The organism is Chryseobacterium sp. MEBOG07 (genome assembly GCF_021869745.1).
Taxonomy (GTDB): domain Bacteria; phylum Bacteroidota; class Bacteroidia; order Flavobacteriales; family Weeksellaceae; genus Chryseobacterium; species Chryseobacterium viscerum.
The window spans coordinates 4325364-4556049 of the sequence record NZ_CP084579.1; the positions used below are offsets into that span (position 1 = coordinate 4325364).

A 230686-nucleotide genomic window follows, 5' to 3' on the forward strand; every position below is an offset into this window, starting at 1 on the left:
TAACAAATTTTTGTTTAGTAACTGAAACTCCTGCCGTTACAGAATTATTAACATCAATAACATTTCCACTTGAATCAGTACCAAGATAACTAGCGGAAGGCAGATTGGTCAATTTAAGACCGGAAGCTCCCGATGCACTTGAAACTATTTCCAATTTATTAGTTGGACTAACGGTTCCAATTCCGACATTATCTGCAGATGTCGCCACAAAATCATTAGCCTGCTGAGAGACGGTAGGAACTCCCGTAGAGGCATTGTCTTTTCCTCCATCCACATGAAAAGTTCCTTGCGGATTAGTTGTATTAATACCTACCTGGCAAAATACACCAACGGAAAATAATAGTGCTAAAATTGTAAAAAAAAATTTCGTCATTTTATATGTGTTTTGTCTTTTAAATTGATCAAGAAATCGCAAGATTTATTTTTCGAGATGTTTGAAACACCAGAAAACATTGCTAAATAATAACATAAAAAAGAAAGAATCTCAGAGAAGTTCTTTCTTTTGTATGTTATTATTTATGTTCTTTACCTTTAGTATAGAAATATTAGAATTGTTCAACAATCATAGATTCTTTTAATACACTGCTTACATTAATTAAATTTCCTTCAAAACGATAAGTCGTTCCATCAGTAGTATCATATATTCTATATATATTCAATTCATTTGTTGTTCCCACACCTGAACTTCCAGGAATATTAACCCAAACTCCTGATGCTAATGTTCCCGAACCTGTATTGACAGAATATGCTGTAGGAGTCCAAAGCTCATTAATAAATGTTGAAACAACTCTGCTTCCAGCACCCAGATATTTAATCTGCCACAAACCTCCAGTTGCATTTGAACTGTATCTAAAGGCATATAACCCATTTTGAGTAATCATTTCAACAGTGTTAGAAGCTGTAACTAATTTTTGTTTAGTAACTGAAACTCCTGCCGTTGCAGAATTATTAACATCAATAACATTTCCACTTGAATCAGTACCAAGATAGCTAGCGGAAGGCAGATTGGTCAATTTAAGACCGGAAGTTCCCGATGCACTTGAAACTATTTCCAATTTATTAGTTGGAGTAACAGTTCCAATTCCTGCATTGCCTTCAGATGTCACCACAAAATCATTAGCCTGCTGAGAGACGGTAGGAACTCCCGTAGAAGCATTGTCTTTTGCTCCGTCAACATGAAAGGTGCCTTGTGGATTAGCTGTATTAATACCAACTTGGGAAAATGCACTAACGAAAGATGATAGTGCTAAAATTGTAAAAAATTTTTTTGCCATTTTATTATGTTTTGTATTTTAAATGATCAAGAAATCACAGGACTTCTTTTTCGTATGCAAAATTATGTTTTACATCAAAAGACAAAGAAAAACAAGGTGTTACATCCATGGTACACGTATAAAAAACAGGTATTACACAGGTATTACATGAGGGCATGAATGTAGTAATGATGCCTTATAAATTAAAAACAGCAGAATATATATTGAATATAAAATTTCACAAAAAAAATCAACATATTATTAAAAAGCCAATACATTTTGAATGAGAATTCAGAAAAAAACAAGAATTTATTACATACGATCCTGTAATAACCATATTTGAAATGCTATTTTTTTACTATAAAAATGGCAACCAGCTAAAAACTGATTGCCATTTTTATTTTAATCTGAGATTATTTTACTGTTGCTGCGTATTTGCTCCTTCTTTTATGGAACGAACCAATATTTTGTTTTTTCTAAGCAGAAAATCAGGCATCAGATCCACTGGAAGATAAAAAGGACTTTCTCCTTTTTTCTGCAGCTCTTCTACAATACCTGGGTTCCAGACAAGGATTTTATCCATATCTACATTTAATTCATCGGCAACTACTTTCAGACTGAAACCTGCATTGATTTCCGTTTCTGAAAGTGCAGCATCGGTTACTTTTCGGTTTCCGTCCTCAAAGAAAACTTTATTGATTCTCGAGGAATTATAGTTGCTCAATACACTCTGAAGTTCTCCGGTAGCATAGCATGCGTTCAGGTATTTCTTCACATGATTAATGGTTTCTCCCGGAAGATATTTGTAGAATTCATGGTATTGGGAGGAACCGGCAGCCTGCATCGCTTTGGCAATATTTCCTTCACCACAGTTATAAGCAGCTACAACGGTAACCCAATTGTTATATTTTTTATAAAGGTTGCTTAAAGAAATAGCCGCCGTTTTGGTACTTTTATAGAGATCGGTACGTCCCTGCTCTGTAAGTCCATATTGGTTGGCATGTGCTGTCATTAGCTGCCAGACCCCTACTGCCCCTGCTCCGGAGGTGATATTTCTGTTAAAATGAGACTCTATCAGCGCAAGATTTCTCAAATGCTTGGGAAGGCCTTTCTGAAGAAGTAACTGTTCAATAAATTCTACAAGATCTTTATTTGCATTGATGATTCCTTTGTACTTTTTCACACTGCTTTCCGAGGTATCGGAAGCGGCAAGAAACTGTCCGTTTACCAAGATAACGGATCCTAATAATAGAAAACCTGTAAAGATATTTCTGACAATTGTTTTCATTTTAATTTTATTTATAAGCAAAAAGGCAAAAAAGCTGATGTGCAAATTCGCCTTTTTGCTTCATCATTTAATCTACTTTCCAGCTTAATTTTTCTTCTTCATTATTCCAGTCCACATGAATGGTTTGTCCGGATTTCACTTCTTCTCTTACAATCATTTTAGAGATCGGTCTGGCAAGCTGTGCCCGAATAACTCCGGAAATCTGTCTTGCTCCGTATTTGCTGCTAAATCCTCCTAATGCAAGGTTTCTTACAGCATCTTCGGTGATTGTTAGAGCAATTCCCAATCTCGTTAATGAAGTATGAAGTGATTTCAACTGAATATTAAAGATTCTTTCTGCAATTGATTCTGTGATCGGTGCAAAAGGAATAATTTCTGTAATTCTTGCCAGAAATTCAGGTCTGAATCTTCCTGAATTTGACATGATCTGCATGAGTGAAGATGATCCCGGGATTTTACCTTCTTCAAACTGTTTTACAATTTCTTCACTTCCGATATTGGAGGTAAATAAGATCAATGCATTGCTGAAATCTCCTTCTTTTCCTAATTTATCATGAACTTTTCCTTCGTCCATAATCTGAAGGAATACATCAAAAACAGAATGGTGGGCTTTTTCTATTTCGTCAAACAAAACAACGGTATAAGGCTGTTGTCTGATTTTATTCACAAGCATACCTCCTTCTTCGTATCCTACATATCCCGGAGGCGCTCCGTATAATAATGCTGCGGAATGTTCTTCTTTAAATTCTGACATATCAAAACGGACCATTGCCTTTTCATCGTTGAAAAGCAATTCTGCCATTGATTTTGCCAGCTCTGTTTTACCGGTTCCTGTAGGTCCCAGAAGAAAGAAAGATCCGATAGGCTGTCCCGGTTTATTCAATCCGCTTCGGTTTTCAACGATAGCATCAGAAAGAATTTTTAATGCATGATCCTGCCCTACAACCCTGTTCAGGAGAAGAGATTCCATATTCAGGAGTTTTTCTTTTTCCTGAGCCTGAATCTTCCCGATTGGAATATTTGTTTTAGCAGCCATTACAGCAGCCAGTTCAAGTCTGTCTACTTTTTCTCTTTTCTTCGAAGCATGCTGTATAAGCTCTGCATAGGTATCTTCAATAATTTTCTGAATCTGATCTACCGGCATAGAGTTGTCTATCGACGGCTGTTCGCTCAAGGAACCCCAAAGAATTGGGCTTATTTTGTCTCTCAGCAGGTTATACATCCAGATCAGTTCATCAGCTTTATCTTTGTTGTCTGCGTATTCTTCTTCTAATATGGCATCGTAGCTTACTTTCCAGCTGTCAAGTTCTTTTTCAGAAAGCTCATCAAGCATTTTGATAGCAGCCATTGTTCTGTCTAATAAGTCGATTGCAGCATCCGGTAATTTTTTACCTTTTGCATATCTTTTTGCCAGACGTACACATTCCGGAATAGCTGTTTTTTCCACTTCAATACCGTGGTGTTTTTTGTACCCTTCAAGAAGGACATCAATCATTTTCACACAGGTCTTCTCATCCGGCTCATGAACGGTTAGCACTTCAAAACGGCGGTTAAAAGCCTGTTCCGGCTCTATAATTTTTCTATATTCTTCCTGAGTTGTAGCTCCAATTACGGTAATCTCACCTCTGGCGAGCTCAGGCTTGAGAAGGTTTGCAACGTTTCCGATGCTTCCTTTCGGGTCTAGAAGGGTATGTATTTCATCAATGAAAAGAATAGCTTTTTCAATTTTCTTACATTCATTGATTACTTTTTTCAGGCGGTCTTCAATTTCGCCTTTATAAGAAGTTCCGGCTAATAATGCTCCGGTATCCAGTTCCAAAAGAGTACCGTTTTTAAGCATTTCAGGAACATTTCCTTTGATGATTTCAGTAGCAAAACCTTCAACTAATGCCGTCTTTCCTACGCCTGGCTCTCCAATGATAATCACATTCGGTTTGCTTCTTCGGCAAAGAATCTCTACCAGCATTCTGAGTTCTTTATCTCTACCGATAATATTTTCAACTTCTCCTTTTCTCGCCTGTGCGGTTCTGTCTACACAATAGCTTTTAATGGAAGGGAAAGAAGAATCTGAATAGTCTGAACCATTTGAAAATAGTGAAGAGAAACTTCCATCTTCCGGGACCGTAAACGGTGTATCTTTTCTATATAGATTGAATATCTCATGTTCTCGCAATGGAAGTGATTTCAGCTGCTGAAGTGAGAATACAATCTGTGGTTTTACGATTGCTGTAAGAATACATATTGGAGTAATCTCATCCAATCCTAATTTTAAACGGATATCGTCAGCTTCTTCTATAAGCGTATCTACCGCATCATCCTGACCTACTTCATCAGGAAGATGGTTGGTCTTGGGATATTCTTCAATGCGGACGTCTGCCCATTCATAGAAATAACCTGGATCTTTATCTATACTTTTCAGGAATTCATTCAGCCCGATATCTTTATGCATTAAAGCCTGCAGGATATGCGGGCCACCATAAGTTCCATTATAATTTTCCTTCGCTATCGACTGAGCAATGTGAAATAGCTGTTTTACTGTTTCGTTGGTTACTAGTACTCCCATTTATAATTTTCTTATATTAATATATTTGCGTTCTGTTTTAATGTGCTTCAGATTTGATGGTATTGATCTGTATTTTTCATCCCTGATTAGCAGAGAATCAAAAAACGATCTTTTGTTTAGCTAAAATTAAATATTTTATTCTAAACGAGATAAAGATAGTTAATTCTTCACTCAGAGAAGTAACAACCGTATTTTTTTCTTTTTCAGGATGATTCCGGTATTATAATATCCTCACAAATTCTTCTCCTGAATCCTATTTTATTTACATATTCAAAAAATATAACAGCATCAGACTGATCCACTGAAGTCCTATGTAGATATAAAATATCATCGCTGAGGGTTCTGCCAGTTCATTTAACTTTTCAATAAGTGTTGTTTTAATGATATCGGAAAAGTCCGCGTTTTCTGCTCCCAGATTCAATTCATCAAACTTTATTTTATTTAAAGCATAGCCTAAGATGCGTTTGAGAATTTTATTTTCTGAACTGTTTTTAAATTCATTCAACAGTTTCACTTTGGCAATGGCAAAATCTGCACTGGTTCGGATTACCGTTGGCTGTTTTGCTTTAAATACATTGATGATTTTATCTATAAAGGGAACAACAATGGTCTTTGAATGATCCTGCAACAGTTTACTGATCACCACAGACATCGCATATTTTGTGGCAAAAACAATTGTAAAAAACGGGGCAATGATCATCAGCAAATAAAAAATAGATGCAGAAACCGGTTTGGCCTTAATTGTCGTTATTAAAAATGCAGAAACCCCTGTATGACCCAATGCCGGGGCTAAACGGTCTGACAAAATATAAATCCCCAATATAAGGGTGATGAGCGTGGAGAGAACTCCTATTGCATAGATTTTCAATATACTGAAGATGAATACTGCGGATAATTTGGAAAAGTATTTCAGGTGATCAGTGATTTTGTTCATTATTGCTTTTTCGGTTATTATAGTTTTTTGCTGTACATCCAAGTCAAAAAAGACCGCCTTAAATAGGGACAGTCTTTTTCTTATGAATGTTGATAATGTGTATAAATTCTAGCTTGATGGCCAAAGTCCTGTATATTGAGAAGTACCGTAGTCAATGGTTTCAGCACTGATTACGAAGCTGATCAGCATACTGTTGCTGTCTATTGCATCAAACTCAATCTGGTGCTGGATAACATATCCGTTCTGCCAGTTCAAAGTGATTAATTTTCCTTCTTCGTGAGATTTATTAAAAGTAATCTCTCCCACTGTAGGCTTGTATTTACCATTTAACAGGCTTTCAAGGATATCAGATTTTTCTGTAGCTTCTACGGTTACTTTGATAAGAGCGTTAGAAGGATCTGATGCTACACGTCCTGATACATCTGTAGATCGGGATACGCTGTAGTTCATTTTTAACAGCTTCTGTCCTTCACCATTGTTGAATTTTAAGATTCCTCTTGAATTGCTTTCGGCCATGATTAGTAAATTTTAATCGTTAGTAATATTTTGTGATTCAGTGATTGTGTAGCAAATATAGAGGCTCTTTTCCTCTAAAAAAAACTTTTGAATACAAATCTGAGAAATTGTAGTAGTTCTACTACTTATTGTCGTAATTCTACGATAACAGATTTACATATGTTTTTATAACACCCATGAATAAAGCATCTTAAGATATTTCCCATTTTTAAGATAAAAATAAATTTTACACCTGAAAGAGAAATAATCAGAGGATTCAGGGGTAAAGTCTGCGATCATAGTTTTTAATTTCATCTTCACAGCACAAAAAAAGCAGAAGTGAATACTTCTGCTTTTGATATGATAAAATGAATTTCTTAATGCTTAGTATATTCCGGTTGTTCTCTCGGAATTCTTGTCGGTGTAAAATACTCATTAAGCCAGTAAAAAGTCTGCCCGTTTTGCTGAATCTTTACAGCAGGGTTATTTCTATTCGCAAGCATTCTGTCAGCCAGATTTTTATAGTGTTGGAAATAATTTCTTACTGTTTCATTAGGAACAATTTTCGATTTCTTCCAGCCTTTCAGCTTGTACTTAGCCATCAGCTCTTCGTCAGAAAGGTCAAAACCTGTACTCATACCAATAGCGTAAGACATTGGCAGCTCATAAAGATCTCCTTTATCCAGGAATTTGATAGTTGGATTGTACTTCTTCAGCAATTTCACATACTCTTTCACTGCTCTCGCCTGATTAAAGTCTGCACGGCCTGCCTCAGTATTTCTGTATACTTCAGTATAAAAAGCTTTTAAGTTATCATACTCAGATTCAGAAATAAGAATTCCTTTTTCTATTCCCGGTGTAAAGTCTTTCAGATCTTTTGGAATATATCCTTTTACAAGGAATGGGCTTCCGTAGTTGATCAGCTGTGCTGCAATTCCTGCAGAAACCGGATTGGTAAGCCCTGGATACAGATATTTATATTTTAAATCAACATCTGTTCTTCCTGCTCCTACTGATGAATGGAAATATTCATTAAGTGACTTATCAACAGTCTGATTGTCTAAAGTAACCTGTGAAATAAGGCTGTCAACAGATTTTTTCAGGAATCCTGGAGTCGTGATATCTCCTTTTTTAGGGAAAATTACAAATCCCTGAGACATACTCTGTTTAGGGTAAGCCAGAGAGAAGAATCCAGCGTCACCTTCTACCAGGCTGAAATTATTCTTGGTAAGAACATCATACTGGTTGATGATCTTTTGTTTTTTAAGTTCAGCAATATTTTTGGCGGTATTGGTAACCACATTTTCTGCCATTAATACAAAATCATTATAGTTATCTGATGATCTCGCATTGGTCTGGAACATGATCAACCTTGCCTGAGCCTGAGTCAATGAGCTGATTACACTGTACATATTCCCGCTTTGGTTGGCAGAAGTCCCTACAGTCACTACAATATTGGTTTCATCAGAAACGTTAGAAAGAAGGTTTCCAGCTGCTGTAAGAGCTTCTCCTACCGGCTGATACCCATTATTGCTTGCGCAGTTCATTTCATTTGTTTTCTGATCAATAAACGTGGATATTTTACTGTAGTCTGTACTCAGATTTGATACAGAAATATTCTCCCCACAAGGGTTATTTTTGTATAAAACCACACCGTATTTAACATTATTAAAATAAGATGGCTTTTCAAATCTAAGCTGTAGATCCTGAAGTAATGATTTTACGATAGGGGTATAAGGTGCATTTCCAGCACTTACGTCCAACGCAAAGACAATATTGATATTTTTATCTCTTTCTGTAATCTCTCTGTAGCGGTCAAAATAAATAGGTTCACCCAGAACATTGGATACAAAGTTCTTGCTGTAATCTAAAATATTGGTGAAATATTTTGTTTTGGAATCTAGGGTTGGAGCTTCTTCTAATGGCAAGCTTACAGGGAAAATATTTTCCAGGGGTCTTCTTTTGTTCACATCAGTAAGAAGAATTGCCGTTTTGTTTTCGGCGTCTGATGCAGATCCCCCAGGATATCCTTCATGAATTCCTAAGGCAGAATCGTTGATCCCTGTTGTATTTTTAAGTTTAATAGCAGAACGCTCTCCCCAGGTAGAGATCACATTGGAGCTCACCCATCCGTAAAGGCCTTTACCGATGCTGTCTATATCTATTGAAGGTTTTTTACCTACTAAAAATCGCTTGTTATTTTCAGCTTGTTTGTAGACATACACAATTTGTCCGTTTGGAATTTTCACCTTGGCTGCTTCAATAAGACTTGGTGAATTGAACACCATAATGGAGTCATTTTTATAGTACCTTTCAGCATTCTTGATGACTTCGCTGTTACTTGGCACTACTGCTACTCTTACAGGATATCCTGTTTTTTCGCTTTTTAAAGCATTATTCCAAAGAAGAAGGTCAGATTCCGGAATCCAGCCATATGTTTTGATTGATTTTGACGAAACTTTTTTCATTAAAGCATCCGGAACATATTCCGCTACTTTTACCATCCCATCTCTATGTTTTAAAACCATTAATGGCTCAAGGAATTTCACTTCTTTGTAAGATTTCTCGTCATCTTTATCCAAATAAGCCGTATTTCTTGATCTGTCTGAAATAACAATCCATGGAACTGACTTTTTAGGATAACCGTTAACGACAGGGGAAGCATCCACCTGCCCGTACTGTGACGGCTCTGGGGTTTTCTTTGACGGTAACTTTACCTGGCAACTCGTCAATAATACTGATAACCCTATATAATATGCTGCTAGAGGAAATTTATTTTTCATCCTATTTTATCTTTTAATGATTGGCGCATCCGTAATATCGGACGATATTATTTGCTTTGGTTGATTTCTACTTTAGTTACACACTCCTGCTTATCATCCAGGTTTACTTTTACCGTCTGAATGACTGTATTTTTATCAAACTGGAGGCCTGCACAATACATGTAGAAGTTATTCACTTTGCTGTCATTTACCTTTACTACTGTGTTTTCATTGTTACACAGGTAGGTTTTCAACAGGTAATTATAATGCATATTGAAGCTGTTTCCATTGGCGATCTGCTGCAGGTGATACTTGAAATCATTATCTACTTTTGCATAAGAGTCTTCTACAGACACTTCATCTTCTGCAAGAGCATCATAAGCCGGAAGAATTTTGATACGGTGATAGATAGGCTCCTGAGTTTCTTCAGTGTACAGGGTTACCAGATAATCTCCAGGTTTTTTATAAGAATAGATCGTAAATTTATCCTTGGCATCTGTATTTCCGGATTCTCCGAATTTCCATGCAAACTGCTTAGCGTCAGAAACGGCCCGAAAAGTTACGTTCTCATTTTGCATAGCCTGAGTGACGGCTTCGATAGTTGTCGTCGATTTTGCACTATCTTTAGGCTTCTGAACGCTTCTTGCGCCTACCATTACAGGGAAAGATTTCGTATACTTATTGTCAACGATCAAGCTTACCTGATAATATCCCGGTTTATTATAGAAGTGAATTCCACTGTTTTTATCTGAAGTTGTCCCATCTCCGAAATTCCATCTTTTGGTTTTTGCAAACTGGGTTTTATCTTCGAATAAAAGGGTGTCTCCTACCGCCAGTGAAGACGGATAAACCACTCCAACAATATCATCGGCTGAATGGATTACTTTTTTCTGCAGCCACAGAACAACCAATGCTGCGATGAGCAGAGTTGCAATAACACCGATAATAATGTTCTTCTTGTTCTTTTGAAAATAATTCATAGTTAATAATTGTGATGTGTTTTATGTGTAGTTCCTAGTATTTACTGCTTATTGTATTCTTGCTTTCAGATCCTGCTCACGCTGATAAAGCTTATTCTGCTTATCTTTAAATCCAATTCTGCATTCATCTACCTGTTTCTGGAAAATTTTGATGTCTTCCGAGGTTGTTGAAATGACTTTTTGTCATCAAAATACATTTTGTAGAATTTGGCGATCTGAGGGTAGGCATCTTTTCGGATATCAACAACGTCGGTACCATTGAAATAGCTGTTAAGGTCGTTGACCCCCAATTGAATATTATTTTCCACAAAAGGCTGTGGTCCGTCATTGGTCAGTTTTGTTATCATAGTATAAGTACTGTCCATGATGGGCAGAACAACTTTTTGGTGTTGTTCAAATTCGGCTTTCTGCTCAAGATTCTGAATACCTCTTACATCTTCATCTGAGAAGGGAGATACAAATCCTTTTAAAAAAATCACTCCCAAAAATAACATAGCCGTCACAAGCATCAGTATTAAATAAAAAAACTGATAATGCCTTTCTTTCTTAGATAGTGTAATTTGTCCTTGCATATCTTTTCTTTTTATCTTCTTCTTTTACTTCCGGTGAAATTTCTCGTAGGGTCTTTTCTAAGCTCATTGTTGGTCACTTTTATTTTACCCATACATTCATCGAGATCTCTTAAAACGGTTTTCTTCTGATACTCCACTTCAATGATCTTGGCTTTCAAAGTCATCATCGGCACAATCTGCTTCATCAGTACAGCATAATGCTTAAAGCTCTGTGCACTGTCTTTACCCATAATATTTTTAGCATCCCTCACATTATCCATAATACTGGTTCTGAGGAATACATCATTCTCCACCTTATTGATATTAAGCTGGTTCATTTTGTCGTAAATATCATCAATGTGATCTCTCAGTACGTCACTTCGAAGCATGAGTTCTTTATACGCTTCAGCTTCACGGCTGATCCCCTCCCGTTGTATATCATAACTCTTAAAAAGAGAAATAAGCAAGCAAAAGTTACAACCGACAAAGCGACAAAAGACAGTATAAACTTCCAAATGCCTATTCTGACGTCAGATTTGTTTAATTTTTTTTCCCTGTTAGAAGACATAATTTGCGATTTGTTTGGCCTGTGAAAGTATAAAAAAAAATTTTATGCACAATACGTAATTTCCCCAAGCCTGTTTCGTGAAAACCCTGATTAACTTAATATTAATTTCCACATTGATAAGTTTTTCATACATTAGACCTCTAAATTTTAAATATCATTCGCCAAATCGATATTAAGAATGAGTAAAATATTATCTAATACCGTACGTTTTTCTATTGCTGACAGTGATTTTTATTTTAAAAAAATAATGATCAAAACACTGATGGAAAATCCTTTCTATATGCTTCTGAATGATTGTAACAACGGGCATGAGCTGGTAAACAGAATCTACAGAAGACAGGAAGACGTGTTCATTATTGAACTTTTCATGCCGGTATTAAGCGGGATTGAAGCAATCAAATACATCAGAAAAAACAATTCGGAAACTCCTATTATCACCTACTCCGGTACTTATCAGGAAGATATGGCCGAAATTCTTTCGAAGATTCCTAATATCTATTACTGTCAGAAAAAAAGCACCATCATCAAGGACATTATCAAAGGAGGTATTACTTCTGAAGATTTTGACTACCAAGCCTATTCCAAAGAATGGGAGCAGCAACCTCTTGCTGTACAGGAGTATATGGACAGACAGAAAAAAGGACAGGAAGAACTTTCTCCAGCTGAAATACAGCTGATGAGATTCTGTTATGAGGGATTCAGTAATAAGGAAATAGCAGAAAAACTTAACCTGAGCACCAGAACTATTGATACCTATATCAACCGGCTTACAGAAAAGCTGGGACTAAAGACCAAGCTTCATCTTATCCGTTTCTGTGTAGAAAATGGATATTACAATTCCAGTTTATAAAAAATTATGATTTCAGATTCAAAATTTTGAATTCCGGATACCGGATGGAGGCAGAATATTCTTTTTTCAAACGCTCCATTTAAGATAAAAATCCCCTCAACACCTATTATTAAGCCATTTATTAAATTTTATTCATCAAAATTCCGTACCTTTATACCGCTATATTATTTTATTATTAAATTAACTTAGCCCTGCATTAATATGGTGTATACATTCAAAGCGCAAGTATTTGAATAAAAATATTTTGTCACTAATTTGCTAGTATTCAATTTTTTTAACTAAATTTGCACACCTAAAATTTAAAATTAAAATAAGGAAATGACAAAGGCAGAATTGGTAAACACCATCTCAAATAAGTTGGGAACAGAAAAGAATGAAACACAGAAAGTTGTAGAAGCTTTTATGCAGGAGATCAGAACTTCTATGTATAATGGGGATAACGTTTATCTAAGAGGTTTTGGATCTTTTATCATTAAAACAAGAGCTGCTAAAACAGGAAGAAATATTTCTAAGAACACTGCAATTGAGATTCCTGCTCATAACATTCCTGCTTTCAAACCTTCAAAATCTTTTGTTGAGAAAGTAAAAACTAAAGTTGCAGTAAAATAAGAACATTAACTGAATATTAACTAGTTACTAAAAAATTAAAATTATGCCAAGCGGAAAGAAAAGAAAAAGACACAAGGTTGCGACTCACAAAAGAAAGAAAAGAAGAAGAGCAAACAGACATAAGAAAAAATAATCTCTTTTTTTCGAGATTTACAATATAATAATATAGTTGGTGAATTTAAATTTAAAAAGTTCACTGACTATATTTTTGTTTGCAACTATATAAGATTTTTCGGACGATGGAGGGTTTCAAATATTATTTTAACAAACATATAATGGTTTTCATTCAAAATCCTTATATTTAATAGATGAATTAATCGAGAAAAACATCCAATCCCTATAATCTTAACAATTTTATCTTATTAAAAAATGAAGAAAGAACTAATAGTTTCGCATGAAGATGATCTTACAAAGATTGCACTGCTGGAAGACGGAAGACTATGTGAACTTCATGAGCAAGAAGACAAAAGCGATTTTATAGTTGGAGATCTGTTTATAGGAAAAGTAAAAAAACTTGCGCCCAATCTGAATGCAGCATTCGTCAACATCGGATATGACAAGGATGCATTTTTGCATTATCAGGATTTGGGACCTCAGTATCTTACATACAGAAAGTTTTTGAAAGATACTATTTCTAAAAAACAAAGCACTTCGAGCTTAAAAAATTTCGAGATACAACCCGAAATAGACAAAAACGGAACAATAGATAAAGTAATTGCCAAGGACGATCTGGTCCTATTACAAATTACTAAAGAACCAATTTCTACAAAAGGTCCTAGAATTTCTACACAGATTTCATTGACAGGACGTTTTCTGGTTTTAATTCCTTTTGACAATAAAGTTTCTATATCCAAAAAGATCAGAAGCTTTGAGGAAAAAGAAAGACTAAGAACCCTGATTGACAGTATCAAACCTGAGGGATTCGGCGTTATTATCAGAACTGTAGCGGAAGGAAAAAAAGTAGCCGACCTTCACAATGACATGAATCAACTGGTTCAGAAATGGGAAAGTACTTTTAAAAACATCCAGAAAAATAAAGTTCCGTCTAAAGTTTTAAGCGAAGAAGACAAAGCTTCAGCTATTTTAAGAGACAATTTTAATCAGGATTTCGTGAGTATCATCTGTGACGATGAACAGATGGTAAGCGAAATGACAAATTACGTAGAAGTAATTGCCCCTGAAAAGAAAAACATTGTCCAGTTTTATAATTCTCATATTCCTCTTCTGGAATATTACAATGTTGAAAAACAGCTTAAACAGAGCTTTGGAAAACACGTTAACATTCCAAGTTCTAAAGGCGCTTATCTTGTTATTGAACACACAGAAGCACTTCACGTCGTTGACGTCAACTCCGGGAACAACATTACCACCGGAACCGCTGTCAACAAAGAGCATGCACTGAAAGTGAACAAAATGGCCGCTACTGAAATCGCACGACAGCTTCGCCTCCGCGATATGGGAGGGATTATCGTTATCGATTTCATAGATATGCCAAATTCTGATCACCGAAGAGATCTCTACGAGCACTTGAAAGAGGAAATGAATCGCGACAAAGCTCGCCACAAAATACTTCCTCCTAGTAAATTTGGCCTGATCCAGATCACCAGACAAAGAAACCGTCCGGAAAAACAGATCGAAACCAAAGAAGAAAACCCGAACAAAGACGGAGAAATTGTTGCTCCAATTGTCATCGTGGAAAGAATGGGTGAAACCTTAAGAAACATTCTGCAGAAAGAAAAAGGAAAAGTCTACCTGCATGTACACCCATTTGTGGAAGCCTACCTTACAAAAGGCATCAAAAGTATCCAAATGAAATGGTTTATCAAATACAAAAAATGGGTAACCATCGTTCCAAGGGATTCTTTTAAATATTTAGAATACAAGATCTACAATTCCAAAAAAGAAGAATTGATAGAATTTTCTAATTAAGACAAAATTCAAAACCTTCAGTTTTCTGGAGGTTTTTTTTGTTTTAATTTTCAATAAGTTACCAAGATGTAATACGTATGTAATAGCTTGTATTTTTTACATTTTAATAATTATTTATCACTTTGTATTAAAATACACACAATATGATAAAACAATTAATTCTTATTTTTATTCTGTTAACCCAATGCGCATTTTCTCAGATTATTTCCAAAGACAATAGTTTTGCTTCAAATGGAAAATTTACAATCCCGGGTAATAATAATTACTGGTCTAGAATGATTCAGAATCCAGACGGAAGTATTTATTTTACTTATAATAAAAATGATAGTTCAGGAGCCGAAAAATTTTTCTTATCAAAACTTACTGCAAATGGAATTGTAGATACCTCATTTGGAACCAACGGAGAGATGGAACTACCCTATTTTTCTACTGACAGCCAATTAAAGAAACAATCTGATGGTAAACTTTTAGCTTTTGGCTTTTATAATGGAACAGCCATCACAAGAATTCTTCAAAATGGACAATTAGATACTACTTTTGGTGTCAATGGTACTTCATTAATACCAGAACTTAGTGCCGATCAAAATGATACATCTTATGGACTCATACCACAAAATGGAAAATTAATTGTTCATGGAATGGAGGGAACAGCCGGCCAAATTCATCATAAAATTTATAGACTAGATAGTAATGGAATTATTGATAGTACATTTGGAAATAATGGTTCTGTATTAACTCAAGGCACCTGGTCAAATGGACCACATTTACTAATAGATAATCAATTTAATCTCGTAAATCTTACAAATAACGGCATTATGGAAAAGTTTGATTCCAATGGTCAACCATTAACTAATTTTGGCAATAATGGGGTTTTACAAATATCTTATAGCTTTAGTAACTTTGGTTTTGGTGCTGCGGCATTTATGGATAGTAATAACAATATCATTTATTCTAGTGCCGATTCTGAAATCATTAGAATTAAACCAGATGGAACAGTAGATAGCTCTTTTAATTTTGATCCGGCAACACTTCCTCCTTCAGTATGGAAAACAAATATTATTGAAAAAAATGGCTATTATTATATTAGCGGGATGAATGAAGATTCTGCCCCTACGTATTTTATTTCCAGACTTACTCAAAATGGCTCAATAGATCCTGTTTTTAACTATTTTATAGAAACGGACAGCACTTTAGTTAGAATTGAAGACCTAATCGTGAATGATAATAATATTATTGCTAATGGAGGTGGTTACGTTGTAAAGTATTTACTTAATAGTTCATTATCAACAGCAGAAATAGCAAAACCCGATACCAATATTACATTTGAAAATCCTGTTAAAGAAAGTTTTATATATATTTCTAAAAATAAAATAAGTAATATAAATATTTATTCTATTGACGGAAAACTTTTAAAAACTTTTAAAAAGAGCAATACATCTGCTTCAGATTTGACAAATGGTATTTACATAGCAAATATCATCTTCGAAAATGGTACTTCTTCCACTATGAAACTTATTAAGAATTAACAATTTCTTTAATATATTTTTTAAAAAGTATTTGCTGTATTTCAGCAAATACTTTTATTTTTAATCTATGAATAAAGAGCATCATTATAAAATAACCATTCAATGGACCGGAAACCAAGGAACCGGAACAAGCGGCTACAGAGACTATGAAAGAAGCCATATTATTTCAGCAGAAAATAAAGTTGTAATTGAAGGTTCGTCTGATCCGGCATTCCGAGGAGACAGAAAGAAGCATAATCCGGAAGAAATGTTTCTATCCTCACTTTCTTCCTGTCATATGTTGTGGTATCTTCATTTTTGTTCTGAAGCCGGTATTATTATAACAGATTATACCGATGAAGCTACAGGTATAATGGCAGAAACAGCCAGCGGGAGCGGACATTTTACATAAGTAACTTTGCATCCTGTAGTAATTGTTGCGGAAGCATCAATGATGGAAAAAGCAGAGCAGCTTCATCATAAAGCCAACGAATATTGTTTCATTGCCAATTCGGTTAATTTTCCGGTAAAGCATATCCCCATTATGTTAGTTAAATAAATTAATAATCAAAAATTACATCTAAAAACAATGATGGATAGTATATTTTAACAACAATAACTCTAAAAAACTCCACAAAAAGAGAATTATTTAATAAAAAATCAATAATAATAACGTTTTACCATCAATAAAAACACAATAAATTCAAAATATCTATCAATTTTATTCAAAATGTAAAGTTTTTTTCCTATTTTTATATAAACAAAACAAACCATGATGAAACCAAGATTGACCATTTTTGATGAACCCATGCTCTATACTGAGGGATTATCAAGACTGCTTACACAAAGCAAAATTTTCAGCACAATTGACACTTGTAATTCTTTAGAAACCCTCTCCAAAAACTTAAAAAAAGATCCTCCGGAAATGCTTGTTATGAGCTCCAATATGCTAATGCTTACGGAAATCTGCAAGTTGGTAGAAAGTATTATCTCTGAACATAAAAGTACTAAGATCACCATCATTGGAAACTCATATGATATGATCGATATCCGAAAACTTTTCAATAAAGGGATTAAGGCTTATCTCGACAAAAACTGTACATATGATGAGTTCCTGAAATCCATTAATGTTTTACTTCTTAATGAGATCTACATTTGCGACCATGCAAAGGAAAGAATGATCAATTTCATCAGCAGTGAACAGGAAAAACCCAATCCTCATATCAAAGAACCGCTTACCCGCCGCGAAATGGAAATCCTTAAACTTATATGTGACGGAAACAGCAGTAAAGATATATCTGAAAAACTTTTTATCAGTATCAACACGGTAGAAACACACCGAAAAAGAATTCTTTTGAAACTCAATGCGAAAAACTCAGTCGGAATTGTAAAATATGCTATTGAAAACCATATTATTGACTGAAAATCTCCCATGAACAACTCAAAAAAATTCCAAACTTTACAGTCTGGAATTTTTTTATGCCTGAATTCGGTCTTTTGAATCAGACAGACAGCTCATTATTAAACTTATTTTAAGGCTGGAAGTGAGACAAAGAGATCAGAAACTTAGGAATGAAAAAGCATATGTTATTTTTATCCTTGTTGTTTTATCTGCAAACAACTCAAATTTCTAATCTCAAGCTCACATCCTGGAACTTTAAACCTTAAAACCTGGACTTTATAGTAGTAATAATCATCTTTTATTTGAAAAGCCCATCTATTAAATGTCAATGAAAATGATAAACAATATTAAATTTAAAAACATTAAACCTTACTCATAATCCGGCATTTCTCCATTGCTGAAAAGTGAAGCACGGGTAAGATCTGTCAAGCTACTGGTCAGATCAATGACCATCACATTTCTCTGGGAAATATTGTCATTGGAGGTATTCATAAAAATGACCTGTGCATTATTCGGTGAGAACCTTGGATCAAGATCATTGGTACCCATCACTTTTTCGCTTTCTGCAGAAATATCACTTACGACATCGCTAACCAGATTATAAATGAAGATATGCGAATCCAGCTGACGGTAGTTTCCGCTTCCATCCACATACCCTGAAACATCACGGGTAAACAGAAGAAGCTGTCCATCTACAGAAAAATTCAACCCACCACTCGCCCCTACTGAGCCGGATAATACCGTTTTAATGATATTTCCTGTGGTATCTATCACATAAATTTTCGTGTTATAACCATTGTAATCATTGGTTTTCAAAGCAATTTTACTTCCGTCATAGCTCCAGTCACATTCGGAGATCAGACTTCCGTCCGGAGTGGTATATACCAGGCTCAGGCCGCTTCCGTCTTTATTGATCCTGTACAGCTTATTAAAGTTTGAATAAATAAGCTCTTTACCATTCGTACTCCAGGCAAAATCCATCTCATAGTTATTAAAACCTGCCACAGGCACCGTTGTTACTTTAAAAGGATTGGAACCATCCGGATTGGCAGTATAAATATGAGTGCTTCCGCCTTCTGTACGGAGAAATGCTATGAGACCTGCATTATTGTTTTTACGTGGCCGCCAGCTGTTGTAGGAAGAATTGGTAAACTGGAAGTTATTTCCCTGATCGTTGCTGGATATGATGACGAAATTTCCATTTTGTTTTTGTGCATAATGATACCGATTGGAAGGAACCGTGTTGGTCGTAAATTTACTGATAGAGCTTAAAACTGGCTGGTGAATGCCGTCCGAAACAGACACCTGCCAGAAGTAACTTACACCAAACTTCAGATTTGAAAGCGTATAATGATTCGCTTTCAAATCATTAACCTGAATCACATTAGTGTCAAGATTATTTTTAATTGTCAAACTGTATTTCAAGACATCCGCTGTATCGGGATCTGTTGCGCTCCAGGTTAATTCAACGCTCAAAGGTTGATTGACTGCGTTATCTATCGGACTTAACAACTGAGGTGTAGCGGGAGGAGAATTCAATGATGTATCATCATCCATCTCAAAAACTACCGTTACCACCTGATTTTGATTCTGTATATTGACAGACTGGAAGCTGGTAATATATCCTGAAAGTTCTGCTTTCACAGAATAATTACCTACGGGCATGGCAGCGATCTCAAAAGAACCGTCCGTACCACTGAATACCGTCTGTGTCGTAGGATTGGTGAAAATTTTCACATTAGGAATCGGCACATTACTGCCTCTTTTTACGACTTTTCCTTTTAACATTCCTGTTTGAGCCTGTTCTACAAGGTCTTCACTGCATGAAAACAGACAAAAAGCAAAGATGAGTATGCTGAGTATTTTAATTATAGTTTTCATAATTCGTGTTTTTATTTGTTTCCGAAGTAAAAATTGATTCCTATAGCAAAGCGTAAAGCCTGATCTTTTCTTTTCCCGTTAACGAGGCCTTCCCAGTTATCTTTGAAACCTAAGTCATATTGAGCGGAAGCTCTCAGTGAAACATTCTGGCTGATCATATATTCCAGCCCGCCACCGACTTGTGCTTTATATTGAGGTTTGTATTTTGAATACATCGCTCCTGCCCCACCGTATATGTATGGGCTAAATCTGTATTTTGGGAAAAGCAGATATTCCAGGTTCACTTCAGGACCGTAATAATTTCTTTTCACAATATTTGAATTTTCCAGCGTAAAATAATTACCGTTCACTTCTACATTCAGGTAAGGAGTAAGGAAATATTTGAATCCTATTTTGCCTCCAACGTTCATTTTAGGGTCTACATAATCGTCTCGGACTTTCTGACCTTCAACATTGGCAAATACGGAAAATTTCTGTCTGTAATTATCTGGAAATCTGCCACCGACTGCTCTTCCGTTATTTTGTTCCTGTTCACTATTATATTCGTTAATTAATGCCTGATATGGTCCATTAGCATCCACAGCTTTTCCCCATATTTTATCTCTTATCCCTTCTACAATAAGAGATTTCACAGCTTTTTCAATAGCTTCGGTTACAGCAAGCTGAACGGGCTCATTCTGAGTGAGACCTACCTCAGCTTCCAGGAGTCTTTCCGTATCAATATATCTGAAAAAACTTCCGTTGACGCTGGTTGAAAGTATTGTTTTGGAGGTATAAACAGTCTTAAGAATCTCTCCATTGAGAGTAGAAACAGCACGAAGGTAAATCGTAATCCTGTCCTGGCGGTACTGTGTGGAAGCTCCGATTCCAAAATATCTGGCTCCAAGTCCTCCAGTTAGAATATTGCTGTCGTAAGAAATGACACCGCCTTCAAGAAGAATTCCGGCGTACAAAAGAGGGGGAAGTGACTGGCTATTTTTATCTGCATCCTTTATATACTCCTGTCGTGTGGAGCGGATGATTTGTCTTTCATTGAGAAGATTGGCAATGTTTTCCCTTTCGATAGGGATAAACCAATGGCTGTCTTCTAATGCTTTGATGAGGATGGTAGTGGTTCCCTGAGGAACTGCCGTACTCCAGTTGTTTCCGTTTTCAGAAGGCTTATACTGGCCGGTCTGGTCCCGGAATTTGTAGACTCCTATTACAATCTTCTCTTTGGGAAGCGGGAGATTTTTCAATTCTGCGGTAGAAGAGGAGACCTCTCCCATCGTTGGTTTTTCGGGATCCGAAGGTAAACCAAATATTGAACTACAAGCCTGCAGAATGCATAGCAAGAAACTACAGAAAAAGATTCTGGTGTAAGTGTAGGTTGTCATGGTAAGTTATTTTTAGTTATTTCCTATTTTGGGATTACGATCTCGGACTGATCGCCATTGCTGGTATCCAAAATATTGATTAAAAGTCCCTGATTAGTATTGGTAATCTGTAAATAAAGCGATCCAAAAAGATAATTTCCAGGCTTTATATTTCCATCACCAAACTGTTCATCAAACAGTTTTCTTGAAAGTTCACTGAGAATTTGTCTGTTGAGACTCTGGGTAAAGCTGTCAAGAGAGTTTACACGATCCAGCAAGTTGCTGTAATCATTTTTTTCATCAAATTGATTTTGTGCATTAGCAGAGCTTAAAAGCCACTGATAATTAAACGTATCTCCTCCAAAAGCCGGATTCACCGGTTTATAGACGAGCTGCTGAGATTTTCCGTAGAAAATACCCGCGATAAAGGTCAAAATAATGATAAGGGTTTTCATGGCGGACATTTTTAGTAAATGAATTCATTTTTAATAAGGTTTTTCTTTGCGTTAAATTCTTTGATATATTTTAAGCTGTAGGTGAGCTGTTCTTTTAAATAATCTTCTGCAGGATTGGTCATAAAACTGTAAATAATTTTATCTTCAATCTGAATATTGATCTGGCCGCTTGTCCCACGAAGGGGAAGTTCTGTAATGGTAACGGCACTACTGCTTTTATCCGGCAGCTGGCTATACTGCATATAAAACAGATCATAAAAGTCTTTCCCAACCTTTGTTTTGGTTTCATCAATGGTAAGTCCTCTCAGTTCATAGGCAGCGTCTTCTTCTATTTTGGCTGTTTTCTTTTTAAAAAGATCGCTGTTAAGCTCCAAACTGTCTTTGGCTACCAATTTCTGGGTTTCTTCATCCCTGATATAAAGGAAAGCTTTTAAGGCATCTTTTGATTCAAGATTTACGCTGATCTCTGATAGTACTTTGACTTCATTGGGGTTAACTGAAAATTTACCACTCTGCTGATTGTTTGAAAGGTTTCCTCCGTTTCCTTTTTTAATAGAAAGCAAAAGATAATTGAGTTCCTTGTAAACGGCGGTATTATTCATTACAACTGCTTTCAATATAATCTGATTTTCAAGGAGGCTGCTCTCTATCCTTGCATTTACTTTTTTATCTTCCTGCCCATAAGCCCATACAGACAGGAAGGTAAAAAAAGTGCTCAGGCTTAGGGAATATAAAATTTTCATCATTGGTGTTTTAATAATTTCTCATGAAAACTGTTTTATTGTCTCCCTTTACATTGATCTGAATTCCATCCGAAATACTGTTGCTTCCTGTAACATCAATAATGTTATTGTTCCCTTGTGCAGTAACGGCGGCTTTTGTTTCTTTATCTGTAAATGAATTGATAAAATAAAGCGTATTAAAGTCTCCCATTTGTTTTACCACAATACTAGTGCGGGTATTAAGAGAAAGCTCGGCATTGTTATAATCTCCTATCTGAATGATATTGGAACCGTAAGAACTCTGATCAATCTGCTGCCTGGCTATAAGATTAAAGATTGTATTACTATTGATCTTATCCCAGTCTATTTCCTGTGCCTGCAATCGCAGTAGCGCGAAAAGAGTAATAGCACTCCATTTTAAAGTAGACATGGCCTATATTTGTATTATACATTCATGTAAGCCAGAGAAAACCGAAGGTAAAAAAGGAGAAACCCTGTAGTTTCTCCCTTACAATTTCTAAGATTTACAGTATGTGTTATAGGGCTTAATTGGATTGATTCACAATCATAGAGTTTCCGTTACCCATCTGAGTTCCTAAATGGATATGAGAATCACCAGTCTGAGTTACCCAGGTAAAGTTACCGTTACCCATTTGAAGGTCAATAGCTGTATTAGAATCTCCTACCTGGAACTGATAAAGTTGGTTAGCATTACCTGCCTGTACTCCTACAGAAGTGTTATCATCTCCTACCTGAACGGAGGCAGCGATATTTCCATTACCAGCTTGTGCATGAGTAGCACTGTTATCATTACCATCCTGATACTGAACAAGAACGTTATTGGCTCCTACCTGAACTCCGGTAGCGTCATTTCTTCTTCCCAGCTGAATCTGATATGCATCATTACCACTACCTACCTGAATAGCTGAAGCATCATTTCTTCTTCCATCCTGATATTGATAGACAGAGTTACCTAATCCAATCTGCACTGAAGAAGCATCATTTCTTCTTCCGATCTGAGTTTGATCTGTAGAATTAAGTACTCCAAGCTGCCATGTTGAAGCAGAGTTTCTGTTTCCCATCTGGATTACATCATTTGTGTTTCCGACACCTACCTGATCAACATCTATAGAGTTTCTGTTTCCGATACTTTGCGCAGTGTTGACATTCAAAATTCCAACCTGATCAATGTCTGCAGTATTACGATTCCCTGTTTGTGTTAAAGAATTGATGTTCAAAAGACCAGTCTGGTCTACAGTAGCAACATTTAAGTTTCCTGTTTGGGTAGTCACATCAATATTAAATTGAGCGAACCCGAAACTCATGGCGAATAGTGTAAGTACACCTGTAAGTAAATTTTTCATCTTAGTAAAAATTAATTGGTTAATAGTAAGGCAAAGGTAGCTTCTCCATCAAAGTGAAAAACCACCATCAAAGTGTAAATTTCAAAAGTCACTGTTTACGGGTGCAAGGGTCACCAATTGCCGTTGTAAGGAAATCATTGTTTTCAGTGAGGGGAAAACACGATCTCTATTTTCAGCGCTAAAAGTAAGTCCGTTCATGGTGAATATTGAGGTTCCTGTGACGGTTATTTTCACTCATTATTCCCATTTTCACATCAGTCTTGAAACATCACAGTTCAGGGTTTTAAACACTTTACGTCATCAGCTCTTCAAAATTCACTTTCAAAATAAAATTGACTATTGCTATTAAAAATTCAGGTTTAAAGTTTAAGATGTGACGTTCTTTATTCTTTGCTTGCTGCTCATCATTCATTTGCGAAACAAAATCCATTACAAAACATCTTTTCATACTAATATTTGCATAGGTTAATTAATGTTAAGGCCCTTATTTCTTCAAGATATATTGCTAAATTTGAGCTATGGAAAATTTTGGAAAAGATTTATTAAGAAAAATAAAAAGCGTGGAACTTCCCGGTGAACACGCCCATGGAGTCTTCTCTCCCCCCTCCCGTCCCGTTTTTACTTATGATGAAGTATTGGCAAAAAACCCAAAATTTGCAGCTGTCAATATTGTATTATATCTGAAAGACAATGAGTGGTATTTTCCATTGATTCAAAGAACGATTAACGAGCACGACAGACACAGCGGACAGATATCGCTGCCTGGAGGAAAACGCGAAGAAATGGACAGGGATTTTGCTGAAACTGCAGTAAGAGAAACCTCTGAAGAAATCGGAATTGATAAACATTATGTAAGGATTATCAGAGAAATGTCTCCCATCTATATTCCGCCAAGCAATTTTTATGTATACCCCTATATTTCCTATACTAAAAAGAACCCTGCTTTCGTTCTACAGCATAGGGAAGTTGTTGAAACCATAGAATTTCCTATCACTTCCTTCTTAAACCTGTCGGATACCCCCGAAATGATGGACCTTCCGAATGCTAGCGGACATGAAGTCCCAGTCATTAATTTCAACGGATATATTATCTGGGGAGCTACAGCGATGATATTAAGTGAATTCAGCCAGTTGCTGAAAAAAATGTAACTTTGCACTACCGTGTTTAATTGAGAGATGGCGAAGAAAAATATTTTCACCGATGCATTCGGAACCCCTTATTTTTTGAAAAGGTTTATTATTTTTATTTTAGGAGTTGTATCATACAGAAGATTCAACGGCTTTAATAAGTTAAAAATAACCGGGACAGAACACCTTGTGGATCTTCCGGACTCTAACGTACTTTTTGTATCCAACCATCAGACCTATTTTGCAGATGTGGCAGCAATGTACCATGCTTTCTGTGCTGTAAACAATGGATACCTGAACACGATCAAAAATCCGATCTATCTATTGAACCCAAAGATTGATTTTTACTATGTTGCAGCTGAGGAAACCATGAATAAAGGAATTCTTCCCAAAATCTTCAAAGTTGCTGGCGCTGTAACGGTAAAAAGAACATGGAGAGCAGAAGGGAAAAATGTCAACAGAATGGTAGACATGAGTGAGGTAGACAATATTATGAAGGCATTGGACAATGGCTGGGTAGCTACCTTCCCTCAAGGAACTACTTCCGCTTTTGCACAGGGACGAAGAGGAACAGCCAAATTGGTAAAAAATCAGCGTCCTATTGTCATTCCTATTAAAATAAATGGATTCAGAAGAGCTTTTGATAAAAAAGGACTCCGCGTAAAGGTAACCGGTGTAAAACCTACGATGGAATTCAAGGCTCCTTTGGATATCGATTATGATAACGAAAAAGCACCGGAAATTTTATTGAAAATCATGACTGCCATTGAGCAGACAGAAGATTTCAACCTATTACACAGTTATGATGAAGAACTTAAAGCTAAAAAATTAGAACAAAAGGACTCAAATAATTAAAGTAAAGACAAAAATTATGAACAAAATACTTGGAATTTTATTTGCAATCATAGTATTAGTTTCATGCAACAGCCAAAAGGTATATTCGGATTTTGATATCAGCTATTCGAAAAGCGGTGGCATTGCTCCTATTTATGAAAATCTGCTTATAAAAGGTAATAATGTACATTATTCTATTGAAAGCCAGGGAAAGAAACATAAGCAGGATTTTAAAATTTCCAATGAAGATTTAAAGAAACTGGATCAGGTTCTTTCTCAGAATAATTTCAGAAGAATACAGGAAGACCGTAAAAAATTGTACGACAATATTTCAACTTCCATCAACATCAAGAAAGGTCCTAATGAAGGCAGTAAATCAGACGCAAGTATGATCATTGCAAACTACCAGACCAATTGGAACAATATTCTTGAAGCTTTCCAGCAGATCATTAATACTAATGTTAAAAAACAGTAAATACAATTGAAAACCCACTTCATTGCTATTGGCGGAAGCGCCATGCATAATCTTGCGATCGCATTAAAAGACAAAGGATATCAGGTGACAGGTTCTGATGACGCTATTTTTGAGCCTTCAAAATCCCGATTGGAAAAGAAAGGAATTCTACCTCAGGAATTAGGCTGGTTCCCGGAAAAAATCACTCCGGATATTGATGCTGTCATTCTTGGAATGCATGCACATCAGGATAATCCTGAGCTGGCAAGAGCGAAAGAACTGGGACTGAAAATATATTCTTATCCGGAATTTTTGTACGAGCAGTCTAAAAATAAAACCAGAGTTGTCATTGCAGGGTCTCATGGTAAAACAACCATTACCTCAATGATTCTTCACGTTTTGAATTTCCACCAGAAAGAGGTGGATTTCATGGTAGGAGCTCAGCTTGAAGGTTTCGACTGCATGGTAAAACTGACACAGGATAATGACTTCATGGTATTGGAAGGTGATGAATACCTTTCTTCTCCTATCGATCTGCGTTCAAAGTTTTTACTGTATCAGCCCAATATCGCTTTAATGAGTGGTATTGCATGGGATCACATCAATGTTTTCAAAACTTTTGATGATTATATTGATCAGTTCAGAAAATTTGTAGCAAGCATTACAGCAGGTGGAGTTCTGGTGTACAATGAAGAAGATGCTGAAGTGGTGAAAGTAGTGGAAAATGCTGAAAACTATTTCAGAAAAATCCCTTACAAAACTCCTGAATACGAAATCAACAACGGTAAAGTCTATTTAAAAACCGAAATGGGAGATGTTCCTCTTTCTGTTTTTGGGGCACATAACCTATTGAATCTGGAAGGAGCAAGACATATCTGCCGACAGCTGGGTATTATGGATGAAGATTTCTATGAGGCCATTATGAGTTTCAAAGGAGCATCCAAACGTCTTGAAAAAGTAGAAAGAGAGGATAAAGGAACACTTTATAAGGATTTTGCCCATGCACCAAGTAAGGTGAAGGCAGCTGTAAAAGCATTTACGGAACAATTTAAAAATGATAAGAAATACGGATTTCTGGAGCTTCATACTTATTCAAGTTTGAATCCAGTTTTCCTTGAGCAATATGACCATGCAATGGACGGTCTGGAAGAGGCTGTAGTTTTCTACTCTGAAGATGCTTTGAAGATCAAAAGAATGGAGCCTATCTCTCCGGAGTTTATCAAAGAAAAATTCAAAAATGAAAAGCTAAGGGTTTTCACGAATGCTGAAGATCTTCATGCCTACTGGAATACATTGGATAAAACAGATGGTGTTTATTTAATGATGAGTTCCGGAAATTTCGGTGGTCTTGATTTAACAAAATAACGATCATCATACACAAGCTGGTTTAAAAAATTCAGCGATCAGAACAAATTCTCAACATTATAGAAACTTCTTTCAACTGAAAGAAGTTTTTTATTTTTTCAAACAAAACAAGTCATTACAATAATCCGAATATGACTTATTTATTTTATGATAAAATATTTATGATTAAAAATATTTATAAATAAACAAATACTATTATAAATTTCATTTTAATATAAAATCACAATACATTAACAATCAATGCATTACATTTATTATCGTAAAATATTTTTATATATTTGGTACGCAAAAAAGCATAAAAATGAAAAAAACTATCTTATTTATTATTTTGCCTTACGCTATAAATGCACAAGTTGGGATTAATACTACAGCTCCTACAAAAACACTTGACCTCAATGGAGAATTACGGATCCGTACTTTACCCGTAGGTGTAGCAGCCGATGATATACTTTCTACTGATGCCAATGGAAACGTAAGAAAGATTGCCAGAACTGACCTTAGCAGTGGATCATCATCTGGATTCAATAATACCATACTAGGATATGATCCCAAACCAGTAGCTACAAGACCTCAACCACCTGGTTCCGTGCCGGGAGGAGGTACTGCCACTGAGCTCGGCTGCAAGAAATGGACAGGAAATAACCACACGTATTGTGCTTATCAAATTTCACAGGCTATTAACTGGTCCAATGCATTCAGTTTTGGAAAACAAATGGGAGGATATCTGGTTACCATGCCTAATGATAGTGAAAGAACGTGGGTGAATACCAATATCGTAGCTTCCGGAACAGGCTATAACTTAGCCAACAATATATGGATCGGCTTTAATAAGATTCAAAGACCTGGAAATCCGGATCAGCTCCAGTGGATCACAGGGGAAGAATTCAGAATCAACTGGTCTACAAACCCTGCCACTACAGAAAACTGGTTTAATCCCGGAGAGCCTAACAATTCAGGAGGTGTTGAAGGAGCAACCCACATATTTGCCACCAGCGCAAATGCTGAAAGAAAATGGAATGATTTGAATGGTACACTGACTACTAATTCCAGTATTTCTATGAACCAGCTTATTATTGAATTTAATGAATAATAGAAGTAACTATGAAAAAATCAATTTTACTATTCATTATCTTACCTTATCTCGCAAGTGCTCAAGTTGGTATTAATACAACCGCTCCTACAAAAACACTTGACATTAATGGAGAATTACGAACCCGCACTCTACCCCAAGGTGTTGCAGCCGATGATATACTCTCTACTGATGCCAACGGAAATGTAAGAAAGATTGCAAGAACTGATCTTAGTAGCGGATCATCATCTGGATTCAATAATTCTATATTGGGATATGATCCTATACCAGTCGCAACAAGACCTCAGCCACCAGGTTCAGTACCGGGAGGAGGTACTGCCACTGAGCTCGGCTGCAAAAAATGGACAGGAAATAACCACACCTATTGTGCTTATCAGCTTTCACAGGGAATCAACTGGTTCAATGCATACAGCTTTGGGAAGCAAATGGGAGGTTATCTTGTTACCATGCCTAATGATGCGGAAAGGATCTGGGTTGCAACCAATATCGTAGCTTCAGGAACAGGTTATAACTTAACCAACAATATATGGATCGGCTTTAATAAAATTCAAAGACCTGGTAACCCGGACAGACTTCAATGGATTACGGGAGAAGAGTTCAGAATGAACTGGTCTACCAATCCTGCTACCACAGAAAACTGGTTTGCAACAGGAGAACCTAATAATTCCGGTGGAACGGAAGGATCTACTCATATTTATAATGCTGCCGGAAACGCGGAAAGGAGATGGAATGACTTAAACGGGGCAACCACTACTTTTACCGGTTCGGCAATGAACCAGCTTATCATTGAATTCAGTGAATAAAAAATAAAAAAGCTTCAGATTATATTCTGAAGCTTTTTTATTAACTAGCATGTCTAGTCATTCAATCTCTTGTTATTGGTCAGCTCAATACTTTTTATGGAGCCTACCGGTGAAATTTTTATTGTTTTATTTCCTTTAGCCAGATAAATATAATACATACTGTTGGATCCTATCAGATGAACCAGTTCAGACTTTTCATCGTTATAATTTAATGTATAATCATATTTAAGTCTGTTTTCCTTTATTCTTTTGGTTAATGTCATCCCTTCACCCCATCCTATTCCTACAAAGAAAGACAATAACATCATGGCCAAAAATTTCACAAACATATTGGTGAAATGATCCTCAATAGCCTCTTTCTCATGCTTTCATGCTCTTTAAGAGATGCCATTTTCAGTGCCCATTTTTTATTTTTACTGCTTTGTTTTGATAAATAAGATGGAAAGGCAAATGAAGATACCACTATAATAATGAGAGCGATCAATATGGCCGGATGAGATGCCAACGTAGCAATCGGGCTTATCAGGATGTCCATTATAGTGGAGTATTTTAGAATATTAATGCCTAGCTGGTAGTAGAAGACACTTTCCTTTAATATTCCCATCACGACAAGAAAAAGATATCCGAACGGAAGTGATCTTTGAATTCCTTCTGAAAATTTCATTTATATTTTCTCTGGTTTTAGTTTTAATATTTGATCAAATGGATATTCCTGAAAGATTTTAACAAAAAACTCAACTTTCCGGTACATCAAATGATTCTTATCCACGAAATTATAAAATTATCCTCAATTTGAAAGCATATCGATCTATCTTTCACATTCTTTGATCAGTTTTGTCAAGATTTCCTCTGTAGAAAGTTCACTATATTGATGAATAGACTGTCCTATCCAAATTCCTACGAATTCCGGATTCTGCAGAGATTTCGCCGCTTTTCGTAAGGCGTTGGTCAATTTGTTCTGATAAGGATATGGTAAAATGTATTCTGAGTGCTCAACAAGGTCTATAAATTTGTTTCTCACTCCTCTGGCATACCTTCCGGAGAAACTTTTCGTTAACATAATCTCATCTTCTTCTACCCTTTTAAGCCGTTCTTTTTCAAAAGGCTGCAAGGCACTTTCCTGGGAAGCCAACAAAAGATTACCCACCTGGAATCCTTGTGCTCCCAAATCTTTAACAGCCTGTAAGGTTTTTGCTCCATAAATTCCTCCAGCATAGATCAAAGGTACTTTTACATGATCATAAACTTGTGATAGCAAAGATAATCCTCCGATCTGCGGAATATTTTCGGCTTCGAAACTTCCTCTGTGGCCACCCGCTTCTATCCCCTGAACACAGATGATATCAATACCGGATTTTTCAAGAAGTAAAGCTTCTTTTACAGAAGTACAGGTTCCAATAAGAATGACTCCGTTTTCTTTTAATTTTTGAATGCTGTGATCATCAAGATTCCCAAACGTAAAGCTTACAATCCTGCAGTCTTCCTCAATAATGGCATCCACCTGCTCATGATAGCTGTTTATGCTGAGATCCTCAAGATCCGGAAGGCTTACATCAATATGATTCTCTTGGGCAAGCTGCTCGATAAAGCGTTTGGTCCTAACAAATTTTTCTTTTAAAGCCTCTGTTACTTCAGGAATATGATGTACAAAAATATTCGCGGCAAAAGGTTTGTCTGTAAATTTCTTCGTTTCTCTGATAAGTTCTATAGATTGATCCGCTGACAGATCTGCCAGTGCCAGTGATCCCAGACAATCTGCTTTTGCAGCTGCAGCCACCATCTGTACCGTACTTACTCCAAACATCGGAGCCTGAATCACAGGATATTTCACCCCTAATCTTTTACTGATTGTATCCGGCCAAAACATAAGAATTATTTTTATAAAAATTTACGAAGAATGAAGCAATCCCTATGATTAAATAACATGATATTGCTCACAATTTATCGTTTAAGATTCTTGAAAAGTGATAAAGGCAGGCTTATCTAGCCTTCCTGAGCTCTTTGTAGTACAACTTTGATTCTGGATCAAGTTTTTCTATAGCATAAGAAAATGTGACTGCGGGCATTGTTTTCGCGTAAGTAGTAAGAAAACTTTCTAATTTATTTTGGTCTTTTTTCCCAGCTTCTCTTACCCAGCTTCCTACCGCTTTATTCACGAGTTCGTTGGGATCATTCACAAGTATTTCCGCAATAGCAAAAGTATCATGTACATCATTTTCCCTGATAAATGCATGAGTACTTACAATAGCTGTTCTTCTTTCCCATGGACTATCGGACTGGGCAAGATGGTATAAAACATTCCTGGGCTTATCAATAAGATACTCTCCGATAATATAACGGGCTGCTCTGTCCACAAAATCCCAGTTATTCAATCGGTCGTGGCGGTTCAGATACAAATCATACAGTTGTTTCTTTTGATCTTCAGACGTCTTTTTACTTCTGGCCTGGAAATCCATAATACTCACCGCTCCCATTCTTACTTCATAAAAATCACTATCAAGAAGTTGATTGATCTCTTCCAAAGACATCGCAGAAAACTCTTTAGCAATAGTAAAAACATCTCCGAATTTCACTCCGAAGCTTTTGGTAACACCATCGTTTCCCTTGAAAAATTTCTCAACTTTATCGATCTCTTTTTCATTCTTAAACAAGGCGAGTGTTTCTATGAATTCTTTTGCAGTCATGGGTAGTATTTATTTAAAATCCCACAGACTTCATAATACTTCAGATTTTTGATCTGTACATTCATGAAAGCTGTGGGAGCAATTTTATTTTAAATTTTTAAACTAAATATCTGCTACAGAATTTAGCATTTTTTTTTCCCATTCCGGATCTTTAGGATCAAAGAATAATCTTTTTCCTGTATCTAAAGAACGGACAACATTCATTTCGTCTTCTGTCAGTTCAAAATCAAATACATTAAAGTTTTCTTCAATTCTTGATGGTGTCACAGATTTTGGAATGACTACAAATCCTTCCTGCAGGTGCCATCTCAGGATTACCTGAGCAACTGTTTTACCATATTTCTCTGCGATCGCTTTTAGATCTGCATTGCTTAAAAGATTGGCATTCCCATTTCCTAGCGGGCTCCACGGCTGCGTCACGATATTATTTTGTCTGTCATATACCTGCAATTCTTTTTGCTGGAATACAGGGTGCAGCTCAATCTGGTTGATTACCGGCAAAACAGTAGAGTTTGCTTTCAATTCCTCCAACTTTTCGATGGTAAAATTACATACCCCTATTGCTTTTATCTTTCCTTCCTGATAAAGTTCTTCCAAAGCCTTCCATGTTCCCAGGAAGTCTCCATACGGCCAGTGGACAAGATACATATCTAGATAATCCATCTGTAATCTGTCTAATGTTCTTTGAAAAGCGCTTTTTGTCTTTTCATATCCATGATCCTGAACCCATACTTTTGAGGTAATAAACAAGGTATCTCTGTCTACTCCACTATTTTTTACCGCAGCACCCACTGCTGTTTCGTTTTGATAAATAGCTGCCGTATCAATCATTCTATATCCTGTCTGAATCGCTTTGATTACCGCATTCTCACATTCTTTCAAATCTTCCATCTGCCATACTCCAAAGCCTAAAGCTGGAATATCTACTCCGTTATTTAAAGTTACCACAGGCTGTCCTGTATAGGTTTTCTTTTGCATAAGTCTTTATTTTAGTTATTAATATAAAGTGATAAACAAATTTGCGACAAAAAATCGAAAATTCTGCTTACCAATTTTACTGTTTCTGTTAAAAAATTGTTATTTGATGGGTGATTAATAATGTGTGAAAACTTGTTCCGTTAAACTACCCCGTCTTTTTGCCTTGCAAAAATCCACCCCTTCAGAGAAGGGGAATAAATACTCAACACACTACTTCTAGTTTCTAAATGTACGCTCCAACTGGTATCCCATCGCTATTTTCATTATTTTTGTTTAAATTTTAAAAATCATGTCACAAAATATCAGACTGGCTGCTGCAGAGGATTATCCGAGAATTATGGAAATCTGGGAATCGGCTGTAAAAGCAACTCACGATTTTCTTACAGAGGAGGATTTTAATCATTTCAAGGAAGCTATTCCGAGGGATTATCTTCCCAATCTGGAAGTCTATTTAATTATTGAAAATGATGAAGCGAAAGGTTTTGCTTCCGTAGCGGAAGGTAATCTGGAAATGCTTTTCATTCATAATGAAACCCGTGGAAAAGGCTATGGAAAAACACTTTATCAGTTTATGAAAGAACAGACAGGTCTTACCAAGGTAGATGTCAACGAGCAAAATCCACGGGCAATCGGGTTCTATGAAAAAATGGGTTTCAAAAAAGTGGGAAGATCAGAAAAAGATGGCTCAGGAAAGGATTATCCACTTATTCATATGAGCTTGTAAATGGAAAACTTTGCTTTTAAGAAATTAAATTATGATGTAGAAATACCTTATCATTTACTACTGCTGGCCGATGAAACCAAAGAAGCGATTGATCAATATATTTTCAAATCCGACCTCTATCTTTTACATGACGGGACCGAAAACATTGCGGTGATGGCATTGTACAAAAACAGTGATACAGAACTGGAAATTAAAAATGTGGCAGTGATTGAAAGCTATAGAAATAAAGGAATCGGAAGTATCCTGATGAATAAAGCCAAAGAAATTGCGAAAGAAAATCATTATAAAACACTGACTGTTGGAACGTCGGATACAGGCTTCCAACAGATCAGATTTTATGAGAAAAACGGTTTCATCAAACAAGGCATTCTGAAAGATTTCTTTATCAAAAATTATCCATTTCCTATCTATGAAAACGGTTTGCAGATGCGGGATATGATCTTACTTGCCCATCACCTTGCGGAATAGCCCTTTGATATGTTCTATTTCCGTTTGGTAATTGGTATTTTTTCTACACCCGAAATAAAGTGTGTTTTCAAGCTTTTTCTTTCCTTCCCAGATCAGCTTCACATCACCACTTTCGATTTCATTTTTACACAAAAAGTCCGGGATAACCGCTAATCCGGTTCCGCCTTTCAGACAACGAATGATTGAATTGAGGTTAGGAACGATATAATTAGGGCGGAAATTGGGTTTATGACCGAAATTCAAGGTCCAGAATTGGAAAAGGTGTTCCATATCTCCGGTTGTTCCGTACCATTTTTCATTTTTCAACCATTCCTCAATCTGCTCGGCATCTTTTGTTTTCAACACTTTATTAAAAGCTGCTTTATCAACATCTTTTCCCCCTACCAGAATAATCTGCTCAGAGGAAAATGCTTCATGTTCTATATTGGGTGAAGATCCTTTTTTCGGTGTAATGATAAGGTCCAGGATTCCTTTATCCAGCTGATCAAGCATCTCAGGATACTCTCCAAAACTGATGATCAGGTTAAAAGGTAATGAAGAAACATATTGTTCCAACGTTGTCTGGAACGTCTCAAAACACATCCCCACACTGATGGTTGGAGTATGCTTCTCTGTGGATTTCTGAAAATTCTTCTCTACATCCTCCAGTTTGGTAAGAGGCTCTGCCACCGCATTGAATAATACTTTTCCACGCTCTGTCGGAAGCATTTTTCTTCCGGTTCTGTCGAACAATTTATATCCTACATAAGCCTCCAATGAACTTAAGTGCAGGCTTACTCCCGGCTGGGATATGAATAAAGCGTCCGCAGCGCCCGTCAATGTCCCGGTTTTATAGATCGCCTTAAAAGTACGATACCATTCTAAATTGACCATGACTTAATTATTAATATTATAATACAAAATTACAAAATAATTATAATACTGATATCATTTTTAAAACATATCAATTCGTTGATAATTTTAATGTACTATTTTTTTGTTTTTAGTAAGGTCGGAAAACTTGAGCCTGAAAGAGGGAAGCCACAACTTCCCTCTTATGTCTGCCAGACTCTTCATTTTCATCACCTGAATTCCAATTATTTTACGATCTGAATAATCGTATTCTGAAACTTTTCTGGTTCGTCTTTATGAATCTGGTGACTCGACTTTTCAAATAAAAATAAGTCCTTCTTAGGTGCTTTTACTTTTTGAAAATATTCAGTAGTAACTCTGGTAGAAGTTTGGACATCGTTTTTACCAACAAAAAAATAAATAGGACATTCTACTTTCTTTAAGGTCTTTGGCAGGTCAATATTCATAACTTCGTTCCATGCTGGAGACCATGTTTTTGACCACTGCAGAAACCCTTTCTTGAAATCGTCACCTGTCACATACTTCTTACCATCTTTATAAAAAAGCCATTTTCTTAAATAAAATAAGTCTTCATCAACTTTGAAAGGAATATGTACACTTGCCAATTCTTTACTGGCAACAGGATCTTCTTTAAAATAATCTTTTAAAATTCCAAGCAGCTCTTTCTCACTCACCAATTGGCTGACAACTGGGTTTACTGCAAAATAAGCGTGTAAAAGTTCGGGATGATTTCTAACAATATAAAAACCTAAAGCATTTCCCCAAGAGCTTCCCAATAGATATATTTTTTCCTGTTTTAATTCTTTTTTAAGAAAATTAATAACCTGATAAGTATCTTTTCCCATAAGCTCAACTGAAGGCTGAACGGGAGAAGGGTTCAGTTCAAGAGTTTTTCCGGCATCTCTCTGATCCCATTGAACAATGGTAAATTTATCTTTTAAGAGATTCGTAAAAGAGTCTGCATTTTTCCGCATTGAACTTCCCGGGCCACCTGATAAGAATAAAAGTATAGGTTTACTTGCGTCATCTGTTTTAATATCTATGGCTTGTTTTATCCCACCAATTTCAGGGGTAAGAAGGGTATCTATTTTTACTTTCTGTAATTGTGCTAAACTCAATACGGATAATAGTAAAAAAATAAAAAGAACTGCTTTTTTCATGATTTCTAAATTTTAATTTGACTTGAATAATCTATTGCAAATATCCTTCAGAGAATCTTCAAAAAAGTATCAATAAAAATAGTCGAACTGATTTTAATGAATAAATGAGTTCGACCATTTACATAGAATAGTACGAATAATTACAAAACACTACAAATCAATTATTTAAAATCAAAAACAAGGGTTTAACTAGTCTGTTTTCAATGCAATATGAAAAGACGATTTTGAATTAAAATTTGTTGCAGATGGATGCGAAAACAAACAAGCGGAAAAACACGGTCCTAAAAAGGAAACAAATATTCTATTTATTGTTTTATTGAGATCTTTTTATTGCTTAAAAAATGAGCATAATAATTAGGAATTCCACTTTTCTCAATCCCGAGTAAAGTTTGTTCGAGTGGATAGGCTATCTGTACAATTTCCGGGGTAATATTTTCCTCATCCAGAGTTAAAATAAGATAAGAAGCCAAACGGTTCTCTTCTTTGGACCTGCCTACAGAACCTGCATTCACAGCCCATCCATTATTTTCAAAATGTTTTACAAATGATAAATGGGTATGCCCCATTACAATGACATCGGATTGAGACTCTTTCAGCATGTTGGAAAAAACCTCATCGTTTTCAGATTCATACAGATAAGTATCATTGCTGGTAAGACTGGAATGTACAAGTTGGATACTCCAGTGCCTGTTCCCTATCTTATAGTTTAATTTTAAATGAAAAGGAAGTGCTGATAAAAACCTTTTGTTTTCTTCTGTAATATGCTTTTTGGAATGATCAATGGCAATAAACCTGGCTTCAGTTTCTTCTTCCGAATGTTTAGATAAAGGAATAACAGGAATATCAAAAGCAATTCTTTCATCATGATTTCCCATCAAACAAGGGATATTTAAGCTTCTTATCTTTTCAATCACTTCATTTCCCCAGGGAGCAAAATCTACCAGATCCCCCAGACAGAATTTCTGACGAATCCCTCTTTTCTCTATATCCTTCAACACCGAATCCAGCGCAGGAAGGTTTCCATGCACATCGCTAAAAACTGCAATCTGTATCATATTCACTCTATTTGTCACAACAAATTTACAAGAGAGCCCTGACAACAGGATCAACAAACAGTATGACATTTCACATGATTGATAAAATTTAAGTTATCATTATTATGATAGTAACGTATAATTTTTATTATACAAAGATCCATCCTAACTTTGCAGAGTAAAATTTAAACAATCATAAAAAAATGAAAAAAGTATTAATCATCAACGGAGGACAGAATTTTGGACATTCCGGCGGAAAATATAATCAAACGATTGCAGAAAATACATTAGCCGTTCTTAAAGAATTTGATAATGTAGAAGTAAAGATAACCAATGTAAGCGAAAACTATGATAAGAATGAAGAAGTACAGAAGTTTGTCTGGGCAGATTATATCATTTACCATACTCCGATCTGGTGGTTCCAGCTTCCGAATGGATTGAAAAAATATATCGATGAAGTTTTCACAGCAGGTCATGCCAAAGGAATTTATATGAGTGACGGAAGAAATGCCGAGAATCCTGAAATCAACTATGGAACAGGAGGAATGCTTGGCGGTAGAAAATATATGCTGACTACAAGCTGGAATGCTCCTGCAACAGCCTTCACCTTGCCTGGAGAGTTCTTCAGTGAAAAAAGTGTAGATGATGGACCCTTATTTGGTTTCCATAGAATGAATGCTTTTGTTTCTTTAGAAAAAATGGAAAGTTTTCACTTCCATGATGTAGAGAAAAATGCAAATATAGAGCGCGATATGAAGCTTTATAGAGACCACGTAAGAAACGTATTTGAAAAAGAATTAAAATCAGAATTAGTATTATGAAAATTCACCTTACAGCCATTATAAAAGCCAAAGAAGAACACCAGTCAGAAGTATTGGAAGTTCTTCAGAATATGGTAAAAGAAACAAGAAAAGAAGAAGCATGCGAGCTTTATAACCTTCATCAGGGAATTGAAGACAAAAACGAATTTGTTTTCTACGAGATCTGGAAAAGCCAGGAAGGATTGGCTCAGCATAATCAGCAGCCTTACATCCAGGCATTCGGAGCTTTGGTACATGAAAAGCTTCAGGAAAAACCACAGATTTATACCACCAATATCATTTAAGATGAAAAAATTAGCGTTTTTAATGCTGGCTATCTTCACTATAGGATTCATGCAGGCACAAACCAAAAAATCAAAAAATATGAAAAAGAAAATTTTATTCGTCGTAACCAGCCATGATAAAAAAGGGAGCACTGGTGAAGATACAGGATATTATTTGGGAGAAGTTTCTCACCCATGGGAAGTTCTTCACAAAGCAGGATATGAAATTGACTTTGTAAGCCCAAAAGGCGGAACTCCTCCGGTAGATGGATTTGATTTGAAAGACCCTGTCAACAAAGAGTTCTGGGAAAACAAAGAATATAAGAACAAGATTGATCATTCTATGACACCCGATCAGGTGAATCCAAAAGAGTATTCAACCATCTTTTATGCCGGAGGACACGGAGCCATGTGGGATTTTGCAGATAATACGGAACTGGCAGATATTGCTTCAAAAATTTATGAAAACGGAGGTATTGTAGCAGGGGTATGTCATGGTCCGGCAGGTTTGGTGAATATCAAACTGAATAACGGGAAATATCTTGTAGACGGAAAGAAAATCAATGCTTTTACCAATGAAGAGGAATCTGAAGTAAAATTGACAAATGTTGTTCCTTTCTTATTGGAAGATAAACTAAAAGAAAGAGGGGCAAAATTTGAAAAATCGGGGCTTTGGCAGAATCATGTTGTTGCAGATCAGAGAGTAATCACAGGTCAAAATCCACAGTCTGCAAAGAGCGTTGGAGAAGCAATTTTAAAAGAATTAAAGAAATAACAGTCAATTTTAAAACAAACAAAATGGAATATAGAAAACTAGGAAACACTGATTTGGAATTATCAACAATCACACATGGTGCTTTTGCTATCGGAGGAAATATGTGGGGAGGTAATGAAAAACAGGACTCTATCAACTCTATTCACGCATCATTGGATCATGGAGTAACTTCTATCGACACGGCACCTTTCTATGGTTTCGGATTGAGTGAGGAAATGATCGGGGAAGCCATTAAAGGAAAAGACCGTTCAAAAATTCAGCTTTTAACAAAATTCGGGTTGGTATGGGACGGAAGCAACAACGGAAAAGGAGAGTTTTTCTTTGATGCTGAAGACGAAGGAAAAACGATTCCGGTATATAAAGTAGCTTCTAAGGAAAACATCATCAAAGAAGTTGAAGAAAGTTTAAAAAGATTAGGAACAGATTATATTGACCTTTTACAGCTTCACTGGCCAGACAGTACAACTCCTATCTGCGAAACAATGGAAGCAATGGAATTATTGATCCAGCAAGGAAAAATCCGTACCGCAGGGGTAAGTAATTACAGTGTAGCCCAGATGGAAGAAGCCAACAGAACCTTAAAGCTTGCCAGTAATCAGGTTTCTTACAGTATGCTGAATAGAGCGATTGAAAACGATCTTGTTCCTTATTCTTTGGAAAACAATTCAGGAATTATTGTGTACAGCCCAATGGAAAGAGGTCTTTTGACCGGTAAATATTTCAAGGAAACTCAATTAAAAGATAACGATCACAGAAACGGATATTTCTCACAGTTTGATTTGAATAAAGTAAAAACTTTCTTAGAAAAAATTGAACCTATTGCACAGGAAAAAGGAGCCAGCCTTTCTCAACTGGTTTTAAGATGGACTACGCTGCAGCCGGCAATTACAGTCGTATTGGCAGGAGCAAGAAATGCACAGCAAGCCATCGAAAACGCAAAAGCAATGTCTATTGACCTTTCACAGGAAGAATTGAACTTCATCAATTCAGCTTTAAGCGAAATTTAATATAAAGGCTGGAAGATGGAAGAAGGAGGATGGAAGTACTATCAGACTTTTGACTAATAGCATTTATCTGATTCAATAAAGATTTAATTTAAACAGAACCTTGCTTGTATAAGACTTCATAAACTTCCCTTTCCCATCTTCCAGCCTCCTTCCCCTAAACCTCAAACATCATAGAAAATGAAAAAGAATCTGATCAAAATGTTCGGATTGGTAACTTTATTGACCCTAAACAGCATTACATTAAAGGCTCAAACACTTGTCAATCCGGAAGATCAATCATGGTATCCTTCTGCTTACGGAGCACAAGACGAAATCGGAGCTGCCAATCTATTGACTCCGGAAGTTGTAAAACAGGCTTTAGGACTGGTAAAACAAGGTAAAACATTAGCACTTGCTGTTCCTATTGATAAAAACCTTCCGGCTTTCAGACACAGAAGCTTCAATCTATACAATATTCAACCTGGAGAACAGGGAGGAAAAAGCATAGGCCCGAATAAATTCACCTTCAATGATGAATTGGTCAATGGATGGACCGGAGTGGGAACACAGCTGAACGGTATCGGGCACATCGGTATTGACAACACTTATTACAACGGAAATAAAGCAACAGATTTTGTAACCGTAGAAGGCGTAAAAAAGCTGGGTGTTGAAAAAGTACCACCCTTCGTTACCCGCGGTGTAGTCCTTGATATGACTGCTCATTATGGAAAATCAATTGTACCCGGAGGAACAGAATTTACTGTAGAAGACATCAAATCCGTTTTAAAGAAACAGGGACTTACATTAAGAAAAGGAGATGTCATTCTTTTCAATACGGGATGGCTTGAATTGATCGGTAAAGACAACAAACAGTTTCTGGAAACAGAACCGGGAATAGGAATGGAAGCTGCAAAATGGCTCGCCGATCAGGGAATCGTTGCTTTTGGTGGAGATACCTGGGCTTCTGAAGTGTATCCCAATCCGAAAACCAAAGAAGAATTTCCAATCAATCAGTTTATGCTCGCTAAAAAAGGAATCTATAATCTGGAACTGATTGACAGCCGTCCTTTGGTGAAGCAAAAAGTCTGGGAATTTTTATTCGTACTGGGACAGCCTCTGTATGTAGGATCTACTCAGGTGAATGTGAATCCTGTCGCAATTTATTAATTTAAATACTTACAGTATGAGGTTGTTTAAACTTTTATATTCATTATTTTAACCACAAAAGACACAAAAGGTTTAAACATTTAAGTTTTTTCAGAATCAGGCCTTATGCGTAATAAGTACACCTAAGTTTTGTGAAAATCTTTGATTTTCATCTTGTGTGAACTTTTCTGCGGTATCATTTTAAACTTACTTAAGTGAACTCAAGTGTTTTAAAATGAAACATTTTGTGACTTTTGTGGTTTGGTAAAATTCAAACAACTTTTATATCCGAGAAACGGAGAGACAATGTAATTCCGGTTTAAAAAATAAAATTAACCTTTAGATTTATTTTTAGAATTAATACCCAAACCGTGTTACACTGTCACTTTGCATCTTGCATCAAAACGGCCTTTCAAAAATTTGAAAGGCCGTTTCTTAAAATAAAGTAAATATCCGTAGATAATGCAGTCTTCCTTATTTTCCAACCGGAAGATGAGTACTCACTGCAATTCTGTTCCATGCATTGATCGTTACAATAGCCATAATAATCTGTGCAATCTGGTTATCATCAAAAAACGACTTTGCTTTTTGATACGTTTCTTCAGTTAATCCTTTGTCGCTTATCAATGTAATTTCCTCCGTCATCGCCAAAAGCACCTGCTCTTCTTCTGTAAAGAATTCTTTTGCTTCTGTCCATCCGTTCAGAATGAAAATTCTTTGAGGAGTTTCCCCATATTTGATGGCATCTTTTGTATGCATATCAAGACAAAAAGCACATTTATTGATCTGTGAAGCTCTGATCTTAATCAGTTCCTTCTGAATGTGTGTCAATGAAATTGTTTGTAGGTATCCTTCCAATCCAAGCATCGCTTTATACGCTGCCGAGTCTACTGTTGCAATATTTAATCTTGCGCTCATATATTATTATTTTTTGGTTAATTGATCTATACTTAAAGAATATTGTTGTTGAACTGCCAATAAAAGAGCCGCAGCACTTGCCACCCAAACAGAATAGTTCAATGGAGCTTTTGGCCCTGATGCAATGGTCATGGATATTGCAAAAATCAACAGCAGTATACTGCTTCCGTAAGCCGCCATTTTAGTTTTAAATCCAGCAATCAGCATCAGAGGAAAAAGGATTTCTAGAAAAGTAGCAGCATATGCTGAAAATGTACTCAAAACTTCCGGCAGAAAAAACGTCAGCTGTCTTGTATATTCTTCAAAACTGGCCATGTTTCCCCATGATGAGTTTTCTTTGCTCCATAACCCGAAACGATCGGCCACTGCAGAAAGCATGGTTACCCCAAGAGCAAGTCTTAAAAATAGCTGCGGAAATTGATTTTTTGTATCTGTCATTGTATTGGCTTTTAATAACATGACAAATTTCCGGTTTCTGATCCGTAAAAATCTTAAACTGGTTTAAGAACGTAATTTTGACCTGATTTCACTCAGATATTCTGGCGTAAAACCTAAAAAGGAAGCAATTAAGTATTGTGGAATTCTTTGGATGAACCAAGGATACAACGTACTGAAATGCACATAATATTCTTCTTTTGTCATCTCATAAATATAACGGATCCTTTTTTCCGCAGCAGCATACGCTGTTTGATATACCATTCTGAAATAACGTTCCATAATGGGATGTTTTTCCAATAGAAGTTCCTGAGACTGAAAATCAATAGTTAAGATTTTGGAATTTTCTACAGACTGAATATTAAAGCCTGATTTCATCTGTTTTTCAAAAGCAAAAGTATCTGACATCCACCAGTTTTCGATAGCAAACTCCGTGGTTTGTTCTACTCCTTTTTCATTGACAAAATACTTTCTCAGACATCCTTCCAAAACAAAATACTTCAACTTACAAACATCACCTTCAAGCATCAGGTTTTCTTTCTTTTTCACTTTTAAAACCTGAAAAAAAGAAATGATGGAAGCAAACTCCTCGTCATTGACCTTTATGAATTTATCTAAATGTGCTTTGAAAGTTTCCATTGTAAAATTTAGTAACCAAACTTAACTTTATTTTTTTAGTTTTACAATGAGAAAATATTGAATCATGGAAATCATTGCTAAAATTCTGATCGCAGTCGTTGCACTGGAACATATTTATATTCTTTGGATGGAAATGTTTGCATGGGAAACAAAAGGAAAAGAAGTTTTTAAAGCTGCTCTTCCTGCGGAAATGTTTAAACCCACCAAAGGATTAGCCGCTAACCAGGGCCTTTACAATGGTTTTCTGGCTGCCGGATTGATCTGGTCATTTTTGATTAAAGATCCGCAATGGCAAACGAATGTAGCACTCTTCTTTTTAGGATGTGTAGCCGTAGCAGGAATCTATGGGGCTATTTCAGCGACTAAAAAAATATTTTTCGTTCAGGCTTTGCCCGCTATCCTGGCCATTATTGCCGTTTTACTGAAGTAATTTCATTGTCCCTATTTTTAAAGATCTTCTTAAAAATATTTATATGATCAGTACCCTCTTATCTTTTATGATAAGGGAAAAATTGCTATGAATATCTCCTCCCATCATCAGACTTAAAACCAGCTTCTTACGTCTCAAAAAATCCATTTAATATAAAATTCGTAAATTTGCATCGTCATAAAAGATTGATACACAGTTTTTTTATATTGACCTGCATTGTGATGAGATGCAGAAATTCAAGTTGTTCAGTACACATATCCGTAATTACTTCATCAGTAATTTAATTGTAGAATCGATGTAAAAGATTAAGTTCTTTTTACACGATACACTCTTTTTCTAGAGTATAATCTATTGAAATATTTAAAATAAACATAAGGCTTAGATGCTTTGTGGCTTTATTTTTTTGTGAAAAGCTTCTATCATGATAAGAAGCTTAGTAGATTATTTTATGCTATCGTCATCACCAGAACAACAAAGTAAAATGGGGTATAATGAATTGGTGTACAATTTTTTATACCATTAATTAAAAAAAATCTGAATATGGAAAAAAATGAAAACAGTAGAAAAGTAAAACTTAAAGTTGAAGATCTGACTATTATTTTTGGTAAAAACAAAGAGAAAGCACAGGAACTTTTAGACAAAGGTTTTTCCAAAAAGGAAATTCTTGAAAAAACAGGCTGCACCATAGGAATCAACAAAGCAAGTTTTGAAATCTATGAAGGTGAATTCTTTGTCATCATGGGATTGTCAGGAAGTGGAAAATCTACATTACTGCGCTGTCTAAACAGACTGAATGAGCCCACTTCAGGAAAAGTATACATCAATGACGATGATATTACCAGTAAAAACAATAAAGAACTTCTGGAAGTAAGAAGAACGGAAATGAGTATGGTGTTTCAAAAATTTGGATTGCTGCCTCATCATACTATTTTAGACAATGCCGGTTTTGGACTGGAAATCAGAGGAGAAGACAAAGCTTCCCGTGATGAAAAAGCACAGAAAGCACTGGACATTGTAGGATTGAATGGTTTCGAAAATCAGTATCCTTCCCAACTTTCAGGAGGAATGCAGCAGAGAGTAGGATTGGCGAGAGCTTTGGCCAACGATCCTGAAGTGTTGCTGATGGATGAAGCTTTCTCCGCACTGGATCCTTTGATAAAATCTGAAATGCAGGATCAAATGCTTGAGCTGCAAAATACATTGCAAAAAACCATTGTCTTCATTACCCATGACCTGGACGAGGCCATTAAAATTGGTGACCGTATCGTTATTATGAAAGATGGTGTCATAGAGCAAATAGGAACAGCCGAAGACATTTTGACTAATCCTGCAAGCGACTATGTAAAAGCATTTGTAGAGAAAGTGGATCGTAAAACAATTATCACCGCTAGATCTTTGATGTTCGACAAAGCTACGGTGGTACGTTTCAGAAAAGACGGTCCTGAAGGAGCTTTAAGAAAAATGAGAGCAACAGGATTGGAAAACTTACCTGTTGTAGATTTTCAAAATAAATTTCTGGGGTTTGTGACTCTTAATGATGTTGTTCGAATTGCAAAAAAGAAAGAACCTACGGTAGAATCAATTATCAACAGTAATGTTCCTTCAGTCTATCCGGAAGTTACTGTAGAAGAAATGCTACCGTTAATTTCAGGAAATAAATCGGCTATCGCCGTGGTAGACGAAAACAATAAATTTTTAGGTCTTATCACCCAATTATCTCTCATCATAGAAGCTACTAAGTTTAACGAAGAAGAGATCATTGAATTAAAAGAAATCGCAAACAATCAATAAAATGAATAAAACTATAGATATAGGTCAATATGTAGAAACTGCTATCAATTGGCTCACAGAAAATGGAAAACCTGTATTTGATGTCATAAAACATGTGGGAAACTCTTCTATTATGGGAATTGAATGGGTTTTGGTACACACTCCCTTTTATGTTATCATTCTCTTTTTTACGCTGCTGGCATTATGGAAAGCCGGAAAAGGCATTGCTGTTGTCACGGCAGCCGGGCTGAGTTTAATATTCTTAATGGGATTATGGAAAGAAACCATGGAAACCCTGGCCCTTATTTTTGTAGCAACTGTTACAGCCCTTATTATTTCTATACCTCTGGGAATTTGGGCTGCCAAAAGTAAAATAGCCGCCAAAATTATCCGCCCTTTACTGGATTTAATGCAGACAATGCCTGCATTTGTCTATCTGATTCCAGCTGTACTGTTTTTCAGTATTGGTAAAGTACCCGGAGCTTTTGCAACGATCATTTTTGCAATGCCACCTGCGGTACGATTAACAACATTGGGAATTGAAGCCGTTCCGAAAGATATCGTAGAAGCAGCCAGAGCTTTTGGAGCTACCAACCGTCAGATTCTATTTAAAGTAGAACTTCCTTTAGCCATGAAAACGATTTTAACAGGGATCAATCAAACCATACTGTTATCCCTATCCATGGTTGTTATTGCAGGAATGATTGCTGCAGGTGGTCTAGGTGAAAAAGTATTGGAAGGAATTAATAATCTGGATATCGGATTAGGATTTGAAAGTGGTTTATCCGTTGTGATTTTAGCCATTATCCTTGACCGGATTACCCAGGGATTTGTAAAGAAAAAACAATAAGATGAAACAATTAAAATATCTATTTTTTCCCTTTTTAATAGTGGTATTTGCTGCCTTAAATTCGTGTGAAAATATAAAAAACTCTAAATATATTACCATAGGAATGGTAGATGGCTGGGCGGAAGATGTTGCGATGACCCACGTTGCTAAAGCTATTTTGGACCAGCAGGGATATCATGTTATTATTCAAAAAGCCTCTACAGATATGATTCTGGCTTCGATGAATAATGAAGATACAGACCTTTTCATGGGAGTATGGCTTCCTTACACCCACGCTAAAAAACTTGCTAAATTTCCGGGATTAGTTCATCTTGGAACCAATTACAACAACGGCCGTATAGGATTGGTCGTTCCGGAATACGTTCCGGTGAATTCCATTGAAGAACTTAATCAATATCAGGAGCAATTCGATCATAGAATCATTGGAATTGAGAAAGGAGCCGGATTAACAACCGGAACGGATAAAGCCATTATTGATTATAAACTGGATTATAAACAGATCAACTCCTCTACCATTGCCATGATCACCGAGTTACAGAATGCCATACAACGCAAACAATGGATTGTAGTAACAGGATGGCAGCCCCACTGGATGTTTGGCAAAATGAAGCTTAAGTTTCTTGACGATCCCAAAAAGATCTTTGGTGAAGCAGAACAGATTAAAACCTATTCCAGAAAAAGCTTTGGTAAAGATCATCCGGATTTAGCCAAATTCTTTTCCAAAGTCCATTTTGATGATGAAACGATGTCTGATCTTTTAATGAAAATGGAACAGAGTAAAAATAAAGAAGCCACCGCTAAGGAATGGGTAGAAAACCATTCTGAACTGGTCAAATTATGGCTGGATAAAAATTAATATAACGATACAATTTGGTATTACTTAAAATCCTCAACTCTATACGAGTCTGAGGATTTTTTCATCAACATAGATTATTTGATCTTTTCTCTATGAAGCAATATTTATTAGTAATCGCAAAGGCGCAAAGAAATTTAATAACATACTGCTTTAAGGCGCAAGAAAATCAAAAATTTTCAGCAAGTTTGTTTCAATTAAATTCAACAGAATTAAATTTTATCAAAGATAAAATCCTTGCGCCTTAAGACATATTTAAAGGAAAATTCTTGCGTCTTCGCGTTTTCCAATATCTCATAGCTATCCCATTGATTCTTTAATTTTTTCCCGATGGATTATTCCCCAATTGACTAATGTTTCTGTCACCGGAAATACAGATTTCCCATACTCTGTCACCGCATACGTTACCGTGATGGGTTTCGTATCCTGAATGGTTCTTGTGATCAGAAGATTGGTTTCCAGTTCTTTTAATTCTTTGCTCAGCATTTTAGCGGAAATCCCCTCGATACTGCGTTCCAGTTTTTTAAAATGAATCATCTGATCTGGTCTGTTCGTCAGATACCGTAAAATCATCAGTTTCCATTTTCCTCCCAATACATCCAGACTGTCACGCATTGCGAACAATTCTTCTGTACAGTTTGCTTCTCTTTCGATACCGTTTTCTATGATTTTTGCCATAATAGTTTCATGAAGGTAACTAGTTACCATTAGTTAACTAGTAGCAAATATAAACTATTCCCTCTTTACATTTGTGTATCAAATTAAACGTATGAAATCGCATGATTTCTAAAATATAAATATCTACGTATGAAAGCAGTTATTTTAAATAAAAACGGAAAACTGGAAGATGGTTTTACCGAGCAGCCCCAGCCCAAAGGCAATGAAGTTTTAATCCAGATCAAAGCAAGCGGTTTCAATCCTATCGATTACCAGATACTTGAAAACGAACTCGAAAGAAAACTGATCAGTTCCCCGATATTGGGAAGAGAATCATCGGGAATTATAGTTGACAAAGGTCCCGAAGCTATACAATTTAATATTGGTGACGAAGTCTATTGTGGCAGCGGTTCTATGGGAAGCAATGGGACTTATGCAGAATATATAAATGTCCCTGAATCTATTGTTTCGTTGAAACCGAAGAATATTTCGTTTGAACAGGCGGCTTCCATTCCTTCGGTAGGACTTACTTCTTTGCAGATCTTTAACCGTTTGAAACTAAGTCCGGAAAATACCATTCTTGTAACGGGTGCAACCGGAGGAGTTGGTTCATTTTTGATCAAACTTTTATTAGCTCATCATATCCGGCAGATCACAGCAACTGTTGGCAGTGAAGAAAACAGACAGGTTCTTCTCAATATGGGGCTAAAAGATCATCAGATCATCAATTACAGAGAAGAAAACCTTATTGAAAACATTTTAAAAGCCAATAATAATCAACCTTTCGAGTTTGGGATTGATCTGGTAGGAAATTACATGTCAGAAGTGACTGCAGAAGTTTTAAAGATCAACGGAACTTATGTAGATGTAACTGCTTTAGTCACCAAAGATGCTCATGAAACCCTTTTCAACAAAGGAAGCCTGATTATGAATATCTCCAATTATACTTATGGAATGGTCAAAAAATATGAGTATTACAAAAACAGCTTACTTGAAATAAAAAAACTCATCGAAACCGGAACTATTACGCCACCCCAGCATAAGATAATAGGAAGTCTTTCTTTGGAAACCGTTCTGCAGGCACATTCTATTTTAAAAAACAATCAGACCCAAGGCCATAAACTCATCATGAAACATTAATCTATGAACAAAATACCTAGACGAATCGTAACAGGAATTAAGGATGGAAAATCTATCATTATAGAAGACCAGCAGGTAGAAAATGCAGTGGAACATTTTCCGGGACTTATCATTTCAGATGTTTGGAATACGCAGACAATGCCGGCAAGCTTAGACATTGAGACCAGAATTCCCAACACAGGATTTCCACAGACTCCGAAAAATGGGACCTATTTCCGATATGTAGTTGTTCCTCCCGATAAAGACTTAGGGGTTGAATGGAAGAAAAATGAACCTCATCCAATGATGCATCAAACTCCAACACTGGATTATATCATTATCCTGTCCGGTGAACTCTATCTCATCATGGAAGAAGGAGAAACTCTTCTGAAACCTGGAGACATCGTTATCCAAAGAGGGACTAATCATGCGTGGAGCAACCGCTCTGATGAACCTTCTATTCAGCTGGCAGTATTGATCGATGCAGAGATTTAAATTAAAATTTATTTTGTTGGAAAAAGCAAAGGCGCAAAGAAGAATAAATTATATGTTGTTTTTAAGACGCAAGAAAATCAAAGATTTTCAGCAAGAAATGATCTATAAAGTATTAGGAATGTACAATTTTATCGCAGATAAAATCCTTGCGACTTAAAGACGGATAAAAAAAGAAAAACTTTGCGCCTTTGCGTTTTCCAACAAAACTTAGAAACATTAAAAAAACTCACGCAGATTTTACATAAACATCTGCGTAATCTGTGCAATCTGCCGGAAATAAAATATAAACAGTATTCAATTTTATCGCAGATAAAATCTTTGCGCCTTAAAAAGGATTAAGGAAAAATAAAACTTTGCGCCTTTCCGTTTTTCCAACCAAAACCATCCGATTACAAAGCAGAAATTTCCAACAGTTTCTGCTTCATTTTTTCAGGCGTCATCTGCCCTTCCTGATAATAGACCAAATTCTGATGCTTATCCAGGAATACCCATAACGGATACACAGGCTGATTTTTATTTTTAGACAAAGCCAGCGCCAACTCATGAATTCCTGAATTTCCATTCTGCAGATATTCAAATTCCTGATTCTGGAAATGGATTTTCTCTTTCGTTTTCTCTGCCTCGAAATTGACAAAATAAAAATGATCATTTAATATATTCACCAGCTCTTTATCTTTACTCAAGCGAAAAGATTCAATTTTACAAACCGCGCACCAATCAGTATAAAGATGGATGACAACCGGCCTCGGATTTTCTTTCTGCAAAACATCCAGGTCAGAAAAAGTGCCTGTCTTCATCTGAGACAGATAAAAACAGGGCACTAACATTAAAAATAAAGCTATTTTTTCATCATAAGGTATATTTTACCCCCAGAAATCCTCTGATACGCTGCATAGGTGCATAGCCGTATGCGGTATCAAATGTATAATGGTTAGGATTGTTGATAGGGTCATCAACATGTTTATCAAATGGGTCAAACGGTCTCATCAAAGGGTCTTTAGGAGTAAAATTGAATAAATTTTTCACTCCGCAATAGACCTCAAATCCTGATTTGAAAGTCTTGGACACCTGAATATTGGCCAAAGAATAGAATGGTGAATATTCCGGGCGGTAGTCATTTACTAAAACAGGAAGTCGCATCGGTCCGTAAAACTGTCCGGTAAAATCTACCGTCAGATTGTTCGGAAATTTATACGTCAGGTTATAAGTTCCACTCCACTTTGGAGCATGCAGCTGCTGTGTTTTCTGATTTTCATTATCAAATTTCTGATAGACATCCAGATAAGTCACTCCCAGATTGACACTCAGGGGAAACTGAAAACTAAAATCCACATTCAATGAAGCTCCTCTTGAAATTCCATATCCATGCAGGTTATCATAAATAATTTTAGTAGGATCAGAATCAAAATCACCTACAATTTTATTACTGAAATAGGTATAAAAGGCAGAAGCATCAAGATTCACCATTCGGTTTCCTACAGGAATTTTCCAGATATAATTTAGGTTTCCGTTGACAGATCTTTCCGGTTTCAGGTCTGTTTTTACAACCACTTCCCTGGAACCTGTCAATGCTGCATGATCTTCTGTAAATAAATTGACAACTCTGAATCCTGTTCCGAAATTGAAACGCAGGGTGTGATATGGGTTTGGGGAAAACTTCCATGCGAATCTCGGTGAATGAATAGAATGATGTACTTTATCATAATCATATCTGTATCCCAGCAACAAAGTGTTTTTTTCATTGATTTCCCATTGATCCTGGATAAAAGCTCCCCAGATCGGAGACTTCATCGGTGCATTTGTAATCCCGTCTGGCGCTAAAGTTCCCGGCGTATTATCATCATAAAATGTTCTTTTAAAAGTAAGTCCAGCCGTGATATCGTGTTTTCCGAAACTTCTGTCCCAATAGGTCTGAACAAAAGCTACCTTTTGTGTGGCATTGAAAGGATTGGTTCCGTAAAACGAATTCTGGTCATGGTAATTGTAAGAAAACTGGGTCACGATATGTTCTTTCATAGGCCACTCGTACAATCCGAAAACCTCTGCCCTGTTTGTATAAATACTTTCTCCGTAGACCTGATCACTACCACGGAAAGATTTGTTCCATTGCATTTCTCCCCCAAAACGATCTTCATACAGATATCTCAAAGCGAAACTCGCCTGTCGGTTTTCTTTTCTTTTAAAATTCCATTTGTTGAAGACAGAAATTCTACTCTGCAAAGTAGCATCAGTAAAATTATCTTTATTCTGATCTATTCTTTCTTGAAAGCTGAAATAATTTAAACTTAATAATGAAGCGGCATTCTTTCCTACATTGAATTTGGTCGAAAGATCCACATTGTTTTCAAACCAACCTGTTGTCATCAGATCAACACTCAGCTTGGGAGCTGTCAGTGCGTTTTTGGTGATAATATTGATCACACCTCCCATTGCTTCAGAACCGTAAATGGAAGATGCAGGACCTTTTACCACTTCTATTCTATCCACCAGGCTATTCGGAATTCCGCTCAGTCCATATACTGTGGAAAGAGAACTTACAATCGGCATTCCATCAATCAGGATCATAGTGTATGGCCCTTCCAATCCGTTGATATGAATATCTCCTGTATTGCACACAGAGCAATTCAGCTGAGGCTTTACTCCATTTACCATCGCAATAGCCTCAAAAATGCTTGGTGTCGGGTTTTTTTGAAAAAATTTCTGACTGTAGATCTCAACCGCTACCGGGCTTTTTGATCTGCTCATCGGTTTTATGGTTCCCGTAACCACTACATCCTCTATGTTACTCGTCTTGATTTCTCTTTTGGTAACTTTTGCAGAATCAATGCTTTTGGTCTGCCGTAAACTTAAGCTGTCTGTCTCCTGGGCAAAACAATATGATGATAAAAAAGTAATAGAAAATAATATTCGCTTCATGAAATTAAAATTGTTAGACAAATCTAACAATTATTTTTTAATTACAAAACTTTATGGGAAAAATATTGATTGAGCCAATTCATGAAAAATGATTAAATTTGAGAAACTACATATGAAAGTAAAATGAGATATCATCTAGCGGGAAATATCCCACCAAAAAGACATACGATCTTTAAGTCTCCAGAAGATAAATTTTACTATGAACAGCTCTTCGGTACAGAAGGCTTCCATGGTATTTCTTCTCTGTTATATCATATCCACCGCCCTACACAGATCAAATCTATCGGTGAGCCGAAAGATGTCACTCCCAAAATAGCTGTGGAAAAAAACATCACCCCAAGAATGTTCAAAGGGATGAATGTTACTCCTGAAGATGATTTCATGGACAGCCGAAAAATCCTTTTGATGAACAATGATCTGAAAATGGGATTGGCAAAGACAAGAAAATCAATGGATTACTTCTACAAAAATGCGGAATGTGATGAACTTTTATATGTTCATCAGGGAACAGGGATTTTAAAAACATTTGTAGGAGATCTTGAGTTTGTAGCAGGAGATTATCTTATTATTCCAAGAGGAACAATCTACCAGGTAGAGCTGAAGTCTGATGATACTGTATTTTTTGTATTGGAAAGCCACTCACCTATTTATACTCCGAAAAGATACAGAAATGAATTCGGGCAGCTTTTGGAGCATTCTCCATTCTGCGAAAGAGATATGATTGCTCCTACTTTTAAAGAACCTATTGACGAAAAAGGAGAATTCTTAATCAAAGTAAAAAAAGAAAACCAGATTACGGATTTTATCTATGCCACACATCCGTTTGATGTGGTAGGCTGGGACGGATATTTTTATCCTTATAAATTCAATATTAAAAACTTCGAGCCTATTACGGGAAGAATTCACCAACCGCCACCGGTGCACCAGAATTTTGAAGGACACAATTTCGTAGTTTGTTCATTCTGTGCAAGAATGTATGACTATCATCCACAGGCTATTCCGGCACCTTATAATCACTCTAATATTGATTCTGATGAAGTACTATTCTATACAGAAGGTGATTTCATGAGCCGTAATCACATTGATCTGATGGACTTCACCCTTCACCCAGGCGGAATCGTACACGGACCCCACCCAGGTGCGATGGAAAGAAGTATCGGTAAAAAATTCACAGAAGAATATGCGGTAATGGTAGATCCATTCCGTCCCTTAAAAATTACAGAAGAAGCTTTAAAAGTGGAAGATCCTTCCTACAAAACTTCATGGCTGGAATAATTATTTCCAGAACCAAAACAGTTTTAACTTTTTGATATCAACCATAAAAGTCACAAAAGATTAAACAATTAGGCTTTATAAAGTGAATTCTATTTGCTTCAAAAGAGCACTAAAGTTTTTGAAAATCAAAGATTTTCTTCTAATGTGAACTTAATATGGCATTATTGAACACTTTCTTAAGTGAACTAAAGTGTTTAAGTATAAATCTTTGTGACTTTTGTAGTGAAAAGTTCTAATAGATTTATTTAACAGTAAAAAGTCTATCAGGTTCATATCAAAAAGTACTACTGAATACATACAAAAGACGCTTTAAATCCTTTATTTAAAGCGTCTTTTTTCGTAAATTTGTAAGGTATGGTTAACATATTTGACCATCATTATTTTTCATAACGCATCCTAAGTAATGGTGGTTTAAAACAAAATCAATATTACATGTTAGAAAGAATCAGATTAGAAAGTTTACACCAAAAAGTAACCACGGCAGAAAATGCTGTAAAAATCATTAAAGACGGTATGACCATAGGGTCCAGCGGCTTTACAAAAGCAGGTGACAGTAAGGCTATCTTGCCGGCACTCGCTGAAAGAGGAAAAACAGAAGACCTTAAAGTCACTTTGATGACCGGAGCTTCACTCGGCCATGGTACCGACGGAAAACTGGCCGAAGCTAATGTTTTAAAGAAAAGAATGCCCTTCCAGGTAGATCCTATCCTAAGGAATAAGATCAACAGCGGGGAAATTCTCTTCATCGATCAGCATTTAAGTGAAAGTGCCGAACTTCTTCACACTAAAAATCTTCAGAGCATTGACGTAGCAATTATCGAAGCTGCCTATATTGAAAGAGACGGAAGCATTGTTCCTACCACTTCTGTGGGAAACTCAGTGACATTTGCTGCTTTGGCTAAAAAAGTGATCATCGAGATCAATACGGAAGTTCCTGAAGAAGTCTACGGAATCCATGATATTTACCAGGCAGAAGATTATCCTTACAGAAATGTTATTCCTATTGTAGCCCCATGGAACAAAATTGGGAGAAAAAGTATTCCTGTTGATCCTGATAAAATTGAAGCCATTGTTTTTACCAACCTTAAGGACAGTCCTGCCGATATTGCAGAACCGGACGAAAAAACAACCGCTATCGCCAAGCACCTTCTTGGCTTCTTTGAAAATGAAGTGCTTTTAGGACGACTTACAGATCGATTGCTTCCGCTTCAGGCTGGTATCGGTAAAGTGGCTAATGCGGTGCTTACAGGATTCAAGGACAGTAACTTTTATGATCTGACGATGTTTTCAGAAGTCCTACAGGACAGTACATTTGATCTGATAGATTCTGGTAAATTAAGTTTTGCCTCTGCATCATCCATTACTGTTTCCAAGGAATGCTATGAGAGAGTCTTAGGAAATCTTTCAAAATATAAAGACAAGTTCGTTTTAAGACCTCAGAATATTTCCAATACTCCGGGACTGATCAGAAGATTAGGAGTAATAGCCATTAACACTGCTATTGAATTCGATATCTATGGAAACGTAAACTCTACCCATATCGGAGGTACAAAAATAATGAACGGAATTGGAGGTTCCGGAGACTTCGCAAGAAATGCTTATTTAAGTATTTTTGTAACTCAGGCTGCTTCAAAAGGCAACAATATCTCCCATGTCCTTCCAATGGTTTCTCACACTGATCATACCGAGCATGATGTTGATGTTCTTGTGACAGATGTTGGATTGGCTGATCTAAGAGGATTGGCACCAAGAGAAAGGGCACAAAAAATCATTGATAACTGTGTTCACCCTGATTATAAGGAAGAATTACAATCTTACTTTGACAGAGCATGCGAAAGAGGCGGACATACCCCTCATTTATTACAAGAGGCATTCAGCTGGCATCTGAGATTCTCCGAAACAGGAAGCATGAAGCAGAAGACAACGGTTGAAATTTCCAATTAATCTGGGATTCGATTTAAGCAAAGTTTAAAAATAATTGACCGTCATTTAATTTTCTCAAATTGAATGACGGTTTTTTTTGAAAAGGAACCATTACTTTAAAATAAATCATCTATATCGGAATTAATTTTTAAATTTAAAAGATTTAAAAAGCGTAATCCGAAAAGCTATATGAGTAGGAAAAACTAATACAATAAATTATTTATGAAAAATCTTAAAAAAATGAAGAGAAACGAGTTAAAAAATGTAAAAGGAGGAGATAATCCTACGCGTGTCGTTTGTGTTCAACTTATGAATCAATTTGTAGAAGTGTTTCCTGAAGATTTTTGCTATAATCCACAAAATTCGGGTCATACGGTATGCGTATGTAAAAGACTTTATGGCCTATAAAAAAATATTTTTATTATCATTAACCTGAGGTTGATATAAGCAAAGTTTAAAAATAATTGACCGTCATTTACTTTATTTAAGTTGAATGACGGTTTTTTTTGGAAAGAAAAAAATATGCGATCAGATTTCCAAAATATTCACTATAAAATTGTTTACGCATCTGTCTTGGTATCTTCTACCTAACAGTGATTTCCCCAAACTCAGGTTAATTAAAAATCCCACAACAACACAAAAAATAAAGGACTGAATGCCAAGGTATTTAGTCCTTTAATTTTAGATTTATCCAAATCTACTCCACATGACAAAAGTCTTCCCATTATAGTTAAGATATTTGAAATCGGTGTTATTATAAATATTATCTTTGAAAGAAGAGAGGTTTTTTATGAATAATATAAATACTCTGAGCACCCTTAAAAAGAACAAAATATGAATAATTACATCAGCGCAGAAGAAGCAATATATACCATAAAAAGTGGAAACCGTGTCTTTTTTCACGGCAGTGCATGTACTCCCAATTATCTGATTGATGAACTGGCAAGGCAGTCTAATCGGTTGCAAAATGTGGAAATGGTTTCCATTACCCAGCAAGGCAATGTGGAAATTGCAAAACCGGAATACAAAGACAGTTTTTTCATCAATTCTTTATTTGTTTCAACTCCTGTGCGTGATGCAGTAAACTCCGACAGAGGAGACTTTGTACCGGTCTTTCTAAGCGAAATTCCTATTTTATTCAGAAAGAACATCCTGCCTCTGGACGTAGCAATTATTACGGTTTCTCCTCCTGACAGGCATGGTTTCTGTACATTGGGAACTTCTGTAGATATCGCAAGAGCAGCTGTAGATACTGCAAAGATTATTGTTGCCATTGTGAATCCCAGAATGCCCAGAACACACGGAGACGGTATGATCCACATCAGCAGAATTCATAAACTGGTTTGGCATGAGGAAGAGCTTCCAACAGTAGATTATGGTTCAAAAGTAGGCGCTGAAGAAATGCTTGTAGGAAAAAATGTGGCTGAACTTATTGAAGACAGGTCTACCCTTCAGATGGGCATCGGGACCATTCCTGATGCAGTTTTGAAATGTCTTACCAATCACAAAGACCTGGGAATCCACACAGAGATGCTAAGTGACGGAGTTATTGACCTGATTCAGGATGATGTGATCAACAACAAATACAAAGGGTACAATGATAACAAAACCATTACAAGTTTCTGTTTTGGGACCAGAAAACTCTATGATTATGTGGATGACAACACGGTATTTGCCTTCAGGGATGTAAGTGAGGTCAATTTCCCGATCAATATCATGAGAAACAAAAAAATGGTAGCCATCAATTCTGCCATTGAAATAGACCTTACGGGACAGGTTTGTGCTGATTCTATCGGAACGATGCAGTACAGCGGAATCGGAGGACAAATGGACTTTATGCGCGGTGCAGCTTTAAGTGATGACGGAAAACCTATCATAGCCATTACCGCAAGAACGAAAAAAGGAATTTCAAGAATTGTTCCTTTTCTTAAGCAGGGAGCAGGCGTAGTAACAACCAGAGGTCATATTCATTATGTTGTTACCGAATACGGAACGGCTTATCTCTATGGAAAGAATCTTCGACAGAGGGCACAGGAGCTCATCAGCATTGCCCATCCGGACGATAGAGAAATGCTGGAAAGAGCTGCCTTTGAAAGATTTAAACACTGATAATCAAAACATAAGAATTTTTAAGTTACTTTTACGTCTGAAACGGTAAAACATATTTTGAACCGGCATCCGTAAAATCATAAAAAAGCGCTAATATTTTGGCAGTATTTTTGATAAAACTCTTTCAAAAACAAGGAAATTGAAAACTATATATAATTCGATACGAGAAGAAGTTGTAAAGCATTCTAAGGTAAGGAATTCTGTTTTGGGGAATGTGAATGAATGGAAAAGAAGCCATTATATTATTCTTTCCGAAATTATTAAAGATGAACTCTCTGAGGCTGAGGAACTGAAAGGAGGGAAAAAATTTGAAATTGGAAATACCATTTCCCATGTCACCCTTCAGCGATTTTTTGAAAACGATTATCAGGACAAAACACATAATGATCTCAGGTTTTTAAAAACCCTGGATAAGATCTGTATATTCTTAGGATACAAAGATCTTAATGATTATATCCTTTCTATAAGATACAAGAAACAGAACGATGAAGAAACTGATGATCAGTCCTATCTTACACAGATGGTTTATGACTACTGTGCAACAGCTTTTGAGTTCTGTAAACAGTTTCCCAATCACAATACCAAGCTTTTTAAAGATCTGGTTTTTGATGACTCTCCATTCTTGGAAAGGGTTTCGCAGTTCAGCAAAGAATTGTGTGATAAAGATTTCCATCTGGTTACCAAAAATAACAGATCCAACTATGAGGTTTTTGACATTCAGGTTGTCACTGATGAACCGGACAAAAAAATACTGGAATCTCAGGAATTCTGGAATCTTCTGTTAAAAGTAGGAGAAACGGGAGAAGAACATTTTGTGAATCAGCTGAGTACACAGATTTATTTCATCCGAAAAATAGATAACACCTGGAAGATATGGGATAACTATAATCCCGATGCCGGTATGCTCAACAGGAAAATTGAAACAGTCTAAAAATAAAAAAGCCGTAGAGAATCTCTACGGCTTTCATGTTTCGAAACATTTTTTTTCACTTGTATTTTGTATTACAAATGTAGGAAGACGATTTTAAACTTAAGAAACTTAAATATACTTAAGTAAACTCTTCTTTAACGTTATGTTAAATATATTCAATGAATCCCGGGTAATGTTTTCGCCATATCTAAGAATTTTGTAATTTGCATACCAATAAAATAAAAGTAAAAGAGAAAATATGTCAACACTTACATTTGCCGAGAAAATTGCTCAAGCAGAAAATTTCTTACCGATTAACGGTACAGATTACATTGAGTTTTATGTAGGAAATGCAAAACAGGCTGCTCATTATTACAAAACCGCTTTCGGTTTTCAGTCTGTAGCTTATGCCGGTCCTGAAACAGGAGTAAGAGACCGCGCATCTTATGTGCTTCAACAGGGAAAAATCAGATTGGTATTAACTACCGGATTGAATTCTGATTCTCCTATCAGTGAGCACGTAAAAAAACATGGTGACGGAGTAAAAATTTTGGCACTTTGGGTAGATGACGCTTATGCAGCTTTCGAAGAAACAACTAAAAGAGGGGGAAAACCTTATTTAGAGCCTGTAACTTTAACTGATGAGCATGGTGAGGTAAGAATGTCGGGAATCTATACGTATGGAGAAACCATTCACATGTTTGTTGAAAGAAAAAATTATAATGGACCTTTTATGCCTGGGTATGAAAAGTGGGAAAGCAATTATAAGCCTGAAGAAGCAGGTTTATTATACGTAGACCACTGTGTAGGAAATGTTGATTGGAACAGAATGGTCCCAACAGTTGAATGGTATGAAAAAGTAATGGGATTTGTGAATATTCTTTCTTTTGATGACAAACAGATTAATACAGAATATTCTGCATTGATGTCTAAAGTAATGTCAAACGGAAACGGATTTGCAAAATTCCCTATCAATGAGCCTGCAGAAGGTAAAAAGAAATCTCAGGTAGAAGAATATCTTGATTTCTATGAAGGTGAAGGTGTACAGCACATCGCTGTGGCTACGAAAGACATTATCCACACTGTAACTGAACTGAAAAAACGTGGTGTAGAGTTCCTTTCTGCTCCACCAGAAGCTTATTACGATATGGTTCCTGAAAGAGTGGGTCATATTGATGAAGATCTTAAAAAACTTCAGAACTTAGGTATACTTATTGATCATGATGAAGAAGGGTACTTACTACAGATCTTTACTAAGCCTGTAGAAGACCGCCCTACTCTATTCTTCGAGATTATTGAAAGACACGGTGCACAGAGTTTTGGTGCCGGAAATTTCAAAGCTTTATTTGAAGCATTGGAGAGAGAGCAAGAAAGAAGAGGTAATCTTTAATTTTACGTTAAAAATATAAGTTTTGTCAGGATATCGTATTCTGGCAAAACTTTTTTATAAAACACAGTATATGAGAAAATTTTTAATCGGGACTCTTTTTCTGGGAACATTAGGGCTTAAAGCTCAATATGGATCTTTGAATGAAATCCTTAACCGACTTGAACAAAGAAAAGGCATCAATCAGCATCTTGAAAATGTAAATGTTGACAACAAAAAGTTCGTTTTCATCAAAGATGAAGCCGATCATACAGAACGGGACTTTATTATTATCAAAGGGAATAATGCCACTTACGTAGAAGTTTTCGATGATAAAGCTACAGGAGAAAGCAGTTCCAATGTTTTTACCGGTGATATTATCAGGAAAAAAAATATTATTTCTTTAAGAGCAGACATGCTTGAAAACAAAAAAATCCCAATGCCTGTTACCAAAACTCTATTATTGACCCAGCAGGACAATATTCTGTACCTCATTGATGTCAATACCAGAGATCGATGGATTGATGAAGCATCTTACTCAAAAAAAGCAAAATAAATATTCTGAGGAAATCTCTCAGCGTGATCTTTAAATCTAACTAAAATCTAAACTTATGAAATCATTTGTAGACTATTCCTCAAATTCGGATTTTTCCATCCACAATATTCCTTTCGGAGTCGCAGTTTTTAACAAAGAATATATCGGATGCTGTACAAGAATCGGAGATCAGGTAATTGATCTTGCTACCTTGTACGATCTTGGGTATTTCGAAGATATTGAAGGATTAGACGACAATGTTTTTGAAGCCTATACCATCAACGAATTTATAGAACTGGGTAAACCTGTTACCAATGCCATTCGTACTAAAATTCAGACCTTATTACAAGAAGGTTCTATTTTATCAAAAGATCAGAAAACAATTGAAGAAGCCTTCTACGACTTGGATAAAGTAAAAATGATGATGCCTCTTCACATCCCAAATTATACTGACTTTTACAGCAGCATCGAACATGCTACCAACGTAGGAAAAATGTTCCGCGATCCTGAAAACGCTTTATTACCAAACTGGAAACATTTACCGGTAGGTTACCACGGAAGAGCTTCCTCTATCGTAGTTTCAGGTACAGAAATCAACCGTCCAAAAGGTCAGATGAAGCCTGCAGATACAGACAAGCCTGTTTTCGGACCATGCAAACAACTGGATTTCGAATTGGAAATGGCTTTTGTCATCAACAAAAACACGGAGATGGGAGAAAGTATTTCTACAAGAGAGGCAGAAGATGCTATTTTCGGAATGGTAGTTTTCAATGACTGGTCTGCAAGAGATATTCAATCATGGGAATATGTTCCACTAGGGCCATTCCTTGCGAAAAACTTCGGTTCTTCTATTTCTCCCTGGGTAGTTACTCTTGAAGCTTTAGAACCATTCAGAACAGCTTCTCCAACTCAGGATCCTGAAGTTTTGGATTATTTAAAATTTGAAGGTGATAAAAACTACGATATCAACCTTGAAGTATATATTCAGCCTGAAAACGGAGACCAAAACCTGATTTCTGAGAGCAACTACAAACACATGTACTGGAATATGACCCAGCAATTGGCTCACCACACCGTAAACGGATGTAACGTTGAAGTGGGTGACCTGTATGCAAGTGGTACCATTTCAGGAAGCGATCCAAAATCTTTCGGTTCTATGCTTGAACTTACCTGGAGAGGACAAAATCCTTTATCACTAAGCAACGGTGAAGAAAGAAAATTCATTGAAGATAACGATACCGTTACCATGAAAGCTTGGGCTGAAAAAGATGGTGTGAGAGTAGGTTTCGGTGAAGTTTCCGGTAAAATTATTCCAACACTTTAATTTTTTTACCACAAAAGTCACAAAAGAATTTATGATTACGCAGTCATTTTTAACAGATTTGACCTATAAAATAAACGGAGCCTGTATAGAAGTTCACAAAATTCTAGGGCCTGGTTTATTGGAAAGCGTGTATCATAAATGTCTGGAAGAAGAATTTAGATTAAGAAATATTAATTTTAAATCTGAACTTAAAGTTCCAGTAAATTATAAAGGAAAAGAAATTAATTGTGATTTCTTTTGCGACTTTTTGATTGAAGACCTAGTTGTCGTAGAATTAAAGTCAGTAGCAAAGCTCAATGATATTCATAGGGCTCAACTTATTAACTATATTAACTTAATGCAGAAACCCAAAGGCATTTTAGTCAATTTTAATGTAAAAAATCTATATCACGAAGGACAAGAAACCTTTGTGAATCAATATTACGATATGCTTTTTTAAACTTTAAAGATTAAAGCTATTTTACTTAAAACTTTTGTGCCTTTTGTGGTTAAATATAATATGAAAACAGTAATCCCCTCCGAGATAACCTCCGTACAATTGCAGACGATCATGCAGACGGCAGTTTCACCACGCCCGATTGCTTTGGCTTCTACAGTAGATAAAGATGGTACGATCAACTTATCTCCGTTCAGTTTTTTTAATATGTTCAGTACGGTTCCTCCGATCTTAATTTTTTCACCATCAAGGAGAGTACGTGACAATACAACGAAACACACGCTGGAAAATGTTCTTGAAGTACCGGAAGTCGTTATTGGGACAGTGAATTTTCCAATTGTACAGCAGATTTCTTTAGCTTCTACAGAATATGAAACCGGAGTGAATGAGTTTATCAAATCTGGATTGACAATGAAAGAGGCAGATCTTGTACAACCTAAACTGATTGAAGAATGCCCCGTAAACTTTGAATGTAAAGTTTTAGAGGTAAAATCGTTGGGAGATCAGGGAGGTGCCGGAAATCTTGTGATCTGTGAAGTTCAGAAAATCCATATCAGAGAAGAGTATCTGAATGAAGCAGGAAATCTGGATCAGAAAAAACTGGATATGGTAGCCCGTTTAGGCAGCAATTGGTATTCCAGAAGCAACGAAAACAGTCTTTTTGAAGTTCCAAAACCTTTGGTAACAAAAGGAATTGGCTTTGATCTGCTGCCGGATTCTATTAAGTACAGCAAAGTGTTTACTGGAAATGATCTTGGGATGCTTGCCAATACAGAAATATTACCTGCGGGTGACTTCCATGCTGATGAAAATATTCATGCTAATGCCCAGAAATTACTTCTGGAAAGCAAAGTTGAAGAAGCCTGGGTTTTACTCACTATCAAATAAAAAAAGCGGTCTGAAATTTCAGGCCGCTTTTTTTATATGGGGAGCTGGATGCCAGAGGCTGGGAGTCTATAAAGTCTTCTGAATAACTATTTCCCCAATTAATAATCTTTTGGAAAAAAGTTCTATTTTGATTTCAATAGATATGGAACACCGTTACTAGCTTCCAGCTTTCCTACTTATATTTTACTTTGCTTTCAATGATTCTGAAACAGTAATTTTTCCTTTTTCAGCAAAGTCTGTCGCTTTACCATTTTTATCAATGGAAACATTCAAGTTGTCATTTTTAGGGTCATAGTAAATGCTTGTAGTATATCCTGGACAATCGTGCTGCTTACATCCTGTCAGCTTATAAATTCCGTTTTCAGAAGTCACAGGACTTTCCACATTGAAATTCTTTACCATTTCATCATATTGGGTTCCTGCTAACTTTTTCAGCCTTTCTGTGATGCTTTTGTCTTCAAAGAATTTAATATCATGAGGATACTTTCCTACATTTTTAGTAATAATATCGGCTGCTCCTGAGGCAGCAGAAGGAGATGCAACAGAATCGTTTTTTGGGGTTGATACAGAATCTTTGGGCAAAGTTGTGGCCAAAGTATCTGTGCTTACAGAAGATTCTGTTTTTGCTTCTTTTTTACATGAAACAACACATAATGACAGCGCGAATGCGCCTGCAATAATTTTTTTCATAATTATACTGATAGGGTGATTAATTTATAATAACGTAATTTCAAACGTTTTATTTCAATTTTTCATTTATAAAATCAATACACTTCTCGGTAACGGTATTCAAATCTTGTGGTAAAACGGTTTCTAACCATGGTTCTCTGGCACCAAACGTATGGTTGGCATTTTCAATCAGAAACAGTTCAGAATTGGGGTGAAGGATATGAAGATGTTCAGCCTGTTTCACCTCTACTGCTTCATCCTCTGTTCCATGAATAATCAGCATATGAGCTTTGGCCATTTCTGTAGCCCGCTCTACATCAAAACGATGAATATTGTTCTCATAATCTTCATAAAACTGATAATAGTGAGGCATTTCCTGTTTGGTACGTCCGTTCAGAGCATAATATACCCCATTATTTTTCCAGTTTTCGAATGATTCTCCTTTTGGAAAACGGTCTAAAGTATCTACACTCGCCAATGTAATCAAACCGTTGATTCTTTCGTCTTCAAAAGTTTTAACAATCGAAATACCTCCTCCTCTGCTGTGTCCGATCAAAATAATCTTTTCATCATCAACATGCGGTTCTCTGCTAAAATGATCAATAACGACTCCCAGATCAGAAAGTTCCTTAGAATAATTATTATGACCAAAAGCCTCAAGATCAGCAAAATTAGCCGGATTATCCGTTGTTGTTCCGTTATGTGAAAAATTAAACTTAACGAAGAAAAAAACTGCTTCAGCAAACTTTCTGGCCATCAGATCCCAGGCTCCCCAATCTTTATATCCTTTATATCCATGAACGAATATTACGAGTGGAAGCTTTTCTTCAGTGTCTGTATAAAAAGCATCCGCAAGAAAACCTTTTGTTTCTTTATTTTCTAAATATATATTCTTTTCACTAATTACATTCATAAAACAAATGGGACTTATTTAATAGTATGTACACTTATATCATGTATTCAAATTGAAATTTATGAAAAAAACTCTGTTTTTCAATCTTAATTCCTTGTTTCTTTTTATCTAAAGTCAAGCTGAAGTTTATAAAAATAGCCTTATTTTTGTTTCATGCAGAATTTAAGAACTGTAACCGTGATGCGTTACATTCTGCCCCTGAGAGAAGGAGGATCTCTTCCCGCTCTGGCAGAAGCTGATGATGATTTCAAATATGTATTAAAATTCCGTGGTGCAGGCCATGGGGTAAAAATGCTGATCTCCGAACTTTTAGGCGGAAAAATTACCGAAGCATTAGGACTTAAGATTCCTGAACTTGTTTTTGTCAATCTTGATGCCGATTTCGGAAGAACGGAAGCCGATGAAGAAATACAGGATCTTCTGAAATCTTCCGAAGGTCTGAATCTTGGATTACATTATCTTTCCGGTTCTATCACCTATGATCCTGGAGTAAGTGTTGATCCGCTTCTGGCTTCAAAAATAGTGTGGCTGGATGCTTTCATTACCAATATTGACCGTACTTTTAAAAATACAAACATGCTGATGTGGCATAAAGAGCTTTGGATCATTGATAATGGTGCTTCGTTCTATTTCCACCATTCATGGCAGAATTTTGATACCGCAGCAAAAACGCCTTTCAAATATGTGAAAGACCACGTACTTCTTCCAAAAGCAAAAATGCTTGACGAAGCAGACAAATTTGGCCACGAAGTACTGAATGACAAATTTTTCAGAGAACTTGTCAATATGATTCCTGAAGACTGGTTACATTGGAATGATGCCGATGAAACACCTGATGAAATCCGTGAGATCTATTTTCAGTTTATGAAAACCAGATTAGAAAATTCTCAAATCTTTGTAAACGAAGCGAAAAATGCAAGAGGATAAAATATATGAATATGCGGTAATACGCCTGGTACCTAAAGTTGAAAGAGAAGAATTTTTCAATATCGGATTGGTGATGTTTTCCAAAAAGGAAAAATTCATCAAAGCGGAATTCTATTTATGTCCGGATAAATTCAAACTGATGCATAGCAAGCTGGATTATGATGATGTTTTCTATAATCTGGAAAGCTTTCGGAAGATTGCCAGTGGAGATAAAAACGGCGGTCCTATTGCTCTCCTTGACATCCCGGAACGCTTCCGCTGGCTGACGGCTGTAAGAAGTGCTGTTGTACAGACATCAAGACCTCATCCCGGAAAATCCAAGGATCTGAATGCTACTTTTGGTAAGCTTTTTGAGGAATTAGTAAAATAACGAATCCTAAAAAATTTATTATGAATTTACCGACCAACAACATATCAAACTACAGGTTTTTCGCAAACCTGTAGTTTGTTTTATTTTTAAGCCTTTCCAGTTTATTTTTTTCTCAAAACTTTTCACAAGTACCCAACCCGGCACCTTCCATAAAAAGTACATTACTTCCCGAAATAGCCAATCTGTCTGAAGATATTGTATATAAAACCAATAGGATAGGAAATCCTGTTAAACTGGACGTTTTTACACCCAAAAACATTTCAGCCAACCAGCAACTTCCTGTTCTGATTTATGTACATGGAGGCGGATGGGTAGAAGGAGATAAAATAATCCATTCTGATAATTATGTTGAAAGTACGATTGCAAAACTGATGGCAAAGCAGTATGCTGTGATCAGTATCAATTACACTCTTCTGAATGACAGCACTCATTTTCCGTTACCTTTGGAAGACACTAAAGATGCCATAAGATGGGTAAGAAAGAATGCAGAAAAATATCATTTTGATGGTAATAATATTGGGCTTTTCGGAGCCTCAGCAGGAGCTCACCTTTCTTTGCTTGCGGCCTATACTCCGGATAATACTTTTATTGGAAACCCGGAGCTTTCATCTTATTCTGCCAAAGTAAATTATGTGATTGATCATTATGGACCGGCTGATCTGAACAAGTTATTCCATACAAAACTTGGAACAATTCCTGTCGCCTTGATTGGGCTGATGTCGAAAAAAATCGTCAGTTTACAGCAAAATCTGGTGAAAGGACTTTCCGGCTACGATGTAAGGAAAGATCAGGACAGAGCGATTAATTATTTAGAAACCATATCTCCCACTAATTTTGTTTCAGGAGGTGTCCCAACCTTAATTGTTCAGGGAAATAATGATAAAATTGTCCCTTTAAGCCAATCTAAAAAGCTTCACAAAAAACTCAACAGGGCAAAAATTCAGAATTCTTTAATTATTGTTGACGGCGGAGTACATGGTTTTGGTACTACTGATAAAGCTTATCTGGATCAACTTACAGATAAGATGGTAGATTTCATTCTTTCACAAAAGAAGTAATATACATTGAGCTATTTAAAATAAAATCAACTCATTAAAAACCAATATAATAAATAAAAGAACAACAACAAATTTGCTAGATTGATATACATATTGATATTTTTTACTTGAGAATTAATTACCTTGGCTATTGTTTAAACTATTTATAACAAAAATGCCAATAATTTAATTATTCATTAATAAAAATAAGTGATATGGAATATTTAAATAATATCAATGCTCTTACACTCATATTTGCTTCAGTTCTTATTTTTGCCATAGCATACCGATTCTATGGTATTTTTATCGCTAATAAAGTTCTCAGGCTGAATGACCAGAATGTAACCCCTGCTGTAGAGTTTGCAGATGGTAAAGATTACGTGGCCACCAATAAAAATGTACTTTTCGGACATCATTTTGCCGCTATTGCTGCTGCCGGACCGTTAGTAGGTCCTGTTCTCGCAGCACAATTTGGGTATCTTCCCGGTGCATTATGGATTCTGATCGGTTGTGTATTGGGAGGCGGAGTGCATGACATGGTTGTACTCTTTGCATCCGTGAGGCACAAAGGACAGAGTCTTGCGACTATTGCTTCGAAAGAAATCGGAAAAGCAACAGGAACGGTAGCTGGTTTTGCGATTCTTTTTATTCTTATTCTTACGCTGGCGGGTTTATCTTTGGCTTGTATCAATGCGATGCATGAAGCCTCATGGTCTCTTTTTACGGTAGTGATTACCATGCCCATTGCCATCATTATGGGACTGATAATGCGTTATAAAAAGAACAGTGTTTTGTTTGCAAGTATTTTAGGCGGTATACTTTTGATTGCCGGAATCATTGGAGGTCACGGTCTGATGCAGAATCCTACCATGAATAATCTGTTTTCCTGGGATATTAAAACGATTTCTATCGCGATTCCTTTGTATGGTTTTATTGCTTCTGTATTACCTGTTTGGCTGCTTTTGGTTCCCAGAGATTATCTTTCTACCTATTTAAAGATAGGAACGATTATTATGCTGGCTATCGGGGTAATTGTCATTCATCCAACAATACAGATGCCGGCTATTACAGAATTTGTAAATGGCGGAGGCCCTATTATTGGAGGTCCGGTACTTCCTTTTATTTTCATTGTGATTGCCTGTGGCGCGATTTCCGGTTTTCACGCTGTGATTGCGACGGGAACGACTCCGAAAATGCTTACTAAGGAAAGGGAAATCCTTTTCGTAGGATATGGAGCAATGCTTGTAGAAGGTTTTGTAGCTTTGATGGCACTTATTGCAGCCTGTACATTGATGCCGGGTGATTATTTTGCGATCAATACGCCTAAAGAAGCATATGATTCTTTTCTTGCCACCCACCCTTCTCTGCACGGGGTAGACATCGATTATTATTCCCAAAAGATAGGCATTGACCTGTATGGCAGAACCGGAGGTGCGGTTTCTCTAGCGGTAGGGATGGCTCATATCTTCAATAAAATCCCTTATATGGATCAGCTGACTGCGTATTGGTATAATTTTGCGATTATGTTTGAAGCGGTATTTATTCTAACTGCCATTGATGCAGGAACAAGGGTTGGACGTTTCTTTTTACAGGAAATGCTGGGGTCTGTGGTTCCAAAATTTAATGATAAAAACTGGATTCCCGGAATTATTATCAGCAGTCTTCTTTTCACTTTTGCCTGGGGATATCTCGTGTACACCGGAAATGTAAACAGTATCTGGCCGTTATTCGGGATCAGTAATCAGCTATTGGCTGCCTGTGGACTTATCGTTTGTACAACGATGCTGATAAGGATGAACAGAGGAAGATATGCTTTATGCTCGGCTGTTCCCGGAGTTTTTATGGCCATCATTACATTCTGGGCGGGTTATATTCAGGTGACCGCTATCTATATTCCAAAAGGACAATATTTACTGGCGGCATTAGCGGCAACAGCAATGATTCTTATGCTTATTGTATTTATAGGAGCCTTCAGGAAGTGGTATCAACTTCTTCGGATCAATACAACGGAGATTGATCATTATGGTGAACCAGTGAAAGAACTGGTAGAAAGATAACATTCATCTTATCATAAAGAAAAAACAGTTCAGAAATTCTGAACTGTTTTTTTATAGCATTATTTTTTGTTTTATTTAAAAATTGAAATTAAGTCTTGCAAAAACATACCTTCCATTCTGTCCGAACTGTGAAGTGGAACGTGAATAGATGAACTGGTCATTATTCGTAGAAGCAGCAAGGTTTTTCGTTGGATAAATATCAAATAAGTTATTTACCCCCAATGTCAATCCTACATTTTTCGTAAACTGATAGGCCGCAGACAGGTCAGTAATAATCTTATCTCCGATCTGTTGGTGCTCATTAAAATCAATGATACCATCTCCATTCACATCAATAATATCAGCCCCTGTCACTTTTCCAAAATAGGTATTTCTCAGATAGAAAGTAGCATTTTTCCATGCAAGAGTATGGGAAAGACTGGCTTTCACTCTTGGCACTGCTTCTTCCAGATACACTCTTGATTTCTCTGAGAAATATACTTTCTCAAGCTGTGGCGACTGTAAAAGTCCTGCAGAATGGATGTCTCCTACCTGCTTGGTTTTATTAAGGTTAATGGCAAAGCTGTTATCCAGCTTAAATCCTGAGAATCTTGCATTATGGGAGATGACAACATCCAACCCTTTTGTTTCTGTATCAATCGCATTGGTAAAGAACTGTGCAGCATTGATTCCTAATTGATCATAGGCTTCCTGTGCTTTCTGAGGAACATTTGCTCTTAAAAACTGGTCGGTAAGGATAACACGGTTATCAATTCTTGTGAAATATCCATCGGCAGTGAAGCTAAGCCCTACTGAAGGAATCTTGTAGGTAAATCCTACACTCGCAGATTTGGAAGTTTCCTGCTTCAGTTTTGGCATATCCAATAACCCGGCAAGTTGAGAATCATTGCTGAAAGTCCCTACTTCCAACAATTGATTATTCGTAAATAATGTAGATGTTACATTATAATAAATCTGGTGGATAGATGGTGCTCTGAACCCTGTAGAACCTGCAAATCTGACATTGAAATTAGGAGCTACTTTAATTCTTGATGCTAATTTATAATTGAATGTAGAACCGAAATCAGAATAATTTTCATATCTCGCTGCAGCATCTACCAATAACCAGTTTGTGAAATTGAATTCAACATCTGCATAAGCTGCCACCGACTGTCTGTTTTTATCCACAGCATTCTCAGGCTTGAATCCGTTAAATACCTGCGATCCTCCCGGAAGCGCTGCTCCGAAGAAATCCGTAGGTCTTACAGAATTTCCGTTCCATATATTTCCTGAAGCATCATACGTTGCATAAGAAGCTTCTTCGCCCTGAGTAATTTTAAAATTCTCATAACGATGTTCTGCCCCAAAAGCAACATTTATTCCTTCCCAAACATCATACTTTTTAGAGAAATCTAAATTGATGGTATTTTGAGAAAATCGTAATCCTCCCGCATTAAACTCTCTTGGTGAAGCAAAACGTAAGGAAGTGTTTCCTGTATTCTGAATATTATAGGTAAATGAATTCTGCCCATAGGTGTTACTGAAATCAATATTCCAGCCCTCCCATTTTCCTTTGATTCCGGCAGCCAATGAGATATCCTGAATATCCGTTCCAATCTGTGGAAGATAACCGTTTGGATATAATCCTGTAAAAGTTCTGCTTTCTCTAGGTCTTCTGTAAAATCCTCCGGAAGTACCATGCCTTAAGCTGTATCCTCCAAAAGTGTAGACTTTCCAGTTGTCATTGATTGGCAGCTCGGCGTTCACAAAAAGTTGGTGGTTATTCAGCTTAGACTGCCCTACCTGCATATTAAAATCCTTTCTGTCCTGCCCTCTGTAAGCCAGTTCCTGATCCGTAACATCGAAGTTTAATAAGGATTGAAGACCCTTTTGGAGTACATTTCCCTGAGAATCTTTAATATCCTGAATGGTAGAAGCTCCCTGAATGGCTGCGAGCTGACTGTTGTTAAAATAATTTACTCCTTGGGCATATTGATGAATATAGTTTACAATCTGCTGTGAATTTGGAGTATTATTGATATTGGTAAACAAAGAAGAAAGGTTTACACCATCATTCAGTGCTCTTTGTTGAATAGCATTGTAAGCATTATAAAGAGTTCCGCTTTCTGTACCGGCTCTATAGGTTGGATTTCTGAACTGTGAAGACCAGGTAATATTAAAAAAACCGCCTTTAGTTCCGATTTTATTCCCATAGTTCAAATCCAGCTGAATATTCTGACCGTCGAAATCTCCGGTATGATCATTAGCCGTTGGCGTCAGGTTTCCTCCGTAACTGATCTGCCCTGCCAGTTTTCCTGTATCTCTTTTCAGATCGAGATTGATCACTCCGGCAATTGCATCAGATCCATATTGTGCAGAAGCTCCATCTCTTAATACTTCAATTCTGTTTAATGCAAAAGACGGAATGGCATTCAGGTCGGTTCCTACCGTTCCTCTTCCTGGTGTTCCGTTTACATTTACCAATGCGGAAGTATGCCTTCTTTTTCCGTTAACTAAAACCAAAACCTGATCCGGTCCCAGCCCTCTCAGCTGTGCAGGATCCAAATGGTCTGTTCCATCTGAATTGGTCTGAATAGTGGATGTGAAAGAAGGCGCCACAGCATTTAGTATTTGCCCTATATTGGTTTGTGGAAGAATCAGTGAAGATTCTTTTACGTTGAATACATCTACAGGAACCGGGCTGTCTGTTTTAGATCTCGCTCCGGCTCTTGACCCCAATACAACTACTTCTTCTACATTATTGGTCTTTATACTGTCTTTATTTGTTTTTATGCTGTCTTTTTCCTGACCGTAAGTAAATACACCGAGGAAAAATAAAACAGAGGCCGAAAGAATAGTTTTCTTATTTGTCATAGTTTAGAATTTGATTGAACATTTATGTTTTTACAGGGTGCAAATGTAAAATACATTTACTAGTCTACAAAATAAATAGACTTTGTTTTTATAAAAAATGGTTATTGTTTCTTTCTATCCCTCATTTAAAATTAAGATAATTTAAAGAATTTTCAATAAAAAAACGGATTCAAAAATTGAATCCGTTTTCTTTATATTGTATTATTCTGAAATTAAATCTTGGTCAGTTTAGCATATTTCAGGATCAGGTTTTTCTCTCCTTCATGGATGAAAATAACCTTCGCTTTGATATTCTGAGGATCTGTTCCGTCCAGAAAACTCACTTCTCCTATTCCGAAACGGTCGTGTCTCACTTTATCTCCCACTTCAATATCCTGGGACGAAGCTCCGCTTGGATTGATAATTTTTGCGGTGCTTACCGGCTTCAGTTTTCTTACTTCCTGTGCCGGTTTTGAAGTATCTCCTTTATCTATTGTCTTTTTCTCTACCTTTTTAAAAGCTTTCATTTCAGAAGGATGTTCATCAAAAATATTAGATTTCACTCCTGCATTATTGATAAATCTTTTTTCCAAAGCCGGATTAAGGAATTCAATGTATTCATCATCAATTTCACTTAAGAATCTTGAAGGCTCCGCATCTGTAATTTTCCCCCATTGGAAGCGGGAAACAGCATACGAGAAAAACACCTGCTTTTCAGCTCTCGTCAGTGCTACATAAAATAATCTTCTCTCCTCTTCCAGATCTTCTCTGGTTGCAGAACTCATAAAACTTGGGAAAAGGTTTTCTTCAAGTCCTACTAAATGAACTACCGGAAATTCCAACCCTTTTGAAAGGTGAATCGTCATCAATGAAACCATATCATCTTCCAGATTCTTATCCTGAGTATCGGCAGAAAGCGCAATGTTTTCAAGGAAATTGGAAAGGCTTGGGTCTCCGTCTTCCAGCTGTATCTGCTCCTCAATGAATCCCTGCATAGAGTTCATCAATTCCTGAACGTTTTCTACTCTGGAAATTCCTTCCGGAGTCTGATCATCTTTCAAAAATTTGATTAAACCACTTCGTTTTGCCACTTCCATAGCAACACTGTAAGCAGTCTCTGTTTTCAGCAATACCTGGAAAGCTTTTATCATGGACCAAAAGTCATTCAGCTTGTTTAAAACTCCATTATTCAAACCTAATTGCGGTGAATACATCGGAAGATTATCCAAGACTTTTGAAACCGCAATATTATGAGCATCTGCAAAAACGATCAGCTTGTTCTGTGTGGTCTCTCCAATTCCTCTTGCAGGATAATTGATAATTCTCATCAACGCTTCAGAATCATTTTCATTGATCAGAAGACGCAGGTATCCAATAAGATCTTTCACCTCCTTTCTTTGGTAGAAAGAAAGTCCTCCATACACTTTATATGGAATATTTTTACGTCTCAGCGCATCTTCAAATGCACGGGTCTGAGAATTGGTTCTGTATAAAATAGCAAAATCGCTGTACTTTCTCTGGTCCCGGTTACGAAGTTCCCAGATATTTCCGGCCACGAAATTCGCTTCATCAGCATCGGAAAGAGACCTGTATATTTTGATCTTATCTCCCTCTTCATTATCACTGAACACATTTTTCTTAAACTGCTGCAAGTTTTTTGCAATCACAACATTGGCAGCATTTACAATATTCTGTGTAGAACGGTAATTCTGCTCCAGCGATACCGTTTTAGCATCCGTATAATCTTTTTTAAAGTTTAAGATATTGTAGATATTCGCACCACGGAAGGAATAGATGGACTGTGCATCATCTCCTACCACACAGATGTTTTCAAATTTTGAAGCCAGTGCTTTTACAATAAGATACTGTGAGTGGTTCGTATCCTGGTACTCATCTACCATGATGTATCTGAATCTATCCTGATATTTCGCCAGCACTTCCGGAAAACGAGTAAGCAATTCATTGGTTTTCAACAACAGGTCATCAAAATCCATAGATCCGTTTCTGAAACACTGATCAACATACCGCTGGTAAATCTGACCTATGAATTTCATATTCGCCTTTTCATCAGCCTCCATCAGTTCAGGATTGTTGAAATAAGCTTTTACCGTAATCAGGTTGTTTTTATAATTTGAAATTCTTGCCTGAACTTTCTTTGGTTTATAAAGATCTGCATCAATATTCATATCCTTCAGCACTTTTTTGATCACGTTCAGGGAATCCTGCTGATCATAAATGGTAAAATTGGAAGGATATCCAAGGTAATGAGCCTCAATTCTTAAAATTCTTGCAAAAACCGAGTGAAAAGTTCCCATCCAAAGGCTCCTTGCATTACTATCTCCTACTACTTTTGCAATACGGTCTTTCATTTCACGTGCCGCTTTATTGGTAAAGGTAAGAGCCAGGATATTGAAAGGGTCTATTCCATTGTGTATTAAATGGGCAATACGCATGGTAAGTACACGCGTTTTCCCGGAACCAGCTCCCGCAAGCACCATCAAAGGTCCTTGTAAAGAAGTAACGGCTTCATATTGTGATTCATTGAGTCCTTTCAAATAATCCATACAGCAAAAAAATTTTGGGAACACAAAATTAATGTATTCAGAGGAGAATTCAAACTTTCATATAGAAGTTAGATTATTAGAGGTTAGAATTTAGAGACTAGCAGGCCATTGGTGAGAGAAAAGGGTTTGTCATTGAATTGGTGAAATAAAGAAGAGGTAAGAAAAAAATATTTTTAATATATAGGTTCTAGTTTTCGACTTCTTATCATATATTTTATAAAGATCTGTAACAATTAATTCACTTTTCACACTAATTGGTAAACAATTTCTAAATTTTATGAAAAAGCGACTTCTTTCTGCTGCTGCCGTAGCTTTCTTCGGGCTAATGCTGAATGCACAGCAAATCAAATTCGAAGAATATGACCTTCCCAATGGTCTTCACGTAATTCTTCATCAGGATAATTCTGCACCGGTTGTCACGACAGGTGTAATGTACCACGTAGGTGCAAAAGATGAAGTAAAAGGCAGAACAGGTTTTGCTCACTTCTTTGAACACCTTTTATTTGAAGGAACTCCTAATATCAAAAGAGGAGACTGGTTCAAAATCGTTTCTTCAAACGGGGGTGAGAACAACGCCAACACGACCAATGACAGAACGTATTACTACGAAACATTCCCTTCCAATAACGAACAGCTTGGGCTTTGGATGGAAGCGGAAAGAATGCGTCACGCAGTTATCAACCAAATTGGAGTGGATACACAGAGAGAGGTTGTAAAAGAAGAAAAAAGATTGAGAATGGATAACCAGCCTTATGGAAATCTTTTCACAACGATTCAGAAAAATTTATTTACAAATCATCCATACAACTGGCCAACAATTGGTTCTATGGAAGATTTAAATTCTGCTAAACTAGAAGAATTTCAGGCGTTCTACAAAAAGTATTACATTCCGAATAATGCTACTTTGGTAGTGGCAGGAGACATCAAGCCTGAGCAGACTAAAAAATGGATCGAAACGTATTACGGAGGAATTCCAAAAGGAACAATTTACCCGAAAGATTTCCCGAAAGAAACCCCTATTACTCAGGAAAAAGAAGTTACTGCTACTGACCCGAACATTCAGCTTCCAGCTTATATCTTTGCCTACAGAACCCCTGCTAACAAAGAAAAAGATGCTTATGTTTTAGATATGCTTTCTTCTTATTTAAGTAACGGTAAATCTTCAGTTTTATATAAAAAATTAGTTGATCAGGAAAAGAAAGCGCTTCAGGTAGGAGCCTTCAATCAGGGTCTTGAAGACTACAGTATTTTCGCATTCTACGCGATTCCGATGGGACAGACTACAAAACAGGTTTTACAGGCTGACATTGATGCTGAAATCAAAAAAGTACAGGCTACTTTGATCTCTGAAGAAGATTACCAAAAGCTTCAAAACCAGTACGAAAACCAATTTGTAAACGCCAACTCTAGTATTCAGGGAATTGCTGCTTCATTGGCTACCAACCATGTATTGATGGGTAACACGAATTTGATCAATAAAGAAATCGACATTTACAGAGCTGTCACAAGACAGGATCTTCAAAATGCGGCTAAAAAGTATCTTAATTCTAACCAAAGAATAATCATTAATTACGTACCTGAAAAAAAGTAATCATTTCAACTTCTCAGGTTAAATTATGATTATTTAAAATTAAATTTTTACAAATGAAAAAGCAATTAACATATATAGCTGCAGCGTTTTTCTTTACAGGAATGGTTTCAGCACAAAAAATAGATCTTAATGCAATGCCGAAACCGGGACCTACTCCTGCGATCAACATTGCCAAGCCAAAAACTTTCCAGCTAAGCAACGGTCTTACGGTAATGGTGGTGGAAAACAACAAACTGCCAAGAGTAAGCGCAAGTCTTTCTATGGACAGACCTCCGTACAACGAAGGAAGCGTAACCGGAGTAAGCCAAATCATGGCTGAACAGTTCGAAAACGGAACAACAAACATCAGCAAAGATGACTTCAACAAAAAAGTAGATTATCTTGGTGCTAATCTTAATTTCTCTTCTAATGGAGCTTCTGCCAACTCACTTTCAAAATATTTCCCTGAAGTATTAGGTCTGATGGCTGATGCGATCATTAATCCTAAATTCTCTGCTGAAGAAATTCAAAACTCTAAAGAAAGAGCTGTAGAAGGATTAAAATCTGAAGAGAAAAATGCATCTTCTATCGCTGGAAGAGTTTCTTCTGCTTTGATGTATGGAAAAAATACGTCAAGAGGTGAATTTGAAACAGTTGAATCTATCAACAAAATTCAGTTAGCTGACGTACAAAATACGTATAAAAAATACTACGCTCCGGATAATGCTTACTTAGTAATCGTAGGAGACGTAAAATTTGACCAAGTAAAATCTTTGATCGAGAAATCTTTCAACGGTTGGAAAAAAGCAAATACTCCTGTTGCACAGTTAGAACCGGCTTCTAATGTTGCTAAAACAGAGATCAATGTAGTGGATGTTCCTTCTGCAGTACAGTCTGTTGTTTCATTAAACAACCTGAACAACCTGAAGATGAAGGATGCCAACTATTTCCCTGCAACAATCGCTAACTACATTCTTGGTGGTGGTGGTGAAGCAAGGCTTTTCATGAACCTTCGTGAGAAGAACGGATTTACTTACGGTGCATATTCCAGTATGGTTGCCAGCAAGTATTCTCCACAATTCTCTGCAAGTGCAAGTGTAAGAAATGAAGTTACAGACAAAGCTGTTAAAGAATTCATGAATGAACTTAACGCTATTTCTACTGTAAAACCGGAAGAGTTGGAAAATGCTAAAGCTAAACTGAAAGGATCTTTCATCATGTCTTTGGAGCAGCCAGCTACTATCGCAAGATTTGCTTTAAACCAAAAAGTTCAGGACTTACCTGCTGACTTCTATACCAATTACTTAAAATCTATTGATAAAGTAACTGCTGCAGATGTATCAAATGCTGTAAAAACTACAATTTTACCAAACCAAAGCAGAATTTTCATCGCTGGTAAAGCGTCTGATATTTCTGAAGGATTGGAAAAACTTGGGTATCCTGTAAAATATTTCGATAAGGAGGCCAATCCGGTAACTAAACCTGCTGCACAGAAAGTAGATGCAAGTGTTACCATTGGATCTGTTGCTGATAAATACATCAACGCGATCGGAGGTCTTGCTGCTGTTCAGAAAGTAACTTCTATCACGACAGATGCCACTACAAAAATCCAGGGTATGGATATGACGATGAAACTGATCCAGGCTAAAGGAGGAAAAATGGCAATGGATATGAAAATGATGGGAAATACCGTACAAAAAATCATTTTTGATGGGAAAGACGGATACATGGAAGCTCAGGGACAAAAAATGCCTCTGAATGACAAACAGAAAGCTGATATGTCAGATCCGGAACTTTTCCCGGAACTTACTTTTGCTAAAAGTGCAGAATACAAACTGGCAGGAATTGAAAAGTATAATAACGAAGACTCTTATGTCGTAAAAGGAACTAAAGAAACTTACTATTACAGTGTAAAAACAGGCCTTAAGACAGGTGAAGTAAAAGCTGGAGAAGGAGGATCTATCCCTACAAGCTATGCAGACTACAAAGATGTTTCAGGAGTGAAACTTCCGTTTACCATCATCCAGAATATGGGCGGAATGGATATCAACCTGACTGTAAAATCTTACCTGATCAATCAGGCTAAAGATTCAGATTTCAAATAGAAACCTCTTATTTTTATAGAAAAAACGGCAACAATTGTTGCCGTTTCTATTTTTATCAACATTTGGCGACATCTTTCTTTGTCATTCAGTAAAAAAAGATTAAATTTGCCCATTCAAAAAGATATCAAATTAATGGATACTATATTTACACTATTGATGGTTCTTGTTATGGTTGCCAGTGTTTTATTGGTAATTATCGTTATGGCACAAAATCCAAAAGGAGGAGGCCTTTCCAGTACATTCGGAGGTGCATCATCTGCACAGTTTGGAGTACAAAGAACCAATGATTTCATGGAAAAAGCAACATGGACTCTAGGCGCAACTATCATCGTTCTTATCCTTTTGAGCGTTGTTATTACAGGTAAGCCGTCTCAGGTAGCCCCTAATCAGCCAGCGAAGAAAGAAGCTCCTGCAAAACAGTCAGCTCCTGCTTCTTCTACAACAACTCCGGCTAAAACTCCTTTGGCACCGGCAAAATAAGAAGAATACAATCTTACATAAAACAAAAGCAACTCAAAATTGAGTTGCTTTTTTATTTTAACTTGATCTTTTCTATCTGATGCCGAAGCTTCAATCCTGCTTTTAAAAATGAATACTGCACGGGCTTCGATTCTTTATAATATTTGTCAATAAAGATCTGCATTGCGCCGTAGAACCTCTTGAGATATACTTCATCTTTGATCGTACTTTCTCCCTTGTGATGAAGAATGGAAACTTTTCCATAATAGAAATTCTTATACCCGTTTCTTAAAAAGGTATAACAAAGATCAATATCTTCACCATACATAAAGTAAGCTTCATCCAGACCTCCTATTTTTTCGTAAACCTCTCTTTTAGCTAATAAGAATGCTCCTGTGATCACTTCTATTTCAGCAACAGCATCTTCTTCAATATCGTTTCTGTAATAGGTTTTTGAATTGTTCTTTTTAAAATTGGTAAACAGCTTTTCAAAAGAATTAAACATATCCGGTACCGAACGTTTACTTTCAGGCAGAAAATGTCCTTCCGCATCATGCATTCTTACTCCCAGGCATCCGAAAGAAGACTGCGAATCTGCAAAGTCCAGAAGTTCTTTCATATAAGGGCCTTCTAATTCCGTATCGGGATTCAAAAGCAGTATATATTCTCCTTTTGCAGTTTGAACCGCCTGATTATTCGCTTTTGAAAATCCTCCGTTCGTTTTAGAAGATATAAAATCTACGCTTGGAAACTCGGGAATAAGGTTTTCCCATGAATTGTCTGTAGAAGCATTATCAATAACAATCACTTCATATTCTACTTCTTGTATATACTTCTGAAGAGACAGGAGACAGCTTCTGAGCAATCGGGTAACATTATAATTAACAATAATAACGGACAGCTTCATATTAATCCTTTTCGTTGTATGGAAGCCTGTTGATAATAGATCTTCCTAAAGAAATTTCATCCGCATATTCCAATTCATCCCCTACTGAAATTCCTCTTGCAATGCTTGAAAAATTCACATTGAAGCTTTTAAATTTCTTGTAAATATAATAAGCTGTGGTATCGCCTTCCATGGTGGCACTCAATGCAAAAATAAATTCTTTCACCTTACCGTCATTCAGTTTCTTTTCAATACTTGGAATATTCAGCTGGCTGGGTCCTACCCCTTCCATTGGAGAGATTTTCCCGCCAAGGATCAGATATTTCCCTGTATATTTCCCTGTATTTTCAATAGCAATTACATCCCGTACATCTTCAACAATACAGATCAATTCACCATTTCTCTTTTCATTGCTGCATATTTCACAGATATCAAAATCTGAAAAATTATGACATTCTTTACAATATTTTATTTCGTTGACAAGATTAATCACGGAATTTCCAAGACTTACGGCTCTGGAATTGGGCTGCTTCAACAAATGTAATGCTAATCTCAAAGCCGTTTTTCTTCCAATCCCAGGCAATCCCGAAATCTCATCTACCGCCTTTGCCAACACTTTACTTGGGTAATCCATAGGTACAAAAATAAGGATTAAAGTTGAGGAAATGAGTATGAGAAGAGATGATAAATTGTAAGAATCACCTGTGAATCGTCAATTCGTTTCACTTATGAAAATTTATTCTAGGGAGATCTATTTACTATTGATTTTACACAGCAAAAATAGATTACTGATTATCGATCAACATCCGACTCCAGAATGTCCAAAACGATATTTTAAATTTCCCCAATACCTACAAACTCTAAAAAAACCGTTATATTTGCGGCTTAAATTAATATGAAAAAAAAACTAACATGGTACTTAACAATCTTAACTATCCTCTGGATTTCAAATTCAAAATCACTACTTTAGCAAGTGACTTCAACATTACCGACAAAAACGGGAATTATGTAGCGTATGTTCGTCAGAAAATGTTCAAGTTAAAAGAAGATGTTATCGTTTTCAATGATGAGAGCAAGTCTAAAGAATTATTCAGAATCAGAGCAAATAAATGGATCGATTTCAATGCGTCCTATTCTTTGAATGACATTGTTGACAATAAAAACTTCGGTAGATTGGCAAGAAAAGGAATGCGTTCTATCTGGAAAGCAAGTTACGATATTCTGGATGCCAAAGACCAGCCTAAGTTTAAAGTTCAGGAAGACAGTGCCTGGGTAAGATTCTGGGACAGCTTTGTAGGAGAAATTCCTATCATCGGAATGTTCACTGGCTATTTCCTTAATCCTTCTTATACAGTAACAGGTATTGATGGAAAAGCTTATTTTAAACTCAAAAAAATGCCTTCATTCTTTGGAAGAAGATTCCAGCTGGACAGACTGATCGATATTGATGACGAGGAAGAAAGCCTGGTAATCCTTTCTTTATTAATGATGACACTTCTTGAAAGAGCAAGAGGTTAAAAAATAACAAAACCACAAACACATGAAATATTTAATCATTTTATTTTCCGCATTTCTACTGGTAGCCTGCAAAAAGGAAAAAGAAACCGTTTCAGGTTCTGCTCCTGTTGATTCTTTACATATTGCTAAAGACTCTGCTTCAATTGGATCTTCGTCAGGAAATATTCTGGTGGGAACCATTCCTTTTCCTAAAGAAATTAAAGAATGTTCTTGCTATTTTGCTGTAAACAAAGCTGATTTTGAAAAGGAAAGATACATCTATGCAGACGATGCCGGGAAAACAGCCTACATGATGCTGGATGGCAAAAGACTTGCTATGAATCTTATTTCATCAAGTGATATGGAAGTAGATGAATTACTGACCAAAGAAATAGAAAATGATGATTATAAGATCTCTGTAAAAGGGAAAAAAGTAAAAGGCGAAGAAGCTTTATTGTTTGAAGGTACTTTGACTATTGAAAAGCCGGATGGCACTACTTTCACTACCCCGATCTATGGAGAGTGTGGATGTTAATAAGAGCGAAATCTCAAAAAGATAAAAAGGCAGATTAGCAAATTTGCTGTTTTACTTTTTTGCTTCTAAATACATACAAAAATGCTTCTGTATCCTACAGAAGCATTTTTTATTTCGTAAATTTGAGAAAAATAAAATTCAATGGAATTATCTAATATAGAACCGCAGATAATCTGGAAAAATTTCTCCAAGTTAAATGCTGTTCCAAGACCTTCAAAAAAAGAGGAAAAAGTAATTGCTTTCATCAAAGGATTTGGTGAAGATTTAGGACTGGAAACTACGGTAGATGAAGTAGGAAATGTCATTATTAAGAAACCTGCCACTGCAGGAATGGAAAACCGTAAATCTATTGTGCTTCAATCGCACCTTGATATGGTTTGCCAGAAAAACAACGATGTGAATTTTGATTTTGAAACAGAAGGAATCAAAATGGAAATTGATGGTGACTGGGTAAAGGCAAAAGGGACTACTTTAGGGGCTGACAATGGCTTAGGAGTGGCTACAATCATGTCTATCCTTGAAAGCTCAGATATTCCCCATCCTGCATTGGAAGCTCTTTTCACCATTGATGAAGAGACAGGAATGACAGGTGCTTTAGGATTAAAACCAGGTCAATTGGAAGGACAAATTCTATTGAATCTTGATACGGAAGAAGATGACGAGATCGATATCGGTTGTGCAGGAGGAGTTGATGTAACGATTACTCAAAGTTATCCAACTGAAGCATCAAAAGGACAGGTTGTAAAGATCAGTGTAAAAGGTCTTCAGGGAGGACATTCCGGAATGGATATTCATAAAGGTTTCGGAAACTCCAATGTTATTTTGGGACGACTTCTTTATAAAGGGTTGGAGAAACAAAATATAGAATTGATTTCTATCGACAGTGGTGGATTGAGAAATGCAATTCCAAGAGAAGGAGCTGCGATTATTTCAGTAAGAAATGCGCAGGAATTTATAGAAGAAGCAACCGCTCTTAAAAAGGATATTTTGGAAGAATTTGCTTCTGTAGAACCGGGACTTCAGATCAATATTGAGAACTCTACGTCTTCTGACAAAGCTACTTCTGAAGCAGATTCCAAAAAGATCATCCTTACTTTAAAATCTCTTCACAACGGAGTATACAGAATGAGCCCGGATGTGGCAGATCTTGTAGAAGCTTCCAACAACGTAGCAAGAGTAGAACTAAAGGGTGGAGAACTTAAGATTTTAAATCTTACAAGATCATCTGTAGATTCTTCTAAATATTCAGTAGCTGAACAATTGAAATCTGTAGCAGAACTGGCTGGAATGAATGTTGAATTCAGCGGTTCATATCCGGGATGGAAACCAAAACCAGGTTCAGAGATTGTACAATTAATGGAGAAGCTTTACACTGAGAAGTTCAATGAAAAACCTCATGTAGTAGCTTGTCACGCAGGTCTTGAATGTGGTATCATCGGTGCCAACTATCCTGAAATGGAAATGGTAAGCTTTGGACCAACGATCAGAGGAGCACACTCACCTGACGAAAGAGCCAATATCCCTTCAGCACAAAAATTCTGGAGCTTCCTGAAAGATATTTTAGCGAATATTCCTCAGAAATAGAACATTAAAATTACTATATTGAATATCCAAAGTCTTAAGATTTTGGATATTTTTAATTTAATTTAAACCATTAAGATAAATTAAGCTATAAAGAATCATTAAGAGTCTGCAGATCCTTTTTTAAAATATCAAAAGATATTTTTCTTAACCTTTCTTAATCACTTAAAAAAACTTAATGGTTCAAAAAACATTAAAAACAATGAAAAGTATCACTGTATTCTGCGGCTCAAGTTTCGGCTCGCATGACATTTACAAAGAACAGGCATTTCTGCTGGGACAAACCTTAGCAAAACAAGATATACAACTCGTTTATGGCGGTTCAGAAACCGGCTTAATGGGAACAGTAGCCAATGGGGCTTTAAGTGAAAATGGTAAGGTAATCGGAGTCCTGCCCCAGTTTTTACAAACCAAAGAAATTGCCCACAAAAATCTAACAGAGCTCATCATCGTGGAAACGATGCATGAAAGAAAGACCAAAATGAATGAACTTTGCGACGGAGTCATCGTTCTGCCAGGCGGTTATGGAACATTGGAAGAACTCTTCGAGATGATCACCTGGGCACAGCTCGGGCTTCACAAAAAACCGATCGGAATTTTGAATATTGACGGTTTTTATGATGATCTGATCAAATTGATTCAAACTATGGTGGATAAAGAATTCTTAAAGCAAGTCAACAAAGATATGCTCCTAGTAAGCGATACTATTGAAGATCTGTTGGAAAAGATGAGAAATTATCAGGCTCCTACAGTTTGGAAAGTGATTTCTAAGGAGGAAATTTAAAATAAAAAAGAATCACAAAAAACATTATACTATATGGATGACTATATTTATCACTATACCTCAATCGAAACACTTGCTTTAATTTTAAAAAATAAAAAAATAAGATTTAATAGTTTAAAAAATGTTGATGATATAAATGAAACCCAATTTTCTGATGAAAATAACATAAATCTTTCTTCACATACTTTAATTTCTTGCTGGACAAACAATGAAGAAGAAAATCTCGCATTTTGGAATATGTATACTCCTAATATGAAAGGGGTTAGAATCAAGATTTCTAAAAACCTGTTTCATGAATACAGCTTTAATACAGAATATGTCACTAATATTCAAAATACCTTAATCACAAACTCTTTAGTTCCAAAAAATGAATGCTTTAATTCTAATTACTGGATTGTCCCATTTAGTAAAAACTTCCTAGAAGTAGTTTACACTGATCAAGAAGACCTATTGAAGCCTCAAATTCTTAAAATAGAAGACAAGAATTTTACAGTAAATATTGGAGAAATTGGAAAATATAAATCTAAAATTTGGGAATTTCAAAAAGAAGTCAGATTTACATTATTTATTTTGCCAACAAGTGACTCAAATGGTAATCAAATTCATCCTCTAAATGATTTTCAAAAAATAATGTTCAATAAAATCCCTTGTCCAATTGAGAATTATTTTATTGACATAAAAGATGAACCATTTAAGAATATGGAAATTACTTTAGGCCCTAAATGCACCTTCTCAGAAGAAATAATTGTTGAAGCGTTATTAGAAAAATATAACCCTAATGCAAAAATCACCAAAAATAAATTTCAAGGATTAATAAGATGAGAATAATTTTTAAACAAAAAAACTCCTGAAAAATAAATTTTCAGGAGTTTCTTATTAAGATTAAAAAATATTTTCTAAGGATAAGGAGCAATTGCCACTTCGAGCCCTTCCATGGCATCGGCAATATGTAACTGGCATCCCAATCTGCTGTTCTCTTTCACATGGAAAGCTTCAGCAAGCATGGCATCTTCTTCATCTCCCATTGTTTCCAAACCGGGATCATTAATTACATATACCTGGCATGAAGCACACATCGCCATTCCTCCGCATACACCAATAGTACCTTCTTCTGCCAATTCATAAGCACGGATAATTTCCATTAGATTCATGGACATATCCGTAGGAGCTACGACATCGTGGGTTACACCTTCTCTGTCGGTGATTTTAATATTAACATCTGACATAATTCTGCAAAACTAGTCAATTTTTTTCACAACTGCCTTCTCTGCTTCTTTACGGCTTCCGTCAAATCCGTCTACACCACTTACGGTTGTATATTTTAAAACGAATTTTTTACCTGGATTTAATCTGTTGTACACACTCTGACACATCAAAGTAGCTTCGTGGAAACCACAAAGGATCAACTTCAATTTTCCAGGATACGTGTTGATATCTCCAATAGCGTAGATTCCGTCAATGTTTGTCTGATAATCAAGAGCATTGTTTACAACAATTGCATTTTTCTCGATATTCAATCCCCAGTTTCCGATCTCACCCAATTTTGGAGTCAACCCGAATAAAGGAATAAAATAATCTGTTTCAATATCGTAAGCGTCCTGTCCGTCAACCTGTACTGTAATAGCTTCAACTTTTCCGTCACCTTTAACACCAGTAACTTCAGCAGGAGTAATTAATTTAATTTTCCCCTGGTTTTTCAGATCCTGAACTTTCTCTACAGAATCCAAAGCTCCACGGAACTCATTTCTTCTGTGAATCAATGTCACTTCGCTCGCCACATTGGAAAGGAAAACACTCCAGTCCAAAGCAGAATCTCCACCTCCGGCGATTACTACCTTTTTGTTTCTGAAATGCTCAGGTTCTTTAACGAAATATTCAAGACCTTTTTCTTCATAATCAGCAAGATTGTCGAAAGCAGGTTTTCTAGGCTCAAATGTCCCTAATCCACCAGCAATTGCAATTGCTTTACATCTATGAACGGTTCCTTTGTTGGTGATCACTTCAAACCACTCATCATCTACCTTTGTATAAGAAACAGCTGTCTCACCTAAAGTAAATCCAGGTTGAAACTGCTTAATTTGCTCCATCAAATTATCCACCAATTCTCCAGCGTTTACTGAAGGATACCCTGGAATATCGAAAATAGGTTTTTTAGGATAAAGTTCTGCCAACTGCCCTCCCGGCTGTGGAAGCGCATCAATAATGTGACACTTCATTTTTAATAAACCAGCTTCAAAAACTGCAAAAAGTCCTGTAGGCCCCGCACCTATGATCAATATATCAGTGGTTATCATAATCTTTAAGATAATTTAATTATACATGTAGCTGCAAATTTACTAATTTTAATGCGAAGCATATTTAATTGATTCTAAATAAAAACCTGAGATTTGTCAAATATCTATCAATTAAGATTTTAAATTTGGCAACGTTTTTGTAAATGTCTTGTTATGAAGAAAATTTTAAACCTTTTTGCAGTACTTATATTCTTTTTAGGTTCGGCCCAGATTGATAATATCGCAGACGGCGAATCTATCACTCTTAGAATTCACTACGGTTTCCTTAATGCAGGAACTGCGAACCTTACGACAAAGCAAACGAACTACAAAGGGGTACCCCATCTCTATGTAAAAGGGACAGGGCAGACTACGGGTGCTGTAAAAGCATTCTTCAAAGTGGAAGATTTATATGAAAGCTTTATCAATACACAGACAGGCCTACCAAGCTTTTATGTCAGAAATGTACGTGAAGGAAGCTACCGACAACATTTTGAAACGGTTTTCAATCACGATAATAATACTTTGATTTTAACAGATAAAAAGACGCCTGCAAATGGTTCTAAGGTTTTAAAATCTGTAAAAGGTGTTCAGGATATGCTTTCCTGTTTTTACTATTTAAGAAGTAAAAGTCCGGATGAATTGAAAGTGGGAACCATCATCAATATGAATGTATGGATTGATGACGAGATGTTTCCTTTTCAACTAAAAGTAACAGGAACAGAAAATTTAAATACAAAATTCGGTACCATCAATTGCTTAAAGATTATTCCATCCGTAAAAAGCGGAAGAGTATTTAAAGAAAAAGAAGGGGTAACGATGTGGGTTTCCAATGATGCCAATCACCTTCCTATGCTGTTGAAAGCTGAACTGGCTGTAGGTTCACTGAAAGCAAGTATTGATGATTATAAAAATGTAAAATATCCTTTAAAGTTTAGCAAATAAAGAATAATTATTTTTTAAATAGAGAGCCTGTAAAATTATTTACAGGCTTTTTTTATGTTCAATGTAATAGAATGTTAACCTTGATTGTCTTAATTATAGAGGCAGACAAAGGAGCTGCAGCATGTCAATACTTCGTTGAGGTACCTAGCGGATTCGAAACCGAAGTATGGGCATAAGAAACAGACACGTGTAAATTTTTCAATAAAGATCAGTTTTTAGTTACGTTTTGTTTCTTAGGTCAGTAATTAAAAACAAAAACCTCCGGAGCTCCGGAGGTTTGATTTTTTATAGTGTTTTGAACTGTTCCAGTGTTCTGATATCATTTTCGAAGAACATTCTGATGTCACTCATCTGGTAAAGAAGCATCGTGATTCTTTCAATACCCATTCCGAATGCATATCCTGAATATTTCTCAGAATCAATATTCACATTTTTCAATACGGCAGGATCTACCATTCCGCAACCCATGATTTCCAGCCATCCTGTTCCTTTCGTGATTCTGTAATCAGTTTCAGAGTTTAATCCCCAATACACATCAATTTCAGCACTTGGCTCAGTGAACGGGAAGAATGAAGGTCTCATTCTGATTTTAGATTTTCCGAAAAGCTCAGTCGTAAAGAACTGAATCGTTTGCTTTAAGTCTGCAAAACTTACATTCTCATCAATATACAATCCTTCAATCTGGTGGAAAATACAGTGAGAACGTGAAGAGATCGCTTCATTTCTGAAAACTCTTCCCGGAGATAAAATCCTGATTGGCGGCTGGTTTTCTTCCATATAACGGGTCTGTACGGAAGAAGTATGCGTTCTTAAAAGAATATCCGGATTCTGCTCAATAAAGAACGTATCCTGCATATCTCTTGCCGGATGATATTCCGGAAGGTTAAGCGCCGTAAAGTTATGCCAGTCATCTTCAATCTCAGGACCGTCTGCTACAGCAAAGCCAATTGATTTGAAGATTTCGATAATTCTGTTTTTAACAAGATTAATCGGGTGTCTTGAGCCCAAATCCAATGGAAAAGCAGGTCTTGTAAGATCTTCTTTTTCTACCACAACAGAAGATTCAGAAGAACTTTTCAAGTCTTCCAATTTTACAGCTACTGCTTGTTTTAAAGTATTGATCTTCTGTCCGAATTCTTTCTTCTGGTCGTTAGGAACTTCTTTAAATTTTTCAAAAAAATCATTCAGAACCCCTTTTTTACCGTTGTACTTGATTCGGAAGTTTTCGATATCTTCCTTAGAGCTAGCATTGAAGCCATTTACTTCGATCAGTAGTTCTTCTATCTTTTCTATCATTATTTTACCCTTTCAAAATGTTTTGCAAAAATACGACTTTTAAGTTTAAAAATAAGTCCGTTATAAAAAAATCTGCCTCTTTTTCGGGAGGCAGACTTCAATCACTTATTTCACTTAAATAAAAAAATTATTTCTTTTCTAAAGCTTTAACGCTGATCTGAAGAGTTACCTCGTCTTTAATTACACCGTTTTCAGCAGGAGCCTGGAACTTTACCCCAAACTCTTCTCTCTTGATATCTTTCGGTTCAGTAGCTACACTCACCTCTCCATCCTTCACAGAAACATTAGCCTTAAACTGAACTGGTTTTGTAATTCCTTTAATGGTTAAATTACCTTCTAAAAGAGTATTATAATCTCCTTCCGTAGCCGGAGTTACTTTTGTAATTTCATAAGAAGCTGTCGGGAATTTTTCAACTTCAAAGAAATCACCACTCTTCAGGTGACCATTTAATTTCCCTAAATCTTCCGGGCTGTCTTTCAAATCCACAGAAGTTAATGAGTTCATATCAGCAACGAATTTTCCGCTTTCCAGTTTTCCGTCTTTCACCGTCACATCTCCACTTTCAAACTTGATTGTTCCAAAATGGCTCGTATTTTCAGATTTAAATACTTTATATCCCTTCCATTCAACCTTACTGTTTAACGTATCCAAAGTGAACTGGCTACCTTCTTTGGTAGTTGCCACCTCATTACTTTCACTGGTAAGCGGTTTATCTTTTTTACAAGAAACCACTACAGCAGCAATAAATAACGCAGGAATCGCTAACGAAAACAGTTTTTTTCTCATTTTTGATTTATTTTTATTAGTTCCGCTAATATAATAAAAAAAATTATGTTTTCATAAAAACCTTACATTTGTAATATGCTATTAGAAATAAACAATTTATTTTTCTCTCATACCAAAGAAAATCCCCTGTTTCAGAACCTTAACCTAAGGTTTGAAGAAAACAGAATTATAGCACTTGCGGGAGAAAGCGGATGCGGAAAATCTACTCTTCTCAACCTTATTTATGGTCTTCTTGACTGGGAAAGCGGAGAAATTATTTTTAACGGAACACGGCTTTTGGGACCGAAAGGAAACCTTGTTCCCGGAGAAGCAGAAATGAAATTCGTAGCACAGAATTTTGATCTTATGCCTTACGCTACCGTTGCCGAAAATGTAGGGAAGTTTATTTCGAATATCAATTTAAAACAAAAAAAAGAAACCGTAGCAGAACTTCTTGAGGTAGTGGGACTTCAGGAATTCGCTAATGTACTTCCCAAATATTTAAGCGGCGGGCAACAGCAAAGAGTGGCCATTGCCAGAGCACTGTCTGTACTTCCAAAACTTCTGATTTTAGATGAACCTTTCAGCAATCTGGATTTTCCAAGGAAAATTGAACTCAGAGAACGGCTTTTCAGATATGTAAAGCAGCACGGCGTTTCTTTAATCATCTCTACTCACGAACTTCAGGATATTATGCCATGGCTGGATCAGATCGTTATTTTACAGGATGGAAGACTGATTCAAAATGACAGCCCGGAAGAAACTTACAGACGTCCTTATAACTCTTATGTTGCGAAGTTATTCGGAGAAGTAAATATCTTCAGCGAAACTGAAGCCGAAGATTTCCAGCTTTCAAAATTCTCCTATTATCCTAAAGAAATAAAAATCACTGAAACCGGTCTCGAAGCCGAAGTCCTTGAAAGCCGATTTGCAGGAAACTATTATTGGAACAAAATTAAAGCAAGGAATAAAGAAATAGTGGTTTATACTGATGAAAAATTAGAGGGATTGGTTACTATTTCTTTTATGTAAAGAAATAAGTAAATTTGCTTATCAGATGAGTCTTTATTTATGATTTCACTTTTCACTATACATCACATAAGACCTACGTTTTCTTATACTTACCTATAAAAAAAATACAAACATAAGAATCAGTTATAAAACTTTTTCTTACATTTGTACCTCCAAAGCATAAGGAAATTTTTGGTTATTTCTCTTTCTGCCTTCCAGACGGACATTAGCAATCTTGCAATTAAGTCTTATGAAAGATTACACTGTCCAATTTTTTCCTTTTCTTATTTTTATGGCATAAAAAAGCAACGCTTTCTTATGCTTTCTTTACAAACTCTGACTTAAGAGCCATCGCTCCAAAACCATCAATTTTGCAATCAATATTATGATCACTTCCTGGTCTTAAACGGATATTCTTCACTTTAGTACCCGCCTTTACAGGTTTTGGTGCTCCTTTTACAGGAAGATCTTTTACTACCACTACAGAATCTCCATCCTGAAGTTCGTTTCCGTTTGAATCCAATATTTTTCCTTCGCTAGCTGCCTCAGAAACTGCTTCCTCAGGGTTCCATTCGTAGAAACACTGGGAACAGACCATCATATTATCGCTCGGATAGGTAAACTCGGAGCTGCATTTCGGACAAAGTACTGTATCACTCATATTTTTAATTTTTGCAAAGGTAGAGCTTTTTAGAGGTTGAAGTCAAGAGATAAAGTTCAGTATAATAGATAATAAGCACACATTAATATAACACAATATAGTGAATTAATATAAATTAAATAAACTTGCTACAAAGAAAATAAAGTATAGTAATGAACAGTGTATATTTTGTTAGCAAATATTTTTCATTAAGCAAAAACATAGGTTTATTTGTTCTAAAGGGAAAGGCTATTGTCAACAAATAAAAAATATAAATATTCGGAAAATATTTACAAATTCAGCATTAAAATGTATTTCTACCACTTAAAAAATCAATAAACAGATTGACTTTACATCAATAATATTAGATTAAATCACATTACTCCCCCACTCTAAACTCTTCCAATTCCTAAACTCATCAACTCAATCTTCAACTCTCAATTAAAAGTCGTATTTTTGCAGATTCAAACAGCGAAGCAAATTTATGGAACTTATTCACAGAAACTTGGCAATCGGAATTCACGATGCCCTACAGGAGACATTTTTTGAGAAAAACAAATATGCCGATAAAGTTATTGAAAGACTTTTGAAAGCAAACAGAAAATGGGGAAGCCAGGACAGAGCTGTTGTTTCTGAAATTTTTTACAATATCATCCGTTGGAAAAAACGCCTTGAATACTATATGGGTGAAGGGGTGAAACCTAACAATATCTACAAACTCATCATCGCCTATTTGCTTTGGAGCAAAACCAATTATAAAAAATTTGAAGAATTTGACGGAATCAAAATCGCCGATATTCTTACAAAGCTTAAAAAGAATAGTGTTCCTACAAAAGCAATAGAACATTCTATCCCTGAATGGCTGGCTGAAACTCTTGAAAAAGAATTGGGGGCTAACTGGGAAAGAGAAATGCTTGCTTTGAACGAGCAGGCTCCTACGGTTTTAAGAGCGAACTCTTTAAGAACAACTCCTAGGGAACTTATTTCGGATCTTTCTGATGAGGGAGTCGTTGCTTTTCCTATTAAAAATTATCCTGATGCTGTTCAGCTGGAAGAAAAGAAAAACGTTTTCCTTACTACAGCTTTCAAAGAAGGATTATTTGAAGTTCAGGATGCCTCTTCTCAGAAGATCGGTTATTTCCTTGATGTACAAGAAGGCCAGAGAGTGGTGGATGCGTGTGCAGGTGCAGGAGGAAAAACACTTCACTTGGCAGCAATCATGAAAAACAAAGGTCAGATCATTGCATTAGACATCTTTGAGTGGAAATTAGCTGAATTGAAGCGTCGTGCAAAAAGAGCAGGTGCTCACAATATTGAAACCCGTATGATTTCTGACAACAAAGTCATCAAGCGTCTTCACGAAAAAGTAGACAGACTTTTGATCGATGCACCATGTTCAGGTCTTGGAGTTTTAAAAAGAAATCCAGACAGTAAATGGAAAATTGATCAGGCCTTTATTGACAGAATTAAAAAAGAACAGCAACAAATTCTTCAGGACTATTCTAAAATGTTAAAAAAAGGAGGAAAAATGGTATACGCAACGTGTTCTATCCTTCCTTCTGAAAACAATATGCAGGTAGAAGAATTCATCAAAAGCAATCCTGGATTCAAAATGGTTAAAGATGAAAAAGTAATGCCTAGCCAAGGGTATGACGGATTCTATATGGCTTTGATTGAGAGAGTTTCTTAATCTAAACCAATTAAATATATAAAACTACTCTATTTTTTGGAGTAGTTTTTTTTTGAAATTATATACATAGAAATAACTATTATTATCAAATAAAATTATTTTATCACCGAAGCTATCTTTTGAGAGCTGAAAAGGATACCAAAAACTTTTTTCAACCTCTATTTTATATGATGTATTTTCACTATTTCCATCAAAGTATGTAAACATTTTTGAGTTATGAAAAATCAAAAAATAATTTGAATAAAGAGAATCTACATAATATTTGAAATCTTCAATTTCATAATCAATCTCTCCAAACCTATAATCATTGTAATTAGTTGGGTGTTCATTATTAATTTCAAATATAAATTTTCCTTTTTTCCAGGAAATTTTGGTTCTCAGAAATCCGTTATCTAATAATCCAATTTCATTATCAATCACTTCATTCACTAATTTAGATTTAGTCTTACATACTTTTTGAATAAAATCTTCAGAATTAGCTAATATAGGTAGCTGTTCGTCTCCATAAAAGTAGGTTGTCGGAATAAGTTTTTTATTAAGTTTTTTTCGATTCAGAATAGAATATTCAACAAGTTTTAAAACATCAACCACGTTTATATTTTCACTCAAAATCCTTATAGCTAAACCCTTATTATTACTTTTCAACAAAGTACCTCGATCCAAAACAGCGAGCTTATACTGAGAATTATTATTTTCCAGAATAAAAAACTTCTGATTGGGATCATGAGGATAATAAGTTTTTCTTTCAATCATAATCGTATCAGAATATCCCAGGTTTTCAGCAATAACACTTGAAAGCTGCCCAATGACCCGTATCTTTAAATCTTCTGATCCAATTGTTTTAGGATTAAAATTAAATTCTGATTCAAAATATGTCTTTACATTTCTAAAAGTTTCAACTCTTATTTTAGGCTTATGAGCCTCTGCAAAGTTTGATGATACAAGAAATAGGAAGAATAAGAAAAAATGTTTCAAGGTTAGTTTTTTGATTGAACGTAAGATTTGTAAAATTATTTCAAGCTCAAGATTGTTTTAAAATGTTTCAAAAAAAATGTAACAATTTTTGTAACATTTCCCCTACATTGTCTACTAACTGTATAGATTAAAACCGTATGATGCTGTGGAAAGTTTATAATAACTTTGCAGCAAACTCATTTATTTATGCATACAAGAATTGTTTTCAATTTTCTAGCTGTTTTTTTATACTGTCTGTTTTCTGCACAGACCTACGAAATTCAGTATACCAGTTCATATAACGGAAAAACAACTGCTGATCAGCCCTCCACCATAGTTTGGGTTAATGAGAAAGAAAATTTCATCCTCAACAGCACAATCAAAGAACAAAAAAGCAACTTCCCTTATGAAATCACTAAGGTTGAAAAACCTTCAAACACAATTGTCTCGTATGCTTTTTTAAAACCGGAATCTATTATTTCAACCTCTGATGCCGAGTCTATAGGAAAACAGGATTTTGAACTCACCAATGAAACAAAAAAATCTTAGGATATAACTGTAAAAAAGCCGTTACAAAAGTCAATTCAAATACCATTGAAGTCTGGTATACCAATGACCTGAAGCTGAAAGGCGGACCTTCTGTTTTGGGACAGAATTTAGGGCTGGTTCTGGAAGTTGAGCGAAATAAAAACTCTTTAGTTACAGCCAGTTCCATTAAAAAAATTAAAAATACAGGAATTGAAAATATCCTGAAAGGAAATATACAAACTACCGATCAGCTTGGATATAAAGACCTTCTTTGGAAAAGCAGATTTACCACCCTGAACGTTTTTGAAAATGAAATGATCAATTTCTCTGACGCCTCCAAATCAGACGAACAGATCAAGAGATATGCTAATGGTACCATTATTCTTAAAAAGATAAAATTTCCTGCTATTACAGAAGGTGAAAATATTTTTGTAGAACTGAAACAACAGTCGAACGGAGATGGCTATGACAGAACCGGAACTGTATTTTTCATTCCACAGGATAAAGAAAAGTCTTTTTTTGACGGATTGGAAAAAGGAGCAAAAACACTTCCTGTCTACGAAAACGGAAATGGAAAGCAGTATTACGGAATAACAACTACTGACAGCTACAGCCCTGCCATGGAAATGATGCGATTCTTTACCCCTTTTGGAATCCAGAAGTTCAATCATATTCAGCTTAAAGGAAAAACCTGGCAGACGATCAGCCCTTACCGAGAGGATATTACAGAGCTGAAACCTGCATTATCAGGAAAAGAGCTTTGGGTAGGTACATTTATTGGCAATTATGATAAAGGAGGACACAAAGTAAGTCTTGATATTACCATTCACAAAAGTGATCAGAATATTTATAAAAATAATATCGCCATCCCTTTGTTTAATACTTTAAATATTATGGAAATGGCCGGACAGGATTATTCTACAATGTTTAATCAGGATAAAGGACTGCTTGTTAGCTTCACTCTAAATAAAGATCTGAAGAATGCTCAGCTAAGATATACCACTACCGGACATGGAGGCTGGGAAAACGGAGATGAATTCATTCCTAAGGCCAATTCTATTTTTGTTGATGAAAAACCAGTATTTTCATTTGTACCATGGAGAACAGACTGCGGATCATATCGTCTTTACAATCCTGCTTCAGGAAATTTTCCGGACGGACTTTCTTCATCAGACCTCAGCAGATCAAACTGGTGCCCGGGAACGGTTACCAATCCTAACTTCATTCCTCTTGGAGATTTGAAAGCGGGAAAACATACAATTCAGGTAAAAATCCCACAGGGTCCTACAGAAGGAACAAGTTTCAGCTCATGGAATGTTTCGGGAACGTTACTGGGAGTCCAATAAAAACAAAACCTTCTTGCATGAGAATTGCAAGAAGGTAAAAACACAAATGATGAAAAAAAATTATTTCGAGCCACAAAGTAAGGGTTAAAATTCATATAATAAATTACCATAGATTAATAAATATGTCATTTTTATTTCGTATGGAAATTGCATAAATTTTACCTAACGAAAAAAATTAATCAAACACCTGTCAATTTCAATAAATAGTTAAAATTTTTAACTTAAAAACACAAATTGATTAAATATTTTCACTTTTAAATATTTTTTATTGTTATTTATAAACATCGCCTTTACATTTGTTCCATAAATAATAAAAATTATGTGTGGAATTGTATGTTTATTCGACGCCCAGCAAAAAACTGAAGTATTAAGACCTCAGATTTTAGAAATGTCAAAAAAAATCCGTCACAGAGGACCGGATTGGAGCGGAGTTTTTCAGGACGAAAAAGTAATTTTCTCTCATGAAAGACTTGCCATTGTAGATCCTACCTCTGGAAAACAGCCTTTATTTACAAAAGACGGAAAAGTAGTATTAGCGGTCAACGGCGAAATCTACAACCATAGAGAATTAAAAGAAGAATTTCCTGATTATGAGTTTCAGACCCAGTCTGACTGTGAGGTTATTCTGGCTCTTTATAGAAAATACGGAAAAGATTTCGTTGAAAAACTGAACGGAATCTTCGCATTCGCATTATACGATACTGAGAACGATGTTTATCTTATCGCCCGTGATCATATGGGAATCTGTCCTCTTTATCAGGGTTGGGACAAAAACGGGAACTATTATGTAGCTTCCGAATTGAAAGCTCTTGAAGGGATATGTAAAAAAATAGACACCTTCCTACCGGGACACTTCGTTTACAGCAAAGACGGTGCTGATCTTCAGCAATGGTACACCAGAGACTGGGACAGTTTTGATCAGGTAAAAGAAAACGAAACAGATATCGCAAAGTTGAGAAAAGGTCTAGAGGATGCTGTTCACAGACAATTGATGAGTGATGTGCCTTATGGAGTGCTTCTTTCGGGTGGTTTAGACTCTTCTGTGATTTCAGCGATTACTGCAAAATATGCCCGTCAGAGAATTGAAAGCGGAGATACACAGGAAGCATGGTATCCAAGACTTCACAGTTTTGCTGTAGGACTTGTAGGTTCTCCCGATCTGGCAGCAGCTCAAAAAGCAGCAAAACATATCGGATCTGTTCATCATGAAGTCAACTTTACGGTTCAGGAAGGACTGGATGCCATACGCGATGTCATCTATCACCTTGAAACGTACGACGTAACCACGATCAGAGCATCCACCCCGATGTATCTTCTGGCAAGAGTGATCAAATCTATGGGAATCAAAATGGTGCTTTCAGGAGAAGGTTCTGATGAATTGTTCGGTGGATATCTATATTTCCATAAAGCTCCGAATGCAAGAGAATTCCATGATGAAACCGTAAGAAAGCTAGGTAAACTTCACCTTTACGACTGCTTAAGAGCCAACAAGGCATTGATGAGCTGGGGCATTGAAGGCAGAGTTCCTTTCCTTGATAAAGAATTTATGGATATTGCGATGACTCTTAATCCACAAGATAAAATGATCAATACTGCTGAAGGAAAAATTGAAAAATGGGTATTGAGAAAAGCTTTTGAAGATATGCTTCCAGATTCTATTGTATGGAGACAGAAAGAACAATTTTCAGATGGTGTAGGCTATTCATGGATCGATACTTTAAAAGAAGTTGCTGAAAAAGAAGTGACGGACGAAATGATGGCTAACGCAAGATTCAGATTCCCGCTAAACACTCCTCAGAACAAAGAAGAATACCGATACAGAACTATTTTTGAAGAACATTTCCCAAGTGAAACAGCTGCTGCTACCGTGCCATCTGTGCCATCTGTAGCCTGCTCCACTCCTATTGCTCTGGAATGGGATGAAGCTTTCAAAAAAATGAATGATCCAAGCGGAAGAGCCGTGAAGGTTCATGAAACGTCATACGAGTAGAAAATAGATTAGCTAATTATGAATCGTCAATTCGTTGTATTTGTGAATTTTCATCGTGTAAAATAATTCACTATTCACTTTATGCGGTAAAAAAGCCTATTGACAATCAGGCACAACAGCTAACTCCCTCAGTTATAATTTATCAATCCTGTAGCAATACAGGATTTTTTCTTGAATTAACGATAATAATATAGCATAATTTAACTGACAATCCAAAATAATATCTAATAAATAATTATATTTGGAAAACGAAAATATCAATTATAAAAAAATGAGAAGAAACCTTACTGTTTTATTTGCTTTATTAGCCATAAGTTTTGCTTTTGGACAGGGAAAATATGGCAAATATCTGAATTCAAAAAAGCTTGCTTTAGCTTATAAGAGTGTGAAAGATGCAGATAAAGATGACTACTATCAACAATTCTACTGGCTTGTAAAGGCAGAGCAGCTGAAAACGTACCCTCACCTTAAAGATATAAAACCAATCGTTTTATATGAGTTTGTAAAATATGTAAACCCTCAGAATCCAACCAAAAAACTGGATGGTAGAGCCAAAGAACTAAGGGCTACAGCAGAATTATCATTAAATCAATATTTTAAAAATAAAAAATTTGAAAACAATTCTGTTTTAATGTACAACCTTGAAACGTATGTAGATCCTTCAAAAGGTCAGTATTATACAAAGGTAGATCCTGAAAAAATCAAGGAGCTTGTACCGAAAGAATTATTTGCTTTCAACTCTGTCAACAGAAATGTTGGAGAAGAAAAAACATATTACCTTTGGATCGATAAGAAAAAAGACGATCTGAACATTGTAGATATCATTCCTAACGAAAAAGAAGATAAAGCTTTCTACGCTAGGCTGAAACAATATCTTCCAAGCTATAAGTTTTCAAAGTATGTTCCTTCTGTAAAAAAAGGAAACAAATCTGATAAAACGGATATCGATTACTATTACATCATGCCGTTTGAACAAAACACTGATAACATTGAATATAAGACAAAGGATTTCAAAACTTTCATCTTAAGCCAATATAGAAAAGCTGGTGACGAATGGAAAGGAGTAGAAAAACCTAGAAAATAAATCAAAAAGTCCTGTGAAATCTCGCAGGACTTTTTTAATTTTATATGGATTTCCTGATCTAAAGATCAAACCGCTTAAAGCAAGCAATTTCTTCACATAAAAATAAGTCTGGAAGTTTTTTGACTGCCCAGCCTATACCCAATGACAGAAGTAAGCACACAACAGACGTCCATAAAGAAAATACTCCCCCTGATTCTCGCTACTGCTATTTTCATGCAGATGCTGGATTCCACAATTCTGAATACCTCCCTGCCTTCTATTGCAAAAGACCTGAAAGAATCTCCGCTTAATATGCAGAACGCCATTATCAGCTATGTTCTGACTTTAGCGGTTTTTATGCCTGCCAGCGGATTTCTTGCAGACCGGTTCGGGACAAAAAAAATATTCATCTTTTCATTGGTATTGTTCAGCTTAGGTTCTCTGTTTTGTTCTCTGTCTCAAAATCTTACACACCTGGTTATTTCAAGGGTTATCCAGGGAGTTGGAGGAAGTTTGATGACCCCTGTCGGAAAGCTTGCACTGATCAAAACATTTGATAAAAGCGAATTGCTCAAGGCCATGAACTTTGCTATTATCCCAGCTCTTATTGGTCCTGTACTGGGGCCATTAGTCGGAGGCTATATGGTAGACTATCTATCCTGGCACTGGATATTTTTGATCAATATTCCCATTGGTATTTTGGGAATTATTTTGGGATTAAAATTCATGCCCAATTATAAATCTGATGATGTAGATTTTGATTTAAAAGGCTTCTTAATCTTTGCAGCCGCCTCTCTCCTACTTTCCATTTCATTGGAACTTTTTGGAGACATGCAGAATATTTCGCCCGTTTTACTTGTATTTATCATGGGCTTCCTGTTCCTGTACTATTATTATAAACATGCTAAAAGAGGAGGAAATCCTATATTCCCATTAAATCTTTTTCAGGTAAGAACTTTCCGTGTAGGTATTGTAGGAAATCTTGCCACCAGATTAGGCATCAGCTCTGTTCCGCTACTCCTTCCACTCATGATTCAGATTGCGTACAAACAATCTGCCGTAACTTCAGGCTGGATCATTGCTCCCATGGCTTTAACAGCAATCTTTGGGAAATCATCTGTTATTAAAATTTTAGATAAATATGGTTATCGTCAGACTCTAATGGTAAATACATTCATTATTGGTACCCTGATCTGTCTGCTCGCTATTCCTGATATACATACTTCTTTATATTGGTTTGTACCTATTATCGCTGTATTAGGTTTTTTCAACTCTATACAATTTACCTCTATGAACACTATTTCTATTGCCGACCTCCGGAATTTCCAGACCAGCAGTGGAAACTCATTAATTTCGGTGAATCAACAGCTGGCCATCGGATTTGGAATAGCATTCGGGCTGATTGTTTTAAAACTATTTGAAAATACAGACCTGATCAAAGGTGAAATTCACAATGCATTCCGATACACATTTCTCACCGTAGGAATATTGACGATTATATCCGGGTTTGTTTTTAGAAGACTCCATATTTCGGATGGAAAGAATATGAAGTCGAAGGAAGAATAGTCAAAAATCACAATTCCGAACATTTGCCTTTTCACCCTTCCTACAAACTTATCACAGATCAATGCTTTTCGTTGATAACTATGATATTTTTGCTTATATAAAAAATCAACAATGTGATGGCAACTAAAAAAGTAGAAATCGTAGTATCTCCACGACCTGCACATTTTGTAGGCGATGGTTTCAGGGTTCATAATTTTATTCCGGGAGCACCTGGTTTAGAAATGAAAAGAATGGATCCGTTCATTATGCTGGATTACAATTCGAAATTCCATTTCAATGGATCAGAAATACCAAGAGGTGTGGGAGTTCATCCGCACAGAGGTTTTGAAACAGTAACCATAGCTTATAGCGGAAAAGTAGAACACCATGACAGTGCCGGCGGCGGTGGCGTTATCGGAGAAGGTGATGTTCAATGGATGACTGCAGCAAAAGGAGTTCTTCATAAAGAGTATCATGAAACAGAATGGGCAAAAGAAGGAGGAATTTTTCAGATGGTTCAGCTTTGGGTGAATCTTCCGGCAAAAGATAAAATGAGCTGTCCAAAATATCAGGCTATTGAAAACTCTGCAATGGAAAGAGTAGATTTAGGGGAGAATGGTTTTATAGAAGTCATTGCCGGAGAGTATAGCGGCCATAAAGGTCCTGCTTCTACTTTCACTCCACTTCATATGATGAATGCAAAGCTTAAAGCAGGAGGAAAAGCAGAATTTAATTTTCCATCTCACTTCAATACTGCCGCTTTGGTTATTGAAGGAAGTATCATCATCAACGGGGAGGAAAATGTGAAGACCGATCATTTGGCATTGTTTAAAAATGAGGGCGAAATTTTCACCATAGAAGCAAAAGAAGATTCGATTGTTTTGATCATCAGTGGTGAACCTATCAACGAACCTATTTTTCCTCATGGCCCTTTTGTAATGAATTCCAGAGAAGAAATCATGCAGGCCTTCGAAGATTTCAATACCGGAAAATTTGGATATCTGGAAGATTAAAAGATTTAAATTTATCTTAATCTTTGATTATTCCTTTTTTTATTAACTTTATATGATGGCAAACCTTATAGGTTTTAGAAACCTATAAGGTTTAACTGTCATAATGAGCAAATCCTGTTAAAAAAACAGAACGCTCTTAATACAAAATATATGAAAGCAGAATTTGAAAATATACCCCTCGTAAAAGCAGATAAAAGATTTGAAATAGAATTCAACGGGCATTACGCATTCATCGATTATCGTGAGACTACCCACCAGATTGCTTTGGTACATACAGAAGCAGAGCCTGAATTGGCAGGAACCGGTGCCGCAGCGGCCGTAGTTGAGAAAACGTTAAATTATATTGAAGAAAGTGGGAAAAAGCTTCTTCCATTCTGTCCTTACGTTTTTGCTTTTATCAAGAAGCATCCTGAATGGAAACGTATCGTGGATGAGAAATTTGAAGGATATGACAAACTTTAAACCTTCAGCAAAACCACTTATTTATTTAATAACATTTTAAAAAGTATCACATCATCATGTCAAATATCGGACTTATCATTGAAGAAAAAGCAGCAGATATCGGAAACTTTCTGGTAGGAAGGCTTCTTCCTTTCCGTGAAAAAAGAGCTGTTGGACCTTTCGTTTTTATCGATCATATGGGCCCTTCGGAATTAAAGGATTATCAAAACCTTGATGTTCCGCCTCATCCGCATATCGGTTTATCTACGTTAACATATCTGTTGGAGGGTTCTATTTTCCACAGAGACAGTATCGGAAGTGCTCTTGAAATAAAACCAGGTGCTGTGAACTGGATGACGGCCGGAAAAGGGGTTGTACATTCAGAAAGAACGCCTGAATATTTAAGACACAGTGATAAAAGACTTCACGGATTCCAGATTTGGGTAGGGCTTCCGAAGCATCTTGAACAATCGGAGCCTACATTTCATCATAGTGAAGCGGATGATATTCCGGTTTGGGAAGAAGATGGCATTCAATATAAATTAATTGCCGGTGAAGCATTTGGAAGAACGTCTCCGGTTCCTGTACACAGTAAGTTATTTTTCATTGAGATCAAAACAAAAGAGGCTAAGAAAATAAGCATTGGAAAAGATCTTTACGGGGAAGCTGCCATGTATGTGCTGGACGGAACCGTTACTACAGATGGAAACTCATATGGTTCAAAACAGCTTATGGTTGCTAAAGACACCAAGCTTTGTGAATTTGATATGAGCGAAAACGGAACAGTTTATCTTTTTGGAGGTGAACCATTTGATGAGGAACGTTTTATATTCTGGAATTTCGTTAACTCAGATAAAGAAAAGCTCGACCAGGCTAAAGTAAACTGGAATGATCAGAATCATGAGGCTTTTCCTTTGGTTCCGGGTGACGAAAAAGAATATGTTCCGCTTCCTAAGGCTATTTTAAACAGAAAATAAATTCAGTTCAGATCATGAAAATATTAGCATTTGCCGGAAGTACATCTTCCACTTCGATCAACAGGGAACTGGTAAAGTTTGTTCTGAAAGATTTTCAGAATGAAGAAATCAATCTGATAGACCTCAACGATTTTACAATGCCTGTTTTCTCCGTAGATCTTGAAAAGAAAGGTTTTCCGGATGAAGCCCATCGGTTTTTAAAAGTTATTGAGGAGTGTGATGTGATCATCTGCTCTCTTGCGGAACACAACCGTTCATACAGCGCTGCTTTTAAAAATGTTTTTGACTGGTCTTCAAGAATTAATGTAAAAGTATTTCAGAATAAACCTATGCTTCTGATGAGCACGTCTCCCGGAGGTTATGGCGGAGGAAATGTGATGAATACAGCCAAAACATTTTTCCCACAGTTTGCAGCGGATATCAAGGATACTTTTTCATTACCGAAGTTTTATGAAAATTTTGATATGGAAAGCGGAGTGATCAATCCTGATATGCTGAATGATCTGAAAGATAAAATACAAAACTTTAAAAATCAGGTTAAAACGAATGACTAAAGGAAGATTAGAGGCATTCAGCGACGGTGTCCTGGCTATTATTATCACCATCATGGTACTTGAACTAAAAGTACCTGAGGGAAATAGCTGGACAAGTCTCAAACCTCTCCTTCCCAAGTTCCTGGCTTATATTTTCAGTTTTATTTATGTAGGAATCTACTGGAACAATCATCATCATTTGTTTCAGACGGTAAAGAAAGTAAATGGCAGCATCCTTTGGGCCAATCTTCACCTTTTATTTTGGCTCTCTCTGATGCCAGTTGCAACAGAGTGGATCGGCACTACAAGTTTTGCAAAAAACCCTGTTGCAGTCTATGGTATCGGGCTCATTATGGCGGCGATTGCTTACACCATTCTGGAGCATGTCATCATCAAATGCGAGGGTGAAGATTCAAAGCTGAAAGAGGCCATTCACTCAAAATACAAAGAATATATCTCTATTATATTTTATGTCCTCGGGATCGCTACTTCATTTTTTTATCCTTATATTGCCATAGGTTTTTATTATCTCGTGGCTCTCATATGGCTGATTCCGGACAGAAGAATCGAAAAAACATTAAAAGAAAATTGATATGGAAACACACGAATATCCCAATGGTAACATTACTGTCATCTGGCAGCCTGAAAAGTGTATCCACTCTGCTATATGTGTAAAAACACTTCCAAAAGTCTACAATCCTAAAGAAAGACCTTGGATAAAAGCAGAAAATGCAACTCCGGAAGAACTAAAAAAACAGGTAGACTTATGCCCTTCAGGTGCATTAAGTTATAAATTCAATACAGAAAAATAATGGCGGTAACAGTAAAAGCAAGTTTAGGAAAAACAAAATACTATACCGAAGTAACAGCCGGTGAAAATACGATCATCACGGATGAACCGGTTGATAAAGGCGGACAGAATAAAGGTTTTAATCCTATGGAAATTCTGGCTACATCACTGGCAAGCTGTACAGCTGCTACGCTGAGAATGTACATTGAAAGAAAGGAATGGGATGTAGAAAACATCAATGTGGAAGTAGAACTTGAAAATTATCCATTAACAAAAAGAGCCGTTTTCAAAAGAGATATTACCTTTGAAGGTATTCTGGATGAGGAGCAGCTGAAAAGACTGCATACCATTGCTGATGCCTGCCCCGTTCATAAAATATTAACTAACGACATAGAAATACTAACTAAATTCTCATAACATGATCGAAGTAAAACAAAACAACGACGAAAAACACGGAAGTTTTGAAGCTTTCATAGATGGAAGACGCGCAGGAATGATGACCTATACCTGGGCAGGAGAAGAAAGATTTATTATAGACCAAACGGAGGTGGAAGAAGCCTACAACGGAAAAGGTGTAGGTAAGGAAATGCTTCTGGCAGCAGTAGATTTTGCCAGGAAAAACGGGAAAAAGATTATTCCCCTCTGTCCTTTCGCTAAAGCAAGTTTTCAGAAAAGTGAGGAACTGCAGGATGTATTAGTGAATTAGTCACTGTTTCCACACTTACCATATAAACCTTTCAGAGTATTTCTGGAAGGTTTTTTATTTTTAAATTTTTAGACAAAATCTATATTCAGAGCACTTATAAAATAAACTGCAGCGCAAATTAACGGTTCGCAATTCACTATAAAACTGACAGCTTTGTAAATTCTCAATTCACGACTGATCTTTTTTATATATTTGCTAAAATTTAAAAATCAAGCATGAATCCAGGAACTATCCTTTTGCTATTTGTTTTCATTTATTTTATCGGCCTTTTGGTGATTTCTTATTTCACCAGCAGGAACTCTGATAACCAGTCGTTTTTTATCGGTAACAAAAAGAGTAAATGGTGGCTCGTTGCATTCGGGATGATAGGAACCAGCTTAAGCGGGGTTACTTTTATTTCAGTTCCGGGAACCGTGGGTAAAATGACCGGCTCCGAATATATTTATGGTGGCTTTGAATACTATATGATGGTCATTGGGTTTTTCATCGGATATTTCATTGTAGCAGCTGTACTGCTCCCACTCTATTATAAGATGAATCTGACTTCCATTTATACCTATTTAGGTAGAAGATTCAATGTGGAAGCCCATAAAATAGGCTCTATATTTTTTATTATCTCAAGAGCCATTGGTGCTACAGCAAGATTATATCTGGTGGTAAATGTTTTACAGATCTTCTTACTACAGGGTCTTGGAGTACCTTTCTGGGTGACTTCTCTTGTTCTTTTGCTGATGGTCCTTCTGTATACTTTTGAAGGCGGTGTAAAGACAATTGTTATTACTGATACTCTGCAGACTTCTTTTATGATTATCAGTCTTGTAGCGTGTATCGTTTTTATTCTATCAAACCTGAATTTATCTTTTGGTGAAGCCTATACGATTCTGGAACAGAAAAATTATACTCATTTCATCAATTTTGATCCTAATTCTAAAACCTTTTTCCTGAAAACCATTTTGGGAGGGATTTTTATTACGATTGCCATGACTGGACTGGATCAGGAAATGATGCAGAAAAATATTTCTGTAGACAATCTTAAGAATTCAAAGAAAAACATGCTGACCTTTGCAGGAACTCTTCTTTTGGTAAATCTTGCCTTCTTATTCCTTGGGGATTACTTTATCTTTTTGCGATACAGCACGGCGCTGAATATGGAACTCTTAATTCTGAAACGATAACTAATATTTTTGGATTTAAAGATTCAACAGGAAATATTAAAAATATAATGGGCGACGACCTTTTCCCTGCTTTATCACTTCAGGGATATTTCCCAATGGCTATTTCCGTTATTTTCATTATCGGATTGATTTCAGCATTGTTCCCTTCAGCGGATGGAGCTTTAACGGCTGTAACGAGCTCATATTGTGTAGATTTATTAAACCTTAATGAAGATAAGACCAAAACTGAAAAAGAGAAAAAACGCCTTCGTATGAAAGTGCATTTAATTTTCACAGTAGTTTTCTTCATCCTGATCATGGTTTTCAAAGCACTGAATGACAAGTCTATTGTTTATCTGATCATGGAAATTGCAGGGTATACATATGGACCGCTTTTGGGACTTTTTGCTTTTGGAATTTTCACCAAGTTTCAGATTTCCAGAAAATATTCCATTCTTACTGTTACCCTTTTAGCACCTGTATTGACTTACTTCATCAATCTGGCGGTTACGACTTATACAGATTACAGAATTGGGGTAGAACTCATTGCCCTTAACGGGCTTCTGACCTTTATTGGTTTATGGCTGGTAAAAAACAAACAATATTTAAAAGTTGTTTAATCTTTATACAAAATAAAAAAGGCTGTTTTCAATAGAAGACAGCCTTTTTTTATTCAATGATGGATTGCTTATTCTTTAATCCACTTGATTGTTTTCTCTAGATTTTTAGATTTAACCTTGATCAGATAATCTCCTTTTATCAATTGAGATAGGTCAAAAGTACCTACTTTATCATGGTTCAATTTGTTATTTGCTTGGTTGAACACTAATCTTCCGCTTACATCATACACTGTAATATCATACACTTCATTTGAGTTGGTAAATTTGATATTCAGAAGTCCTTTACTTGGATTAGGATATACTACAAATACATCTTGATTGGCAGCTGCTTCACTCACGCCCAATGTCTGAGTAATGGTAAAGTTAATAGGGTTAATGTTGTAGAAAACATTCGTCTCTGCTGCTACCATAATTCTTGCTTGTGTGGTAGTCACATTAGGAATGGTAATGGTCTCGGAACCATCATTCGGAGTAGAAGCCAAGATCACAGTAGGATACGTAAGACCGCCATCCGTTGAAAGGTAAATATTTACAGTAGCGGCATTCACAGGAAATGCTGTTGTATTCGCCACATTCCATGTGATGGTCTGAGTAGAATTACCCGCCCAGCTTACGGCTGTAGTCGGAGCAGTTACAGTGAACGGTCCTGAGTTTCCATCAACAGTAATGATTGCATCATCGTTGGCAACTCCTGCGCAGCCTGCATTATTATCTCTTACAGTCAGTCTGAATTCCATCGTTCTGGCATAAGATGGTAAAATTTCTCCTCTGGTTACTGTATTATTGATTACATCTGTAATTTTAGGGAAATATCTGTAAGGAACCGTTACAGGAACAAATGATCTGAATATAGCTGCATTTAATGTTGGTACATTCCAGTCACTTGGCGGTCCTACATCATTCTGTTCCCATGAGTACGTAAGTGGATTATTGTCTATATCTGAAGCTGATCCTTCTAATCTAAAAGGTGTACTCTTAGGTATCGTATAATCACCTCCTGCATTTACTGTAGGAGCAAAATTATTGGAAGGAATGGTCACCTGACATGTTGTAGACTGAACTTTCGCCGTAATAGACTGGAATGATTTGGTATGAAAAGTAGGTATACTATTGGCTGCCAAGTTATTGACACTTCCACAAATCCCTGCATAGGCCATAATAGTAATACCGCTTCCCGGTTCTACAGCATTGGCTGCACTACGGTTTCCTCCTCCACAGCTTCCTGTTGTTGCATTAAAAGTATGTGGACCTCCAAACTGATGTCCTACTTCATGGGCAACATAATCAATATCATAAGGGTCACCAACAGGGTTCGGTGAACCAGTGATCCCTCTTCCTTTATTTCCATTGTTACAGATTACTCCTAATCCGGCTAATCCACCACCACCGGTACTGAAAGTATGTCCGATATCATAATTGGCATTTCCTATAAGTAAATCAATTTGAGTCTGGCTTTCGTTAATTAATGTACCTGCAGAATTATTTCCATTAAATGGATCTGTAGCTGCATTGGTAAAGACTACATTGGCTTCATTATCCACTAATACCAATCTTGAAGCTACTTCCTGCTCATACACTCCATTCACTCTGTTTACAGAAGTTACAATTGCAGAAAGTGTTTGTGCAAGAGTAGGCGTAGCTGTACCTGTTGCCGCTACTGCATATTCTCCTGTACAAGCTACGGCAATCCTGAATACTCTAATTTGAGTTCCTACGCTTGGAGCCGTGGTTTTTTGAGCGTTTTTTTTTCCCAGTGGAGAATCATCCTCATCTTTTACTCCGCAAGATCTTGGGGTTTTATCAATTAAATCACTTTTCTTATAAATGATATAATTGTTAACATCCAATTTTGCATAAGGATCAATATAAGTATCTCCAGCTACCACAGATTTTATCTGCGCATGGAATCCCAACTCTGTAAAATCAAGTTTTATAGTAGCATATTTATCATCCATTCCCTGTCCTGTCAAAGTAACGATCTGAGGGAATTGGCTGGCAAGTCCTGGAGCCATTACGGAAGATTTCCAGATTCTGAACTTTGCTTTTGTACCGTCAGGCATTGGCAGTACAATAATGGGTGCGTTATCTTTACGATCACTGTCTTTCAATTCCGGAACGGAATTAAAATAGCTTTTCATTCCAGCCACATCCAAGGTATAAGTCAATGACTTTTCCGGTTGTACTGTTCTGTTTTTAGGATCTGCCTTAATAGATCTTTCACTGATCACTGTAAAGAAGTCCTGTGCCTTCCCTGAGGAAATCGATATGACGAATATCCCCAAATAAAATAATTGTTTAATTTTCATATATAATGGTATGTAATTTTTATTAATCCAAATAATAAGATCAAAAACTAAAGAATTGTTAGTTAAAGATCAATAATTCAAATAACATAGAATTATAAAATTAGTTAAATTAATCCAATAATCACATATTAAAATTCAAAAAAAAGCAATATTTAATTGCAAAAAAGCAACGATCAGGCTACCACAAAGCATTCAACTTAATAAGTAAATTTTAAAATTTTCTCTTTATTAAAATAACTGATTTTATAGACTTTTAGCATTTTACTTATCTTTGAAAAGGATAATATAAATCCATTAGAAAATTCATTAGAATAAAAAAAAACATAAATTAAAAAATCATGAAAAAACTTATATCGATTTTCACATTAGTATTAACATTTGGATTTATGAATGGTCAGGAAAATTTTGAAGTATCCACGTTAAGAATCGGGCCCTTTAAAGTCTTCATGCCAAAGGCTGATGCTGAAAAGATTGCAGGGATACCATTGACAAATTCAAACGGAGAGAAGAAAAATATTGTAAAATACAATGGCGAAACCATTCAGATAGATCTTTTTGATAATTACATCAATGAAGCCAATCCAAGTGTTCCTTCCATTACTTACATGGCGACAACCAGTAAAAAATTTAAGACCAAAAGCGGAATCGGTGTGGGAAGCAGCAGAGATGATCTTATCAACGCCTACAAAAATTACCCTAACTTCAGTGTTCGCCCGGACTGGGATGCTAGTGGCAAACCGATTAAAGATACTGGCTATTTTAATATTGAAGACAGTCAGGCAGGAACCCTATTAAGCTTTAAGTTTATTAATAATATCGTTGTTGAAATTTCCGTTTACCTCAACGAAGGCTGTTAAAAGCAGGAAAATATTCAAATTAGTCAAAATCCGGATTTTTATATCTGGATTTTTGCATTTCCATAAGCCGGTAAAAAATTGTAAATTCGCATGTAAATAAATCAGATATAATGAGTAAAAGTATTGAAGAGTTAAAAACTCTTACTACGCAGATCAGAAGAGACATTTTAAGAATGGTTCATGCTGTAAATTCTGGTCACCCAGGTGGAAGTTTAGGTTGTACAGAATTCTTCACAGCCCTTTACGGAAAAGTAATGAATTATACTTTGCCTTTTACAATGGAGGGTAAAAATGAAGATCATTTCTATCTTTCAAACGGACACATTTCTCCGGTATTCTATTCTACTTTAGCTAGATTTGGTTTTTTCCCGGTACAGGAATTAAGTACTTTCAGAAAATTAGATTCAAGATTGCAAGGTCACCCTACAACTCATGAAGGTCTTCCGGGAATCAGAGTGGCTTCAGGGTCATTAGGACAAGGTCTTTCTGTGGCTTTAGGGGTAGCTCAGGCTAAGAAATTAGACGGAGACAACTCTTTGGTATATACTCTACATGGAGACGGAGAATTGCAGGAAGGTCAGAATTGGGAAGCTTTCATGTATGCTTCTGCTAAGAAGGTGGATAACATCATTTCTACAATTGACTATAACGGACAACAAATTGACGGAAGCACAGACAATGTACTTTCATTAGGAAATCTTCATGCAAAACTGGAAGCTTTTGGATGGACTGTTTTGGAAGAGAAAAACGGGAACGATCTTGAAGCGGTAATTGCTATTCTTGAGAAAGCAAAAACAGAAACTGGAAAAGGAAAGCCGGTTGTTATTCTTCTTCATACAGAAATGGGTTACGGAGTTGATTATATGATGGGTTCTCACGCTTGGCATGGTAAAGCTCCTAATGATGAGCAACTGGACACAGCATTCAAGCAATTGTACCTAGAAGCTCCAGCTGATTATTAATTATAAATGATCAATTATTAATGATAAATGATGATCACAGAACTTTATAATATTGTTGATCAGCTTTCATTTATCAATTATCAAAAACTTTAGTAAAATGAAATATACATATACAGAAAAAAAAGATACACGTTCAGGATTCGGAGCAGGATTAGCTGAACTTGCAGATAAAAACCCTAATGTTGTAGCACTTTGTGCAGACCTTATCGGTTCTTTGAAAATGGAGAAATTCATTGAAAAAGCTCCGGAAAGATTCTTTCAGGTAGGGATCGCTGAAGCGAATATGATTGGTCTTGCTGCAGGTCTTAGCATCACAGGGAAAATTCCTTTTACAGGAACTTTTGCTAACTTCTCTACTTCAAGAGTGTATGACCAAATTCGTCAATCTGTTGCATATTCTAATAAAAATGTAAAAATCTGTGCATCTCACGCAGGTCTTACTTTAGGAGAAGACGGTGCTACCCACCAGGTTCTTGAAGATATCGGGATGATGAAAATGCTTCCTGGAATGACGGTAATCAATACTTGTGACTACAATCAGACAAAAGCTGCTACATTGGCGATTGCTGACCATGAAGGTCCTGTATATTTAAGATTCGGAAGACCGGTAGTTCCTGTTTTCATCCCTGAAGATATGCCTTTCGAAATCGGAAAAGGAATCATGCTTCAGGAAGGTACTGATGTAACGATTGTTGCAACAGGACACCTTGTATGGGAATCTCTTCTGGCTGCTGATGAGCTTGAAAAAGAGGGTATTTCTTGTGAAGTAATCAACATTCACACGATCAAGCCTTTGGATGAAGAGATCATTTTAAAATCTGTTGAAAAAACAGGTAAAATTGTAACAGCTGAGGAGCACAACTACCTTGGTGGTTTAGGAGAATCTATTGCGGGTATGCTTGCAAGAAAAAGACCTACAAGACAAGAATTCGTAGCGGTAAACGATACTTTCGGAGAGTCTGCAACACCTGCGGAATTGATGAAGAAGTATAAAATAGATGCTGCAGCAGTGAAAGAAGCTGTAAAGAGAATTTTAGCTTAAGATAAGTTATTTTATATAGACAAAACACGGCGGTTTCTTCGAAACCGCCGTGTTTTGTCTATTGTATAAAGTTGATTGAGTTGTGTATATAACCACCCCGTCAAAAATTCTTTGAATTTTCGCCACCCCTCCAGAGGATGGGAATGGTAATACTTATAGTCGTCATTTGAACCTCAACCTTACTTTTCTTTACTAATTTATTGTTCTTGCTGATTCATAGGAATTCCTACAGCGATCAGAACAGGAGATAAGATTTCCTGTATGTACTCATCTTCTCTTCTACCGGAAGCTTTGGAACCAGAAAAATAATTGCTGATTCTATAGTTCTTTACAAACTGATTTCTCTTCTTCCCGATGGAATAATAATACGTTCCTCTTTCATCATTAACAAAATAGGTCATTTCATCAAAGTTCATGAGCTTTTTGGAAATTAATAATTTTCTATAAATACATTTCTCGGATTTATCAAATACATATTTCACAGGAACTCTGAAAACCAGGTCAAACAGGAAGTAGATCATGTAAATTGCCCATATTCCCAACGCAATATTAAACTGATCTCTGGACATTTTATCCATAAAATAATAGATAATCACTGGAAGTGCAACCACACCAAAGGCAAGCCACCACACCAAAGTACGCAGGAAATTGTAATTGGGCATAAAGCTTATTTCACTTCCGTTTTCTTCAAATTTATAACGGTCTGTTACGTTCATTGTCTCCTCCGTTGATGTTCATAATATCTTCTGTTTCGTTTACCATTTTCTGTATTCCTTTTTGGGTAATGGCCTGTCCTATCGTAAGTTTCTTTTCCTTACCCTCTACTTCAAAATAAATAGACAGTATTACATTGGTGGTAATAAATCCCATGTATTTTGTTGCCAGTACATGAAAATTTCTGAAATTCTCTATCGGATAGGTTCTTGCCGGAACAAAAATGGTGTGTTTTCCTGTAATGGTCATTCGGTCCATATCAATGATGAATTTCTTGGTAAAAAAATTAATCGAAATAAGTACTACCACTGCAATAAGAACATAGCTAAGAGTTCTGACACTATTAAAAAGTAATCCTGCTACGATCAAAAAGAAAATACAAAGCACCATTACAAATACGGGCTGATTTTTAAAGATATATTGGTTTCCTTCTTGTTTGTAAAATTTGTAATTGTTCATAATTAATATAATTGTTGTTGATAATTTGATTTGGGGTTTACTGTTATAAAAATAGGTTTATCAAAGATTCCATCTATTCAAAACGCTGGGCAATTTCATCCTCATTAAGGGTTTTCAGAGTATTCAGATCTGTTCTGAAATAGGTGTCGTGAATGGAGAAATAGGCATCCATTTGTATGTTGGTCTGTTCCGATGCTTTTTTCCAGTATGTAATAAACCATTGTTCAAACAGGCGGTACTTTTCATCATTATATTCATCCAGAATTTCATCAAAATCATCCTCTTCATAATCATCCTGAAAATCTGAAGCTTTCTGCCATATTTCTTCTGGAATCAATGCAGTCCACTTTTCATCATCATTCTTGTTCTTTTTTGCTGGCAGGGAGATTGTTTCTGTTGCGATTTTACCTTTACTGTTAACACCCCAGAAGATGATATTCAGATATTCAAATTCATATTCAAAATAAAAAGCTTTGATATCGGATTGAGTATTGCCGCTAAGGTAATTAATTCCTTTACCTTCCAACAAATGAATCAGGTCTTCAGTAAGCAGGACACTGATTTCATTGAGATAGTTTTCAAATTCAATATTAAGTTTCTTAAGGTCTTCCATAGCTCTATTCATTTAAGAGTTCAATATTATCTCTCGATTTCCCTTCCTACCCATTTCTCAAGCTCTGAAAACATGTCATCAATAGTCAGAACTTTCAGGTCCGGATGATTTTTCAACCATTGGGCATGAAGCTCTGTTAAGTTTTCCTCAAGGTCGTAAAATGAATCATTTTTCAAAGTATCTCTTGTGGGGTTGGAACCAAAATATTCACTTTCCAAAAACGTTTCCAATTCCCCCTTATTCAAGCTCTCCACCTTTAAGGACTGTTCCAGAAAAAGGTCTAAATGTTTTTGAGCGCCTATTTTCTTTAGCCCTTCTTCAATGATCTTATTAAGTTCTGTCGACCATCCGGAATTCCATACAAACTGAGAAAAGTTTCCGTTTTTATACTGACTGATGTAATAATCAACATAGTAACTGGTGATTGAATCTTCATGCATATTCTCCTCTTCTATTCCTTCTTCGTCTAAGAGGCTTACCACAGAAATATTGGAGCGGATTATATCATAAGGGTCGCTACTTTTATAGGAGGCTTCTGAGACAATTATTTTATCGGTCTTCATATGTATATATTTAAAGTGTTTTTTTAATTCCTCATTCTTTTAATTGCCCCAGGTAGCCATCCAGTCCAGATATTCACTTTTGTATTCATTATCATTGAGTCTGATGATAATATCCTGCAGATCTTTTGTCTCAAACTCATACTCTGAAACCGTAAATATCAGGAAAACATCTTTGCCTGTGATTTGTGTAAAAAAGTTTTCATTTTTAAGTTTCTCCAACACTTCGATGCATGTAGAATAAAGTGTAGTCTGAAAACCTTCAAACCACTGATCATCATCGTCATGTTTATCCAGTTCCGTCCTCAATTGAGTACAGATTTCATTGAATTCTTTATCGGCTCCTTTCATTTCATAGATCCATTCTGCCGGCTCATATTTATAATAAAGAATGTCGTCTTCATCTGCCGTTTCCATTACTTTCATTGTATTGGCAGCAGGACAGACCGTCATTGCTCCCTCGTCACTGTACAATGCAAAACTGTAAATTCCTTCAGCTCCATGTTTTTCATACACTTCTAAAAAAGCCTTCTTAGCAGCATTTTCTATCTGCTGTTTCAAAATTTCAAAATCCATACTTCTTTTCTTTTTAAAATGGGCGGTAAAATTACCTTTATCCTGCCAAATCAAGGCATTATATTTTTTAGAAGTCTAGCCAGTTTCACGATTATGGATAATTTATTTTAGAATTTTATGATCATCAGACTTGCAATTTCTTCGATTAATCCTCAAAAATATTATTATGGTCAAGAATATATCCTACTTCTCTGAGAATATTTTTTTTCATTGATATTCTGTTATATCATTTCTCAATTTAGTGATATTTCCGGGAAAATTTGTTTCTGTAAGCATTCATATTGGTTACATGATAAGAATTTTCAATGATTTTCTGATTCCCAAATCTTCATTGGGATGATGATTACCCGAACCATTTTTGTTAAATACTATTGATTTTTGCAAAAGAACTCATAAAAACACAAAATTTTCTCACAAAAAAGGTGTTAAAACCTTGATTTCCAACACCAATTTAACTTATTGTACAATAGAATATATTCCGTGCAACATGTTATAATGATCTGATATTTTCTTTACATGATCAGACTTCACTTTATACTTTTTCAAATTTCAGATATTTCACCAAATCCAAGCTATAATCAAGGTCAAAATTTGTATTTGTGCATAGAATAAAAAACAAGTGAATTGCACATTTTATCCCACCGACGTGATCTAAATATTTATAGTTTTACTCCAATCAACGTTGACAAAAAACATTCTTCATTTTTAAATTGTATGTGTACAGTGCATGATAAATAGAAGAATGATTCGCCCAAATGTCAGGGATTATATGACACAAATGATTTCATAAAACATCAAAAATTACCAACATGAAAAAATTAAATGGAATGAAGAGAGATTTCTCTTCTTTGGAAAACAAGAAAATGAAAAACCTGCAAAACATTCACGGGGGAGATGATACAGCAAGAACATCAGAGCCTACTCAATGTGGCAATAATTGTTCTGATACAGCTTATTACAAAGATGGTATTAAGACAATGACTTTAACGATTGAAGGCCCTAGTACAACAACCCTTATTAACAGGAAATAAAATCAACAGGACTGTATATAATCAATCTACAGTCCTGTCTTTATAAGTTACTTCCAAACTAATAAATCCTTCTGCTCCCAATAATAACGCAATATGAAACAAAATCAAAATCTTCATTCAAAATATATAAGCTATTTGATTCTTTGCTTATTCTTTAGTTCCTGCAAAAATCGAAATTATATTCAATATTATAATAAAGTAAACGAGATTGATAGTATCTACAGGATAGGAAAACAACCTGAAAAAGCTGTAGTCTTATATAAGAAGCTGTTTAGAAGATATCACCCTTTGAACCAAGAACGTATTGAGGAATATGAAACCTATATCAGACTTGCAAACAAATACCATAAAAAATTTGGAGGCAAAAAAAGTCTTTACAAATTAATTCCTTTAGTAGCTCCTTATTGGAAATATAAAAAACAAGATGCGCATTTCATCAAGCTTTATAAGAAATATAATATTGATAGTCTTGAAATAGAAAAACATATTGCAAAATGGGAAAAAAGTCTTGATAGAAAATTAGTTGATTCCTTTACTGTTGCATTCAAGCGTGACCAATATGGAGGACGAACAAACAAATTGGATATTTTTAAGAATGATAAAAAGAATGCTGAGCTTCTTCAATGGACATTTGAAAACCAAGACTTCCCAACGATGCAAAAAATAGGTTTATGGAATGGAGATGTTTTTATGCCTATGGGGGTATTATTACTACATATGGCAGATTATGATGAATATTATAATTATTTCAAAACTAAAATATTAGAATATGTAAAATCAGGTAAATGCAGACCTCGCGACTATGCTGCTATGATAGATCGAAATAACTTACATCATAAAGTCCCTTATACCTATGGAGTTTATCAGGGATATGAAAATATAAAAGATTCATCAAAAGTAAACCATAACCGAAAAGATATTGGACTTCCAAGTTTAACATACCGAAACAAATTAGCAAAAGATTTAGCCGATAGTTTAAAAACCAAATGATAATGATTTTCTCAAATGATAATGACAGAACAGCGATTGAAGTTATGCGTTATCTCACTTCAATGAATAAAGACTTTATTCATATTCATGAAGATGAAGTTTTTGTAATCAAAATTCTAAAAAAAAGGTTCTTTTTACAAAGTCAGAAGAACAGTTTTTTTCTTGATGATATTTATAGTGTATGGTATAGAAGAGGTGGATTACAATTTAAACGTTTACAATACAATAATACCTCTATAAATATTCATATGAATGAAGCCCAACATTGGCTTGAAGACTATGTACTTCGTACTTTAGAATCTAAAAACCATGTGAATAAACAAACTAGAGCTCATATTAATAAGCTTTTAGTATTGGAGTATGCCCAGAAAACAGGTTTTGATGTACCCTCTTATTTCCTAGCTGAAAGTACCGACGAAATCCCAATAAACCAAACAATTACAAAAGCAATTACAGGAAATGTAATACTAGATAATATATTAGATAACCAGAATGGCATCATGTATACAACTATAGTAAAGAAAATGGAGAGACAAAGTTTTTTCGTCTCTTTTTTCCAAGAGAAAATAGAAAAGGATTTCGAAATAAGGACATTTTATATCAATGGTGAATGCTTCTCAATGGCTATTTTTTCTCAAAATGATGAACAAACTAAAACTGATTTCAGAAAATATAACACAAAAAAACCTAATAGGAACATACCATATAAACTTCCTCAAGATATTGAATTAAAAATTCATAAGCTTATGCAAATATTGGATCTAAATTGTGGTTCACTTGACTTCATTAAAAGTGATGATAAATATTATTTCTTAGAAATTAATCCTGTTGGACAATTTGCTAATGTAGATTATCATTGTAATTACCCCCTATTTAAAAAAATAGCAGATTATTTATGAAAATTAAAGTTAAAGAAAAAAACAAGCTTCCGCTTAACTTCAAGCATATTGAACCCTTCGCTGATCAGAAACTTAAAAAACCTAATGATGTTGTTTATGTTTTAGCCTGCGAAAAATATCAGACTAATTTCTATATAAGAGAAAAGCCGGTGAAATCCCTTAATCGATTATTATGAAGTATTTTAATATAAAAAAAGAAAATCTATGTATTAATTTTAAGTATATAATTTACCCCATTTTTTATCTATCTCTTTGTGCCTGCAAAAATCGAAATTACATCTTATATTATAAGAAGGTAAACGAAATTGACAGTATTTACAGAATGGCTAATAAACCTGAAAAAGCCATAAAAAAATTCAAAAAATTATTTCAGAAGTATGAACCTAAAAACCAAGAGCTTACTGAAGAATATGAAACCTATATTAAACTTGCAGATCAGTATCATAAAAACTTTGGTGGAAAAAAGAGTCTATACAAACTCATTACATTGGTAGCTCCCTATCCTAATGAATATAAAAAGCTTTATCCGCTTTGCAAGAAATACGGAATAGACAGTCTAGAAGCAGACCAAAAAGTAGCCGACTGGAAAAAGAGTCTGAATAAAAGACTAATAGACTCCTTTAGTATTGCTGTGATCCGTGACCAAGAGGGAAGGCCTGAAAAAACAGCCCTTGTAAGTAAGAACATTGAAAAAAATGTAGATCTTTTTTTCTGGACATTTGAACATTATGGATTTCCTGATGGACAAAAAATAGGCAGATTAGGAAACAATGATGTTTTCATCGCCATGCCTACATTGCTAAGCCATATGATTGGTTCAAAAAAATATCCTGAATTCAAAAAAAAATTATTTGAATATGTAAAATCTGGTAATTGTTCTCCTCAAGAATATGCCTTAATGTCTGATACATATGATTACTATAGAAATACTGCTGTACGATACAGCTTACGGAATAATGATAAGGATTCTGTTCGGATTAATCGCAACAGAAAAAGTATTGGGCTTCCTAGTATAAAACATTCATCTAAAATCAGAAAAGATAAAATTAAGAAAAAATAATATTTACCTAATTTATGAAGTATTTTAATCTATTCAGCAACATCCTGATCACCAAAGGAGCCACCCGGATATTGATCTCAGATCTGCAGAGAAATGCGTCAGAATTATATCCATTGGAACTGCATGAGCTTATAGCAGAGCTAAAAACTCATTCTATTGAAGATATACTGAAAGATTACGATAAAGAATCCAGATCAATTGTTCAGGAATATATCAATCTCCTGCTTGAAAAAGAATATGGATTTGTGACTGAAAACGATTGGGACAGAAATTTTCCTCCGCTTTCACACGAATATCATGAACCTAGTATAATAACAAATGTCTTTATAGAACTGGAAGAAATAAGCTTGCTGAAAAAAATAAAACCATCAGTAGAAAAACTAGGAATAAAGCATTTGGTTATTTACAGTATAAAACCATTAACTGCACAGGAATTTATAGCAATTGACGAAACCTTCAAAGCCTCAGTGCTATCAGGGATAGAAATATTTTCTCCCTTCCATCAGGAAACAAACCTATCTTTTATACAGGTTCTTCAAAAAAATACAGTCAGAATATACAGCCTCATTTTCTACAATTGTTCGAAATCTCCTTTCAAAGCTAAAGATGAATATAGATTCTCACTTCATTTTCTTGAAGATGATCTGAAACTATCTGCCTGTGGAAAAGTGGAACTGAAATATTTCAATACCAACCTTCCAAAAGTGCTGGAAGCAATGAACCACAATTCCTGCCTGTATAAAAAGATAGGCATTGACAGAAACGGTAATATCAAAAACTGTCCGCTGATGATTGAAAGTTTTGGAAATATCCATAATCACAGCCTTGAAGAAGCAATAGTTCAACCGGATTTCAAAAAATATTGGGACCTAACTAAAGACAATATAGAAATCTGCAAAGACTGTGAGTTCCGGTATATCTGCACAGACTGCAGAGCATACACCGAAAATGCCGTTAAAAACAAAAAAGGAACAGATGTGTCAAAACCTTTAAAATGCGGCTACAATCCCCATGTAGGAAGATGGGAAAACTGGACAAAGAATCCTTTAAAGCAAAAAATTTTCCATTCGCTGGAACTCAGATAATCTTTTTTCTCTCCTGTGTTTACAAACCGTTTTTAAATTAAATTTAAAAGCGGTTTGTTATCTTATTGTAATTAGATCTTATTTGAAAAATTTCCATTTCGGGATAATGGCAAGCATTCCGAATCCTGTAAACAGGAAAAGATTGGTAACATCTGTATACAGGAAGGTAGACAGATAGTAATTGTGCATAAAGAAGTGCATCACCAGCAAAGCCGGAAACATAAAGATCCCTACTTTTCTGTAAAAGAACATCAGCACCAGCCCCAGCATCATCAGTACATCAATTGAAAAAATAACGTAGAAGTACCACCTTGGGATCTGCAGGTATTCATGCTGCAGATATTCATCCACATCAATTCCCAAGCCCATTATGGTAAACAACATCAAAGCTGCAAATGCCAGAACAAATCCCCATCCTTTCTTCGGATCTTCGTCAAAATAACTGTATTCTTCCATACCTACAAAAATAAAGAACTTATGAGAGATTTCATAAGTTCTTTTATAATTATTCGTTTAAAATTTGACTTACACAGAGATAGCGTTGATCAGTCTGTTTTTGTCACTTAAGAATTCTTCCATAGAAATCATACTTTCAGTTCTCATTACGTCCTGAATGTCATCTATCTGGTAAATAATTCTTTTAGCATCATCCGTATTCTTAGCTCTTACTTTACAGAAAATATTATATTTCCCGGAAATAACGCTAGCCTCAATTACGTTTGGTAAAGTTGACAATTCTTTCAATACTTCCTGAGTACGGTTTGATTTTGTCAAAAGGATACCTATGAAAGCTGTAAAGTGGTAATCTAGTTTACCATAATCGATATTAAGAGATGATCCCAAAATAATACCTGCATCTTCCATCTTTTTCACTCTTACGTGAATTGTTCCAGCAGAAACGTCCATCTGCTTTGCAATTTCAGTAAAAGGCATTCTTGTGTTTTCTACTAAGAAATCAAGAATCTTCTTGTCTATTTCGTCCAGTTGATAGTTCATATTAGTTAAATTACAATTTCTTTAAAAAATCTATGTATTTTTTGCAAATTTACGAAAAATAATTTAACTAAAAAATATATATCAAATATTAACAATAATTAACACAGATGATAAAAATCATTAAAATATTCTAATTATTTAGCATTTGATTTTATAGAATCTGTTTTTATTTCACCTTTTGCATCTGAGGTTTTTTTGTCTTTTTTCTTCTTTTTAAACAAAGAATTGAAGCTTTTACTCCACACGACCCCTCCACCATAAGCTTGGTTAGCAGAACCGTTTGTACTCACCATTCCGATGTTCGTAGGCTTGGAATAAGCACGTATAACCAGCGTACCGTCATTCTTTTTAGACAAATCATACTCTACAGACCCTTCTGTAGACAAATAATTGTTTTGTGCCCCATCTGTTTTCGATAATGGAATACCCAAACCGGTTTTTATATTTACTCTTGGAGAAAGAGCTACACTCAATCCGGCATTTGCTCTGTCACCAAAATTTGAATTCTGGTCCCCTTTTACATAATTCAGGTCAATCTGAAATTCATTACTCATAGTATTAAGTACAGATCCCAGCTGTTTCAGTAACATATTGTATCCGGAAGATTCTGCTACATTTCCTACATTCACATCCACCCCGCCGGAGTTTGATACGTTGAAGGTACTCAATAGCAGGACAGAACCAAACTGAAGGACTTTCTCTCCTTCCTGGCTCATTTTCGCAGCAAGAGTTTCCCTTACCTGACTGGATACATCCATAGCGGTTACATTAAGATCAATATGAGGGTCTACCAACGACTGGGTAATATGGGCCTGAAGCAAGATACTGATAGGTTGCAGTTTCCCCATGCTTAGATATTCCCCGGCATTGGAAACCATCCTCAGATAGTTGGCATTAATGTCTAGTGCGGGTTTCATGGCATCACCATCCCATCTGATACTACTGTTCCTTTCTATCTGGAAAGTTTTATTAAGAATTGCTTTAGAAACAAAGGTCCCGTTATCTACTTTATAGGTCCCGCTCATCGCAATATTCCCCTGCCTGTTCATGTGGAACCTCAGCGGGTCCGCTGATCCTTTTACGGTAATATTTCCAACATCATCACCCACCAGTACATTTACAGTGGTTCCTTTATCTACAGCCAGATTGAAATCGATATTCATATTGGCACCCGTCTTTTTCTTTTCTTCCAGCGTAATCAGACCGTCTTTTCCTTCTTTAAGGAACCTCAGCATTTTGAATTCCTCAACATTGGAAGTGGAACTGGAATTAAAGGTAAAGGTACTTCCGTTAAGTGCCTTCATATTAGGAGTGGTAATACTCAATCCCGAAACAGGTCCGTCCACATAGAGATCTCCCTGCCCGTAGACTCTTCCCCAGAACAGGTCAAAATCTTTTTGTGAGGTATTCAGCATCAGCAGGTTGTCTGCTCTCATTACGAGAGATACCCCCATTGAAGAAAGGGTTTCAAACTGGATCGCCCCGGAAATATTCCCTTTGGAATTGCTTCTTCCGTCATGTACCTCAATATTGTTAAGAATCGCAAGACCTTTCGTCAGCTGAATCACTGTGTCATCAAACGCGTAATCTACTCCCGTGAATAACAATTTTAATCCAAAATCTTTTAAAGCAATATCTCCATTGTAATCCAGATTGCTAAGTTTTCCATTGATTTTAAGATCTCCTGTAGCTTTACCTCGAATGTTTCCAAAAATAGTCTGTACAAACTGTTGTGTAAATGACAGGTCAAAATCACGCATTTCTGCGGTAAGATCAATGATCGGCGAAGAAGTATTATTGTTGACAGTTCCTGTCAGATTAAGGCTGTTATTTCCAAGTACTCCCGCAGAGTGTACTTTTACATCAATATCATACACATTCAGAGAGAATCCATTGGTGGCAGAAATAGAGATATCCCCCATATCATTGCCATTCATCTTAATATCATCAATGGTAAGATCTACCAGTGGCTGCAGTGTGCTTTTATCCATTTTGATTTTCACACTTCCGTTGGCAAGCCCCTTTATATCCATTGTGTTTCCTCCGGACTGCATTTCAAGAAGCTTTTCCACAGAAAAATCGTTGATATCAGCATCTACGTAGAAATCTTTTGCCGATTTAAACTGTGCTTCTTTAATAAACAAAGCACTTTTATCAGAATAAACCCTCAGATTTCTGATATCAAAATCTCCGGTTTCTCTTCTATATGTAATGGAATGATTCAGTTCCGGACTTGTATCAATGGCCCAGGTAACTTCATTGAATTTCACTTCAGTAGGTTCAAACCTGAATACATAATCTCCTGCTGCATCCGTAGACTGATCTACATTGATGGCATATTCTTTAAGCTTTTCATTCAATTCATCATCAGGGCTTCCGTGTTTAAATACGGTCGCTAAATGAAGGGTATTTCCGTTTTCATTATTTCCTTTAAGCTCAAAATCTTTGATTACGTTTTTGTTGTAAACCACTCTATTGATCTTCGCATACAATTGCTGATTAAGGTCTGCTGTGTTAATTCTAACTTTAACACTATCAACCATCGCACTGTCTCTGTTGAGATTCTTGCGGTCATTCACTTTATAATCAGGATTGGAAGCTGCCAGCGCTTTATCAGCATCGGTAATTTCCTCTTCCTTCGTCATGATATATTTCAAAGAAGCTGCATCCAGATTCAGAATCAGGTTATTTGAATTTCCGTCATATTCTCCTTCCACCAATGCTCCGTTCGGCAATCTCAGGTCAGGTAAAAAGTAATTCACCAATCCTTGCTGAACATCAAACTTCAGGGCAAAATTCTGCCCATGATATAATTTTCTCGGTGGCGGGCCTACCAAAATTCTTCCTACCCCATTTTCTACCATTCCGACAAGATCTGCCAGGCTGTATCTTCCGGATATTTTACCCGTAGCTGCTCCCGGCGCATCTACATCAATCACACGTCCTCCTGCTTCTACGAATGTTTTCAATTTGGCATTTGGAATATTATATTTTTGAGTAGCCGTAGCAAAGTGAAGATTATTGGCGTCGACATCTAAAGTAAGATCGTTAATGGAAGACATGGCCATCTTCCCATCTACCTGACCGCTTACCACCTGGCTGCCAGGTTTATTGGTAAAATAGTTCATGTTCAGGTAAGTAACGTCTGCATTCACATCCATTGCCACTCTTGAAGTACTGAAATCTATCAATCCTTTGATCGTAGCTTTTGCCTGCTCATCATTGACGGTGATAAGTCCGTTGTATTTTTTATGATCCAATAATCCGTCCAGATAGAGATTATTGATCGTTTTATCCATAATTTCAATACTCGCAATCTGAGATTTGGTTGTCAGACGCATTGTATTCACATCAAAGCTCTGTCCGTTCAGATCAAATTTACCGGAAATTAAACCTACTGTTTTATTTTTTGTAATGACAGAGGTATTAAGATCTTTCACATCAAGATATCCTGAGTATTTAGGCATCGCAGTACTATAGCCTGTCAATGTCAGCTTAGAAATTTTAGCCTGCCCGATTCCTGTCATTAAGTTTCCGTTATCCACATAGATCTGATCCGGATTTACCTTTGCCGTTCCGTTGTACTTTAACTTTCCGAAATCATCTGCAAAGTTCTTCATCTTTTTGGAGATAAAGGAAGGCATCATTGCTTTTAAATCTTTATAGGTAAAATCTGTAGAAAGGTCTTTCGTTTCAATGGCAAAATGTCCTTTCAGCAGATTGTCAACCTTCATTGTTTTGGTTGCAATATTGACATCAGGATTTCTGATCAGAAAATTTTCAAGGTGAAATTTATTCAAAGGACCCGTCATCGTTCCCGAAAGATTAAACGGTTTTATATTATCCCAGTTCGTCACAAAATAACTGATATCGTAACCGCTTATCTGGCTTCCCTGCTGAATATTCATATCCCATCGTACCCTGTCAGCAAAGTCCGACCATGAACCGTCATGAAGATTAAATTTAATATTCCCCTGAAGTAAGGTATGATCTGTATTCAGTGTAAGATCTTTTAACGATAAAAACTGTTTCGTTAAAGACAGTTCTGTGGAAAAAGTATCTACAATATGAGATTTCCCCCATCTTGAAGTGACAAATGACATGTTATTGATCAAAGCTGAAACATTCGGACCGTTGACCTTAACATTGGGTGCTTTTAAATTGAACTTGGTTGCTGTAAGCCATTTCCCTTCTTCTCCGGGAGAGTTTTCATTAACAATAGAAACTTTAGAATCAATGATCTGCACTCTGGAATTCAGCTCAAAAGGAGGTTTTTTAGGATCTCTTTTTTTCCCATCATCAAAGAGTTCTGTAAATCTTACAAAGTTGGAGATACTGTCTCCTTTATAGGTAATAACTTTTACATCAGCATTTACAAGGGTCAGAGAATTGAAACTTAGAGAATTGCTTTTTCCGGAGATGGCATTTACTGCAAGGGATATCCAGTCAGAATCTGCACGGAATTCACGGGCTGTAATAAAATCAAATCCTTTATAATCTTTTACTTTTAAGCCTTTTATGGTTACATCTCCAAAGTAGTTTACATCTACACTTTCTGTTGAAAAACCTGATTTAAAATCTTTATTTACGATCTGAAGAGCCTGATCTGCTGCCCATTGTTTTGTAACCGGAAGATTGATGACAACAAGTATTCCTCCAACAAGAACAATACCCAGCCAAAAGAGAATCAAAAGGAGTTTTGCCCACCATGCATAGCTGGTAACATCCTTTACCGCCTGCTTCCCAAACTCTTCAGCTGTTTCCACAGGATGGTGTATGGCATCCGAGGCCAGCTCAGATGCTTCTTTCACTGTCTCCCGCACTTTTCCTTCTACATTTTCGACAGTTTTTTGTACCTGATCCCCTAGGTTTTCAGCTACTGATTTTTTATTCTTATTCTCGTTATTATTCTCTAACTTTGCCATTATTATGAGCGACTCTATAATTTTAGGTATTGAATCGTCCTGTGACGACACCTCAGCAGCTATCATCAAGGGAAATTCTATTCTTTCAAACATTGCCGCGAATCAGGCCATCCACAAAGAATATGGAGGTGTTGTTCCTGAATTAGCTTCACGGGCCCATCAGCAAAATATTATCCCCGTTGTTGAAAAATCTTTTTCTAAAGCAAATATACAACAAAATGCTATCTCTGCTATAGGATTTACACGTGGACCTGGACTTTTAGGATCTCTTCTTGTAGGAACATCATTTGCTAAGTCTTTGGCTATGAGCCTTAATGTTCCATTGATTGAAGTAAATCACCTTCAGGCACACATTTTAGCCCATTTCATCGAAGATGCAAATCCTGTGCCGCCTACCTTTCCTTTCTTATGTCTTACCGTAAGCGGAGGACATACCATGATTGTATTGGTAAAAGACTATTTTGACATGGAAATCATCGGGAAAACCATTGATGATGCCGCCGGAGAAGCTTTTGATAAGATCGGAAAGATTTTTGACCTCGACTACCCTGCCGGACCTATCATTGACAGACTTGCTAAAGAAGGAAATCCTGACGCTTTTACATTCAATAAGCCAAAGCTGGAAAACTATGATTACTCTTTCAGCGGAATTAAAACTTCGGTATTGTATTTCATTCAGAAAGAAGTCAGAAAAAATCCGGATTTCATTAAGGAAAATTTAAATGATCTCTGTGCTTCTGTACAAAGGACTATTATCGAAATTCTGATGAATAAACTTGAGAAAGCAGCCAAAGATCTCCATGTGAACCAAGTTGCTATTGCAGGTGGTGTTTCTGCCAATTCTGCACTGAGAAAAACAATGGAAGATAACAAAGAAAAGCTAGGCTGGGATATCTACATTCCCAAATTCGAATATACTACAGATAATGCTGCAATGATCGCCATGGTAGCGAAACTCAAATTTGAGAGAGGAGAGTTTACCGATTTGAGAACTTCAGCAACAGCAAAATATGATTTATGAAAATACTCTTAGAAGAAAAAATACTGGGGACACAGTCTAAAAAAAATTCAAAATATTATTGGGTATTAGAAACCATTACAGGAAAAAATGATAGCCAGGAAAATTCTTTAGATTATTTTCCATCAAATTCTGAAAAAGGATACATTCAGGATATAAAAGAAGAAATTTTAAAATCAATCAATTCTGAACATCTTTTTAGTTTTCCTTACACTCCCAAAGAAGGAGATTATTTGTCTATTAAAAATAATTTGAGAAAGCAGGAATACTTAAATCTGATTTTTATTAATAATAGTTGGATTGAAGAAATATTTATGTGTTCTTATCGGGATTGTGATACAGACATCTATACAACCATCAAAACAGGAGTTGCATTTTTAACTCAGGATATATGAAATTATTTTACGGAGAAATAGCAGATCAAAAAGTAATCATCAACGATGAAGAACAGCTGCATATCATAAAAGTTCTTCGGATGAAAGATGGTGAAGACATTCATGTGACAGATGGAAAAGGAAAGCTGGCTGCCGGAAAACTCTTTATAGAAGGTAAAAAAGCGGGTATTGAAGTTTCTGAGATCAAAGAAAACCTGCCCGAATTCAATCCAAAGCTTCATATTGCTATTGCTCCGACCAAAAACATTGACAGAATTGAGTTTTTTGTGGAAAAAGCTGTAGAGATGGGCATTTCTGAGATCACCATTCTTGTAACTGAAAAAACGGAACGTAAAAATATCAATATTGATAAGATCAGAAAACAGGCTATTGCTGCATCAAAGCAAAGTTTGAGATTTCATTTCCCCGTGATCAATGATGTTGTAAAGCTGACAGACTTCCTAAAAAACATTGATCCGGAACATACTTTTGTGGCGCACTGTCATGAGAATCTGGAAAGAATTGACCTTAAAAATATTCCTCAACTGGAACAGCTTACTTTTTTAATAGGACCTGAAGGTGATTTTTCTGAAAAGGAAATTGCATTTCTGGCAGAAAATAAAGTAAAAGCGGTATCTCTCGGAAATCAAAGACTGAGAACAGAAACTGCCGGAGTTTTCGTAGCAGCTTGGAATTATTACAATATGATATAGATATTAAATCAAAAAAATAGTTTTCGAGCTATTGACAACAATAATAAAGGAGGCTGCTAACCTCCTTTTTTTATTTATTTCCAATCAATATTATTTTCTCTCAGATACTTTTCAAAAATCTGCTGTCCGCTTCTGATAGAATTGACCGTCCAAAGGATTTTCATTCTCAAAAGTTTCTCTTCATCTAATTTATACTCAATACCAGATTTTATAAGCTTTTGTTTCAATTCATACATACAAATGGAAGCCGCCACAGACACATTAAAACTTCTCGTAAAGCCATACATCGGAATTGCCAGCGTTTCATCTGCAAAATCCAGAATTTCCTGAGATACACCTTCCATTTCAGTTCCGAAAACCAAAGCAATGGGTTCTGTGATCTCATATTCGGGCAGCATTTTAGCATTATTTTCCAAGGAGACCACCACTATTTTATATCCTCTGTCTTTAATATTCTGAAAGGATTCCATATTTCGGGGAAGTTTTTCGACCTCAACCCAGGTATCTGCCCCTTTTGTGACCCGAAGATTGGGTTCAAAGCTGTATTCTTCCTGCAAAGCCACTACTTTATGAAAACCACAAGCCTCTACAGAACGTACAATAGCTGCGGCATTTCTAAACTGATAAACATCTTCTACAACCGGAAGCACAAAATCTGAACTTTCCTGGGAGAAATGTTCAATTTTCGCCAGTCTTTCTTCTGTTAAAAACTGCTTTAAATATTCAAAAGTAGGTGCTAAATCACTCATCTGCATTTAGTTATTTTTTTCAATAGCCTAATATAATACCTACGATTATCATCCTATTATCATAAAATTTCACCGTAAGCGTTTCATTCATTTTCAAATCTTTGCAAATTAACGTAATTTTGGGCTATGAACCCTAATCGGGCTCCAATTCTTAATTAAAAATAGTACATGAAGCGAAAAGTCCTGCTCATCTATACCGGTGGAACCATCGGGATGGAAAAAGATTATGAAACCGGAAGTCTCCGTGCCTTTGATTTTGGTAATATATTTGAAAAGATGCCTGAAATGAGACTCATGGAATGTGAAGTCTTTGTTCATCCTTTCGAAACACCGCTTGATTCTTCGGATATGGGGCCTGAAGAATGGAGAGTTATCGCCAACTATATTCATAAAAATTATAATGACTACGACGGTTTCCTGATTCTTCACGGAACAGACACTATGTCTTATACAGCATCAGCATTAAGTTTCATGCTAAAAGGATTAAGAAAACCCGTGATTATGACAGGATCTCAGCTTCCCATTGGTGACCTGAGAACAGATGCCAAAGAAAATCTTCTGACCAGTCTTTATTATGCCAGCCTTTATGAAAATGATGAAGCAGTCATTCAGGAAGTTGCCATTTACTTTGAATATAAATTATTAAGAGGGAACAGAACTTTGAAATATTCTGCTGAGTATTTTGATGCCTATGCAAGTCCGAATTATCCTATATTGGGACAGTCCGGAGTTCATTTGAATATTATCAAAGACAGCTTATTCCGTTGTGATCCTGAAGTAGAATTTCATGTTGACGAACATATTTCAGAAGATATTTTATTCTGGAGAATTTTTCCGGGTATGCATCTGAGCCATTTCAAAGAGATCCCCAAAATGAAGGTTCTTATTCTTCAGGTTTTTGGTTCCGGAACGATTTTCAGCAGTGCAAAAACGCAGGAAACACTTCAGGAAATCAGAAACAACGGAACTGAAATCGTGGTGGTAAGCCAGTGTATTTCAGGAGGTATCTCGTTCGGGAAATATGAAAACAGCAATATTTTCTCCAGAATCGGTGCCATCAGCGGAAGAGATATGACAGCGGAGACGGCGATCACCAAAGCAATGCACCTTATTGACAACCCAAGCTACTCCGGAAGCTTTGCCGATAATTTCACCAGAAGCCTTTGTGGAGAAATTACAGATTAAATTGCAAGAATAATTTGGATATTAAAGAAAATAGACTATTTTTGCAATCTCAAAAAGAGAGGTGTCCGAGTGGTTGAAGGAGCTACCCTGGAAAGGTAGTATGCGGGTAACTGTATCGAGGGTTCGAATCCCTTCCTCTCTGCAAAGAAAACTAAAGCCTGTGCTAACATTAGCACAGGCTTATTTTTTGGGTAAAACTCTTTACTTTTTTATCATTTTTTGATGGCAGATCTCTACCCATTTACAAAATGATTACCCGTTCTTCTTTAATAGGTATTTATACCCAACTCAATAATTGGTCATTTGTACTATACCATATCTGTTTCGTTCTTTGTTACTTTGAAATATAAAATAACCACAAAAACCAACTTAACATGACATCTACAAGTGTAAACGCAAATTCCTCAGGCAATGTGCAACTTGGAAACGGAGCACAGTTCTGGGTATATCTTTCTCCTCAAAACGAAACATCCAAGATGATTTCTACATGGAGAGTTACATTCTCACAGGGAAACTGGAGTGATTCCATTTCAAGTGAAAATCCTACCAAGCAAATTCACACTCCTAATCTTTCAGGGATCTTTGATATTAAGGTAGAATTATTAAGTGCATCTACCGGTACATGGCGCCAGATTCCGCCTCAGGCCGGAAGTTATAATGAAATAGGCTGCAACTCCAATTGCGCCTCTATGGTAGGGATCGTTGCTGACAGCACAAAACCTCCTATTGGAGCGATCAATGCTCATTTTTGGACCACATGGGATGCTATGTGTAAAACAGGAAAAAACTAAACTAAAAATCACAGTCCACAGTTCCATAAATCAGAATTGCCACAGTATTTACTATTGTGGCAATTTGATGTTAAATAACAAAATTTCCCATAGCCCATTTTTCACTACATTAGCTTATTAAAATATGATTTGATCAATATGTATAAACTACGGACAGCCTTTCCTTTGCTGTTATTTTTAGCTATTTTTCTAGTTCCCCAGCTTACAAAAGCCAGTGCTTACTGGATGGAAATTCATGGGTCGGGAAAATTAAAAGATCCTGTAAAAATTCAGGTCTGCTATGGCTTTATTAATGATCTTAGTGAGCGCCACCGTACTACCGGACCGGAATTTAATGAGATTAAGAATTTCAAATTCTATATTCTTAACATCAAAGGAGAAAAGTCAAAGCTTGAATTACAAATGGTGGGAGATCATTGGGAAGGAACTTTCACTCCTGATAAAGAGGGAAGCTACAGGATTTTAGGAATGAATGATCAGCTGCCTGTGCTGCTGCGTTCTAAAAACCCTCAGGAAAATGTACGTCCCATTGATTTTATGTGTGGTGATTACCACGTTGGACAGCATTCCAATATGGAATCCCCTACCCAGTTTATGGATATTATTCTTCAGGAAAAGAATGGTGTTTACACCGTTTCTCCATATCGAAATATGAAACCCGTAGAAAAAGGAACTCCAATCAGAATATTCAACCCTGAAAACTGGGAAAAGAATATTTCAATTGATGAAAATAATCAAGCCGTTTTTAAACCGACTCTTCCGGGATTGTACGTAATCAGGCAAGACTGGCAAGACAATACCCCAGGAACATTCCAGGGGAACACCTATGGAAAAATACGATATCGTAATAATTATTGTCTCTGGATCAACTGATCTTCTTTAAATCGACAAAATAAAAATCCCGGACGTATGATCCGGGATTTTCAATGATTATCATCTTATTTAAAACTTTAAAGAAACACTTCCAAGAAAACGCGATGGAGCCTGAGGTGTCAAACGTACAGACCAAGCTTTTTCATTGGTAATATTATCGAATTTCAGTCCTACTCTATATTTTGGCTGATCATAGAATATGCCCAAATCAAACATTTTATAAGAAGGAATAATGACTTTAGCCGTTTGTGTATTGGTCTGATAGGAAGATGATCCCATATTTCCACCACCACCTATTCCAAGGCCTTTCAATTTACCTTCAGAAATCCTGTAGCTGATCCAAAAATTGTACATATTGGCAGGTCCTGATAATGCAGGTCTTAAACCATTAACGGAAGGATTGGCATTGGTATATTTACTGTCGTTATAAGCATATCCTGCTACAATATTCAATCCATCAAACGGATTGGCAGTAATTTCAGCTTCTATTCCTTTGCTTAGCTGTGTTCCATCCTGTATTGAATAGTTGATATCATCAGGATTGGTTCTTAAAATATTATCTACACGGATGTTATAATAACTTAATGTTCCTACCAATCGGTGGTTGAAAATATCTGCCTTCACTCCAAACTCCAACTGATTGGCATACTCTGGTCTGAATGTATTTCCATTAATATCTACTCCGCTTACATTATTAAAACCATTCATATAATTTCCAAACAAGGAAAGTTTATTCTTTAATACTTCGTAAACAATTCCCATCTTAGGTGAAAGAGCCGTCTGTCCATAAGGTCCCGATTGAGTTCCACTATTGCTCAGCCCCCCTTTGATCTCCCCTGTGGTGATATCATATACTCCTTTAAACTGAAACCGGTCTACCCTCAAACTGGCCATTACCATAAGCTGGTCGGTGATATTGAATACATCTGATACATACGCAGCGTAGGTATTATCACTATTATTTTCTTTTCTGAAAGCAGACGTTGCGGTAAGGGCGTCAATTATATTTTGATTAACTCTAAAATCTGCTGAAGGATGAACAAAGTTGAATACTTTCGTATTAGTATGGTAACGGTCAAAATGATTGGAATTGTTATAATAATCCAATCCTACAACCATTCTGTTTCTGAAACGTCCGATATGGAAATCCCCAATAAAATTCTGCTGGATATTGGTTGCAATAAACGAAGTTGTACCCACCATCACCTGAGCACTTGCTGTAGAGTCTGTTTTCCCATTAATCGCAGAAATATACCCATTGATCGTAGATCTTGCGCGGGATAATATAGTCTGTGAGGTCCAGTTTTCAGAAACTTTATAATTCAATTGAGCAAAGATGTTCATCATCTGTGTTTCATACGCCAGATCATCACCCAGGAATTTTTTATAGTACGGAAACTTCATATCCGCAATAGACTGGGTTTTATTGCTTCCTATATAAGGATTAAAACGAACAACGGATGTTCCCTTTGCCTGGTTGAATTCCACATCCAGAAGAAGCGACATACGATCATTGATCTGATAAGAAAAACTAGGAGCAATCGCTAAAGAATTGGTAAATCCAAGGTCCTGAAAACTCTTTTCAAACGTTCCTGCAGCGTTAAGACGGAAAAGAGCTGTTCTGTCTTTGTTTACGGGAGTATTCACATCCACTGTCAATCGGTTATAACTCCAGCTTCCTCCTACATAGCCTACTTCGCCACCAAATTTATTATAAGGTTTTTTCGTTACTCTATTGTATACACCGCCATAGCTGCTGGCTACACTTTTTCCAAACAAGGTAGCCGACGGCCCTTTAATAGCTTCTATACGTTCAAGATTTACAGGATCAATTACTGAAAATGCAGCTCCCGCTACACCGTTTCGTGCGTTGGGTTCTGTTTCGAATCCTCTTGAACGAAATGTTACTCTTCCCTGATTGGCAATCATAGGAACTCCTGCTCCCGGTACATTTTTAGAAATACTTCCAAGATCTACAGCTACCTGTTCTTGAAACAATTCTTTGGTAACCGTGTTATAGACTTGTGGATTTTCTAAATTTTTCAACGGCAGTCTTGCTACAAATCCGCTTTCCTTTTTGGAAAATCTATTTGTATTTTTCATTATGACAACCTCCTGTATCGCCTGAATATTTTCTTTTGTCAGCTGATAGTCGAGCTTTGTATCTTCACCCGCTTTCACCTCAACAGAAAGGCGGACTTCTTTGCTTCCAAGAATCTGTAATTTTAAAGTGTATGTTCCCGCGTTAAGGTTTGCAAAATGATAATTCCCATCATCATCTGTCAGGGTTTGGCGGTCTGTTTCCAACAATGAAACTGATATTGCTCTCAGAGGCTGCCCATCTACCATATTCACCTTTCCAGTTATGCCGCCTTGTAAATCCTGAGCATACAGAGTTGTAAAACTGAGCAAAGAGAATAAGAAGATTAGAAATCGTTTAAGCGATTGTATTTTGTGATGGGTTGCAATATCATTCCGTGTGGTAATTCCAGAATGAGCCATATGCCCCAATGAGAGCACACATTCATTTGATTGTATCATTTTTCAGCCTTATTTAAAATAATTATAAATAAAAGTGCAAAATAAAGAAATAGCAAATTCTCCCACAATATTAATTTGAACTATTCTAAATAAATTTTAAATCCTCTTGAGTTTGTGCTTAAGTTGATGCCTGGAGATAATAAGTAAACCAAGTCGTAAAAAGGGCTCTTGCTTTAACTTATTTATAGAAGCAACGCTTTTATATGAGTTGTTAACAAGTTATCAACATATTATCCACAATTTATTTTATTCCTAATTCTATCCTAAATCAGGTCCTTATTTTGTCTTGTTTTTAAACAGCATTAAAAGATTTTGAATAAACATTCTATGAACAAAGCTTCTAAATTTGGGACGATAAAGTATTCTTTCTGCGTATCGATGATATTTTTATCCACTCTATGTTTTCGCAGTCATTTTAAATCAATCATAAAGCAGTTATCTACACTATTGAGCATGAAGAAAATTTTTGCAGGTTTATTTTTATTAGGATGCATAGGAACATGCATCAAGGCACAGATCAGTCCCCCTGGATTGGGAGATGCCCATAATGCATTCTGGGGTGCTTTCGGAGTGAAGCGACAGTTGGATTCTTTAGGTAAGAAACAGGCTTTAAGCTATGTTGCCATCGGAAGAAAAAGCAGTCCGGATAACCATAATTTATTTTCAAAACAAGCTATCATTGTTTTAAATCACGAGGTTTATCATTCCTTTGCTCCTCACCAACAATACAGCTATGCGATCAGCTACCGCAGGCAGCCTCAGTATGAAAGCACGGCTCCTTATGAGAAAGAAAATACAGAACAGGAATTCAGAATATATGGAAGATATGCCTACACTTTTGACCTTGGGCAACAATGGAAACTGAAAAATACGGTGCGACAGGAATTCAGGAAGTTTTTTGATGCAGACTTTCATAAAGTAGAGGAAGATTTTCAACTGCGAACACGTATTAAGAGTCAATTGACTTACAATTTATCTCCTAAAAACAATCAGAAATTGGCATTGAGTGCTGAAGCTCTGTTTTCTATAAGTCATCTCAATGAACCAAATTCTGAGTGGGGATCATTCGGATACCGTGAAATGCGTATTGCAGCTTATTATATGTTCACAATCCCCAATTCTCCTTTTACAGTAGATATAGGATATATGGATGACCTAATCAGAGGCAGCAAAAGTATTCATCATGGAGGCGTTCATTATCTGGCAGCTGATGTGGTATGGAATATCCCTTATAGAAAAAGATAAGCTATAAAGGACATAAAGTATAATACAAACAAAATCCCAATCATGACTGACTGGGATTTGTTTGAAAAACATAAGTTTTTCCGCAATATAATTAAGTATGAATGTTTGGCGTAAGATCTTAATTGCACAACGTCAGAAACTGGCGGCTCATCTGTACTTTGAATTTCGCCTCTGATCTCGAACTGGCATAAATAGTATGTTTAAAAGCATGTACATTTTTCAGCTTCTGATCTATGAATTCAGCAATCTGCACAATAGAGAAAAGAAAATCTCTATATACCGCCATATTAACCGTCTGGCCATAGTAGGGAAGATAGGCCTTCAAAAAAGGAATTGCCTTCTGATGTCTATTGTAGCTGATACAAAACCCTACCCCTTCTACCGATGTGATGATACTATAGTTATTGATATAGTCCAGAATATTTTTACTGCTATCCAGAGCATTGGCATTTTTGGAACAAAACTTATTGATCTTATCGAGAATATGCTGGGCATATTCCATCATCGAAATATTTTTAAATTCAAATACCTGATGGATCCCATTGGCTGGTGAAGTTCCGTTTTCACAATCAATACAGAAAGAAATTCCGATTTTCTCATGGTAAGGAAAAAAGCAGTCTTTAACTTCTATGGAAGCATCCTGCTTTAACCTGTCTTCTGCAAAATTGTAATAGACATAGGGGCTGTAAAGTTCAGCCAGCGCTTTCAGATAATCTGTTTCGCTGGTGTTATGATATTCTTCAAACCATTTTTCAAGGTTATCGTAATAATTACTTTCAAAGTCGTTAAAGTTTAAGTAAAATGGCAATTCCATAGCTCTGTAATTTTGATATAACAAAGCTATACTCGTAATGCGACAAAACTTGACGCAATATATTTTTTGTAAAAAAGATTTGAAAGATTGTTAAGTCAAGGATGAATCATTATTAACGCTAAGGTTCGCAAGGTTTGTTAGGTAACGTTTTATATTTTGTTCGAAAATGCACTTTGTTCAGCCAGGATCTTAGTTTATACATTGCTAAGTGCAACTCCTTTGCAATCGGACTTAAAAACAATAAAATATCTTAGCGATCTTCGCGCTAAAATAAAAACTCATAAGCAAAACAAACTGACTCATTTATTTATCATAGTTTTTCATGATGTATTCAAAATAATGAATCATTTTCAGATAGTTTTCGATGCTGAGATATTCGTTGGTACTGTGAATGCTCTGCTGTTCTGCACTGTTGATCTTAATGGGCATAAATCTGTATACGTTTTTGCTCACAATCTCATATTTACCGGCATCCGTTCCAGCCATAGTAAGGTATGGAGTGACAATCGCTCCGGGATGAATTTCCTTCACTCCGGATTCAATTAATTTAAAAGCTTTTGTATTGGTTGGAGAAATTGCGGAAGCTTCTCTTGTATTGTCAATTTCTTCTACCTCAACATCAAAACCTTCTGTGGCTTTGGCAATATGATCTCTTACGTCTTTCACCGAATTTCCGGGAAGGAGTCTGAAATTAACGACAAATTCCACTTCAGGAGAAAGTACATTGGTACCATCACTTCCTTTCATCATAGTGAGAGCAGTTGTTGTTCTTACCAGTGCATTGGTTGTATTGTTTTTGGTAAGCTGGGAAATCAGTACAGGTTTTAACAGCCATTGATTCGCCAGTGCCATTCTTGTAGTGAAGGGCATTTCACCCCCAATATTGTTAAAAAACTCTTTAATGAGTGGAGTGATTACAGGTTTCATCTGATGATCTTCCAGACGCTGCATAATAACGGCGGCTTTTCCAATAGCGCTTTCCATAGGAGGCATAGAAGAATGTCCGCCAAGTCCTTTTACTTTTATTTTTGCGGAAAGAAATCCTTTTTCAGCACACCCCACAACGGCAACATCTGTATCTATTCCAGCTACATTTCCCTTTCTCATAATCAGTCCCCCTTCATCATAAACGGCATCGAACTTCAAACCTTTTTTCTTAAAGTAATCGGCAATCTGAATTGCTCCTTTTTGTCCGCCCACTTCTTCATCAAAACCGAAAGCCAGATAAATATCACGCTGGGGAATCTGTTTGTTTTTGATCATAGAATTCATAGATTCCATTAAGGAAAAAAGCATTCCTTTCATGTCTATCGCTCCTCTTCCATAGATCCTTCCATTGGCAACCGCTCCTGAAAAAGGGGCATATTCCCAGTCTTCTGATACTTTTGCAACAGGATCCAGCGGCTTATCATCCGGACGGAATATGTTTTCTTCATTATTTTTGATATCGGCATCTCCCGGAGGAACAACATCCATATGGGAAAGGAATAGAATAGGTTCCAGAGACGGATTGCTTCCTTTAAGTCTGAACACCAATCCATACTGGTTCACTTCAACATTTTCTGTATTCTGATATACTAAAGGATAAGATGTTTTTAAATAGGTTTTGAACTGACCAAACGGTGCGTAATTGAATTCACCCAAACTTCCGGTAGAAACAGTAGGAATTTTTATTCCGCCCGAAAATCTCATTATGGCAGAATCATTTTTTATAGGTTTCCACCCCTCACCTGCTCCTATATTATTTTTCTTAAATGGATAGGTGTAGGTTTTGATCAATACTACAGCAGCCAGAATAATAATGATTCCCAAAAGGAGTAAAAGAACTTTTTTCATAGCGGTTACGTTTTTGTGAAGTGGTTTGATCCCATAAATATAGCAAAGTATTTGGTCTTTAACAATTCAATTTAAACTTTCAGCTGTAAAATACTTTAAGAGTTTATAACGGATAAAATTACATGAACTTGTCCCCATGATGAAAATAAGATCGTCATTAGGACAAAAAATAGTATGAAGAATATTCTGCACATCATTGCCAGCGCGAGAGGAAGTCTATCCTACAGTAAAGGTCTAAGTTCGGCTATCGTCGACAAGCTTTTACAACAAAACAGCAATCATCAAATCACTGTACGGAATCTGGTGAAGGATGCACCACCGTATGCAGATGAAGAGTCAATCTATGAGTTTTATAAAGATCCTGGATTGTATGATGAAAAAAGTAAACTGCTCCTTTTGTATGCCAATACGATTGTGGATGAAGTACGTGAGGCTGACATTATTGTCATTGGAACTCCTATGTTTAATCTGGGAATCTCAACCCCTTTGAAAGCATGGCTGGATCAGCTGATCCGGGCGGGAGTTACGTATGTTTTCAATGAACAGTGGAACCGTGTGGGGCAGTTTAAAGATAAAAAAGTGTATCTCGCTGTTGCTTCCGGCGGAAGAAGTACCGAAGATGCTCCGGATTATATTTCTGCTTATCTCAAAGATGTTTTCAGAAGTTATACTGGAATTACGGATGTTGAAATGTATCGTGTGGAAGGGACTATGGAAAATGGTTTCAATCCAGATTATGAAAGTATCCTGAAAGACTTTTCGTCATAGATACTACTGTTTTAAAATTTTATTTTTAACGCAAAGTTTTTAATTGTGAGTATTGAATAGAAGGAAGCGAAGATGGAATCAACAAGTTGATTGAGTGAAGCTTTGTGTGTTAAAATACTATTTGTTTTTAACGCAAAGACACAAAGTTTTTAATCCTGATATGTTTTTTAAGGCGCAAGAAAATCAAAGATTTTCAGCAAGGAAATGATGATAGAATTCTCGTGCCTTAAAAAAACTTTTATTGTCACACCTATCTTGGTGGTTTATCCTGCATACAATGAACGATATTTCGTCCTTCTAATTCAGGATTTCGTTCATTTGGGTTAAAATAATCGGTTTTCCGTCGGTCACTACAATGGTATGTTCGTGTTGAGCCATATACCCACCTTTGTTTCCTACCATTGTCCAGCCATCTTTTAATTCTACAGCAATATTGGAATCGGTAGAAATAAAAGTTTCAATAGCCACGACAGAGTTTTTCTTAAAACGTCTGGAATCATAACGGTTTCTGTAGTTCAGCAATTCATCAGGCTGCTCGTGTAAACTTCTGCCTACTCCATGGCCGGCAAGGTTCTTAATAACTTTAAGACCTCTTTTCTTCGCTTCTGTTTCCATTAAATGTCCTATGTCCGCGATTTTCACTCCGCCTTTTATGTTGCTGATCGCTTTTCTCAAAATATCTTTAGATGCTTCTACCAGTTGCTGATGTCCGTGGATATCTTTTCCAATAACAAAAGAACCTCCATTATCCGCCCAATATCCATCCAGCTCAGCAGAAACATCAATATTGATCAGATCGCCTTCTTTCAAAATCCTCTGATCTGTCGGAATACCGTGGCAGAATTCATTATCCACGCTGATGCACGTCCAGCCCGGGAATCCATAGGTCAGATAAGGAGCAGACTTTGCCCCGAAATCTTCCAGAATTTTGGCGCCATACTCATCAAGATCTTTTGTGGTCATGCCCGGTTCAGCATAATCCATCATTTTCTTCAAAGTATAGGCAACGGCTTCACTTACTTTTTGCATTCCGATCATTTGATCTTCGTTGGTGATTGACATATTTGTTTGATTATTGTTGACTGTTACAAAGTTAGGAAATTAAAATATTCCGATATGACCTGTTTTTCATTACTCCGAAAATACGTTTACTACCCCCTTCACCAACCCCCTCTACCCCCTTGGGTAGGGGGTATACCCGGTTACATAAGGGGCTGTAGGGAGTATCATAACGGGCTCCAACCCCTTCTACAAGGGTCTATAGGGACTTGTGAAACGGGCTAAAGGTGGTTCCTAAGGGGCTCCCACCACTTTGATAAGGGGTTACAGGCACTTATTGAACGGGGTAGAGACCGTTGACTAAGGGGCTGGAGACAGTTTACGAAATGGTTACAGCAAATTAATGAGCGGCTGCGGAGACTTACTGTAGTGGCAGAAAGCACCTCGGAAGCTATTGAAGACAGTTTATAAAATAGTTCCCGACACTTTAATAAGTATAACAGGAATATTTTACCGGACATTTTTTAACCTTTACTTTACAGAATGTATTATCTTTGAATCTTCACAAATTGATTAAGAATGGACTACAAAATACATCAGGGAAGAAATGTAAAACGTTTTAGAGAAATGCTGGGAATAAAACAGGAAGCGTTGGCTCTTGATTTAGGTGAAGACTGGAACCAAAAGAAGATTTCTTTTCTTGAACAAAAAGAAACCATTGAAAACCAACTGCTCGAAAAAATATCCGAAGTTTTAAAAATTCCTGTTGAAGCTTTTCAAAATTTTGATGAGGAGCAGGCTGTGAATATTATAGCGAATACCTTTGGAGAACATGGTATTGGATATCAAAGAAATGATAACCCTATTTTCAATCCTATTGAACAAGTAATAAAACTTCACGAAGAAAAAATTGCGTTGTATGAACGTATGTTGAAAGAAAAGGATGAAATGATGAGCAGGCTTGAGAGGCTGCTTGATAAGTAAGAGATAAAAAAACACTGCTGACGCAGTGGTTTTGTTTTGTTTGTGGACACGAGCGAGACGCTCGCGCCAGCAGAGGGAAGAAGAAAACGCTACATTCGATAAAGAGACCGTAGAGCGTATTAACAATATTCAAAAAATGGATCCTGATACCATAAATATTCTCTTTAATGTTATTAATACCTATATCCAAAACTTTAAAACTAAACAGGCTTTTAGATAAACATACTCCAATAAGATATACTAACACTAAAAAATATTGCTGTACTATGAAAAAATATTTATTTGTTATGACTTTTTGTATTTCTTCTTTTGTTCTTGCTCAAGAGTTTACACCACCACCGCCTCCAAAAATAGAAATAACCGCAGATAAAAAAGTCCTTGTTGATGAACTTATTAAAGTAACAAATTTTGAAAACTATGTTTACAATTATTGCAAAAGCATAATTTTACAATATGCGCAACAGAATAAATGGGATGACGATAAGACACAGCAAATATTAAAAAACAGTAATTTCAAGTACTTTAATCAGATGTTTTACTATACTTTCAAAGATGACTCAAAAGAAGATTTGAAAGACTTGGTTAAATCATTTAAACAAATAAATCAAAAAAGAAAACCGGATGAGTTTCTAATTCCTAATGATTTTCAAATACAAAAAGATTTAATTCAATTTACAATAAATGTAATGCAAGGGCAATATCTCCTTAATAAAAAACAATAAAATAAGCGACCTTCGGTCGCTTATTTTTATATAATTTCTAAAAATAGTTCTGAAAAAAATATCCAGGAGAAGGAATAATAGAATCGATTTTGGATTTAATTTTCGAATTACTATTAATCCACTCTTTCAATTTAATACTATCATCTATTGCATCACCTATAGGAATATTGGAGTAAATTCTGTTGTTATAAACATCATTATTTAGGTATATTACTAAAAAATTATTGTTTATTCTTTTCCTAGCATCCCTATAAGATAGACTTCCAATATCACAAACAGATTCATACTTTCTTCCATTCAAATTAAAAGTGTATATGTAATTAAAACCTGTTCCTCTTCCATATCCTTTAACTTCTTTTATTTTACCAACTGTATAAAGTCCTTTCTGCTTATAGGAATTTTTAAAAATTTTAACAAAAAAAAATTGATATGAAAATATTCCTGCAAAAACAGCAATAAAAAATAAAATGTAAAACTTTCGTTTAAAAAAATCATTATAACTATTTTTGTTTTTTCTGTATTTCTGTTGCATTTATTGCTGCTGCTCCATACATACCAGTTCCAATAAGGAAATTATTTACACTTATTACAGCCTTATCCATTCCTGTAGCTCCAACTTTTGTAGCTCCATTCACCTTTCCGAGTCCTTTACTTCCTAAAGCAAATCCAATATTAGAAAAAGCTTCTTGAGGAGACATTCCATTACCATTAAATACAGTTCTAAATGCAGATTCACCGGTTATTAGTTTTTTAGCAGAAAGTTCACTAACTCCACCAAGAATCTCTCCAGAACCATATGCTCCAAAAGTATCTCCTACAACACTCATTATATTGACATCTCCTGTTCCTAGAAATTGAGTAGCTGTACTTAATGTTGCCTTACCTGCCAAAACTTCTGCTGAACCTCCAGAAACTAAAAAAGGAGAAGATTCCAATAACATAGGAAAAGCAACAAAGCCTGCCATAAATTTTCCAAAGTCATCTACAGGTTTCATATTTGTGTATTCGTCACGTGAAGTAAAAGATTCTCCATTTACTGTATAATTGCCACCTTCTCCTAAGACTATACTTTGATTTTCACCTGTATTTACTCCATTTCTTGATAATGTTGTATCATATGAACTGTTTTTATCTCCTCTTCCGTCTGCATATGATGTATAACCTGCCGCTGCTGCCTGTTCTGGTGATGTTATATCACTTCTGTAGTGCCAAGTATCGAAAGGACCACCTCTTACCCAATCTTTATTTTCTCTTCCGTCCGGATCAATAAATCTCAAAGGATTATTAAAAGCATAGTTGTAAGGACTATAACGAGACATTTTCTCAGCTAATGGATCAACAACTCCCCATCTTCCCAGATCCGGCATATACATCCTCGCTCCATAATCATACATGCCCGTTTCCTGTAATTCCTTACCATTGTACTTGTATTTATATCCAGGATTTCCAGTTAATATATTATACCCCTCATGCTTCAATCCAAAAGGATAATAATTACTTTCTTCAATGATCTCTGTTCCTGCTCCATTTTTAGCATAACTTATTCTAACATTTCCAAGATGGTCAGTATAATTATATACATACTTTCCGGTCTCAACATTGAAATACCCTTCTGCTGTTGGGAAAAACTTTAATACCGAATCAGTATACTGGAAGCCATCCAGATAATCTGTAGTTTTTGTATCAAAAACCTTTTTTACTTTTACTCCATCTGCTCTGTAAGTATATTCCGCTACTTTGGAGTTTTGGGTAATTTTTCCTGGTAAATTTAGATAATTATATTGGATGGAGGAAATTCCTTTATCAGGTTGAATAGTCATATTCCCATTGCTGTCATAGGAGATTTCATTGCCCCCTACGGGATATCCGGTATTATTAAGATAAGCATCTGATACTTTATTAAGCTTATTCCCCGTGTAAGTGTACACCAGATTATCAATCACTAAAGCGGTAGCACTCCCTGAAAGGGCTTCCTGCGTTCTTACCAGATTCAGAATATTTCCATTCACATCATAGGCCAGAAGCTCATTGTATTCTTTTCCGGAAGGGTTGGTGTCTTTTTGATAAAAACCTGCGGTAAGCCTGTTCAGGGTATCATATACATAACCGTATCTTCTCAGATTACTATTGGAATCTGTGGAAGTTTTCCAATCAACCTCTGCTATGTTTCCGTTGTATTTAGGTTGTACTTTGTAGTTAGAATAATCTGTATTTGGAACTTCCAGACCTTCTACTTTGTTGTATTTTATTTCATAACCAAAAAGGTTTGCTCCTAAGTTTTTAGGATCATTAATTTTAGTCATCCAGCCACGGATATTATAGGCATAACTGATATTCTGTAATGGACTGGCAAGTGTTCCTCCTATTTTTTTACCGGTAAGCTGCGAAAGTTCATTATAGTTATTTTGGGCAAGAATTTCTACAGGATTACTATCCATCTGATGTTTATGAACCAGTAATCTGTTCTGATTATCATATTCAAAAGTTTCAGTTACCACTCTCTCCACATCTGAATTTAACCGCTTATGTCTGGTAATGGTTTGTTGGGGTAATCCTGCAAAATCCAGTTTGGATTCTGTATGGGTATAACCCCCAGATGATTGATAGAATGGGTTCCAACGGCTCTTCCTTTCTGATCATAGTAGGTATAGTTTTTTGTCCAGTTATCATCTCCAATATTCTTCACAAAACTCATTACGGGAAGTCCTTTGGTACTTCTGCCATCCGTGGTCGGAGCTCCTGTTAAAACCGTCATCTCAGGTGTATTCGCCGGAAATGAAGGATTGAAACCATACCCCGGATAGCTATCATAATAGTGTAAAGATAATAGCTTTACCCATGTGGGAGATTTGGGATAGGTAAGATCAGAACTGCCATAATAGACATCCATTCCCTGCCTGTTAAAAAACGCTACATTTCCACGGTCTACACTATTGAAGCCGAAGGTGTTGGCATCTGTCTGCTCCGCAGCTCTTGTAAGCCCTACATCAAGACTGGTATTGAGTCCTGTTTTAATACCCGTATAAGCAACTCTTCCAAACTGGTCATACTTGGTGTAGAGCCACTGTCCTTTCAATCTCATTTCAGCATCCTGGCTGGCCACCAGCCTGTCCTGCTTATCATACACCATAGATTCCCAACCTTTACCAGGCAGCTTTTTTTCTACCAGTCTGCCTCTGCCATCATAACGATACTGATAACATAATGTATCAAGTAAATCATCCGTAATTGTCTGATGTACGGCTTTGGGAGATATTACAAAAGCCAGCTGGTCATATTCATTGTAAACATAATAGGTGTCTATATGCTCTGCTGAGCTCTTTACTTTTCTCACCAATACAACCTGACCTCTTCCATTTTTAAATTCTATTGTTTCATTGCCATCTTCATCTTTTACAGAGTTTTTATAAAGTTGGTTAGGTGCATAAATTGTAGCTGGAGATAGGCTTACTATACTTTTTGTAACTCCGTTTTCCCAAGTGGTAACCGTGGCGTACTTATACACTTCATTAAATCCGTTGGCGTCATACCCAAACTTTACAGATTTTCCGTTCCAGTCGTTACCTACCTGTTTTTGTTCCAAAACTCTGTCTAAAGGAGAATTTTCAATAACCTTTTCAGAATATATCTTTTCAGAGCCACCATAGGGTGTAGCAGCCAGACTATTCAAAGGATCAGGAATAATCGCTCCATTGAGAGTTCCTCCTTGAGGAACAGGAAGATATTCCTGCACCTGTCTTCCAAACTGGTCATATTTGATGGGAGTCACGACATCCCGTCCTAATGGAGATGCTTTTACATTAACAATTTGTTTGGGTCTTCCCAAGCCGTCAAAATACTGTACCGTTTCTGAGGATTTTGTAGGGGAAGTGCCATTATAATCCAGATATGTTTTGGTCTGAACATAGTTTTCTGTATTAGAAAGCGGAGAAAGCTGGGCATATATTAAGTTTGATAAGAGTAAGGCTCCTATCGGTAGTATTAATTTTTTCATCGGTTTAGTTTTTGTAATTGTATTTCATCTCCTTCAATACTTTGCCATCCATATTGATTACTTTTTCAAGTCGACCTGCCGAATCATATATATAATTTTCTCTGATACCGGATGGCGGCGTGATGCTTCTTACTCCAATTAATGGATCATAGGTGTAAGTGATAACTGTGTACCCGGATAACGCAGGATTGCTTCTGAATGAATTCAATGCTGACAAAAATGCAGTCTCATCATTGTTTACACCTGCATCTGAATCTATATTGGAAGCAGTAATAATTTCTAAAGTACCAGGAGACATAGCTGATAAACGTACATAAGTAACTCCCTCTATCTTCGCAATTGGAACTGTTTGATTATATCCCCAGACAATACTAACAGGAATTCCTGCTTTTGTGGTGTACTGAAGTAAATTTCCTTTTTCATCATATTTATCATAGTGGATAGCTTCTTCCATTTCTCCACTAGATAGATTTTGAGATAATGCTGAAATAGGAAGTGGCAATCCAATTGTTTTAACATCAGCCTCTACTTGCGTATACGGATATAAATTTTCTGCTTTAGAGATCACCTTTCCATTTTTCTTTGTTTCCGTTTCTAGTGAAATACCAATCATATTTTTACCAGTTAAATATTGATTGTTTTTTTCTGCTGCATACTTATAATTTGTTTCTAACAAAGATTGATCAGGAAAAATAATTTTAACATCCGTCAACTGTTTATCTGTATTATTATACTGATAATCGTTGGTCTTTACAATTTTCTTAGCATTAACATTTATTACATCGTTAAGAACATCTGTCAACGGAATATCTTCCATAAAGTCCGTTTCTATTGTTTTCTTTAAAGTATTAGAATAAGTGGTTATGGGAAAAAGCCCTATAATTCTATTAAAAAGCTGAGTCCCAGGTGTTATGTTTGAAGGATATAATGTAGGAGTATAAACGTCCAATCCTATAAGATTATATATTTTATTTGTTGTATTAAATTGATAGTTATTCTCAATCATTTTTAATGCGAAGAAATTATTATTTTTCTTAACAAATGAATAGTGTTTAAGAAGTGTTCCATTATTTTTATCATAAAACGAAACCCTTTCAAGATTTTTACTCATCAAATTAACAACATATTCAATATTTTTTGCACTGTAAGGGTTGGATGAGTCTGGCTCACGTAATGTCTGAAATTGATCAAACTCAGGCGCAGAAAAAGTCTTTACTTCACCGCCTTTTTCAAAATCATCACCACCATGACTTATTGTAACATTAGGATAGATATTATCATTTTCAATATCTGATAATGTATAATTATTGATTCCTGATGTAAAACATAATTTTCGAATACTGTACTGGCCTCCTCCAAATGGTCCCCCACTGTCGCACATACCTTCAAAATACATATTTCCTAAGAAAAATTTTTGATAATCAGCTCTAGATAAAGGAAGCCCATCTGCATTATGAATATTTTGGAAGTCACTATAGTACAATCTTTTGATATTTGAAATAGTACCTTCAACTGTTTGATCATACATTCTCTTTAATCTAAGGCCATGATCTTCAACTTTTGTATATCCAATATAATAATCTGCATTAACGGACGATTCAAACGTAATATTAGGTCTTAAACATGTAATAACAATTTTATACTGGCTGTTAGGATTCGTATTTATCTCGAGAATTTTATTAAAATCCATTTGAGTTTTTGGAAGATAATAGTTTTGGTTAATCAATATCTGATTTGAAGTAATATCAACAACTTTTAAATTTGATGCTCCTTGGTTATTAGGAATAGTAGACGGATCGTCTTGGTGGATATTAAAATTTAATTTTATTATCTAGTACAATATTTCCATGAATTGTCATTGAATCTTTTACAACCACAGGATAATAAGCATCTGTATTTGTCCCAACCGTTTTATTATCGCGTGTTTGTTTTTTTATACCTAATGATTCGTATTCAAAATGTGTACTACCCTTTGTCGGATAAGTAATGGATGTCAGCGTTCCTTTTTTAGCAAAATTAAAATCAGCTCTTCGGTCTGCAAAATTATAAGTACTTAAGTTTACATTAAGGTTAGCTCCTAATAAATTGACATCAGGAACTGAAGTTGTATTCCTTTCCCGTTGTTATATCCAAAAGTATCTACAGAAAAAGCATTTTTCTTAGGAACATTATTAGCTTCATCATAAGTAAACACATATTCATTTTCGAAAGTCTTTGAACCTTGTGAATAATTATAATTTTGAAGTTTATTCAGAAAATATTTGTCATATCCATCTATGTAAGTAAAATCTATTGTTTTCCTTTTTTCATTTTTATAAAATACGTCAATGGAGGTCAGTTTATCATAAAATGAAAAATTATTTGCTTGATAATAGAAATTTATTGAAATATTATTCGAAGTAATCTTTGATATTTTCAACGGATTCATAAGCCTCAAAGTATTCACTGATGTTGGAGGATCTGGTACATTTTGAGGAGGACACTCTGACGGCTGACTGGAAACAGAGATTATTGATTTGTATAGAGTTGTGGACAATATGATACTTTTTGTATAGGTTTTTTCATATTGAAAATTAATTGTATTACCATCTGGATATTCTATTTTTGTCAGGTAAAAGCTGGTTATCCCTGAAGTATTAAGAGACTCTCTACTAGCAGTAGTTTCCACAGCATTTTCCCCTCCCAGATAGAATTTCACTCCTTTATTTGTTGTGATCACAAAAGCATTGGTTTGTGAAAAGTTTCCTATGGTACTGATTTTATATAAATGTTCATCCGTTATCAGTACAGGATTAAGATTTTTGTCAAGATAAAAGCTTCCTGAATATCCGGGGACTGTAAAATTGAAAATATCTACCTGTGTATCATTTATATTGCCATTAAGGTAAGATGCTAATTCAACTGCTTGCGGAGTACCATCACTTGCATTACCCAAATTAGTAGCAGTCTGAGAATCATTAAAATAAATTCTTCTGCTGCTATCTACAGTTTCATCAGCCTGGCCATATATTGTTCTATTAATGACTCCACTGGATTCAAGCACCCAGCTCATTCCTACACTCGTAGGAATATCATTGACCTTAACTCCAATCTTTGCGTAATTAAGAATTATGGAATGCTCTAATCCGTTGCTCTTTAGATTATACACAGGAATGCTAATTGAAGCCATGCCTCTGTATTCATTTAGTGGAGTCTTCCCGTATTCTGTTCTTAAAAAAGACTCCGTGGAAGGAGGAACTACTTTTGGAATATTAAAAGGGTCAGGATCTGCTTGCCCTTTAACAAAGATCATCGGAATAAATAATAATAAGTTTAAAAAAAGTTTCATGCTGGTTATTTTTTGATCAGCTTAGCGTTCGCTGTTTTATTATTGTTAGTTTTTATAGTCACCAGATACGCTCCCTGAATCAAAGCCTGAGTATTAATCTTAGTTACTCTGTTCTGGGTTTTTAGGTTCTGAAGTTGTCTGCCGCTCATATCATACAAGAGAATATCAGCATCCTTAAAATCAAAGCCGATTTCTACATAAGCATAGTCTGATACTGGATTCGGATAGATCTTGATATCATATTTTTCAATGAGTTGATCAACCTGCTTGTCTCCCAATTTCACAATCTTCCAGTTTTCTTTGCCAAGCTCTTCTGCACTGGTTCCGGCTAAAACAATTGAACCATCTCTGTTGAGTTTTAAATCGGAAAGCCTTTCCTCTTTCTTCCTGGATTCTCCAGTGATATGCTTTCTCCACTGTTCATTACCATTTTGATCCAAGTACAGGATCCAGAAGGTTTCATCATCGGTTTGTATTCTTCCTTCTGCCTGAGTGTAGCCTCCCAATAAGATTCCTTTGGAAGATTTGTCATCTGCAGAATGAATCACGCTCATACTCATTAAAATATCACGGTTCTTGAAGTTGTAGGATTTCTGCCATTGTTCATCGCCTCTTTCGTTTAAAGAAATCAACCAAAGGTCTGTTCCTTCTTCAATTCCTACGGTTTTGTTTCCTGATCTTTCCGATCTGGATTCGCCACCAATGATAAAACCATTTGACGTTAAAGCCAGAGTCCTGATATGATCGTCTCCTTTCCCTCCAAAGTTCTTTTCCCATTCTACTTTTCCGGTTTTGTCCAATTTGACAATCCAGTAGTCGCCTTCACCGAAGTTGTCGCTTTGTTTTGAGGTTGTAGATAACAGATTGCGGGTTGCAGGTTTTTCAGACGGAGTATTACTATTGATCGTTGATTGCTGATGGATTGTTTTAACAGATCCGCTTCTCGAATACATGCCGAGTAAGGCGCCACCATCTTTTGTTGGAATCATCTTTTCTACTTCGTCTAAGCCTTTTCCGCCTAAAATTAATTGTGATAATTCTTTTCCGTCTTTATCCAGCTTCGTAATCAAGACGTCTTTGGAACCATATCCTTTTGCAGCGTTTTGTACATTTCCGGCAACAAAGAATCCTAAATCGGTCGTTTGAATCACGGCTCTGGCTTCTTCATCGGAAGAATTTCCCAAGGTTTTCTGCCATAGTTCATCTCCAAATTCATTGATTCTGATCAGCCAGATGTCTGAGCCTCCTTTTGAATCCTCTTTTTTATCCAATCCTTTTCCTGAATAGGAGGTTCCGGCTAATAGAAATCCGCCATCCTGTGTGGTAACTGTGGCTGATAAATAATCGTGGTTTTGCCCTGAAAAGTATTTTTCCCAAACTTCATTTCCTTGCTGATTGAGTTTAAACAAATGGAAATCGTAGCCGTTGTTTTGTTTGCTTCCTGAAGCCTGCTGTTTATTGCTTTGAATAGAGCTTCCCGTGATCAGATATTGCTGGTCGATGGTTGTGGTGACCTGGCTTAGAAAATCCTGGGTAGAGGATTTGATATCTTTCTGCCATACCACTTCCTGAGCAGAGATGCCCAAAATCGTGCATAAGGTAAATACACCGATATAGATTTTTTTCATTCCTGTGTTTTTATTTTCTGAGTTAGCAATTATTTTATTGAAACTTCGCGAATTTAACGGTTTTTAAGAAACGAAAATCAACTTAATGCAGTTTACTGTAAATCATACTATTAATAATTAAATTTTCTTTATGATGGGTTAAAATTCGTCTTATTCTGATGTAAAATTATCTCTGCGCAGCGACAGAACTTGTCGTATAAAAATAAAAAAGGGCCAATCCTAAAAGAATTGACCCTAAAACATTAACTGTTTATTGATTGAATTATGATATTTTTATTTCCAGCCGCCGCCTAAACTTTTATAGATATCGACGACTGTACTAAGCTGCTTCTGTTTTGCTTCAATAAGCTCCATTTTAGCATCCAGCGCATCTCTCTGGTTCAAAAGAACTTCAAGATAATCTGCTCTTGAATTACGGAACAATTGATTGGCAATATCAATAGATTGATCCAGAGCTTTGGTTTCCTGTGATTTCAATTGATAATACTGATCTATGTTTTTAACCTTTGACATGAGATTCGCAACATCCAGATAAGCATTCAAAATTGTTTTATCGTATTCGTATAATGCCTGAATCTGTTTTGCATCTGCAGTTTGGAAATTGGCTTTTATTGCACTTTTATTAATCAGTGGCCCCGCCAGTTCACCTGCAAGATTATAAGCAATTGATTCCGGTAATTTAACAAGATAAGATGGCTTGAAAGCCTCCAGACCTAATGTTGCAGAAATTTCCAAAGAAGGATAAAATTCTTTTCTTGCCGCTTCCACATCTAGTTTTGAAGCCTTTAATTCCAGCTCTGCCTGCTTGATATCAGGACGGTTTGCCAGTAACTGTGATGGAATTCCCGTATACACTGTCGGAGGAATGGTAGACATAAAGTTTTCCTTTGCTCTCACAATTGGCTGTGGATATCTTCCCAGCAAAGCATTGATTTCGTTTTCCTTCTCAGTGATTTGCTGACGGATCGTATATTCTGCAGCTTTGGATTTTGCCAATTCTGCTTCAAATTTCTTTACAGCCAGCTCCGTTGCAGCAGCAGCTTCCTTCTGAATTTTAGAAATTTCTAATGCTCTTTGCTGAAGCTTGATATACTGTTGTATGATATCCAATTGATTATCAAGAGCCAACAATTCGTAATAATTGTCTGCCACTTCTTCAATAAGATTAGACAACACAAAGTTTTTACCTTCTACTGTAGAAAGATAATGGGCTACTGCAGATTCTTTTTCAGTTCTGAGTTTTTTCCAGATATCAATTTCCCAGCTTGCATTCAACCCTGCTTCAAAATTTCCCAGCGGATCCGGCATTGCCTTTCCGGGTTCTATTTCCGTAGTGGCATCACCGGCTCCTTCGCTCGTATAGCGGCCTGCTTTTTTCAGCCCTGCTCCTATTCCTGCGGAAACAGTTGGTGTAAGTCTACCTTTTTTAGCTAAAACACCACTTTTCGCAATTTGAATCTCCTGAAGGGTGATGAGTAGTTCCTGATTATTCTTTAAAGCTGTTTCAATAAGGGTTACCAGGTTTGGATCAGTAAAGAACTGTCTCCAGGGAGTCGTTCCGCTATTGTTGTTAGCATCCTGCTGTTCTTCCTGATTAAAGTTCTGAGGAATATTTTCTTTTACCTCGTCTTTTATGACAGTCGCCATCGGCGCCTTACAACTTGCAAGAACAAGTGATAAGGCAATGGCTGTGATTATATTTTTAGTCTTCGAATTTTCCATCATGTTCATAAGGTTCAGTTTGTTCTGTTAAAGGATTCTCTTCTTCATATTTTGCCAGTCTGGATTTGTCTGCAATGGTTCCGAAGATGTAATACAATCCTGGGATAATCATCAATCCGAAAATAGTTCCGATCAACATCCCTCCTGCCGCTGCAGTACCAATCGTTCTGTTACCAATTGCTCCCGGTCCTGTTGCAACAACCAATGGAATCAATCCGGCAACGAATGCAAATGATGTCATTAAAATAGGACGGAAACGAATAGCGGCTCCTTCAATAGCTGCTTTTGCCACAGGAATTCCTTCTTCGGCTTTCTTCTGCACAGCAAACTCTACAATCAACACGGCATTCTTACCTAAAAGTCCGATTAGCATGACCATGGCCACCTGTGCATAGATGTTATTCTCCAATCCTAAAAGTTTTAAGCATAAGAATGCTCCAAAAATACCTACCGGAAGGGATAAAATTACCGGAAGCGGAAGGATGAAACTTTCATATTGTGCAGAAAGGATCAGATAAACGAATCCTAAACATACCAGGAAGATAAATACCGCTTCATTTCCACGGCTTACTTCATCTTTGGAAATACCCGCCCAGTCGATCCCAAAACCTCTCGGAAGGGTTTTATCCGCTACTTCCTGAATAGCTTTAATCGCCTGTCCACTACTATATCCAGGTGCCGGAGTTCCACTTACCTCTGCAGAGTTATACATATTGTGTCTGGTAATCTCAGATAATCCATATACTTTTTCCAGTCTCATGAAGTCTGAGTAAGGAACCATCTGATCTTTATCATTTTTAACATACAGCTTCAACAGATCTGTTGGTAAGGCACGATATTGTGGTCCTGCCTGAACAATTACCTTATACGGCCTGTCGAAACGGATGAAACTCGTCTCATAGTTGGACCCGATTAATGTGGATAAGTTATCCATCGCTTTTTCAATGGTCACTCCTTTTTGCTCAGCCAGATCATTATCAATCTTAAGCATATATTGCGGGAAACTCGCCGAATAGAATGTAAATGCAGATCCCAGTTCCGGACGCTTCTTAAGCTCCTTCACAAAATCATTACTCACCTGCTCCATTTTATGATAATCTCCACTTCCTGCTTTATCCAGCAAACGAAGTTCAAAACCTCCTGCAGCTCCATATCCCGGAACGGAAGGCGGTTGAAAGAATTCAATATTGGCACCCGGAATATTTTTGGCTTTTTCTTCCAGTTTTTCAATGATTTCTGCAGCAGATTCTTTACGTTCTTCCCAGCTTTTAAGGTTGATCAGACATGTTCCTGAGTTGGATCCTGTCCCTTCGGTCAAAATCTCATATCCTGCAAGAGATGAAACAGACTGTACACCGTCAATATCTTCAGATTCCCTCAGAAGTTCTTTGGCTATCTGATTGGTCCTTTCTAATGTAGATCCCGGTGGAGTCTGAATAATTGCATAGATCATCCCCTGATCCTCTGCTGGAATAAATCCTGTAGGCAAGGAGCTGCTCAGGAAGAATGTAGCGGCACAAAATGCTAACAATAACGGCAATGTTATTGTCTTTTTTGTCACTGTTTTATTCAGCATCTTCTCATATCTCCCTGCTCCTTTTGTAAATACATTATTGAATTTATCAAGGAAAAGATTAATCGGAGTTTTCTTTTTGGCTTTTCCGTGATTATTTTTTAAAATCAATGCACACAATGCCGGTGTCAATGTAAGTGCCACAACCCCTGACAGGATAATGGATGAAGCCATTGTGATAGAGAACTGACGGTAGAATACCCCTACCGGACCAGACATAAATGCAATCGGAATGAATACAGATGCCATTACCAGCGTAATTGCGATAATTGCTCCACTGATCTCATGCATCGCCTCTTCTGTCGCTTTCAATGGGGAAAGATGTTTCTCTTCCATCTTGGCGTGAACGGCTTCAATCACTACAATCGCGTCATCTACCACTACCCCGATCGCCATTACTAAGGCAAAGAGGGAAATCATATTCAGGGTAATGCCAAAGGCTGACATGACCGCAAATGTTCCTACCAATGAAACGGGAACAGCCAGCGCCGGAATCAAGGTTGAACGCCAGTCCCCAAGGAATAGGAATACCACGATGGCAACCAAAACGAAAGCCTCAAATAAAGTATGGATTACTTTTTCCATGGAAGCATCCAGGAATCTTGAAACGTCATAACTGATGTCGTAATGCATTCCTTTAGGGAAGTTATTTTTCTCAAGATCCTTCATCAATGCTTTTACGTTTTTGATAACGTCACTTGCATTGGATCCATAGGATTGTTTTACCGTGATCGCTGCAGAAGGTTTCCCGTTCAATGTAGAATAAATATCATACATGGAACTACCAAATTCTATATCAGCTACATCTTTTAATCTTACCGATTCTCCATCCGGTTTTGCTTTTAAAATGATGTTTCCGTAATCTTTTTCGTTGTTGAAACGACCTGAATATTTTAAGATGTATTCAAATGACTGAGAACGCTTTCCGGAGCTTTCTCCCGTTTTACCCGGAGACGCTTCCAAACTTTGCTGATTCAGAGATTCCATTACTTCATCAGCTGAAATATTGTAAGCCGTTAATCTATCCGGTTTAAGCCAGATACGCATTGCATATTCACGGGTTCCCAGGATATCGGCAAAACCAACACCACCTACTCTTCTCAATTCAGACATTACGTTGATATCTGCATAGTTGAAAAGGAATTTCTGGTCAGCTTTAGGATCATCACTATACAAGTTAATATACATCAACATGTTAGGTTCCTCACGGGTGATCTTTACCCCTTCACGTACTACAAGAGGCGGCAGCTTATTCACTACTGAAGATACACGGTTCTGAACGTTTACTGCAGCTACGTTAGGGTCTGTCCCCAGATCAAATACAAGCTGAATGGAAGCTTCTCCATCATTTCCAGCATCTGAGGTCATATATTTCATACCCGGAACCCCATTTAACCCTCTTTCCAAAGGGATTACTACGGATTTAATCAACAATTCGTTGTTAGCTCCGGGATATTCTGCGGTAATATTTACTTTTGGCGGAGAAATGGACGGGAACTGAGTCACTGGAAGTTTTACCAATGACAGGACTCCCATAAATACAATAATCAATGAGATTACTATAGACAGAACTGGTCTGCGAATGAATTTTTTAAACATACTACTTCATTTTAGAGACCACTACTCTGCTTTTAATTTCAATGACTGAAGAACTTTCTTAGGATCCTGGAATTTTGTTTTCACCTTTTGATCATCCTTCACTTTCTGTACTCCTTCCAGAAGGATCTGATCTCCTTTTGATATTCCTGAACCTATTACGTATAGATCCGGAAGCTCATAAGCTATTTTGATATTTCGGGATTTTGCTACTCCGTTTTTATCGATGACAAACACATATTTCTGATCCTGAATTTCATAAGTCGCTTTCTGTGGGATAATCAAACCGTTATGAACAGGCATTGTCATTTGAATCTTTCCTGTTTCTCCATTTCTCAGAAGCTTATCAGGATTTGGAAACTTCGCTCTGAAAGCAATATTTCCTGTTTCGTTGTCAAATTCTCCTTCAATAGTTTGAATTTCTCCTTTCTGCGAATACATTTCGCCGTTTGCTGTGATCAAAGACACTTGATTACTACCTCTGTCTGCAGCGTGCGTCTGATAACTTAAATACTCAGGTTCAGAAACGTTGAAATACGTATAGATACTTGTGTTATCTGATAACGAAGTCAACAAATCACCTTCATCTACAAGACTTCCCAGTTTCAAAGGAATTCTGTTGATAATACCTGAGAACGGTGCTTTGATATCCGTAAAAGAAAGGTGGATCTGAGCGAGTTTCATTTCTGCATTGGCAGCATCCAGTTTGGCTTTTGCCATTGCTTTTTCATTCTTGGAAACGATATTGTTTCCTGCTAATGTACTTGCATTTTTCAGTTCGATAGAAGCTTGTTCTACCTCTGCTTTTGCTTTTAATAATTCTGCCTGATACAGTTTAGGCATAATTCGGAACAAGGTCTGTCCTGCCTGTACGTATTGTCCTTCATCTACAAAGATTTTTTCCAGGAAACCTTTTTCCTGAGCCCGAACTTCAATGTTTTTTACAGATTGAATCTGGGCTACGTATTCTTTGTTGATTACAGTATCCATTACCACAGGGGATGTCACCGGAAAGATGGTAACTTCTTCTTTTTCTTCTTTTTTCTTATTGCAGCCAACCGCCAACAGAAGGGCACTCAGCGCAATTCCCGAAGCAACTCTTTTTATCATAATTCTAGAGCTTATATAAATCGTTAATGTTTTAATAGAAATAAAACGGTAATAAAAGGGGGTACGATGTAATGATTACCAACATATACAACGCAAAGTATATCCACCTGAAATCAGGCAGAAAATGAATAGATCGATGAAATTTTAAATTCTGATAGAACGGATAAGAATAAATCTTTTGGCAGTAAGGCCAAAAACAAAACCGTGAATATCTGATTGGAATCGTTTGTAGCTTTTTAATCCAAAAATATAAACAAGACTAAAAACTCCTGCAAAAACAAGAACAGCCTGACATATATCAGACAGCTGAAAATCATTCTCGGCAAGTTCTAAAGTAGAATTATCTACATTGTCGGACATTTGTTGAACAGAAAGTTTTTCAAAAGTCTGATTCAAACGGTTGGCTTTTTTGGGCAAATGATGAGAAACATGGCCGCTATAGTCATTTCGAAGAGTTTTAACGTCAAGTCTACTTTCTACTACAAAGAGCAGAAAAAGACCGGTTAAAAAGTATACTATAAAGTTTCTCATTTTGAAGTTGCAAATGTACACCCAGATTATGACATTATCATCATGGATTAACAAAATTTAACTATCCTTTAAAATACCTGAATATAAAAACCTGATAAATATTAAATATTTCCTTTATTCAAGCATAATCTGAACAATTCTGACATCTCATCTGTGCAAGTTTCAGTTTTCAAAAACTAAGCCATCTTTGTTGATTTAAGGAAATTTTAATTTTAAATCTGTTGCGTTTTTGAACATTTTAAAAGCAAAAAAGCCTCTATTGTAAAGCCCTTTTTTGACTGAATTAAAATAACTTAACCTAACTTTTATCATGATTTCATATAATTAATATTAACTTATTGCTTGTCTCTCTTTTTTAAATTACTTTTGCCGAAAATTAACACAAAACCAAATGAAAAATGAAAAAATTACAATATCTTACTGAAAACAAGACGCTTAAAAACCTTGCACTAGCCCCTATTTCCTTGATTTTTCTACAATAATTATTATTTCCCGTATCCTAAAAAATGATTCAAAAAACAGTGAGATAAATCCAATTTGATTTATATTCTCTGTTAGTTTATGAAAAATTAACACATATTTATTAAAAATATTTGTAAATTTATAAGGTATTAACACCATAATTCATGAAACACTTTAAAATCACTTATCACTATGAAAAAATTATTACTACCAATCCTTTTTGGATTGACCGTTCTTTCCCTAACAGCGTGTAAGCATCCCGGAAAAGAAGCTGAAACGATTGCCACTGCTACACCCGAGAATACAGACAACATTTCCAAAGATGTGTATGTTGACAGCTATGGAGAAAAGATAGAAGTCACTATCAACAACACTAAAAATACAGCAACAATACATTTAAACGGTAAAACTTTTGATCTTAAAAAAAGTGATGCTTTACCTGAGTATACTGCCTCCAACGAAGAGTATCAATACTCTGATATTAAAGGCAATATAACGTTCCTGAAAAAGAATGTAGATATGGTTCTGTTCCACCTTAAACAGGCAAAAAAAGAGTCTGGCCCAGCTAAAATGGCATCGTATTAGCATAGGGATTAGCATTCATCTAAAAAAAAATAAACATTATGAAAAGTTTATATTACTATTTATCAGCACTTATTATTGCAGCATTTTTAGTTGTTTCTTGTAAGACACAAAATGCAGAAAAAACAACAACTGATATTACAGGAAAAACTTGGAAACTTACAGAGCTTAACGGGAAACCCATTGAACTAAAGAATCCTAAAAACAATCCATATTTCAAGCTTGACATGAAAGAGATGAGATATCAGGGCCATGCAGGATGCAATGGATTGGGAGGAACTTTTGAGATCAAGCCTGATATCATGAGAATTAAATTCAATCAGGGAATGTCTACGATGATGGCTTGTGAAGATTTGGATATTGAAAACCAATTTACAAAAGCAATCCTTGCAGCAGATAACTATTCTGTGAATGGAAATACTCTTACTTTAAATAAGGCAAGAATGGCTCCTTTAGCCAAATTTGTTCTTCAATAATATTATTTCACTTCAATAAAAATACAAAGACGCCTCATTGATAAGGCGTCTTTTTTATGTCGTGTTATCAACTATTTTTTATTGTATTTTATATAACAGATTAAAAGGCTCGTATTCACCAAAACGGCAAATGAGTTTGATAATATAATAGGCAGTTCATCTTTTTTAAAACCATACCATACCCATAATGACAGCCCTGAAATAAGGACTAAAAGCATAAGTAAAGAAATATCTTCCACATTCTTTTCTCTGATTACTTTTACAAGCTGTGGGATCATAGAAACAGAAGTAAAAACTCCGGCAATTATACCTAATATATTTTCATTCATAGATTTACGCTTTGGATCTGTACACTAAGGTACACTATTTAAATCTGTTCAATGAGACTTCTTCATGCAATGGAATATCTTCTTCAATAAAACGGAATAAATCTCTTGAAAAATAGCATCCATTGAGGATTCCGCGAGCTCCAAGTCCATTAAAAACATATAGATTACTGAATGTCTCATGCCTTCCAATAATCGGTCTTCGGTCTTTTACTGTAGGACGGAAACCAAAATGCACTTCTTCTACTTCAAAATCGTAGGGATAAAATTCAGAAAGTCCCTTCACCAATTGTGAAACCGCTGATTCATCGATATGATAATGAAGCTGCTCTCTGTCGTAAGTTCCACCGTAAAAATAAAGCCCGGTTCCGGTCGGAAATAAAAAGTGTTTCTTTTTAATGGTTATATTTTCAGGAATCGGTTGGGAAAGTTTCACTTTTATATGATGCCCTTTATTGGGAACTACTGCTATTTCTGAAAAGTATGGATTATCTTTTACTCCCATTCCTTCGCAGAAAATAATATTTTTGAAAGAAATATCTTTATAAACCGATTCAGAAGAATTTAATTTGCTGTAATCGAATTTTTCTTTTACCCAATGATCATTTTTTTCAAAATAACTGAATAAACCACTAAAAAATCCATTAACATTAAGCCTGGCAGATTGATTCACCTTTCCCGTCTGAAAATCGTTTTTTACCACCTTTAAACGATCAAAATTTTCGTCAAGAAAAGCAGATAATTCTTCATTTCCTGATTTTTTCAACCATAAGTTCTGCTCGTTCTCATCATGAAAGATTCTTCGAATGGAGGCATTGATCAGATAATTTTCTCCTGTATAGGATTCTATTTCTTTAAGACTTTCCTTCAGAAAATCTATTTGTTCCTGTGCTTTCCAGAATGTTGTGAACTTCTTTAGAACAACAGGATTGATAATTCCTGCTGAAACCTGAGAAGCACTTTTTCTTCCTTCAGAAAAGACCACAAAAGACTTTTTATTTTTAATGAGCTGATGAGCCAGAAAAAGCCCCGCATATCCGTCTCCTACAATAATATAATCTACATTTTTCATAATAAAAAAAAACCTGAGTAAAAATACTCAGGTTTTCTATAAATATCAAGTGAAATCTAGTAATTCCACATATCATTTTCCATGTCAAGAATCTGTGCCTTGATTCTGTCACTTTCTTCCAGCTGCTCATCAGCATTTTTAGGAATATAGTCTTTAATAGTACCGTCTCCTAAACCGCTTGAAGATTTATAAATGATAGAAGAGAATCTTCTTGCATTGATAACATCATCGAAAGATAAATCAGCAGATGAATTTTTTCTGTTGAAAACATAATTATTTGCTAAAATATCTCTTGCACTTGGATAATAGATCCAGAATAAGTCGATCAATTCATCAGCACCAGCTAAAGGCTGACCGTCAGGGCCAATTCTTCCAACAGATGTAGGATCTGGTCCCATAGCTGCAATACCAAGAGGTCTGTATTTCATTTGACCGTCTCTCTTATCGATAAACCACATACCCATCACTTTAAGAACTTTCACCTTATCAGTTGTTGTTCTGATGATATCTGTTAATCTTTTTTTCTCGTCCTCTGTAAGCGTTCTTCCAGAGTTAAGGATATCAATAGCTTCTTCATCAAGTCTTACACTTTCCAATCTTTTCTGAATGGCTTCAGGTGTAAGTCTTGTAACGAAATTTTCATCATCATAAACTTCTTTGATGTCACCCTTAAGTGCTCCATCAAGCAATAACTGATATAAGGATCTTGTAGAACTTGAAAGAAGTCCATCTGGATTGTCATAATAGAATGGCTGGTTGATCTTATCATTCATATCAATGATCTCCCAAACAAACATACTCTTGTAAATATCTTTGTCATCAACAAAACCATATTCAAGAGGTTTTACTTTATTGCTGATAACAGTATCCCCTGCTTTTCTCATTGATTCAGACCTCATTTGTCTAAACTCCTCGGGAGAAGCAGCATTCAGAATAGTTTGGGAAAACGCGAATCCCGAAACTAAAACTAAAAGGGTGCTAATATATTTTTTCATAATATGATTTTACAAATTAACCTTATTGTACATTAATAATTACAGGTGAAATCTCCTTAAGTCTCTGGTTTCCAAGTCCTGTAGCAGTTGCCTGAATATCATAGATCTGAACTACATCGCCTGGTCTAAGATTTCTAAGCATACCTTCTGCTCCTGATAATGAACTACCTTGAATCAGAGTACCTGCTTTTCCTGGAAGCTTAATGATAAAGCTATTTACAGTAAATGAAACAGGGAAGTCAAAGTCTGGTAAAGTAGCTGAAATAATCTGGTTAGGTATAGAACCTGCCGGCATAAAGTTTACTGCTTTACCTCTGATCTGACCCTGAGGTCTAGGAATATTCTTAATTCTGTATTCAAATACCTGAGAAACAGTTTTACCATATGGATCAGTTCCTGATAATGTTAATTTAACTACGTTTCCTGTAGTAGGGGTAACATCCCATTTACCTGTACCTGTACTTTTCACAGTAGCTCCTGCAGCAGATAATGAAAGTCTTGAATTGTCAGCACCTAAGATTGATCCTGAAACAGGGTTCTCAAGTCCTCTATACATTACATTCATTTTATCTGCAGAAAGTAATAATCCTTTTTCAAGTTTTACTTCTCTTGGTCCTGCAATTACATTATAAGTATGCGTCCAAGGGAAAGATTGTGGCTTACCTGTAGCATCTGTCAATGTAATAGTACCTCCTAATTTATGTTCACCAATTCCAGAACCTGAAATTTGGGTAATACCTTTACCGTTTTCTACTCTGCTTACTCCAGAGATGCTGATCTTATTGCTGTTAGAATAAGTTCCTAACATTACTTTTACTTCTGCTTGTTTTCCTGCCTGGATATCTACCGGACCTGAAACAATAGGCTCATAGCTTGAGAATTTAATATTCGCATCTACTTTTTCCTGAAGTAATAGTGCCAATGCATCAGACTGTACATTTCTGGCATCATTTTGGATAATCTCCAAATTAGATATTGCAGCGATTAACGGCTGATGATAAAATTTATTTTGGAACCAAGTCTTTTCGTTTGGAGATGTTCCCTTAGGATATTCTGCAATAAGAGACTTGTTAGCTCTTTCAACTAAATCTTTAAGCTGAGCATTATTACCAAAAGTAGCATTGATGTAATTTCTTACGTCATCAATTTTAGCTTTTAAATCTAATGCATTCTTTGAAGGTGAATTTTCATCTCCTTCATTAAAGAAATATTCAGTAGTTGCTTCGTTATTGTTAAGTGCAGCAAAGTTCTCACTTACATCAATATCTTTTCCTTGAGCATCTTTTTCATGAAATTCAGACTGTTTTTTCAACAGATCCTTGATATCCTGAGAAGATTTTACCAATACATCAATCTTAGATTTCAGTACTTTATACTGAGACCAAGGCTGTGCGTAAGTATCAGGAACCTGCTGAGCCTTCGCTTCCAGCGTTCTTTCAAATATCTTTTCGTTCTTTTTTTCTGTTAAAGTTCTGGTTTCATTCAATGCTCTGGTAGAGTCATAGTATGATCTGATGATTTCTGCATCAATATTTAGGGCCATCATCGCGATGAACACCAAATACATCAGGTTGATCATCTTCTGACGAGGGGTCTGTTTTCCTTGTGCCATTCTCTTTTCTTTGTTTTTTGATTAAGTAGTTAAATTTAGAAATGGTTTAGGAATTAAGACTTCATAGCAGTTAACATACCACCATAAACTCTATTTAAATTATTAAGATTAGAAGTTAAACCTTGTAGTTCTTGATTGAATTTCTCAGACTGCTCTGCAGATTTCTGCATGTCTGCTACATATTTGTTAGCAAACTCAGATTGTTTTTTACCGCTTTCCAATTGCATTGTATAAAGAGCATTCATACTTTCCATATGCTGAGCTGCTTTATTTAATTGGTCATTATATTTATGAGTAGAAGCAGAAACATCAACAGTTTGATTGATCTGATCAACAGAGTTTGAAAATTTATCAATTCCTGTTCTTAATCTATCAAATAATTGAACGTCTAATCTTGCATCTTCAAGCATTTTGTCCAATTTTTTTGAAAGAGAATTTTCTAATTCAGCAAATTGAGCTGCAGCATTATTATTTCTAGAAGAAACATTAGAATGTAAAGGATTTGGGTTAGCATGTTTATCTAATAACTCAGGATAAACATTTTCCCAAGCATAAGACTCTTCAGATTTTGGAGGGTCAAATGCGAAAATGATAAAGATAATAGCCTCAGTAATAAGTCCTACCGTAAGAGCGATATTACCATTAATTGGTCCCAAGGTAATGTGAGTAATTTTAAGCCAAGCTCCAAGAATTACAATTGCAGCACCGAATGAATAAAAGAAATTCATCCAAGCATCTTTAGTCTTAAACATATTGAGTTAGTTTTTTTAATGTTAAATAAAATTGTTATTGAAAAATTGTCTGATTAATTTCTGTTAACTCTTCTTGGTTTAACAGCTGCTTCAGGAATATCCTGTACAGTTCTGAATCCGATATAGCTTCTTGCGGAATCTTTTCTTTCCCAATCTCTAGCACCTGTCATTAGGGCATATCCTATATCTTTCCAAGATCCACCTCTTACAGATTTCTTCGTATCTTTTTTATCCTTAGTAGAAGGATTTAATGTAGAAGAGAACCCACCTGAAGAGTTGTTAAATGAAGATAATGTCCATTCAGAAACGTTTCCAGCCATATCAAATAACCCAAACCCATTTTTCTTAAATTTCTTAACTGGAGCTGTATATGTATAAGTACCTTTTTTCTCGTCTTCCATGTAATTACCTCTCTTCGGTTTGAAGTTAGCAAGGTAACAACCTCTGTCATCCATTAAATATGGACCACCCCAAGGGTAAGTAGCATTTTGCATTCCCCCTCTTGCAGCATATTCCCATTCTGTTTCTGTTGGAAGACGGAACATTAATGGTTTTTGTTTTTTTCTTTTTAAACTTTCGTTGTAATCAGATTTCAATTTAGATCTGAAGTTACAATAAGCTCTTGCCTGATCCCAAGTTACTCCAACTACAGGATAGTCTTTGTAAGCTTTGTGCCAGAAATACTGTTCAAACAAAGGCTCATTGTAAGCAAAGTGGAAATCTTTTACCCAAACGGTAGTATCAGGATAGATCGCGATACTTTCGCTTTTCAGATAATTAGCTCCTCTTTCGTTATCAGCAACTGCAGCGTCCATATCTCCCCAACGGTAAGTATATTTAAGCTTGCTTACATCTAAAATTCTTTCGTTTCCAATTCTGGAAGAAGAAGGTAGATACAGAGATTCTAAAACTTCTGCGTATTCTACATCCGGATATTTTGTTGTGCTCCAATGCAAAGGAATTTTCCAATCTAATCTTTTGCTGGCATCATAGCTTCCGTCTTCTCGGCCACCCTGGCCTTCCATATATTCTTGATAAGGTGTTAAGTTTTCTTCTTTTTTAGCAAGATATGCATAGTCTCCAATGCTAGCTCCTTTACGTCCGCCTTCATCACCACCTTCTCCGGCAGCTTCAGCTAGTAAAGTTCTCGCAATAGAGTCTCTTACATAATTGATAAATACTCTGTACTCCGAGTTGGTAGTTTCTGCTTCATCCATGAAGAAAGAAGAAACAGTAACAGTCTTCAATGCTGACTTTTCAGGAGTATTTGTTGGATCCTGGTCTGCTAAACCAGCAACAAATGAACCTGCTGGAATTGCGACCATTCCGTATGGTCTTTCCGCAACAAATGATTTAGTTTTTTCTCTTGGTATCAATTCTCCTTTTGTTCCTGGCTTCCCTACAGAAGAGCTGCCACCACCTGAACAAGATACCGATGCTACCGACGCAGACAATAATAAAAGAAATATCCTTTTCATGTTAATTTTTATAATTAAGCCGTAAATATATAATTTTTTTAAGAAACTTTTAAGATTTTTTTTAAAATAACGAAGGAAATCTAAATTTATTTTATTTACAACAACTTTTTACTCTACGGTTACAGATTTTGCAAGGTTTCTCGGTTGGTCTACGTTGGCTCCTCTATATACTGCAATGTAATAAGCAAGCAGTTGCAGAGGTACGGAAGCAACAATAGGTGAGAAACATTCTGAAGTTTCAGGGATTTCAATAACATAATCTGCCATTTCACTCACCTGACGGTCTCCTTTATTCACTACAGCGATAATTTTTCCTTTTCTCGCTTTAATTTCCTGAACATTACTTACAATCTTATCATAGTGACCTTTTTTAGGTGCTATAATTACAATTGGCATGTTTTCATCGATCAGGGCAATCGGACCGTGCTTCATTTCTGCAGCCGGGTATCCTTCTGCATGGATGTAAGAAATTTCTTTTAGTTTTAATGCTCCCTCTAAGGCAGCAGGATAATTGTATCCTCTTCCTAAATAAAGGAAGTTGGTTGCTTTCACAAAATCTTTTGCAATATTCTGAGTCAGCTCATGGGTCGTATTCAACACTTCTTCAATTTTCTTAGGAAGAGCATCAAGCTCAGCAATTAAGCTCATAAATTCAGCATTTCCTAAGTTTCCGTTGTGTTTTCCTAATTTAAATGCAATTAAAGTAAGAATAGTAAGCTGTGCTGTAAATGCTTTTGTAGAAGCAACTCCAATTTCAGGACCAGCATGTGTATATGAACCTGCATCTGTAATTCTTGCAATAGAAGAATCTACAACATTACATATACCATATATAAATGCACCTTTTTCTTTTGCCAGCTTCAAAGCAGCCATTGTATCAGCTGTTTCTCCAGACTGAGAAATGGCAATCACCACATCTTTGTCTGTAATGATAGGGTTTCTGTATCTGAATTCTGATGCATATTCTACTTCAACAGGAATTCTTGCGTATTCTTCAATAAGGTATTCTCCGATAAGACCGGCATGCCATGAAGTTCCACAAGCAATAATGATAATTCTGTTAGCGTTTTTGAATCTCTCAAGGTGATCCCAGATCCCAGCCATTTTGATTACTCCTTCATCAACAAGAAGTCTACCTCTCATTGTATCGTGTACAGATTTAGGCTGTTCAAAGATCTCTTTAAGCATAAAATGCTCATATCCACCTTTTTCAATTTGTTCAAGGCTCATTTTAAGCTTCTGAATTTCCGGCTCAATTTTAGAATTATCATTGATGGTTCTGATATCTACTCCATTTTCAAGAGAAATTGTTGCCATATGTCCTTCTTCAAGATAAATGGCTTCTTTTGTAAATTCTACGAAAGGTGAAGCATCAGATGCAATAAAATATTCTTTATCTCCGATTCCTATGGCAAGAGGAGATCCTAGTCTTCCTACTACCAATACCCCAGGATAATCTTCATGAAGTACAGTAATTGCGTATGCTCCATATACTTCGTTCAACGCATATCTTACAGCAGTAGGGAAATCTATTTCTGGATTAAGATCCATAAAATATTGAATAAGATTTACCAAAACTTCAGTATCTGTTTCTGACTTGAAGGTATATCCTTTTTCAGTAAGCATTGTTTTAATGGTATCATAGTTTTCGATAATACCATTATGTACAATTGCTATTTTTCCGTTATTTGACAAATGCGGGTGGGAGTTTCTGTCACTTGGAACTCCATGGGTAGCCCAACGGGTGTGCCCCATTCCAATTTTATACTTCCCTTTTAATTCTTTAGAAATATTCACCAAATCCTCAACCTTACCTTTTGTTTTTTCAACCTCCAGTTTATTATCTGGACCTTCTAAAACAATCCCGGCACTATCATACCCCCTATATTCCAATCTTCTAAGACCATTGATTACAATTTCGTAAGCGTCTTGAAAACCCGTATATCCTACTATTCCGCACATATTATTTTGTCTAGTGTTTTTTTATTGTATTCTATTTTTTTGTAGCGTAAGTCACTTTCAGCTGGACTCTGTTCGCATTCGTTTTATCTAATGAACCTGTAAGTATCATTCTATTCATATCAAATGCTCTTGTCGTATTACGAACTCCTAAAAGATTTCCTGCAGAATTTGCAGCAAATGTCCCAGCATTGATCCAAAGTGGTTTATTCGTTATAAGCTGTTCAACTCCATCAACTGTTTCTTTTTTTCCTTCAACAAGATCCTTGATTGTTTTTGTCACTACAAAATCGTAATAACCCTTACTCTCATTATAACTATATAAACCAAGCCCAGCTAACAAATCTGATGTAAAGGCTAGTTTTGAGAAATCAACAGTACCATCAGCCTTCATTGGATTCACTGCAAATCTGCGGTCTTCCGTTGAATTTGTATTTTTCCAGCTTGCCGGATCTAAATATACTCTGATTTTAGCACTTAGAATACCTGCTTTGTCTTTGTTATAGATGTCTCTAAGATCTGCAATGGTAGCATCAGGAATTTTCACTACTGCTGAAGGACCTCCCATTCCCTGAATATAGAGTTTCTTGTCACCGTCTGTAGTATTAATTGATGCCAATGCGTTTGCAGAAGGAGTTCCACCTCTGTTGTATTCATATTGTCCAATATGAGCATTAAGACCTCCTACATTGAAAGCAAGTGTTGTTTGTGGTTTTGTTACGATTCCGTTATCTGTTTTCTCATATTTATAATACATGATAAGCTGCAGATCATTAGGAGAGAACTGGTAAAGATATCTATCCGTTTCATCCACAGAAATTTTTATCCCTTTAAAATATCTGATAAAGTTAGAAGCATCCTGAAGTTCAGGTTTTCCTTTTTTATCAAGAATATGAGTCTGGAAAAAGTCTGTATTACTCAGTTTTATTCTGAATCCAAGGTTTCCTGTAAATACAACTGAATTATCAGATTTTTTAGTAATAGATACAGAGCTTACGTTCCCGTTAAATACTCCTGAACCTAAAAGTTCACCAGTACTTACGGGCACATTGGAACGTTTGAACTTATCATCATTTGAATCTAAGAACGTAGTCACTTCATGTACATTGATTTTCATTGATTTTGAAGCTCCTCCTATTTTACCGTATTTACGAACAGGATACGTTTTCTTCTCGATCGAAACCGCTGTAGCCACTCCGTCTACCGGGAAATCACTTTTCTCGAATGTACTAGTTTTTAATGAATCACTTTCAAAGAAATAAGTGTTGGCAATCGTGTTTGCTGGTGGTCTTACTACCAAAACAACAGAATCTACCTTTGGATTAGCACCGTTAAAGTCAAAATTATCTACCGGCATTCTTAGCTGAGTAATGTAAGAAGCTCTCTGCATTCCGAAGTTACCTTCTGTAAAAGCACCAAGCACACCCACTGTAAGGGCACCACCACTTTCGTTTAATCCGTTGATCAATCTGGCAGCATCACTTCTGATGGAATCATTATTATTGTAGTTGTATGCAACAACGTCATATGAAATTTCATTCCCTTGTGCTGCATCATTGTTGAATAACTGTTCTCCAAGAGAATCCGGATCAGGTTCACAGTTATAAAGGATTGTACTTCCGAAAATCGCCAGTAAAAGTACGGCGAATGTCTTTTTAAGATTATGAGTCATTAAAAATGTGTTTTTAATAAAGTTGATTTATAGAATCTATATCCAGATATTCCGACTTTTGGATAGTGGTTTCGTTGAAAGCCTTATCCAGGTCTTCATCCAGAAACTCGTCACCTTTCACAACGGCATCTACATAGTTCATACTTTCGATAACAAAGCTTTTAATCGTTGGGTTATCTAACGCTTTTAATCCTGAAATATTATCGAACTTTAGTTTTTCGTCGATCTTTTTATCCAGGTCAGCATCTTTCTCATTGTAAAGAGAAAGTACAATTTTTGCGTCTTTGAAATAAGTATCTGATTCGTAGTAAGTTTTAAGATAAATTGGAACAAAAGAAGACATCCATCCGTTCAAATGAATAACATCTGGTACCCAGTTTAGCTTCTTAATGGTTTCAATAACCCCTCTAGCAAAGAAAATAGCTCTTTCGTCATTATCGTCGAAAGGGTTTCCTTCATCGTCGAAATAATATTGTTTTCTTTTGAAGTATTCTTCATTATCAATAAAGTAAACCTGAAGTCTTTCCCCCGGAAGAGACGCTACTTTAATGATTAGAGGCTGATCCAGATCATTGATAATGATATTCATCCCTGAAAGGCGGATTACTTCATGAAGCTGGAACTTTCTCTCACTTATTTGTCCAAATCTTGGCATAAAAACTCTTACATCATTGCCTTCTTGGTGCATCTTAAGTGCCATTTTGTTTACCACTGCAGCCATATTCGTGTCTTCTTGATATGGATACATCTCTGTAGTAATGTACAGTATTTTTTGATTCGGCATAAACTTTCTATCTAATTTTTGTAAAAATGCTTTAATGTGCAAAATTACAAAAAAACATCCAACATTATTTTAATTAACATTTTTTTACGAAAATTCCCTTTTCCTAATTATTAAAACTGCATATTATTATGCGATATTTTTACTATTTTTGAAATAGTATTAAAATAAACTATGGAAGTTATAAAAAACAGGAAAGTCCTTCAGGATTTCATTGAAAGACAGAAAGAAATGGGAAAAAGAATTGGCTTTGCTCCTACTATGGGTGCTTTACATAAGGGTCATCTTTCTCTGTATGAAGAGGCAAGAAAAGAAAATGACCTTGTTATTTCTTCAATTTTTGTAAATCCAACCCAGTTCAACAATCCTGAAGATCTTGAAAAGTACCCAAGAGATATCAACAGAGACATTTTAATTCTTCAGAATTCGGGTCTTGTAGATGCTGTTTATATCCCTGAATTAACAGATATTTACCCTGAAAAAGCTGAGAGCCAGCGTTATGATTTTGATGGATTGGAAAATGAAATGGAAGGAAAATCAAGACCAGGACATTTTGACGGAGTAGGAACTGTTGTAGAGGAACTTTTCAGACAAATAAAGCCCGATAATGCTTATTTTGGAGAAAAAGATTTTCAACAGCTCGCTATCATTAAAAAAATGGTAGACAAAAAGCACATTCCTGTTAAAATAACGGGTGTTCCTATTTACAGAGCAGAAAATGGATTGGCGTTAAGCTCAAGAAACCAAAGGCTTCATGAAGATCGAAAAGAAGTTTCTAAAGTGATTTATGAGACATTAAAGAAAGTAAACGACTGGTTCAGAACCGTTACCATACCGGAAATCAAAGAAAGAGTTGCTGATATTTTTGACAACCAGCAGGGAATGAAACTGGAATATTTTCTGATTGCTGACGAAAACACATTACAGGAAACAGATTTCTTCTACAAGGACAGAAATTTCAGAGCTTTTATTGTAGTGGTTGTAGACGGAGTGAGATTAATTGACAATATGCATTTAGATTAAAATATAAAGGAAAAATCAAAAGATTATTCTTTTAATAAAATAACAAAAAAGCAGCTCTGATCACATATCTGATCAGAGTTTTTTATTTTTTATACCTTAAAGTTAAAACGGAGATATCGGCTTAATGCTGAGCATAATTTTATTTAAATACAAAAGAATGCATGTAAAGAGATCTTTGTAATCAATACAAAAAAAAATCAAAGGCCTCCTGAGGGAAGCCTTTGAAACACCAAATCACAAAATATTAATATGAAAAAAATTTACTTTTCAGTAAACTTGTGACCCGGCTGGGATTCGAACCCAGGACCCATACATTAAAAGTGTATTGCTCTACCAGCTGAGCTACCGAGTCGGCCACAATTAAAATGAAATAAATTTCAATATTAATTATAAATTTTTCTTTGCAGTGCCTGCGACTGGACTCGAACCAGCACATCCTTAGGAAACCACCCCCTCAAGATGGCGTGTCTACCAATTTCACCACGCAGGCAATAAAATTACAAAATTTAGTAATTTTTATTGCTAGTGACCCGGCTGGGATTCGAACCCAGGACCCATACATTAAAAGTGTATTGCTCTACCAGCTGAGCTACCGAGTCGGTCACTTATTTAACAAGTTTTAATTAGAGTAATGTCCCTTGTTTTAAGTGGTGCAAAGATATGACTTTTTTCTTTATCTCAAAACTTTTTCGCAAATTTGTTTAAAAAAAATTCATGGTAATTTCATTGATCGGATACATGGGAAGTGGCAAATCTCACATTTCCAAAATATTAAGCGAAAAAATCAATTTTAAACTCATTGATCTGGATAAAGAGATTTCCAGAAGAAATAAATTAACCATTCCTGAAATATTTGAAAAGAAGGGGGAAATTTACTTTAGAAAGCTGGAAAGAGAGGCCCTGGAAGAGATATTGGCTTCAGAAGAAAATTTAGTTTTAAGTCTAGGTGGTGGAACTCCTGTTTATTACAACAACATGGAGATCATCAATCATAATTCTAAAAGTATTTTTCTGAGAACTTCTGTAGGTACATTGGTTGAAAGACTTTCAAAACAGAAGGAAAAAAGGCCGCTAATTGCTAATATTTCTGATGCAGACCTCCCGGAATTCATCGCTAAGCACTTATTTGAAAGAAATCAATTCTACAGTAAGGCTCAGTTTAGCATAGGAACGGATTCCAGGGAACCGGAAGATATTGTTAACGAAATAGTAGAAAAGCTCTATCTCTAGAGCTTTTCTATTTTTATTTTAATCATCCTTTTCATCCCCATTATTGGTCTCTCCAAAGAAATCATCCCAATCTGTAAAATCAGAAGCAATATCATTTCCTACATAGTCGTCCATCTCTCTTCTATCTTTCTTGGTAGGTCTTCCCTCACCTTTGTTTCTGTAATAGTCTTGGGACATTTTACGAATTTTCAGTAGTTCGTATTGTTCCTTATCGGTCACATCCTGGATATGAAGCGGAACTAATTTGGCTCCAATTCTACTTTTGGGTATCTGAATGACCTTTATTTTATAGTCAATTTGATTTTTACGGATTTTAATAGTATCTCCTTCTTTTACCTCCTTAGATGACTTTACGGCAGACGTTCCTATAGAAACTCTATTCTTTTTAATCTCCTCTGCTGCAATATTTCTCGTCTTATAAAAACGAATGCTCCATAAAAATTTATCTATTCTCATATTTTTTTATACTTTTGCCGTTATATTATTTGTAAAGTAATTAAAGTTTTTTGAAATGAAAAAAATATTTTTATATATCCTTGCAGGATCTTTGTGTTTTTCTGCTTGTAAAAAAGATGATGATGTATCAAGCTATGTAGAGCCGGAAGACATTACAACACAAAACACATATGATGATCAAGCCATTAAGAAGTTCATGAATGAGAACTATCTCGATGCGCAGGGAAATATAAAAGCTTTTAGTTCTACGGATACTTCAGATGATAATGAAAAGAAATTATCTGACTTAGATTATAAAACACTTCCTTCAGGAACTATTTATATCATTAGAAACGGAGCTCAGCCTTCACCAGCTGAGGAACAAACTATTGGCAGCACAGATATTCTTAAAGTAATGATGAAAGCTACCACGTATCTTGCGATCAATACAGACGGACAGTCTTTATTTACTGCTGCTACAGATTTCATGAATACAGTAAACGGAACTGGAATTCCTGCAATTGATCCTAAATATTATTATACATCTCCAAATGATCCATTAATCAAAAATGCAACTACGGATGCTGCAAAACAGCAAAGTTATTATATGATTGAAGGATTCAGTGAAGCGATGCAGAAGTTTAAAGCATTTAATAACTATCCTAGCGAAACACCTTATAACTTACAGGGAGTAATTATCGTTCCTTCAAGAGCTGCTTTTGCAAGAGATCCTTATTTCCCTTACAATTATCCAGGGTACAGCCAGGTGATCTCATTGAGAAATAAAACTTTTGTTTTCAACTTCCAGGTGTACAACAGAGCTACAAGACCATAAGGAATAACGAAAAATTCAGATAAAATAATAAATAACCCCCGTAATAAGTATTGCGGGGGTTATTTATATCTCTATTGTGGCTAAAACTAAGGTCTTGCCTTTTGCTTTACATTTCCTAAAATATCCGGGAAGTAAAGGTCTGCAAGGTGGTCAAATTCATCTCCTCTCATAAACATGGTAGCATCTACTTCTTCATAAGAGCTTCTTCCAGCAGCAGCAATCAGTTCATTGCAGGTGTGAAGTGTATTTTTGTGGAAGTGATATACTCTTTCTGCTTTATCCGTGACATCAAGCCCTTTAATAAGCATTTTATCCTGTGTAGCAACTCCTGTAGGACAGTTGTTGGTATTACATCTCAACGCCTGAATACATCCCAAAGAGAACATAAATCCTCTGGCATTGTTACACATATCAGCTCCCATTGAAATGGCTCTCAGAATATCCAGGCTGGTAAGAACTTTCCCGCTCGCAATCACTCTTAATTTACTTCTTACGTTGTAATTATTAAGTGTTCTGTTGACAAATATCAAAGCAGGCTCCAATGGCATTCCTACTCCATCTGAAAATTCTGGTGGTGCTGCTCCTGTTCCCCCTTCTGCTCCGTCTATCGTAATAAAGTCTGGATAAATTTTCAAAACATTCATTTGTACACAGATATCTTCAAACTCTTTGGTATCTCCGATACAAAGTTTAAATCCAACCGGTTTTCCTCCTGAAAGGTCTCTTAAATGCTGTACAAACCTCAGTAATCCGGCTGCATCTGAGAATGATGTATGTGATGGTGGTGAAATAACGGTCATTCCCGGTGTTACGTGACGAATTGCTGCAATTTCCGGAGTATTTTTTACGCCCGGAAGTACTCCTCCGTGTCCTGGCTTTGCTCCCTGTGATAATTTGATCTCAACCATTTTTACATTAGGAAGTGTAGCATATTTTTTGAAGAGCTCAGGATTGAATTTCCCTTCCTCATCACGGCATCCGAAATATCCTGTTCCTATCTGCCAGCATAAATCACCTCCTTCCATGTGATGGGGTGAAACTCCTCCTTCTCCTGTGTTGTGATAAAAATTTCCTTTTTTTGCGCCTCTGTTCAGTGAAATCTGAGCTCTGTCGCTCAATGCTCCGAAACTCATTGCGGAGATATTAAGCAGAGATGCATGATAAGGCTGTGTACACTGCTCTCCTCCTACCCAGACTCTCGGAAGTTCTTCTGAAGGGGATTTTGCATAAATAGAATGCTTAATTCCTTCATATTTTCTGTGATTAACCTCCAGCTGTGTACCAAAAGCTACGGTATCACTTAAGTTTTTAGCACGTCTGTATACTGCAGAACGCTGATTTCTTGGAAATGGTTTCCCGTCTGTTTCCCTCTCAATAAAGTATTGCTGCATTTCGGGTGAAATGCTTTCGAAAAAATATCTGAGATATCCCAATACAGGAAAGTTCCTCAAAATAGCGTGTTTCGATTGGTAAGCATTGTAAACACCCAATGCATAGATTGCGGATAACAGTGTTGGTATCCAATAATGCGTTCTGATCAGCAGTGCTATAATCCATGTAGCAACTACTAATACAATTCCCCAAGATAAAAACTTATCTCTCATGAATGTAGTATTTAAAGTTTAAAAATAAATTTAGTGGAAATTTTGCAAAGAGCCTATGCTTTTGCTAAAAAATTTTGGTAGGAAGATTGCACTGAAACCGTGCCATCTGACAGGATTTTTTCTAAATTTAGAAATTCGATTTGATTGACGAATGCAGGATCAAAGTCTTTCTGGACTCTCACATAATTTTCTGTGAAGCCAAACATTTTCCCGTCTTTATTTTCATGCTCCCAAAGAACAGGAAGCGTTTTTCCAAGTTGTGTCTGATAAAATGCCATTTTCTTCTTTTCAGAGAGAATTCTCAGCATTTTATTACGTTTTTTTCTTTCTGGTATCGGAACTACTCCTTCCATATCAGCAGCTTCTGTATTTTCTCTTTCAGAATACGTAAATACATGAAGATAGGTAATAGGAAGTTCATTAAGGAAATTATACGTTTCCATAAACTTCTCCTCAGTTTCTCCCGGGAATCCTACAATAACGTCTACACCAATAGCCGCATCAGGCATTACCTCGCGGATTTTGTTTACTCTGTCATTATATAATTTGGTAAGATAACGACGTTTCATCTTTTTCAAGAGGTCATCGCATCCCGACTGTAACGGAATGTGAAAATGCGGAACAAAGCTTTTGCTTTTGGAAACCAGCTCAATGCTTTCATCTTTCAAAAGGTTAGGCTCAATAGAAGAAATACGGATTCTTTCAATTCCATCTACTCTATCCAATTCTGAAATAAGATCAAGAAACGTATGCTCATGTCTTTTATTTCCGAATTCACCTTTACCGTAATCTCCGATATTTACCCCTGTAAGAACAATTTCTTTGATGTCTTTTGCCGCAATTTCTGCTGCATTTCTAAGAACATTTTCAATAGTATCCGAACGTGAAATTCCTCTGGCTAATGGAATCGTACAGTAAGTACATTTATAATCACAGCCATCCTGTACTTTAAGGAAAGCTCTGGTTCTGTCACCAATAGAATAACTTCCGATAAAGAAGTCTGTCTCTTCAATTTCACATGAATGAACGACTCCTTCACTCTCAGATTTCTCCAAATCGTCAAGGTAGCTCAGAATATTGAATTTTTCTTTTGCCCCTAAAACAAGGTCAACGCCTTCAATCTGTGAAATTTCTTCAGGTTTCAGCTGTGCATAGCATCCAACAATGACTACCAGCCCTTCCGGATTGGCTTTCATTGCTCTTCTTACGTGAAGTTTACATTCACGGTCTGCATTTTCTGTCACAGAACATGTATTGATAACATACACATTCGCTTTTTCATCAAAGCTTACCTTATCATAACCTGCATCTGTTAATTGACGGGCAATAGTAGATGTTTCTGCAAAGTTTAGTTTGCAGCCAAGTGTATGAAACGCGGCAGTTCTGTGAAAAGTAGACATTTGTTACTCCTGAATTTTATGGGTGCAAAGATAGTAATTTTAATAAGAACGCAAGATCGATTCAATCTATTGTTTATATTCGTCCCTTACTTCGGGGCTGTTTTGAAAACAGACGGGTGATGAATTGAGTTCCAATTCACTATTGGAAAGTTTGCTTTTCATTTCAGTATTAAATTCTTGAGAGCGGTTTTTTGCAATCGATAATGTACTCCAATCTTCATTTTTCATCATTTTAGCAATATAAACAACTTGCCCAACATGATAGGGGTAATGAGCCAACTGTCGGAAAACAGCATCAACAACAGAATGTGCCTCTCCTCTTATATAAATTGTTGAGTAGATATTTTCATCATTTATTTGATTCAAAGCATCAAAAAGACATTTCCAGCCTTTTTCCCAGTAATCAAGAACCTCATCTTTTGTCTTAAAAGTATTGACAAATTCTTCATCACGATGACGCCAGGATTTCTCACCGTCTTCTGTCAGGAAGTTTGTCCATCTTGAAAGCATGTTTCCTGCCAGATGTTTTACGATGATGGCAATAGAATTACTTTCTTCGTTGTACTGCCAGAACATCTGCTCATCCGTCAACTGGTCAAATGCCTTATCACCAAGCGATTTATAGTATTCGAATCGTTTTATAAACAGGTCTTTCATTCTTTCTATTTTGACTTCTAATTTAATAACTTTTAAAAATAAAAACCACTTCATTGAAGTGGTTTTATCTATGTATTATATTTTTGTTACTCTCTGTTTTTCACCAATACCCAACCTGTAAATTTGATTGCTGTATTCTTTTTATCATTTTCATTCCATGTGATAGAATACCAATAGGTTCCGGTAGGCACTACTCTTCCGCCTTGAGTACCATCCCATTTATAACCATTTGATTTATCTGCCTGGAAGATTTTATTTCCATATCGGTCAAAAACATTCATTATCAGGTTTTGTTTTCTTGCTAACGCGGAATAATCAATCACATCATTCATCCCATCTGCATTAGGGGTAATTACGTTAACCAGATTAGGGACAACAATTCCTATCTCTATTGGATCACAGTCGTAAGCATCTTTTACAAATACTTTATGATCTCCTCTTGAAAGATTATTGAAAACATTGGAATCCTGCCAAATAATATTATCCATTGAATATTTATAAGCTGGGGTTCCTCCTATTACAGATATTGTAACCGAATTATTGGAAATATCAATACCGGAAACAACAGGCTGGTCAGAAGGCAGTACTTTTACAGTTTGTGTCGCAATACATTCTCCGGTTTTAAGTTTTACCCAATACACTCCGATTCCTGCTTTAATAGTTCGGGTGGTTGCTCCAGTACTCCATTCATAGCTTTTAAATCCTGCTCCCGCATCCAGCGTGGTTTGATCTTCTGCACAAATGGTTACATCTTTCAGAGTATCAGAATATACCGGCGCAATAACGACTAAAGTAATTCTGGCTACCGTATAACATCCCTGAGCATTAGAAACTCTTACGTATACAAATCCATTAGGAGCAATATAATTAGTAGGGGTCAGAATCTCATTGGTCTGACTGACAGCATCTGTCAATGAAGGGTAATATTTTTTTGTTGGATTTGTCTGACCCGTTACTGAAGCATTCACAAGATTGAAAGAGGCAGTAGATGGATTGGATTCGATGAAACATGATCTCAAGGTGGCCTCATTCACTACCACTACCGGATAGAATTTCAAGGTAATCTGAGCAACGGCAGTACAGCCAAATTCTGATATGATCTTTACATAAATAATCCCTTCTGCAGAGACAAACGCCATAGGGGTGGTAATTTCATTGATCCCGGCGTTGAGATCTGCCATCGTATAATAATATTTTTTAGTAACATTTGGATTGTTAATAACATCTGCTGTCGTTAGATCAAACAAGGCTGTTCCTGCATTATTATTGTTACACTGAGTCAATGTTACATTTTTAGCTGTAATAGAACCATCTTTGAATTTAAATTTTCCGACCTGTTTACATTTATTAAGTGGATTGGTTGCGCTCGTTGGATCGGTATAATTGATACTGTAATAATAAACAGTAGTTGTATTTACCGTTATTGGAGCTGTAATAGGATTATTCCCTGTTAAGGCATCATTCTGAGTCAAATGATAACTTACATTAAAGTTTTGATTTCCGTTAAGAATTCCCATAGACAGCGTAGAAAAATTAAATAAAACTGTAGGAGAACATATGACAACTTCTCTTGGGTCTGCAGGATTAGCAGCCGGAATCCCAGGAGGATTAAATGGCTGAGTCTGGATATTCGGATCTGTGAACGGAGAAGCCAATGTTGCTGTTCCTCCCCATGTCAAAGAAAATGGAGCTGTGGTAGAACTTGTTGCACTCACCCAGTTATCAATGAATAAATAATAGGTTTGCCCCGGTAAAACATCCATGTATTTACAGTATGGCGTAAGAGAACCTCCGGCAGCACTCAGAATGGTACTTGTCATATTTAATCCTGTAGCAGGACCTGGGCCGATAACCGTTGCAGCATTACAACGTATTGGTGATCCCAAACTTCCACAGGTTACATTAGGACCAAAAATAGCCCAATCGTAATCGGCGTCAGGATTATTCGGAACAAGATCAAAAGTAAGTGTTCCTCCGGTGGCAATCGTAATTTTATACCAAATGGAGTTGTGCTCTCCAGTAAAATCTATACAGCTTCCTGAATTCACCAGCTCTTTTATGTCACCATATCCAGTAGGGCTATAGGTAATATTTGAGTTTCCACAAACAGACAATGCAGTGGCACAATCCGCTTGAGCATAGAAAGTATGAGAGATACACAGAAGTATGAAAAGTAAAAGTTTTCTCATATATTAATGTTTTTATGGTTACATTAGTGAGACATCATATTGATAGTCAATGCACACCAAATATACCTATATTTTAATTACAAACAATGAAATCCGAATAATTTTAAATTATTTCAAATTAAAACATTAAATAATTAAACATATAACAAAAAAAACTATCATTTTATACTCGTAATATTCCCACACAGATTTTCGAGATGGAATATTTTATGAAAGGGACTTTTCACTTCTTTCAAATGTTCTTTATCCTGAATAAAAGTATATCTGGAAGCAATAGAATTCATATCTGAAACAATTACCAGCCAGCATTCATCCACTGAAGTGTCGTAGTAGGGAAATTTTTCGTTCTTTTTTTCTATGAGTTCTAAGATCTTTTCTGAGCAGAGTTCATCAAAAAGATTCATATTGTATTCATGCGTGATAAAAACATTTCTCCGGTGAAAGGATTTCCTTATACTTTTTACACAGCCTACTCCCTTACTCCGCTTGATACTTTTGTAGATACTGATGATATTATCCTGCTGTGCTTCCAGGTTATCAAATTTAGTTTCCGGATAGAATTCTAAAAAATAAACACCACGATATTTCGTAGTGTCTTCTTGTTCTAATAATATTTCTGCCTGACGAAACATCTTATTTAAAGTACTTTCTACCTTCTTCATTTCCAGATGATTGATCACTTCAGTCAGTTCTATTCCAATTTTTTTGTCGTTTAATTTTGCGATAAAGTCTGGACTCTCGCAGGTAAGATTTTCAAATTTAACTTCGGGGAAATGATGCATAAAAGAGTTGAGAAGAAGGATTTCCGACTTCTTTCTGTATTTTTCACGATCATGAAGCAGAGATTCGTCTATGGTACGGTGATACTTCTCCATGGGCTTTTTTTTCAAATGCCGATTCAGATAGTATAAACTCAGATTCTTGATCAGATCTTCCTCAGAAAATGTCTTTTTCATGTGTGATTTTTTTATTTAATTAAGAACACATGCTGCCATTGGCCTTCACCACTAAAAGTTTTTGATAATCAAAATTTTACACTCTTAAAGGTAAGTAAAAAAAGCATTCAATGCTTCATTTTAAAATTAATTTATCTATTAATTAATGTAAAGTTTATTTTCATTATTAATACCTTTGGCTTTTTAAACACAAACACACATTTATGGATTTTAGGAATTTCAGAATACCCTACAACATCAATCCTCAATATTCAAAAAAAACCGCTTATTTCTCGATGGAATTTGCTCTTGAGCAGGTTCTGAAAATATATTCGGGAGGACTTGGCTTTTTGGCAGGATCTCATATGAGAAGTGCCTATAATCTTAAGCAGGATCTTATCGGAATCGGTATCCTATGGAAATTCGGTTACTATGACCAGGCGAGAAATCATGATCAGACTTTACAGCCGGTATGGACAAGAAAAATGTACAGCTTTCTTGAAGACACCGGAATAAAATTTCAAATCGAAATTCACAGTGCTCCTGTCTGGGTAAAAGTATGGTACCTTGATCCTGAAATTTTCAATACGGCACCTATGTTTTTTCTTTCAACAGACGTTCCGGAAAATGATCATGTTTCCAAAACAATCTGCCACAAATTATATGATGCGAATGAATCTACAAAACTGGCACAATATATTTTATTAGGAAAAGGAGGTGCAAAGCTTCTGGATGAAATGAATACTGAAAGGGATGTTTATCACCTTAATGAAGCTCATGGACTTCCTGCAGCATTCTATCTGTTAAAAAAATATAACGGAGATCTCAATAAGGTTAAAGAAAAATTGGTTTTTACCACTCATACTCCAGAAGAAGCAGGTAACGAAAAGCATAGTTTCAGATTATGTTATGATATGTCCTATTTCTCCGGCTACAGCATGGAAGAAGTAAAAAATATTGAAGGTACCAACGATGACCGCTTCAACCATTCTCTTTGTGCATTAAGAATGGCAAGAATAGCCAATGGGGTTTCCCAGCTTCATGGTGTCGTTTCCCGAGCAATGTGGAGTAAATATCCGGGAATCTGCGAAATCACATCGATCACCAATGCCCAGGAATTTAAATATTGGTCGGATAAACCTTTATATAACGCAAAAGATGAAAATGATGCAACGGTTTTCGATTACCGCAAAAAGCATTTAAAGAAAAAACTATTCAGCATTGTAGCGGACCAAACAGGAAATTTATTTAATCCCAATATTTTCACCATCGTCTGGGCCAGAAGATTTGCAGGCTACAAAAGAGCAGATCTTCTTTTACATGATAAAGAAAGATTCTACAGGCTTTTGAATAATCCAAAATATCCTGTACAAATTATTTGGGCAGGAAAACCTTATCCAATGGACTATTCGGCTATTTCTACCTTCAATACGCTGGTGGAAGAAAGTAAAAACCACAAAAGCATAGCCGTTCTTACCGGTTATGAACTTTCTTTAAGTAAATCTTTAAAACAGGGTTCTGATCTATGGCTTAACAATCCTAGGGTTCCAAGAGAAGCGTCTGGTACTTCCGGTATGACTGCAGCGATGAACGGCTCGATCAATTTATCCACAGATGATGGGTGGATTCCGGAATTTGCAAAACATAGAGAAAACTCTTTCGTAGTTCCAAAAGCTGATTATCAGAATATGAGCATCTACGAACAGGACAATTATGATTTAAACAAATTATATGAAATTCTTGAAAATGAAATTCTTCCAATGTATTATGACAATCCAGATCAGTGGAGGAAGATCCAGCACAATGCAATGGATGATGTGAAAGATCATTTTAATAGTGACAGGATGGCGGATGAATATTATATAATACTTTATAATGAGGCGAAATAATAATTTTGCTTTCTATAGAAAATGCCTGGAAAAAATTTCCGGGCATTTTTTATAAGTTTATTTACTTTTTTTCTTTGCAGGCACTTTCAACCCTTCTTCCCTCGCTTCAGAAATACCGATAGCAATGGCTTGTTTTCTGTTGGTCACTTTCTGTCCGGAAGAAGATTTCAGTTTCCCTTCCTTGAATTCGTGCATTACTTTTCCTACTTTGTCCTGAGCTTTTTCTGAATATTTAGTCTTGCTCATGATGAGATTTTTTTAAGATTTTGGCAGGGATACCCCTAATTCATAAACGCAGGCGTGCTTCAAATATTTTGAACGCTCTCTCGATGTTACCGACTCAAAATGATCATTCTTGATTACAATGATCGGATCTTCTATATTTTCAATTTCAAAATTGGCAAAATACCGCTCATCCGGGCTGGTTTTATCATTGTTAGCCTTTATTTTCTGCAGTTCATCTGCATATTTTCTGAATCCGGGGTCTGAGGAATGAATAAATTTGTATTCATCACCTGCATATACGTAGTAATGAATTTTTTTCTCAATTAAACCTCCATCATCTGTAATTTCGGGATTATCATTTCCATCTCTAAATACCACTTCCACCAATGTACCTCCTTTTTTATGGGCACATTCTTCGGCATCATTAAAACTTGAAAAACCTGTATAAACAATCTGGTCTTTCAATACGTAACGGTTTAGTTTCTGATTGTATGCATTTGTTTCCATAATTATTATTGAATTTGATTTATAATTATAACATATTCAATTTTTTTGCCAAATTGCTTTTTTTAAAATTTCATTACTGAATATTTTTTATTACTTTAGAGTCGAAAAACTAAAAATATTTACCATGAAAAATTTCAAAAAAATGTCAAGAATACAATTAAAGGAAGTACACGGAGGTGTTTTACCTGGAATGAAAAGATGTGTAGACGAAGTTACCTGCCAACTCAGAATCTGGTGGATTGGAGGTGGATTAGATTCTCCTTGTGCTCACGCCTACCCTTTCTGCGCGCCTGAAGGATATTATCCGCCAGAAACCGGAGATCCGGGAACGATGCATGAAGCTTAATGACAATACAGAATCAGGACTTGAAGTCCTGATTTTTATTTTATATGGTTATATAAGTAAGAATTATTAAATTTGGAAGCATTAAAATTAGAAATGAAAAAACTCCTCTTAACTCTTACTGTTGCGGCTGTATTCCAAAGTGTATCAGCACAGGAAATCACTTTAGATAAAATATATTCAGGATATTACCGTGGAAAAGGGATCGCAGGGATCACTTCCATGAAAAACGGTGAAAACTATCTTGTCATCGAATCGTCGGGAATTGCAAAATATTCTTACAAAACTTCCCAGAAAGAGGGAAATCTTGTGGACGGAAGATTTGAAAGCTATATTTTTTCTGATGATGAATCTAAAATCCTTTTACAGACGGGAAGCCAGCCTATCTACAGACATTCTTTTCTTGGGAAGTTTGATGTAAAAGATTTAAAATCCGGAAAAGTAATCAGCCTGAACGATGGAAAAACAGTTCAGGAACCAACATTTTCACCAGATGCAACGAAAGTGGCGTTCATTTCTGACAACAATTTATTCTATCAGGATCTTTCCTCAGGAAAAATCACACAGGTTACTACTGATGGTAAAAAGAATTCCATCCTGAATGGTTTGGCAGACTGGGTATATGAAGAGGAATTCGGACATGCAAGACAGTATGAATGGACCAAAAATTCTGATGCCATCGTGTTTGTAAAATCTGATGAAAGCCAGGTTCCGGAAATCTATATTCCGATCTACGGAAAAACTCTTTATCCGGCTGAAATGCGTTATAAATATCCAAAAGCAGGGGAGAAAAATGCTGTGGTTTCTGCACAGTTATACCGCCTTGACAATGGGAAAACAACACCGTTGAATTTAGGCTCTTTCAAAAATTATTACATCCCGAACGTATTCCAGACAGCAAAAGCTGATGAAATTGTTTTAATTACTTCTGAGAGAATTCAGAATGCTTCAGATATTTTAAAAGTAAATACAAAAACAGGAGCGGTTCAGAAATTATTCACTGAAACAGATGATAAGTGGATCGATACAGATAGCCCGACTCTTGAATTCCTTGAAGATGATTCTTTCCTTTGGGCTTCTGAAAGAGACGGAAACCGCCACCTTTACTGGTATGACAAAGATGGTAAGCTTAAAAAGCAAATCACCAAAGGAAACTGGGAGGTAACCGATTATTATGGTTTCAACCCAAAATCAAAAGAAATTTACGTTCAGACCACTGAAAAAGGAAGTATTAACAAGGTCGTTTCCAAAGTAAATATTGAAAGTGGAAAAGCTCAGCTGATCTCCAATGCTGAAGGAAATAATTCTGCTAACTTCAGCAAAAACTATAATTATTTTATTGAGACCTCTTCTACTGCATCAAAGCCTTACACTTATGTTTTAAAAGACGGTAATGGAAAAGCGGTAAAAGAACTTCAAAACAACAACGATCAGTTACAGAAATTAAAAACGGATAATTTTGTTGAAAAAGAATTCATCACGATTCCCAATGCTGTAGGTGATCAGATGAACGCGTGGATCATGAAGCCTAAAAACTTTGATCCTAATAAAAAATATCCTCTGTTTATGTTCCAATATTCAGGACCGGGATCTCAACAGGTTGCGAACTCATGGGATAACGGAAATGCAATGTGGTTCAATCATCTTGTACAAAAAGGATATATCGTAGCTTGTGTAGATGGACGTGGAACCGGTTATAAAGGCGCTAAATACAAGAAAGTAACCTACATGAACCTAGGAAAATATGAGATTGAAGATCAGATCACTGCAGCAAAGTGGCTTGGAAACCAGTCTTATATTGATAAAAGCAGAATCGGAATGTTCGGATGGAGCTTCGGTGGTTATATGACAAGCTTAGCAATGACTAAAGGAGCAGATGTTTTCAAAGTGGGAATTGCTGTAGCACCGGTGACCAACTGGAGATATTATGACTCTGTATATACGGAAAGATTTATGAGAACACCTCAGGAAAACCCTGATGGATATGATAAAAATTCTCCTACAGAATATGCTAATCTGTTGAAAGGGAAATTCTTATTGATCCACGGAACGGCTGATGATAACGTTCACTTCCAGAACTCTATGGAATTCTCTGAAGCTTTGATTCAAAACAAAAAACAGTTTGATTTCATGGCTTATCCGGATAAAAACCACGGAATTTATGGTGGACAAACGAGACCGCAACTGTATCAGAAAATGACGGATTTCATTCTGAATAATTTATAAATAATCTTACAGATTAAAAATAAAAAATACCTTTCAAGTTTTGAAAGGTATTTTTATTTGGTACTATAAATTTATCAAAGATATTTTACAGCTTTATCAAGTTCTATAGGATTATTAAAGGCTTTTAATTTTTTTCTTTCGTTGGCCTCAGCGGGTTTCAGTTCCTCTTTTGTAAGGATCGTCCCATCATCAAGCTGCAATTTCTTTCCTTCAGGTAAAGTCAGTCTTCCATTCATTATATATTTGAAAGGATTATCATACAACTCTAATCTCAATTTATTTAATTTAGCATGATCCACAGGAATTGCTCTGGAAATAGAATTCTCTAAAGAAATCCGTTTGTATGAATCCGGAATTTTTTCACTTTTAATGATTTTGAAATAATAGTCTTTTTTCACATCATATAATTCCATAATCAACCCAGGTAAACCATTAAATTTATAGGGTCCATAAGGAATCGGGATATCTTTGGAAAACCATGCTACCCAGCTTCTTCCTCCAAACTCCGTTACCGCTTTTTGAACCTGGTACCCACCAAATGTTTTGGTACTATCTGAAATTTTCCAGTTCTGCTGTGCCTTTTCATTAATTTTATAAAAATTCACATCTCCTATATATTCATAGTTCTGATATTCATTGCTATTATTTTTTTTAATCAGAAATGAAGTGAGTTTGTAACCTTTATAGCCGTATTGGTTTTTAGATACAAATAAGGAATCATTGACATAATAGAATCTATTGTAATAGGCGATATCATCGGGTGTAGTATCAAGATTAAAATTTTCTTTTATTAGGTTTTGAGAGGTAGAATCCTTCTTAGAAGTTACTTCATATATAAATCTGTTGCTTTGTGAAAAACAAATAAATGTTCCCAATAATAAAAATAGTAGCTTTTTCATAATTTAATATTTATCCCATCATCTCTGATATGAAATATTCAAGATCTGCCCTGTCATATTCTATAGGATATTGATATCCATTAATAAAAATATCCGGTGTAAAATTAATATCATTGATGTTTCTCCATTTTTTCTGATTATTTAAGATAGAGATAACATTATCCTGATTTTTAAACAAATGAGAATACTTGTTGTTCCAATTATTAATTCCTTTTTTATCTGTTCTTATATTATACCACTCTTCCAATGCCACAAAAAACATTGTTTTATCTTCTGAGTTTTCATAAATACAAGCCATATTTATATATGTAGAACGTAATTCCTCCGAAAAATTGTCCAGATCTGCATCTAATACCAGTCGAATATTAATTTTATTACTGTAGTTATATATGATCCTCATAAATGTAGGATAGAATTCTTTACAATATTTACACGAAGGATTTGTCACTAAAGTTAATGTTAAATTTGAATCAGAAGTTCCAAAATTAAACGAACTTAAAAAATCATCATTAAGTGTTTTCTTTTGAATTGCAAGATTATTTCTGAAGAAAGTGTAATTCTTTTTAAACCTTGAACTTTTTACAATCTCTTCTTTCAGTTTATTATTCCAATTTATTTTTTCCTTTAAATAAAGCAGAAATAAAGCAGAAGCCAAAACAAAGAGCCCATACAAAACAATAGAAAACGGATTGATCTTTACAAATGGGTTTGGTAAAAAGAACAAAAGAGCCAGCTGGGCATACACACAGACTATGATACCAATACAAACCGGACATAGTTTTTTAATAACAATAATCTGGTAATACAATGAAACAAATGAAATGGGTATAAAAAGGTAGAATATATACTTATATATAAAATAATAAAAACTCAGATCTTTGTAAATAGCCAAAACTATAAAACTAATAATTTGAGAGAAAAAGAATAATAAAGAGATCTCAGATATATCGAAAAACTTCCATTTCTTATAATTAAATACATAATCACAATCTGTTTTCAACATTTTATTCTGACATACCCCTAAAGGTATGATTGTTCCCTTACCATGAGTTTTTTTATAGGCTTCATAAGAAAAGAAAATTCCTAAAAATGAAAGTGATAAAAATGCTATTCCTGTATACAAGAAAGAAAAATCCAATAATAAAACAGATAATACGAGAGCACCCAATAAAAGAGTACTCCATAAGAAAAGGTTATTTTTCTTCTTTTCGTTATAAAAGCTTTCTGATTTATCAACTAATAAAACAACATTAGACGCTGAAATATCATAGTTTTTTTTGTCTTCTAATTTAAAGCCTTCATCATTAATAGAAATAAAGTTTTTGGGCAACAATTCAATATCTTCTTCATCTATTTCAAAAACAGAACAATCAATATTAAAAAATGTAGCGTATCGGAAAAAGACAGAATATTAGGAAATTCCGGATGGCCATTTAATTGATATTCAAACTCATTCTTATCAACATGAATATCAATAAGACTTAAATAGCTGGTTAATATATTAGTATTTTTTGACATAAATATAAAGTGAATCAGCAATAGAAATTCTATTGCTGATTATTTTTAAAGGTTGACTAACAACAAGAACCTCCACATCTTGCACTACCATCTCCAGCACAGCCAGCTTGTACACAACCGCACTCTACTTCTCCACCTCCAATTCCAATTGGCCCTGGCCCTAGAATGATTTTTCCTCCTTTAAGTGATCTTAACTCGTTTCTTGATAGACTTGCTTTCTTAATTTTTAAAGAATTGCTTTTCATAATGTTTTAATTAAATATTCTGTGTCATTATTGACTTTTCAAAACTATAAATTAAATTCTCCAATAAAATAAATATTTCAGGCATTTTTCCGGTATTTTTCTTGCAAAAGTTGTACATGTTTTGCATATTTGTAATAGACATTAAGAAATAATGAAGCAAGAAAAACTAAGAAACCTACGAAAACTCAAAGGCATCTCTCAAGAGAAGATGGCGAAAATTTTATCTACTGATCCTTCAAACTATTCCCGGAAAGAACGGGGCGAAGTAAGGATACATGAAGAAGAATGGAAGAAGATAGCTGAATCGCTCAGTGTTCCTATTTCTGATATTAAAGAAGAGGAAGAAAGAGTAATCAGTAATAATAATTCTACATTCAAAGATACTTCCCAATATCAGTACACTCAAAATTTCAATTCCTCATTAATTGAAAATTTACAAGACTATATTGGCTTCCTAAAACAAAAGATTTGTGAATTAAATGAAGAAAACCAAGTACTAAAATCTCAAAATGGATTTTAGCCCATAAATTTTTCTATAATAATTTAATTATATAGTATCATTTATGAATAATCAACGTCCCTTTCATTTTTCATGAGAGGGATTTTTTATTTATTTCATTAATCGTTTAGGCAAGTATTATTTATTTTATCAATTAAAATTAAAAACTTATTTTTGGGAAATTTGAAAATTGAATATATGAAGACTAAACATCCTAAAGGGCTGCCCTTTCTCTTTTTTACAGAAATGTGGGAGCGTTTCGGGTACTACCTGATTCTTGGAATCTTTGTTCTGTATGTTATTGAGCCTACCGGAATGAAAGGAGGGCTTGGGCTGCCAGACAAAACTGCTGATGACATTTTCGGAACCTATATTGCATTAACTTACCTGACTCCATTCATTGGTGGATTCCTTGCAGACAGAGTTTTGGGATATATAAAATCTATTTATATTGGAGGCTTCTTAATGGCTGCCGGGTATATAGGAATGGGAGTTTTCAAGGATTTACCTTTATTTTATTCTTCTTTAGCTTTAATTATCATTGGAAACGGTTTCTTTAAACCAACTATTTCAACCTTATTAGGAAATCTTTATTCTGAAGAACCTTATAAAGCCAATAAAGACTCCGGGTATAATATCTTCTATATGGGAATCAATATCGGAGCATTTATCTGTAACATTATTGCAGCTTTCATGCGTAACAAGTTCGGTTGGGGTGAGGCTTTCATCACAGCCGGAGTCGGAATGCTTATTGGTATGGTTATTTTTACGATCGGAAGAAAGCACTACATCCATGCTGCACAGATGAAACCTGTACAGGAAGGAGATACAAAGCTTTCAGAAATTATGCTAAAAGTATTTGTTCCTGCTATAGTTGCCGGTGCAATAGGCTGGTTTATTCCTAACAATATCTTCGGAAGCGACAGTACGGATGCCTTTATTTTCGCATGTGTGCCTGTAATTTACTTTTATGCCTCTCTTTACTTTAAAGCTAAACCTGACGAAAAAGCACCTATCGGAGCATTACTTTCTGTATTCCTGATCAGTATGTTCTTCTGGGCTGTTTTCAAGCAGAACGGGACAGCTTTAACGAGATGGGCGAATTATTATACGGACAGAAGTGTTCCTGCCTCTCTTGAAAAACCATTGGAAGGAATCTATATGGTGGAAGGAAAAAGCTATGGGAACAAAGAAACTCCTGTTTATGACAATCAGTTCCGTTCTCAAAAGGATGACAAAGGAGAAACGAAAAAGGAAACAGGAAAAGATGTTTACTTTAAAAACATTTCGCCTGAACAGCGTGCCGCCCTTGAGAAAAATCCAGAGAGCAAAGTATACCTATACAATACGGAATTATTTCAGTCTATCAATCCGTTCTGGGTTATTGCCCTGACCCCAGTTATCGTTGGATTCTGGGCATTATTGAGAAGAAAAGGAAAAGAGCCACTGACTCCTACAAAAATTGTCTTAGGGCTTTTCATCTCAGGACTTTCCTGTCTGGTGATGGTTTTAGCTGTCATGGCTGGAGATAATGGAGCAGTAAAAGTTTCCCCTCTATGGCTGGTAGCCAGTTATGGTGTCATTACCATCGGTGAATTATGTCTGTCTCCAATGGGGCTTTCCTTTGTATCGAAACTGTCTCCTGCAAGGATTACAGCATTGATGATGGGAGGGTTTTTCCTGGCGAACTCTGTTGGTAATAAACTTTCAGGAATCTTAGCAAGTACGTGGTACAATTACGAAAACAAGACCAATTATTTCCTTGTGAATTTTGCTTTGTTAATATTTGCTACACTTTTAGGTCTTTCTATGTTAAAAAGACTGAACAAAATCATGAAGGAAAAAGGGCATTAATCCCTGATATTATAACGATTAGCAAGCTGCGGAACTCCTCCGCAGCTTTTTTATTTAAAAATAAAATTAAAACCTTGCCAAAAACCTAAAATAAACTATATTTGTCAGTCTTAACAAAAATTAACAATAGAAATGGATAATATTGAAGCATTGAGTCCGAAACCGGATGAATTTGTAGAGAGTAAGAATTCCAGGCATCCTAAAGGATTATGGGTTCTTTTCGGAACAGAAATGTGGGAGCGTTTCAACTTTTATGGAATGAGAGCTCTTTTGACGCTCTTCATGGTAAATTCCTTATTAATAAAAGAAGCTGATGCAGCGATCATCTATGGTGGATTTCTAGCTTTATGTTATTTAACACCTCTTTTAGGAGGTTTTATTGCTGATAAATATATCGGAAACAGATTTGCCATTATCATTGGTGGATCATTAATGGCTATCGGTCAGTTTCTATTATTCATCAGTGCTTCTACCTTCTCGGCAGATCTGGGTAGTTCCAAAATGATTATGTGGCTGGCATTATTCGTTATTATTTTTGGTAACGGATTCTTCAAACCGAATATTTCTTCAATGGTAGGAAGTCTTTATCCAAAACAGGAAAAGTCTAAACTGGATTCTGCTTTCACCATTTTCTATATGGGGATCAACATCGGAGCATTCCTAGGTCAGTTTATCTGTCCATATGTAGGAGACGTGAAAGATGCTACAACAGGAGTAAGAGATATTTTTGCTTTCAAATGGGGATTCTTAGCCGCTTCTATTGCAATGGTAATAGGAACAATAACATTCTTTATCCTTAAAAATAAATATGTAGTAACTCCGGAAGGAAGACCTATCGGAGGGTTGCCTAAAAACAATACAAGTGCAGACTTTGAAGAAGGAGAAACGCAAACGGCTAAATTTTCAGGTCAGTCTTTAGGGATCACTGGGGGATATTTATCATTTTATTCTTTGCTTTCAGATATCTTCTGGTAGGAGAATTTGGATTTAAAGCGGTAGAAATGGGCCAGCTAATCAAAGGTATTATTTATCCTTTCATCTATGCAGCGGGTATTTCTTTAGCATTCCTGATCATGTCTTCTGCTGAAAACAAGATTGAAAAACAAAGAATCTGGGTAATCTATATTGTATCGTTCTTTATTATTTTCTTCTGGGCTGCATTCGAGCAGGCAGGTTCTTCTTTAACATTTATAGCAGATAACCAGACAGACAGAAATATTTTTGGATGGAATATGCCTCCTTCAATGGTTCAGATCTTTAACGGAATTTTCGTAGTTCTATTAGCAGTTCCTTTCAGTTTATGTTGGGATAAGCTAAGAGCAAAAGGAAAAGAACCAGTATCTCCATTCAAACAAGCCATGGGATTAGCATTAATTGCTCTTTCTTATTTCATCATTGCACACAATGTAAAAGATCTTGGAAACTCGGGCTTATTAGCGATCAAATGGTTAATGCTTTTATACTTCATCCAGACTTGTGGTGAGCTTTGTCTTTCTCCAATTGGATTATCATTAGTAGGTAAACTGGCTCCAAAAAGATTTGCTTCATTATTGTATGGTGTTTTCTTTATCTCTAATGCTGCCGGATATGCTTTGGCAGGTTCATTAGGAGCACTTATCCCTGCAACAGGTGATAAATTTACAAAAGCAAAGGAAATAGGAGTTAACCTTCAGGATGTTTTAGATAAAAAAGTAACTCTAACAGCTGATCAGGTAGCTGCTTTCGATAAAGCTCAACTTCCATTGCACAACCCTACTTTTGTAGGATTTGAGATTCATAACTTATTCGAATTCTTCATGGTATTCGTAGTACTTTGTGGTATCGCTTCTGTAATATTAGGTTTACTTTCACCTATCTTAAAGAAAATGATGCACGGTGTAAACTAACTGCATTAACAAAATATGAATAAAACCTCTGCTAAGTCGGAGGTTTTTTTTATTTTCGTATGATGGAAATTTCCGAAGATTCTTTATTCCAATCCGTAAAAGAAATTGTTAGACAGTCGCGCGAAAAGATTTTTCGAATTGCGAATTCTACGCTACTGCTTACCTACTGGCAGATTGGAAAACTTATTGTGGAAGATAAGCAACAGGGAAAAGAATCCTCAGAATATGGAAAAGGTTTTGATGAAAGTAGCTTAAGAAATATGCACTCTTTTTATCATGCATTTCCCATATGTGACGCATTGCGTCACGAATCGCATAGATTCCTTTTACTCAAAATCGTAAAAAAACAATTTATTTGCCAGCAAATATCTGCTGTACATCCCCAAAAAATTAAAATTAAAACAAATTATTGATCAGTACAGAATACGTTTTGAACTGAATCAGAAAAATAAAAACCCTAATTAAAACAATCATATATCATTATGAGCTTAACTCTAGAAGAAATACAAAACTTTAAAGGAAAGTATCCTAAACAGCTTTGGACCTTATTTACCGTTGAAATGTGGGAACGTTTCTGTTTCTACGGAATGCGTGGTGTTCTTACAATTTTTATGGTAGACCAGCTGGGTCTACTGGAAGACAAAGCTAACCTACAGTATGGAGCTATCCAGGCTTTCATTTATGCTTTTACCTTTATAGGAGGTATTTTTGCCGATAAAATCTTAGGGTTTAAAAAATCTTTGGTCTTTGGAGGGATTATCATGGCAGTTGGAAATCTTATTATTGCTCTTTCTCCTCATGACTTCTTTTATTTTGGTATTACCTGCTCTATTATCGGGACAGGATTCTTTAAACCCAACATTTCTTCAATGGTAGGAGAACTTTATAAAGAAGACGACCCAAGAAGAGATGCCGGATATGGACTTTTCTATGCTGGAATTAATATTGGAGGACTTTTAGGAGGAGCTCTTTGTGTATATCTTGGAAAATATTATTCATGGTCATGGTGTTTTCTCGCAGCAGCAGTAGTGATGGTTTTAGGCTTAATTACCTTTTTCATTACTAAAAAATCATTAGGACCTATCGGCGATTCACCATTAAAGGTTCTTCCGCAATCTAAAAGGACTTTACGTGAAGTTTTGGTATATATTGGAGCTTTGATAAGTATGCCTCTTATTTTCATAATGGTCAAAAACACTGAGTTTACAGATTATTTTATGTATTTAATCGGTATTGCAGCCGTAGGATATTTTGTCATAGAAACAATAAAGCAGACCTCTTCTTATCAAAAGAAACTTATTGCAGCCTTTGTATTTATTTTCATGTACTTCCTATTTAATTCTATTTATGAACAAAGTGGTGGTTCATTGTCCTTATTTGCAAAAGATAATCTTGTACACAATATGTTAGGAATAAGTATGGACCCTAATGTTATTAATAACAGTGCCAATTCTTTCTTTATTATTATTTTCAGTCCTCTTATTGGTCTCGCTTGGGTAGGTTTAAACAAAAAGAAGCTTGAACCTAATACCATTAACAAATTTGGAATTGGATTTCTATTTCTTGCAGCTGGATTCTTTTTATTTTACAGCTTAAGATATTTTGCAGGTGAAGATGGCAAATCATCTCTTAATCTGTTTACTTTCACCTGGCTTGTGATAACTTTCGGGGAACTGTGTCTGGGACCTATCGGGATGTCTATCATTACAAAATTATCTCCTAAAAAAATGTTTGGTATGATGATGGGACTTTGGTTTCTAGCGAGTGCATTCGGACAGTTTGCTGCAGGTAAAATTGGAGCTAGCTTATCTGAATCCAATACTGGAAATACCAATATGAGTAAACTTCTTGCCTATACGGATGGATATAAAACATTGGGTATCTATGCACTAATAGCCGGTGTGGTATTAATTTTGCTATCTTCATTCGTGAAAAAATTAATGCAGGAGGTCAAATAAAAGAATAAGTAATTATGCTTATTTTTACATAAATATCACAATATGAAGAAAATTCTAAGCATAGTTATCTTATTACTATTAAATTTCAGTTTTGCCCAGATAAAGTGGATGACCATTGAAGAAGCTTTAAAAGCTCAAAAAGAAAATCCAAAAAAAATATTGATTGACTTTTATGCAGACTGGTGCGGTCCCTGCAAAATCATGGACAAAAAGACTTATGGACATCCTGTGATTGCTCAGATTTTAAATGAGAATTACTATCCTGTAAAATTCGATGCAGAAGAAAAGAAGAATGTTGAAATTTTCGGAAGAACATTTTCCAATCCTAATACTGAACATAAAAAAGGAAAAAATTCCCTGCATGAGTTTACACAGTACATGAATGTAGGAGCAGTCCCAAGTACAGTATTTCTGGATGAGCATGGTGATCCTATCACTATTCTTCAGGGAGAATTGTCAGCCAAAGAACTTGAACCCTATCTGGAACTGATTTCTAAGGATTTATTTAAAAAAATCCGTACCAGAGAACAGTGGGAAGATTACCAGAAAAAATTCAAATCTAAGATCAAAGATTAATTTAGAGTTTCGAAATTCATACTTTTTGAGTTCAATTCTAAAAATTCACTATAGAGACTTCCAATTTTTTTGGAAGTCTTTTTTATTTTCCCGAAATTCGAACCTTTGTTTTTTCATACAAACTCAGGCCTTGAAACCTGGGTCTCAAATTAAAAATGACTTTAGAAACCTCCATAGAATACGTAAAAGGAATAGGTCCGGAAAGAGCCAAACTCATCAAAAGTGTGTTAGGCTTATCTACCGTGGAAGATATGCTTAACTTCTACCCTATCCGCTACCTCGATAAAAGCAAAATTTATAAGATATCTCAGCTTCAGGAAGAAAGCAGCCAGGAAATACAATTTAAGGGAAGAATTACTCAGGTACAGGAAATCCAGACTGGTAAGACTAAAAGATTGTCTGCAAAATTCAATGACGACACCGGCAGTATGGATCTGGTATGGTTTCAGTATTCAAAATGGCTGAAAGAACAACTTCCTATTAATAAAGAGGTTTATATTTTTGGAAAGATCAATGTTTTCAACCGTCAGTTTTCTATGCCGCACCCGGAAATAGAAGCGGAAGAAAGTAAAGAAGGTGATACACGGCTTAAACCCATATATCCAAGTTCTGAAAAACTGACCAAAAGAGGTTTAAATCAAAGGTTTTTTCAAAATGCCTTAAGAAATATCTGCAAAGAGATCCCGAATCTTATTGAAGAAAATTTCCCGGAATACCTGATGAAAACTTTTACATTCATGTCAAGACAGCACACTTTTCTGAATATTCATTTTCCGAAGGATATGGAACATTTTGACAAGGCTGATTTCAGATTAAAATTTGAAGAATCATTCTTTTTTCAGCTGGGATATGGTTTAAAAAAACTTCATCATAAGACTCAGTCTTTTGGGAACTCATTTCCTATTATAGGGGATCATTTCAATGATTTTTATGAGAATTATCTTCCTTTTGAGCTTACCAATGCTCAGAAAAGAGTTTTAAAGGAAATCCGTATGGATATGAAAAGGCCGATTCAGATGAACAGGCTTTTACAGGGAGATGTAGGTTCCGGAAAAACGATGGTAGCGCTTCTCACTATGCTTATCGCCATGGACAACGGTTTTCAGAGCTGTCTGATGGCTCCTACAGAAATTCTTGCCCAACAGCATTATAACGGAATTAAAGAACTGCTAGAAAAGACAGGGATCAATATCCGCATTCTGACGGGTTCAACTAAAGCAGCAGAGAGGAGAATTTTACATGAAGAGCTTGAAAACGGTACACTTTCTATTTTAGTAGGAACCCATGCTGTGCTAGAAGATAAGGTTAAATTTAAAAACCTTGGGCTCGCCATCATTGATGAGCAGCATAGATTTGGAGTTGCTCAACGGGCTAAGCTTTGGGCAAAAAATAAAATCCCTCCTCATATTTTGGTAATGACCGCTACTCCTATCCCAAGGACCTTGGCAATGAGTTTTTATTCTGATCTGGATGTTTCTGTAATTGATGAAATGCCGGTGGGAAGAAAACCAATCATAACCGCTCACAGACGTGAAAAGGACAGAGTGTATGTTTATAACTTCTGTAAAGATGAAATAAAAAAAGGACGACAGGTCTATTTTGTATATCCACTCATTGAAGAATCTGAAACATTGGATTATAAAAATCTGATGGAAGGGCTGGAACACGTCATGGAGTATTTTTCAGAATACAACGTAACCATGCTTCATGGAAAAATGAAGCCGGATGAAAAAGATGCAGCAATGGCTTATTTTGCTTCCGGAAAAGCAGAAATCATGGTCGCAACTACCGTGATTGAAGTAGGGGTAAATGTTCCCAATGCTTCCGTAATGGTGATTGAAAGTTCTGAAAGATTCGGGCTTTCACAGCTTCATCAGCTGAGAGGACGTGTGGGAAGAGGTGCTGAGCAGAGCTACTGCATTCTGATGACTTCGGATAAATTGTCCAAAGAAAGCAGAACCCGTATCAAAACAATGACGGAAACAAATGATGGATTTAAGATTTCTGAAGTGGATATGCAGCTTCGCGGTCCTGGAGATATTCTGGGTACACAGCAAAGTGGTGTGGTAGATTTTAAGAGACTTGATCTCATTAATGATTCGGCGATCATTAAGACAACAAAAAATACGGTAGAAAAATCCTGGAAGCTGATCCTATGCTTTCCAGACCAGACAATCTGATTATCAAAAACTATTATATCAGATACTACAAGGGAAAAAATAAGTGGAGCAAAATATCATAAAAAAACCGCAGAAAAAGATTTCCTGCGGCCCCCTTATAAAACTGTTATTTAGAAGAAATTACTTTTGGTCTGTTTATAAAAAATTTATTTTAATAGTTTTGGCTTAATATTTTGTGATGTGGTGTGAAAATATTTATATAAAATATATTATTTGAATAAGGTAAGGCCGCCACTATTAAAATAAATTTATAAAAAAACAAAATGAATTATTTTTTTCCAACTTGCTTATTATAAAAACTAACTGTGTATAGGTGGAGATGAGGGAATGAAACGAATAAAAATACCTCCAACTACTTTAAGTTTTCATGATTGTACCGTTTTGTTTAAAGATCTTCTATGCTTTAAAATTGGAAAATTAGTATAATTCATTTTGTTAACTAACATCGTGATTTATATAATCTTGTTTTTAGAAACAATTACTTCTCATTCATGAGTATCTTTTTCTATATAATGAAATTTGTGTCTCAGTTTACTTTTACAAATGTCAGAATATTAATTCGGATGCCTTTTATATTATTTTAATTATTAGTTATAAAATTTTCACTTATTTGTGAATAGTATGCATCAAATATGATTTACATTTCTTTAATATTGAATTAATAAATCCTTTATACATCACACTTTCAAAATAAAATTATCTTTATTCAATCCTGAAGTATGATACTGCCAATTGATGGTAATAATATCTGTAAGAGCCTTTTTAAACCTTTCAAAACACTCTGGTTTTTTCATATAAATATTGGCTCCTTTTACAAAAATATCTTCAATGTCATCTTCTGAAATCGGTTCAGAAAAAATGGCTGTTACCATGTTGTTGAATTTCACATTTGAATCAATTTCCTCAAGACATTCCATACATTCTTTTCCGGGAATCGTATATTTTATGAAAACAAGCTCGGGAATTACAGCATCCTCATTATTCAGATATTTCATCAGATCTTTTCCGTTGCTGAAGCATTGAACTTTTATAGAGATTTTCAACTCTTTCAAAATATTTTTAAAAAAAATCAAAGTGCTTTCATCGTTATCTGCTACTATTACGTTCAGAAATTCTTTATTCATACTGCATTTTAGGGTTTATTGCCGTGCTTTGGGCTCTTCTTCTTTTTCCAATAATCTTTTGAAACTGAGATGGAGTAATTCCTGTTGTATTTTTAAATTGGGTACTCAAATGTGCCACACTTGAATAGTTCAGTTTATGGGCAATTTCTGTAAGGCTTTGCTTATTTCTTATGATCAGAGCTTTTGAATGTTCTATCTTTTGCAGAATAATAAAATTCTCTATAGAGGTATAGGCAACTTCCGAAAATAGATTGGAAAGATAACCATAGCTGTGATTCAGTTTCTCAGAAATGTATATCGATGCTTTTACCGGGATGATCTCATCAGAAAAGACAAGTTCTACGATAGCATCTTTTATTTTTTGTACCAGAGCGGTTTTTTGACTTTCTATGATCTCAATACCATACTCTTCAAGATTTTGCTTAAAAAGATTGTGTTGTTCTTGTGTAAGGGGCTCATAGAATTCTACCTCACCGAAGTTCAGCAACCTGTACTTCAGTCCGTGTTCTTTAAGTTTCTCGTCCAATATCTTTTTGCAAAGAGCATTGAAATCAAATTTAACATACATTTTCATCCTAGTATATATAAGCCTTTTAATTTTAGTAAATATAATAATTTATTTCAATTAAATGTGAAATAGCTATATATTTTTTTATTTTGACGTATATACGCAAAAACTCCTGTATTATTGAATACAGGAATTTAAACACTAAGGATGAAAAAAATATACTGATAAAAAGCTGAGTCAGCTCAAAACCAAGCATATGAATGTATTGTTATAAGTGATTTGGTTCTGAAGCAAAGATCATTCAAAAAAAGAAGTCACTTGTTATAGAATTACAGGATAAAGTTACAAAATTTTAAGTCAATTATAAGTGAATTAGAAATTCCATCAGATAATCATCCATTACATATCCGTTACCGATATCAAAAACACCTTCACCATAAACCTTGTATCCTTGGGACTCGTAGAAGTTTCTGGCGGAATTGAATTTATTGACATTCAAAATAATTCTATGGTTTCCGTTTTCAGAAACTTTTTCATTTAGAAACTGAAGTGCTTTTTTACCAAATCCTTTGCCCTTACTTTCCGGGACAAGATAAATACGGTGAAGCTTGGTTGTATTCTCTTCATAATTATGCTCGTAACCGATAAACCCCTCATACCGATCACTGTTTTCATCCTGAATCATATAATAATGGTAATGAGGATTTTGAAAATGAGTTAGAATTTCGGTTTCAGAATACATTTCAGAAAGCATATACTCCATCTGTTCTTTAGAAAGAATATCTGCGTAAGCATTTTCCCATGATCTGCGTGCCAGATCCTGAATTAAATGAATATCCGCTGCTGTTGCCTGTCTTAATTTCATGATTTATAATATTATGATGATTAAAAAAAGTGAAAAGCCTAAACTTTTCACCTTTTATATTTTCAATAATGAATTGTTGAATTTTAAAGCAATATCAAAATTCATTTTTCTCAATCCTTTATGAGATGGTTGCCATTTCAGCTTTAATTTTTGCGTAAAGACCTTCTGAAGCTGCTACTAAAGGAAGTCTCAAATAGTTTTTGATGATTCCTTTTTCAGTCAAAATGACCTTAATACCGCAAGGATTCCCTTCTGCAAAAATTAAACGGGTAATATCAACCAGTTTATTATGAATTTCATAAGCCTCTTTTACTTTACCATCGAAAGCTAATTGTACCATAGTAGAGAATTCTTTAGGATATGCCTGCCCAATTACAGAGATTACCCCATTCCCTCCAGCCAGCGTTACTGGTAATGTATATTCATCATCTCCGGAAACCAAAGAAAACCCTTCAGGCTTCTTTCTCAGGATATCAAAATACTGTAAAATATTGGGTGCAGCTTCCTTAATCATGAATAAATTAGGGAATTCTTTCGCAAGACGAAGAGTGGTATCTGCGTCTACATTCTGCCCTGTTCTTGAAGGAACATTATAAATAATAATATTCTTTCCTGTGGAAGCTAAAGCTTTATAGTGCTGATAAAGACCTTCCTGATTCGGTTTATTGTAGTATGGAGATACTGAAAGTACGGCTTCAAATGCAGAAAGATCTGCTTCTTCAATCTGTTTCTTGACATCAAGAGTATCGTTGCCGCCAATTCCCAAAACCAAAGGAAGACGTTTATTATTCACCTTAATGATATGCTCAATTACCTGTTTCTTTTCCTCTGCAGAAAGCGTTGCGGCTTCTGCCGTTGTTCCCAATACAACCAAATAATTGGTTCCGTTTTCGATATTGTATTCAACCAGTTTTGTTAAACTATCGAAATCAACGGATAAATCTTCATTAAAGGGCGTTACCAACGCAACACCTACTCCTTTTAAAATGCTCATCTGTTAGAATTATTTTTGTCAAATTTAATAATTTACAGTAAGAATTTATAATAAATAATAATGTTTTATTATACATATAGTTATATTTGCATATACTAAAAGAGATTATGAAAAATAAATTCTTGTTACTAGGAATTGCTCTGGCGTCCCTTACAGCATGCAAAACGGCTTCTGTGCCGCAGCTTGTGAATGTAAAGACTCAGAAAAATATTTCTATTAATAATGAGCTAAAAAATGATGAGGAGTTTGCAAAATTTATTGAGCCTTATAAGCAGAAACTGGATAAAGAAATGAACCAGAAAATTTCTCATACCAATGTAAATCTTACAAAGCAGGGCGATAACAGCAATCTGGGTAATCTTTTAGCAGACTATACATTTGAAGGAGGTAATGAATGGATAAAAACTCATCTTACACAAAACGTAGATGCTGCATTGATCAATATCGGAGGAATCCGTACTACCATTGGGAAGGGAGATATTTTACTTAAAAATGTATTTGAAGTAATGCCATTCGAAAATGAGGTAGTTATTGTGAAAATGAAAGGAGCAGATTTACAGGGCCTTTTTGAATATTATGCGAAAACGCAGGTCAACAATCCTGTTTCTCATTTATACATTGAAACAAAGAATGGACAGGTCATCAAATCCTTAATCAACGGCAAAACAGTAGATCCGGCGAAAGACTATTATATTGCTACCTCAGACTATCTTGCTCTGGGAGGAGACAATATGAAATTCTTTGCAAAAGGAGAATCGATTGCAACAGGGATTAAAATGAGAGATTTATTTATCGATTATTTTAAGAAAACTCCTGAAGTGGTAGCCAACACGGATGTTCGTTTAAATTTTATTGGGAAGAAATAATGGATAGAAAAAGTTTTTTAAAAGCAATAGGAGGCGGATCTTTGGCAATGGCTTTAGCTCCCAATATGATGATGGCGGAAGAGTTAAAAATTCTTGACTTAAAATCTACCAATAAACTGACTATCCTTCACACCAATGACCAGCATAGCAGAATAGAACCTTTCGATGAAAGCTATACAAGAAATCCTAATCAGGGAGGTTTTGCAAGAAGAGCCAGCTTAATTCAGCAAATCAGAAGTCAGGAAAGCAATGTACTGCTTCTTGATTCCGGAGATATTTTCCAGGGAACTCCTTATTTCAATTTCTTTGGAGGAGAACTGGAATTCAAACTAATGTCCATGATGAAATATGATGCCTCTACCATGGGAAATCATGATTTTGACAATGGTCTTGATGGATTTTTAAAAGTACTTCCTCATGCGAAGTTTCCTTTTATCTGTTCCAATTATAATTTTAAAAATACAATTCTTGACGGGAAAACTTCTCCTTACCAGATATTCAACAAGAATGGAATAAAAGTAGGGATTTTTGGAGTAGGTATTCAGCTGGATGGCCTGGTAGGTAAAAAACAGTATGGAGAAACCGTTTATTCCAATCCGATTGATGTTGCACAGCATTATTCAAATTTCCTGAAGAATGATCAGAAATGTGATCTGGTGATTTGTCTTTCCCACATCGGTTACGAGTATAAGGATGAACCGAATAAAATAAGTGATAAAATTTTAGCGGCCAGTACAGAAAATATTGATATTATTCTGGGAGGCCATACTCATACATTCTTACCGGAGCCTCAATCCTATACCAACAGAAAGGGCAAAAATGTTCTAGTCAATCAGGTTGGATGGGCAGGTCTTCTTTTAGGTAGAATAGATTTTTATTTTGATACAAACAAAAACATACAGCATATTTCCTGGAACAATCAGGCAATAGACAGCAGCATAACCGCATAATATGAAAAAACTCTCAATAATTTCTCTTGGTATTTTAGCATCCCTGCAGTTTACAAAAGCACAGGTCATTTCATCAAAAAAATGGGCAGATCTATTTTCCTATAACAATGTCTTTGCGATGAAAGAAGACAATGGGAAAATTATTGCTGCTACAGAAAACGGAATATTCTATTATACAATATCAACAGGGGAAATTACGAAGTTGTCCAAAGCCAATGGCCTGCACAATATTGGAATAACAGCTTTCGATTATAATCCGCAGACTAAGACAGGACTTATTGGTTATGAAAACGGTTCTATGGATGTTATCACTCCACAGGAAATCAAATATATCGTTGATATTCCTATTGCTACCGGCTATAATGGGAATAAAAAGATCAACCATATTTCCATAACCGGAAATCAGGCTGTCATCTCTGCAGGCTATGGACTTTCCATATTTAATCTGAATAATAAAGAATTTGGAGATTCTGCATTTTTCCTGAATGGTGGGGTGTATGAAGCGAGTAATGAAGCTACCATATTCGGAAACAAAGTATATTCTGTAACCAATACAGGATTGAAAAGCCACCAAATGAATACTACTTTTCCGGTGTATTCAACATGGACAACTGAAGTTCCGGGAGCATTCAAACACATAGATTCAGAATCTGAACTGGTATATTCTACTGCTACAGCAGCATATATTTATAACAATGGTACTCCAACACAGCTTCCTACAAGCTTTGGAAACATCCGCGATGTTGTTATTACCTCCAATAGTATTGTGGTTACCGATAACAGAGTTTACACTTACGGTATAAACGGAGTAGCACAAAATGCAGTTAGCCTTGGTGAAGAATGTAATACCGCACTAACAGCTGGGGGGAAAATCTTTGGAGGAACCGTATTATCGGGGATAAAGGATGAGGGCAATACTACTTTTAAACCATCAGGACCCTACCTCAATTTTGCCTATACTGTTAATCTTTTTGATAATAATCAGATGCTTGTTTCTACCGGGGCACGACTAGATAACTATAATTTCCCTACTAATAATCCTAAAAAACCTGGCTTTTACTATTTCAATGGTACAGAATGGATCTATCCTTCTTTCTTTGTTAATAATCCAAAACAAATCAATGTATTGGATGCTATTATAAGCCCTTACAACAATAATGAGGTCCTATTTACCAATTACACCATGTTTGATAATGGAGTCTATAGAATGAAATATAATGCCACAAGCAAAGATTTTGAGCTCGTAAAATATTATAACCTTGGTGCACAGCCTTACTACAGACGTCCTGTAGGTTTTACTACAGATACCCAGAACAACCTTTTTGTTTCTTTTGGATTTAATGACGGAAACCCTTCTATGGGAATCTATGATAAAGCGTCTGATGATTTTATTATCAAGAAAATCGTTCTTGCCAGTGATGGTATACAAAAGGCCATTTTCCACGAAAATATGTTATGGACTCCACTCCCAAGATCTAATAACTTCTGGGTGTATGACTATAAAAATGCAACCAACCTTTCTGATGATACGGATTATATTTTGGGTACTGCTAATGGATTTAATAGTTCAGGAGGAATATTATCTGTAGCATTTGACAAATCCGGAGACGCATGGATCGGTACAGATGGAGGCTTAAGAATAATGCCGAATGCAGCATCTGAAATAAAGAGTTCACAACCTAAAGTAGAGCCTATAGTTATAGAGCAAAATGGTCTTGGGGAAGAACTTTTCAGAGATTCAGCTATTCTACAGATTGCTGTAGATGCAGGAGATTACAAATGGGTATCTATTGATGGCGGTGGTGTATATTATCTATCTTCTGATGGTCAGAAAACAATAAAACATTTCACTAAAGAAAACTCTCCACTTCCTACAAACAGCGTTACCGATATAAAAATTGACAAGAAAACAGGTAAGGTATATTTTGTAACATATAATGGTATTGTAACCTACCAGGGAGATGTTGCAGATGTAACTTCTAATTTTGGTGATGTTTTGGTTTATCCTAACCCTGTTGTCTATTCTAATTTTAAAGGAAAAGTTACTATAAAAGGGCTTGCAGAAAAAACCAATATAAGAATCGTAGATGCAGCAGGAAATGTAGTACACTCTGCAGTGGCGAGAGGCGGTTATTATGAATGGGATATGAATAATCAGAAAGGAGCAAGAGTAGCTTCAGGAATTTACTTTGTCCTGATGACCAATGAAGACGGATCTGACAAAGCTACAGCCAAAATAGGAGTGGTTAATTAATGAATTCACAAAACGGTTTTTTACTTTCATTTATAAAATATGGAGAAAATGATGCAGTCCTGCATTGTTTTACAGAAGAAGAGGGTTTTCAAAGCTATTTTCTAAAAGGAATTTATTCTAAAAAGAACAAAAAGAAAGCCCTGCTGCAACCGCTGAGCCAGCTTAGTTTTTCTATAAATCCAGCAAGAGGAAATGGCATACCATCTGTTTCAAAGTTTGAGCTGGTAAAAAATAATGACATTTATACGGATATAAAGGTCAATACTGTTATTTTCTTTATCTCAGATTTTTTGAGCCATATCCTTAAACATGAAAATAAAAATATTCCCATCTATTTCAGTATTGATCATTTGATCAATGAACTGATCAACAAAAATTATCAGGCACATCTGCTATTTTTATTGGCTTTTTTAAAAATTCAGGGAGTTGCACCGTTACTGAGTGATGGACATTTTTTGGATCCGGAAACCGGAACCTTCTCCTTAGCCATCAGCCATCAGCTGTTCAATGAAGAAATTTCCACGCTATGGAAAGAAGCCCTTTGCGCAGAAGACTTTTATGCGACAAAAATCCACCCTTCATTGAGAAAGGATTTTCTTGACAGCCTTTTGGTGTATTATCATTATCATATCACAGACTTCAAAACTCCGCCCTCATTGGAAATAATACAACAGATATTTGAGTAGATCAGAAAGCCTGTTTCTTACGATTCTTTTGTTTTTTCAATATCATCCGGCATTTCAGTTTCAGATTCTGCAATTTCTTTTTTAGAGAATCTCGGCTGAAGGATCTTGGCAATAAGGCCCGTCCAGCCTGTCTGATGGGAAGCTCCTACTCCACGGCCGTTATCCCCGTGAAAATATTCATAGAACAAAATATAGTCTTTAAAGTCGGGATCTGTTTGAAATCTTTCATACTGCCCATGAACGGGGCGTTTTCCATTTTCATCCTTTAAAAAAATCTTTGAAAGCCTTCCATTCAAAGAATCGGCAATCTGATCCAGATTTGAATAGTTTCCACTTCCTGTAGGGTATTCCACCAAAAAATCAGGACTGTAATAGAAGAAAAACCGCTGAAGACTGTCAATAATCAAAAAATTAATAGGAAACCATATTGGACCGCGCCAGTTGCTGTTACCTCCAAACAGCCCGCTGTCACTCTCTGCCGGAGTATATTTCACTCTATAATCCGTTTCGTTCAATGTTAAAGTATAGGGTTTGTTCTCGTATTCTTTTGATAAAGCTCTTACTCCATAATCACTTAGAAATTCGCCCGGGTTCAACATTCTACTCAACAGTCTTTTCAAACGATGTCCGCGGAGCAAAGATAAAAGGTGCTTGGAATCCTGCCCTTTGACTTCCCATCTTGAAACCAGAGAAGCCAGTTCGGGTTTATTATCCAATACCCATTTCATCCTTTTTTTAAAATTGGGAAGATTTTCAATCATTTCATCATCAATAACCTCAACGGCAAACATCGGGATAAGTCCTACAATAGTCCTTAATTTCAAATACATATGAGTTCCGTCACTGGAAGCTATCGCATCATAAAAGAATTCATCTTCTTCATCCCAAAGACTAAAGTTTTCATCTCCCATATTATCCAATGAATGGGCAATCGACAGAAAATGTTCAAAAAATTTCGTGGCCATTTCTTCGTACACATTATTGTAAAGTGCCAGTTCCAATGCAATCCGCATCATATTCAGGGCAAACATAGCCATCCAGCTTGTTCCATCCGACTGTTCCAGCTGTTCTCCGTTTGGTAAAACAGAATTCCGGTCAAAAACACCAATATTATCAAGACCTAAAAATCCTCCTTCAAAAATATTGTTACCATTGAGGTCCTTTTTATTAACCCACCATGTAAAGTTCATCAGTAGCTTCTGGAAGGCACTCTCCAGAAATTCCAGGTCTGGTTTTTCTTTTAAATATTCATCAATTTTAAAGACCCTGAAAACAGCCCATGCATGTACAGGCGGATTGACATCACTAAAATCCCATTCGTAAGCAGGAAGCTGTCCGTTGGGATGCATATACCATTCAAAAAGGAAAAGTTTCAATTGATGTTTTGCAAAATCCGGATCAATCAGCGAAAAACTAATAGTATGAAAGGCCAGATCCCAGGTTGCATACCAAGGATATTCCCACTTATCAGGCATGGAAATAATATGTTCATTATTAAGGTGCTTCCAGCCGTAGTTTCTTATTTTTTCCCTGGATTTGGGAGGTGCTATTTCGGCCGGATCGCCTTTCAGCCATTTTTCAACATTGTAATGATAAAACATTTTGTTCCAAAGCATTCCTGCAAAAGCCTGTCTCTGTACCAATTTTTCATCTTCCGAAGAAATTCCTTTCTGGATTTCAACATAAAATTCGTCTGCTTCTTTCTTCCTTTGCTCAAAAAGGATATCAAAATCACCAAAAGGTTCTCTTAAGTCTTTATCTGATAGTCTGAATTCAAATGTTTTGGATTCCTTTCCTTTAAAATCTTCATCAATAAAAAAGAAGCCTTGGTTCCAATATTCTGGGGATTTACAGACTGAGAATCTCCAGTCATCACAAAATTATTGATCCCGTCTTTGCAGTATTTTGATTCATTGGAAGAATGATACAGCCTTTCATTATTCGTTTCATTATTACAAAACAGGGTTTTTAAAGATTGTTTTGCATATACATTTTTAATGTCTATATCCTGATGATTCACTTTAATGCGGTCTGCATCTTCTGCATACAATTGAGGCTTATAGTCATCATATCCCCAATTCCAGGTATTTCTGAACCAGATTGTCGGCAATATGACAAGGGACGCTTCTTTTTCAGATTTGTTGGTAATTGTTACCTTAACTAAAATATCATTTTGGCTTTCTTTTGCGTATTCAATAAAGATGTCAAAGTATTCACTGGTATCAAAAATCCCGGTATCAATCAATTCATATTCCGGTTCCTCTTTGTCTCTTTCTGCATTTGTTTTTAAAAGATCTTCGTAAGGGAAAGCATTTTGAGGATATTTGTACAGCATTTTCATGTAAGAATGCGTGGGGGTAGAATCCAGGTAATAGAAATATTCCTTTACATCTTCACCATGATTTCCCTGGCCGTTAGTCAGTCCAAAGAACCGTTCTTTTACCATTTTATCCTTTTTATTCCAGAATCCCACAGAGAATACAAGCTTCTGAAGGTCATCACAGATTCCGCATATGCCCTCTTCACCCCAACGGTATGTTTTGGCTTCTGCTGTATCATGATTGGTATAATTCCAGGCATCTCCGTTTTCACTGTAGTCTTCACGAACAAGCCCCCACTCACGGTTGCTTACGTAAGGGCCCCATTTTTTCCATGAAATATCTGAAATTCTCTGTTTTTCTGACATAAGCGATAATTATAAGTAATGAATAATAAGCAATGAGTGATATTCTGTTTCGTTATAAAGGTGTTCATATACTGATGACAACAGCCCCAAAACTTTGAACTTTAAATTTTAGACAACTATTTACCCTCCCGTAGAAAAGCTCTCAAACGTAGTCATCCCACCATCAACGAAAATGCTGGTTCCTGTAATATAGTCAGCAAGATCACTAGCCAAGAATACTGTCAAATTTCCTATATCCTGTGGTTGTCCGATTCTGTTATAAGGAATTAAGGTAAGAAGTGAATTGAGCGCTGCCTGAGTATTCCATGCATTTTGATTAATAGGAGTCTGAATAGCTCCCGGACAAATAGAGTTGACACGGATTTTATCTGCACCATATTCCTGAGCAAGAGTCTGCATCAGCATTCTGACCGCTCCTTTACTCGCCGCATAATTAGCATGCCCGGCCCATGGAATAATTTCATGCACCGAACTGATGTGGATAATTTTTCCACAAGCAACAGAACGTGAAGGATCTATTCCTCGGCGTAGAAATTCTTTAATGGCTTCTCTGGCGCAAAGAAACTGCCCCGTCAGATTGACACCGATAACAGCATTCCATTGGTCTAAGGTCATTTCAGTAAATTTTGCATCTTTCTGAATCCCTGCATTATTCACAAGGATATCTACAGTCTGATACTCTGAAACAACATCTTGAAACATTTTGACTACCTGATCTTCCTTGGAAACATCACATTGATAGGTCATTCCTTTTCCTCCGGCATCAGTGATTTCTTTCAAAACAGCCTTGGCTTCTTCTGTAGACCTTTCCGATGAATGATTGACGATGACTGTTGCCCCTGCTCCGGCTAATGATTTCGCAATTCCCGAACCAATTCCGCTGGAAGCTCCTGTGACCACAGCCACCTGATTTTGAAGTGATATTTCCATGTTTTATAATTTGATGTTACTCAAAGTTATGGAAAGATATCAGCAGATGAAAAATTATGATTTTAAAATTTTATTAAAGTTTTTTGTACATCAGATATTGAGGACCGCTTCTTCCCATTCTTGTTTTCCCATCATAGATATATCCGGACTGAAGATAAATATGGTAAGCAGAATCATTTTTCTGGTTGACGGCAAGTACAATTTCGTTGCAGGAATTGAAATGATCCTTTACAAAATCACCTACTTTCATCATAGCAGATTTTCCTATTCCTTTCCCCTGCATCTGAGGATTCACAGATAAGGAACGTACTAAGACGGAGTTTTCATTGTCTGTAAGCTCAAATTTATCTTTTCCAAAATCCAGTACAAAAAAACCAACAGGAAGATCATTTTCAAATATAGTCACCGGAAATGCATCTTCATCATCCCGTTCGCTGATGCTTTGTAAAGCTTGCTGAGCCGTCGCAGTAAACTTCATCTGATTTTCATCCAAAGCATAACTGACCCCTGAAAGGTCTTCTTTTTTAAAGAATTCTAAATGTATCATAATTCTAGTGATGGTAAATATCTTCATACATTACCCCTGCACGGATTTCCACGGGAAGTTTATTTTCCTCCGGAACAATGGGACAATTGTAATCGTAAGCGTTGTAAGCACAAAAAGGATGATAAGATTGATTAAAATCCAGCACAATGGTATTTCCTTTCGGTATTTTAAGATCCATATATTTTCCTCCTCCATACGTTTCTTTTTCATTGGTAGCATCGCGGAACGGCAGAAAAAGATAGTCTTTGTATTTTTCCTGCTTGATCAAAGCCAGGCTCTGATATAAAGTGACAGTATAAGGTTTGCCATCTAATGTAAATGTTGCTTTTCCGTATTCCTGATAAGACTTTGTTTTGCCTGAAGAAGTGGGAAGCTCAAAAGGCTTGGTATCTTCTGATTTAACAAAATCCGCAGTTACTCTGTATTTGGTATCAAAAGGAAAGAAAGGATGTTCTTTAAAGTTTTTAAAATTATCTCCCCTTAATGGAGTTTCTTTTGGATTGCGATATTCCGCATTAAGTTCCTTCTGAAATTTCTGTACTTCTTTCTCTTCCTTTGAAACCTTTTTTGAGAAAAAGCCCATAACGGAAGAAGTAAAAAGAGTACTATATATTTTTTCATACGTATAAAGTTATAAGTAAAACTATGAATTTTCGTAACAACAAAAGTTAAAATTGTAATAAAAAAAGATAATCTGTAATAAATAAAACAAGCGTCTGTGGCTGTAGCATACTTTTTGAGAAACAAAGTTCATGGACAGGAAAAAATTCATTAAGACAAGTGCATTGATGATATCAGGTTTTTATTTTCTTCAATCCGAATTATTTCATGCTGCAGAAAGAAGAAATAGTAGGGTACAAGAAAATACTGATGCTCCGATTGTAATCATTGGCAGCGGATACGGAGGAGCTGTATCTGCCTTACGTCTTTGTGAAGCCGGAAAGAAGGTTGTGATGCTTGAAATGGGTCTTAACTGGGAAAAAGCCGGAATCTCGTTTTCTAATCTTCTGAAACCCGGAAAAAGTTCTGCATGGCTGAAAAAGAAAAGTATTGCTCCTTTCATGAATATTTTTTCTTTAACTCCTTTTACCGGAACATTGGATCGTCTGAGTTTTGACCACATTAATATCTGGGTAGGAAGAGGAGTCGGCGGTGGTTCGCTGGTGAATGGAGGAATGGCTGTAACCCCGAAAGAGAGCTATTTTAAAGAAGTTTTCCCTGATCTTGATGCTGAAAAATTTTACAGTCATTACTTTCCTCTGGTAAGGGAAGAACTGAAAGTAAATGTCATTGATGAACAGTTTTTAAAAGACTGTCCTTATTATAAGTTCACACGGGTAGGTGAAGAAGAGGCTCATAAGGCCGGTTTTAAAACCATCAGAGTTCCGAATGTGTATGATTTTAAGTATATGGAAAAAGAGTTCCGGAATGAAGTTCCACGCTCAGCGCTCAATACTGAAGTTATTTATGGGAACAATCACGGCAAAAACAGTTTAGATAAAACCTATCTGAGAAAAGCACTGGAAACCGGAAATTTGGAAATTCTTGATCTTCACCGTGTACAAACTATCCAACTTAATGATGATAAAAGCTATACATTAAATGTCCAGCAGATCGATACCTCAGGAGCTTTGGTTGCCGATAAAGTTTTCCACTGTAAAAAACTGATTCTTTCTGCAGGAACTATGGGAACTTTACAACTTTTGCTGCAATCCCATGCTGAGAATGGCTTCCCTGTTCATGAAAAGATCGGAAAAAACTGGGGAAACAACGGAAATTTCATGACGGGCAGAAACTGGGTGCAACCTTTATCAGGCGGTACGGGTGCTAAGCAATCTACTATTCCGGTAGGTGGAATTGACAACTGGGATGATCCAGAACATCCGTTTTTCACAGAAATTGCTCCTTTACCGATGGGAATGGATGTTGCTACCGCTTTATACCTGCTGATCAACAGAGTGGATAAAAAAGGTGAAGTTGCCTACAATAAAGCCAGCCAATCCCTGACCTTGAATTGGGATGAAAGCAATACTGCCAAAATGAAAGAAAACGCCCAATATTTTATCCGGAAAATGAATAAGGCTAATGGCGGAACCAGAAGTCATTTGCTTTTCAATAATGGTTTCGGGGCAGATATCTGTTATCATCCGCTCGGAGGATGTGTCCTGGGTGAAGCTACCAATGAGTATGGAAAGCTAAAAGATCATGAAAATCTGTATGTACTGGATGGATCCTTAATTCCCGGAACAATTGGCGTCAATCCGTTTGTTACGATTACTGCCATCGCAGAATATTGTATGGAAAACCTCATCATGCAGAATGAATTTGCCTGAAATTAAGATATTGCCTGTATTTCGGTAAGATAATTTCTGATATCAGCTTCCAGCTTTGCCGGATAGGTTAAATTAAGTTTTTCTGCTAAAGAAGTTCCCAGTTCATGTACCAGATCAGCATAACCAAACAAAGCTTTCCAGTTCTCATCAATATCACTTCCGGAGAAGGTGGCTTCAATTCTATTCCATAGATCTGAGGGCAGATATTTTTTGAAAAGCCTTCCGTGTTTGTTCGTTGTTATATGATTCCAGTCATGATTGCTTGCAATATGCCATTCTATCAAAGGAACAAGATAATCTGTTCGTAAAACATTCTCAGACATAAATTTGGCATAAAAAATATCTCCACGCTTAAGACATTTTGCCACATAGGTGGTATCCCACCAGAAATCATTCATCAGCTGTTGAAACTTTTTTTCCGTTGGTTTCTGAATCATGATTGACTGGTACGTTGGGGGCTTCAGGTTTTTGGTCAGATTATCTTTATCTATTAAAACTTTATAGCCTACGTCCCAATCTTCAGGAAGGTTTTTCTCATTCACTTCTCCAATAAAGTCTGATACCTGATACAGTTTAAAATCAACTTTAATATGGTCTTTATACAAAACCATTTTCATAGCATGCTTTCCCTCAAAAACATGGTCATCTTCCTCAATCATAGAAATGGGATACCCAAAAAGCTGGATCCATTCATTCCCGGATTCATAAGATGCTCTGTTTTCAAATACAAGCTCTATATCAAGATCACTTAAATCGTCTACAGGAGCATAAGGGTTTACCAATGAACTTGTAAGGAGCACAGCACGGATATCAGGATTGTTTTCAGCCCAATGAATAATCTGTTCCAGCTTTTCTTCCCTTACTTTCATATTAATAAGATTCTGATATTTTCACACGATAAACGTCTGACGAATTTCTTTTGATTGATTCTACAAAAAAACCTCCCTCTTCGGGAATAACCTCTTTTAAGTCAAAGCTTTTACAGTCTCTCGGAAGCCCTGAAAATATTAGGGTAAACCAAAAGTCTTTCATAAAAGGAACCGGTGTCCAATACGGAGAGATGGATATATTTTCGGCATGAATCATCTTACTTCTATGCTCAGACTGCTTGTCAAAAAGATAGGTTGAATGCCAGATCCTGATCAGATTCCCTAAAAACGGAGATGCCGGGAAACAGCAATGTACAATAACCTGCTTCTCCTCTTCTATTTTCGTCTGAAGAGATTCCAGGATTTCCTTTGCAATAACAGGTTTTACAATTATTTCTTCCACCTTTTTACTAATAATAAATAATGAACAATGAGTATTACAGACTACTCATTGTTCATTACTGATGTTAATATTCTAATTCTAATTTTTCTTTTGTATAATTTCTTACTTCATTGGTCAATTCAGGATTTCCTGCTAATCTTTGTCCATAAGAAGGAATCATTTCAAGCAGTTTTCCTTTCCATTCCCCATTAAGTTTTTCCGGGAAACATTTCTCAAGAACATTCAACATTGCATATACTGCAGTGGATGCACCCGGTGAAGCTCCCAATAGAGAAGCAATAGTCCCGGTCTTGTTTACCACGACCTCGGTTCCGAACTCTAGCTTTCCTCCTTCCTTTTCATCTTTTTTGATGATCTGAACTCTCTGCCCTGCTACTTTCAATTCCCAATCTTCTTCCTTAGCATCTTTGATGAATTCTCTTAAATGCTGCATTCTCTGAGATTTTGTCATGGCAACCTGCTGAATCAGATATTTCGTCAGAGGGATATTATGCCACCATGCACCAAATAGAGATTTTAAGTTTTTCGTGTTGACACTTTCAGGAAGGTCAAGGTAACTTCCTTCTCTCAGGAATTTGGTGGAGAATCCTGCAAAAGGTCCGAAAAGAAGGGCTTTTTCGCCATCAATGATTCTAAGGTCAAGGTGTGGTACAGACATCGGAGGAGCATCTACCGTGGCTTGTGTATATACTTTAGCCTGGTGTTTTTCTACCAGCTCCTGATTATGGCTTACCAGCCACTGTCCTGAAACCGGAAAACCTCCATAGCCTTCACTTTCTTTAATATCTGAACTGTCTAACAGCGGGAGTGCATATCCTCCTGCACCGATAAATACAAAATCAGCTACCACTTCTTGTTTGTGGCTGTGGATTCTGTCTTTTACCTTCATTTCCCATTGACCATTTTCTCTAGGATTCACATCCTTTACTTCGTGGTACAAGAAAACCTCTACATTGGAATCTTCCAGAAGGTGTCTTCCCATTTTTCTTGTCAGTGTTCCAAAGTTTACGTCTGTCCCCATATCCATCTTCGTTGCTGCCATTACTTCAGATTGATTTCTTTTACTCATCACCAGAGGAATCCATTCTCTCAGTTTCTCGTGATCTGTTGAGAATTCCATTCCTGAAAAAAGAACAGAATCTGCCATTTTATCGTGGCGTTTTTTAAGATATTCAGCATCTTTTTCTCCAAATACCAGGCTCATATGCGGGCAGGAATTGATAAATTCTTTGGGTTCCTGGATATATCCTTTGGTAAGTAGATAAGCCCAGAACTGTTTTGAGATTTCAAATTGTTCCGCAATGCTTTCTGCCTTGGAGATATCAATAGACCCGTCTGGTTTTTCGGGGGTATAATTTAGCTCACAAAAAGCGGAGTGCCCTGTTCCGGCGTTGTTCCATGCTGCTGTACTTTCTTTGGCAAATCTTCCTAGCCTTTCGAATATAGCGATTTCAAGATTTGGATCAAATTCATGAAGCAGTGTTGCTAAAGTGGCGCTCATGATCCCGCCGCCTATCAGTACAACGTCATATTTAGGTTTCGGTGTTCTGCTTGTAAGCGATTGTGACATAACTTTTAAATTTTACTTCAAATTTCGGGAAAAGTTTTAAAAACCGGAACGCGTTTAACGATTTTAACATGTTATTTTTTGTTTCTAAAATACTTCTTGAGTACACAACAAAAAACCATGGAAAATTTCAATATAGAATCATTGAAATGATTGATAACAGTAAGATTTTCATTAAAAAAATATTAAAATTTCACTTTTTTTAATTCACTAATTGGTAAATAATTAATTCACTTTTGACTGTTAAAATTTCATAAAATTTTAAGTTTATTTAAGTTCACAGCAATAAATACCGTAACCATAAACCTTTACAGCATTATAATTTATCAACCATAAGTGATTAACAATTACATAAGATGTAAAAAAAATCACATTATATTGATAAATACTCAAATTAATCGATATAAATCTATATGCAAACCATAAAATAGTTGTTTTTTTTACGTACCTTTCAATTAAATTAATACATATTCTAATAAGTATTTAATTAAAATTATTTCATAAACATACTAAAGATGAAAATTATTATCTTCTTGGGTACATTGTTTGCGACAGCGACATTTGCCCAGAGCGGAAGTGTAGGAATCAACACGTCCACTCCAGACCCCAGTGCCATACTGCACATTGAAAACTTTAGCGGAACTCCAGCCACTGCAACTGCTACTATTTCAGGAGGAGCAGTTACCGGTATTACAATCAACAACGGAGGAAGCGGCTATACCTCAACACCAACAGTCAATTTTTATGGAGGAGGACCTGTTGTAAGCGGAGGCTCTAAAGCACGTGCTACGGCTACTCTTTCAGGAGGAGTCATTACTGGCATTACGATCAACAACGGAGGAAGCGGTTATACAGCAGCTCCTACAGTAGTAGTTTCGGGTGGTAATAAAGGAATGCTATTTCCCAATCTGAATCTTGCCAATCTAAGCAGCACAACTACCCCGGTTGCCTCCCCTGCCAATGGACTTATTGGATTTAATGGCGGAACTAACAGCAATAACAAAGCCCTGCATGTTTTCAATGGTACAACCAACTCATGGCAGAGTACAATTGATGCCCAAAATACACCGAAGATAGCTTACCTTGATTTTACAGGTTCTTTATCTGCGTTGGATAATGCTGTGGCAGGTGCCAGCACCCAGCTTCTGGTAAATAATCCAGCAGTTTCCGGGGTGTCAAACATCAGTGGATTTAAAGTACTTCCGAACACTTCAGGAGGATATTCTTTGATTCTTCCACAGGGAAATTATTTGGTAGAGGTAAATCTGAATCTAAACTCTCCTCAGGAAGTCCCTGCAGGAGTAAACAGCACTGCTCCGCTTTCAGGAAGCACTTATTATCTGATGGGATATTTTATTGATTTCATCAACGATAGCTATAATAATACAACGAATGTCTTTACAGGAGGAAGTGCCACCAGAAAAGAAGTCCCTATTGTTTCAAAAGTAAGTACCAACCACCTTGCTACCTGGTCTTTTTATTATACTGTTCCTACTAATGCGAATGCAAATATCATCGGAGGACTAAGATTAAATCTGGGAAGAATGCAAAACAGTACATTCTACGATCTTGTGAATGTAATCCCGGCCGGATCTTATATTAAAATATCTCAGCTTTAAAAACAATGAATATGAAAAAAAGTTATATCCTGCTATTATTGATCATAGCACAGACCATATATGCACAGGTTGCTATCGGGAAATCCACAGTTACCAATTCTGCTGTTCTGGATGTATCCTCATCAACCAATAAGGGAGTTCTTCTTCCAAGAGTGGACATTGTAGATGTACTGAGCAGTACTTCTCCGGTAAATAACCCGACAGAAGGACTTGTTGTATACAATAAAGGAAATTCTATCAGCCCAGGTGTTTATATCTGGAAAAACAATATGTGGACACTACTATCTGACACTTATAATCTGGTAAGCTATATGATGCTTCAGCGAACCACAGACTATGCTGTATTAGGAGGTCTCGCCAACGGTACTTATAAAAACTTCAATGATGCAGCATTTACTGTTGTATCCAATGATATTGGAGCTTTATATAATACTTCTAATGGAGTGATTACTCTTCCCGGAAATAGCGGCTATCTGATGAATGTATGTCTGAATATCAGAACAGCTCTTGAAACTGCAACAGCTGGAATCGGAGGAACTCAAGTTCATCTGCATCAGTATCTGGTAAAATTGATAGATCCTGTGAGTGGAACTCAGTATGGTAAAACAATCAGTATCAATGCACAATCTATTGCCAGCAATAAAACGCACACTCTGAATATGAGTTTTTCGTTTGTGACGACTTCATCATCCCCTATACTTTTAGTACCTGCCATTGCTCATGATGCAGGAGGAACCTATCAGAATGGATCCGGAGGAGCTGTTCCTAATAATGGAGAGATCATTATTACCAATGCGAAAGTTGACATTCAAAGATCAGCACTTAACCAATAATTAAAAACACAATGAAAACATATATTTATATTGTCTGCATGATACTTTTTAGCGCTTACACAAACGCACAAGTTGGTATCAATACAAGCACTCCTAATACAAGCAGTGTTCTGGACATCAATTCTTCGAACAAAGGGGTTCTTTTCCCACAATATGATCTTGTTGTTCTTAACAGTACTTCTACTCCTATAGCTAATCCGACAGACGGACTTATTATCTACAATAGCGGAGGTGCTTCCACGTTCCCGAAAGGATATTACGTATGGGTTAGGAATCAATGGCAGCGTACCCTTATTGCAGGAAGTGAACCCCAGATCATGTCTTTGCTTATAGGTTCAGGAACATTAATTCCAACCGGAAGTACCAATAATACATTGGGTAGTTTTACAGTAACATCCAATAAAATTACCGGAGCATCCCTTGGTGCAGATAATTCAACCATTACCCTACCGGCAGGAACGTATATTGTTCGCTATTCCGTGGATGCAAGTAACGCTAATAACAATAACGGTACAGCTAATACACAGTATCTTGGCCAAAATTTTACTTGTACAAGATCTTATCTGATTAATACCAGTACCAGCGCAACGATTACGGAAACCAACAGAATGTGTCAGTTATCCAGCTCTTTTACCTTTTTTCAGGGAAGTTATTTTTTAACACTGGCCTCCCCAACTACTATTCGTCAGAAGTTTGAATTTGATGCAGGAAACGGTTTTACAGCCAGTACTCTTAATGTCAGATCATCACTATCACTAGTGATTACTAAGATGGGTCAATAAAAAAGCTCAAGCATTAGAAATGCTTAAGCTTAATAATTTATATTCAAACAGGGCTTTAATTACAAAGCTCTGTTTTTTTTAATTCAATTTTGCAGTCAGTTTTTTAAACTGTTTTTCAGCATTTTTACCTTCATAAAGGATTGCATATACTGCATCTATAATTGGGAGTTTAAGATTTTTCTGTTTTGCCGTCTTGTAGATAGAATCTGCAGCATAATATCCTTCTGCCACCATATTCATAGACTGAATCGCTGACTTCACAGTATATCCCTTTCCAATAAGATTTCCAAGGTTTCTGTTTCTTGAGAAAAGTGAATAAGCCGTTACCAAAAGGTCACCCAGATAAGCACTTTCATTCACATCTCTAGGCGCTTCATAGATAGCTTCCAGGAAAGTTTCCATTTCACGGATCGCATTGGAAACAAAAACAGCCGTAAAGTTATCTCCATAGCCTAATCCGCTTGCGATTCCCGCTCCAATTGCAAAAATATTTTTAAGAATAGCACTGTATTCATTCCCTAAGATATCTTTACTTGTCTGTACCTTGATAAAGTCTGAACTGAAAATACCTTCCAGCTTTTCTGCAGTTTCATCTTCTACCGTTGCAATAGTAAGATAAGAAAGTCTTTCCATAGCAACCTCTTCTGCATGACAAGGTCCGGCAATAACCGCCTGATTTCTGAAACCAATTTTAAATTCATCGCGCAGATAATGGGCTACAACATCATTTACTTTAGGAATAATCCCTTTAATTGCAGAAATAAAAATTTTATCTGAGTATTCACAAGTCATTTTATCCAGCGTATCAGACAGGTAGATAGATGGCGTTGCCAAAACAATAACATCGCAGGCAGAAACCAGTTCATTGATATCTGTTGTCAGTTTTAAGCTCTTAAGATTAAAATGAGCAGCGGTAAGATAAGTCGGATTGTGTCCGCGAAGTTCAATGGCTCCTTTTACAAATTCACTTCTTACACACCAGTGTACGACTTTGCAATTTTCAACAAGCATTTTTACGATTGCGGTTGCAAAACTTCCGCTCCCTACAACTCCTACAGAAATATCCTTTTTATTCTTTTTTGGATTCGAAGATTCTGAAATAATTTTCTTTTTAGCCATAATTGGAATGTGAAGTGCAAAGATATTAAAACAAAGACGTAACGGAGGCTTTGAAACTATGATAAAAGCCATTTTTTGAAAAAATTAACACTTCAGCACAATTAAATAGCTAATTAACCGTTAAATACAAAAAAAACTGAATTTTAACTAAAAATAACCTGTAAAGACTATTTTTAATTAAATTTGCAGCTTCAAAACCGTTTTAATTTTACTAACAGAAGAAATATGAAAAAATTTCTAAGCAGCAAGAAGAACGTAAACATTCTCCTGGGAGGACTTTTACTAGTAGTTTTTGCACAAGGTGTCTTCATTGCGAAGCTCTTTTCTGAAAGAGACGACAAAACCTACGAAGTCAATCTTGTAAAAATAAACACTGAAAAAGATAGTGTAGATTATCTAAAAATGAAAACTGATCTTACTCTCGTAGATCAGACAGTTGCTCAACTCAACTCCTTCCTGAAGTCCAAAGACATTACCAACGAAAAACTGATGATGCTCGACCAGGACAGTATTTCAAATTCTATTTATCTTTCCAAACAGGCAAACCGGTACAGCCAATATCTGATGGATCTTCAGAAAAAACTGATGCAGGTTCCATTAGGTATGCCTACAGACGGATATATTTCCTCCAATTTCGGAGTGAGAAAAAATCCGATTCCGTTCAAAACTGTTTTCGCTTCGGTAAAAACGAGTGCAGCAACGGAAGCTAAACCAGCAGTTGCTGTGGCTTCAAAACCTGAAGTAAAAGCTGAACCTGTTGAGAAAATTATCGAACTTACAGACAGCTATGGAAATAAGAGAGAAGTAAAAGTAATGGTTACTCCCAAAGCGGCTCCTGTGGCTGCTGCCTCTGCTCCTGTCACTACAAAAACGACTGCCGGAACTACAACAACCAAAACTGCCGTTGCTGAAAAAAATAATCCACCTGCTGAAGCCGATCAGATGCAATTCCACAAAGGGCTGGATATTGCTGTTGCCTATGGTTCTGATGTAAGAGCTGCGGCTGCCGGAACAATTATTTTTTCCGGACAGAAGGGTGGCTATGGAAACTGCGTGATTGTTTCTCACGGAAACGGATTGGCTACGCTCTACGGACACTTATCACAGCTTGTATCTAAAGTAAATGATAAAGTAAAAGTAGGTCAGGTGATTGCTAAATCCGGAAATTCAGGGCGTTCTACAGGTCCTCATCTTCATTATGAAGTACACAAAAACAATACTCCGATTAATCCGAAATTGTTTATGAATCTATAAAACAAAAGGCTGTTCAATGTGAACAGCCTTCTTTATTCAAGATAAGAATGAAAATCTATGGAAACTTTTAAACCATTAAGGGGCTTATTAAGTTTTTAAGAATATTAAGAAGAGCTTCGCTTTAAGTTGATTTTCCTTAATGCAACTTCAGTTCTTCAAAATCTTAAAGGTTCAAAATAAAAACGGCCATCACACGACAGCCGTTTTCTTATTTCTGTATTATTTTATAATTTTCAAGGTTCCTTTTGGATGGGTAAATGTACCATCCGGACCTGCAATATTTGAGTAAATAATATTTTTATTATAATCCTGTATATGGGTTACATTGAAACCAAGATGAGGCTCATGCCAATACACCATAAAAACATTCTTTGCTACTTCTACAGCTGTATATTCTACAGTATCTGTACTGTTTTTTGAACTTCCGGCTGTCCCTTTAAAGGTCATTGTTTTGTTATCCTTAAAATCCAGAATGAATTTTACGGCTCCAAAATCTACTTCAACCTGATGCCCGATTGCTGGATATGGTGATTTTAAATCCCAATCCATTTCTTTAAGGAAAACCTTTACTCCCATTTCCAATTCTTCTTTTCCTGGCAGATTCGGATATTTTTTAACCATAAAATCTACAATGGCAGGTGAAGTTTTATTTTCAGTTACCGCTTGTTTATAGTTTTCCAGATAGCTTTTCACAAAATCAAGTGATTGGGGTGATGTAGACAATTCTGCAAAATGGGAAGCAATCACCTGATTCGGATTCAATGCTTTCATAGCATCAATCTGTCCTATCCATTGATCAATCGCTTTTACACTCTGTGTATCTGCCATCCAAAGATGAGATCCTACTGAAACTGAAATTCCCCCTGCAATGGTTTTAATAGATGGGATCCAAAGAAAACTGTGCGCCGGGTCTTCAGGGTTTTGTCTGATCTCAATTTTGTTTCCTTCAAGATCAGGAATAGAAAAAGCGGCTTCAGGAATGATGATCTCTGATGGAGCATCTGCTTTTAATTGTGGTTTCCACACTCCCATTTTCTCATCTTTTGAAGCTGAAATCAGGTAAGCTGTCTGAGCTGTTGAGATAATCTTTGCATTGGGGAAAGCTTTTTTGATCACATCTAACCCGAAATAGAAATCAGGATCGCTGTGAGAAATAAAAACTGTTTTCAGGTTTTTTCCTGTCGCTTTTATTTCTTTCACAAGCTGCTCTGCATACTGTTTCTGAAACTGGGCATCAATGAGAATGGCATCTTTATCTCCATAAATAATGGTGGAAGTGATCGGAAAAATAGCTTTGGTTCCCGGATTATACACTTTCACTTTGAGGTTACCTGCAAATATGCTGATAAAACTCAACAGCGTCAATATCGACAATAATTTCTTTTGTATCATTTTGTTCTTTTATCTATTAGTAAGCTGCTGTAAAACGTTCACGGATGTGGTTGTTCTGCTCCAGTTCATCTACCAAAGCTACTGCTACATCTTCTACAGACAGACGGCTTCTTCCGTTTTCATCAAATACCGGAGTTTCTAATGACGTTCTGTATTTCCCTGTTCTTTCCCCTACATTGGCCTGGTTCATTTCTATGGCAGGGCTGAAGAATGTCCAATCCAAAGTATTATTTTCTTTGATTTTGTTTAAATAATCTCTCGCTGCTGTTGCACCTGGTTTGTAAGCTTCCGGGAAATCTGGAGTATCCACGATTTGTACATTATCCGGTGTGTAAAGACTTCCTGCTCCACCTACTACGATCAATCTTTTTACTCCTGCTGCTTCTACTGCTTTTTGAATATTCTCAGAACCATTCAGAAAATCGTTGTAAAGATTAGGGTTCGTCCATCCTGCATTGAAGGTACTGATTACAGCATCGCTTCCTTTTAATGCTTCAGCCAATTCATCTACATTGTTCACATCAATGCTTTTTGCTGTTACATTTTCCTTTGTATCTACTTTTGACGCATCTCTTACTAATGCTTCTACAGCATATCCTCTGTCTGCTAATTCTGATACTACATGTGTTCCTACAAATCCGGTTGCACCGATTACTGCTACTTTTTTCATAATGTTTTATTTTTAATTAAATTGTAATAAATCTTGTTACATTTAGAGTTAAAAAATTTTTATTCGAACTGGTCAGCGAATTCCTGCAATGACTTGTCTCCTAAAAAGTTTACCACCAAACGATCTGTTTCTTCAAATAATGTATTTAAATGAATGTTAATTTCCTTTCCAACACTGCATGCCGGATTGGGATTCTGATTTTTCTTTCCTAATACTTCAGTATTTTTTACTGCTTTATAGATCTCAGAAATTGTAATCACATCAGCATTCTTTGCAATCTGACTGCCTCCTTCTTTTCCCTGTCTGCTGATAATCAGACCTGCTTCTTTCAATACGCTGATCTCCTTTCGGACAATCACCGGATTTACATTGATACTACCGGCTACCCATTCGGAAGTAAGCCATTCCTGAGGGCTCTTTGCCAATAATGTCATTATATGTACTGCCGTAGCAAATCTTGTATTGTTCATTGTAATTACTTGGCAAAGATACACATTTTTTAAATGTAACAAAATTTATTACAGTTAATTTTTTCTTAAAGGATTAATTTGTCCAGATCAAGCAACAAATAATTGATGTTCTGATTGATGGTACGTGTTGCCGACTGCATCTGATTGAGCATAGCAGCACGGTTATGAAGATCATCTGCTCTGTAAAAGCCTCCGTCACTGAAAATAACAGACTTATCTGCGATTTCTTTTACATCATCAAACTGATAGTGAAGCCATCTCGATTTCATATTTCCAATAATGGAATGTTCTTCCCTGTTGGAAAACTTTTTCTCAGTATACATATACCAGATAAAAGGTGGAAAATTGGGAGATTCTAATTTTTCTTTCCAAATATCTCTTAAAAGATTTCTCTGATGGATAAACTCAACTTTTTTCCCTTTGGGATTAAGGGTTGCCAAACCAAACCCAGCTCCCAAAATACCTCCTCCGATACCTATTGCATTATCCCACCCGTCACTTTTAACGATTCCTCCTGCTATGGAAGAAGCCGCACCGGCAATGATGGAATATAAAATCAGTTTATTATTTCTTGATGAGTTCAGGTTATCCACATAGTTTCCAATCTGTGCAACTCTTTCTCCTTCACAATCGAACTCTGCTGCTACGGCATCCAGCTCTGTTAAAGCAATAGTAATTCTGCTGTTGATTTTCGTCTTCAGCTGCAATATTTTCACCTGAGATGTCAGCGAAGAATCTTTTTTAAGTTCGATGATCTTATGAACGTCCTCCAGATTGTTCAACGCATTTAAAATTAAAATGCTCTGATCGCTAAACATTTCTTTAAGATCTTTATTCGCTATTAAAATAGAGTCCGAATTATAAGATGGAAGTTTGTTGTTGTAATTATACTTAAAAGGAGCCTTACAGTAGCTGTCTTTTAGGGTAAGAATATTCTGCTGGATAGCCTGATTCTTTTTGGAAACACAGGATACCAGTAAGCCCACCATAGCGAAAAGGTAAAAGAGTTTTTTCATTCAGTCATATTTTTGTGTTAGCAGGATCCATTGCAGAACAGATCTCTCCATTTTACAATTGATCTATACGAAGATAGTACAAATAAAAAAATTTACCTGAAATCAGGTAAATTTTTAATCTATTTTTAAGAAGGATTATTTAATATCCAGCAATTCAACTTCGAAAACAAGCGTACTGTTTGGCCCGATCTCTTTGCTGATTTCCTGATCTCCATACGCTAAATGTGGAGGAATAATCAGTCTCCATTTGCTTCCAACAGACATCAGCTGAAGTGCTTCTGTCCAACCTGAAATCACTCTGTTTAAAGGGAAAGATGCAGGAGTTCCTCTTTTTACAGAGCTGTCGAATACTTTACCGGAAATAGTCGTTCCGTGATAGTGGCATTTTACAGTAGATTTAGGTCCTGGTTTCTGGCCATCCCCTTCTGTAATGATTTCATACTGTAAGCCGCTAGGTAACTGCACAACGCTTTCTCTTTTACCATACTCTACCATATATTCTTTACCATCATTCAGGTTTTTCTCTGCCAATTCTTTTTTACGTTTAAATAACATATCTGCTACTCCCATATTATAATTTTTTTACAAAGATAAGATTTGTTGCCGGAAGTAAGAAGCGAGAATTATTAAACATTAAAAATCAATAACTTAAATAAGTTATTGATCAAAATAAGGCGCCCATATTTGTATACTTTTCGTGATTCAAAGTCTCTTTATCAACAAAATTCAAATAATTGTAATACTTGCTTAACACAGATTCCGAAACTTGGCGTTATAATTGGATTTTAAAAACTAAATGCCAAATCCATTAAAATATAATAAGAAGTTTGATGAACTAAATGAGGAGGAAAAAAAACTTCTGGAGATCAATAAAAAAACAATAGCGGATTTTGTTGAGCAATCCTCTTCTATAAGTGACGTCAATTATGCTACCCGGAATGCTCATGCAAAAACGTATGCGGTAGCAAAGGGTACATTCTGGATTGAACCGGATATCCCTGAATCATTACAGCCTTTTTTTGATAATGAAAAATTCGACCTGACCATAAGATTTTCTAATGCTCAGCTGAAAATTAAAAATTCTAAAAAAGATATTCCTGCCTACGGATTTGCCGTACAGATCAGGGATGAAAACAGCGTATTACTTGCCAATTACCCTTTGGTGAATTTTCCTTTATTTCCGGTAAATTCGGTTTCTACTTTCCTAAAACTGTTTACAGCAATTAACCGGTTTTATATGAAACAATGGAGAAGTTTGTTTCCGATGTTTATTCAGCTGGTCAAAATGATTCCAACTCTTTGTACAGTTGATTTTATCCGTCATAGTATACAACTGATGGGCAAAAGAAATGATTTTATCCTGTCGTTCGATTACTATTCTGTAGGCGCTTACCGTCTGGGAGATCAAGTTATCAAAATAAAACTATGCCCAAAGTCTGTAGATAAAAATACAGGCAGAAAGCAAAATATAAAAGATTCGTTAAAAGATTATCTTCAGACTCATGAATTTGAAGCAGATGTGATGATCCAGATTTGTTATGACCTGAAAGATCAGCCGATCAATAAATTGAATGTAGAATGGAAAAATTCTCCTTTTATTAAGATTGGCGAGGTTAGAATCAATAAAGATTCGCTCCTGGATTCGCGCAACTGTACCAATGAACTTCTTTCATTCAATCCTTTTGAAAGTAAAATCTTTTTCCAGCCTGTAGGAAAAATACAGAAACTGCGTGATGAAGTTTATAAAGTATCTGTGCAGACGAGAAGAAAGATCAATAAATTACTTCATGGTAAAGGAGGCTAGCATAAAGATAAATTATAATTATAAATTTTTGAATACAGGGCTACAAAAATTGTTGGATATAGCCCGATCAAATAAAAAAGGAACAGTTCTTAAACCGCTCCTTTTCTAATATTTATTAAATTATTACTTTTCAGTTTTAATTAATTTTCTTGTGATTATAGTGCCTTTGGCATCTTCTACTTTAACCCAATATATACCTTCTGGTAAGGATTGTACATTAATGCTATTACTATCAGCATAGGAACCGACTAATCTTCCTTCTTCACTATAGATTTTCACTGTTTTAATTCCTGATAGATTTTGGATTTTAAATAACTTTCCTGTAGGATTTGGATACAATATTATTTCTTCATTTTTTTTACTATTTTCTCCTACTTGCAATGTCATAGTTGTAGGACATGAAATGGCTGTAGGTATGATTTTTTCATTATTGGTACCATTTCCAAGCTGGCCTGCGCTATTGTCTCCCCAAGACCAAAGTGAACCATCTGTTTTTAGGGCTAATGTATGATTATAACCCCCAACTACACTTTTCCAATTACTATCTGTACCTATTTGTATAGGTGTCATTTTAGTAAGATATGTACCATCACCTAATTGTGCTGTCATGTTATCTCCCCAGGCCCAAAGTGTTCCGTTATTTTTTATGCCCAGTGAATGATTCACTCCGGCGATGATACTTTTCCAATCAGACGCAGTTCCTATTGGGGTAGGTACAATTTTGTCTGTACTCGTACCATCACCTAATTTTCCACTGTTATTGTATCCCCAGGCCCAAATTGTACCGTCTGTTTTTAATGCAAGAGTATGATTAGCTCCAACTGATATGCTTTTCCAGTTCGTATCTGTTCCTATCTGAACGGGAACTTTTTTCCCAATTGTAGTACCATCTCCCAATTGTCCTGTAGCATTAAACCCCCAAGCCCAAAGTGTTCCATCTGTTTTAAGTGCAATACTGTGAAATGCTCCGACTGCAACGGCTTTCCAATTGATATCTGTTCCTATTTGAATATAATTATTTTGGTCCGTCAGCGTTCCATCACCTAACTGCCCAAAAGTATTATTTCCCTTGGCCCAAAGCGTTCCATCTGTTCGTATAGTTAAAATATGCACCCCCGGAGCCACACTTTTTAAATTTGCAGCACTCCCGATCTCTATAGGACTGGTTATATTTTCATTGGTTGTACTCACGAGTATTCCCATAAAATTACTTCCCCATCCCCAGAGCGAATCATCAGATTTTATAGCCAGAACATAATCTTCTGCAGGAGTTGATATGATACTTTTCCAGTTAGCATTTCCAATCTGAACCGGGCTTGTTTTATAAACATTGGTTCCATCACCCAATTGTCCATACCAATTACTTCCCCAAGTCCAGAGAGTTCCGTCATTTTTTAAGCCGACAGAATTCCATCTTCCAGTAGAGATTTCTTTCCAACATTGGGAAAAAGCCAGAAAAGGCATAAGTAAAAAAAGTAAGAATACTTTTTCGATTGATCGATTTTTTCTCATTTGTATTTAAGTTTTGTATCCAAATCCTCCTTCTAACGAAAGAAAAATTCAGATGATTATTAGTTTATATATAGAATTATTAACCTAATTTTTTTGGTAAATATAAAACAAGAAAATGAATTTTCATCATAAAAAAAGACTGTTACAATGACAGCCTTTTTTTACTTTTTATTTAAATTTTCGATCTTCTTCTTTTATAGCCAGATCATTGATGCTTGCATATCTTTTTGCCATCAGTCCGTTTTCATCAAATTCCCAGTTCTCATTTCCATAAGCTCTGAACCAATTACCGTCTTTTGTCTGATATTCATACTCAAAACGAACAGCAATGCGGTTATCGGTGTGTGCCCAGTATTCTTTTTTAAGCTTATAATTGAATTCTTTCGCCCATTTTTTCTGCAGAAATACTACAATATTTTCCCTTCCATTCACGAAAGTATCTCTGTTTCTCCATTCGCTGTCGATCGTGTAAGCTTTAGAAACCTTTTCGGGATCCTGATTGTTCCAGGCGTCTTCTGCCAGTTGAATTTTTTCCATTGCCGTTTCAAGTGTGAAAGGTGGAAGTGGGTGTTTCTGTTCCATAACTTATTGTATTAAATTGGTGGCTATTTTTTTTGATTTTTCAATCAGTTCATTGGATTTGAAAAGCTGGCTTTCTATAATACTGCTCTCAAAAAGCATATAAATATGATCAGAAAGAGTATCATCATTCAGTATTTCTAAAAAGTAGTTTCTGAGATCTGTTTTATGGGATTGGATAACCTTCAGGATTTTAATATTATCCATCGGTATTTCCGACAAAATGTTCAGAAAACTACACCCCCTGAAGCTCTCTTTTTCATTCATATACACAAGGAAATCGAAAGCTTTTATGGTTTTAGACCTTATCTCTGTTTCCTGCGATACAAAATTGTTAAGCTCTTTAAACCAATACTCATGTCTTACTTTCAGAAATTCTACACACAAGTCTTCTTTGGATTTAAAATGCTGATAGAAACTTGCTCTGGCTACTTCTGCTTCGGAAATAATCTGGTTGATTCCGGTAGAATTATAACCTTGCCTGGCGAACAATTGAAAGGTAGTTTCTATTATTCTTTCTCTTGGAGATTTCATATTGCTTTTCTTTTACATAACAAATGTATGAAAAAAAACAATGAACAGACTGATCTGTCTGTTTTTATTTTTAAAATAATAATTTTGGAAAACGCAAAGGCGCAAAAATCTTATAAAAATAATGTGGTAAGGCGCAAGGATTTTATCTCCGATAAAATTTAATACTGCCAACTATGATTCTTGATAAAACCGACAATTAAAAGGTAACCTTACTGAAAATCTTTGATTTTCTTACGCCTTAAAGCAGCATAATACTTATAACCTTTGCGTCTTTGCGTTTTCTAACAAAAAGAATTCTTAAGTCATAAAAAAACCTCCAGGAATTAATCCCAGAGGCTTTTCATATATTTTAAATATTTTATTTTTCTTACAATTCTTCTTTTTTCTCTTCTTCTTTTTCAGGGAAGATGATGGATAAAAGAACCGAGATCACCAATACTCCTCCTACGATTCCCAACGAAACCGGAGATGTAATATGAATCCAAGGTGCAATAAGCATTTTAACCCCGATGAAGGATAAAATAATGGCCAATCCATAAGGAAGTTTGCTGAACATATGGATAAAGTTCGCCAACAGGAAGTATAATGATCTCAATCCTAAAATAGCGAAGATATTCGATGTATAAAGGATGAATGGATCATTTGAAATCGCAAAGATCGCCGGAATGGAATCTACTGCAAAAAGAACGTCTGTAAACTCAATAACCCCAACCACTACTAAAAGCGGTGTTGCCATTTTGATCCCGTTTTGAACAGTGAAGAATTTATCCCCATCATAATTATCGGAAACTTTCCAGAAACTCTTGATCAATCTTGCTCCTGCTGTATTGCTGTAATCTTCGTCATCATCATCACCTCCATCGCCCCAGGATTTGATCCCGGCATACACAAGGAACAGACCGAAAAGAGCCATTACTATATTGATCTGTACTGCTTTTCCGAAAATATTCATTTCAGGAAGATACGTCAGGTTAATCAATCCTACTCCTGCAAAAATAAATATTGCTCTGAAGATCAATGCTCCAATAATACCCCAGAAAAGAACTTTATGGTGAAGGAATTTCGGTACTTTAAAGAATCCGAAAACCAGAATAAATACAAATAAGTTATCTACTGAAAGGGCCTTTTCAATCCAATAAGCAGCCTGGTACTGTGTAAATTTCTCCACAGCCACTGCATGACTTTCAGGTGATCCGTCTGTATTGAATACCCAATACACCACCCCTGAAAATATCATGGAAAGTGAGATCCATACGATAGACCAGATGGTAGCTTCTTTGGAAGAGACTTCATGACTTTTTTTATTAAATACCCCTAAGTCCAGGAGCAGCATGATAACAACTGTTATCGCGAATCCCCACACCAGACCTGGGTGCAGTTCTAAAATACTTTGATGTTTATCCACTTGAGTTATGTTATTATATGATAAAAGCAATAGATGTACAGAGTACAAATATTGCTATTTTATTTATCTTTTGATTGTCAATTGATTATAGGTAATTCATCTGTACTGTCTGAATCGTCTGCTCCAGCTTTCTATCTGCTGTAGGATCTCCGACGGCATTGAATTTCCATTCCCCATTTCTCTTATAGAAAACTCCCATTACCATGGCAACATGTCCGTTGAAAGAAGCATCATTTGCAATATCATATTTTGCAAAAACCTCTCTTACATTGGTAGGTGTTCCCTCATAAATACGGATAGAAGCAAAAGGAATTGTACCAAAATCCTGACCTTTGTAGCTGTTCAGCACCATTGCCACATGTTCTACATTGGGCTCCAGCTGGCTGAAATCAACAGTGATTACTTCGTTATCCAATCCATCATCTCCGTCTACATCTCCGGTAAGGTCATCTCCACTGTGTTTTACAGATCCATTTTTGGATTTAAGATTTCCAAAATAGATTACTTCCGTAACATTTTTGTTTGAATCATATAAAATACAGCTTCCGTCTAAGTCTACTGCTTCTTTTTTGGTTCCGAAAAATCCTTTCTTTTCGATTGCTCCCCAGTTGATTCCTACACAAGCTTGGGAAAGCTCAGCTCCATTTTCTTTTTTAAGGTTGATTCTCTGACCTTTTTGTAAGTTGATAGCCATCTTTTTATGTTTAGTTGTTATTTACTTTTTGCAAAGGCTAAGCTGCCAATTTGTGATTGTACTTTTTGCAATTTTGCCTTCTAGTTATTATTCAAATTCAAATTAAGCATTGCGCGCAGAATATTCGTTTCTTCATCGAAATCAAATATTTTGCTCATAATATCTATATTTTCCAGGTTTCTGATATAGTCTTTCAAAACGGCTTCCACCTCGGCTGGTAACGTACGTTTTCTTTCGTTCATACTATGTTCCAGCACATCATTTTTAGTTCTCAGCTGATCGATAATGGAACTCTGGTTAGACTGATTTTCAGAAATATCCAGCTTATCCAATTCTTTGTCGAAAAGATACAATTTCTTTTCGTCTACACTGAAAATAAAATAATCGTCAGACTGAAAGACCCTGAAGAGTTCATAATCGCGGTTCCCAATAAGGTAACCGCAAACAAAACGGACTTTAAATCCTTGTATATTCAATCTCCCTAACAGTTTTCTTTCAATGGCGTAGTCTTTATACTGATAGGCAGGAAAAGAACCGGACTGCAAAAGAGATTCATCGGCTTCCGTTCTGTAAAATTCCTGAGCATATTTTTTATGAAAATACAGAACATTCTCCCAATTGGCAGTAAAAATATCTTCTGTAAGATCTTTGTATAAAGTTTTCAGATGTTGGGAAAATACACCGCTGTACATTTTCCTGTCGGTCTGAAAGCTGTCTACGCGTCTTTCTTCAAAACCTGAAATATATTTATTGTTGATGTTAATTTCATTAATGACAGCCAGCATATCATTTTCCTTTTGCCTTTTTATCTTCGTCAAAAGTTCTATGAGACTGTCGGTATACTGCAGGTGGAAAAGTTCCAGTTTATTATAATCTAAAGCCGTATTTTCCTGGAACAGATTGTGGATAATATCGGTTTTGATGTAAATCGATATTATGTCAATATATTCAAAAAAATTCGCGAGAAGCTTAAGTTTTGTTAATCTTCTTTTGCTTTGCGATAATATGGTTGCTGCATCATCCCCCACCTTGGTATCCTATAAATTAACCTCTGACATTCGCTTTAAGTTCATGCTCCAATGTCTGAAGATCCTGATCCAGTTTTCGTCTGTTATCGGCTCCCTGTTTCTGGATTTGTTTCACTTCATTCAATGTATTGATAAGCATTGATGTTGTTTCTCTCAATGTTTCTACTGAAACGATAGTCTGCTCGTTCGCTCTGGCAACATTCACTGAATTCTGACCAAGACGCTCAGCATTCTTTCTTAGAATCTCTTCTGTAGTAGAAGACACTTTCTGCTGAATTTCAATATTCTGCTGCTGTCTGTACATCGCCACAGCAAGGGAAAGCTGGTTTTTCCATACAGGAAGCGTAGTGGTAAGAATCGTCTGTGCTTTTTCAGCAATAGAAACGTTGTTATTCTGTACCAGTCTGATCTGTGGAAGCGACTGCATCATAATCACACGCACCACTTTAAGATCAGCCATTCTTCTGTCTAGCCTTGCGATGAAATCTCTCTTATCTGCAATCTGGTAATCCTGAAAATTCTGAGGACTGGCTTCCATTTGAGTAAGCTCAACGGCTGCTCTTTCCATTCTGATATTTCCTGCAATCACAAGACTTTCGATCTGCTTGATAGAATTCACATTACTTTCAAAAATAGTCTGAAGAACAGCATTATCTTTTGTAGAAGTAATGATTCCTGCATTTACTTTATAGGAGATCTGCTCAATATTATTGATGATCTTGTCATATTTTGTAAATAAGTTTTCCACCTGAGTGATCACCTTTTTCATGAAAGGTAATTTGCTCAGGAAGCTTTTCACTTTATTTCCGTTAAGCTCTTCTACATCTACATAGTTAAGCTCTACTAAAAGATCATTGATAAGCCCGCCTACTTCTCCTGAGTTTGATCTTCTCACATTTCCTAAGAAGCTGTCACTCTGGTTTGTTAACGTTTTCTGAAGCTCTGCCCCGAAATTCACAATCGAACCTGGGTTGGCTTCGTCAATAGAGTTCGCAAGAA

General features: G+C 36.0%; 212 protein-coding genes, 4 tRNA genes and 6 pseudogenes (2 of these 222 only partly in view). 109 read left to right on the forward strand and 113 right to left on the reverse strand.

Annotated elements, in window-relative coordinates; all coding sequences use genetic code 11:
* The 10 genes from LF886_RS19750 to tssO form a co-directional block, all read right to left on the reverse strand.
* Positions 1 to 373: the 5' portion of a hypothetical protein gene (locus tag LF886_RS19750; RefSeq protein WP_236851266.1), read on the reverse strand. 353 nt of this gene lie to the left of the window's left edge; only the first 373 of its 726 coding nucleotides appear in the window; the start codon lies at positions 371 to 373; its stop codon lies beyond the left edge, outside the window.
* Positions 374 to 545: 172 nt separating this feature from the next.
* A complete protein-coding gene (locus LF886_RS19755; protein WP_236851267.1) occupies positions 546 to 1274 on the reverse strand; it encodes a hypothetical protein in 729 nt (242 codons plus the stop codon).
* Positions 1275 to 1671: 397 nt separating this feature from the next.
* Positions 1672 to 2541: a lytic transglycosylase domain-containing protein gene (locus LF886_RS19760; RefSeq protein ID WP_236851268.1), complete on the reverse strand. Its 870-nt coding sequence runs from the start codon at positions 2539 to 2541 to the stop codon at positions 1672 to 1674.
* Positions 2542 to 2608: 67 nt separating this feature from the next.
* Positions 2609 to 5104 carry an ATP-dependent Clp protease ATP-binding subunit gene (locus LF886_RS19765; protein WP_236851269.1) on the reverse strand — a complete coding sequence of 832 codons (2496 nt, stop codon included), beginning with the start codon at positions 5102 to 5104 and terminating at the stop codon, positions 2609 to 2611.
* 262 nt (positions 5105 to 5366) lie between these two features.
* Complete coding sequence (locus LF886_RS19770) at positions 5367 to 6038, reverse strand: hypothetical protein (RefSeq protein ID WP_236851270.1); 672 nt, start codon at positions 6036 to 6038, stop codon at positions 5367 to 5369.
* 108 nt (positions 6039 to 6146) lie between these two features.
* Positions 6147 to 6554, reverse strand: coding sequence for a type VI secretion system tube protein TssD (tssD, locus tag LF886_RS19775; RefSeq protein ID WP_236851271.1), 408 nt, complete (start codon positions 6552 to 6554; stop codon positions 6147 to 6149).
* A gap of 356 nt (positions 6555 to 6910) precedes the next feature.
* Positions 6911 to 9316 carry a type VI secretion system protein TssR domain-containing protein gene (tssR, locus tag LF886_RS19780; RefSeq protein ID WP_236851272.1) on the reverse strand — a complete coding sequence of 802 codons (2406 nt, stop codon included), beginning with the start codon at positions 9314 to 9316 and terminating at the stop codon, positions 6911 to 6913.
* 47 nt (positions 9317 to 9363) lie between these two features.
* Positions 9364 to 10275 carry a PKD domain-containing protein gene (locus LF886_RS19785; RefSeq protein WP_103231495.1) on the reverse strand — a complete coding sequence of 304 codons (912 nt, stop codon included), beginning with the start codon at positions 10273 to 10275 and terminating at the stop codon, positions 9364 to 9366.
* Between the two features lie 128 nt (positions 10276 to 10403).
* Positions 10404 to 10847: a type VI secretion system transmembrane protein TssO gene (locus tag LF886_RS19790; RefSeq protein ID WP_236851273.1), complete on the reverse strand. Its 444-nt coding sequence runs from the start codon at positions 10845 to 10847 to the stop codon at positions 10404 to 10406.
* 11 nt (positions 10848 to 10858) lie between these two features.
* The gene (gene tssO / locus LF886_RS19795) at positions 10859 to 11293 is read right to left on the reverse strand and encodes a type VI secretion system TssO (protein WP_236851274.1); all 435 of its coding nucleotides are present in this window, start codon (positions 11291 to 11293) and stop codon (positions 10859 to 10861) included.
* A gap of 279 nt (positions 11294 to 11572) precedes the next feature.
* Here tssO and LF886_RS19800 point away from each other — a divergent pair, with 279 nt between their 5' ends.
* The 6 genes and pseudogenes from LF886_RS19800 to LF886_RS19825 all read left to right on the forward strand — a co-directional run bounded on the left by LF886_RS19800 (position 11573) and on the right by LF886_RS19825 (position 17710).
* On the forward strand, positions 11573 to 12244 hold the full coding sequence (locus tag LF886_RS19800; protein WP_236851275.1) for a response regulator transcription factor: 672 nt from the start codon (positions 11573 to 11575) through the stop codon (positions 12242 to 12244).
* Positions 12245 to 12562: 318 nt separating this feature from the next.
* On the forward strand, positions 12563 to 12853 hold the full coding sequence (locus tag LF886_RS19805; RefSeq protein ID WP_002984212.1) for an HU family DNA-binding protein: 291 nt from the start codon (positions 12563 to 12565) through the stop codon (positions 12851 to 12853).
* Between the two features lie 369 nt (positions 12854 to 13222).
* Complete coding sequence (locus LF886_RS19810) at positions 13223 to 14782, forward strand: ribonuclease E/G (RefSeq protein WP_236851276.1); 1560 nt, start codon at positions 13223 to 13225, stop codon at positions 14780 to 14782.
* A 143-nt stretch (positions 14783 to 14925) separates the two neighbouring features.
* Entirely contained in the window at positions 14926 to 16308 is a 1383-nt protein-coding gene (locus LF886_RS19815) for a T9SS type A sorting domain-containing protein (protein WP_236851277.1), read from the forward strand.
* A 67-nt stretch (positions 16309 to 16375) separates the two neighbouring features.
* Positions 16376 to 16846 (forward strand): annotated as a pseudogene (locus LF886_RS19820) (OsmC family protein).
* Positions 16847 to 17059: 213 nt separating this feature from the next.
* Positions 17060 to 17710, forward strand: coding sequence for a response regulator transcription factor (locus LF886_RS19825; RefSeq protein WP_228447744.1), 651 nt, complete (start codon positions 17060 to 17062; stop codon positions 17708 to 17710).
* Between the two features lie 348 nt (positions 17711 to 18058).
* Here the strand turns inward: LF886_RS19825 and LF886_RS19830 are convergent, their stop codons facing one another.
* The 7 genes from LF886_RS19830 to LF886_RS19860 form a co-directional block, all read right to left on the reverse strand.
* A complete protein-coding gene (locus tag LF886_RS19830; RefSeq protein ID WP_236851278.1) occupies positions 18059 to 19570 on the reverse strand; it encodes a carboxypeptidase-like regulatory domain-containing protein in 1512 nt (503 codons plus the stop codon).
* 11 nt (positions 19571 to 19581) lie between these two features.
* Positions 19582 to 20946 (reverse strand): CsgG/HfaB family protein, encoded by a 1365-nt coding sequence (locus tag LF886_RS19835; protein ID WP_236851279.1) that lies wholly within the window; start codon positions 20944 to 20946, stop codon positions 19582 to 19584.
* Positions 20947 to 20969: 23 nt separating this feature from the next.
* Positions 20970 to 21380, reverse strand: a complete 411-nt coding sequence (locus LF886_RS19840; protein ID WP_124530649.1) for a curli production assembly/transport component CsgF — start codon at positions 21378 to 21380, stop codon at positions 20970 to 20972.
* Between the two features lie 11 nt (positions 21381 to 21391).
* The gene (locus tag LF886_RS19845; RefSeq protein ID WP_236851280.1) at positions 21392 to 22126 is read right to left on the reverse strand and encodes a curli production assembly/transport protein CsgE; all 735 of its coding nucleotides are present in this window, start codon (positions 22124 to 22126) and stop codon (positions 21392 to 21394) included.
* Positions 22127 to 22133: 7 nt separating this feature from the next.
* Complete coding sequence (locus tag LF886_RS19850; RefSeq protein ID WP_236851281.1) at positions 22134 to 22532, reverse strand: hypothetical protein; 399 nt, start codon at positions 22530 to 22532, stop codon at positions 22134 to 22136.
* Between the two features lie 115 nt (positions 22533 to 22647).
* On the reverse strand, positions 22648 to 23466 hold the full coding sequence (locus LF886_RS19855) for an RIP homotypic interaction motif-containing protein (protein WP_236851282.1): 819 nt from the start codon (positions 23464 to 23466) through the stop codon (positions 22648 to 22650).
* Positions 23467 to 23758: 292 nt separating this feature from the next.
* Positions 23759 to 23914, reverse strand: a complete 156-nt coding sequence (locus tag LF886_RS19860; RefSeq protein ID WP_236851283.1) for a hypothetical protein — start codon at positions 23912 to 23914, stop codon at positions 23759 to 23761.
* A gap of 70 nt (positions 23915 to 23984) precedes the next feature.
* Here LF886_RS19860 and LF886_RS19865 point away from each other — a divergent pair, with 70 nt between their 5' ends.
* The 6 genes from LF886_RS19865 (at position 23985) to LF886_RS19890 (ending at position 29139) form a co-directional block, all read left to right on the forward strand.
* Entirely contained in the window at positions 23985 to 24614 is a 630-nt protein-coding gene (locus LF886_RS19865; protein ID WP_124530652.1) for an NUDIX hydrolase, read from the forward strand.
* 27 nt (positions 24615 to 24641) lie between these two features.
* On the forward strand, positions 24642 to 25448 hold the full coding sequence (locus LF886_RS19870) for a lysophospholipid acyltransferase family protein (protein ID WP_103231483.1): 807 nt from the start codon (positions 24642 to 24644) through the stop codon (positions 25446 to 25448).
* Between the two features lie 16 nt (positions 25449 to 25464).
* Positions 25465 to 25902 carry a hypothetical protein gene (locus LF886_RS19875; RefSeq protein WP_236851284.1) on the forward strand — a complete coding sequence of 146 codons (438 nt, stop codon included), beginning with the start codon at positions 25465 to 25467 and terminating at the stop codon, positions 25900 to 25902.
* Between the two features lie 6 nt (positions 25903 to 25908).
* Positions 25909 to 27246 (forward strand): UDP-N-acetylmuramate--L-alanine ligase, encoded by a 1338-nt coding sequence (locus LF886_RS19880; RefSeq protein ID WP_236851285.1) that lies wholly within the window; start codon positions 25909 to 25911, stop codon positions 27244 to 27246.
* 301 nt (positions 27247 to 27547) lie between these two features.
* Positions 27548 to 28336 (forward strand): C-type lectin domain-containing protein, encoded by a 789-nt coding sequence (locus LF886_RS19885; RefSeq protein WP_236851286.1) that lies wholly within the window; start codon positions 27548 to 27550, stop codon positions 28334 to 28336.
* Positions 28337 to 28347: 11 nt separating this feature from the next.
* On the forward strand, positions 28348 to 29139 hold the full coding sequence (locus tag LF886_RS19890; RefSeq protein WP_236851287.1) for a C-type lectin domain-containing protein: 792 nt from the start codon (positions 28348 to 28350) through the stop codon (positions 29137 to 29139).
* A gap of 53 nt (positions 29140 to 29192) precedes the next feature.
* Here the strand turns inward: LF886_RS19890 and LF886_RS19895 are convergent, their stop codons facing one another.
* The 5 genes from LF886_RS19895 to LF886_RS19915 form a co-directional block, all read right to left on the reverse strand.
* Positions 29193 to 29447, reverse strand: a complete 255-nt coding sequence (locus tag LF886_RS19895; protein ID WP_236851288.1) for a hypothetical protein — start codon at positions 29445 to 29447, stop codon at positions 29193 to 29195.
* 11 nt (positions 29448 to 29458) lie between these two features.
* A complete protein-coding gene (locus LF886_RS19900) occupies positions 29459 to 29803 on the reverse strand; it encodes a hypothetical protein (protein WP_236851289.1) in 345 nt (114 codons plus the stop codon).
* 144 nt (positions 29804 to 29947) lie between these two features.
* Positions 29948 to 31006 (reverse strand): NAD(P)H-dependent flavin oxidoreductase, encoded by a 1059-nt coding sequence (locus tag LF886_RS19905; protein ID WP_236851290.1) that lies wholly within the window; start codon positions 31004 to 31006, stop codon positions 29948 to 29950.
* A 112-nt stretch (positions 31007 to 31118) separates the two neighbouring features.
* Positions 31119 to 31823 (reverse strand): DNA alkylation repair protein, encoded by a 705-nt coding sequence (locus LF886_RS19910; RefSeq protein ID WP_236851291.1) that lies wholly within the window; start codon positions 31821 to 31823, stop codon positions 31119 to 31121.
* A 102-nt stretch (positions 31824 to 31925) separates the two neighbouring features.
* Positions 31926 to 32801, reverse strand: a complete 876-nt coding sequence (locus LF886_RS19915; protein WP_236851292.1) for an aldo/keto reductase — start codon at positions 32799 to 32801, stop codon at positions 31926 to 31928.
* A gap of 289 nt (positions 32802 to 33090) precedes the next feature.
* On the opposite strand from LF886_RS19915, the gene LF886_RS19920 reads away from it, so the two are divergent.
* Positions 33091 to 33525 (forward strand): GNAT family N-acetyltransferase, encoded by a 435-nt coding sequence (locus LF886_RS19920; RefSeq protein WP_236851293.1) that lies wholly within the window; start codon positions 33091 to 33093, stop codon positions 33523 to 33525.
* Positions 33526 to 33993 carry a GNAT family N-acetyltransferase gene (locus tag LF886_RS19925; protein ID WP_236851294.1) on the forward strand — a complete coding sequence of 156 codons (468 nt, stop codon included), beginning with the start codon at positions 33526 to 33528 and terminating at the stop codon, positions 33991 to 33993.
* Here the strand turns inward: LF886_RS19925 and LF886_RS19930 are convergent.
* From LF886_RS19930 to LF886_RS19940, 3 genes are all read right to left on the reverse strand, one after another.
* The gene (locus LF886_RS19930) at positions 33967 to 34866 is read right to left on the reverse strand and encodes a LysR family transcriptional regulator (protein ID WP_103231470.1); all 900 of its coding nucleotides are present in this window, start codon (positions 34864 to 34866) and stop codon (positions 33967 to 33969) included. The genes LF886_RS19925 and LF886_RS19930 overlap by 27 nt on opposite strands.
* Positions 34867 to 35069: 203 nt before the next feature.
* On the reverse strand, positions 35070 to 36005 hold the full coding sequence (locus tag LF886_RS19935; RefSeq protein ID WP_236851295.1) for an alpha/beta fold hydrolase: 936 nt from the start codon (positions 36003 to 36005) through the stop codon (positions 35070 to 35072).
* Between the two features lie 305 nt (positions 36006 to 36310).
* Positions 36311 to 37060 carry a metallophosphoesterase family protein gene (locus LF886_RS19940; protein WP_236851296.1) on the reverse strand — a complete coding sequence of 250 codons (750 nt, stop codon included), beginning with the start codon at positions 37058 to 37060 and terminating at the stop codon, positions 36311 to 36313.
* Positions 37061 to 37242: 182 nt separating this feature from the next.
* Here LF886_RS19940 and LF886_RS19945 point away from each other — a divergent pair, with 182 nt between their 5' ends.
* The 5 genes from LF886_RS19945 (at position 37243) to LF886_RS19965 (ending at position 41051) form a co-directional block, all read left to right on the forward strand.
* Entirely contained in the window at positions 37243 to 37860 is a 618-nt protein-coding gene (locus tag LF886_RS19945; RefSeq protein ID WP_236851297.1) for an NAD(P)H-dependent oxidoreductase, read from the forward strand.
* Entirely contained in the window at positions 37857 to 38144 is a 288-nt protein-coding gene (locus tag LF886_RS19950; protein WP_236851298.1) for a putative quinol monooxygenase, read from the forward strand. Before LF886_RS19945 ends, LF886_RS19950 begins: the two co-directional genes overlap by 4 nt.
* Position 38145: 1 nt before the next feature.
* Positions 38146 to 38898, forward strand: coding sequence for a type 1 glutamine amidotransferase domain-containing protein (locus LF886_RS19955; protein WP_236851299.1), 753 nt, complete (start codon positions 38146 to 38148; stop codon positions 38896 to 38898).
* 23 nt (positions 38899 to 38921) lie between these two features.
* Entirely contained in the window at positions 38922 to 39905 is a 984-nt protein-coding gene (locus LF886_RS19960) for an aldo/keto reductase (RefSeq protein WP_109738687.1), read from the forward strand.
* Between the two features lie 177 nt (positions 39906 to 40082).
* Positions 40083 to 41051, forward strand: coding sequence for a cyclase family protein (locus LF886_RS19965; protein WP_236851300.1), 969 nt, complete (start codon positions 40083 to 40085; stop codon positions 41049 to 41051).
* Positions 41052 to 41504: 453 nt separating this feature from the next.
* Here LF886_RS19965 and LF886_RS19970 read toward each other — a convergent pair whose 3' ends face one another.
* From LF886_RS19970 to LF886_RS19980, 3 genes are all read right to left on the reverse strand, one after another.
* Complete coding sequence (locus tag LF886_RS19970; RefSeq protein ID WP_103234818.1) at positions 41505 to 41948, reverse strand: carboxymuconolactone decarboxylase family protein; 444 nt, start codon at positions 41946 to 41948, stop codon at positions 41505 to 41507.
* 6 nt (positions 41949 to 41954) lie between these two features.
* Entirely contained in the window at positions 41955 to 42386 is a 432-nt protein-coding gene (locus LF886_RS19975; RefSeq protein ID WP_236851301.1) for a DoxX family protein, read from the reverse strand.
* A 63-nt stretch (positions 42387 to 42449) separates the two neighbouring features.
* A complete protein-coding gene (locus LF886_RS19980; protein ID WP_236851302.1) occupies positions 42450 to 43022 on the reverse strand; it encodes a Crp/Fnr family transcriptional regulator in 573 nt (190 codons plus the stop codon).
* A 64-nt stretch (positions 43023 to 43086) separates the two neighbouring features.
* Between LF886_RS19980 and LF886_RS19985 the strand changes: the two genes are divergently transcribed.
* The 4 genes from LF886_RS19985 to LF886_RS20000 all read left to right on the forward strand — a co-directional run bounded on the left by LF886_RS19985 (position 43087) and on the right by LF886_RS20000 (position 46928).
* Positions 43087 to 43452, forward strand: a complete 366-nt coding sequence (locus LF886_RS19985) for a DUF1304 domain-containing protein (protein WP_103234821.1) — start codon at positions 43087 to 43089, stop codon at positions 43450 to 43452.
* 540 nt (positions 43453 to 43992) lie between these two features.
* Positions 43993 to 45243 (forward strand): glycine betaine/L-proline ABC transporter ATP-binding protein, encoded by a 1251-nt coding sequence (locus tag LF886_RS19990; RefSeq protein WP_236851303.1) that lies wholly within the window; start codon positions 43993 to 43995, stop codon positions 45241 to 45243.
* A gap of 1 nt (position 45244) precedes the next feature.
* Entirely contained in the window at positions 45245 to 46072 is an 828-nt protein-coding gene (locus tag LF886_RS19995; protein WP_236851304.1) for an ABC transporter permease, read from the forward strand.
* Between the two features lies 1 nt (position 46073).
* Positions 46074 to 46928, forward strand: coding sequence for a glycine betaine ABC transporter substrate-binding protein (locus LF886_RS20000; protein ID WP_236851305.1), 855 nt, complete (start codon positions 46074 to 46076; stop codon positions 46926 to 46928).
* 297 nt (positions 46929 to 47225) lie between these two features.
* On the opposite strand, the gene LF886_RS20005 is transcribed toward LF886_RS20000, so the two are convergent.
* Complete coding sequence (locus tag LF886_RS20005) at positions 47226 to 47603, reverse strand: winged helix-turn-helix transcriptional regulator (protein WP_236851306.1); 378 nt, start codon at positions 47601 to 47603, stop codon at positions 47226 to 47228.
* Positions 47604 to 47732: 129 nt separating this feature from the next.
* Between LF886_RS20005 and LF886_RS20010 the strand changes: the two genes are divergently transcribed.
* Both LF886_RS20010 and LF886_RS20015 read left to right on the forward strand, forming a co-directional pair.
* On the forward strand, positions 47733 to 48722 hold the full coding sequence (locus LF886_RS20010; protein WP_236851307.1) for an NADP-dependent oxidoreductase: 990 nt from the start codon (positions 47733 to 47735) through the stop codon (positions 48720 to 48722).
* A gap of 3 nt (positions 48723 to 48725) precedes the next feature.
* The gene (locus LF886_RS20015) at positions 48726 to 49196 is read left to right on the forward strand and encodes a cupin domain-containing protein (RefSeq protein ID WP_236851308.1); all 471 of its coding nucleotides are present in this window, start codon (positions 48726 to 48728) and stop codon (positions 49194 to 49196) included.
* 389 nt (positions 49197 to 49585) lie between these two features.
* Here the strand turns inward: LF886_RS20015 and LF886_RS20020 are convergent, their stop codons facing one another.
* Positions 49586 to 49993, reverse strand: coding sequence for a thioredoxin family protein (locus LF886_RS20020; protein ID WP_236851309.1), 408 nt, complete (start codon positions 49991 to 49993; stop codon positions 49586 to 49588).
* Positions 49994 to 50045: 52 nt separating this feature from the next.
* A complete protein-coding gene (locus LF886_RS20025) occupies positions 50046 to 52112 on the reverse strand; it encodes a TonB-dependent receptor plug domain-containing protein (RefSeq protein ID WP_236851310.1) in 2067 nt (688 codons plus the stop codon).
* 123 nt (positions 52113 to 52235) lie between these two features.
* Here LF886_RS20025 and LF886_RS20030 point away from each other — a divergent pair, with 123 nt between their 5' ends.
* The 10 genes from LF886_RS20030 (at position 52236) to LF886_RS20070 (ending at position 62878) form a co-directional block, all read left to right on the forward strand.
* On the forward strand, positions 52236 to 53387 hold the full coding sequence (locus LF886_RS20030) for a homogentisate 1,2-dioxygenase (RefSeq protein ID WP_236851311.1): 1152 nt from the start codon (positions 52236 to 52238) through the stop codon (positions 53385 to 53387).
* Between the two features lie 432 nt (positions 53388 to 53819).
* The gene (locus tag LF886_RS20035; RefSeq protein ID WP_236851312.1) at positions 53820 to 55331 is read left to right on the forward strand and encodes a succinate CoA transferase; all 1512 of its coding nucleotides are present in this window, start codon (positions 53820 to 53822) and stop codon (positions 55329 to 55331) included.
* A gap of 219 nt (positions 55332 to 55550) precedes the next feature.
* Positions 55551 to 55718 (forward strand): hypothetical protein, encoded by a 168-nt coding sequence (locus LF886_RS24190; RefSeq protein ID WP_410685642.1) that lies wholly within the window; start codon positions 55551 to 55553, stop codon positions 55716 to 55718.
* A 426-nt stretch (positions 55719 to 56144) separates the two neighbouring features.
* Positions 56145 to 57419 (forward strand): acetyl-CoA hydrolase/transferase family protein, encoded by a 1275-nt coding sequence (locus LF886_RS20040; protein WP_103231595.1) that lies wholly within the window; start codon positions 56145 to 56147, stop codon positions 57417 to 57419.
* Between the two features lie 139 nt (positions 57420 to 57558).
* A complete protein-coding gene (locus LF886_RS20045) occupies positions 57559 to 58350 on the forward strand; it encodes a hypothetical protein (RefSeq protein WP_124530679.1) in 792 nt (263 codons plus the stop codon).
* 238 nt (positions 58351 to 58588) lie between these two features.
* Positions 58589 to 59719: a 4-hydroxyphenylpyruvate dioxygenase gene (hppD, locus tag LF886_RS20050; RefSeq protein ID WP_236851313.1), complete on the forward strand. Its 1131-nt coding sequence runs from the start codon at positions 58589 to 58591 to the stop codon at positions 59717 to 59719.
* A gap of 70 nt (positions 59720 to 59789) precedes the next feature.
* Positions 59790 to 60251, forward strand: a complete 462-nt coding sequence (locus LF886_RS20055; protein ID WP_236851314.1) for a hypothetical protein — start codon at positions 59790 to 59792, stop codon at positions 60249 to 60251.
* Between the two features lie 55 nt (positions 60252 to 60306).
* Complete coding sequence (gene fahA, locus LF886_RS20060; RefSeq protein ID WP_236851315.1) at positions 60307 to 61554, forward strand: fumarylacetoacetase; 1248 nt, start codon at positions 60307 to 60309, stop codon at positions 61552 to 61554.
* Positions 61555 to 61585: 31 nt separating this feature from the next.
* The gene (locus LF886_RS20065) at positions 61586 to 61993 is read left to right on the forward strand and encodes a GxxExxY protein (RefSeq protein ID WP_236851316.1); all 408 of its coding nucleotides are present in this window, start codon (positions 61586 to 61588) and stop codon (positions 61991 to 61993) included.
* A gap of 60 nt (positions 61994 to 62053) precedes the next feature.
* Positions 62054 to 62878: a flavin reductase family protein gene (locus tag LF886_RS20070; RefSeq protein ID WP_236851317.1), complete on the forward strand. Its 825-nt coding sequence runs from the start codon at positions 62054 to 62056 to the stop codon at positions 62876 to 62878.
* Positions 62879 to 63061: 183 nt separating this feature from the next.
* Here LF886_RS20070 and LF886_RS20075 read toward each other — a convergent pair whose 3' ends face one another.
* Positions 63062 to 63568, reverse strand: a complete 507-nt coding sequence (locus tag LF886_RS20075; protein ID WP_236851318.1) for a hypothetical protein — start codon at positions 63566 to 63568, stop codon at positions 63062 to 63064.
* 49 nt (positions 63569 to 63617) lie between these two features.
* Positions 63618 to 64460, reverse strand: a complete 843-nt coding sequence (locus LF886_RS20080) for an alpha/beta hydrolase family protein (RefSeq protein ID WP_236851319.1) — start codon at positions 64458 to 64460, stop codon at positions 63618 to 63620.
* Positions 64461 to 64613: 153 nt separating this feature from the next.
* Between LF886_RS20080 and LF886_RS20085 the strand changes: the two genes are divergently transcribed.
* From LF886_RS20085 to LF886_RS20100, 4 genes are all read left to right on the forward strand, one after another.
* Positions 64614 to 65387, forward strand: coding sequence for a HipA family kinase (locus LF886_RS20085; RefSeq protein ID WP_236851320.1), 774 nt, complete (start codon positions 64614 to 64616; stop codon positions 65385 to 65387).
* Complete coding sequence (locus LF886_RS20090; RefSeq protein WP_236851321.1) at positions 65374 to 65757, forward strand: DUF3037 domain-containing protein; 384 nt, start codon at positions 65374 to 65376, stop codon at positions 65755 to 65757. Before LF886_RS20085 ends, LF886_RS20090 begins: the two co-directional genes overlap by 14 nt.
* A 287-nt stretch (positions 65758 to 66044) precedes the next feature.
* Positions 66045 to 66815 (forward strand): alpha/beta hydrolase, encoded by a 771-nt coding sequence (locus LF886_RS20095; RefSeq protein WP_236854340.1) that lies wholly within the window; start codon positions 66045 to 66047, stop codon positions 66813 to 66815.
* Positions 66816 to 67009: 194 nt separating this feature from the next.
* Positions 67010 to 68851, forward strand: coding sequence for a carbon starvation protein A (locus tag LF886_RS20100; RefSeq protein ID WP_236851322.1), 1842 nt, complete (start codon positions 67010 to 67012; stop codon positions 68849 to 68851).
* Positions 68852 to 68926: 75 nt separating this feature from the next.
* Here the strand turns inward: LF886_RS20100 and LF886_RS20105 are convergent, their stop codons facing one another.
* Both LF886_RS20105 and LF886_RS20110 read right to left on the reverse strand, forming a co-directional pair.
* A complete protein-coding gene (locus LF886_RS20105; protein WP_236851323.1) occupies positions 68927 to 71704 on the reverse strand; it encodes a TonB-dependent receptor plug domain-containing protein in 2778 nt (925 codons plus the stop codon).
* A 212-nt stretch (positions 71705 to 71916) separates the two neighbouring features.
* A complete protein-coding gene (locus tag LF886_RS20110) occupies positions 71917 to 74247 on the reverse strand; it encodes an ATP-dependent helicase (protein WP_236851324.1) in 2331 nt (776 codons plus the stop codon).
* A 277-nt stretch (positions 74248 to 74524) separates the two neighbouring features.
* On the opposite strand from LF886_RS20110, the gene LF886_RS20115 reads away from it, so the two are divergent.
* The 3 genes from LF886_RS20115 to secG all read left to right on the forward strand — a co-directional run bounded on the left by LF886_RS20115 (position 74525) and on the right by secG (position 78402).
* On the forward strand, positions 74525 to 75838 hold the full coding sequence (locus LF886_RS20115) for a M16 family metallopeptidase (protein ID WP_236851325.1): 1314 nt from the start codon (positions 74525 to 74527) through the stop codon (positions 75836 to 75838).
* A gap of 53 nt (positions 75839 to 75891) precedes the next feature.
* Complete coding sequence (locus LF886_RS20120) at positions 75892 to 77922, forward strand: M16 family metallopeptidase (RefSeq protein ID WP_236851326.1); 2031 nt, start codon at positions 75892 to 75894, stop codon at positions 77920 to 77922.
* Between the two features lie 132 nt (positions 77923 to 78054).
* Positions 78055 to 78402 (forward strand): preprotein translocase subunit SecG, encoded by a 348-nt coding sequence (gene secG / locus LF886_RS20125; RefSeq protein ID WP_236851327.1) that lies wholly within the window; start codon positions 78055 to 78057, stop codon positions 78400 to 78402.
* Between the two features lie 52 nt (positions 78403 to 78454).
* Here the strand turns inward: secG and LF886_RS20130 are convergent, their stop codons facing one another.
* Both LF886_RS20130 and recR read right to left on the reverse strand, forming a co-directional pair.
* Positions 78455 to 79294: a glycosyltransferase family 2 protein gene (locus LF886_RS20130; RefSeq protein ID WP_236854341.1), complete on the reverse strand. Its 840-nt coding sequence runs from the start codon at positions 79292 to 79294 to the stop codon at positions 78455 to 78457.
* Positions 79290 to 79901, reverse strand: coding sequence for a recombination mediator RecR (gene recR / locus LF886_RS20135; protein WP_109738695.1), 612 nt, complete (start codon positions 79899 to 79901; stop codon positions 79290 to 79292). Before recR ends, LF886_RS20130 begins: the two co-directional genes overlap by 5 nt.
* 278 nt (positions 79902 to 80179) lie before the next feature.
* Here recR and LF886_RS20140 point away from each other — a divergent pair, with 278 nt between their 5' ends.
* The 5 genes from LF886_RS20140 to LF886_RS20160 all read left to right on the forward strand — a co-directional run bounded on the left by LF886_RS20140 (position 80180) and on the right by LF886_RS20160 (position 84486).
* The gene (locus tag LF886_RS20140) at positions 80180 to 80785 is read left to right on the forward strand and encodes a hypothetical protein (RefSeq protein ID WP_124530695.1); all 606 of its coding nucleotides are present in this window, start codon (positions 80180 to 80182) and stop codon (positions 80783 to 80785) included.
* A gap of 22 nt (positions 80786 to 80807) precedes the next feature.
* Positions 80808 to 81299 (forward strand): hypothetical protein, encoded by a 492-nt coding sequence (locus tag LF886_RS20145; protein WP_236851328.1) that lies wholly within the window; start codon positions 80808 to 80810, stop codon positions 81297 to 81299.
* 141 nt (positions 81300 to 81440) lie between these two features.
* Entirely contained in the window at positions 81441 to 82883 is a 1443-nt protein-coding gene (locus tag LF886_RS20150) for an aminoacyl-histidine dipeptidase (RefSeq protein WP_236851329.1), read from the forward strand.
* Positions 82884 to 83082: 199 nt separating this feature from the next.
* The gene (locus LF886_RS20155; protein WP_152290823.1) at positions 83083 to 83664 is read left to right on the forward strand and encodes a TIGR00730 family Rossman fold protein; all 582 of its coding nucleotides are present in this window, start codon (positions 83083 to 83085) and stop codon (positions 83662 to 83664) included.
* 33 nt (positions 83665 to 83697) lie between these two features.
* Positions 83698 to 84486 (forward strand): DUF2971 domain-containing protein, encoded by a 789-nt coding sequence (locus tag LF886_RS20160; protein ID WP_236851330.1) that lies wholly within the window; start codon positions 83698 to 83700, stop codon positions 84484 to 84486.
* Between the two features lie 74 nt (positions 84487 to 84560).
* On the opposite strand, the gene LF886_RS20165 is transcribed toward LF886_RS20160, so the two are convergent.
* Together LF886_RS20165 and LF886_RS20170 are read right to left on the reverse strand one after the other, a co-directional pair.
* Positions 84561 to 84890 carry a 2Fe-2S iron-sulfur cluster-binding protein gene (locus LF886_RS20165; protein WP_103234879.1) on the reverse strand — a complete coding sequence of 110 codons (330 nt, stop codon included), beginning with the start codon at positions 84888 to 84890 and terminating at the stop codon, positions 84561 to 84563.
* 12 nt (positions 84891 to 84902) lie between these two features.
* Positions 84903 to 85958: an NAD(P)/FAD-dependent oxidoreductase gene (locus tag LF886_RS20170; protein WP_109738698.1), complete on the reverse strand. Its 1056-nt coding sequence runs from the start codon at positions 85956 to 85958 to the stop codon at positions 84903 to 84905.
* Between the two features lie 153 nt (positions 85959 to 86111).
* On the opposite strand from LF886_RS20170, the gene LF886_RS20175 reads away from it, so the two are divergent.
* Positions 86112 to 86882 carry a DUF3108 domain-containing protein gene (locus LF886_RS20175; RefSeq protein WP_103232752.1) on the forward strand — a complete coding sequence of 257 codons (771 nt, stop codon included), beginning with the start codon at positions 86112 to 86114 and terminating at the stop codon, positions 86880 to 86882.
* Between the two features lie 285 nt (positions 86883 to 87167).
* On the opposite strand, the gene pheS is transcribed toward LF886_RS20175, so the two are convergent.
* Both pheS and LF886_RS20185 read right to left on the reverse strand, forming a co-directional pair.
* Positions 87168 to 88178, reverse strand: a complete 1011-nt coding sequence (pheS, locus tag LF886_RS20180) for a phenylalanine--tRNA ligase subunit alpha (protein WP_236851331.1) — start codon at positions 88176 to 88178, stop codon at positions 87168 to 87170.
* A 127-nt stretch (positions 88179 to 88305) separates the two neighbouring features.
* The gene (locus tag LF886_RS20185) at positions 88306 to 88965 is read right to left on the reverse strand and encodes a YceI family protein (protein ID WP_236851332.1); all 660 of its coding nucleotides are present in this window, start codon (positions 88963 to 88965) and stop codon (positions 88306 to 88308) included.
* 75 nt (positions 88966 to 89040) lie between these two features.
* On the opposite strand from LF886_RS20185, the gene LF886_RS20190 reads away from it, so the two are divergent.
* Positions 89041 to 89976 carry a sulfate/molybdate ABC transporter ATP-binding protein gene (locus LF886_RS20190; RefSeq protein WP_236851333.1) on the forward strand — a complete coding sequence of 312 codons (936 nt, stop codon included), beginning with the start codon at positions 89041 to 89043 and terminating at the stop codon, positions 89974 to 89976.
* Between the two features lie 295 nt (positions 89977 to 90271).
* Here the strand turns inward: LF886_RS20190 and LF886_RS20195 are convergent, their stop codons facing one another.
* Positions 90272 to 90616 (reverse strand): zinc ribbon domain-containing protein YjdM, encoded by a 345-nt coding sequence (locus LF886_RS20195; protein WP_124530704.1) that lies wholly within the window; start codon positions 90614 to 90616, stop codon positions 90272 to 90274.
* A 463-nt stretch (positions 90617 to 91079) separates the two neighbouring features.
* Here LF886_RS20195 and LF886_RS20200 point away from each other — a divergent pair, with 463 nt between their 5' ends.
* Positions 91080 to 92285 carry an RsmB/NOP family class I SAM-dependent RNA methyltransferase gene (locus LF886_RS20200; protein WP_236851334.1) on the forward strand — a complete coding sequence of 402 codons (1206 nt, stop codon included), beginning with the start codon at positions 91080 to 91082 and terminating at the stop codon, positions 92283 to 92285.
* 24 nt (positions 92286 to 92309) lie between these two features.
* Here LF886_RS20200 and LF886_RS20205 read toward each other — a convergent pair whose 3' ends face one another.
* On the reverse strand, positions 92310 to 93260 hold the full coding sequence (locus LF886_RS20205; protein ID WP_236851335.1) for a hypothetical protein: 951 nt from the start codon (positions 93258 to 93260) through the stop codon (positions 92310 to 92312).
* 186 nt (positions 93261 to 93446) lie between these two features.
* Here LF886_RS20205 and LF886_RS24195 point away from each other — a divergent pair.
* From LF886_RS24195 to LF886_RS24200, 14 genes and pseudogenes are all read left to right on the forward strand, one after another.
* A pseudogene (locus LF886_RS24195) lies at positions 93447 to 93973 on the forward strand (GLPGLI family protein); the annotation flags it as partial.
* A gap of 87 nt (positions 93974 to 94060) precedes the next feature.
* Positions 94061 to 95113: a PNGase F N-terminal domain-containing protein gene (locus tag LF886_RS20215; RefSeq protein WP_410685643.1), complete on the forward strand. Its 1053-nt coding sequence runs from the start codon at positions 94061 to 94063 to the stop codon at positions 95111 to 95113.
* 319 nt (positions 95114 to 95432) lie between these two features.
* On the forward strand, positions 95433 to 97103 hold the full coding sequence (gene asnB / locus LF886_RS20220; RefSeq protein WP_236851337.1) for an asparagine synthase B: 1671 nt from the start codon (positions 95433 to 95435) through the stop codon (positions 97101 to 97103).
* A 241-nt stretch (positions 97104 to 97344) separates the two neighbouring features.
* Positions 97345 to 98187: a hypothetical protein gene (locus tag LF886_RS20225; protein ID WP_228410086.1), complete on the forward strand. Its 843-nt coding sequence runs from the start codon at positions 97345 to 97347 to the stop codon at positions 98185 to 98187.
* 141 nt (positions 98188 to 98328) lie between these two features.
* Positions 98329 to 99732 carry an MFS transporter gene (locus tag LF886_RS20230; RefSeq protein ID WP_124530708.1) on the forward strand — a complete coding sequence of 468 codons (1404 nt, stop codon included), beginning with the start codon at positions 98329 to 98331 and terminating at the stop codon, positions 99730 to 99732.
* Positions 99733 to 99848: 116 nt separating this feature from the next.
* A complete protein-coding gene (locus LF886_RS20235) occupies positions 99849 to 100724 on the forward strand; it encodes a pirin family protein (RefSeq protein WP_236851338.1) in 876 nt (291 codons plus the stop codon).
* Positions 100725 to 100874: 150 nt separating this feature from the next.
* Positions 100875 to 101186, forward strand: coding sequence for a GNAT family N-acetyltransferase (locus LF886_RS20240; RefSeq protein WP_236851339.1), 312 nt, complete (start codon positions 100875 to 100877; stop codon positions 101184 to 101186).
* A gap of 56 nt (positions 101187 to 101242) precedes the next feature.
* Positions 101243 to 102142: a pirin family protein gene (locus LF886_RS20245; protein ID WP_236851340.1), complete on the forward strand. Its 900-nt coding sequence runs from the start codon at positions 101243 to 101245 to the stop codon at positions 102140 to 102142.
* 14 nt (positions 102143 to 102156) lie between these two features.
* Complete coding sequence (locus LF886_RS20250) at positions 102157 to 102696, forward strand: NADPH-dependent FMN reductase (protein ID WP_236851341.1); 540 nt, start codon at positions 102157 to 102159, stop codon at positions 102694 to 102696.
* Entirely contained in the window at positions 102689 to 103267 is a 579-nt protein-coding gene (locus tag LF886_RS20255; protein ID WP_236851342.1) for a TMEM175 family protein, read from the forward strand. Before LF886_RS20250 ends, LF886_RS20255 begins: the two co-directional genes overlap by 8 nt.
* A 1-nt stretch (position 103268) precedes the next feature.
* Positions 103269 to 103487 (forward strand): (4Fe-4S)-binding protein, encoded by a 219-nt coding sequence (locus tag LF886_RS20260; RefSeq protein WP_103232767.1) that lies wholly within the window; start codon positions 103269 to 103271, stop codon positions 103485 to 103487.
* On the forward strand, positions 103487 to 103882 hold the full coding sequence (locus LF886_RS20265) for an OsmC family protein (RefSeq protein WP_236851343.1): 396 nt from the start codon (positions 103487 to 103489) through the stop codon (positions 103880 to 103882). Before LF886_RS20260 ends, LF886_RS20265 begins: the two co-directional genes overlap by 1 nt.
* 1 nt (position 103883) lies before the next feature.
* Positions 103884 to 104171 (forward strand): GNAT family N-acetyltransferase, encoded by a 288-nt coding sequence (locus LF886_RS20270; RefSeq protein ID WP_236851344.1) that lies wholly within the window; start codon positions 103884 to 103886, stop codon positions 104169 to 104171.
* Between the two features lie 215 nt (positions 104172 to 104386).
* Positions 104387 to 105945, forward strand: a pseudogene (locus LF886_RS24200) (sodium:solute symporter).
* Positions 105946 to 106013: 68 nt separating this feature from the next.
* Here the strand turns inward: LF886_RS24200 and LF886_RS20285 are convergent.
* Positions 106014 to 108251 carry a reprolysin-like metallopeptidase gene (locus LF886_RS20285; protein ID WP_236851347.1) on the reverse strand — a complete coding sequence of 746 codons (2238 nt, stop codon included), beginning with the start codon at positions 108249 to 108251 and terminating at the stop codon, positions 106014 to 106016.
* A 338-nt stretch (positions 108252 to 108589) separates the two neighbouring features.
* On the opposite strand from LF886_RS20285, the gene LF886_RS20290 reads away from it, so the two are divergent.
* From LF886_RS20290 to LF886_RS20300, 3 genes are all read left to right on the forward strand, one after another.
* A complete protein-coding gene (locus LF886_RS20290) occupies positions 108590 to 109108 on the forward strand; it encodes a hypothetical protein (protein WP_236851348.1) in 519 nt (172 codons plus the stop codon).
* A 110-nt stretch (positions 109109 to 109218) separates the two neighbouring features.
* Positions 109219 to 110070 carry a transketolase gene (locus LF886_RS20295; RefSeq protein WP_236851349.1) on the forward strand — a complete coding sequence of 284 codons (852 nt, stop codon included), beginning with the start codon at positions 109219 to 109221 and terminating at the stop codon, positions 110068 to 110070.
* Between the two features lie 97 nt (positions 110071 to 110167).
* Positions 110168 to 111112, forward strand: coding sequence for a transketolase family protein (locus tag LF886_RS20300; RefSeq protein ID WP_152290811.1), 945 nt, complete (start codon positions 110168 to 110170; stop codon positions 111110 to 111112).
* Between the two features lie 197 nt (positions 111113 to 111309).
* Here the strand turns inward: LF886_RS20300 and LF886_RS20305 are convergent, their stop codons facing one another.
* From LF886_RS20305 to LF886_RS20325, 5 genes are all read right to left on the reverse strand, one after another.
* Complete coding sequence (locus LF886_RS20305; RefSeq protein WP_236851350.1) at positions 111310 to 111828, reverse strand: hypothetical protein; 519 nt, start codon at positions 111826 to 111828, stop codon at positions 111310 to 111312.
* Positions 111806 to 112285: a hypothetical protein gene (locus LF886_RS20310; RefSeq protein WP_236851351.1), complete on the reverse strand. Its 480-nt coding sequence runs from the start codon at positions 112283 to 112285 to the stop codon at positions 111806 to 111808. The genes LF886_RS20305 and LF886_RS20310 overlap by 23 nt, the downstream gene beginning before the upstream one ends.
* A gap of 73 nt (positions 112286 to 112358) precedes the next feature.
* Positions 112359 to 112898: a hypothetical protein gene (locus LF886_RS20315; RefSeq protein ID WP_236851352.1), complete on the reverse strand. Its 540-nt coding sequence runs from the start codon at positions 112896 to 112898 to the stop codon at positions 112359 to 112361.
* Positions 112899 to 112924: 26 nt separating this feature from the next.
* A complete protein-coding gene (locus LF886_RS20320) occupies positions 112925 to 113461 on the reverse strand; it encodes a DUF4375 domain-containing protein (protein WP_236851353.1) in 537 nt (178 codons plus the stop codon).
* A gap of 39 nt (positions 113462 to 113500) precedes the next feature.
* The gene (locus LF886_RS20325; RefSeq protein ID WP_124530724.1) at positions 113501 to 114034 is read right to left on the reverse strand and encodes a DUF4303 domain-containing protein; all 534 of its coding nucleotides are present in this window, start codon (positions 114032 to 114034) and stop codon (positions 113501 to 113503) included.
* 809 nt (positions 114035 to 114843) lie between these two features.
* On the opposite strand from LF886_RS20325, the gene LF886_RS20330 reads away from it, so the two are divergent.
* The 6 genes from LF886_RS20330 (at position 114844) to gwsS (ending at position 119099) form a co-directional block, all read left to right on the forward strand.
* Positions 114844 to 115065, forward strand: a complete 222-nt coding sequence (locus tag LF886_RS20330; RefSeq protein ID WP_236851354.1) for a TIGR04139 family peptide modification target — start codon at positions 114844 to 114846, stop codon at positions 115063 to 115065.
* Between the two features lie 93 nt (positions 115066 to 115158).
* A complete protein-coding gene (locus tag LF886_RS20335; RefSeq protein WP_236851355.1) occupies positions 115159 to 116055 on the forward strand; it encodes a hypothetical protein in 897 nt (298 codons plus the stop codon).
* Between the two features lie 2 nt (positions 116056 to 116057).
* Complete coding sequence (gene gwsG, locus LF886_RS20340) at positions 116058 to 116954, forward strand: grasp-with-spasm system ATP-grasp peptide maturase (protein ID WP_236851356.1); 897 nt, start codon at positions 116058 to 116060, stop codon at positions 116952 to 116954.
* Entirely contained in the window at positions 116951 to 117130 is a 180-nt protein-coding gene (locus LF886_RS20345) for a hypothetical protein (RefSeq protein ID WP_236851357.1), read from the forward strand. Before gwsG ends, LF886_RS20345 begins: the two co-directional genes overlap by 4 nt.
* A gap of 146 nt (positions 117131 to 117276) precedes the next feature.
* On the forward strand, positions 117277 to 118014 hold the full coding sequence (locus LF886_RS20350) for a hypothetical protein (RefSeq protein WP_236851358.1): 738 nt from the start codon (positions 117277 to 117279) through the stop codon (positions 118012 to 118014).
* A 14-nt stretch (positions 118015 to 118028) separates the two neighbouring features.
* Entirely contained in the window at positions 118029 to 119099 is a 1071-nt protein-coding gene (gene gwsS, locus LF886_RS20355) for a grasp-with-spasm system SPASM domain peptide maturase (protein WP_236851359.1), read from the forward strand.
* Between the two features lie 78 nt (positions 119100 to 119177).
* On the opposite strand, the gene LF886_RS20360 is transcribed toward gwsS, so the two are convergent.
* The 3 genes from LF886_RS20360 to LF886_RS20370 form a co-directional block, all read right to left on the reverse strand.
* Entirely contained in the window at positions 119178 to 119555 is a 378-nt protein-coding gene (locus LF886_RS20360; RefSeq protein WP_103231618.1) for a hypothetical protein, read from the reverse strand.
* Positions 119556 to 119624: 69 nt separating this feature from the next.
* Entirely contained in the window at positions 119625 to 120095 is a 471-nt protein-coding gene (locus LF886_RS20365) for an Lrp/AsnC family transcriptional regulator (RefSeq protein WP_034696982.1), read from the reverse strand.
* 134 nt (positions 120096 to 120229) lie between these two features.
* On the reverse strand, positions 120230 to 125020 hold the full coding sequence (locus LF886_RS20370) for a translocation/assembly module TamB (RefSeq protein WP_236851360.1): 4791 nt from the start codon (positions 125018 to 125020) through the stop codon (positions 120230 to 120232).
* Positions 125021 to 125024: 4 nt separating this feature from the next.
* Here LF886_RS20370 and tsaD point away from each other — a divergent pair, with 4 nt between their 5' ends.
* From tsaD to LF886_RS20385, 3 genes are read left to right on the forward strand one after another with little or no spacing between them, the layout of a single operon-like run.
* Entirely contained in the window at positions 125025 to 126041 is a 1017-nt protein-coding gene (gene tsaD, locus LF886_RS20375) for a tRNA (adenosine(37)-N6)-threonylcarbamoyltransferase complex transferase subunit TsaD (protein WP_236851361.1), read from the forward strand.
* On the forward strand, positions 126038 to 126433 hold the full coding sequence (locus tag LF886_RS20380; protein WP_236851362.1) for a hypothetical protein: 396 nt from the start codon (positions 126038 to 126040) through the stop codon (positions 126431 to 126433). The genes tsaD and LF886_RS20380 overlap by 4 nt, the downstream gene beginning before the upstream one ends.
* Positions 126430 to 127125: an RsmE family RNA methyltransferase gene (locus tag LF886_RS20385; protein ID WP_236851363.1), complete on the forward strand. Its 696-nt coding sequence runs from the start codon at positions 126430 to 126432 to the stop codon at positions 127123 to 127125. Before LF886_RS20380 ends, LF886_RS20385 begins: the two co-directional genes overlap by 4 nt.
* 74 nt (positions 127126 to 127199) lie before the next feature.
* Here LF886_RS20385 and LF886_RS20390 read toward each other — a convergent pair whose 3' ends face one another.
* Positions 127200 to 127880 (reverse strand): TrmH family RNA methyltransferase, encoded by a 681-nt coding sequence (locus LF886_RS20390; protein WP_103231623.1) that lies wholly within the window; start codon positions 127878 to 127880, stop codon positions 127200 to 127202.
* Between the two features lie 162 nt (positions 127881 to 128042).
* Here LF886_RS20390 and LF886_RS20395 point away from each other — a divergent pair, with 162 nt between their 5' ends.
* The 4 genes from LF886_RS20395 (at position 128043) to LF886_RS20410 (ending at position 130723) form a co-directional block, all read left to right on the forward strand.
* Positions 128043 to 129059 carry an asparaginase gene (locus tag LF886_RS20395; RefSeq protein WP_236851364.1) on the forward strand — a complete coding sequence of 339 codons (1017 nt, stop codon included), beginning with the start codon at positions 128043 to 128045 and terminating at the stop codon, positions 129057 to 129059.
* Positions 129060 to 129114: 55 nt separating this feature from the next.
* Positions 129115 to 129201: transfer RNA gene (locus LF886_RS20400), tRNA-Ser, on the forward strand.
* 232 nt (positions 129202 to 129433) lie between these two features.
* Positions 129434 to 129850, forward strand: a complete 417-nt coding sequence (locus LF886_RS20405) for a hypothetical protein (protein WP_103231625.1) — start codon at positions 129434 to 129436, stop codon at positions 129848 to 129850.
* A 138-nt stretch (positions 129851 to 129988) separates the two neighbouring features.
* Positions 129989 to 130723: a hypothetical protein gene (locus LF886_RS20410; protein ID WP_236851365.1), complete on the forward strand. Its 735-nt coding sequence runs from the start codon at positions 129989 to 129991 to the stop codon at positions 130721 to 130723.
* 69 nt (positions 130724 to 130792) lie between these two features.
* Here the strand turns inward: LF886_RS20410 and LF886_RS20415 are convergent, their stop codons facing one another.
* Positions 130793 to 133264: a TonB-dependent receptor gene (locus LF886_RS20415; RefSeq protein WP_236851366.1), complete on the reverse strand. Its 2472-nt coding sequence runs from the start codon at positions 133262 to 133264 to the stop codon at positions 130793 to 130795.
* 453 nt (positions 133265 to 133717) lie between these two features.
* Between LF886_RS20415 and LF886_RS20420 the strand changes: the two genes are divergently transcribed.
* The gene (locus tag LF886_RS20420; protein ID WP_236851367.1) at positions 133718 to 134509 is read left to right on the forward strand and encodes a DUF2490 domain-containing protein; all 792 of its coding nucleotides are present in this window, start codon (positions 133718 to 133720) and stop codon (positions 134507 to 134509) included.
* A 118-nt stretch (positions 134510 to 134627) separates the two neighbouring features.
* On the opposite strand, the gene LF886_RS20425 is transcribed toward LF886_RS20420, so the two are convergent.
* Positions 134628 to 135323, reverse strand: a complete 696-nt coding sequence (locus tag LF886_RS20425) for a hypothetical protein (RefSeq protein WP_236851368.1) — start codon at positions 135321 to 135323, stop codon at positions 134628 to 134630.
* Between the two features lie 303 nt (positions 135324 to 135626).
* Positions 135627 to 137159 (reverse strand): M20/M25/M40 family metallo-hydrolase, encoded by a 1533-nt coding sequence (locus LF886_RS20430; RefSeq protein WP_236851369.1) that lies wholly within the window; start codon positions 137157 to 137159, stop codon positions 135627 to 135629.
* 174 nt (positions 137160 to 137333) lie between these two features.
* Here LF886_RS20430 and LF886_RS20435 point away from each other — a divergent pair, with 174 nt between their 5' ends.
* The gene (locus LF886_RS20435; protein ID WP_236851370.1) at positions 137334 to 137927 is read left to right on the forward strand and encodes an FMN-dependent NADH-azoreductase; all 594 of its coding nucleotides are present in this window, start codon (positions 137334 to 137336) and stop codon (positions 137925 to 137927) included.
* A 297-nt stretch (positions 137928 to 138224) separates the two neighbouring features.
* Here LF886_RS20435 and map read toward each other — a convergent pair whose 3' ends face one another.
* A complete protein-coding gene (gene map / locus LF886_RS20440) occupies positions 138225 to 138989 on the reverse strand; it encodes a type I methionyl aminopeptidase (protein ID WP_236851371.1) in 765 nt (254 codons plus the stop codon).
* Positions 138990 to 139505: 516 nt separating this feature from the next.
* Here map and LF886_RS20445 point away from each other — a divergent pair.
* Together LF886_RS20445 and LF886_RS20450 are read left to right on the forward strand one after the other, a co-directional pair.
* Entirely contained in the window at positions 139506 to 139910 is a 405-nt protein-coding gene (locus LF886_RS20445; RefSeq protein WP_236851372.1) for a helix-turn-helix domain-containing protein, read from the forward strand.
* 266 nt (positions 139911 to 140176) lie between these two features.
* Positions 140177 to 140632 (forward strand): hypothetical protein, encoded by a 456-nt coding sequence (locus LF886_RS20450; protein ID WP_236851373.1) that lies wholly within the window; start codon positions 140177 to 140179, stop codon positions 140630 to 140632.
* A 37-nt stretch (positions 140633 to 140669) separates the two neighbouring features.
* Here the strand turns inward: LF886_RS20450 and LF886_RS20455 are convergent, their stop codons facing one another.
* The 10 genes from LF886_RS20455 to LF886_RS20500 all read right to left on the reverse strand — a co-directional run bounded on the left by LF886_RS20455 (position 140670) and on the right by LF886_RS20500 (position 156114).
* Positions 140670 to 141164, reverse strand: a complete 495-nt coding sequence (locus LF886_RS20455; RefSeq protein ID WP_236851374.1) for a hypothetical protein — start codon at positions 141162 to 141164, stop codon at positions 140670 to 140672.
* Entirely contained in the window at positions 141133 to 143139 is a 2007-nt protein-coding gene (locus LF886_RS20460; RefSeq protein ID WP_236851375.1) for an RHS repeat domain-containing protein, read from the reverse strand. The genes LF886_RS20455 and LF886_RS20460 overlap by 32 nt, the downstream gene beginning before the upstream one ends.
* Before the next feature lie 8 nt (positions 143140 to 143147).
* Positions 143148 to 144626 (reverse strand): DUF6443 domain-containing protein, encoded by a 1479-nt coding sequence (locus LF886_RS20465; protein ID WP_236851376.1) that lies wholly within the window; start codon positions 144624 to 144626, stop codon positions 143148 to 143150.
* A 4-nt stretch (positions 144627 to 144630) separates the two neighbouring features.
* Positions 144631 to 146316 carry a hypothetical protein gene (locus LF886_RS20470; protein WP_236851377.1) on the reverse strand — a complete coding sequence of 562 codons (1686 nt, stop codon included), beginning with the start codon at positions 146314 to 146316 and terminating at the stop codon, positions 144631 to 144633.
* Between the two features lie 387 nt (positions 146317 to 146703).
* Entirely contained in the window at positions 146704 to 147954 is a 1251-nt protein-coding gene (locus LF886_RS20475) for a hypothetical protein (RefSeq protein ID WP_236851378.1), read from the reverse strand.
* A gap of 5 nt (positions 147955 to 147959) precedes the next feature.
* Positions 147960 to 149582: a T9SS type A sorting domain-containing protein gene (locus LF886_RS20480; protein ID WP_236851379.1), complete on the reverse strand. Its 1623-nt coding sequence runs from the start codon at positions 149580 to 149582 to the stop codon at positions 147960 to 147962.
* 273 nt (positions 149583 to 149855) lie between these two features.
* Positions 149856 to 151313: a TolC family protein gene (locus LF886_RS20485; RefSeq protein ID WP_236851380.1), complete on the reverse strand. Its 1458-nt coding sequence runs from the start codon at positions 151311 to 151313 to the stop codon at positions 149856 to 149858.
* Positions 151285 to 154476, reverse strand: a complete 3192-nt coding sequence (locus tag LF886_RS20490) for an efflux RND transporter permease subunit (protein ID WP_236851381.1) — start codon at positions 154474 to 154476, stop codon at positions 151285 to 151287. Before LF886_RS20490 ends, LF886_RS20485 begins: the two co-directional genes overlap by 29 nt.
* 21 nt (positions 154477 to 154497) lie before the next feature.
* A complete protein-coding gene (locus LF886_RS20495; protein ID WP_410685644.1) occupies positions 154498 to 155580 on the reverse strand; it encodes an efflux RND transporter periplasmic adaptor subunit in 1083 nt (360 codons plus the stop codon).
* A gap of 147 nt (positions 155581 to 155727) precedes the next feature.
* The gene (locus LF886_RS20500) at positions 155728 to 156114 is read right to left on the reverse strand and encodes a hypothetical protein (RefSeq protein WP_236851383.1); all 387 of its coding nucleotides are present in this window, start codon (positions 156112 to 156114) and stop codon (positions 155728 to 155730) included.
* Between the two features lie 654 nt (positions 156115 to 156768).
* On the opposite strand from LF886_RS20500, the gene LF886_RS20505 reads away from it, so the two are divergent.
* Together LF886_RS20505 and LF886_RS20510 are read left to right on the forward strand one after the other, a co-directional pair.
* Complete coding sequence (locus LF886_RS20505; RefSeq protein WP_236851384.1) at positions 156769 to 157161, forward strand: multicopper oxidase domain-containing protein; 393 nt, start codon at positions 156769 to 156771, stop codon at positions 157159 to 157161.
* Between the two features lie 38 nt (positions 157162 to 157199).
* Complete coding sequence (locus LF886_RS20510; protein WP_124530756.1) at positions 157200 to 157634, forward strand: META domain-containing protein; 435 nt, start codon at positions 157200 to 157202, stop codon at positions 157632 to 157634.
* Positions 157635 to 157705: 71 nt separating this feature from the next.
* Here the strand turns inward: LF886_RS20510 and LF886_RS20515 are convergent, their stop codons facing one another.
* The 9 genes from LF886_RS20515 to LF886_RS20555 form a co-directional block, all read right to left on the reverse strand.
* Positions 157706 to 157963, reverse strand: a complete 258-nt coding sequence (locus tag LF886_RS20515; RefSeq protein WP_236851385.1) for a SemiSWEET transporter — start codon at positions 157961 to 157963, stop codon at positions 157706 to 157708.
* A 34-nt stretch (positions 157964 to 157997) separates the two neighbouring features.
* Positions 157998 to 159032 (reverse strand): NAD(P)/FAD-dependent oxidoreductase, encoded by a 1035-nt coding sequence (locus LF886_RS20520; protein WP_236851386.1) that lies wholly within the window; start codon positions 159030 to 159032, stop codon positions 157998 to 158000.
* 56 nt (positions 159033 to 159088) lie between these two features.
* Positions 159089 to 160027 carry a gliding motility protein GldN gene (gene gldN / locus LF886_RS20525; RefSeq protein ID WP_124530759.1) on the reverse strand — a complete coding sequence of 313 codons (939 nt, stop codon included), beginning with the start codon at positions 160025 to 160027 and terminating at the stop codon, positions 159089 to 159091.
* A gap of 22 nt (positions 160028 to 160049) precedes the next feature.
* Positions 160050 to 161639, reverse strand: coding sequence for a GldM family protein (locus tag LF886_RS20530; protein WP_236851387.1), 1590 nt, complete (start codon positions 161637 to 161639; stop codon positions 160050 to 160052).
* A gap of 53 nt (positions 161640 to 161692) precedes the next feature.
* Entirely contained in the window at positions 161693 to 162391 is a 699-nt protein-coding gene (gldL, locus tag LF886_RS20535; protein WP_236851388.1) for a gliding motility protein GldL, read from the reverse strand.
* Between the two features lie 53 nt (positions 162392 to 162444).
* A complete protein-coding gene (gene gldK / locus LF886_RS20540; RefSeq protein WP_236851389.1) occupies positions 162445 to 163869 on the reverse strand; it encodes a gliding motility lipoprotein GldK in 1425 nt (474 codons plus the stop codon).
* 108 nt (positions 163870 to 163977) lie between these two features.
* Complete coding sequence (gene glmS, locus LF886_RS20545) at positions 163978 to 165831, reverse strand: glutamine--fructose-6-phosphate transaminase (isomerizing) (RefSeq protein WP_236851390.1); 1854 nt, start codon at positions 165829 to 165831, stop codon at positions 163978 to 163980.
* A gap of 31 nt (positions 165832 to 165862) precedes the next feature.
* Positions 165863 to 167500 (reverse strand): DUF4270 family protein, encoded by a 1638-nt coding sequence (locus LF886_RS20550; RefSeq protein ID WP_236851391.1) that lies wholly within the window; start codon positions 167498 to 167500, stop codon positions 165863 to 165865.
* A 13-nt stretch (positions 167501 to 167513) separates the two neighbouring features.
* Complete coding sequence (locus LF886_RS20555; RefSeq protein ID WP_236851392.1) at positions 167514 to 168284, reverse strand: glycogen/starch synthase; 771 nt, start codon at positions 168282 to 168284, stop codon at positions 167514 to 167516.
* Between the two features lie 171 nt (positions 168285 to 168455).
* On the opposite strand from LF886_RS20555, the gene panC reads away from it, so the two are divergent.
* Positions 168456 to 169304 carry a pantoate--beta-alanine ligase gene (gene panC, locus LF886_RS20560; RefSeq protein WP_236851393.1) on the forward strand — a complete coding sequence of 283 codons (849 nt, stop codon included), beginning with the start codon at positions 168456 to 168458 and terminating at the stop codon, positions 169302 to 169304.
* 279 nt (positions 169305 to 169583) lie between these two features.
* Here the strand turns inward: panC and LF886_RS20565 are convergent.
* From LF886_RS20565 to LF886_RS20575, 3 genes are all read right to left on the reverse strand, one after another.
* A tRNA-Lys gene (locus LF886_RS20565) sits at positions 169584 to 169656 on the reverse strand.
* 55 nt (positions 169657 to 169711) lie between these two features.
* A tRNA-Leu gene (locus LF886_RS20570) sits at positions 169712 to 169794 on the reverse strand.
* Positions 169795 to 169830: 36 nt separating this feature from the next.
* Positions 169831 to 169903 (reverse strand) — tRNA-Lys (locus tag LF886_RS20575).
* A 115-nt stretch (positions 169904 to 170018) separates the two neighbouring features.
* Here LF886_RS20575 and LF886_RS20580 point away from each other — a divergent pair.
* Positions 170019 to 170534, forward strand: a complete 516-nt coding sequence (locus tag LF886_RS20580) for a shikimate kinase (protein WP_236851394.1) — start codon at positions 170019 to 170021, stop codon at positions 170532 to 170534.
* An 18-nt stretch (positions 170535 to 170552) separates the two neighbouring features.
* On the opposite strand, the gene LF886_RS20585 is transcribed toward LF886_RS20580, so the two are convergent.
* Entirely contained in the window at positions 170553 to 170990 is a 438-nt protein-coding gene (locus tag LF886_RS20585) for an RNA-binding S4 domain-containing protein (RefSeq protein ID WP_236851395.1), read from the reverse strand.
* A gap of 55 nt (positions 170991 to 171045) precedes the next feature.
* Between LF886_RS20585 and LF886_RS20590 the strand changes: the two genes are divergently transcribed.
* Entirely contained in the window at positions 171046 to 171804 is a 759-nt protein-coding gene (locus LF886_RS20590) for a hypothetical protein (protein WP_236851396.1), read from the forward strand.
* A gap of 86 nt (positions 171805 to 171890) precedes the next feature.
* Here LF886_RS20590 and LF886_RS20595 read toward each other — a convergent pair whose 3' ends face one another.
* The 5 genes from LF886_RS20595 to LF886_RS20615 all read right to left on the reverse strand — a co-directional run bounded on the left by LF886_RS20595 (position 171891) and on the right by LF886_RS20615 (position 178610).
* Positions 171891 to 173408, reverse strand: a complete 1518-nt coding sequence (locus LF886_RS20595) for an FMN-binding glutamate synthase family protein (protein WP_236851397.1) — start codon at positions 173406 to 173408, stop codon at positions 171891 to 171893.
* Positions 173409 to 173461: 53 nt separating this feature from the next.
* Positions 173462 to 174808 carry a tRNA (N(6)-L-threonylcarbamoyladenosine(37)-C(2))-methylthiotransferase MtaB gene (mtaB, locus tag LF886_RS20600; protein WP_124530768.1) on the reverse strand — a complete coding sequence of 449 codons (1347 nt, stop codon included), beginning with the start codon at positions 174806 to 174808 and terminating at the stop codon, positions 173462 to 173464.
* Between the two features lie 66 nt (positions 174809 to 174874).
* Positions 174875 to 175465 (reverse strand): DUF1572 domain-containing protein, encoded by a 591-nt coding sequence (locus LF886_RS20605; protein WP_236851398.1) that lies wholly within the window; start codon positions 175463 to 175465, stop codon positions 174875 to 174877.
* A gap of 86 nt (positions 175466 to 175551) precedes the next feature.
* Positions 175552 to 177654: a T9SS type B sorting domain-containing protein gene (locus tag LF886_RS20610; RefSeq protein WP_236851399.1), complete on the reverse strand. Its 2103-nt coding sequence runs from the start codon at positions 177652 to 177654 to the stop codon at positions 175552 to 175554.
* A 158-nt stretch (positions 177655 to 177812) separates the two neighbouring features.
* Positions 177813 to 178610 carry a hypothetical protein gene (locus tag LF886_RS20615; protein ID WP_236851400.1) on the reverse strand — a complete coding sequence of 266 codons (798 nt, stop codon included), beginning with the start codon at positions 178608 to 178610 and terminating at the stop codon, positions 177813 to 177815.
* Positions 178611 to 178813: 203 nt separating this feature from the next.
* On the opposite strand from LF886_RS20615, the gene glgP reads away from it, so the two are divergent.
* Positions 178814 to 180478, forward strand: coding sequence for an alpha-glucan family phosphorylase (glgP, locus tag LF886_RS20620; protein WP_236851401.1), 1665 nt, complete (start codon positions 178814 to 178816; stop codon positions 180476 to 180478).
* Between the two features lie 57 nt (positions 180479 to 180535).
* On the opposite strand, the gene LF886_RS20625 is transcribed toward glgP, so the two are convergent.
* On the reverse strand, positions 180536 to 180724 hold the full coding sequence (locus LF886_RS20625; RefSeq protein ID WP_236851402.1) for a DUF6496 domain-containing protein: 189 nt from the start codon (positions 180722 to 180724) through the stop codon (positions 180536 to 180538).
* Positions 180725 to 180736: 12 nt separating this feature from the next.
* The gene (locus LF886_RS20630; RefSeq protein ID WP_236851403.1) at positions 180737 to 181210 is read right to left on the reverse strand and encodes a hypothetical protein; all 474 of its coding nucleotides are present in this window, start codon (positions 181208 to 181210) and stop codon (positions 180737 to 180739) included.
* 124 nt (positions 181211 to 181334) lie between these two features.
* On the opposite strand from LF886_RS20630, the gene LF886_RS20635 reads away from it, so the two are divergent.
* Both LF886_RS20635 and LF886_RS20640 read left to right on the forward strand, forming a co-directional pair.
* The gene (locus tag LF886_RS20635; RefSeq protein ID WP_236851404.1) at positions 181335 to 181556 is read left to right on the forward strand and encodes a bacteriocin-like protein; all 222 of its coding nucleotides are present in this window, start codon (positions 181335 to 181337) and stop codon (positions 181554 to 181556) included.
* Positions 181557 to 181649: 93 nt separating this feature from the next.
* Positions 181650 to 183779, forward strand: a complete 2130-nt coding sequence (locus LF886_RS20640; RefSeq protein WP_236851405.1) for a S9 family peptidase — start codon at positions 181650 to 181652, stop codon at positions 183777 to 183779.
* Positions 183780 to 183853: 74 nt separating this feature from the next.
* On the opposite strand, the gene LF886_RS20645 is transcribed toward LF886_RS20640, so the two are convergent.
* Complete coding sequence (locus LF886_RS20645; RefSeq protein ID WP_236851406.1) at positions 183854 to 184678, reverse strand: GLPGLI family protein; 825 nt, start codon at positions 184676 to 184678, stop codon at positions 183854 to 183856.
* A gap of 10 nt (positions 184679 to 184688) precedes the next feature.
* Positions 184689 to 186008 carry a thioredoxin domain-containing protein gene (locus tag LF886_RS20650; RefSeq protein ID WP_236851407.1) on the reverse strand — a complete coding sequence of 440 codons (1320 nt, stop codon included), beginning with the start codon at positions 186006 to 186008 and terminating at the stop codon, positions 184689 to 184691.
* Positions 186009 to 186592: 584 nt separating this feature from the next.
* Here LF886_RS20650 and LF886_RS20655 point away from each other — a divergent pair.
* From LF886_RS20655 to recG, 7 genes and pseudogenes are all read left to right on the forward strand, one after another.
* Positions 186593 to 186961, forward strand: coding sequence for a helix-turn-helix domain-containing protein (locus tag LF886_RS20655; RefSeq protein WP_236851408.1), 369 nt, complete (start codon positions 186593 to 186595; stop codon positions 186959 to 186961).
* Between the two features lie 177 nt (positions 186962 to 187138).
* Positions 187139 to 188794, forward strand: a complete 1656-nt coding sequence (locus tag LF886_RS20660) for a peptide MFS transporter (protein ID WP_236851409.1) — start codon at positions 187139 to 187141, stop codon at positions 188792 to 188794.
* A 132-nt stretch (positions 188795 to 188926) separates the two neighbouring features.
* Positions 188927 to 190680: pseudogene (locus LF886_RS20665) on the forward strand (peptide MFS transporter).
* Positions 190681 to 190739: 59 nt separating this feature from the next.
* Complete coding sequence (locus LF886_RS20670; protein WP_236851410.1) at positions 190740 to 191093, forward strand: DUF1016 N-terminal domain-containing protein; 354 nt, start codon at positions 190740 to 190742, stop codon at positions 191091 to 191093.
* Between the two features lie 69 nt (positions 191094 to 191162).
* On the forward strand, positions 191163 to 192638 hold the full coding sequence (locus tag LF886_RS20675) for a peptide MFS transporter (protein ID WP_236851411.1): 1476 nt from the start codon (positions 191163 to 191165) through the stop codon (positions 192636 to 192638).
* Between the two features lie 42 nt (positions 192639 to 192680).
* The gene (locus LF886_RS20680; protein ID WP_236851412.1) at positions 192681 to 193214 is read left to right on the forward strand and encodes a thioredoxin family protein; all 534 of its coding nucleotides are present in this window, start codon (positions 192681 to 192683) and stop codon (positions 193212 to 193214) included.
* Between the two features lie 155 nt (positions 193215 to 193369).
* Positions 193370 to 195456 (forward strand): annotated as a pseudogene (gene recG / locus LF886_RS20685) (ATP-dependent DNA helicase RecG).
* A 615-nt stretch (positions 195457 to 196071) separates the two neighbouring features.
* On the opposite strand, the gene LF886_RS20690 reads toward recG, so the two are convergent.
* The 4 genes from LF886_RS20690 to dapA form a co-directional block, all read right to left on the reverse strand.
* Complete coding sequence (locus LF886_RS20690) at positions 196072 to 196518, reverse strand: response regulator (protein WP_236851413.1); 447 nt, start codon at positions 196516 to 196518, stop codon at positions 196072 to 196074.
* Positions 196511 to 197092, reverse strand: coding sequence for a helix-turn-helix domain-containing protein (locus tag LF886_RS20695; RefSeq protein WP_236851414.1), 582 nt, complete (start codon positions 197090 to 197092; stop codon positions 196511 to 196513). Before LF886_RS20695 ends, LF886_RS20690 begins: the two co-directional genes overlap by 8 nt.
* Before the next feature lie 295 nt (positions 197093 to 197387).
* Positions 197388 to 197891 (reverse strand): GNAT family N-acetyltransferase, encoded by a 504-nt coding sequence (locus tag LF886_RS20700; protein WP_236851415.1) that lies wholly within the window; start codon positions 197889 to 197891, stop codon positions 197388 to 197390.
* 118 nt (positions 197892 to 198009) lie between these two features.
* The gene (gene dapA / locus LF886_RS20705) at positions 198010 to 198885 is read right to left on the reverse strand and encodes a 4-hydroxy-tetrahydrodipicolinate synthase (RefSeq protein ID WP_103233216.1); all 876 of its coding nucleotides are present in this window, start codon (positions 198883 to 198885) and stop codon (positions 198010 to 198012) included.
* 107 nt (positions 198886 to 198992) lie between these two features.
* Between dapA and LF886_RS20710 the strand changes: the two genes are divergently transcribed.
* From LF886_RS20710 to recO, 4 genes are read left to right on the forward strand one after another with little or no spacing between them, the layout of a single operon-like run.
* A complete protein-coding gene (locus LF886_RS20710) occupies positions 198993 to 199751 on the forward strand; it encodes a 5'-nucleotidase C-terminal domain-containing protein (RefSeq protein ID WP_236851416.1) in 759 nt (252 codons plus the stop codon).
* Positions 199751 to 200701 (forward strand): bifunctional metallophosphatase/5'-nucleotidase, encoded by a 951-nt coding sequence (locus tag LF886_RS20715; RefSeq protein WP_236851417.1) that lies wholly within the window; start codon positions 199751 to 199753, stop codon positions 200699 to 200701. Before LF886_RS20710 ends, LF886_RS20715 begins: the two co-directional genes overlap by 1 nt.
* A gap of 1 nt (position 200702) precedes the next feature.
* Positions 200703 to 202955 (forward strand): hypothetical protein, encoded by a 2253-nt coding sequence (locus LF886_RS20720; RefSeq protein WP_236851418.1) that lies wholly within the window; start codon positions 200703 to 200705, stop codon positions 202953 to 202955.
* The gene (gene recO, locus LF886_RS20725; protein WP_236851419.1) at positions 202955 to 203641 is read left to right on the forward strand and encodes a DNA repair protein RecO; all 687 of its coding nucleotides are present in this window, start codon (positions 202955 to 202957) and stop codon (positions 203639 to 203641) included. Before LF886_RS20720 ends, recO begins: the two co-directional genes overlap by 1 nt.
* Before the next feature lie 17 nt (positions 203642 to 203658).
* Here the strand turns inward: recO and LF886_RS20730 are convergent.
* The 4 genes and pseudogenes from LF886_RS20730 to LF886_RS20745 form a co-directional block, all read right to left on the reverse strand.
* Positions 203659 to 206327: pseudogene (locus tag LF886_RS20730) on the reverse strand (MGH1-like glycoside hydrolase domain-containing protein).
* 120 nt (positions 206328 to 206447) lie between these two features.
* Complete coding sequence (locus tag LF886_RS20735) at positions 206448 to 207257, reverse strand: glucose 1-dehydrogenase (protein ID WP_236851420.1); 810 nt, start codon at positions 207255 to 207257, stop codon at positions 206448 to 206450.
* Positions 207258 to 207330: 73 nt separating this feature from the next.
* Positions 207331 to 207804 (reverse strand): GNAT family N-acetyltransferase, encoded by a 474-nt coding sequence (locus LF886_RS20740; RefSeq protein ID WP_236851421.1) that lies wholly within the window; start codon positions 207802 to 207804, stop codon positions 207331 to 207333.
* Positions 207805 to 207808: 4 nt separating this feature from the next.
* Entirely contained in the window at positions 207809 to 208387 is a 579-nt protein-coding gene (locus LF886_RS20745; protein ID WP_236851422.1) for a DUF1684 domain-containing protein, read from the reverse strand.
* Between the two features lie 169 nt (positions 208388 to 208556).
* On the opposite strand from LF886_RS20745, the gene LF886_RS20750 reads away from it, so the two are divergent.
* Positions 208557 to 210137: a GMC family oxidoreductase N-terminal domain-containing protein gene (locus LF886_RS20750; protein ID WP_236851423.1), complete on the forward strand. Its 1581-nt coding sequence runs from the start codon at positions 208557 to 208559 to the stop codon at positions 210135 to 210137.
* A 2-nt stretch (positions 210138 to 210139) separates the two neighbouring features.
* Here the strand turns inward: LF886_RS20750 and LF886_RS20755 are convergent, their stop codons facing one another.
* The 3 genes from LF886_RS20755 to mqo all read right to left on the reverse strand — a co-directional run bounded on the left by LF886_RS20755 (position 210140) and on the right by mqo (position 212979).
* The gene (locus LF886_RS20755; RefSeq protein WP_236851424.1) at positions 210140 to 211006 is read right to left on the reverse strand and encodes an AadS family aminoglycoside 6-adenylyltransferase; all 867 of its coding nucleotides are present in this window, start codon (positions 211004 to 211006) and stop codon (positions 210140 to 210142) included.
* A 1-nt stretch (position 211007) separates the two neighbouring features.
* Entirely contained in the window at positions 211008 to 211409 is a 402-nt protein-coding gene (locus LF886_RS20760; protein WP_124530798.1) for a hypothetical protein, read from the reverse strand.
* 64 nt (positions 211410 to 211473) lie between these two features.
* On the reverse strand, positions 211474 to 212979 hold the full coding sequence (gene mqo, locus LF886_RS20765) for a malate dehydrogenase (quinone) (RefSeq protein ID WP_236851425.1): 1506 nt from the start codon (positions 212977 to 212979) through the stop codon (positions 211474 to 211476).
* 512 nt (positions 212980 to 213491) lie between these two features.
* On the opposite strand from mqo, the gene LF886_RS20770 reads away from it, so the two are divergent.
* The 3 genes from LF886_RS20770 to LF886_RS20780 are packed head-to-tail and all read left to right on the forward strand — an operon-like array spanning position 213492 to position 216210.
* Positions 213492 to 214595, forward strand: coding sequence for a hypothetical protein (locus tag LF886_RS20770; RefSeq protein WP_236851426.1), 1104 nt, complete (start codon positions 213492 to 213494; stop codon positions 214593 to 214595).
* A gap of 11 nt (positions 214596 to 214606) precedes the next feature.
* A complete protein-coding gene (locus LF886_RS20775; protein WP_236851427.1) occupies positions 214607 to 215428 on the forward strand; it encodes a hypothetical protein in 822 nt (273 codons plus the stop codon).
* 11 nt (positions 215429 to 215439) lie between these two features.
* On the forward strand, positions 215440 to 216210 hold the full coding sequence (locus LF886_RS20780) for a hypothetical protein (RefSeq protein WP_236851428.1): 771 nt from the start codon (positions 215440 to 215442) through the stop codon (positions 216208 to 216210).
* 78 nt (positions 216211 to 216288) lie between these two features.
* On the opposite strand, the gene LF886_RS20785 is transcribed toward LF886_RS20780, so the two are convergent.
* Complete coding sequence (locus tag LF886_RS20785; RefSeq protein ID WP_236854343.1) at positions 216289 to 217329, reverse strand: NAD(P)H-dependent glycerol-3-phosphate dehydrogenase; 1041 nt, start codon at positions 217327 to 217329, stop codon at positions 216289 to 216291.
* A gap of 225 nt (positions 217330 to 217554) precedes the next feature.
* On the opposite strand from LF886_RS20785, the gene LF886_RS20790 reads away from it, so the two are divergent.
* On the forward strand, positions 217555 to 218583 hold the full coding sequence (locus LF886_RS20790) for a M23 family metallopeptidase (protein WP_236851429.1): 1029 nt from the start codon (positions 217555 to 217557) through the stop codon (positions 218581 to 218583).
* A gap of 219 nt (positions 218584 to 218802) precedes the next feature.
* On the opposite strand, the gene LF886_RS20795 is transcribed toward LF886_RS20790, so the two are convergent.
* From LF886_RS20795 to LF886_RS20815, 5 genes are all read right to left on the reverse strand, one after another.
* On the reverse strand, positions 218803 to 219975 hold the full coding sequence (locus LF886_RS20795) for an MBL fold metallo-hydrolase (RefSeq protein ID WP_236851430.1): 1173 nt from the start codon (positions 219973 to 219975) through the stop codon (positions 218803 to 218805).
* A 16-nt stretch (positions 219976 to 219991) separates the two neighbouring features.
* A complete protein-coding gene (locus LF886_RS20800; RefSeq protein WP_236851431.1) occupies positions 219992 to 220645 on the reverse strand; it encodes an NAD(P)-dependent oxidoreductase in 654 nt (217 codons plus the stop codon).
* A 59-nt stretch (positions 220646 to 220704) separates the two neighbouring features.
* On the reverse strand, positions 220705 to 221115 hold the full coding sequence (locus tag LF886_RS20805; protein WP_236851432.1) for an Rrf2 family transcriptional regulator: 411 nt from the start codon (positions 221113 to 221115) through the stop codon (positions 220705 to 220707).
* A gap of 65 nt (positions 221116 to 221180) precedes the next feature.
* Positions 221181 to 222131: a hypothetical protein gene (locus LF886_RS20810; protein WP_236851433.1), complete on the reverse strand. Its 951-nt coding sequence runs from the start codon at positions 222129 to 222131 to the stop codon at positions 221181 to 221183.
* A 135-nt stretch (positions 222132 to 222266) separates the two neighbouring features.
* On the reverse strand, positions 222267 to 222701 hold the full coding sequence (locus tag LF886_RS20815; protein WP_236851434.1) for an FKBP-type peptidyl-prolyl cis-trans isomerase: 435 nt from the start codon (positions 222699 to 222701) through the stop codon (positions 222267 to 222269).
* 226 nt (positions 222702 to 222927) lie between these two features.
* On the opposite strand from LF886_RS20815, the gene LF886_RS20820 reads away from it, so the two are divergent.
* Positions 222928 to 223935: a catalase gene (locus tag LF886_RS20820; RefSeq protein WP_236851435.1), complete on the forward strand. Its 1008-nt coding sequence runs from the start codon at positions 222928 to 222930 to the stop codon at positions 223933 to 223935.
* A 123-nt stretch (positions 223936 to 224058) separates the two neighbouring features.
* Here the strand turns inward: LF886_RS20820 and LF886_RS20825 are convergent, their stop codons facing one another.
* From LF886_RS20825 to LF886_RS20855, 7 genes are all read right to left on the reverse strand, one after another.
* Positions 224059 to 225447, reverse strand: coding sequence for a T9SS type A sorting domain-containing protein (locus LF886_RS20825; RefSeq protein ID WP_236851436.1), 1389 nt, complete (start codon positions 225445 to 225447; stop codon positions 224059 to 224061).
* Positions 225448 to 225615: 168 nt separating this feature from the next.
* On the reverse strand, positions 225616 to 226029 hold the full coding sequence (locus LF886_RS20830) for a nuclear transport factor 2 family protein (protein WP_236851437.1): 414 nt from the start codon (positions 226027 to 226029) through the stop codon (positions 225616 to 225618).
* Positions 226030 to 226032: 3 nt separating this feature from the next.
* A complete protein-coding gene (locus tag LF886_RS20835) occupies positions 226033 to 226560 on the reverse strand; it encodes a TetR/AcrR family transcriptional regulator (RefSeq protein WP_236851438.1) in 528 nt (175 codons plus the stop codon).
* A gap of 367 nt (positions 226561 to 226927) precedes the next feature.
* On the reverse strand, positions 226928 to 227965 hold the full coding sequence (locus tag LF886_RS20840) for a TerC/Alx family metal homeostasis membrane protein (RefSeq protein WP_103233655.1): 1038 nt from the start codon (positions 227963 to 227965) through the stop codon (positions 226928 to 226930).
* An 85-nt stretch (positions 227966 to 228050) separates the two neighbouring features.
* Positions 228051 to 228659, reverse strand: coding sequence for a TerD family protein (locus LF886_RS20845; protein ID WP_236851439.1), 609 nt, complete (start codon positions 228657 to 228659; stop codon positions 228051 to 228053).
* 80 nt (positions 228660 to 228739) lie between these two features.
* Positions 228740 to 229687, reverse strand: a complete 948-nt coding sequence (locus LF886_RS20850; RefSeq protein ID WP_236851440.1) for a hypothetical protein — start codon at positions 229685 to 229687, stop codon at positions 228740 to 228742.
* 16 nt (positions 229688 to 229703) lie between these two features.
* Positions 229704 to 230686 carry the 3' portion of a toxic anion resistance protein gene (locus LF886_RS20855; protein WP_236851441.1) on the reverse strand. Its footprint extends 193 nt past the window's final position, so 983 of the gene's 1176 nt are visible here — the last part of the coding sequence; the start codon falls outside the window, past its right edge; it ends in the stop codon at positions 229704 to 229706.

Coding starts and splice junctions, on each gene's coding strand:
- LF886_RS19925 (WP_236851294.1), top strand. CDS start 33,526: ATGGAAAACTTTGCTTTTAAGAAATTAAATTATGATGTAGAAATACCT.
- LF886_RS20175 (WP_103232752.1), top strand. CDS start 86,112: ATGAAGAAAATTTTAAACCTTTTTGCAGTACTTATATTCTTTTTAGGT.
- LF886_RS20510 (WP_124530756.1), top strand. CDS start 157,200: ATGAAAAGTTTATATTACTATTTATCAGCACTTATTATTGCAGCATTT.
- LF886_RS19875 (WP_236851284.1), top strand. CDS start 25,465: ATGAACAAAATACTTGGAATTTTATTTGCAATCATAGTATTAGTTTCA.
- LF886_RS19935 (WP_236851295.1), bottom strand. CDS start 36,005: ATGAAAAAAGCAGTTCTTTTTATTTTTTTACTATTATCCGTATTGAGT.
- LF886_RS20010 (WP_236851307.1), top strand. CDS start 47,733: ATGAAAGCAGTTATTTTAAATAAAAACGGAAAACTGGAAGATGGTTTT.
- LF886_RS19765 (WP_236851269.1), bottom strand. CDS start 5,104: ATGGGAGTACTAGTAACCAACGAAACAGTAAAACAGCTATTTCACATT.
- gldN (WP_124530759.1), bottom strand. CDS start 160,027: ATGAAAAAATATATTAGCACCCTTTTAGTTTTAGTTTCGGGATTCGCG.
- map (WP_236851371.1), bottom strand. CDS start 138,989: ATGTCAATCACCAACGAAGATCAAATGATCGGAATGCAAAAAGTAAGT.
- LF886_RS20115 (WP_236851325.1), top strand. CDS start 74,525: ATGAAAAAGCGACTTCTTTCTGCTGCTGCCGTAGCTTTCTTCGGGCTA.
- LF886_RS20630 (WP_236851403.1), bottom strand. CDS start 181,210: ATGGAAACAAATGCATACAATCAGAAACTAAACCGTTACGTATTGAAA.
- LF886_RS20750 (WP_236851423.1), top strand. CDS start 208,557: ATGGACAGGAAAAAATTCATTAAGACAAGTGCATTGATGATATCAGGT.
- LF886_RS20710 (WP_236851416.1), top strand. CDS start 198,993: ATGAAAAATAAATTCTTGTTACTAGGAATTGCTCTGGCGTCCCTTACA.
- LF886_RS20635 (WP_236851404.1), top strand. CDS start 181,335: ATGAAAAATTTCAAAAAAATGTCAAGAATACAATTAAAGGAAGTACAC.
- LF886_RS20660 (WP_236851409.1), top strand. CDS start 187,139: ATGAAGACTAAACATCCTAAAGGGCTGCCCTTTCTCTTTTTTACAGAA.
- LF886_RS20025 (WP_236851310.1), bottom strand. CDS start 52,112: ATGAAGCGAATATTATTTTCTATTACTTTTTTATCATCATATTGTTTT.
- LF886_RS20515 (WP_236851385.1), bottom strand. CDS start 157,963: ATGAATGAAAATATATTAGGTATAATTGCCGGAGTTTTTACTTCTGTT.
- mtaB (WP_124530768.1), bottom strand. CDS start 174,808: ATGTCTACTTTTCACAGAACTGCCGCGTTTCATACACTTGGCTGCAAA.
- LF886_RS19975 (WP_236851301.1), bottom strand. CDS start 42,386: ATGACAGATACAAAAAATCAATTTCCGCAGCTATTTTTAAGACTTGCT.
- LF886_RS20105 (WP_236851323.1), bottom strand. CDS start 71,704: ATGACAAATAAGAAAACTATTCTTTCGGCCTCTGTTTTATTTTTCCTC.
- LF886_RS20320 (WP_236851353.1), bottom strand. CDS start 113,461: ATGAAGACCGATAAAATAATTGTCTCAGAAGCCTCCTATAAAAGTAGC.
- LF886_RS20755 (WP_236851424.1), bottom strand. CDS start 211,006: ATGAAAGTAAGGGAAGAAAAGCTGGAACAGATTATTCATTGGGCTGAA.
- LF886_RS20365 (WP_034696982.1), bottom strand. CDS start 120,095: ATGAACTATCAACTGGACGAAATAGACAAGAAGATTCTTGATTTCTTA.
- LF886_RS19905 (WP_236851290.1), bottom strand. CDS start 31,006: ATGTTTTGGCCGGATACAATCAGTAAAAGATTAGGGGTGAAATATCCT.
- LF886_RS20530 (WP_236851387.1), bottom strand. CDS start 161,639: ATGGCACAAGGAAAACAGACCCCTCGTCAGAAGATGATCAACCTGATG.
- LF886_RS20615 (WP_236851400.1), bottom strand. CDS start 178,610: ATGAAAAAGACATTTTCTGAGGAAGATCTGATCAAGAATCTGAGTTTA.
- LF886_RS20815 (WP_236851434.1), bottom strand. CDS start 222,701: ATGGGAGTAGCAGATATGTTATTTAAACGTAAAAAAGAATTGGCAGAG.
- LF886_RS19830 (WP_236851278.1), bottom strand. CDS start 19,570: ATGAAAACTATAATTAAAATACTCAGCATACTCATCTTTGCTTTTTGT.
- tssR (WP_236851272.1), bottom strand. CDS start 9,316: ATGAAAAATAAATTTCCTCTAGCAGCATATTATATAGGGTTATCAGTA.
- tssD (WP_236851271.1), bottom strand. CDS start 6,554: ATGGCCGAAAGCAATTCAAGAGGAATCTTAAAATTCAACAATGGTGAA.
- LF886_RS20785 (WP_236854343.1), bottom strand. CDS start 217,329: ATGGCTAAAAAGAAAATTATTTCAGAATCTTCGAATCCAAAAAAGAAT.
- LF886_RS20490 (WP_236851381.1), bottom strand. CDS start 154,476: ATGTTTAAAAAATTCATTCGCAGACCAGTTCTGTCTATAGTAATCTCA.
- LF886_RS20150 (WP_236851329.1), top strand. CDS start 81,441: ATGGAATTATCTAATATAGAACCGCAGATAATCTGGAAAAATTTCTCC.
- LF886_RS20480 (WP_236851379.1), bottom strand. CDS start 149,582: ATGAAAAAAATCTATATCGGTGTATTTACCTTATGCACGATTTTGGGC.
- asnB (WP_236851337.1), top strand. CDS start 95,433: ATGTGTGGAATTGTATGTTTATTCGACGCCCAGCAAAAAACTGAAGTA.
- LF886_RS20520 (WP_236851386.1), bottom strand. CDS start 159,032: ATGAAAAATGTAGATTATATTATTGTAGGAGACGGATATGCGGGGCTT.
- LF886_RS20195 (WP_124530704.1), bottom strand. CDS start 90,616: ATGAGTGATACAGTACTTTGTCCGAAATGCAGCTCCGAGTTTACCTAT.
- LF886_RS20745 (WP_236851422.1), bottom strand. CDS start 208,387: ATGGGCTTTTTCTCAAAAAAGGTTTCAAAGGAAGAGAAAGAAGTACAG.
- dapA (WP_103233216.1), bottom strand. CDS start 198,885: ATGAGCATTTTAAAAGGAGTAGGTGTTGCGTTGGTAACGCCCTTTAAT.
- LF886_RS19845 (WP_236851280.1), bottom strand. CDS start 22,126: ATGATGAAAATTTTATATTCCCTAAGCCTGAGCACTTTTTTTACCTTC.
- panC (WP_236851393.1), top strand. CDS start 168,456: ATGGAAGTTATAAAAAACAGGAAAGTCCTTCAGGATTTCATTGAAAGA.
- LF886_RS20715 (WP_236851417.1), top strand. CDS start 199,751: ATGGATAGAAAAAGTTTTTTAAAAGCAATAGGAGGCGGATCTTTGGCA.
- LF886_RS20770 (WP_236851426.1), top strand. CDS start 213,492: ATGAAAATTATTATCTTCTTGGGTACATTGTTTGCGACAGCGACATTT.
- LF886_RS20035 (WP_236851312.1), top strand. CDS start 53,820: ATGTTAGAAAGAATCAGATTAGAAAGTTTACACCAAAAAGTAACCACG.
- LF886_RS20845 (WP_236851439.1), bottom strand. CDS start 228,659: ATGGCTATCAACTTACAAAAAGGTCAGAGAATCAACCTTAAAAAAGAA.
- LF886_RS19855 (WP_236851282.1), bottom strand. CDS start 23,466: ATGAAAAATTTACTTACAGGTGTACTTACACTATTCGCCATGAGTTTC.
- LF886_RS20780 (WP_236851428.1), top strand. CDS start 215,440: ATGAAAACATATATTTATATTGTCTGCATGATACTTTTTAGCGCTTAC.
- LF886_RS20245 (WP_236851340.1), top strand. CDS start 101,243: ATGTCAAATATCGGACTTATCATTGAAGAAAAAGCAGCAGATATCGGA.
- recR (WP_109738695.1), bottom strand. CDS start 79,901: ATGGATTACCCAAGTAAAGTGTTGGCAAAGGCGGTAGATGAGATTTCG.
- LF886_RS19840 (WP_124530649.1), bottom strand. CDS start 21,380: ATGAAAACCCTTATCATTATTTTGACCTTTATCGCGGGTATTTTCTAC.
- hppD (WP_236851313.1), top strand. CDS start 58,589: ATGTCAACACTTACATTTGCCGAGAAAATTGCTCAAGCAGAAAATTTC.
- LF886_RS20140 (WP_124530695.1), top strand. CDS start 80,180: ATGGTACTTAACAATCTTAACTATCCTCTGGATTTCAAATTCAAAATC.
- LF886_RS20555 (WP_236851392.1), bottom strand. CDS start 168,284: ATGCCGAATCAAAAAATACTGTACATTACTACAGAGATGTATCCATAT.
- LF886_RS20605 (WP_236851398.1), bottom strand. CDS start 175,465: ATGAAAGACCTGTTTATAAAACGATTCGAATACTATAAATCGCTTGGT.
- LF886_RS19965 (WP_236851300.1), top strand. CDS start 40,083: ATGAAAAAGAATCTGATCAAAATGTTCGGATTGGTAACTTTATTGACC.
- LF886_RS20425 (WP_236851368.1), bottom strand. CDS start 135,323: ATGGAATTGCCATTTTACTTAAACTTTAACGACTTTGAAAGTAATTAT.
- LF886_RS19995 (WP_236851304.1), top strand. CDS start 45,245: ATGAATAAAACTATAGATATAGGTCAATATGTAGAAACTGCTATCAAT.
- LF886_RS20385 (WP_236851363.1), top strand. CDS start 126,430: ATGAAATTATTTTACGGAGAAATAGCAGATCAAAAAGTAATCATCAAC.
- LF886_RS19805 (WP_002984212.1), top strand. CDS start 12,563: ATGACAAAGGCAGAATTGGTAAACACCATCTCAAATAAGTTGGGAACA.
- LF886_RS20835 (WP_236851438.1), bottom strand. CDS start 226,560: ATGAAATCTCCAAGAGAAAGAATAATAGAAACTACCTTTCAATTGTTC.
- LF886_RS20020 (WP_236851309.1), bottom strand. CDS start 49,993: ATGAAGACAGGCACTTTTTCTGACCTGGATGTTTTGCAGAAAGAAAAT.
- LF886_RS19945 (WP_236851297.1), top strand. CDS start 37,243: ATGAAAAAAGTATTAATCATCAACGGAGGACAGAATTTTGGACATTCC.
- LF886_RS20270 (WP_236851344.1), top strand. CDS start 103,884: ATGATCGAAGTAAAACAAAACAACGACGAAAAACACGGAAGTTTTGAA.
- LF886_RS20325 (WP_124530724.1), bottom strand. CDS start 114,034: ATGGATTTTGAAATTTTGAAACAGCAGATAGAAAATGCTGCTAAGAAG.
- LF886_RS20800 (WP_236851431.1), bottom strand. CDS start 220,645: ATGAAAAAAGTAGCAGTAATCGGTGCAACCGGATTTGTAGGAACACAT.
- LF886_RS20790 (WP_236851429.1), top strand. CDS start 217,555: ATGAAAAAATTTCTAAGCAGCAAGAAGAACGTAAACATTCTCCTGGGA.
- LF886_RS19990 (WP_236851303.1), top strand. CDS start 43,993: ATGGAAAAAAATGAAAACAGTAGAAAAGTAAAACTTAAAGTTGAAGAT.
- LF886_RS20390 (WP_103231623.1), bottom strand. CDS start 127,880: ATGCAGATGAGTGATTTAGCACCTACTTTTGAATATTTAAAGCAGTTT.
- LF886_RS19885 (WP_236851286.1), top strand. CDS start 27,548: ATGAAAAAAACTATCTTATTTATTATTTTGCCTTACGCTATAAATGCA.
- LF886_RS19760 (WP_236851268.1), bottom strand. CDS start 2,541: ATGAAAACAATTGTCAGAAATATCTTTACAGGTTTTCTATTATTAGGA.
- LF886_RS20550 (WP_236851391.1), bottom strand. CDS start 167,500: ATGACTCATAATCTTAAAAAGACATTCGCCGTACTTTTACTGGCGATT.
- LF886_RS20305 (WP_236851350.1), bottom strand. CDS start 111,828: ATGAACGTAACAGACCGTTATAAATTTGAAGAAAACGGAAGTGAAATA.
- LF886_RS20415 (WP_236851366.1), bottom strand. CDS start 133,264: ATGATACAATCAAATGAATGTGTGCTCTCATTGGGGCATATGGCTCAT.
- LF886_RS20230 (WP_124530708.1), top strand. CDS start 98,329: ATGACAGAAGTAAGCACACAACAGACGTCCATAAAGAAAATACTCCCC.
- LF886_RS20475 (WP_236851378.1), bottom strand. CDS start 147,954: ATGAAACTTTTTTTAAACTTATTATTATTTATTCCGATGATCTTTGTT.
- LF886_RS20030 (WP_236851311.1), top strand. CDS start 52,236: ATGAGATATCATCTAGCGGGAAATATCCCACCAAAAAGACATACGATC.
- tsaD (WP_236851361.1), top strand. CDS start 125,025: ATGAGCGACTCTATAATTTTAGGTATTGAATCGTCCTGTGACGACACC.
- LF886_RS19810 (WP_236851276.1), top strand. CDS start 13,223: ATGAAGAAAGAACTAATAGTTTCGCATGAAGATGATCTTACAAAGATT.
- LF886_RS20610 (WP_236851399.1), bottom strand. CDS start 177,654: ATGAGAAAACTTTTACTTTTCATACTTCTGTGTATCTCTCATACTTTC.
- LF886_RS20825 (WP_236851436.1), bottom strand. CDS start 225,447: ATGAGAAAAAATCGATCAATCGAAAAAGTATTCTTACTTTTTTTACTT.
- LF886_RS20300 (WP_152290811.1), top strand. CDS start 110,168: ATGAAATATACATATACAGAAAAAAAAGATACACGTTCAGGATTCGGA.
- LF886_RS20735 (WP_236851420.1), bottom strand. CDS start 207,257: ATGGAAATATCACTTCAAAATCAGGTGGCTGTGGTCACAGGAGCTTCC.
- LF886_RS20065 (WP_236851316.1), top strand. CDS start 61,586: ATGATTACGCAGTCATTTTTAACAGATTTGACCTATAAAATAAACGGA.
- LF886_RS20595 (WP_236851397.1), bottom strand. CDS start 173,408: ATGAGAGATAAGTTTTTATCTTGGGGAATTGTATTAGTAGTTGCTACA.
- LF886_RS20090 (WP_236851321.1), top strand. CDS start 65,374: ATGCAAGAGGATAAAATATATGAATATGCGGTAATACGCCTGGTACCT.
- LF886_RS19920 (WP_236851293.1), top strand. CDS start 33,091: ATGTCACAAAATATCAGACTGGCTGCTGCAGAGGATTATCCGAGAATT.
- LF886_RS20005 (WP_236851306.1), bottom strand. CDS start 47,603: ATGGCAAAAATCATAGAAAACGGTATCGAAAGAGAAGCAAACTGTACA.
- LF886_RS19955 (WP_236851299.1), top strand. CDS start 38,146: ATGAAAAAATTAGCGTTTTTAATGCTGGCTATCTTCACTATAGGATTC.
- LF886_RS20830 (WP_236851437.1), bottom strand. CDS start 226,029: ATGGAACAGAAACACCCACTTCCACCTTTCACACTTGAAACGGCAATG.
- fahA (WP_236851315.1), top strand. CDS start 60,307: ATGAAATCATTTGTAGACTATTCCTCAAATTCGGATTTTTCCATCCAC.
- LF886_RS19895 (WP_236851288.1), bottom strand. CDS start 29,447: ATGATGTTATTGTCTTTCTTTGTAGGAATAGGATGGGGTGAAGGGATG.
- LF886_RS20445 (WP_236851372.1), top strand. CDS start 139,506: ATGGACTACAAAATACATCAGGGAAGAAATGTAAAACGTTTTAGAGAA.
- LF886_RS20810 (WP_236851433.1), bottom strand. CDS start 222,131: ATGAAAAAACTCTTTTACCTTTTCGCTATGGTGGGCTTACTGGTATCC.
- LF886_RS20250 (WP_236851341.1), top strand. CDS start 102,157: ATGAAAATATTAGCATTTGCCGGAAGTACATCTTCCACTTCGATCAAC.
- LF886_RS20000 (WP_236851305.1), top strand. CDS start 46,074: ATGAAACAATTAAAATATCTATTTTTTCCCTTTTTAATAGTGGTATTT.
- LF886_RS19865 (WP_124530652.1), top strand. CDS start 23,985: ATGGAAAATTTTGGAAAAGATTTATTAAGAAAAATAAAAAGCGTGGAA.
- LF886_RS20775 (WP_236851427.1), top strand. CDS start 214,607: ATGAAAAAAAGTTATATCCTGCTATTATTGATCATAGCACAGACCATA.
- LF886_RS20315 (WP_236851352.1), bottom strand. CDS start 112,898: ATGGAAGACCTTAAGAAACTTAATATTGAATTTGAAAACTATCTCAAT.
- LF886_RS20160 (WP_236851330.1), top strand. CDS start 83,698: ATGGATGACTATATTTATCACTATACCTCAATCGAAACACTTGCTTTA.
- LF886_RS20585 (WP_236851395.1), bottom strand. CDS start 170,990: ATGAGAATAGATAAATTTTTATGGAGCATTCGTTTTTATAAGACGAGA.
- LF886_RS19950 (WP_236851298.1), top strand. CDS start 37,857: ATGAAAATTCACCTTACAGCCATTATAAAAGCCAAAGAAGAACACCAG.
- LF886_RS20405 (WP_103231625.1), top strand. CDS start 129,434: ATGACATCTACAAGTGTAAACGCAAATTCCTCAGGCAATGTGCAACTT.
- LF886_RS19870 (WP_103231483.1), top strand. CDS start 24,642: ATGGCGAAGAAAAATATTTTCACCGATGCATTCGGAACCCCTTATTTT.
- LF886_RS20170 (WP_109738698.1), bottom strand. CDS start 85,958: ATGATAACCACTGATATATTGATCATAGGTGCGGGGCCTACAGGACTT.
- LF886_RS20500 (WP_236851383.1), bottom strand. CDS start 156,114: ATGAGAAACTTTATAGTATACTTTTTAACCGGTCTTTTTCTGCTCTTT.
- LF886_RS24190 (WP_410685642.1), top strand. CDS start 55,551: ATGAAGAGAAACGAGTTAAAAAATGTAAAAGGAGGAGATAATCCTACG.
- LF886_RS19985 (WP_103234821.1), top strand. CDS start 43,087: ATGGAAATCATTGCTAAAATTCTGATCGCAGTCGTTGCACTGGAACAT.
- LF886_RS20420 (WP_236851367.1), top strand. CDS start 133,718: ATGAAGAAAATTTTTGCAGGTTTATTTTTATTAGGATGCATAGGAACA.
- LF886_RS20075 (WP_236851318.1), bottom strand. CDS start 63,568: ATGAAAAAAATTATTGCAGGCGCATTCGCGCTGTCATTATGTGTTGTT.
- LF886_RS20805 (WP_236851432.1), bottom strand. CDS start 221,115: ATGAACAATACAAGATTTGCTACGGCAGTACATATAATGACATTATTG.
- LF886_RS20055 (WP_236851314.1), top strand. CDS start 59,790: ATGAGAAAATTTTTAATCGGGACTCTTTTTCTGGGAACATTAGGGCTT.
- LF886_RS20670 (WP_236851410.1), top strand. CDS start 190,740: ATGATGGAAATTTCCGAAGATTCTTTATTCCAATCCGTAAAAGAAATT.
- LF886_RS20680 (WP_236851412.1), top strand. CDS start 192,681: ATGAAGAAAATTCTAAGCATAGTTATCTTATTACTATTAAATTTCAGT.
- LF886_RS20640 (WP_236851405.1), top strand. CDS start 181,650: ATGAAAAAACTCCTCTTAACTCTTACTGTTGCGGCTGTATTCCAAAGT.
- LF886_RS20720 (WP_236851418.1), top strand. CDS start 200,703: ATGAAAAAACTCTCAATAATTTCTCTTGGTATTTTAGCATCCCTGCAG.
- glmS (WP_236851390.1), bottom strand. CDS start 165,831: ATGTGCGGAATAGTAGGATATACGGGTTTTCAAGACGCTTACGAAATT.
- LF886_RS20085 (WP_236851320.1), top strand. CDS start 64,614: ATGCAGAATTTAAGAACTGTAACCGTGATGCGTTACATTCTGCCCCTG.
- LF886_RS20380 (WP_236851362.1), top strand. CDS start 126,038: ATGAAAATACTCTTAGAAGAAAAAATACTGGGGACACAGTCTAAAAAA.
- LF886_RS20695 (WP_236851414.1), bottom strand. CDS start 197,092: ATGAAAATGTATGTTAAATTTGATTTCAATGCTCTTTGCAAAAAGATA.
- gwsG (WP_236851356.1), top strand. CDS start 116,058: ATGATTTTCTCAAATGATAATGACAGAACAGCGATTGAAGTTATGCGT.
- LF886_RS19960 (WP_109738687.1), top strand. CDS start 38,922: ATGGAATATAGAAAACTAGGAAACACTGATTTGGAATTATCAACAATC.
- LF886_RS19930 (WP_103231470.1), bottom strand. CDS start 34,866: ATGGTCAATTTAGAATGGTATCGTACTTTTAAGGCGATCTATAAAACC.
- LF886_RS20290 (WP_236851348.1), top strand. CDS start 108,590: ATGAAAAAACTTATATCGATTTTCACATTAGTATTAACATTTGGATTT.
- LF886_RS19915 (WP_236851292.1), bottom strand. CDS start 32,801: ATGCAAAAGAAAACCTATACAGGACAGCCTGTGGTAACTTTAAATAAC.
- LF886_RS20350 (WP_236851358.1), top strand. CDS start 117,277: ATGGCTAATAAACCTGAAAAAGCCATAAAAAAATTCAAAAAATTATTT.
- LF886_RS20080 (WP_236851319.1), bottom strand. CDS start 64,460: ATGAATGTAATTAGTGAAAAGAATATATATTTAGAAAATAAAGAAACA.
- LF886_RS20345 (WP_236851357.1), top strand. CDS start 116,951: ATGAAAATTAAAGTTAAAGAAAAAAACAAGCTTCCGCTTAACTTCAAG.
- LF886_RS20145 (WP_236851328.1), top strand. CDS start 80,808: ATGAAATATTTAATCATTTTATTTTCCGCATTTCTACTGGTAGCCTGC.
- LF886_RS20200 (WP_236851334.1), top strand. CDS start 91,080: ATGGAACTTATTCACAGAAACTTGGCAATCGGAATTCACGATGCCCTA.
- LF886_RS19815 (WP_236851277.1), top strand. CDS start 14,926: ATGATAAAACAATTAATTCTTATTTTTATTCTGTTAACCCAATGCGCA.
- LF886_RS20260 (WP_103232767.1), top strand. CDS start 103,269: ATGGAAACACACGAATATCCCAATGGTAACATTACTGTCATCTGGCAG.
- LF886_RS19790 (WP_236851273.1), bottom strand. CDS start 10,847: ATGCAAGGACAAATTACACTATCTAAGAAAGAAAGGCATTATCAGTTT.
- LF886_RS20590 (WP_236851396.1), top strand. CDS start 171,046: ATGAAAAAAATATTTTTATATATCCTTGCAGGATCTTTGTGTTTTTCT.
- LF886_RS20015 (WP_236851308.1), top strand. CDS start 48,726: ATGAACAAAATACCTAGACGAATCGTAACAGGAATTAAGGATGGAAAA.
- LF886_RS19850 (WP_236851281.1), bottom strand. CDS start 22,532: ATGTCTACTTTAAAATGGAGTGCTATTACTCTTTTCGCGCTACTGCGA.
- LF886_RS20410 (WP_236851365.1), top strand. CDS start 129,989: ATGTATAAACTACGGACAGCCTTTCCTTTGCTGTTATTTTTAGCTATT.
- LF886_RS20435 (WP_236851370.1), top strand. CDS start 137,334: ATGAAGAATATTCTGCACATCATTGCCAGCGCGAGAGGAAGTCTATCC.
- LF886_RS20505 (WP_236851384.1), top strand. CDS start 156,769: ATGAAAAAATTATTACTACCAATCCTTTTTGGATTGACCGTTCTTTCC.
- LF886_RS20335 (WP_236851355.1), top strand. CDS start 115,159: ATGAAACAAAATCAAAATCTTCATTCAAAATATATAAGCTATTTGATT.
- LF886_RS20455 (WP_236851374.1), bottom strand. CDS start 141,164: ATGCAACAGAAATACAGAAAAAACAAAAATAGTTATAATGATTTTTTT.
- LF886_RS19910 (WP_236851291.1), bottom strand. CDS start 31,823: ATGACTGCAAAAGAATTCATAGAAACACTCGCCTTGTTTAAGAATGAA.
- LF886_RS20190 (WP_236851333.1), top strand. CDS start 89,041: ATGCTATTAGAAATAAACAATTTATTTTTCTCTCATACCAAAGAAAAT.
- LF886_RS20330 (WP_236851354.1), top strand. CDS start 114,844: ATGAAAAAATTAAATGGAATGAAGAGAGATTTCTCTTCTTTGGAAAAC.
- LF886_RS20655 (WP_236851408.1), top strand. CDS start 186,593: ATGAAGCAAGAAAAACTAAGAAACCTACGAAAACTCAAAGGCATCTCT.
- LF886_RS20370 (WP_236851360.1), bottom strand. CDS start 125,020: ATGGCAAAGTTAGAGAATAATAACGAGAATAAGAATAAAAAATCAGTA.
- LF886_RS20240 (WP_236851339.1), top strand. CDS start 100,875: ATGAAAGCAGAATTTGAAAATATACCCCTCGTAAAAGCAGATAAAAGA.
- gldL (WP_236851388.1), bottom strand. CDS start 162,391: ATGTTTAAGACTAAAGATGCTTGGATGAATTTCTTTTATTCATTCGGT.
- LF886_RS20645 (WP_236851406.1), bottom strand. CDS start 184,678: ATGAAAAAGCTACTATTTTTATTATTGGGAACATTTATTTGTTTTTCA.
- LF886_RS19890 (WP_236851287.1), top strand. CDS start 28,348: ATGAAAAAATCAATTTTACTATTCATTATCTTACCTTATCTCGCAAGT.
- LF886_RS20185 (WP_236851332.1), bottom strand. CDS start 88,965: ATGAGAAAAAAACTGTTTTCGTTAGCGATTCCTGCGTTATTTATTGCT.
- LF886_RS20120 (WP_236851326.1), top strand. CDS start 75,892: ATGAAAAAGCAATTAACATATATAGCTGCAGCGTTTTTCTTTACAGGA.
- LF886_RS20265 (WP_236851343.1), top strand. CDS start 103,487: ATGGCGGTAACAGTAAAAGCAAGTTTAGGAAAAACAAAATACTATACC.
- LF886_RS20395 (WP_236851364.1), top strand. CDS start 128,043: ATGAAGCGAAAAGTCCTGCTCATCTATACCGGTGGAACCATCGGGATG.
- LF886_RS20820 (WP_236851435.1), top strand. CDS start 222,928: ATGCCAAATCCATTAAAATATAATAAGAAGTTTGATGAACTAAATGAG.
- gldK (WP_236851389.1), bottom strand. CDS start 163,869: ATGAAAAGGATATTTCTTTTATTATTGTCTGCGTCGGTAGCATCGGTA.
- LF886_RS20040 (WP_103231595.1), top strand. CDS start 56,145: ATGAATAATTACATCAGCGCAGAAGAAGCAATATATACCATAAAAAGT.
- LF886_RS19800 (WP_236851275.1), top strand. CDS start 11,573: ATGAGTAAAATATTATCTAATACCGTACGTTTTTCTATTGCTGACAGT.
- glgP (WP_236851401.1), top strand. CDS start 178,814: ATGGATTTTAGGAATTTCAGAATACCCTACAACATCAATCCTCAATAT.
- LF886_RS20070 (WP_236851317.1), top strand. CDS start 62,054: ATGAAAACAGTAATCCCCTCCGAGATAACCTCCGTACAATTGCAGACG.
- LF886_RS20235 (WP_236851338.1), top strand. CDS start 99,849: ATGGCAACTAAAAAAGTAGAAATCGTAGTATCTCCACGACCTGCACAT.
- LF886_RS20430 (WP_236851369.1), bottom strand. CDS start 137,159: ATGAAAAAAGTTCTTTTACTCCTTTTGGGAATCATTATTATTCTGGCT.
- LF886_RS20285 (WP_236851347.1), bottom strand. CDS start 108,251: ATGAAAATTAAACAATTATTTTATTTGGGGATATTCGTCATATCGATT.
- LF886_RS19970 (WP_103234818.1), bottom strand. CDS start 41,948: ATGAGCGCAAGATTAAATATTGCAACAGTAGACTCGGCAGCGTATAAA.
- LF886_RS20700 (WP_236851415.1), bottom strand. CDS start 197,891: ATGAAATTAAGACAGGCAACAGCAGCGGATATTCATTTAATTCAGGAT.
- LF886_RS19755 (WP_236851267.1), bottom strand. CDS start 1,274: ATGGCAAAAAAATTTTTTACAATTTTAGCACTATCATCTTTCGTTAGT.
- LF886_RS20625 (WP_236851402.1), bottom strand. CDS start 180,724: ATGAGCAAGACTAAATATTCAGAAAAAGCTCAGGACAAAGTAGGAAAA.
- LF886_RS20360 (WP_103231618.1), bottom strand. CDS start 119,555: ATGGAAGAATACAGTTATTTTGACGAAGATCCGAAGAAAGGATGGGGA.
- LF886_RS20450 (WP_236851373.1), top strand. CDS start 140,177: ATGAAAAAATATTTATTTGTTATGACTTTTTGTATTTCTTCTTTTGTT.
- LF886_RS19785 (WP_103231495.1), bottom strand. CDS start 10,275: ATGAATTATTTTCAAAAGAACAAGAAGAACATTATTATCGGTGTTATT.
- secG (WP_236851327.1), top strand. CDS start 78,055: ATGGATACTATATTTACACTATTGATGGTTCTTGTTATGGTTGCCAGT.
- recO (WP_236851419.1), top strand. CDS start 202,955: ATGAATTCACAAAACGGTTTTTTACTTTCATTTATAAAATATGGAGAA.
- LF886_RS20155 (WP_152290823.1), top strand. CDS start 83,083: ATGAAAAGTATCACTGTATTCTGCGGCTCAAGTTTCGGCTCGCATGAC.
- LF886_RS19860 (WP_236851283.1), bottom strand. CDS start 23,914: ATGAAAAGATGTTTTGTAATGGATTTTGTTTCGCAAATGAATGATGAG.
- LF886_RS20100 (WP_236851322.1), top strand. CDS start 67,010: ATGGAATATTTAAATAATATCAATGCTCTTACACTCATATTTGCTTCA.
- LF886_RS19835 (WP_236851279.1), bottom strand. CDS start 20,946: ATGACAACCTACACTTACACCAGAATCTTTTTCTGTAGTTTCTTGCTA.
- LF886_RS20110 (WP_236851324.1), bottom strand. CDS start 74,247: ATGGATTATTTGAAAGGACTCAATGAATCACAATATGAAGCCGTTACT.
- LF886_RS19825 (WP_228447744.1), top strand. CDS start 17,060: ATGATGAAACCAAGATTGACCATTTTTGATGAACCCATGCTCTATACT.
- gwsS (WP_236851359.1), top strand. CDS start 118,029: ATGAAGTATTTTAATCTATTCAGCAACATCCTGATCACCAAAGGAGCC.
- mqo (WP_236851425.1), bottom strand. CDS start 212,979: ATGTCACAATCGCTTACAAGCAGAACACCGAAACCTAAATATGACGTT.
- LF886_RS20740 (WP_236851421.1), bottom strand. CDS start 207,804: ATGATACATTTAGAATTCTTTAAAAAAGAAGACCTTTCAGGGGTCAGT.
- LF886_RS20470 (WP_236851377.1), bottom strand. CDS start 146,316: ATGGATTTTAATAAAATTCTCGAGATAAATACGAATCCTAACAGCCAG.
- LF886_RS19770 (WP_236851270.1), bottom strand. CDS start 6,038: ATGAACAAAATCACTGATCACCTGAAATACTTTTCCAAATTATCCGCA.
- LF886_RS20310 (WP_236851351.1), bottom strand. CDS start 112,285: ATGAACAATTACAAATTTTACAAACAAGAAGGAAACCAATATATCTTT.
- LF886_RS20690 (WP_236851413.1), bottom strand. CDS start 196,518: ATGAATAAAGAATTTCTGAACGTAATAGTAGCAGATAACGATGAAAGC.
- LF886_RS19900 (WP_236851289.1), bottom strand. CDS start 29,803: ATGAAATTTTCAGAAGGAATTCAAAGATCACTTCCGTTCGGATATCTT.
- LF886_RS20165 (WP_103234879.1), bottom strand. CDS start 84,890: ATGTCAGATGTTAATATTAAAATCACCGACAGAGAAGGTGTAACCCAC.
- LF886_RS19940 (WP_236851296.1), bottom strand. CDS start 37,060: ATGATACAGATTGCAGTTTTTAGCGATGTGCATGGAAACCTTCCTGCG.
- LF886_RS20295 (WP_236851349.1), top strand. CDS start 109,219: ATGAGTAAAAGTATTGAAGAGTTAAAAACTCTTACTACGCAGATCAGA.
- LF886_RS20255 (WP_236851342.1), top strand. CDS start 102,689: ATGACTAAAGGAAGATTAGAGGCATTCAGCGACGGTGTCCTGGCTATT.
- LF886_RS20465 (WP_236851376.1), bottom strand. CDS start 144,626: ATGAAAAAATTAATACTACCGATAGGAGCCTTACTCTTATCAAACTTA.
- LF886_RS20795 (WP_236851430.1), bottom strand. CDS start 219,975: ATGATACAAAAGAAATTATTGTCGATATTGACGCTGTTGAGTTTTATC.
- LF886_RS20675 (WP_236851411.1), top strand. CDS start 191,163: ATGAGCTTAACTCTAGAAGAAATACAAAACTTTAAAGGAAAGTATCCT.
- pheS (WP_236851331.1), bottom strand. CDS start 88,178: ATGATAGAAAAGATAGAAGAACTACTGATCGAAGTAAATGGCTTCAAT.
- LF886_RS19980 (WP_236851302.1), bottom strand. CDS start 43,022: ATGGAAACTTTCAAAGCACATTTAGATAAATTCATAAAGGTCAATGAC.
- LF886_RS20580 (WP_236851394.1), top strand. CDS start 170,019: ATGGTAATTTCATTGATCGGATACATGGGAAGTGGCAAATCTCACATT.
- LF886_RS20485 (WP_236851380.1), bottom strand. CDS start 151,313: ATGAACATGATGGAAAATTCGAAGACTAAAAATATAATCACAGCCATT.